203 protein-coding genes, 3 tRNA genes and 3 pseudogenes (1 of these 209 cut by a window edge) are annotated in these 230,686 nt (G+C 68.0%); 117 read left to right on the forward strand and 92 right to left on the reverse strand.

The window, feature by feature from the left end; genetic code table 11:
- The 17 genes from dnaA (at position 1) to KXC42_RS00085 (ending at position 20,149) form a co-directional block, all read left to right on the forward strand.
- Complete coding sequence (dnaA, locus tag KXC42_RS00005; RefSeq protein WP_219129742.1) at positions 1-1,836, forward strand: chromosomal replication initiator protein DnaA; 1,836 nt, start codon at positions 1-3, stop codon at positions 1,834-1,836.
- 502 nt (positions 1,837-2,338) lie between these two features.
- The gene (gene dnaN / locus KXC42_RS00010; protein ID WP_024102543.1) at positions 2,339-3,523 is read left to right on the forward strand and encodes a DNA polymerase III subunit beta; all 1,185 of its coding nucleotides are present in this window, start codon (positions 2,339-2,341) and stop codon (positions 3,521-3,523) included.
- A 22-nt stretch (positions 3,524-3,545) separates the two neighbouring features.
- On the forward strand, positions 3,546-4,778 hold the full coding sequence (gene recF / locus KXC42_RS00015; RefSeq protein ID WP_006550913.1) for a DNA replication/repair protein RecF: 1,233 nt from the start codon (positions 3,546-3,548) through the stop codon (positions 4,776-4,778).
- Positions 4,775-5,347 carry a DUF721 family protein gene (locus KXC42_RS00020; RefSeq protein ID WP_019290471.1) on the forward strand — a complete coding sequence of 191 codons (573 nt, stop codon included), beginning with the start codon at positions 4,775-4,777 and terminating at the stop codon, positions 5,345-5,347. Before recF ends, KXC42_RS00020 begins: the two co-directional genes overlap by 4 nt.
- Before the next feature lie 215 nt (positions 5,348-5,562).
- Complete coding sequence (gene gyrB / locus KXC42_RS00025) at positions 5,563-7,599, forward strand: DNA topoisomerase (ATP-hydrolyzing) subunit B (protein WP_219129744.1); 2,037 nt, start codon at positions 5,563-5,565, stop codon at positions 7,597-7,599.
- Positions 7,600-7,948: 349 nt separating this feature from the next.
- On the forward strand, positions 7,949-11,434 hold the full coding sequence (locus KXC42_RS00030; RefSeq protein ID WP_219129745.1) for an ATP-binding protein: 3,486 nt from the start codon (positions 7,949-7,951) through the stop codon (positions 11,432-11,434).
- Positions 11,431-11,847 carry a roadblock/LC7 domain-containing protein gene (locus KXC42_RS00035; RefSeq protein WP_006550917.1) on the forward strand — a complete coding sequence of 139 codons (417 nt, stop codon included), beginning with the start codon at positions 11,431-11,433 and terminating at the stop codon, positions 11,845-11,847. The genes KXC42_RS00030 and KXC42_RS00035 overlap by 4 nt, the downstream gene beginning before the upstream one ends.
- Positions 11,848-11,860: 13 nt before the next feature.
- On the forward strand, positions 11,861-12,235 hold the full coding sequence (locus KXC42_RS00040) for a DUF742 domain-containing protein (RefSeq protein WP_006550918.1): 375 nt from the start codon (positions 11,861-11,863) through the stop codon (positions 12,233-12,235).
- A 13-nt stretch (positions 12,236-12,248) separates the two neighbouring features.
- Positions 12,249-12,803 (forward strand): ATP/GTP-binding protein, encoded by a 555-nt coding sequence (locus KXC42_RS00045; RefSeq protein ID WP_024102547.1) that lies wholly within the window; start codon positions 12,249-12,251, stop codon positions 12,801-12,803.
- Complete coding sequence (locus tag KXC42_RS00050) at positions 12,803-13,615, forward strand: MHYT domain-containing protein (RefSeq protein WP_006550920.1); 813 nt, start codon at positions 12,803-12,805, stop codon at positions 13,613-13,615. Before KXC42_RS00045 ends, KXC42_RS00050 begins: the two co-directional genes overlap by 1 nt.
- A 146-nt stretch (positions 13,616-13,761) precedes the next feature.
- Entirely contained in the window at positions 13,762-14,601 is an 840-nt protein-coding gene (locus KXC42_RS00055) for an MHYT domain-containing protein (RefSeq protein ID WP_024102548.1), read from the forward strand.
- Between the two features lie 226 nt (positions 14,602-14,827).
- Positions 14,828-15,559, forward strand: a complete 732-nt coding sequence (locus tag KXC42_RS00060) for an MHYT domain-containing protein (protein ID WP_257605945.1) — start codon at positions 14,828-14,830, stop codon at positions 15,557-15,559.
- Positions 15,560-15,707: 148 nt separating this feature from the next.
- Positions 15,708-18,212, forward strand: coding sequence for a DNA gyrase subunit A (gyrA, locus tag KXC42_RS00065; protein ID WP_006550923.1), 2,505 nt, complete (start codon positions 15,708-15,710; stop codon positions 18,210-18,212).
- A 78-nt stretch (positions 18,213-18,290) separates the two neighbouring features.
- Positions 18,291-19,475: a DUF3566 domain-containing protein gene (locus tag KXC42_RS00070; protein ID WP_257605946.1), complete on the forward strand. Its 1,185-nt coding sequence runs from the start codon at positions 18,291-18,293 to the stop codon at positions 19,473-19,475.
- A gap of 75 nt (positions 19,476-19,550) precedes the next feature.
- Positions 19,551-19,624, forward strand: a tRNA-Ile gene (locus tag KXC42_RS00075).
- 137 nt (positions 19,625-19,761) lie between these two features.
- Positions 19,762-19,834 (forward strand) — tRNA-Ala (locus KXC42_RS00080).
- Between the two features lie 99 nt (positions 19,835-19,933).
- A complete protein-coding gene (locus KXC42_RS00085; protein WP_037217364.1) occupies positions 19,934-20,149 on the forward strand; it encodes a hypothetical protein in 216 nt (71 codons plus the stop codon).
- A gap of 42 nt (positions 20,150-20,191) precedes the next feature.
- Here the strand turns inward: KXC42_RS00085 and KXC42_RS00090 are convergent, their stop codons facing one another.
- Genes KXC42_RS00090 through KXC42_RS00100 form a run of 3 tightly spaced genes read right to left on the reverse strand, consistent with a single transcriptional unit; the run spans position 20,192 to position 22,603 of the window.
- Positions 20,192-20,764, reverse strand: coding sequence for a TetR/AcrR family transcriptional regulator (locus tag KXC42_RS00090; protein ID WP_219129747.1), 573 nt, complete (start codon positions 20,762-20,764; stop codon positions 20,192-20,194).
- Between the two features lie 31 nt (positions 20,765-20,795).
- Entirely contained in the window at positions 20,796-21,476 is a 681-nt protein-coding gene (locus tag KXC42_RS00095; RefSeq protein ID WP_006550926.1) for an ABC transporter ATP-binding protein, read from the reverse strand.
- Positions 21,473-22,603 carry an FtsX-like permease family protein gene (locus tag KXC42_RS00100; RefSeq protein ID WP_033098092.1) on the reverse strand — a complete coding sequence of 377 codons (1,131 nt, stop codon included), beginning with the start codon at positions 22,601-22,603 and terminating at the stop codon, positions 21,473-21,475. Before KXC42_RS00100 ends, KXC42_RS00095 begins: the two co-directional genes overlap by 4 nt.
- 142 nt (positions 22,604-22,745) lie before the next feature.
- Between KXC42_RS00100 and KXC42_RS00105 the strand changes: the two genes are divergently transcribed.
- The 4 genes from KXC42_RS00105 (at position 22,746) to KXC42_RS00120 (ending at position 26,021) form a co-directional block, all read left to right on the forward strand.
- Positions 22,746-23,246: a hypothetical protein gene (locus tag KXC42_RS00105; RefSeq protein WP_006550927.1), complete on the forward strand. Its 501-nt coding sequence runs from the start codon at positions 22,746-22,748 to the stop codon at positions 23,244-23,246.
- A 77-nt stretch (positions 23,247-23,323) separates the two neighbouring features.
- Positions 23,324-23,830: a copper chaperone PCu(A)C gene (locus KXC42_RS00110; protein WP_019290458.1), complete on the forward strand. Its 507-nt coding sequence runs from the start codon at positions 23,324-23,326 to the stop codon at positions 23,828-23,830.
- Positions 23,823-24,998 carry a Dyp-type peroxidase gene (locus KXC42_RS00115; protein WP_006550929.1) on the forward strand — a complete coding sequence of 392 codons (1,176 nt, stop codon included), beginning with the start codon at positions 23,823-23,825 and terminating at the stop codon, positions 24,996-24,998. Before KXC42_RS00110 ends, KXC42_RS00115 begins: the two co-directional genes overlap by 8 nt.
- Positions 24,999-25,043: 45 nt before the next feature.
- Positions 25,044-26,021, forward strand: coding sequence for a R2-like ligand-binding oxidase (locus tag KXC42_RS00120; protein ID WP_219129748.1), 978 nt, complete (start codon positions 25,044-25,046; stop codon positions 26,019-26,021).
- Between the two features lie 28 nt (positions 26,022-26,049).
- Here KXC42_RS00120 and KXC42_RS00125 read toward each other — a convergent pair whose 3' ends face one another.
- Positions 26,050-27,156 (reverse strand): hypothetical protein, encoded by a 1,107-nt coding sequence (locus tag KXC42_RS00125; protein ID WP_006550931.1) that lies wholly within the window; start codon positions 27,154-27,156, stop codon positions 26,050-26,052.
- Positions 27,157-27,371: 215 nt separating this feature from the next.
- Here KXC42_RS00125 and KXC42_RS00130 point away from each other — a divergent pair, with 215 nt between their 5' ends.
- Positions 27,372-28,664, forward strand: coding sequence for a lipase family protein (locus tag KXC42_RS00130; protein WP_033098094.1), 1,293 nt, complete (start codon positions 27,372-27,374; stop codon positions 28,662-28,664).
- 73 nt (positions 28,665-28,737) lie between these two features.
- Here KXC42_RS00130 and KXC42_RS00135 read toward each other — a convergent pair whose 3' ends face one another.
- Both KXC42_RS00135 and KXC42_RS00140 read right to left on the reverse strand, forming a co-directional pair.
- Positions 28,738-30,693 (reverse strand): acyl-CoA dehydrogenase family protein, encoded by a 1,956-nt coding sequence (locus KXC42_RS00135; protein ID WP_219129749.1) that lies wholly within the window; start codon positions 30,691-30,693, stop codon positions 28,738-28,740.
- 354 nt (positions 30,694-31,047) lie between these two features.
- Positions 31,048-31,512: a hypothetical protein gene (locus KXC42_RS00140; protein WP_219129750.1), complete on the reverse strand. Its 465-nt coding sequence runs from the start codon at positions 31,510-31,512 to the stop codon at positions 31,048-31,050.
- Positions 31,513-31,613: 101 nt separating this feature from the next.
- On the opposite strand from KXC42_RS00140, the gene KXC42_RS00145 reads away from it, so the two are divergent.
- A complete protein-coding gene (locus tag KXC42_RS00145) occupies positions 31,614-32,141 on the forward strand; it encodes a peptidylprolyl isomerase (RefSeq protein WP_024102562.1) in 528 nt (175 codons plus the stop codon).
- Positions 32,142-32,151: 10 nt separating this feature from the next.
- On the forward strand, positions 32,152-33,078 hold the full coding sequence (locus KXC42_RS00150; RefSeq protein WP_006550936.1) for a rhomboid family intramembrane serine protease: 927 nt from the start codon (positions 32,152-32,154) through the stop codon (positions 33,076-33,078).
- Here KXC42_RS00150 and KXC42_RS00155 read toward each other — a convergent pair.
- On the reverse strand, positions 33,063-33,521 hold the full coding sequence (locus tag KXC42_RS00155; protein ID WP_219129751.1) for a PH domain-containing protein: 459 nt from the start codon (positions 33,519-33,521) through the stop codon (positions 33,063-33,065). The genes KXC42_RS00150 and KXC42_RS00155 overlap by 16 nt on opposite strands.
- Before the next feature lie 107 nt (positions 33,522-33,628).
- On the reverse strand, positions 33,629-33,892 hold the full coding sequence (gene crgA, locus KXC42_RS00160; protein WP_006550938.1) for a cell division protein CrgA: 264 nt from the start codon (positions 33,890-33,892) through the stop codon (positions 33,629-33,631).
- 103 nt (positions 33,893-33,995) lie between these two features.
- Between crgA and KXC42_RS00165 the strand changes: the two genes are divergently transcribed.
- Both KXC42_RS00165 and KXC42_RS00170 read left to right on the forward strand, forming a co-directional pair.
- Positions 33,996-34,721 (forward strand): DUF881 domain-containing protein, encoded by a 726-nt coding sequence (locus KXC42_RS00165; RefSeq protein ID WP_039584449.1) that lies wholly within the window; start codon positions 33,996-33,998, stop codon positions 34,719-34,721.
- A 206-nt stretch (positions 34,722-34,927) separates the two neighbouring features.
- Entirely contained in the window at positions 34,928-35,590 is a 663-nt protein-coding gene (locus tag KXC42_RS00170) for an aminodeoxychorismate/anthranilate synthase component II (protein WP_006550940.1), read from the forward strand.
- A 67-nt stretch (positions 35,591-35,657) separates the two neighbouring features.
- Here KXC42_RS00170 and pknB read toward each other — a convergent pair whose 3' ends face one another.
- The 7 genes from pknB to KXC42_RS00205 form a co-directional block, all read right to left on the reverse strand.
- Positions 35,658-37,562, reverse strand: a complete 1,905-nt coding sequence (gene pknB, locus KXC42_RS00175) for a Stk1 family PASTA domain-containing Ser/Thr kinase (protein ID WP_006550941.1) — start codon at positions 37,560-37,562, stop codon at positions 35,658-35,660.
- Entirely contained in the window at positions 37,559-39,124 is a 1,566-nt protein-coding gene (locus tag KXC42_RS00180; RefSeq protein WP_024102565.1) for a serine/threonine-protein kinase, read from the reverse strand. The genes pknB and KXC42_RS00180 overlap by 4 nt, the downstream gene beginning before the upstream one ends.
- 1 nt (position 39,125) lies before the next feature.
- Complete coding sequence (locus KXC42_RS00185) at positions 39,126-40,610, reverse strand: penicillin-binding protein 2 (RefSeq protein WP_006550943.1); 1,485 nt, start codon at positions 40,608-40,610, stop codon at positions 39,126-39,128.
- The gene (locus KXC42_RS00190; RefSeq protein WP_006550944.1) at positions 40,607-42,055 is read right to left on the reverse strand and encodes an FtsW/RodA/SpoVE family cell cycle protein; all 1,449 of its coding nucleotides are present in this window, start codon (positions 42,053-42,055) and stop codon (positions 40,607-40,609) included. The genes KXC42_RS00185 and KXC42_RS00190 overlap by 4 nt, the downstream gene beginning before the upstream one ends.
- Positions 42,055-43,584: a PP2C family serine/threonine-protein phosphatase gene (locus KXC42_RS00195; RefSeq protein ID WP_006550945.1), complete on the reverse strand. Its 1,530-nt coding sequence runs from the start codon at positions 43,582-43,584 to the stop codon at positions 42,055-42,057. Before KXC42_RS00195 ends, KXC42_RS00190 begins: the two co-directional genes overlap by 1 nt.
- Positions 43,581-44,042: an FHA domain-containing protein gene (locus tag KXC42_RS00200; RefSeq protein WP_006550946.1), complete on the reverse strand. Its 462-nt coding sequence runs from the start codon at positions 44,040-44,042 to the stop codon at positions 43,581-43,583. Before KXC42_RS00200 ends, KXC42_RS00195 begins: the two co-directional genes overlap by 4 nt.
- A gap of 154 nt (positions 44,043-44,196) precedes the next feature.
- Complete coding sequence (locus KXC42_RS00205) at positions 44,197-45,504, reverse strand: DUF3662 and FHA domain-containing protein (RefSeq protein ID WP_219129752.1); 1,308 nt, start codon at positions 45,502-45,504, stop codon at positions 44,197-44,199.
- Between the two features lie 202 nt (positions 45,505-45,706).
- On the opposite strand from KXC42_RS00205, the gene KXC42_RS00210 reads away from it, so the two are divergent.
- From KXC42_RS00210 to KXC42_RS00245, 8 genes are all read left to right on the forward strand, one after another.
- Positions 45,707-45,789, forward strand: a tRNA-Leu gene (locus tag KXC42_RS00210).
- Between the two features lie 129 nt (positions 45,790-45,918).
- On the forward strand, positions 45,919-46,623 hold the full coding sequence (locus tag KXC42_RS00215; protein WP_219129753.1) for a methyltransferase domain-containing protein: 705 nt from the start codon (positions 45,919-45,921) through the stop codon (positions 46,621-46,623).
- A 185-nt stretch (positions 46,624-46,808) separates the two neighbouring features.
- Positions 46,809-47,015: a hypothetical protein gene (locus KXC42_RS00220; protein WP_033098101.1), complete on the forward strand. Its 207-nt coding sequence runs from the start codon at positions 46,809-46,811 to the stop codon at positions 47,013-47,015.
- Between the two features lie 247 nt (positions 47,016-47,262).
- A complete protein-coding gene (locus tag KXC42_RS00225) occupies positions 47,263-47,631 on the forward strand; it encodes a metal-sensitive transcriptional regulator (protein WP_257605948.1) in 369 nt (122 codons plus the stop codon).
- 29 nt (positions 47,632-47,660) lie between these two features.
- The gene (locus KXC42_RS00230) at positions 47,661-47,867 is read left to right on the forward strand and encodes a heavy-metal-associated domain-containing protein (protein WP_039584454.1); all 207 of its coding nucleotides are present in this window, start codon (positions 47,661-47,663) and stop codon (positions 47,865-47,867) included.
- Positions 47,864-48,826: a hypothetical protein gene (locus tag KXC42_RS00235; RefSeq protein WP_219129754.1), complete on the forward strand. Its 963-nt coding sequence runs from the start codon at positions 47,864-47,866 to the stop codon at positions 48,824-48,826. Before KXC42_RS00230 ends, KXC42_RS00235 begins: the two co-directional genes overlap by 4 nt.
- A gap of 26 nt (positions 48,827-48,852) precedes the next feature.
- Positions 48,853-51,135: a cation-translocating P-type ATPase gene (locus KXC42_RS00240; RefSeq protein ID WP_219129755.1), complete on the forward strand. Its 2,283-nt coding sequence runs from the start codon at positions 48,853-48,855 to the stop codon at positions 51,133-51,135.
- A 46-nt stretch (positions 51,136-51,181) separates the two neighbouring features.
- Positions 51,182-52,180, forward strand: coding sequence for an MDR family oxidoreductase (locus tag KXC42_RS00245; protein WP_019290439.1), 999 nt, complete (start codon positions 51,182-51,184; stop codon positions 52,178-52,180).
- Positions 52,181-52,254: 74 nt separating this feature from the next.
- Here KXC42_RS00245 and KXC42_RS00250 read toward each other — a convergent pair whose 3' ends face one another.
- From KXC42_RS00250 to KXC42_RS00280, 7 genes are all read right to left on the reverse strand, one after another.
- The gene (locus tag KXC42_RS00250; RefSeq protein ID WP_006553313.1) at positions 52,255-53,916 is read right to left on the reverse strand and encodes a catalase; all 1,662 of its coding nucleotides are present in this window, start codon (positions 53,914-53,916) and stop codon (positions 52,255-52,257) included.
- A gap of 164 nt (positions 53,917-54,080) precedes the next feature.
- Positions 54,081-55,340, reverse strand: coding sequence for a glycosyltransferase 87 family protein (locus tag KXC42_RS00255; RefSeq protein ID WP_039584461.1), 1,260 nt, complete (start codon positions 55,338-55,340; stop codon positions 54,081-54,083).
- A 67-nt stretch (positions 55,341-55,407) separates the two neighbouring features.
- Positions 55,408-56,124: an SOS response-associated peptidase gene (locus tag KXC42_RS00260; protein ID WP_019290436.1), complete on the reverse strand. Its 717-nt coding sequence runs from the start codon at positions 56,122-56,124 to the stop codon at positions 55,408-55,410.
- Between the two features lie 123 nt (positions 56,125-56,247).
- Complete coding sequence (locus tag KXC42_RS00265; protein WP_019290435.1) at positions 56,248-56,970, reverse strand: ABC transporter ATP-binding protein; 723 nt, start codon at positions 56,968-56,970, stop codon at positions 56,248-56,250.
- Complete coding sequence (locus KXC42_RS00270; protein WP_024102578.1) at positions 56,946-57,833, reverse strand: ABC transporter permease; 888 nt, start codon at positions 57,831-57,833, stop codon at positions 56,946-56,948. Before KXC42_RS00270 ends, KXC42_RS00265 begins: the two co-directional genes overlap by 25 nt.
- A 25-nt stretch (positions 57,834-57,858) precedes the next feature.
- Positions 57,859-59,262: an LLM class flavin-dependent oxidoreductase gene (locus KXC42_RS00275; protein ID WP_219129756.1), complete on the reverse strand. Its 1,404-nt coding sequence runs from the start codon at positions 59,260-59,262 to the stop codon at positions 57,859-57,861.
- Positions 59,263-59,282: 20 nt separating this feature from the next.
- Positions 59,283-60,338, reverse strand: coding sequence for an ABC transporter substrate-binding protein (locus tag KXC42_RS00280; RefSeq protein WP_033098136.1), 1,056 nt, complete (start codon positions 60,336-60,338; stop codon positions 59,283-59,285).
- A 219-nt stretch (positions 60,339-60,557) separates the two neighbouring features.
- Here KXC42_RS00280 and KXC42_RS00285 point away from each other — a divergent pair, with 219 nt between their 5' ends.
- From KXC42_RS00285 to KXC42_RS00300, 4 genes are all read left to right on the forward strand, one after another.
- Positions 60,558-61,979 (forward strand): wax ester/triacylglycerol synthase domain-containing protein, encoded by a 1,422-nt coding sequence (locus KXC42_RS00285; RefSeq protein ID WP_230811243.1) that lies wholly within the window; start codon positions 60,558-60,560, stop codon positions 61,977-61,979.
- A gap of 49 nt (positions 61,980-62,028) precedes the next feature.
- Positions 62,029-62,775 carry a Clp protease N-terminal domain-containing protein gene (locus KXC42_RS00290; protein WP_219129757.1) on the forward strand — a complete coding sequence of 249 codons (747 nt, stop codon included), beginning with the start codon at positions 62,029-62,031 and terminating at the stop codon, positions 62,773-62,775.
- An 85-nt stretch (positions 62,776-62,860) separates the two neighbouring features.
- Positions 62,861-63,517: a superoxide dismutase family protein gene (locus KXC42_RS00295; protein ID WP_033098111.1), complete on the forward strand. Its 657-nt coding sequence runs from the start codon at positions 62,861-62,863 to the stop codon at positions 63,515-63,517.
- Between the two features lie 97 nt (positions 63,518-63,614).
- Positions 63,615-65,732, forward strand: coding sequence for a catalase (locus KXC42_RS00300; RefSeq protein ID WP_019290428.1), 2,118 nt, complete (start codon positions 63,615-63,617; stop codon positions 65,730-65,732).
- 111 nt (positions 65,733-65,843) lie between these two features.
- On the opposite strand, the gene KXC42_RS00305 is transcribed toward KXC42_RS00300, so the two are convergent.
- Positions 65,844-66,113: a YbaB/EbfC family nucleoid-associated protein gene (locus tag KXC42_RS00305; protein WP_219129758.1), complete on the reverse strand. Its 270-nt coding sequence runs from the start codon at positions 66,111-66,113 to the stop codon at positions 65,844-65,846.
- 245 nt (positions 66,114-66,358) lie between these two features.
- On the opposite strand from KXC42_RS00305, the pseudogene KXC42_RS00310 reads away from it, so the two are divergent.
- The 4 genes and pseudogenes from KXC42_RS00310 to KXC42_RS00325 form a co-directional block, all read left to right on the forward strand.
- Positions 66,359-67,372 (forward strand): annotated as a pseudogene (locus tag KXC42_RS00310) (IS256-like element IS1164 family transposase); the annotation flags it as partial.
- Between the two features lie 116 nt (positions 67,373-67,488).
- Positions 67,489-68,544 carry a tyrosine-type recombinase/integrase gene (locus tag KXC42_RS00315; RefSeq protein WP_064257805.1) on the forward strand — a complete coding sequence of 352 codons (1,056 nt, stop codon included), beginning with the start codon at positions 67,489-67,491 and terminating at the stop codon, positions 68,542-68,544.
- A complete protein-coding gene (locus KXC42_RS00320; RefSeq protein WP_064257806.1) occupies positions 68,541-70,496 on the forward strand; it encodes a tyrosine-type recombinase/integrase in 1,956 nt (651 codons plus the stop codon). The genes KXC42_RS00315 and KXC42_RS00320 overlap by 4 nt, the downstream gene beginning before the upstream one ends.
- Positions 70,497-70,540: 44 nt before the next feature.
- Positions 70,541-70,771 (forward strand): annotated as a pseudogene (locus KXC42_RS00325) (transposase); the annotation flags it as partial.
- Positions 70,772-70,786: 15 nt separating this feature from the next.
- Here KXC42_RS00325 and KXC42_RS00330 read toward each other — a convergent pair.
- The 5 genes from KXC42_RS00330 to KXC42_RS00350 all read right to left on the reverse strand — a co-directional run bounded on the left by KXC42_RS00330 (position 70,787) and on the right by KXC42_RS00350 (position 76,234).
- Positions 70,787-71,563, reverse strand: coding sequence for a hypothetical protein (locus tag KXC42_RS00330; RefSeq protein ID WP_257605950.1), 777 nt, complete (start codon positions 71,561-71,563; stop codon positions 70,787-70,789).
- 4 nt (positions 71,564-71,567) lie between these two features.
- Positions 71,568-72,335: a hypothetical protein gene (locus tag KXC42_RS00335; protein ID WP_230811237.1), complete on the reverse strand. Its 768-nt coding sequence runs from the start codon at positions 72,333-72,335 to the stop codon at positions 71,568-71,570.
- Positions 72,336-72,426: 91 nt separating this feature from the next.
- Positions 72,427-74,793 carry a hypothetical protein gene (locus KXC42_RS00340; RefSeq protein ID WP_219129759.1) on the reverse strand — a complete coding sequence of 789 codons (2,367 nt, stop codon included), beginning with the start codon at positions 74,791-74,793 and terminating at the stop codon, positions 72,427-72,429.
- On the reverse strand, positions 74,794-75,111 hold the full coding sequence (locus KXC42_RS00345; protein WP_219129760.1) for a type VII secretion target: 318 nt from the start codon (positions 75,109-75,111) through the stop codon (positions 74,794-74,796).
- Positions 75,112-75,205: 94 nt separating this feature from the next.
- Positions 75,206-76,234, reverse strand: coding sequence for an FAD-dependent monooxygenase (locus KXC42_RS00350; protein WP_219129761.1), 1,029 nt, complete (start codon positions 76,232-76,234; stop codon positions 75,206-75,208).
- 59 nt (positions 76,235-76,293) lie between these two features.
- On the opposite strand from KXC42_RS00350, the gene KXC42_RS00355 reads away from it, so the two are divergent.
- The 3 genes from KXC42_RS00355 (at position 76,294) to KXC42_RS00365 (ending at position 83,203) form a co-directional block, all read left to right on the forward strand.
- Entirely contained in the window at positions 76,294-76,863 is a 570-nt protein-coding gene (locus KXC42_RS00355; protein ID WP_257605951.1) for a TetR/AcrR family transcriptional regulator, read from the forward strand.
- Between the two features lie 300 nt (positions 76,864-77,163).
- Positions 77,164-81,759: a glutamate synthase large subunit gene (gene gltB, locus KXC42_RS00360; protein WP_219129763.1), complete on the forward strand. Its 4,596-nt coding sequence runs from the start codon at positions 77,164-77,166 to the stop codon at positions 81,757-81,759.
- Positions 81,752-83,203 carry a glutamate synthase subunit beta gene (locus tag KXC42_RS00365; protein WP_006553332.1) on the forward strand — a complete coding sequence of 484 codons (1,452 nt, stop codon included), beginning with the start codon at positions 81,752-81,754 and terminating at the stop codon, positions 83,201-83,203. Before gltB ends, KXC42_RS00365 begins: the two co-directional genes overlap by 8 nt.
- 77 nt (positions 83,204-83,280) lie before the next feature.
- On the opposite strand, the gene KXC42_RS00370 is transcribed toward KXC42_RS00365, so the two are convergent.
- Positions 83,281-83,763: a DoxX family protein gene (locus tag KXC42_RS00370; protein ID WP_019290420.1), complete on the reverse strand. Its 483-nt coding sequence runs from the start codon at positions 83,761-83,763 to the stop codon at positions 83,281-83,283.
- A gap of 189 nt (positions 83,764-83,952) precedes the next feature.
- Between KXC42_RS00370 and KXC42_RS00375 the strand changes: the two genes are divergently transcribed.
- Together KXC42_RS00375 and KXC42_RS00380 are read left to right on the forward strand one after the other, a co-directional pair.
- Positions 83,953-84,723, forward strand: a complete 771-nt coding sequence (locus KXC42_RS00375) for a hypothetical protein (protein WP_228044806.1) — start codon at positions 83,953-83,955, stop codon at positions 84,721-84,723.
- A 200-nt stretch (positions 84,724-84,923) separates the two neighbouring features.
- Positions 84,924-85,766 carry a cutinase family protein gene (locus KXC42_RS00380; protein ID WP_082937705.1) on the forward strand — a complete coding sequence of 281 codons (843 nt, stop codon included), beginning with the start codon at positions 84,924-84,926 and terminating at the stop codon, positions 85,764-85,766.
- Between the two features lie 3 nt (positions 85,767-85,769).
- On the opposite strand, the gene KXC42_RS00385 is transcribed toward KXC42_RS00380, so the two are convergent.
- Positions 85,770-86,681 (reverse strand): SDR family NAD(P)-dependent oxidoreductase, encoded by a 912-nt coding sequence (locus tag KXC42_RS00385; RefSeq protein ID WP_219129764.1) that lies wholly within the window; start codon positions 86,679-86,681, stop codon positions 85,770-85,772.
- A gap of 36 nt (positions 86,682-86,717) precedes the next feature.
- Positions 86,718-87,359, reverse strand: coding sequence for an MSMEG_1061 family FMN-dependent PPOX-type flavoprotein (locus tag KXC42_RS00390; RefSeq protein ID WP_219129765.1), 642 nt, complete (start codon positions 87,357-87,359; stop codon positions 86,718-86,720).
- Positions 87,360-87,538: 179 nt separating this feature from the next.
- Here KXC42_RS00390 and KXC42_RS00395 point away from each other — a divergent pair, with 179 nt between their 5' ends.
- Entirely contained in the window at positions 87,539-88,021 is a 483-nt protein-coding gene (locus KXC42_RS00395; RefSeq protein WP_033098119.1) for a nuclear transport factor 2 family protein, read from the forward strand.
- Between the two features lie 56 nt (positions 88,022-88,077).
- Here KXC42_RS00395 and KXC42_RS00400 read toward each other — a convergent pair whose 3' ends face one another.
- The 3 genes from KXC42_RS00400 to KXC42_RS00410 form a co-directional block, all read right to left on the reverse strand.
- Positions 88,078-88,677, reverse strand: coding sequence for a histidine phosphatase family protein (locus KXC42_RS00400; RefSeq protein WP_219129766.1), 600 nt, complete (start codon positions 88,675-88,677; stop codon positions 88,078-88,080).
- Positions 88,678-88,721: 44 nt separating this feature from the next.
- Positions 88,722-92,054 (reverse strand): bifunctional lysylphosphatidylglycerol synthetase/lysine--tRNA ligase LysX, encoded by a 3,333-nt coding sequence (gene lysX, locus KXC42_RS00405; protein ID WP_373922176.1) that lies wholly within the window; start codon positions 92,052-92,054, stop codon positions 88,722-88,724.
- Between the two features lie 130 nt (positions 92,055-92,184).
- Positions 92,185-94,299, reverse strand: a complete 2,115-nt coding sequence (locus KXC42_RS00410) for an MMPL family transporter (RefSeq protein ID WP_198162541.1) — start codon at positions 94,297-94,299, stop codon at positions 92,185-92,187.
- A 292-nt stretch (positions 94,300-94,591) separates the two neighbouring features.
- On the opposite strand from KXC42_RS00410, the gene KXC42_RS00415 reads away from it, so the two are divergent.
- Positions 94,592-95,368: a putative protein N(5)-glutamine methyltransferase gene (locus KXC42_RS00415; protein ID WP_219129767.1), complete on the forward strand. Its 777-nt coding sequence runs from the start codon at positions 94,592-94,594 to the stop codon at positions 95,366-95,368.
- Positions 95,369-95,390: 22 nt separating this feature from the next.
- Here the strand turns inward: KXC42_RS00415 and KXC42_RS00420 are convergent, their stop codons facing one another.
- The 3 genes from KXC42_RS00420 to KXC42_RS00430 all read right to left on the reverse strand — a co-directional run bounded on the left by KXC42_RS00420 (position 95,391) and on the right by KXC42_RS00430 (position 97,475).
- A complete protein-coding gene (locus KXC42_RS00420; RefSeq protein ID WP_219129768.1) occupies positions 95,391-96,209 on the reverse strand; it encodes an anti-sigma factor in 819 nt (272 codons plus the stop codon).
- Positions 96,202-96,774, reverse strand: coding sequence for a sigma-70 family RNA polymerase sigma factor (locus tag KXC42_RS00425; RefSeq protein ID WP_024102602.1), 573 nt, complete (start codon positions 96,772-96,774; stop codon positions 96,202-96,204). Before KXC42_RS00425 ends, KXC42_RS00420 begins: the two co-directional genes overlap by 8 nt.
- A gap of 77 nt (positions 96,775-96,851) precedes the next feature.
- Complete coding sequence (locus KXC42_RS00430) at positions 96,852-97,475, reverse strand: DUF1365 family protein (RefSeq protein WP_006553346.1); 624 nt, start codon at positions 97,473-97,475, stop codon at positions 96,852-96,854.
- A 482-nt stretch (positions 97,476-97,957) separates the two neighbouring features.
- On the opposite strand from KXC42_RS00430, the gene KXC42_RS00435 reads away from it, so the two are divergent.
- Both KXC42_RS00435 and KXC42_RS00440 read left to right on the forward strand, forming a co-directional pair.
- Positions 97,958-98,629 (forward strand): fasciclin domain-containing protein, encoded by a 672-nt coding sequence (locus KXC42_RS00435; RefSeq protein WP_019290407.1) that lies wholly within the window; start codon positions 97,958-97,960, stop codon positions 98,627-98,629.
- A gap of 30 nt (positions 98,630-98,659) precedes the next feature.
- Positions 98,660-99,250, forward strand: a complete 591-nt coding sequence (locus KXC42_RS00440) for a lipocalin family protein (RefSeq protein WP_019290406.1) — start codon at positions 98,660-98,662, stop codon at positions 99,248-99,250.
- Between the two features lie 118 nt (positions 99,251-99,368).
- On the opposite strand, the gene KXC42_RS00445 is transcribed toward KXC42_RS00440, so the two are convergent.
- The 5 genes from KXC42_RS00445 to KXC42_RS00465 form a co-directional block, all read right to left on the reverse strand.
- Complete coding sequence (locus tag KXC42_RS00445; protein ID WP_219129769.1) at positions 99,369-100,415, reverse strand: DDE-type integrase/transposase/recombinase; 1,047 nt, start codon at positions 100,413-100,415, stop codon at positions 99,369-99,371.
- Positions 100,388-100,843 carry a hypothetical protein gene (locus tag KXC42_RS00450; RefSeq protein WP_039583527.1) on the reverse strand — a complete coding sequence of 152 codons (456 nt, stop codon included), beginning with the start codon at positions 100,841-100,843 and terminating at the stop codon, positions 100,388-100,390. The genes KXC42_RS00445 and KXC42_RS00450 overlap by 28 nt, the downstream gene beginning before the upstream one ends.
- 100 nt (positions 100,844-100,943) lie before the next feature.
- Positions 100,944-102,407: an SDR family oxidoreductase gene (locus KXC42_RS00455; RefSeq protein WP_219129770.1), complete on the reverse strand. Its 1,464-nt coding sequence runs from the start codon at positions 102,405-102,407 to the stop codon at positions 100,944-100,946.
- Entirely contained in the window at positions 102,404-103,768 is a 1,365-nt protein-coding gene (locus KXC42_RS00460) for a TIGR01777 family oxidoreductase (protein ID WP_006553351.1), read from the reverse strand. Before KXC42_RS00460 ends, KXC42_RS00455 begins: the two co-directional genes overlap by 4 nt.
- A 308-nt stretch (positions 103,769-104,076) precedes the next feature.
- A complete protein-coding gene (locus tag KXC42_RS00465) occupies positions 104,077-105,432 on the reverse strand; it encodes a deoxyribodipyrimidine photo-lyase (RefSeq protein ID WP_039583606.1) in 1,356 nt (451 codons plus the stop codon).
- 28 nt (positions 105,433-105,460) lie between these two features.
- On the opposite strand from KXC42_RS00465, the gene KXC42_RS00470 reads away from it, so the two are divergent.
- On the forward strand, positions 105,461-105,682 hold the full coding sequence (locus KXC42_RS00470; RefSeq protein WP_006553353.1) for an RNA-binding S4 domain-containing protein: 222 nt from the start codon (positions 105,461-105,463) through the stop codon (positions 105,680-105,682).
- Positions 105,683-105,707: 25 nt separating this feature from the next.
- Here KXC42_RS00470 and rraA read toward each other — a convergent pair whose 3' ends face one another.
- The 3 genes from rraA to KXC42_RS00485 are packed head-to-tail and all read right to left on the reverse strand — an operon-like array spanning position 105,708 to position 108,490.
- A complete protein-coding gene (gene rraA, locus KXC42_RS00475) occupies positions 105,708-106,196 on the reverse strand; it encodes a ribonuclease E activity regulator RraA (protein WP_006553355.1) in 489 nt (162 codons plus the stop codon).
- Positions 106,197-106,243: 47 nt separating this feature from the next.
- Positions 106,244-106,627 carry a DUF5313 family protein gene (locus KXC42_RS00480; RefSeq protein ID WP_006553356.1) on the reverse strand — a complete coding sequence of 128 codons (384 nt, stop codon included), beginning with the start codon at positions 106,625-106,627 and terminating at the stop codon, positions 106,244-106,246.
- Between the two features lie 18 nt (positions 106,628-106,645).
- The gene (locus KXC42_RS00485) at positions 106,646-108,490 is read right to left on the reverse strand and encodes a long-chain fatty acid--CoA ligase (RefSeq protein WP_064255998.1); all 1,845 of its coding nucleotides are present in this window, start codon (positions 108,488-108,490) and stop codon (positions 106,646-106,648) included.
- A gap of 67 nt (positions 108,491-108,557) precedes the next feature.
- On the opposite strand from KXC42_RS00485, the gene KXC42_RS00490 reads away from it, so the two are divergent.
- Together KXC42_RS00490 and KXC42_RS00495 are read left to right on the forward strand one after the other, a co-directional pair.
- Complete coding sequence (locus KXC42_RS00490; protein WP_006553358.1) at positions 108,558-108,941, forward strand: helix-turn-helix transcriptional regulator; 384 nt, start codon at positions 108,558-108,560, stop codon at positions 108,939-108,941.
- Positions 108,938-109,564 carry an SRPBCC family protein gene (locus KXC42_RS00495; protein WP_219129771.1) on the forward strand — a complete coding sequence of 209 codons (627 nt, stop codon included), beginning with the start codon at positions 108,938-108,940 and terminating at the stop codon, positions 109,562-109,564. Before KXC42_RS00490 ends, KXC42_RS00495 begins: the two co-directional genes overlap by 4 nt.
- A gap of 93 nt (positions 109,565-109,657) precedes the next feature.
- Here KXC42_RS00495 and KXC42_RS00500 read toward each other — a convergent pair whose 3' ends face one another.
- On the reverse strand, positions 109,658-110,098 hold the full coding sequence (locus KXC42_RS00500) for an alpha/beta fold hydrolase (protein ID WP_219129772.1): 441 nt from the start codon (positions 110,096-110,098) through the stop codon (positions 109,658-109,660).
- A gap of 135 nt (positions 110,099-110,233) precedes the next feature.
- Here KXC42_RS00500 and KXC42_RS00505 point away from each other — a divergent pair, with 135 nt between their 5' ends.
- The 3 genes from KXC42_RS00505 to KXC42_RS00520 all read left to right on the forward strand — a co-directional run bounded on the left by KXC42_RS00505 (position 110,234) and on the right by KXC42_RS00520 (position 115,137).
- Positions 110,234-110,965 (forward strand): GAF and ANTAR domain-containing protein, encoded by a 732-nt coding sequence (locus KXC42_RS00505; RefSeq protein ID WP_219129773.1) that lies wholly within the window; start codon positions 110,234-110,236, stop codon positions 110,963-110,965.
- A gap of 65 nt (positions 110,966-111,030) precedes the next feature.
- The gene (locus KXC42_RS00510) at positions 111,031-112,584 is read left to right on the forward strand and encodes a succinic semialdehyde dehydrogenase (RefSeq protein ID WP_219129774.1); all 1,554 of its coding nucleotides are present in this window, start codon (positions 111,031-111,033) and stop codon (positions 112,582-112,584) included.
- A 426-nt stretch (positions 112,585-113,010) separates the two neighbouring features.
- Entirely contained in the window at positions 113,011-115,137 is a 2,127-nt protein-coding gene (locus tag KXC42_RS00520) for a bifunctional lysylphosphatidylglycerol flippase/synthetase MprF (RefSeq protein WP_257605952.1), read from the forward strand.
- A gap of 157 nt (positions 115,138-115,294) precedes the next feature.
- Here KXC42_RS00520 and KXC42_RS00525 read toward each other — a convergent pair whose 3' ends face one another.
- Positions 115,295-116,716, reverse strand: a complete 1,422-nt coding sequence (locus KXC42_RS00525; RefSeq protein WP_006553364.1) for a DHA2 family efflux MFS transporter permease subunit — start codon at positions 116,714-116,716, stop codon at positions 115,295-115,297.
- Entirely contained in the window at positions 116,713-117,486 is a 774-nt protein-coding gene (locus KXC42_RS00530) for a DUF427 domain-containing protein (RefSeq protein ID WP_006553365.1), read from the reverse strand. The genes KXC42_RS00525 and KXC42_RS00530 overlap by 4 nt, the downstream gene beginning before the upstream one ends.
- Positions 117,487-117,663: 177 nt before the next feature.
- Here KXC42_RS00530 and KXC42_RS27005 point away from each other — a divergent pair, with 177 nt between their 5' ends.
- The 7 genes from KXC42_RS27005 (at position 117,664) to KXC42_RS00560 (ending at position 125,766) form a co-directional block, all read left to right on the forward strand.
- Positions 117,664-117,795, forward strand: coding sequence for a hypothetical protein (locus tag KXC42_RS27005; protein WP_257605954.1), 132 nt, complete (start codon positions 117,664-117,666; stop codon positions 117,793-117,795).
- A complete protein-coding gene (gene crtI, locus KXC42_RS00535; protein ID WP_219129775.1) occupies positions 117,792-119,411 on the forward strand; it encodes a phytoene desaturase family protein in 1,620 nt (539 codons plus the stop codon). Before KXC42_RS27005 ends, crtI begins: the two co-directional genes overlap by 4 nt.
- Positions 119,404-120,372, forward strand: coding sequence for a phytoene/squalene synthase family protein (locus KXC42_RS00540; protein ID WP_006553367.1), 969 nt, complete (start codon positions 119,404-119,406; stop codon positions 120,370-120,372). The genes crtI and KXC42_RS00540 overlap by 8 nt, the downstream gene beginning before the upstream one ends.
- A gap of 52 nt (positions 120,373-120,424) precedes the next feature.
- Positions 120,425-121,063 carry an isopentenyl-diphosphate Delta-isomerase gene (gene idi, locus KXC42_RS00545; protein WP_219129776.1) on the forward strand — a complete coding sequence of 213 codons (639 nt, stop codon included), beginning with the start codon at positions 120,425-120,427 and terminating at the stop codon, positions 121,061-121,063.
- Between the two features lie 37 nt (positions 121,064-121,100).
- The gene (locus KXC42_RS00550) at positions 121,101-121,853 is read left to right on the forward strand and encodes an ABC transporter permease (protein ID WP_039583619.1); all 753 of its coding nucleotides are present in this window, start codon (positions 121,101-121,103) and stop codon (positions 121,851-121,853) included.
- A gap of 72 nt (positions 121,854-121,925) precedes the next feature.
- On the forward strand, positions 121,926-125,108 hold the full coding sequence (locus tag KXC42_RS00555) for a carboxyl transferase domain-containing protein (protein WP_219129777.1): 3,183 nt from the start codon (positions 121,926-121,928) through the stop codon (positions 125,106-125,108).
- A gap of 19 nt (positions 125,109-125,127) precedes the next feature.
- A complete protein-coding gene (locus KXC42_RS00560) occupies positions 125,128-125,766 on the forward strand; it encodes a UdgX family uracil-DNA binding protein (protein WP_006553371.1) in 639 nt (212 codons plus the stop codon).
- A 4-nt stretch (positions 125,767-125,770) separates the two neighbouring features.
- Here KXC42_RS00560 and KXC42_RS00565 read toward each other — a convergent pair whose 3' ends face one another.
- The 5 genes from KXC42_RS00565 to KXC42_RS00585 are packed head-to-tail and all read right to left on the reverse strand — an operon-like array spanning position 125,771 to position 129,161.
- Positions 125,771-126,709 (reverse strand): copper resistance D family protein, encoded by a 939-nt coding sequence (locus KXC42_RS00565; RefSeq protein ID WP_219129778.1) that lies wholly within the window; start codon positions 126,707-126,709, stop codon positions 125,771-125,773.
- 5 nt (positions 126,710-126,714) lie between these two features.
- The gene (locus tag KXC42_RS00570; RefSeq protein ID WP_064256882.1) at positions 126,715-127,248 is read right to left on the reverse strand and encodes a copper resistance CopC family protein; all 534 of its coding nucleotides are present in this window, start codon (positions 127,246-127,248) and stop codon (positions 126,715-126,717) included.
- Positions 127,245-127,916, reverse strand: a complete 672-nt coding sequence (locus KXC42_RS00575; RefSeq protein WP_006553374.1) for a YcnI family protein — start codon at positions 127,914-127,916, stop codon at positions 127,245-127,247. Before KXC42_RS00575 ends, KXC42_RS00570 begins: the two co-directional genes overlap by 4 nt.
- Positions 127,917-127,950: 34 nt before the next feature.
- A complete protein-coding gene (locus KXC42_RS00580) occupies positions 127,951-128,442 on the reverse strand; it encodes a hypothetical protein (RefSeq protein ID WP_024102630.1) in 492 nt (163 codons plus the stop codon).
- Between the two features lie 35 nt (positions 128,443-128,477).
- Positions 128,478-129,161, reverse strand: coding sequence for a DUF6474 family protein (locus tag KXC42_RS00585; protein ID WP_219129779.1), 684 nt, complete (start codon positions 129,159-129,161; stop codon positions 128,478-128,480).
- 149 nt (positions 129,162-129,310) lie between these two features.
- On the opposite strand from KXC42_RS00585, the gene KXC42_RS00590 reads away from it, so the two are divergent.
- Together KXC42_RS00590 and KXC42_RS00595 are read left to right on the forward strand one after the other, a co-directional pair.
- Positions 129,311-130,888, forward strand: coding sequence for a TM0106 family RecB-like putative nuclease (locus KXC42_RS00590; RefSeq protein ID WP_219130411.1), 1,578 nt, complete (start codon positions 129,311-129,313; stop codon positions 130,886-130,888).
- 19 nt (positions 130,889-130,907) lie between these two features.
- On the forward strand, positions 130,908-131,228 hold the full coding sequence (locus tag KXC42_RS00595; protein WP_255028737.1) for an IclR family transcriptional regulator C-terminal domain-containing protein: 321 nt from the start codon (positions 130,908-130,910) through the stop codon (positions 131,226-131,228).
- Here the strand turns inward: KXC42_RS00595 and KXC42_RS00600 are convergent.
- The 7 genes from KXC42_RS00600 to KXC42_RS00630 form a co-directional block, all read right to left on the reverse strand.
- Positions 131,212-132,021, reverse strand: a complete 810-nt coding sequence (locus KXC42_RS00600) for an alpha/beta hydrolase (protein WP_219129780.1) — start codon at positions 132,019-132,021, stop codon at positions 131,212-131,214. The genes KXC42_RS00595 and KXC42_RS00600 overlap by 17 nt on opposite strands.
- 86 nt (positions 132,022-132,107) lie before the next feature.
- Positions 132,108-132,875, reverse strand: coding sequence for an SDR family NAD(P)-dependent oxidoreductase (locus tag KXC42_RS00605; RefSeq protein ID WP_006553390.1), 768 nt, complete (start codon positions 132,873-132,875; stop codon positions 132,108-132,110).
- A 130-nt stretch (positions 132,876-133,005) separates the two neighbouring features.
- Entirely contained in the window at positions 133,006-134,253 is a 1,248-nt protein-coding gene (locus KXC42_RS00610) for an MFS transporter (protein ID WP_219129781.1), read from the reverse strand.
- Positions 134,250-134,753, reverse strand: a complete 504-nt coding sequence (locus KXC42_RS00615; protein WP_219129782.1) for a MarR family winged helix-turn-helix transcriptional regulator — start codon at positions 134,751-134,753, stop codon at positions 134,250-134,252. The genes KXC42_RS00610 and KXC42_RS00615 overlap by 4 nt, the downstream gene beginning before the upstream one ends.
- A 78-nt stretch (positions 134,754-134,831) precedes the next feature.
- Positions 134,832-135,530 carry a TMEM165/GDT1 family protein gene (locus KXC42_RS00620; protein ID WP_219129783.1) on the reverse strand — a complete coding sequence of 233 codons (699 nt, stop codon included), beginning with the start codon at positions 135,528-135,530 and terminating at the stop codon, positions 134,832-134,834.
- A gap of 264 nt (positions 135,531-135,794) precedes the next feature.
- On the reverse strand, positions 135,795-136,328 hold the full coding sequence (locus tag KXC42_RS00625) for a peptidase (protein WP_219129784.1): 534 nt from the start codon (positions 136,326-136,328) through the stop codon (positions 135,795-135,797).
- Positions 136,329-136,560: 232 nt separating this feature from the next.
- Positions 136,561-137,184, reverse strand: coding sequence for a superoxide dismutase (locus KXC42_RS00630; protein WP_006553395.1), 624 nt, complete (start codon positions 137,182-137,184; stop codon positions 136,561-136,563).
- Between the two features lie 297 nt (positions 137,185-137,481).
- Here KXC42_RS00630 and KXC42_RS00635 point away from each other — a divergent pair, with 297 nt between their 5' ends.
- From KXC42_RS00635 to KXC42_RS00645, 3 genes are all read left to right on the forward strand, one after another.
- Complete coding sequence (locus KXC42_RS00635) at positions 137,482-138,576, forward strand: acyltransferase (protein ID WP_033097862.1); 1,095 nt, start codon at positions 137,482-137,484, stop codon at positions 138,574-138,576.
- 9 nt (positions 138,577-138,585) lie between these two features.
- Complete coding sequence (gene msrA / locus KXC42_RS00640; RefSeq protein ID WP_219129785.1) at positions 138,586-139,254, forward strand: peptide-methionine (S)-S-oxide reductase MsrA; 669 nt, start codon at positions 138,586-138,588, stop codon at positions 139,252-139,254.
- Positions 139,255-139,410: 156 nt separating this feature from the next.
- Positions 139,411-140,001, forward strand: a complete 591-nt coding sequence (locus KXC42_RS00645) for a hypothetical protein (RefSeq protein ID WP_242411670.1) — start codon at positions 139,411-139,413, stop codon at positions 139,999-140,001.
- A 31-nt stretch (positions 140,002-140,032) separates the two neighbouring features.
- Here KXC42_RS00645 and KXC42_RS00650 read toward each other — a convergent pair whose 3' ends face one another.
- Positions 140,033-140,968 (reverse strand): LLM class F420-dependent oxidoreductase, encoded by a 936-nt coding sequence (locus KXC42_RS00650; protein WP_006553399.1) that lies wholly within the window; start codon positions 140,966-140,968, stop codon positions 140,033-140,035.
- A 258-nt stretch (positions 140,969-141,226) separates the two neighbouring features.
- On the opposite strand from KXC42_RS00650, the gene KXC42_RS00655 reads away from it, so the two are divergent.
- The 4 genes from KXC42_RS00655 (at position 141,227) to KXC42_RS00670 (ending at position 144,358) form a co-directional block, all read left to right on the forward strand.
- Positions 141,227-141,553 carry a rhodanese-like domain-containing protein gene (locus KXC42_RS00655; protein WP_006553400.1) on the forward strand — a complete coding sequence of 109 codons (327 nt, stop codon included), beginning with the start codon at positions 141,227-141,229 and terminating at the stop codon, positions 141,551-141,553.
- Entirely contained in the window at positions 141,553-142,608 is a 1,056-nt protein-coding gene (locus tag KXC42_RS00660) for a DUF4328 domain-containing protein (protein ID WP_219129786.1), read from the forward strand. Before KXC42_RS00655 ends, KXC42_RS00660 begins: the two co-directional genes overlap by 1 nt.
- Positions 142,605-143,378, forward strand: a complete 774-nt coding sequence (locus tag KXC42_RS00665) for a glycerophosphodiester phosphodiesterase (protein ID WP_219129787.1) — start codon at positions 142,605-142,607, stop codon at positions 143,376-143,378. Before KXC42_RS00660 ends, KXC42_RS00665 begins: the two co-directional genes overlap by 4 nt.
- Positions 143,379-143,440: 62 nt before the next feature.
- Positions 143,441-144,358 carry a DUF5926 family protein gene (locus KXC42_RS00670; RefSeq protein ID WP_219129788.1) on the forward strand — a complete coding sequence of 306 codons (918 nt, stop codon included), beginning with the start codon at positions 143,441-143,443 and terminating at the stop codon, positions 144,356-144,358.
- Between the two features lie 84 nt (positions 144,359-144,442).
- Here KXC42_RS00670 and KXC42_RS00675 read toward each other — a convergent pair whose 3' ends face one another.
- From KXC42_RS00675 to KXC42_RS00685, 3 genes are all read right to left on the reverse strand, one after another.
- On the reverse strand, positions 144,443-144,988 hold the full coding sequence (locus KXC42_RS00675; RefSeq protein WP_229568520.1) for a ferritin: 546 nt from the start codon (positions 144,986-144,988) through the stop codon (positions 144,443-144,445).
- A 140-nt stretch (positions 144,989-145,128) separates the two neighbouring features.
- Positions 145,129-146,358, reverse strand: coding sequence for an LCP family protein (locus KXC42_RS00680; RefSeq protein ID WP_255028733.1), 1,230 nt, complete (start codon positions 146,356-146,358; stop codon positions 145,129-145,131).
- 199 nt (positions 146,359-146,557) lie between these two features.
- Positions 146,558-147,364, reverse strand: coding sequence for a CPBP family intramembrane glutamic endopeptidase (locus KXC42_RS00685; protein WP_006553406.1), 807 nt, complete (start codon positions 147,362-147,364; stop codon positions 146,558-146,560).
- A gap of 195 nt (positions 147,365-147,559) precedes the next feature.
- On the opposite strand from KXC42_RS00685, the gene KXC42_RS00690 reads away from it, so the two are divergent.
- Positions 147,560-148,861, forward strand: a complete 1,302-nt coding sequence (locus KXC42_RS00690; protein ID WP_219129789.1) for an MFS transporter — start codon at positions 147,560-147,562, stop codon at positions 148,859-148,861.
- Positions 148,862-148,893: 32 nt separating this feature from the next.
- Here the strand turns inward: KXC42_RS00690 and KXC42_RS00695 are convergent, their stop codons facing one another.
- Entirely contained in the window at positions 148,894-149,661 is a 768-nt protein-coding gene (locus tag KXC42_RS00695) for a DUF2470 domain-containing protein (protein WP_219129790.1), read from the reverse strand.
- A gap of 108 nt (positions 149,662-149,769) precedes the next feature.
- Between KXC42_RS00695 and KXC42_RS00700 the strand changes: the two genes are divergently transcribed.
- The 4 genes from KXC42_RS00700 to KXC42_RS00715 all read left to right on the forward strand — a co-directional run bounded on the left by KXC42_RS00700 (position 149,770) and on the right by KXC42_RS00715 (position 152,825).
- Positions 149,770-150,432 (forward strand): hypothetical protein, encoded by a 663-nt coding sequence (locus KXC42_RS00700; RefSeq protein ID WP_219130412.1) that lies wholly within the window; start codon positions 149,770-149,772, stop codon positions 150,430-150,432.
- Between the two features lie 73 nt (positions 150,433-150,505).
- Positions 150,506-151,432 carry a prephenate dehydratase gene (gene pheA, locus KXC42_RS00705; protein WP_006553410.1) on the forward strand — a complete coding sequence of 309 codons (927 nt, stop codon included), beginning with the start codon at positions 150,506-150,508 and terminating at the stop codon, positions 151,430-151,432.
- Between the two features lie 2 nt (positions 151,433-151,434).
- Complete coding sequence (locus tag KXC42_RS00710) at positions 151,435-152,097, forward strand: histidine phosphatase family protein (protein WP_037217338.1); 663 nt, start codon at positions 151,435-151,437, stop codon at positions 152,095-152,097.
- 92 nt (positions 152,098-152,189) lie between these two features.
- Positions 152,190-152,825 (forward strand): TetR/AcrR family transcriptional regulator, encoded by a 636-nt coding sequence (locus KXC42_RS00715; protein ID WP_006553412.1) that lies wholly within the window; start codon positions 152,190-152,192, stop codon positions 152,823-152,825.
- 40 nt (positions 152,826-152,865) lie between these two features.
- On the opposite strand, the gene KXC42_RS00720 is transcribed toward KXC42_RS00715, so the two are convergent.
- Positions 152,866-153,441: a dihydrofolate reductase family protein gene (locus tag KXC42_RS00720; protein ID WP_219129791.1), complete on the reverse strand. Its 576-nt coding sequence runs from the start codon at positions 153,439-153,441 to the stop codon at positions 152,866-152,868.
- Positions 153,442-153,511: 70 nt separating this feature from the next.
- Between KXC42_RS00720 and KXC42_RS00725 the strand changes: the two genes are divergently transcribed.
- The gene (locus KXC42_RS00725; RefSeq protein ID WP_006553414.1) at positions 153,512-154,087 is read left to right on the forward strand and encodes a TetR/AcrR family transcriptional regulator; all 576 of its coding nucleotides are present in this window, start codon (positions 153,512-153,514) and stop codon (positions 154,085-154,087) included.
- 61 nt (positions 154,088-154,148) lie between these two features.
- Here the strand turns inward: KXC42_RS00725 and KXC42_RS00730 are convergent, their stop codons facing one another.
- Together KXC42_RS00730 and KXC42_RS00735 are read right to left on the reverse strand one after the other, a co-directional pair.
- Positions 154,149-154,928, reverse strand: coding sequence for an enoyl-CoA hydratase (locus KXC42_RS00730; RefSeq protein ID WP_219129792.1), 780 nt, complete (start codon positions 154,926-154,928; stop codon positions 154,149-154,151).
- A gap of 10 nt (positions 154,929-154,938) precedes the next feature.
- Positions 154,939-155,675 (reverse strand): annotated as a pseudogene (locus tag KXC42_RS00735) (alcohol dehydrogenase catalytic domain-containing protein).
- 172 nt (positions 155,676-155,847) lie between these two features.
- On the opposite strand from KXC42_RS00735, the gene KXC42_RS00740 reads away from it, so the two are divergent.
- The 9 genes from KXC42_RS00740 (at position 155,848) to KXC42_RS00780 (ending at position 162,075) form a co-directional block, all read left to right on the forward strand.
- Positions 155,848-157,041 carry a thiolase family protein gene (locus KXC42_RS00740; RefSeq protein WP_064060559.1) on the forward strand — a complete coding sequence of 398 codons (1,194 nt, stop codon included), beginning with the start codon at positions 155,848-155,850 and terminating at the stop codon, positions 157,039-157,041.
- 54 nt (positions 157,042-157,095) lie between these two features.
- Positions 157,096-157,857 carry a 3-hydroxyacyl-CoA dehydrogenase gene (locus KXC42_RS00745; RefSeq protein ID WP_019290368.1) on the forward strand — a complete coding sequence of 254 codons (762 nt, stop codon included), beginning with the start codon at positions 157,096-157,098 and terminating at the stop codon, positions 157,855-157,857.
- A gap of 31 nt (positions 157,858-157,888) precedes the next feature.
- The gene (locus KXC42_RS00750; RefSeq protein WP_006553419.1) at positions 157,889-158,542 is read left to right on the forward strand and encodes a TetR/AcrR family transcriptional regulator; all 654 of its coding nucleotides are present in this window, start codon (positions 157,889-157,891) and stop codon (positions 158,540-158,542) included.
- 38 nt (positions 158,543-158,580) lie between these two features.
- Positions 158,581-159,564 carry a nitronate monooxygenase family protein gene (locus tag KXC42_RS00755; protein WP_019290366.1) on the forward strand — a complete coding sequence of 328 codons (984 nt, stop codon included), beginning with the start codon at positions 158,581-158,583 and terminating at the stop codon, positions 159,562-159,564.
- A 6-nt stretch (positions 159,565-159,570) separates the two neighbouring features.
- Positions 159,571-160,401, forward strand: a complete 831-nt coding sequence (locus KXC42_RS00760; RefSeq protein WP_019290365.1) for an acyl-CoA dehydrogenase family protein — start codon at positions 159,571-159,573, stop codon at positions 160,399-160,401.
- Between the two features lie 23 nt (positions 160,402-160,424).
- Positions 160,425-160,967, forward strand: coding sequence for an SDR family NAD(P)-dependent oxidoreductase (locus KXC42_RS27570; protein ID WP_033097891.1), 543 nt, complete (start codon positions 160,425-160,427; stop codon positions 160,965-160,967).
- A 19-nt stretch (positions 160,968-160,986) separates the two neighbouring features.
- Positions 160,987-161,415 (forward strand): NUDIX domain-containing protein, encoded by a 429-nt coding sequence (locus KXC42_RS00770; RefSeq protein ID WP_229579931.1) that lies wholly within the window; start codon positions 160,987-160,989, stop codon positions 161,413-161,415.
- Between the two features lie 87 nt (positions 161,416-161,502).
- The gene (locus KXC42_RS00775; RefSeq protein ID WP_033097852.1) at positions 161,503-161,790 is read left to right on the forward strand and encodes a putative quinol monooxygenase; all 288 of its coding nucleotides are present in this window, start codon (positions 161,503-161,505) and stop codon (positions 161,788-161,790) included.
- Positions 161,791-161,913: 123 nt separating this feature from the next.
- Positions 161,914-162,075: a hypothetical protein gene (locus tag KXC42_RS00780; RefSeq protein ID WP_016933301.1), complete on the forward strand. Its 162-nt coding sequence runs from the start codon at positions 161,914-161,916 to the stop codon at positions 162,073-162,075.
- Between the two features lie 27 nt (positions 162,076-162,102).
- Here KXC42_RS00780 and KXC42_RS00785 read toward each other — a convergent pair whose 3' ends face one another.
- The gene (locus KXC42_RS00785; RefSeq protein WP_033097890.1) at positions 162,103-162,441 is read right to left on the reverse strand and encodes a metallopeptidase family protein; all 339 of its coding nucleotides are present in this window, start codon (positions 162,439-162,441) and stop codon (positions 162,103-162,105) included.
- A gap of 13 nt (positions 162,442-162,454) precedes the next feature.
- Positions 162,455-163,513, reverse strand: a complete 1,059-nt coding sequence (locus KXC42_RS00790) for a septum formation family protein (RefSeq protein ID WP_033097889.1) — start codon at positions 163,511-163,513, stop codon at positions 162,455-162,457.
- A gap of 36 nt (positions 163,514-163,549) precedes the next feature.
- Between KXC42_RS00790 and KXC42_RS00795 the strand changes: the two genes are divergently transcribed.
- Together KXC42_RS00795 and serS are read left to right on the forward strand one after the other, a co-directional pair.
- The gene (locus tag KXC42_RS00795; RefSeq protein ID WP_006553426.1) at positions 163,550-163,942 is read left to right on the forward strand and encodes an ankyrin repeat domain-containing protein; all 393 of its coding nucleotides are present in this window, start codon (positions 163,550-163,552) and stop codon (positions 163,940-163,942) included.
- A gap of 11 nt (positions 163,943-163,953) precedes the next feature.
- A complete protein-coding gene (gene serS, locus KXC42_RS00800) occupies positions 163,954-165,216 on the forward strand; it encodes a serine--tRNA ligase (protein WP_033097851.1) in 1,263 nt (420 codons plus the stop codon).
- 6 nt (positions 165,217-165,222) lie between these two features.
- Here serS and KXC42_RS00805 read toward each other — a convergent pair whose 3' ends face one another.
- Complete coding sequence (locus KXC42_RS00805) at positions 165,223-165,723, reverse strand: PaaI family thioesterase (protein WP_006553428.1); 501 nt, start codon at positions 165,721-165,723, stop codon at positions 165,223-165,225.
- 93 nt (positions 165,724-165,816) lie between these two features.
- On the opposite strand from KXC42_RS00805, the gene KXC42_RS00810 reads away from it, so the two are divergent.
- Complete coding sequence (locus KXC42_RS00810) at positions 165,817-167,019, forward strand: MFS transporter (protein WP_064060539.1); 1,203 nt, start codon at positions 165,817-165,819, stop codon at positions 167,017-167,019.
- A 14-nt stretch (positions 167,020-167,033) separates the two neighbouring features.
- Here the strand turns inward: KXC42_RS00810 and KXC42_RS00815 are convergent, their stop codons facing one another.
- Positions 167,034-168,617, reverse strand: coding sequence for a Rieske 2Fe-2S domain-containing protein (locus KXC42_RS00815; protein WP_019290360.1), 1,584 nt, complete (start codon positions 168,615-168,617; stop codon positions 167,034-167,036).
- Between the two features lie 52 nt (positions 168,618-168,669).
- Complete coding sequence (locus tag KXC42_RS00820; RefSeq protein WP_219129793.1) at positions 168,670-169,482, reverse strand: hypothetical protein; 813 nt, start codon at positions 169,480-169,482, stop codon at positions 168,670-168,672.
- Between the two features lie 63 nt (positions 169,483-169,545).
- Here KXC42_RS00820 and KXC42_RS00825 point away from each other — a divergent pair, with 63 nt between their 5' ends.
- Together KXC42_RS00825 and KXC42_RS00830 are read left to right on the forward strand one after the other, a co-directional pair.
- Entirely contained in the window at positions 169,546-170,361 is an 816-nt protein-coding gene (locus tag KXC42_RS00825) for a 1-acyl-sn-glycerol-3-phosphate acyltransferase (RefSeq protein WP_006553432.1), read from the forward strand.
- On the forward strand, positions 170,324-171,349 hold the full coding sequence (locus KXC42_RS00830; protein ID WP_373922202.1) for an HAD family hydrolase: 1,026 nt from the start codon (positions 170,324-170,326) through the stop codon (positions 171,347-171,349). The genes KXC42_RS00825 and KXC42_RS00830 overlap by 38 nt, the downstream gene beginning before the upstream one ends.
- A 25-nt stretch (positions 171,350-171,374) precedes the next feature.
- On the opposite strand, the gene KXC42_RS00835 is transcribed toward KXC42_RS00830, so the two are convergent.
- The gene (locus KXC42_RS00835; RefSeq protein ID WP_019290357.1) at positions 171,375-173,534 is read right to left on the reverse strand and encodes an N-acetylmuramoyl-L-alanine amidase; all 2,160 of its coding nucleotides are present in this window, start codon (positions 173,532-173,534) and stop codon (positions 171,375-171,377) included.
- 273 nt (positions 173,535-173,807) lie between these two features.
- Between KXC42_RS00835 and KXC42_RS00840 the strand changes: the two genes are divergently transcribed.
- The 14 genes from KXC42_RS00840 (at position 173,808) to KXC42_RS00905 (ending at position 197,098) form a co-directional block, all read left to right on the forward strand.
- Positions 173,808-175,367, forward strand: coding sequence for a SpoIID/LytB domain-containing protein (locus tag KXC42_RS00840; RefSeq protein ID WP_219129794.1), 1,560 nt, complete (start codon positions 173,808-173,810; stop codon positions 175,365-175,367).
- Between the two features lie 141 nt (positions 175,368-175,508).
- On the forward strand, positions 175,509-176,261 hold the full coding sequence (locus KXC42_RS00845) for a MerR family transcriptional regulator (protein ID WP_006553436.1): 753 nt from the start codon (positions 175,509-175,511) through the stop codon (positions 176,259-176,261).
- 72 nt (positions 176,262-176,333) lie between these two features.
- Positions 176,334-177,554: a UDP-galactopyranose mutase gene (glf, locus tag KXC42_RS00850; protein ID WP_006553437.1), complete on the forward strand. Its 1,221-nt coding sequence runs from the start codon at positions 176,334-176,336 to the stop codon at positions 177,552-177,554.
- The gene (locus tag KXC42_RS00855) at positions 177,551-179,488 is read left to right on the forward strand and encodes a glycosyltransferase (protein ID WP_306836645.1); all 1,938 of its coding nucleotides are present in this window, start codon (positions 177,551-177,553) and stop codon (positions 179,486-179,488) included. Before glf ends, KXC42_RS00855 begins: the two co-directional genes overlap by 4 nt.
- Positions 179,489-179,534: 46 nt before the next feature.
- The gene (locus tag KXC42_RS00860) at positions 179,535-180,032 is read left to right on the forward strand and encodes a phosphatase PAP2 family protein (RefSeq protein WP_024102673.1); all 498 of its coding nucleotides are present in this window, start codon (positions 179,535-179,537) and stop codon (positions 180,030-180,032) included.
- Complete coding sequence (locus KXC42_RS00865) at positions 180,029-180,934, forward strand: decaprenyl-phosphate phosphoribosyltransferase (RefSeq protein ID WP_033097846.1); 906 nt, start codon at positions 180,029-180,031, stop codon at positions 180,932-180,934. The genes KXC42_RS00860 and KXC42_RS00865 overlap by 4 nt, the downstream gene beginning before the upstream one ends.
- A 4-nt stretch (positions 180,935-180,938) precedes the next feature.
- Positions 180,939-182,885, forward strand: a complete 1,947-nt coding sequence (gene zomB, locus KXC42_RS00870; RefSeq protein ID WP_306839599.1) for a flagellar motor control protein ZomB — start codon at positions 180,939-180,941, stop codon at positions 182,883-182,885.
- 267 nt (positions 182,886-183,152) lie between these two features.
- Positions 183,153-184,163 (forward strand): alpha/beta hydrolase family protein, encoded by a 1,011-nt coding sequence (locus KXC42_RS00875; RefSeq protein WP_006553442.1) that lies wholly within the window; start codon positions 183,153-183,155, stop codon positions 184,161-184,163.
- 258 nt (positions 184,164-184,421) lie between these two features.
- Positions 184,422-186,338 (forward strand): alpha/beta hydrolase-fold protein, encoded by a 1,917-nt coding sequence (locus KXC42_RS00880; RefSeq protein WP_219129795.1) that lies wholly within the window; start codon positions 184,422-184,424, stop codon positions 186,336-186,338.
- A gap of 132 nt (positions 186,339-186,470) precedes the next feature.
- Positions 186,471-187,031 carry a DUF732 domain-containing protein gene (locus KXC42_RS00885; RefSeq protein WP_200359181.1) on the forward strand — a complete coding sequence of 187 codons (561 nt, stop codon included), beginning with the start codon at positions 186,471-186,473 and terminating at the stop codon, positions 187,029-187,031.
- Between the two features lie 20 nt (positions 187,032-187,051).
- Positions 187,052-188,011: a cutinase family protein gene (locus KXC42_RS00890; protein ID WP_006553445.1), complete on the forward strand. Its 960-nt coding sequence runs from the start codon at positions 187,052-187,054 to the stop codon at positions 188,009-188,011.
- Positions 188,012-188,694: 683 nt separating this feature from the next.
- Positions 188,695-190,584: a long-chain-fatty-acid--AMP ligase FadD32 gene (gene fadD32, locus KXC42_RS00895; RefSeq protein WP_006553446.1), complete on the forward strand. Its 1,890-nt coding sequence runs from the start codon at positions 188,695-188,697 to the stop codon at positions 190,582-190,584.
- A 53-nt stretch (positions 190,585-190,637) separates the two neighbouring features.
- Positions 190,638-195,548: a polyketide synthase Pks13 gene (gene pks13, locus KXC42_RS00900; RefSeq protein ID WP_219130414.1), complete on the forward strand. Its 4,911-nt coding sequence runs from the start codon at positions 190,638-190,640 to the stop codon at positions 195,546-195,548.
- 8 nt (positions 195,549-195,556) lie between these two features.
- Positions 195,557-197,098, forward strand: coding sequence for an acyl-CoA carboxylase subunit beta (locus KXC42_RS00905; RefSeq protein ID WP_219129796.1), 1,542 nt, complete (start codon positions 195,557-195,559; stop codon positions 197,096-197,098).
- An 82-nt stretch (positions 197,099-197,180) separates the two neighbouring features.
- Here KXC42_RS00905 and KXC42_RS00910 read toward each other — a convergent pair whose 3' ends face one another.
- Genes KXC42_RS00910 through KXC42_RS00920 form a run of 3 tightly spaced genes read right to left on the reverse strand, consistent with a single transcriptional unit; the run spans position 197,181 to position 204,315 of the window.
- Complete coding sequence (locus tag KXC42_RS00910) at positions 197,181-197,615, reverse strand: hypothetical protein (RefSeq protein WP_033097841.1); 435 nt, start codon at positions 197,613-197,615, stop codon at positions 197,181-197,183.
- A 50-nt stretch (positions 197,616-197,665) separates the two neighbouring features.
- A complete protein-coding gene (locus tag KXC42_RS00915) occupies positions 197,666-200,974 on the reverse strand; it encodes an arabinosyltransferase domain-containing protein (RefSeq protein ID WP_039583415.1) in 3,309 nt (1,102 codons plus the stop codon).
- A gap of 44 nt (positions 200,975-201,018) precedes the next feature.
- Positions 201,019-204,315: an arabinosyltransferase domain-containing protein gene (locus KXC42_RS00920; RefSeq protein WP_219129797.1), complete on the reverse strand. Its 3,297-nt coding sequence runs from the start codon at positions 204,313-204,315 to the stop codon at positions 201,019-201,021.
- 130 nt (positions 204,316-204,445) lie between these two features.
- On the opposite strand from KXC42_RS00920, the gene KXC42_RS00925 reads away from it, so the two are divergent.
- Positions 204,446-207,223 carry an FAD-binding and (Fe-S)-binding domain-containing protein gene (locus KXC42_RS00925; RefSeq protein WP_219129798.1) on the forward strand — a complete coding sequence of 926 codons (2,778 nt, stop codon included), beginning with the start codon at positions 204,446-204,448 and terminating at the stop codon, positions 207,221-207,223.
- A gap of 14 nt (positions 207,224-207,237) precedes the next feature.
- On the opposite strand, the gene KXC42_RS00930 is transcribed toward KXC42_RS00925, so the two are convergent.
- The 6 genes from KXC42_RS00930 to KXC42_RS00955 all read right to left on the reverse strand — a co-directional run bounded on the left by KXC42_RS00930 (position 207,238) and on the right by KXC42_RS00955 (position 210,945).
- Entirely contained in the window at positions 207,238-207,897 is a 660-nt protein-coding gene (locus KXC42_RS00930) for a hypothetical protein (RefSeq protein WP_257605961.1), read from the reverse strand.
- On the reverse strand, positions 207,891-208,343 hold the full coding sequence (locus tag KXC42_RS00935; RefSeq protein ID WP_257605962.1) for a hypothetical protein: 453 nt from the start codon (positions 208,341-208,343) through the stop codon (positions 207,891-207,893). The genes KXC42_RS00930 and KXC42_RS00935 overlap by 7 nt, the downstream gene beginning before the upstream one ends.
- Positions 208,344-208,545: 202 nt before the next feature.
- Positions 208,546-209,205, reverse strand: coding sequence for a hypothetical protein (locus tag KXC42_RS00940; protein WP_219129800.1), 660 nt, complete (start codon positions 209,203-209,205; stop codon positions 208,546-208,548).
- 8 nt (positions 209,206-209,213) lie between these two features.
- Positions 209,214-210,374, reverse strand: a complete 1,161-nt coding sequence (locus tag KXC42_RS00945) for a hypothetical protein (RefSeq protein ID WP_039583422.1) — start codon at positions 210,372-210,374, stop codon at positions 209,214-209,216.
- Positions 210,371-210,646, reverse strand: coding sequence for a hypothetical protein (locus KXC42_RS00950; protein ID WP_024102690.1), 276 nt, complete (start codon positions 210,644-210,646; stop codon positions 210,371-210,373). Before KXC42_RS00950 ends, KXC42_RS00945 begins: the two co-directional genes overlap by 4 nt.
- Positions 210,643-210,945 (reverse strand): SAV_915 family protein, encoded by a 303-nt coding sequence (locus KXC42_RS00955; protein WP_024102691.1) that lies wholly within the window; start codon positions 210,943-210,945, stop codon positions 210,643-210,645. The genes KXC42_RS00950 and KXC42_RS00955 overlap by 4 nt, the downstream gene beginning before the upstream one ends.
- Before the next feature lie 128 nt (positions 210,946-211,073).
- Here KXC42_RS00955 and KXC42_RS00960 point away from each other — a divergent pair, with 128 nt between their 5' ends.
- Positions 211,074-211,514, forward strand: coding sequence for a DoxX family protein (locus tag KXC42_RS00960; protein ID WP_039583426.1), 441 nt, complete (start codon positions 211,074-211,076; stop codon positions 211,512-211,514).
- Here KXC42_RS00960 and KXC42_RS00965 read toward each other — a convergent pair.
- A complete protein-coding gene (locus tag KXC42_RS00965) occupies positions 211,489-213,435 on the reverse strand; it encodes a galactan 5-O-arabinofuranosyltransferase (RefSeq protein ID WP_219130416.1) in 1,947 nt (648 codons plus the stop codon). The two genes, KXC42_RS00960 and KXC42_RS00965, sit on opposite strands and share 26 nt — an antisense overlap.
- 156 nt (positions 213,436-213,591) lie before the next feature.
- Here KXC42_RS00965 and KXC42_RS00970 point away from each other — a divergent pair, with 156 nt between their 5' ends.
- Positions 213,592-213,912 (forward strand): hypothetical protein, encoded by a 321-nt coding sequence (locus tag KXC42_RS00970; protein WP_024102694.1) that lies wholly within the window; start codon positions 213,592-213,594, stop codon positions 213,910-213,912.
- Between the two features lie 60 nt (positions 213,913-213,972).
- On the opposite strand, the gene KXC42_RS00975 is transcribed toward KXC42_RS00970, so the two are convergent.
- Both KXC42_RS00975 and KXC42_RS00980 read right to left on the reverse strand, forming a co-directional pair.
- Positions 213,973-214,734 carry a decaprenylphospho-beta-D-erythro-pentofuranosid-2-ulose 2-reductase gene (locus KXC42_RS00975; protein ID WP_006553461.1) on the reverse strand — a complete coding sequence of 254 codons (762 nt, stop codon included), beginning with the start codon at positions 214,732-214,734 and terminating at the stop codon, positions 213,973-213,975.
- On the reverse strand, positions 214,734-216,158 hold the full coding sequence (locus tag KXC42_RS00980; RefSeq protein ID WP_219129801.1) for an FAD-binding oxidoreductase: 1,425 nt from the start codon (positions 216,156-216,158) through the stop codon (positions 214,734-214,736). Before KXC42_RS00980 ends, KXC42_RS00975 begins: the two co-directional genes overlap by 1 nt.
- 19 nt (positions 216,159-216,177) lie before the next feature.
- Here KXC42_RS00980 and KXC42_RS00985 point away from each other — a divergent pair, with 19 nt between their 5' ends.
- Both KXC42_RS00985 and KXC42_RS00990 read left to right on the forward strand, forming a co-directional pair.
- Positions 216,178-216,711, forward strand: a complete 534-nt coding sequence (locus tag KXC42_RS00985; protein ID WP_006553463.1) for a GtrA family protein — start codon at positions 216,178-216,180, stop codon at positions 216,709-216,711.
- Between the two features lie 117 nt (positions 216,712-216,828).
- On the forward strand, positions 216,829-217,677 hold the full coding sequence (locus KXC42_RS00990) for a DUF559 domain-containing protein (protein ID WP_373922177.1): 849 nt from the start codon (positions 216,829-216,831) through the stop codon (positions 217,675-217,677).
- A 47-nt stretch (positions 217,678-217,724) separates the two neighbouring features.
- Here the strand turns inward: KXC42_RS00990 and KXC42_RS00995 are convergent, their stop codons facing one another.
- From KXC42_RS00995 to rfbA, 3 genes are all read right to left on the reverse strand, one after another.
- Positions 217,725-218,168: a hypothetical protein gene (locus KXC42_RS00995; protein WP_024102697.1), complete on the reverse strand. Its 444-nt coding sequence runs from the start codon at positions 218,166-218,168 to the stop codon at positions 217,725-217,727.
- 71 nt (positions 218,169-218,239) lie between these two features.
- A complete protein-coding gene (gene rfbC, locus KXC42_RS01000; protein WP_219129803.1) occupies positions 218,240-218,842 on the reverse strand; it encodes a dTDP-4-dehydrorhamnose 3,5-epimerase in 603 nt (200 codons plus the stop codon).
- Positions 218,843-219,718 carry a glucose-1-phosphate thymidylyltransferase RfbA gene (rfbA, locus tag KXC42_RS01005; protein WP_219129804.1) on the reverse strand — a complete coding sequence of 292 codons (876 nt, stop codon included), beginning with the start codon at positions 219,716-219,718 and terminating at the stop codon, positions 218,843-218,845. It abuts the gene before it with no gap.
- A 33-nt stretch (positions 219,719-219,751) separates the two neighbouring features.
- Between rfbA and rfbB the strand changes: the two genes are divergently transcribed.
- From rfbB to KXC42_RS01020, 3 genes are all read left to right on the forward strand, one after another.
- On the forward strand, positions 219,752-220,759 hold the full coding sequence (rfbB, locus tag KXC42_RS01010) for a dTDP-glucose 4,6-dehydratase (RefSeq protein WP_219129805.1): 1,008 nt from the start codon (positions 219,752-219,754) through the stop codon (positions 220,757-220,759).
- Positions 220,760-220,902: 143 nt separating this feature from the next.
- A complete protein-coding gene (locus KXC42_RS01015) occupies positions 220,903-222,807 on the forward strand; it encodes a glycosyltransferase (protein WP_006553469.1) in 1,905 nt (634 codons plus the stop codon).
- 3 nt (positions 222,808-222,810) lie between these two features.
- Complete coding sequence (locus KXC42_RS01020) at positions 222,811-224,316, forward strand: glycosyltransferase family 39 protein (protein ID WP_219129806.1); 1,506 nt, start codon at positions 222,811-222,813, stop codon at positions 224,314-224,316.
- On the opposite strand, the gene KXC42_RS01025 is transcribed toward KXC42_RS01020, so the two are convergent.
- Both KXC42_RS01025 and KXC42_RS01030 read right to left on the reverse strand, forming a co-directional pair.
- Positions 224,304-225,152, reverse strand: a complete 849-nt coding sequence (locus KXC42_RS01025; protein ID WP_006553471.1) for an ABC transporter permease — start codon at positions 225,150-225,152, stop codon at positions 224,304-224,306. The two genes, KXC42_RS01020 and KXC42_RS01025, sit on opposite strands and share 13 nt — an antisense overlap.
- 129 nt (positions 225,153-225,281) lie before the next feature.
- Positions 225,282-225,695: a DUF2628 domain-containing protein gene (locus KXC42_RS01030; RefSeq protein ID WP_219129807.1), complete on the reverse strand. Its 414-nt coding sequence runs from the start codon at positions 225,693-225,695 to the stop codon at positions 225,282-225,284.
- A gap of 174 nt (positions 225,696-225,869) precedes the next feature.
- Between KXC42_RS01030 and KXC42_RS01035 the strand changes: the two genes are divergently transcribed.
- Positions 225,870-226,037, forward strand: a complete 168-nt coding sequence (locus KXC42_RS01035) for a hypothetical protein (RefSeq protein ID WP_156665180.1) — start codon at positions 225,870-225,872, stop codon at positions 226,035-226,037.
- A gap of 387 nt (positions 226,038-226,424) precedes the next feature.
- Positions 226,425-228,917: a response regulator gene (locus KXC42_RS01040; protein WP_257605965.1), complete on the forward strand. Its 2,493-nt coding sequence runs from the start codon at positions 226,425-226,427 to the stop codon at positions 228,915-228,917.
- Between the two features lie 43 nt (positions 228,918-228,960).
- Here the strand turns inward: KXC42_RS01040 and KXC42_RS01045 are convergent, their stop codons facing one another.
- A protein-coding gene (locus KXC42_RS01045) for a long-chain fatty acid--CoA ligase (protein ID WP_219129808.1) crosses the window boundary here: on the reverse strand, positions 228,961-230,686 show its 3' portion. 56 nt of this gene lie beyond the right edge of the window; 1,726 of the gene's 1,782 nt are visible here — the last part of the coding sequence; the start codon falls outside the window, past its right edge; the stop codon is at positions 228,961-228,963.

Consider the following 230,686-nt stretch of genomic DNA (forward strand, 5'->3'; position numbering starts at 1 on the left):
GTGAGCGACGAGCCGAACGCGCTGGCCGATGTGTGGACGGACGTCGTATCCGAGCTGACCATCGACGACGGAATGCTGACGAAGAGCCAGAAGGCATGGCTCGCGCTGGTAAAACCGATCACGCTCGCACAGGGATTCGCGCTGCTCTCGGTGCCGTCCACCCTCGCCCAGCAATCGATCGAACGCGATCTGCGCGAACCCATCCTCCGCACCCTCAACCGGCACCTCGGTCACCGGGTCGAGGGTCTCGGTGTGCGTGTCGAACCGCGGGAACGCATGGACGACCCCGCCGAGGATCCCTACGCCGAACCCCGCGACACGCTGCCCCTCGAGGGTCTGCCGGAAGATGCACAGCCTGTGAATCCGCGCACGGCAGAGCCCCGCAGCCGTGACCCGCGCACGGCAGAGCCCCGCAGCCGTGACCCGCGCACGGCAGAGCCCCGCAGCCGTGACCCGCGCACGGCAGAGCCCCGCAGCCGTGACCCGCGCACGGCAGAGCCCCGCAGCCGTGATCTGCGTCGCGACCCTCCGATGCCCCGGGATGTCGCCGGCGCGCGGGACGGGGCTGTGGCCAGGGACGGCGTCGGGCCGATGGACGGGGGATTCACCCGGGACGGCATGCTTCCCGGTGAGGGTGCGGCCTATCGGCGACGCCTGATCTCCTCGCGCGAGCACGACATGCTCGAGGCCGACCACGGCGAACTCGAGGAGGTCGACGACGACCGGGAGGCGATGACCGCCGTCCGCGAGTCGTGGCCGTCCTATTTCACCCAGCCCCCGCCGCCCGAGACGCCGCCCATCGGCAGCAGCAGCCTCAACGCGAAGTACACCTTCGACACCTTCGTGATCGGTGCGTCGAACCGGTTCGCGCACGCCGCGGCGGTGGCCATCGCCGAGGCACCGGCGCGCGCCTACAACCCCCTGTTCATCTGGGGCGCCTCGGGCCTGGGGAAGACCCATCTGCTGCACGCCGCCGGCCACTATGCACAGCGCCTCTTCCCGGGCATGCGGGTGAAGTACGTCTCCACCGAGGAGTTCACCAACGACTTCATCAACAGCCTCCGCGACGACCGCAAGGTCGCGTTCAAGCGGCGCTACCGCGAGACCGACATCCTCCTCGTCGACGACATCCAGTTCATCGAGGGCAAGGAAGGCATCCAGGAGGAGTTCTTCCACACTTTCAACACCCTCCACAACGCCAACAAGCAGATCGTCGTCTCGTCCGACCGGCCGCCCAAGCAGCTCGCGACGCTCGAGGAACGACTGCGGACCCGGTTCGAGTGGGGACTGATCACCGACGTCCAGCCTCCCGAACTCGAGACGCGCATCGCGATCCTGTCGAAGAAAGCACGCATGGACGGTCTGAACGTGCCGCACGACGTGCTCGAGCTGATCGCGAGCCGGATCGAACGCAATATCCGCGAGCTCGAGGGTGCCCTGATCCGTGTGACGGCCTTCGCGTCGCTCAACAGGCAGCCGCTCGATCTCACCCTCGCCGAGGTCGTGCTGCGTGATCTGATGCCGGATTCCTCGGCTCTCGAGATCAATGCCGCCACGATCATGGCTGTGACCGCGGAGTACTTCGGGACGTCGATAGACGACCTGTGCGGGCCCGGAAAGGCACGGCCGCTGGCGCAGGCCCGCCAGATCGCGATGTATCTGTGCCGCGAGCTCACCGACCTGTCGCTGCCGAAGATCGGGCAGACCTTCGGTCGCGACCACACCACAGTCATGTACGCGGACAAGAAGATTCGCAAGGAGATGACCGAGCGTCGCAAGGTCTACGACCAGGTTCAGGAGCTCACCGCGCGTATCAAACAGCGGTCCAAGCGCTGATTCCTCGAGCCTCGAGTTTCCATCCACAGGGAGCGTCCACAGGGCGCTCCCTGTCCCGTATCTCGAGAAATTTCCGGTCCCCACACCTGTGGACAAGGGTGTGCAGAACGTGGGATCTTTGTGGACGAACGGTGGACAAAGAATGAACAGTCTCGAGGAATCCACATTCATCCTCGAGAACTCCTCGAGTTCATCCTCGAGTTCGACGCCCTCGAGAACGTTGCCCCACCAGCCTAGACGGTCGTTCGTCCACAGATTCCACAGGCCCTATTACTACTTCTGTGAGTTCTCTTCAGAAATCTTCTTTCAAAACAGGTGTGTGGAGAGCGTCGGTCCACAGGCCCTCGAATGAGGCTCACGCCTCGAGCCTCCCGGCTTTCCAAGCAGCGAGGGAAGGCATAGCGTGGACCCGCATCCCCCGGCTCCGCTCTCATCGGTGTCGGGGTTCTGTGACAGACTTCGTAGACTTGTCGAGACCACGATCGAAGGGATCCACCGGGCGATGGAGCTGGGAAGTATGAAGTTTCGTGTGCCTCGCGAGGACTTCGCTGATTCCGTTGCATGGGTTGCCCGAAGCCTTCCGTCGCGACCCCCCGTTCCCGTCCTGGGCGGTGTCCTGCTCGGAGCGGACGAACGCGGGCTGACGGTCTCGGGCTTCGATTACGAGGTATCCGCGCAGGTCCACGTCTCGGCCGAGGTCATCACCCCCGGTCAGGTGCTGGTGTCCGGCAAGCTGCTCGCCGACATCACCCGCGCGTTGCCCCACAAGCCTGTGGATGTCGTGCTCGACGGCACCCGTGTGCTCATCACGTGCGGTAGCGCCAAGTTCTCGCTCCCCACCATGCCTGTGGAGGACTACCCGCAGCTGCCCGCGCTCCCGCAGCAGACCGGTGCACTCTCCGGCGATCTGTTCGCCGAGGCCATCAGCCAGGTCGCCGTCGCCGCCGGCAAGGACGACACGCTTCCCATGCTCACGGGCATCCGAGTCGAGATCGAGGGCACCGACATGGTGCTCGCTGCCACCGACCGTTTCCGTCTCGCAGTGCGCAAGCTCGAGTGGATGCCCACCGCGGAGTCCACCAGCTCGGCCGTGCTCGTGCCCGCAAAGACCCTCTCCGAGGCCGCGAAAACTGTTGGCGGGTCGTCCAACTCCCCGGTCCAGCTCGCGCTCGGCAGCGGGTCGTCGGTGGGCGCCGAGGGCCTGCTCGGCATCGTCGCCGAAGGTCGCCGCACCACCACGCGCCTGCTCGACGCCGAATTCCCCAAGTTCCGCCAGTTGCTCCCCAACGAGCACACCGCGATGGCGACCGTCGAAATCGCACCGTTGGTCGACGCGATCAAGCGTGTCGCGCTGGTCGCCGAGCGCGGTGCGCAGGTCCGACTCGAGTTCACCGAGGGCAGCGTGATGCTGTCCGCCGGTGGCGACGACGCCGGCCGCGCCGAGGAATCGCATCCCGCGGAGTTCTTCGGTGAGCCGCTGATCATCGCGTTCAACCCCGGCTACCTGCTCGACGGTCTGACGTCGCTGCACACCGACAAGGTCTCGTTCGGGTTCACCACTTCGAGTCGTCCGGCCGTGCTGCGGCCGGCGCTCGACGAGGAGCCCGTGCCGGATTCCTCGGGTACGTTCGCCGCTCCGGACAGCGATTACACCTATCTTCTGATGCCGGTGCGCCTGCCGGGCTGACCGGCCCCGAGACTGGACCCCCGTGTACGTTCGCACCTTCTCGCTGCGCGACTTCCGTTCGTGGAGAACGGTTTCCGTCGACCTCACTCCGGGGGCGACGGTCTTCGTCGGGCGCAACGGACACGGGAAGACCAATCTGCTCGAGGCCCTCGGATATCTGTCGACGCTGTCGTCGCACCGGGTGTCCTCCGACGGCCCGCTGCTGCGGGCCGGCACGTCGCGGGCGTTCGCCGGGGCGCTGGTCGTCAACAACGGTCGTGAGCTCGGTATCGACATCGAGATCAACGAGGCCAAGCAGAACCGGGCGCGGATCAATCAGTCGCCCGCCCGGCGTCCTCGAGAGATCCTCGGCATCCTCCGCACGGTGCTCTTCGCCCCGGAGGATCTGTCGCTCGTGCGCGGCGACCCGGGTGATCGCCGGCGGTTCCTCGACGAACTGCTCAGCACGCGTTTCCCGCGGATGAGCGGGGTTCGGGCCGACTACGACAAGGTGCTGCGCCAGCGATCCGCCCTGCTCAAGACCGCGGGGGGAGCACTGCGGCGAGGGAGTCGCTCGAGCGACGGGGCGGGCGCTCTGGCGACCCTCGACGTGTGGGACGGTCATCTCGCGGCCCACGGAGCCGAGCTGCTCGCCGCGCGCATCGCGTTGCTGCACGAACTGGCCCCGCACGTGTCCGAGGCGTACCGGTCGATCGCACCCGAGTCGCGTCCGGCGAGCCTGCGTTATCGCAGCAGCCTGGCCGACGCGCTGCCGCCGGAGTTCTCCGACCCGGCCCGCACGCCCGCGCCCGACGACCGAGAGTTTCTCGAGACCGTCTTCCTCCACCGCCTCGCGGAGGTGCGGTCGAAGGAGATCGAACGCGGCGTCTGCCTCGTCGGACCCCACCGCGACGATCTCGACCTGACGCTCGGTGCCGAACCCGCGAAAGGCTATGCGAGCCACGGCGAATCGTGGTCGTTCGCGCTCGCACTGCGGCTCGGGGCATTCGCCCTGCTCCGCACCGACGGCACCGATCCCGTTCTCATGCTCGACGACGTCTTCGCCGAACTCGACCGACGGCGCCGCTCCGCCCTCGCCGAGGTCGCCGCGACGGCCGAACAGGTGCTGATCACGGCGGCCGTGCCGGAGGACGTGCCGGCCGAACTGAACGGCGCCCGATACCCCGTGCATGCCGAGGACACCGAAGAAGGTCGTATCTCTGTGCTGGGATCGGTGCAACGGGAGACGGACCCGCTCACCGGGGAGGTCGGTTGAACGACGAACAAGCAGGTCCCGAACGCGGTGCCGGGCCGGAGCGCAGCGCGGACGAGCCGGAGCCGAAGGGCATCGATCTGGCCCGCCGCGCGCTCGAGGAGGCTCGAGCTGCCGCCAAGGCGAGCGGTAAGGCCGTCGGCCAGGGACGCGCGTCGCGCGGGCCGCTGCGCCCGAAACGCCGACGTCGTGGCTGGTCGGGGCCCGGGCCGGACGACCGCGATCCCCAGACCCTCGGTTCGCTCGCGCAGTCGCTGTCCAAACAGCGGGGCTGGTCGGCGCACGTGTCCGAGGGCACCGTCATGGGAAGCTGGGCGCGGGTCGTCGGCGACGACATCGCGAGCCATGCCCAGCCGACCACACTGCGCGACGGGATCCTGCACGTCTCGGCCGAGTCGACCGCCTGGGCGACCCAGCTGCGGATGATGCAATCGCAGATTCTCGCCAAGATCGCCGCGGCCGTGGGGCACGGGGTGGTCAAGGAACTGCGGATCACCGGCCCGACGGCTCCGAGCTGGCGGAAAGGCGAACGCCACATCCGCGGCCGCGGACCGCGCGACACCTACGGGTGATCCCGGGCTCGCTCCCGGCCCGTACGAGGGGCGAAAATCGGAGCGCGTAGGAAATCACGTTGTCCGGGTCGCGAAGAGGCCGCTACGGGGACGTCAGCGGTACGGAACGCCCGCTTTCGTGTCCGCCCCGGCGCAAGGCTCACGGGCACGTAGGATGGACAGGAATGCGTCGCGCGCGTGCGCGGGGCCGATCGGAGAAGGAGAGCTACCCACCCGTGGCTGCCCAGAAGTCGAACAACAACAAGAGTGAGTACGGTGCGTCGTCCATCACCGTCCTCGAGGGTCTCGAGGCGGTGCGCAAGCGCCCCGGTATGTACATCGGTTCCACCGGAGAGCGTGGCCTGCACCACCTGATCTGGGAGGTCGTCGACAACTCCGTCGACGAGGCCATGGCCGGTTACGCGTCGAAGGTGGAGGTCACCCTCCTCGCCGACGGCGGTGTCCAGGTCGTCGACGACGGTCGCGGTATCCCCGTCGGTATGCACGCCTCCGGTGTGCCCACCGTCGAGGTCGTCCTCACCCAGCTCCACGCGGGTGGCAAGTTCGACTCCGATGCCTACGCCGTCTCCGGCGGTCTGCACGGTGTCGGTATCTCCGTGGTGAACGCCCTGTCCACAACCCTCGAGGTCGAGATCGACAACGACGGCTACCACTGGGAGCAGACGTACACCGCCTCGAAGCCGGGCGAGCTCGTCCGCGGTGAGGCCACCAAGCAGACCGGTACCACCGTCCGCTTCTGGCCGGACCCGGAGATCTTCGAGACCACGACGTTCAACTTCGAGACCGTCGCGCGTCGCCTGCAGGAGATGGCGTTCCTCAACAAGGGACTGACCATCACTCTCACCGACGAGCGGGTCGCTCCCGAAGAGGTCACCGACGAGGACGTCCCGGAGACCGCCGAGGCGCCGAAGACCGCCGAGGACCAGGCCGTCGAGGCAACCGAGTCCGAGGTGCACAAGGTCAAGGTCCGCACCTACCACTACCCGGGTGGTCTCGAGGACTACGTGCGCCACATCAACCGCACGAAGTCGCCGATCCACAACTCCGTCGTCGGGTTCACCGCCAAGGGCACCGGCCACGAACTCGAGGTCGCGATGCAGTGGAACTCGGGTTACTCCGAGTCCGTCCACACCTTCGCCAACACCATCAACACCCACGAGGGCGGTACGCACGAGGAAGGCTTCCGTGCGGCGCTGACCACGGTCGTCAACCGCTACGCGAAGGACAAGAAACTCCTCAAGGACAAGGACCCGAACCTCACGGGTGACGACATCCGTGAGGGTCTCGCGGCGATCATCTCCGTCAAGGTCGCTGAGCCGCAGTTCGAGGGCCAGACGAAGACCAAGCTCGGCAACACCGAGGTGAAGTCCTTCGTGCAGAAGGCGTGCAACGAGCACATCTCGCACTGGTTCGAGGCCAACCCGGCCGACGCGAAGACGATCGTCACCAAGGCCGTGTCGTCGGCGCACGCGCGTGTCGCCGCTCGTAAGGCGCGCGAGCTCGTCCGCCGCAAGAGCGCGACCGACATCGGTGGTCTGCCCGGCAAGCTCGCCGACTGCCGGTCGAAGGACCCGAGCAAGTGTGAGATCTACATCGTGGAGGGCGACTCCGCGGGTGGCTCCGCCAAGTCGGGTCGCGACTCGATGTACCAGGCGATCCTTCCGCTGCGCGGCAAGATCATCAACGTCGAGAAGGCCCGGATCGACAAGGTCCTCAAGAACGCCGAGGTCCAGTCGATCATCACGGCGTTCGGTACCGGCATCCACGAGGAATTCGACATCTCGAAGCTGCGGTACCACAAGATCGTCCTGATGGCCGACGCCGACGTCGACGGTCAGCACATCGCGACGCTGCTGCTCACGCTGCTCTTCCGCTTCATGCGGCCGCTGGTCGAGGAAGGCCACGTCTTCCTGGCGCAGCCGCCGCTGTACAAGCTCAAGTGGCAGCGCAGCGAGCCGGAGTTCGCGTACTCCGACCGCGAGCGCGACGCCCTGCTCGAGGCGGGTCTGAAGGCCGGCAAGAGGATCAACAAGGACGACGGCATCCAGCGCTACAAGGGCCTCGGTGAAATGAACGCCAAAGAGCTGTGGGAGACCACCATGGATCCGAGCGTCCGCGTCCTGCGTCAGGTGACCCTTGACGACGCCGCTGCCGCCGACGAGCTGTTCAGCGTTCTGATGGGTGAGGACGTCGCGGCACGACGGAGCTTCATCACCCGTAACGCGAAGGATGTCCGCTTCCTCGACGTCTGATCACGGCCGGCAGCGCCGGAGAACTGCATGCGAATCCCCGCTGTGTCGTACATCACGGCGGGGATTCGCATGTTGTGCGCCCGGAAGTGGGCAGGGCCGTTAGCCTTCTTCGTTACTCGTGAGTACACTTCTATCGGCCATCTGTACGTGTGGCTGCCGACGAGGGGGCTGGGGCAGCGCGTGGTACGGGAAGAACTCACTCTTCCGTATCCGCTGTATGTCCCGATATGGTGCCCTCACCCGAAACGTCTCGTTCGACTGCACTCGATCGAAAACGCGCTCAACGGAGTGCAGTGCCGACTGGTGTTCGTCGCCCGGCGCGGACGGGGTGGAAGGAGAGCTGTGATCCATGAGTGACAAGTCGCCGCCCCAGCAGCGGTGGTGGAACATCGAGGGGTGGGGTCTTCGCAGGAAGGTCACCGCCGTTCTCGCTGTCCCCGTGACTGTGGCAATGGTCCTCGGTGGTCTTCGGGTCGAGAACGAGCTCAGCAACGCCGTCCACTTCTCGTCCGCAGCCGATCAGGTCGCAGCCGTGCCGGACATCGTGGATTTCTCGACGGCGTTCGCCACCGCCACCGCGGATGCCGCGGTCGGAACGGCGACCCCCGAGGAAATGGCGGCTCTCGGTGACGCTTTCGGCACGATCGCCGCGATCACGGAGAACCCCGAGCTCGATCCCGCCGTGACCGCCGACCTCAGCCGCACCGCCGCCACGGCCCAGTCGCTCTACACGAAGATTCAGGCGGGTCCGGTGCCGATCGAGGAGATCGGTGCCGTCACCAACGAGGTGCGCGACAGCCTCAACCGTGTCGTCGAGGCCATCCTCGGTGAGGTCGACGATCGCGAGATCATCGGCTACGGCGACCAGCTGATCAACGCGTGGTACTCGCAGCGCTACCTCTTCGGTCAGGTTCTCGGTCTGCTCCAGCTGATCGACGACCCGACCCAGCCGGGCACCGCGCTGGTGTCCGCCTCCGGCGCCGAGCTCGCGATGCTCGACCTGCTCGCCCGCTCCTACCTGATGGCCGATCAGCAGATCGCCGAACTGCGGGCCGGCGTCCAGGAACGTGCCGACATGGTCGACGCGGCCGGTTCCGGTCCGCTCCCGATCCTCGACATCCGCGCGTCGCTGCTCGACAGTGTCGACATCTACGGCACCATCATCGACGAAGCGTCGTCGCAGGTCAGCACTACGATTCAGGACCGCGCCGCGGAAACCCGCTCGGCCGCTCTCCGCGACACCGCGATCGTGCTCGCAGCCCTGCTCGCAGCCCTCGTGCTCGCATTGCTCGTGTCCCGCTCACTGGTCGGCCCGATCCGCCGCCTGCGTTACGGCACGCTGAAGGTCGCGCGGCAGGAGCTGCCCGAGGCCATCGACCGCATCAAGGTCGGCGACAACATCGAGGATATCGAGTTCACCCGAGTCCCGGTGCACACCACCGAGGAGATCGGTCAGCTCGCCCGCGCCGTCGACGACATGCACGGGCAGGCACTGCGTCTCGCCGGCGAGCAGGCACACCTCCGCCTGCAGATCAGCGACATGTTCGAGACACTCGCACGTCGCTCCAAGTCGCTCGTCGAGCAGCAGCTCGGCCTCATCGAACGACTCGAGTACGAGGAGAAGGATCCGGCCCGACTCGAGAGCCTGTTCCGCCTCGACCACCTCGCCGCGCGTATGCGCCGGAACGGCGACAACCTGCTGATTCTCTCCGGTACCCGCACGCGCCGCGGTCACTCCGCGCCCGTGCAGCTCGGCGACATCCTGCGCGCCGCGATGTCGGAGGTCGAAGACTACCAGCGCGTGCAGATCGGTTCGACTCCCGACGGTGCCCTCAGCGGCGCGGTCGCGACCGACATCGTGCATCTGCTCGCCGAGCTGGTCGACAACTCGCTGCGCGCGTCGCCGCCCGACAGCAACGTCACCTTCAGCTTCGCGCGAGCCGTCGACGGTGGCCTGCTCGTCGAGATCGCCGACCGCGGTATCGGTATCCCGGCCGACGAACTCGAGTCCATCAACCAGCGTCTCGCCAAGGGCGGCGAGGTCGGTCCCGACACCGCACGCCACATGGGTCTGTTCGTGGTCTCGCGACTGGCCGAGCGGCACGGTCTCACCGTGCGCCTGCGCCCGACCTTCGACACCGCGCGCAACCCGGGTATCACCGCGAGCGTCCACATCCCGGACGTCCTGCTGGTCTCCCCGTTGGCGTTGTCGCACACCGGTCCCCAGCCGCGCATCGAGATCGAAGCGGAGGAGTACTCGGCACCGCAGGCGCTCTCGGCGCCCGTCGCCCCGCAGGGTCTGCCCGCGGCCGACGACCGGCACGAGTACGCGTCCTCGCAGCCGCTCGACTCCGCCGACGATGTCCGTGCGGACGAGTCCGACGATGCCTACGACAACGGCTACGCGAACAACGGTTACGCCGCCGATGTCGACGAGAGCGCTTCCGCCGCATGGGATGCGGAGCCGTCCTACGACGACGAGCGACGCGACGAGCCGCAGCGCGACAATCAGGCACCGTCGGCATCCCGCGAGTTCGGCCCGTCGGGTCTTCCGCAGCGTCGCCCGGGTGGAACTCCGGGTCTGCCCACGCGTCAGCCGGGCGAGACGCCTGGTCTCCCGACTCCACCCCGGTCGCCGCAGCCGCGCCGGATCGAGCCGGACGCCGCAGCAGCCTTCGCGTCGTCGCTGCCTCCGCGCGGTCCTCGTCGCGGGCCGGACGAGACCAACGGTCACCCGCTCGACGGCCGCAACGGTGCCGGGCCACGACCCGACGCCGATCGGTCTCGCCGGGAAGGGCTTTCGGGTCTTCCGCAGCGTCGTCCCGGTGCCACACCGGGCCTGTCGCCAACGGACTCCCAGCAGTCGCAGTCGCAGTCCTTGCCGGTCCGTGAGCCCCAGCAGGGTTCGGCGCATCGTGCACCCGCCCCGCAGCAGCGACCCGCGTCCCCCGGTCTTCCGCAGCGTCGGCCGGGCGCGACTCCCGGCCTGCCGGGACGGGCTTCCGGATCGTCCCCGTCCGTTCCGCAGAACCGGCCGCAGCAACAGCCGTCGGCGGGACCGCTCGCAGGTGGCGACGCCGCAGGCCGCCCGGACACACCGAACCGTCCCGACCTGCCCCAGCGCGCCCCCGCGCCGGACGCACAGCGCGTCCCCGAGCAGGATGCGGACCGTCGGCAGCAGGAACCCTCGACGGGTTTCCCGCAGCGTCGTCCGGGAAGCGCGCCCGGTCTGCCGCGTCGTCAGCCGGGCAGCACGCCGGGGCTTCCGCAGCAACCCGCTGCGTCGACCAACGCTTCCGAACCCGATTCGGCCGCAGCGGTCTCCGGCCCGAGCATCGCCGACGGTGGCTCCGTCTCGCCGCACAGCGACGCGCAGCAGGCGGCCCGCCATCGCTACCGGACCAACTCGGCGAAGACCGCATCGTTCTTCCAGCCGCGGTCCGACCTCGCGTCGGCCCGTCCGCAGCCGGCGAACACCCCGATCTTCACCACGATGATGTCGGACTGGCTCGTCGACCCGACGAGCCTTCCGGAGGACCGCAGGAAGCGGGAGTGGCACTCCGCGGCGGACGCGGGTTGGGAAGCCGCACAGCGTGCTACCGAGTCCCCCGTGGAGGAGCACACCACCGCGGGTCTTCCGCGGCGCGCTCCCGGCGAGCGTCTGGTGCCGGGTGCTGTTCGGGCACCGGCAACGGGTGAGCTGCCGAGGACCATTCGACGTCGAGACCCGGAAGCCATCCGGGCCAACTTGAGCCGCCATCAGCAGGGTGTCCGCAACGGACGCGCCTCGGCGAATTCCAGCAATCGCGAGAACGACGAACAGGGAGTTCGATGAATATTGATCATGGATCCGACGCAGCTCGTCCATTGGACTGGTTGGTTTCCAACTTCGCGCGCGAAGTCCCGGGTGTCTCGCATGCCGTGCTCGTGTCCGCCGACGGTCTGCTCATGGCCGCCAGCGCCCACCTCCCGGTGGATCGTGCCGAGCAGCTCGCTGCGGTGACCTCGGGCCTGGCCAGCCTGTCCAACGGTGTGTCGCAGCTGTTCGACGGTGGGGGTGTGCTGCAGTCCGTCGTGGAGATGCAGCACGGCTACTTGCTGCTGATGAGCGTCGGCGACGGCTCGCACCTGGCGGCTCTGACCGCCTCCGAGTGCGACATCGGACAGGTCGGTTACGAGATGGCGCTCTTGGTCGATCGAGTGGGTGCTTCGGTCGAAGCCACCCCGCGGGTCGGTCTAGGGTCCTGACGTCGAGGTGGCCATGGAATCGCGGAAGCCGGAGTCCGTGCCGGATCAGCCCAGTCTGGTCCGGCCCTACTCCCTGACTTCGGGACGTACGAGTCCTGCGGTCGAACTGGCGTTGGAGGCGCTCATCCAGGCCATTCCGGGAACCGACGATCGGTCCCGGGATCTGGACAACATCAATGCCACGATCCTGGAGCTGTGCAAGGAATCACCCTCCGTCGCGGAGATCGCCGCGCGCGTGGGGGTGCCGATCGGCGTGGCACGCGTGCTCGTCGCCGATCTCGTCGAAGCCGGACACGTACAGATCCTGGCCACGCTGAAAGACGATTCGAGCGACGCGGAGCGTCGTGAGCTGATTGAAAGGGTCCTCAGTGGACTTCGCGAACTCTAACGCCACGAAGCGCGTGACCTCGACCAAGATCGTGATCGCCGGAGGCTTCGGCGTCGGTAAGACGACTCTGGTCGGGACGGTGTCGGAAATCGTGCCGCTTCGTACCGAGGCGCTCGTGACGAACGCCAGCGACGGCGTCGACAACCTCTCTGCGACACCGCAGAAGGCGACCACCACGGTCGCCATGGACTTCGGTCGTATCAGTCTGGCCGACGACCTCGTCCTCTACCTGTTCGGCACGCCCGGACAGCACCGCTTCTGGTTCATGTGGGACGACCTGATCCGCGGCGCCATCGGGGCGATTGTGCTGATCGATACGCGTCGCCTGGATGAGAGCTTCGCCGCCGTCGACTTCTTCGAGGCGCGCAATCTCCCGTTCATCGTCGCCATCAACGAATTCGACGATGCTCCCCGGTACCCGCTCGAGGACATCCGTCAGGCGATGGCGATCTCGGCGGATGTGCCGATCGTGTCGATCGATGCGCGAGCACGTGAGTCGGCGAAGCAGGCCCTGGTCACCGTCACCGAATACGCTCTGCGGAAGCTGCACCAGCCGGTGACCCAGTAATGGGGGAGGGCCTCGAACTCTTCACGATGGGCTCGTGGGTCACGGTCCTCGCCTATCTGACCTCGGCGATCGGGGTGTTCATCGGGGTCACCGGTGCTCGACGGGTCCGTACCACCTCCAGCGACCGATTGCGTTCGTACTGGATGATTCTCGCTGCCCTGGTGAGCGGTGGCGTCGGTGTCTGGCTCGCTATGTTCCTTCCGATGGCGGGCTTCAACGTCGAGGACAGTGTGGTGCGGTTCGACACCGTCACCATCGTGTTCTCGATGCTCGTCGCGCTGGTGTCGGTGTACGTGGCGCTGCTCGTCGCGATCCCGGACAACGCTCCCGCCACCCTCGCCCGGACGGTCACGGGTGCTCTCGTGCTGGGCGCCGGCCTTGCGGGCGCGCCGTTCTCGGTCCTCGCAGCGGTGCGGATCCAGGGATCGCTGACCTTCGATCCGCTCTGGGTCGCCGCAGCGGTGGGGCTGGCGATCGCGACGGCCGTGGGCTTCCTGGCCCAGGTGAAGACGGCGGACACGTGGCCCAAGCGTCTGCTGAGCAGCGCGTTGGCCGGCGTCGCCGTGATCGCGGTGCACTTCCTCGCCGCCGCGTCGGTCCGTGTGGAGATCGACCCCGCCGTGGTGGTTTCCGGTGGGATCGAGGTCTTCTCCATTCTCTTCCCGCTCTTCGTCGTAGGCCTGTTGCTGCTGGCCGTTCCGATCGTCCTGGTGCTCCAGGCCCCGGATCGTCTTGCGGCGGAACTGGAAGAGGAATCCGAGCGGTGGGCGGCCGACGGCCCGGTAGATCCCGTCGACGGTCGGACCTTCTGAATATCGTCCGAACATGTTGTAAGTCAACATATCTGGTTGAAATCCCGGAAGTGGAGTAGTCTTCTGTGCAGCGTCGGGGGTCGCTGTCGGTCTACTCGGCACGACACGGATCGATGTGCCGTGCGTGCCGCTTCCTGGGGGGCAACATGTCGCACGAGGTTCACCATTTTTCCATGGGCGGTTGGCTTTTCGCACTCGCCTACATCACGTCCGCAGTGGGGTGCTATGCCGGTCTGTCCTGCGCGCGCAAGGCTGCGAACGCATGGACGTCGGTCGCCCGGACCCGATGGACACTCATGGCAGCCCTGTCCATCGGGGGCGTCGGAATCTGGTTGATGCACTTCATCGGGATGATGGGCTTCGACGTACCCGGTTCCGCGATCCGTTACGACCTCGGACTGACGCTGCTGTCGGTCGCGCTCGCCGTGACGGCCACGCTGGTCGGATTGCGGATCCTCGACACCGACGTGCAGTGGATCCGTGGGTTGCCGTCGGATGTCCGGCTTCTCGTCGGCGGCGTGATCATGGGCTTCGCGGTCGCCGGCATGCACTACAGCGGCATGGCCGCGGTGCGGATCCAGGGCGAACTCGAGCAGGGACGGTCGTACGTCGCGGCGTCCGTCGCGATCGGTGTCGTCGCGTCGATCGTCGCGTTGTGGCTGTCGCGGGTCGCGGAACGGCCGGCCGTGCGGATCCCGGCCGCCGCCGTCATGGGATGCGCCGTGGTGGCACTGCACTACACGGGCATGGCCGGGATCGCGGTGACCGTCGATCCGTCCGCTCCGAATCCGGAGGGGATGACCATCATGACCCTGCTGTTCCCTGGGTTCATCATCGGTGTCGCGCTGCTCGCGGTGCCGGTCGTAGCTCTGATGGCATCGGCGAGCACACAGGACCTCGAGCAGGAGCGGGAGATGGCGATCTGGCTCGGTGGGGACGGCCCTGAGACGGTCTCCCGTCCTTACGGGCGACATGTGAAACGGTGATGTGATGTGAACACCCACAGCGCGATAAGCTCGCTTACGCTGCTGGAAAGTCGGGGTGCAGCCCGCATCGGGTAGGTCGTGGCGCGTGCCCTCCGAGCGCGGTGGTGACAGCGCGCCGCTGTGAGGACCTCACGTGTCGCACGACGTACACGACTTCTCCATGGGATGTGGGTTTTCCTCCTCTCCTACGCCACCGCTGTGATGGGCTCCTTCGTCGGATTGTCCTGTGTCCGGCGGTCGCTCGAAGAGCCGCGGCAACTGGTGGCTCCTCACGGCATCGTTGTCCATCGGCGGCGTGGGCATCTGGCTCATGCATTTCATCGGCATGATGGGCTTCTCCGTGCCGGGTACGACCATCCGATACGAACTGGCACCGACGGTCTTCTCTGTCGTGCTCGCCGTCGTCGCGACCCTCGTGGGTCTGCGGATCGCCGACGTGCACGACGTCAGCAAGCACCGCATTCCCGAATCGGTGCGGTTGCTCATCGGCGGTCTGCTCATGGGCGCCGCCGTCAGCATGATGCACTACAGCGGCATGTACGCCATCCGCATCCGGGGCGCGATCGAACACGAGACGGGGTACGTGATCGCCTCGGTGATCATCGGTGTCGTCGCCTCCACGGCCGCGCTCGCACTGGCCCGCCGCACGCGTCGTCTCGAGATCCGCGTCGTCGCGGCCTTCGTCATGGGATGCGCGGTCGTGGCGCTGCACTACACCGCCATGGCCGGCGTGCGGGTCACCCTCGATCCGAGCATGCCCGCACCCGAAGGCATGACCGTGATGTCGCTGCTGTTCCCTGCGTTCGTCCTCGGCATCATCGTCCTGGCCGTGCCGATCACCGCGCTGCTGCTCGCCTCCGACCCGGAGGACGCCGTGCGCGACGTCCGGCTCGGGCAGTGGGCGTCGGAGGCGGAACGGCAGGTGGACCGCGACCCGGTCACCGGATCCCACATGTGAGAACTCGGTTCCGGACAGATCTCGGGCTGTGAAGTGCCTGTCCTTCTCGGCATCGGCTGACCTGCACCTATAGACTCGTGTGGTTGCGAGACGTCCGTCGGGCCGAAGGCCGGAGCCGGGCGTGCGAGCCGAGTAGAAGAAGGAGCTCATGACCGACACCACGTTGCCTCCGGAGGGGCCGGGGCACGACCGCATCGAGCCCGTCGACATCCAGCAGGAGATGCAGAGCAGTTACATCGATTATGCGATGAGCGTGATCGTGGGCCGTGCTCTGCCCGACGTGCGTGACGGTCTCAAACCGGTGCACCGTCGCGTGCTCTATGCGATGTTCGACAACGGCTTCCGTCCCGACCGCGGGTACGTGAAGTCGGCGCGCGCGGTCGCCGAGACCATGGGCAACTACCACCCGCACGGCGACGCGTCGATCTACGACACGCTCGTGCGTCTGGCGCAGCCGTGGTCGATGCGCTATCCACTCGTCGACGGCCAGGGCAACTTCGGTTCCCGCGGCAACGACGGCGCCGCCGCCATGCGGTACACCGAGTGCCGGCTCACGCCGCTCGCGATGGAGATGCTGCGGGAGATCGACCACGAGACGGTCGATTTCCAGCCGAACTACGACGGCCGCACGCAGGAACCGACGGTTCTCCCCAGCCGTATCCCCAACCTGTTGATCAACGGTTCGGGCGGTATCGCGGTCGGTATGGCCACCAACATCCCGCCGCACAATCTCGGGGAGGTTGCGGAGGCCATCTACTGGGCGCTCGACAACTTCGAGGCCGACGAGGAGACCACCCTCGCCGCGGTCATGGAGCGGATCAAGGGACCGGACTTCCCGACCGCCGGCCTGATCACGGGCACGCAGGGCATCCACGATGCCTACACGACCGGTCGCGGATCGGTGAAGATGCGCGGCGTCGTGGAGATCGAAGAGGACTCCAAGGGCCGCACCAGCATCGTCATCACCGAGCTGCCGTACATGGTCAACCCGGACAACCTCATCACGTCGATCGCCGAACAGGTCCGCGACGGCAAGATCGCGGGCATCTCCGACATCCACGACGAGTCGTCCGACCGCGTGGGCATGCGCATCGTCGTCACTGTCCGCCGCGACGCGGTGGCCAAGGTGGTTCTCAACAACCTCTACAAGCACACGCAGCTGCAGACGAGTTTCGGCTGCAACATGCTGTCGATCGTCGACGGGGTGCCGCGCACGCTGCGCCTCGACCAGATGATCCGGTTGTACGTCGACCACCAGATCGAGGTCATCGTCCGGCGTACGCGGTACCTGCTGCGCAAGGCCGAGGAACGCGCCCACATTTTGCGCGGCCTGGTCAAGGCCCTCGACGCGCTCGACGAGGTCATCGCGCTCATCCGCGCGTCGCAGACCGTCGACATCGCGCGCGCCGGCCTGATCGATCTGCTCACGGTCGACGAGATCCAGGCCGACGCCATCCTGGCGATGCAGCTGCGTCGCCTGGCTGCTCTCGAGCGTCAGAAGATCGTCGACGACCTCGCCGAGATCGAGCGCGAGATCGAGGACTACAAGGACATCCTGGCCCGTCCGGAGCGGCAGCGCGCCATCGTCCGCGACGAGCTGAAGGAGATCGTCGACAAGTACGGCGACGAGCGCCGCACGCGGCTTGTCGCGGCCGACGGCGATGTCAACGACGAGGACCTCATCGCACGTGAGGACGTCGTCGTCACCATCACCGAGACCGGTTACGCCAAGCGCACGCGCACCGACCTGTACCGCTCGCAGAAGCGCGGCGGCAAGGGCGTCAAGGGCGCCGAGCTCAAGCAGGACGACATCGTCAAGCACTTCTTCGTGACGTCCACGCACGACTGGCTGCTGTTCTTCACGACGAAGGGCCGCGTCTACCGCGCGAAGGCGTACGAGCTGCCCGAGGCGAATCGCACGGCGCGTGGTCAGCACGTCGCGAACCTCCTGGCCTTCCAGCCCGACGAGCGCATCCAGGGCGTCATCCGCCTCAAAACCTACGAGGATGCGCCGTACCTGGTGCTCGCGACCCGCAACGGCCTGGTCAAGAAGTCGCGCCTGTCGGACTTCGACTCCAACCGTTCGGGCGGCATCGTCGCGATCAACCTGCGCGGCGACGACGAGCTCGTCGGCGCGGTGTTGTGCTCCGCCGAGGACGATCTGCTGCTCGTCTCGCAGCAGGGCCAGTCGATCCGTTTCTCGGCCACCGACGAGGCGCTGCGTCCGATGGGCCGCGCGACCTCCGGTGTGCAGGGCATGCGGTTCAACGGCGAGGACAAGCTGCTCTCGCTCAACGTCGTCAAGGAGGGCACGTACCTGCTGGTCGCTACCTCGGGTGGTTACGCCAAGCGCACCCCGATGGAGGACTACCCGGTCCAAGGTCGCGGCGGTAAGGGTGTTCTGACCATCCAGTACGACCGCAAGCGTGGCAACCTGGTCGGGGCGCGCATCGTCGAGGACGACGACGAGTTGTACGCCATCACCTCGAGCGGCGGTGTCATCCGCACTGCGGCGAAGCAGGTGCGCAAGGCAGGCCGTCAGACCAAGGGCGTGCGGCTCATGAACCTGGCCGAGGGCGATACATTGCTCGCGATCGCGCGCAACGCCGACGAGCCGGACGAAGCCGACGCAGCCGGAGCTAAGGAGTCGTAAGTGAGCACTCCCCAGGGACCGAACGGGGCCGATCGCGGGCAAACCGGTCGGAAGCCGGAGGACCGTACAGAGAACGAGGTGAAGCCCGAGAACAAGGGCACGCAGCAGGGCCCGGCCTCGGAGCAGAAACCGGCGCCGAAGAACCGGCCGTCGCAGTCGTCACCGGCCCAGCCTTCGCAGGCTCCTGGGGCACCGGCGGAGGGTTCGTCCGCTCCCGCAGCGGGAGCAGCGGACCCGGCACCCGTGCAGGGTCCGGCCGACCAGCAGCCGGCAGCAGGCCGGAAGGCCGCCGAGCCGACGGCGAAGGCGGCGCAGGACACGCCTGCTCAGGGCGGCCCCCAGAAGTCCGGTGGTGCCTCAGCGGACGGTAAGAACGGATCGGCTGCGGCCGATCAGCCGGCCACAGGTCAGCAACGCACCGCCCAGATGCCCCGCTCCGGCGGCCCGACCCCTCCCTGGCAGCGGGGAGCGGCGTCGGCGCAGTCGGGCTCCCCGCAGAACGCTCCGCAGACGAACGTTCCGGGTGTGGGTCAGGGTCTGTCCAAGCAGGGTGGAGCGCCTCAGCGCCCCGCTGGGGCCTCGGCCAAGGGCTCTGCGGCCGGAGGCCCGGAGCCGTCGACGCGTCCCGTCGTGACCGGCACAGCGGCTCCCAATGCCGCCGGAGGAGCTAGCCCGGCCGGGGGCGGAGACGCCGCGCGCGGGACGCGCGACCGGGCTGCTGCAGCGAAGGCGAAGTCCGCGGTAATCGACGGCCCGACACGGCACATCGAACGCAAGGATCTCGCCAAGGACCTGCCGGATCTGTCCGCAGTGAAGCATCCGTCGACCGGTTCGCCGAGCACGGGGGAGACCCCGCAGGTGAGCGCCCCCGCCACCACCGCGGTGCCCACGGCGATCCCCGCCGCCGGACCGCTGCGGGCCACCGTGCAGATCCGCCGTATCGACCCCTGGTCGATGCTGAAGATCTCGTCGGTGATCTCGGTGTCGTTGTTCTTCGTGTGGATGATCGCGGTCGGCCTACTCTACGGCGTGCTGGCCGGCATGGGGGTATGGGAACGCCTCAACAGTGCGTTCACCGACATCGTCTCCGACGCCGGTAGCGGTGCGCTCGTCTCGGCCGGCCAGGTGTTCGGCTACGCGACGATCATCGGCATCGCCAACACGGTGTTGCTGACGGCTCTCGCGACCCTCGGTGCGTTCATCTACAACCTCTGCACCGATCTCGTAGGCGGCGTTCAGGCCACCCTCGCGGACCCGGATTGACCTGCCGGAACGCTGCCCCGCCGAGGCGATTTGTTTCCGGCGACCCCGGTGGGGTAGTGTTCCATCTCGGTTCGAGGGCCTATAGCTCAGGCGGTTAGAGCGCTTCGCTGATAACGAAGAGGTCGGAGGTTCAAGTCCTCCTAGGCCCACTCCCGTGCCGAAAGGATGATCGGAATGAGGGTTCTCGCGCTCGTGGGAGCCGGGATTCTGATCGTTCTCGGAATCGCTCGCATGCTTCGGAGCGAAGACGAATGGCACGCGGTTCCCAGTCGCTGACGCGGCGGACGGGGCCTTAGCTCAGTTGGTAGAGCGCTGCCTTTGCAAGGCAGATGTCAGGAGTTCGAATCTCCTAGGCTCCACAATCACATGAATGCAGGTAAAGGGCGCTTCCGATCTTTCGGAAGCGCCCTTTCTCTGTTGCTGCCTCGGCCCGTCTGCCCACATTCCACACTCGAAGGGTGACGCCCCGCCTCTCTCCGCGACTCGCCGAGATCGTCGCGGCGCTGCCGCTGGAGCCGCACCTACGTGTGCTGGATCAGGGTCGGTGCACTCGACGGTCGGCACCCGAAGCCGGCAGGGTCGCTCTGGAGCGGATCGCGGCGGCGACACGGCCGGATGCGCGCCTGTTCGTCGACGGTGGTGACCCGCTCCGGGAGCTTGTCACCCCGAGGTGATCGTGAACGGTCCCGGATCGACGGTCCGTTTCACGTGAAACATCAGGAGAGCGCGGTGGTGAGAACCCTGCGGATCGAGGAGCGCACCTCCTCGAGCTTGCGGCCGGATTCGATCAATTCCGTTCCCTTGTGCACGAGCGCGGTGACGAGCTCGGCATCGAGTTCGGGATCCGCGACTCCGAGGACCCGCAGCGACTCGACGAGGGGGAGGACGAGGTCCTGATGCATGGCGTGCATGCTCTCGTCACTGAACGCCTGAGGGGTGAAAGCGGCGAGAGCACCGACGATCGCGTGCTCTCCCTCGGCGACCAGCTGCAGATTGACGTCGATGTACGTCAGCACCCGCTCCGTCGGATCGGACACCTTCTCCATCGCCTCGACCACGCGCGTGTTCCAGCGCGGGAACATGTCGACGACGACCGCGTGAAACAGGTCGTCGCGCGAATCGAAGTAGTTGTAGACGCTCGACCGGGCCAGACCCGCACGACGCGCCACGTCGCCGAGCGAGGGTGCCTGTTCCGGTTTCTCGGCGAGGAGTTCGAGCGCCGCGTCGAGGAGGGCACGGCGCTGCGCTGCGCGGTGCTCCGCGACCGTCGCTGCGGAAATTTTCGGCACCGCCGGCCCTCCTCGTTCGGCTGTCGACCGTTCAGTCGTGTGGTCGAAGTCTTCCGTCGACCATTTCGAGCACGCGGTCGCAGTGCCGCAGGATTTCGTGGTCGTGGGTGACCATGATCGTAGCCACTCCACTGGTGTGGGTTTCCCGTGCCAGCAGTTCGACGACCTCGTGGCTGCGTTTCCGATCGAGGGCGGCGGTGGGTTCGTCGACGAGCAACAACGACGGTTCGGCCATCAGGGCCCGCGCGATGCCGACACGTTGACGCTCACCGCCCGAGAGCTGCCCGGGTCGCCGCTGGGCGCGGTGCTCCATACCCACCGAGGCGAGCAGCTCGTCAGGGTTCCGTCCGGGGCGTCCGGCGATCTTCTCGACGAGGAGCAGTTGATCGCGTGCGGTCAGGGCGGGGAGGAGATTGCCGGACTGGAATACGAACCCGACCCGCTCTCGGCGCAGCTTCGCGGTCGCCCGCGGGTCGAGTGCGGTCACCTCGATACCGTCGACACTCACGGTGCCGGAAGTGGGTCGGCCGAGGCCACCGGCGACCGCCAGCAGACTCGATTTGCCGGCACCGGACGGCCCGACGACGGCGACCAGTTCACCCGGCTCGACGCCCAGGTCGACGTGATCGAGGGCGTGGACCGTGCTGTCGCCGTCGCCGAAGGACAGGCAGACGTCGGACAGTGCGAGGCCGGTGGAGGTGGTGACGGTCATCTGTTCTCTCCCAGGGCAGCGAGCGGATCGACACGGACGATGCGGACCACGGCGAGGGCGGCGCCGAGCAGGCCGAGGACGACGAGCAGAACGGCACCTCGAGCGACGGGGCCGGATTCGAGGACGAAAGGCATGCCGCTGCCCTCGAGGCCCGACCCGAGTCCGAGACCGACGAGCACACCGAAGGCGACCGAGCCGACGAGCACGATCACGGCCTGCAGGAGGGCGTCGCGCAGGAGGAATCCGGTGGAGGCGCCCATGGCGCGGAGGACGGCGATCTCACGGCTGCGCTGCACGGTCCAGATCGTGAAGAACGCTCCTACGACGAGGGCTGAGATCGCGTAGAGGAAGGCGGTGATCATCGACATCGTCATCATCTCGGCGCTGTAGCCGGGGGAGGAATCGAACGATTCCTCCAGGGTCTTCGCTGTCGTACCGGCTGCTGCGTCACCCGCGGTGAGATCGGGCAGTGCTCCGTCCACACCCTCGATCGCGACCACACTGGCTTCGGTGTACGCGCTCGGAGGGACCTGTTCACCGAGCCGGACACCGGCGTGGATCTCCTGCCAGGTGCTCAGGGGAAGGTAGGCGACGTCGACGTGACCGAAGGTGCGCTTGTCGGAGGTGAACCCGACGACGTCCAACCGGGTACCGAGACGATCGACGACGATCGTGTCGCCGAGTTCGACGCCGGTGGCGCGGGCGCTGTCGCTGAGGACGACATCGGTGTCACCACCGAGCGGTGCCCCCTCGGAGACCGAGGGTTCGAGGAACGAGCCCGGCCGGATGCCGAAGAGTGTGAGGTCCACGGGGACCCCGCTCTCGGTTTTCGCGTTGACGATGGTGTTGCCGAACAGTTCGGCGCGAGCGACGTCCGGGCGGGCACGCCAGGTGTCGGCCTGGTCTTCCGTGACCACGGATCGGGAGAATGCGGAGTCGGCCTTGGTTCCTTCGGCGAAGGCGAATGCCTGCACCGGTGTGCGCTGCAGTGCCGAGACGCCGTCGACGACGAGACCGGACGACAGACCGGACAGGATCACCATGAGGATCGAGATGAGCGCGACGACGGCGCCCATCAACAGGAAGCGGGTGCGCGCGAACCATAGTTCGCGCATGGCAAGAAACATGTGGAGTCCTTCGTGGGCTGGACCGGGTATGTGCCCAATCTTCTCGACGGCACGTCGATATCTTACCGACGCTCTGTCGTTATATTCGGTGATAGTTACTACATGGGGTAGTAATCGCAGGTGAGGGAAGTATTCTGACTTCATGGCCGAGGTGAACACCGTGATGCGCATGCGCGCGGTCTTCGTGAGCGGAATCTCGGCCGCACTGAGCATCGCCGCGCACGCCTTCGCCGGCGGAGCGATTCCCCACCAGGACGCCCTGGTGTTCCTCCTCGGGCTTGCCTTCGCTGTCGGAGTCCTCATCGGCGAAACCAGGCTTCCGGTGCCGCTCGTCCTCGTCCTCGGGCAGGTCGCCGGCCACCTCGTGCTGGGACTCCACGACGGTCACCTGCACACACCGGGATCCGGAATGATGTCCGCCCACGCGGTTGCCGTCCTCCTCGCCGCAGTATTGGTACGGGGTGCCGAGAAGGGCTGCGAAGCAGCACTCGCAGCGCTGCGCCGGATCGTTCCCGAGACGTACCGCACGCTGCCCGTGGCCGTCGCCGAACCTGTCCCGACGATCCACCGCCCCGATATCGGTCCCGGCGTACTACTCGTCGGCGGAACCGGCAGCCGCGCACCTCCCGTTGTTCTCCGCTAGGTCAACCTTCTCGGTCGCCGCCGCCGGCGACCGCTCGTTCCGTGTGCCCGCAGAGGCACCGACACTTACGGAGAATCATGAAGAAGACCATGTTCGGCACTGCGATCGCCGCAACGGCCCTGCTCGCCGCCGCCTGCGGTTCCGACACCGGCACCACCGACTCGGCCGAGGCCGTCGTCGTGTCCGAAGCCTGGGTCAAGGCATCCGACACCGGGATGACCGGTGCCTTCGCCGAGATCGAGAACACCGGCAGCAGTGACGTGCACATCGTCGGCGCGTCCAGTCCTGCATCCGCTACCACGGAACTGCACGAGATGGTGTCGTCCGGCGGCGCCTCGATGGTGATGCAGGAGATGGGGGACGGGCTCGTCATCCCCGCGGACACCGTGCACAGCCTCGCGCCCGGCGGCGACCACCTCATGCTCATGGACCTCGTGGAGCCTCTGCGACCCGGGAACACGGTGACCTTCACACTCGAGTTCGCGGACGGATCGACCGAGGAGTTCACGGCCCAGGTCCGCGACTTCGCCGGGGCACAGGAGGAGTACGTGCCGTCCCACGACGGGGCAACCCACGATGGCTAGATTCACTCGACGCACCCTGCTCGGGGGCGGTGTCGCCGCGCTGGGTGCAGCAGGACTCGGCGCGGTCGGAGGTGGGACGGCGGTCGCGTCCCGCATCTCCGAACCGATCGGCGCGCGGACCGTGGAGATCCACGGCACCCATCAGGCCGGTATCGACACCCCCGCGCAGTCCTTCGCGTCGTTCGTGGCACTGGACCTCGCCGAGGGTGTCGATCGTGACGGGCTCGTCGGGATCATGCGGGTGTGGGCCGAGGATTCGCGGCGACTCACCACCGGGACGCCGGCGCTGGGCGACACCGAACCCGAACTCGCCGTCGACCCGGCCCGGCTGACGGTCACGGTCGGCTACGGTCCCGCGGTCTTCGACGCCGCGGGCCTGACCGACCGACGACCCGCGTGGCTGAAGCCGCTGCCGGCCTTCCCGATCGACCGGCTCGAGGAACGATGGTCCAGCGGCGACCTGCTGTTGCAGATCTGCGCCGACGACCCGGTGACCGTCTCGCACGCGGTCCGCACACTCACCAGGAGTGTGCGATCGGTGGCGACGGTCCGCTGGATCCAGCGAGGGTTCCGGCGTGCGGCCGGCACGCGACCCGACGGGACGACCATGCGCAACCTCATGGGGCAGGTAGACGGCACCGTCAATCCCGCGCCGCACAGCCCGGACTTCGACCGGCAGGTGTGGAATCCGGGTGACCCGCCGTGGATGGCCGGTGGCACCTCGCTCGTGTTACGCCGGATCCGCATGGAACTCGACACCTGGGACGAGCTGGACCGTCCCGCTCGGGAACTCGCCGTCGGCCGGCGACTGTCGAACGGTGCTCCGCTGACGGGTTCGGAGGAACACGACGACGCCGACTTCGAGGCCACCGACCGGTTCGGTATCCCGGTGATCCCGCCGGAATCGCACGTCGCGCGGGCACGTCCCCGCACCGGCGACGAGCAGTTCCTGCGACGGGGTTACAACTACGACGACCAGGACGGCGCCGGATTGCTGTTCGCCACCTACCAGGTGGACGTGGACCGTCAGTTCGTCCCGGTGCAGCAGCGCCTCGCCGAGCACGACGCGCTGAATCCGTGGATCACGCCGATCGGGTCGGCGGTCTTTCTCGTCCCTCCGGGATTCGGTCCGAAGGGGTATCCCGGCGACACCTTGCTGGGTGACTGAGACAAGACCGCGACGTATGTGGAATCGAGGTCTAGCCTCGAGGGTGTGACCGAGATTACACAGTTGCGTCAGGGTTTCGCGTCGCTGCGGGAAGGCGGCCTGAACTGGGACGCCTTCCCGCTCCGGCTCTTCGCGAAGGGCAACGCAGCGCACTGGGATCCGATGGACATCGACTTCTCCCACGACGCCGAGGACTGGGCGTCGCTCAACTCGGAACAACGCCGCAGTTCGACCTATCTGGTCGCGTTGTTCGTCGCCGGCGAGGAGGCCGTCACGCAGGACATCCTTCCGTTCCTCCGCGCCATGGAAGTGGAGGGCCGGTTGGGTGACGAGATGTACCTGACCCAGTTCTGCTACGAGGAGGCCAAGCACGTGCAGGTGTTCCGTCGCTGGATGGACACCGTGGGACTGACATCCGACCTGCACCCGTTCGTTGCCGAGAATCCCTACTACCGGCGGCTGTTCTACGAGGAACTGCCGCACAGCCTGCGCGTGCTCGATCGAGATCCGTCCCCGGCCAATCAGGTCCGCGCGAGTGTCACCTACAACCACGTCATCGAGGGCAGTCTCGCGCTGACGGGCTACTACGCGTGGCAGAAGGTGTGCACCAAGTACGGGATCCTGCCGGGCATGCAGGAGATCATCCGGCGGATCGGCTCCGACGAGCGCCGGCACATGGCCTGGGGCACGTTCACCTGCCGACGGCATGTGGCAGCGGACGACTCGAACTGGAACGTCGTGTTGCAGCGGATGGAGGAGTTGCTTCCCCTCGCGACCGGAATGATCCAGTGGCAGAACGAGCAGTTCGACGAACAGCCCTACGGTCTCGACAACGACGAGTTCATCTCCTATGCGGCCGACCGGGCACAGAGACGGCTCGGCGCAATAGAATCCGCGCGCGGACGCCCGCTGGAGGAGATCGATCTCGACTTCGCTCCCGCCGTGCTCGAGGACCGTTTCGGGGACGAGGACGCCGCCGCGCTCGCTGCGGTTCCGGCTCCCGACCGCACCCCGGCGGACTGAGCAGGGTCGATCGGAGACAGGAGATCGATCAGAGCAGCATGCCGGCGAGGATCGCGATCAGCACGAGAACGGCGACCACCCCGATGACGACCGTTCTCGTGTTGCCGGTGTTCTCGTCTGCGGTGCCCGTGGTGAGCACCGGAACGGGTGTGGCCTCCTTCCTCGCGGCTCCGCGGTTCTCGGCGGTGCTCTCGGCCCCGAGACGTCTCTCCTCGAGTTCGCGCAGCCGAGCGAAACCGCCGGTGAGTACGTCGGTTTCGTCGTAGGAAGGTGGAAGTCCGATCCGGGTCTTGTTGGTCTCGCGTGCCGGCGTGAATCCGGCCGCGAGGATCGCGGCGCCGAGCGCCGCCGTCTGTTCCGGGCCCGGCCCGACGAGGCTGCGCACCGTGAGCTTCGTGGCGAGGCTGTTCGCGATCTCCTGGATGTGGGTGCGATCTCGTGCGACGAGACCGTCGCCCATGACGACGACGGCCTCGAGATTGTCCGGTATCCAGCCGAACGATCCGAGGGCCGTGGCGAGTTGGGCTGCCGGGGACGGTGCGCCCTGGGCGGGGGTGCGGTAGGCCTTGCCGGCGGGCACGCCCGAGCGTACGAGGGTGACGGTCGAGCCGCCGTCGTCGAGATGGAAGACCCCCACGAGTTGGCCAGGGGTCTCGGAGATCTCGGAGGCGTACCAGGCGGCGGCCGCCTGCGCGTCGGACACGAGATCCACGTGCCGCAGATTCGCGTAGTCCAGGGCGGCACGCAAGGTCGCGATGGTGTCCGGATCCCAGTGCGACGGGTAGGTGGCGGCGTAGCCGGGGTCGCTGTCCCGGTCCATGCCGCCGAAGGTCGGCAACGGGTGGCACTCCCGCAACAGGCAGTGGATGGCGGTGGCCATCGCGTCCTCGGCGCGGTACATGCGACCGTCGCTCGCGGTGATGCCCGAGGCGTCGCCGACCCGCGTGAGGAAGCCCGCGATCGTGCGTGCTTCGTCCCCGTGCGCCACGCTGCCGAGCGACGTGTTGCCGTCGTGGTCGACGTGCAGGACGGAGTCGCGGGCGAGGACGACAGGGTCGGGAGTGCCGGGTTCGTTGGATGCGATGACCGCCGTGGACACGACTCGCCCGATCCGGAGGCCGACACCGATTGCCATGTCTTCCCTTCCTCGAGAGGCTGCTCGTCCGTCGTGCTGCCGAGGACCCGACTCGCTCCGGGTGCGCCGGACAAATGCACCGCTTCGGGCGCGAAGAACGATTGTGGCAGACAGGGAGGGAAGTGCCGACCTTACTTTCCGGTAAGTACGTGTTACAGTCCGTACCGCCGTGACGAGGGACACACGGTTCCGGTGGATCCAGGTGGAGGAACAACATGGTGGGGCGCGCTCGGAAGTGGATGGCCGCGGCGGTGACGACGACCGTCCTTGCCGGCGGAATTCTCGGAACCGCGGCGACAGCGGGAGCCGAGACGGACTTCTATCTCCCGCCCGACCCACTGCCGACGGGTGCTCCCGGCGACGTCCTGCGCACGGCACCGTCCGATCTGGCATTGCGCGCACCGGTCGCCGACGGCATCTTCCCGGGTCAGGGCACCAAGCTGCTGTACCGCAGCAACGACGCCAAGGGCGCACCCAACGCGGTGAGCGGCACCTACATCGAGCCGTCGACGCCGTGGAACGGTCCCGGCGACCGGCCGCTCGTCGCGCTGGCCGTCGGTACCCACGGTCAGGGTGACCAGTGCGCGCCGTCCCGCAATCTCGGCGCGCTCGTCAACTATAATCCGCCCCTCGACTTCTTCACCGAGTACGAGGTGCTGTCGATCAACGCGCTGCTGCTGCGCGGCATCGCCGTGGTCGTCACCGACTACGACGGTCTCGGTACGCCGGGGCACCACACCTACGTGAACCGCGCCGCCGAAGCCCACGCGGTGCTCGACTCGGTGCGCGCGGCGCTGAAGCTCGAGAACGCGTCGGTGACCGAGAACAGCCCGGTCGGCCTCTTCGGTTACTCGCAGGGCGGCGGCGCGTCGGGCGCTGCGGCCGAGCTCGCACCCGAGTACGCCCCCGAACTGAACCTCGTCGGCGCCTACGTGGGTGCTCCGCCCGCCGACCTCGTGGCCACGTTGAAGCAGATCGACGGCACGCTGCTCACCGGTGCCATCGGGTACACGATCAACGGTCTGGCCGACGCCTACCCGGAGATCCGCGACGAGATCGACGCCGAGATCAGTGATCGCGGCCGCAAGATGCTCGCGGCCGTGGCGAACCAGTGCGTCCCGGAGACGGTGGCGAATTTCGCATTCCAGCGCACCGGCGACTACACCCGCACGGGTGAGCCCCTCGATGTCGTGCTCGACCGCCTGCCCCAGGTCCAGAAGATCCTCGCGGAGCAGCGCATCGGCAACCGCACGCCTGCCGTGCCCGTCCTCCTCCAGCACGGCACGCAGGACGACACGGTCCCCTACGGTCAGGGCCGTCAGCTGGCGCTGGACTGGTGCGATCAGGGCGCGACGGTGCAGTTCCTGCCCAACACGACGCCGCCGATCCTGCCCGGCTTCATCATCAACCATGCGGTGCCCATGATCGGCGGACTGCCCGACTCCGTCGCGTACATCGAAGCGCGACTGCGCGGTGAGCCCGCACCGTCGAACTGTGGAGCCTTCTGACGCTCCTTCGAATCCGCAATCGATCCGGCCCGCACTCCCTTCCGGGGGTGCGGGCCGGATTCGTGTGCGGGGTCTACACCGAGTGACGGGTGTCGATGATCCGGCGCGCGACGTTCGTCTCGGTCGACGGGCCCGGTTCCCAGCGGGAGATCCACGGACCGGTGCCCTCGCTCGGATCGAGCACACCGCGCTCGAGCCACTCGTATCTGCCCTCGAGAACGCCGGCCGCGGTGCGACGATCCTCGGCGTCGGTGTTCGTCCACAGGGCGTCGAACAACTTCTCCACGCGCAGCCGCGACTGCTTGCAGAACGCGTCGGCCAGTTCGAAGGCCGTGTCGGCTCCCGGGTTCCCGTCGACGCGTTGCCGTTCGGCGCGCACGCACACGGCGGTCGCGGCGAACAGCTCGGCTCCGATGTCGACGATCCGTCCGAGGAAGTTCTCCCGCTTCTCGAGTCCGGCCTGCCAGCGGGCCATCCCGTAGAAGGTCGAGCGGGCGAGCTTGCGCGAGCTGCGTTCGATGTACCTCAGATGTGTTGCCAGAAAACCGAATTCGTTGTAGGTCCGCGGTAGCTGTCCCTTGCCGGTGACGAGTTTCGGGAGCCATCGGGCGTAGAACCCGCTCGCCCGTACCGCGGCCTGCGCCTTCTCCTTGCCCGTCGAATCGGGGTCGGCGAGTTCGCCAGCTGCGCGCAGGTGGGCGTCGACCGCCTCGCGGGCGACGAGGAGACGCATGATCTCGCTCGACCCCTCGAAGATGCGGTTGATCCGCAGGTCGCGGACGAGTTGCTCTGCGGGAACGGCCCGTTCGCCGCGCGCCGCCAGCGACTCGGCGGTCTCGTAGCCGCGTCCGCCGCGGATCTGCACGAGTTCGTCGGCGATGAGGCATCCCATCTCGCTCGCCCACAACTTCGCCAGTGCCGCCTCGATGCGGATGTCGTTGCGCTGTTCGTCGTTCATCTGGCCCGACAGTTCGACGACGGACTCGAGTGCGTAGGTGGTCGCGGCGATGAACGAGATCTTCGCGGCGACGGCCTCGTGCTCACCGACCGGCTTGCCCCACTGCACCCGCTCCGACGACCATTCGCGGGCGATCTTCAGCGCCCACTTGCCGGCACCCGAGCACATCGCGGGGATGGCGAGGCGACCGGCGTTGAGCGTCGTCAACGCGATCTTCAGCCCATCGCCCTCACGTCCGATGAGGTTCTCCTTCGGAACCCGCACCTTGTGCAGCCGGGTCACGCCGTTCTCGATGCCGCGCAGGCCCATGAAGGAGTTGCGGCGTTCGACGGTGATGCCGGGTGAATCCGCTTCCACGACGAAGGCGGAGATCCCGCCGCGATGGCCCTCGCTCTCCGGTACGCGGGCCATGACGACGAGCAGTTCGGCGACCACCCCGTTGGTCGTCCACAGCTTGACGCCCTCGAGTTCGTAGGCGCTGCCGTCCTCGACCGGGATGGCGGTGGACGCGAGTCGGGCGGGGTCGGACCCGACGTCGGGCTCGGTGAGCAGGAAAGCCGAGATGGCGCCGCGCGCGCATCGCGGCAGGAAGCGCTGCTTCTGCTCAGGGGTGCCGGCGAGCTTGAGCGGTTCCGGCACACCGATCGACTGATGGGCCGACAGCAGCGCGCCGATGCTGGGATGCACGCAGGCGACGACCGTCAGGGCCCGGTTGTAGGCGACCTGCGACAGCCCGAGGCCGCCGTACTCCTGCGGGATCTTCATGCCGAAGCAGCCGAGTTCGGCCAGCTCGCGGACGTATTCGTCGGGTATCCGCGCGTCGCGTTCGATGCGGCTGCCGTCCATCGAACTGCACGCGGCGCGCAGGCGTGCGAGGAACTCCTCGGTACGGGAGTCCTCGTCGGGTGTCGGTCGCGGGAAGGGGTGGACGAGGTCGAGGGTGAGCCGTCCGAGGAACAGTTCCTTCGCGAAGGACGGCTTGTTCCACTCGGATTCGCGCGCCTGCTCCGCTACTTCACGAGCCTGCCGCTCGGTGACCTGTGGGGTTCGGGCATCGGCGCTCTCTGCCATGACTGCCTCCGGGTCGCGTGCCTACTGGTGAGTATGCACCCGGATGTGCCTCTTATCACAGGTTCGGCCGAGTCGATCATGAAGCAGTCGGATGTGAACTAGATCACTACCGCGGAAGTCGTCGGGGACGTGCGGGTACTCCCGGACGCGCCTACGCTCGAATAGTCACCGACGACGTGCCCCGCCCGTCACTCGCCGATCCCCATCGCGGATCGGAACGGAGGTGGCCATGGAATTCCTGGCCTTCGTCCCCGTCCTGCTCACTTTCCTCGGCGCGCTCTACTTCGCGGCGTGCCTCATCGTCGACCGCGAGATCCGATCGGCGGAACGAGAATTCGGCACCGCGGACGGCGATCAGGCCTCCGAGGTGTCGATGGACTCGGGGGAGACCGGCGTCGAGGCGGCCTCGTCGGTCGTCGTCGCCGCGGACTCCGCGGGCCGCACGCGCGGCGGTTCCGGAGCGATCGGAGGGTGATCCGGCCGTCGTCGCCGGTAGAACACGACCCCGCCTGCGGCCACGACGGCAACCGCGCCGGCGACGACGAGACCGAACCGCCTGCCCGTGCGCTCCGGACGAGAGGACGACTTCGCGGCACACCGCTCGGCCGCGGCCCGCCGGGCCACCGAGAGCAGTTCGCCCGCGACGTCCAGACCCTTGCGTGCTGCGAACAGTCCGGCCGCACTCGAGCCCTGCGCGAGAGCTACCGCGCCCTCGCCGGCCACGCGGAGAGCACCCGCGAGATTGCCGGATTCGTCGTGACGTCGCACGAATGCCGGAAGCCACACGTCGTCGGTCTCGGCATGAATCAGCTTGCTCATGCGTCCACTCTTCCATACCGCCCGGACCTGTGGTCGTGACCGGAGAGCGTGTCCCGCGCCGCCTGTCCTGCCCGGGAAGCGGGCAATGGCACCATGGTGGGGTGACTTCACCGCATCAGACAGCAACGGCCACGCTCCACACGAACCGCGGCGACATCGCGATTGCGCTTTTCGGCAACCACGCGCCGAAGACCGTCGAGAACTTCGTCGGCCTGGCTCAGGGCACCAAGGAGTACAAGACCCAGAACGCCAAGGGCGAGACCAGCGGTCCGTTCTACGACGGCGCGGTCTTCCACCGCGTCATCGACGGCTTCATGATCCAGGGTGGCGACCCCACCGGCACCGGCCGCGGCGGCCCGGGCTACCAGTTCGCCGACGAGTTCCACCCCGAGCTGCAGTTCGACCGCGGCTACCTGCTCGCGATGGCGAACGCCGGCCCGGGCACCAACGGCTCGCAGTTCTTCATCACCGTCGGCCCGACCCCGCACCTCAACCGTCGCCACACCATCTTCGGTGAGGTCGTCGACGCCGAGTCGAAGAAGGTCGTCGACGCGATCGCGACCACCGCCACCGACCGCGCCGATCGCCCGGTCGACGACGTCGTGATCAACAGCATCACCATCTCCTGAGAGAGTTCCCATGACGAACCCCGGCTGGGGCTCCGCGGCCGAGGGTGGTGGCCCGCAACCCCAGCCGCGGTGCGTTCGCCATCCCGACCGCCCGACCCTTCTCGCCTGCTCCCGATGCGGCCGGCCCGCGTGCCCCGAGTGCCTGCGTCCCGCCTCGGTCGGTCAGCACTGCGTCGACTGCGTCGCCGCGGCCGAACGGTCGACACCGCAGGCCCGCACCATCGCCGGCGCACCCGTCCGTTCCGATCGGCCCTCGCCGATCGTGACGTACGTGCTCATCGCGCTGAATGTGCTCGTCTTCGGCATCACCGCCGCGCAGTCGGGCAGCGTGATGACCAACGAGCAGGGCTCGGCGCTGTTCCTCGACTGGGCGTTGTGGCCGCCCATCATCGCCGCGCACGGCGAGTACATCCGGATCCTCGGCAGCGGATTCCTGCACTTCGGCCTGCTCCATCTGGCCGTCAACATGTTCGCCCTGTGGGTGATCGGACGCGACACCGAACTCGTGCTCGGACGCGCCCGGTACCTCTCGGTCTACCTCGTGTCGATCCTCGGCGGGTCCGCCGCAGTGATGTTCATGGAGACCGGAGCGGTCACCGCCGGAGCGTCGGGAGCGGTCTTCGGTCTGCTCGGCGCGCAGGCCGTCATCCTGCTGCGCCTGCGTCGCAGCCCGGCACCCGTGCTGACCATCGTCGGCCTCAACGTGATCATCAGCATCACCGTCCCGGGCATCTCCCTGTGGGGTCACCTGGGCGGTCTCGTCGCCGGTGCCGCCGCGACAGCGGCCCTGCTCTACGCCCCGCAGTATCTCGGTGCCGGCACCGACCGGGACCGCATCGTGCGCACCGGATGGATCGCGCTGGTCGCGGTCGTCGCGGTGACGCTGGTCGCGATCGTGCTCGCCGTCGTGCGGCTACGCGATCAACTGGGTGTCTGATCGGGCGCGAGATCGCGCATCGCCAGCGCGGCGTGCACCTTCCGCGGGTCGGTGCCCAGATCCCACCGGCCGAAGATCATCAGGTTCTCCGTGCCGGTCGCGGGGTCGATCGTGTCGATCTCGAGCATCGGCACGCGCCGCCCGAAGCGCGGGTACTCGACGATCCGCACGCGGTGCAGGGCCGCGCGCGGGAACTCGCGACGACCCGTCAACCGCATCGTCGCGATCCCCGTTCCTCCGGGGAGCACTTCGAGACGCGGACGCTGCCGCAACGCGAGCGCGACCATCACGAGGACGAGCACCGCCGCGAAACCCACCAGTACGCGACCGGCCGCGTCGGGAACCGCAACCGCGGCGGTCACGGCCAAGGCAATACCGGCGGCCGACAACGCCGCTATCGCGGCGGGCGGCGTCGCCCACCGCAGCGGTGTCTCGTCGGGCATCTGCGTCCTCTTCCGATCCGTTCCCCGGGGACCTCTCACCGGGTTGTGCACAGTGTTATCCCCAGGTGGGGATGAATAACATCGGTGTAACCCGAGCGGGGTGGAGGTCAGCGCCAGTTCATCGTCATGATCAGACCGACCACCATGAACCCGAAACCGATCAGGAAGTTCCAGGCACCGAGATCGTTCATCCACGTGATCTGCTCGGCCGCGAGGTAGTAGACGATCAGCCACAGCAACCCGATGACCATCAGGGCGAGCATCACCGTCACGTACAACGTGCTCGACGGCGTGCCCTTGACCTTCACCGGTGTGCGGCTCACCGTCCGGGTCGCGGAGACGTCCTTCTTGCGAACCTTCGACTTGGGCATGGTGTCCTCGTTCTCACGTCTCCACCCGTCGTACACGGATGGAGTGGTCGGTCAACTACCTGTTGAGATCACGCTAACGTAAGGCCAGGATCGGAGGTACAACGTGTCGGAACGACGACTGCGCGCGCCCGTGTGGGGTGTCGCGACCCTCGCCGTCTGCCTCGTGGCCGGTCTGCTCGTGGGTACCACCCGCGGAGTGTCCGAAGGCGACGAACTGCGCGCCGGCGACTCCCCGCGACTGTCCGATCTGGTCCGGGCCGCGCAGGAGAAGGCCGACGAACTGGCCGCCACCCGAGACGATCTCACTACCCGCATCGACGAACTCCAGGACCGTGCCGCGGTGAACGACGAGGACGTCGCCGCGGTGCTCGACGACCTGTCCGCGATCGAGGACCCGGCCGGACTCGTGGCCCGCCGCGGTCCGGGCGTGACCGTCACTCTCACCGACGCACCCCGCGACGCCAACGGACGCTATCCGTCCGGTGCCTCACCCGACGATCTCGTCGTGCACCAGCAGGACGTGCAGAGCGTGCTCAACGCGATGTGGGCCGGCGGTGCCGAGGCCGTGGCCATGCAGGATCAGCGGATCGTCGCGACGTCGGCACCACGCTGCATCGGCAACACGCTGCTGCTGCACGGACGCACCTACTCACCGCCCTATGTCGTCACCGCGCTCGGCGACCCGGCACGGCTGCAGGCCGCGCTCGACGCCGAGCCCGGTATCCGCATCTACAAGCAGTACGCGGCCCGCTATCAACTCGGCTACACGCAGCAGGCGTCGGAGGATCTGTCGGTCCCCGCCTACACCGGTAGTTCGTCCGCGCGCTGAGCGGTGCCCGGGAGCACTGTCCGAATCGGGCCACCGGGCGGGTCGCCCTCTGCCGGCCACCGGGCGGGTCGCCCTCTGCCGGCCACCGGGCGGGTCGCCCTCTACCGGCCACCGGGCGGGTCGCCCTCTACCGGCCACCGGGCGGGTCGCCCTCTACCGGCCACCGGGCGGGTCGCCCTCTACCGGCCACTGAGTACCCTCGTCTCATGCGCATTCTCGTCGTCGACAACTACGACAGCTTCGTCTTCAACCTGGTCCAGTATCTGGGGCAGCTCGGAACGACGGCCGACGTGTGGCGCAACGATGACGAGCGGCTCACCGCACCGGGTGCTCTCGCGCGGGTCGCGAAGGAGTACGACGGCATCCTCCTCAGCCCAGGGCCGGGCACACCCGAACGCGCCGGGGCGAGCATCGATCTGGTCAAGGCATGTGCCGACAGCAGCACTCCGCTGCTCGGTGTGTGCCTCGGCCACCAGTCCATCGGTGTCGCATTCGGCGCGACCGTCGATCGCGCCCCCGAGCTGCTGCACGGCAAGACCAGCCTGGTTCGTCACAATGGTGCTGGTGTGCTCGCGGGCCTGCCCGATCCGTTCACCGCGACCCGCTACCACTCGCTGACCGTGCTGCCCGAGACGATGCCCGCCGAACTCGAGCCCACCGGCCACACGGAGACCGGCATCGTCATGGCCCTGCGTCACGCCGAGCTGCCGATCCACGGTGTGCAGTTCCACCCCGAATCGGTGCTCACCCAGGGCGGTCACCGCATGCTCGCGAACTGGCTCGCGGCCTGCGGCGAGGCACCGGACGAGACGCTCGTCGCGCGCCTCGAGGCGCAGATGGCACGCGCGCTCGACGGCGGAGCCGCCTGACGCACCCCATTTCCGACGAGAAAGGCGCCGGTCCTTCGAGGATCGGCGCCTTTCGTCGAAAGCTCGTTCAGCGGATGCCGAGCACACCGACGCCCACGGTGAGGGGCTGGTTTTTCGAGATCTCCGAACCCGGCGGCTGGGCCTGCGTGATCACGGTGCCGACGAGATCGACATCGAGTGTCGCCTCACGCGTCTGCTGGAGCTGAGAGGCGTTGCCCGTCCAGCCGGCGCCGCGCAGAGCGGCGAGTGCATCCGACACCGACCGGTTGGTGACGACGGGCATCTCGATGCGGTCGCCGTTGGACACCCGCACCGTCACCGTCGACCCCTGTTCGGTGGAGGCGCCACCGGCCGGACTCGTCGAGACGACGGTGCCCTCGGTCTCGCTGGAGTCGATGTTCTCGACGACGACCTCGAAACCGGCACCCTCGATGTTGTCGCTCGCCACCTCGACGGTTTGGCCCACGACGTTGGGGACGCGCACCAGTTCGGGGCCGGATCCCAAAGTGATGGTGATGGGGCTGTCGCGGTCGACGCTGGCTCCCGCACCGGGGCTCTGGTCGACGACGAGGTCCTCGTCGTCGGCATTCGACGGAGCACGTCCGACGTTCGGGTCGAGCCGGAGACCGGCGGCGGACAGCTCCTGGGCTGCGCGTTCCTGCGTCATGCCTTCGAGCCGCGGGATCTGCACCTGTTCCGGTCCTGTCGAGACCTCGAGGGTGACGGTCGAACCCTCCTCGGCCTGGCTCCCGGGCACGGGACGGGTGTTGATGACGTTGCCGTTCGCGACGACCGGATCGCTCTTCTGCTGGATCGAGACCCGGAAGCCGGCGTTCTGCAGCTGGCTCTCGGCGAGCTCGGCGGAGACGTTGCGGACGTCGGGCACCGTGACCTGGGCGGCCGTCGAACCGGGTCCGAGCGACCACAGGAAGACGCCGACGATACCGACCACGGCGAGCGCGGCGATGCCGAGCAGCACCTTTTTGAGAACTGAGCCGCCGCCGGAATCCTCGGCGGGTGCCCCGGCGGCACCGGCGGCCGCGACGCGGCCGTGCCGCCCCGTGTTGTTGTCGACGGAGTCGATCAGCGTCGTGCGGTCCTCGTCGGTCATCACCATCGGCGCACTCGGACGCTGCCCGCTCAGCACGCGGATCAGGTCGCTGCGCATCTCCGCAGCCGACTGGTAGCGGTTCGCGGGGTTCTTCGCCATCGCCTTGAGGATCACCGAGTCGAGCTCGGGCGGCACCGACGAATTCACCGATGACGGCAGCGGCGGATCCTCCCGCACGTGCTGGTAGGCCACCGCGACGGGCGAGTCGCCTTTGAAGGGGGGCTCGCCGGTGAGGATCTCGAACAGGACGCAGCCCACCGAGTACACGTCGGACCGGGCGTCGACCTGTTCACCGCGCGCCTGCTCCGGGGAGAGGTACTGTGCGGTGCCGATCACCGCGGCGGTCTGCGTCATCGGGCTCGCGGCGTCGGAGATGGCCCGGGCGATGCCGAAGTCCATGACCTTCACCGCGCCGGCCTTGTTGATCATGACGTTGGCCGGCTTCACGTCGCGGTGCACGATCATGTTGCGGTGGCTGAAGTCCAGGGCCGCGCACACGTCGGCGATGATCTCCATCGCCCGCTTGGGGGTCATCGGCCCGTCGGCGCGCACGATGTCGCGCAGCGTGTCGCCCTCGACGTACTCCATGACGATGTACGGGAGCGGCCCGGCCTCGGTCTCGGCCTCACCGGTGTCGTAGACGGCGACGATCGCCGGATGGTTCAGCGCAGCGGCATTCTGCGCTTCGCGCCGAAAGCGCAGGTAGAACGTGGGGTCGCGTGCGAGGTCGGCGCGCAACACCTTGATGGCCACATCCCGGCCGAGCCGCAGATCCCGCGCGAGGTGCACCTCGGACATACCGCCGAAGCCGAGGATCTCACCCAGCTCGTAGCGGGAGGAGAGCTTGCGGGGTGTGGTCATGACGTTCCTTGGTTGTTCGTACCGTTGCTGGTTTCGGATGAATTGTCGTCCCCTCCACCGGCGGCCTCGGGGTCGGTCTCGTCGTCGCCGTTACCCTCCGCGCCGCCCGTGCCGCCGTCGCCGCCACCCGTGTCCTCCGCTGTGGTGGTGGTCGTCGTCGTGGTCGGGGCGGTCGTGGTGGTGGGCGGTTGCGTCGTGGTCGGCTCGGTCGTCGGCTCCACCGTGGTCGTCGGCGGCTGCGTCGTCGTCGTGGTCGGAGGAGGCGTGAAGGTCTCCGTCTCGACGGGCGGCGGCAGCGGCACGAACGTCGTCGTGGTGGTCAGCGGCGGACGGGTCGTCGTGGTGGTCGCGCGGGTCGTGGTGAGTTGCGTCGTCGGAGACGGAGCGCGCGGGGTCTCCTCGTCGTCGCCACCCAACAGCACGATTCCCAGCGTCACGAGGGCGAGCACCACTGCCGCACCTGCGGCCCAGGCCAGCGCTGTGGGACTCGGGGACCGTCGTCCGTCATCGTCGGCCGGCACTCCCGTAGTCGGCGGACCTGCCACCGGCGGACGGCCGGCGGTCGGCGGCTGAGCCGAGCGGGGAACCGACGAATAGGCCGTCTGGTCGTACTGCGTCGGGTGCAGGGCACGGGTCGAAGAAGTGTGGGCCGTCGTCCCGGGCACGCCGGGCGGAAGCACGCGGTTGGCGCTGGTCACCGGCGGCACGTTGCCGGGCGGGGGCACGGGCCGTCCGGACCGCACCGCAGCGACGGCGTTGGCGAATTCGCCACCGTTCGAATAGCGGTAGGCCGGGTCCTTCGACATCGCGATCTCGATGAGTTCGCGCACCTCGGGCGGAAGATCCGTCGGCAGCGGCGCCGGGGTCTCCTGGACATGCTTCATCGCGACGGTCACGACGCTGTCGCCGAGGAACGGACGGCGTCCCGACAGCACCTCGTAGCCGACGACGGCCAGCGAGTACACGTCGCTCGCGGACGTCGCCTCCTGACCCAGTGCCTGCTCGGGAGCGATGTACTGTGCGGTGCCCATCACCATGCCGGTGCGGGTGACCGGGGAGGCGTCGACTGCCTTCGCGATACCGAAGTCGGTGATCTTCACCTGGCCCGTCGGGGTGATGAGGATGTTGCCGGGCTTGACGTCGCGGTGCACCACGCCGGCGTTGTGGGCCGCCTGCAGGGCGCGTCCGGTCTGCTCGAGCATGTCGAGCGCGTGCGGCAGCGACAGGCGTCCGAGCCGCGACAGGACGGCGTTGAGCGGTTCGCCGTGTACGAGTTCCATCACGAGATAGGCGATGGACTGGCCCTCGGCGTCGGTGGTCTCGCCGTAGTCGAACACCCCGGCGATGCCGGGATGGTTGAGCTGGGCGGTGGTGCGGGCCTCGAAACGGAACCGGGCGAGGAAGTCCTCGTCGCCGGACAACTCGGCCTTGAGGACCTTCACCGCGACCCGCCGGTCGAGCCGGGTGTCGAGTCCTTCCCACACCTGACCCATTCCGCCGGTCGCGATGAGTCGCTGGAGACGGTAACGGTCGGCGATCATGGCGCCGCTGCTCAGAGCCATGTCAGCCTCCCTGTAATCCGGCCGAGATGACGGCCCGTCCGATCGGGGCGGCCACCGAACCGCCGGTCGCGGCGAGTGCTCGGTCGCCGCCGTCCTCCACGATCACCGCGACGGCGATGCGGGGTTGTTGTGCAGGTGCGAATGCGATGTACCAGGTGTGCGGCGGGGTGTTCCGCGGATCGTTGCCGTGTTCCGCGGTGCCCGTCTTCGACGCGATCTGCACACCCTGGATGGCACCGCCACCGCCGGCGTTGTTCTCGGCACCGATCATCAGGTCGGTGAGGGTCGCCGAGACCTCCGGCGAGATCGCCTGGCCCAGCGATTCGGGCTTGGTCTCCTCGAGCACCGTCAGGTCGGGCCCCTGCCGACGGTCGACGAGATACGGCTTCATGCGCACCCCGCCGTTGGCGATGGTCGCGGCGATCGACGCGTTCTGCAACGGAGTAAGGGCCACATCCCGCTGGCCGATGCTCGACTGGCCGAGTGCCGCGCCGTCCGGGATGGGGCCGACGGTGCTCGCCGCGACGGGCAGCGGGACGTCGAGGGTCTCGCCGATGCCGAGCTTCTCCGCCTGCGAGACCAGGGCCTCGCGTCCGTCGTCGATGCCCATCTCGACGAAGGCCGTGTTGCACGACCGCGCGAACGCCTCCCGCAGCGTCACCGTCGATGCGTCGCCGCACGCGGCCCCGCCGTAGTTCTCGAGGGTCGTCGCGGTGTCGGGCAGGGTGATCTGCGGCGCTGCGGTGAACTGCGTGTCGGGGGTGACGCCGTTCTCGAGCGCGGCCGCCGTCACGACGACCTTGAAGGTCGAGCCCGGAGGGTAGGTCTGGGAGATCGCGCGGTTGAGCATCGGCTTCTCGGGATCGGCGTTGAGCTCGTCCCAGGCCTGCGAGGTCGCGGCGCCGTCGTGTCCCGACAACCGGTTGGGGTCGTAACTCGGCGTGCTCACCATCCCGAGGATCCTGCCGGTGCTCGGTTCGATCGCGACCACCGAGCCCGTGTAACCCTTCGAGGTCAGCTCGTCGTAGGCCACCTGCTGAACGACCGGATCGATCGTGGACACGACGTTTCCGCCGCGCGGGTTGCGGCCCGACACCAGGTCGAACAGTCGACGTCCGAACAGCAGGTTGTCGGAACCGTTGAGCAGCGAATCCTCGGACCGTTCGAGTCCGGTGCTGCCGTATTGCATCGAGTAGAAGCCGGTCACCGGCGCGTAGGCCAGCGGGCTCATCGGCTGGGTCGGCGGCGCCGGGTATTCGCGCAGGTACTTGTAGCGGCTGTCGGTGGGCACCGACACCGCGAGAGCCTGACCGGCCGCGACGATCTGTCCGCGCTGACGGGAGTACTCGTCGATCAGCACACGCGAGTTGCGCGGATCGGTACGGAGATCGTCGGCCTTGATGACCTGCACGTAGGTGGCGTTTGCGAGCAGCGCGACGACCATGAACATCACGGCCATCGCGACCTTGCGGAGCGGACCGTTCATTCGCGCCCCATCATTTCCGTCTTGGCCTCGGCGATCGGCGTGGGCGCTTTCTTACGGGGGATCGCGGGTTGGCGGGCAGCGTGCGAGATCTTCATCAACAGAGCCAGGAGCAGATAGTTTGCGAGCAGCGACGAACCACCGTAGGACACGAACGGTGTGGTCAGGCCGGTCAGGGGGATCAACTTCGTGACACCGCCGACCACCACGAACAGTTGGACGGCGAGGGTGAACGACAGGCCGGCGGCGAGCAGCTTGCCGAAGCTGTCGCGCACCGCCAGCGCCGTGCGCATGCCGCGGACGACGAGGATCAGGAACAACAGCAGGATGGCGGCCAGGCCGATCAGGCCGAGTTCCTCACCGATCGCGGCGACGATGAAGTCGGTCTTCGCGAACGGCACCTGCCCCGGCCGTCCGCTGCCCAGGCCGGTGCCGGCGACTCCGCCGGTCGCGAGACCGAACAGCGACTGGGAGATCTGGTAGCCGGTGTTGTTGTAGTCGGCGAGCGGATCGAGCCAGGTCTCCACGCGCACCCGCACGTGACCGAACATCTGGTACGCCGCGTAGAAGCCGACGGCGAGCAACGAGAATCCGATGATCAGCCAGCCGACACGTTCGGTCGCGATGTAGAGCATCACCAGCACGGTGGTGAACAGCAGCAGCGACGTGCCGAGGTCCTTCTCGAAGACCATCACACCGATCGAGATGATCCAGGCCGCCAGGATCGGGCCGAGATCGCGGGCGCGGGGGAAGTCCATCCCCAGGAAGTGCTTGCCTGCGGTGGTGAACAGGTCGCGCTTCGCCACCAGGACCGATGCGAAGAAGATGATCAGCAGGATCTTCGCGAACTCGCCGGGCTGGATGCTGAAACCGGGCAGCCGGATCCAGATCTTGGCGCCGTTGACCTCGGAGAACCTGCTCGGCAGCAGGGCCGGGATCGCGAGTGCGATCAGGCCGATGAGACCGAGCGTGTAGCTGAACCGCGCGAGCAGACGGTAATCGTGCAGGAACACGAGCACGACGATGAACAGTGCGATGCCGAGCGCCGTCCACAGCACCTGCTGCGTCGCATCGGGCGACGGCGGCGGCAGGCCCATGTAACGGGCGTTCTCCTGATCGGACAGGTCGAGCCGGTGGATGAGCACGAGTCCGAGACCGTTGAGCAGCGCGACTATCGGCAACAGCAGGGGATCGGCGTACTTCGCGAAGCGCCGGACCGCGAGGTGCGCGGCGAGGAACAGCGCAGCGAAGGTCACCCCGTACTTGAGCAGGTCGAGGGTCAGCGCCTGCTCCATCGAGACCTCGACGAGCATGAGCGACACCGTCGTGACACCGATGGCCGCGACGATCAGGGCAAGTTCGGTGTTGCGCCGGGTCGACTGGACGGGCGCCGGGGCGAAACCTCCCGGAGGGCTCGGGAAGTCCCCCACACCATGGGACACCGACATCAGGCGCCCACCCTGCAGTTCTGACCGGGGATCTGGGGCGCGGGCTCGGGAGCCGGCTCCGTGTTCGGAGCGGGTTCGCCGGGAGTCGGCTCGCCGGGAAGCAGTTCGCCGGGCTGGGAGGCCGGTGCCGGTTGGCCCGGCTGCGGCTCACCGGACGCCGGCGGCTGCACCGTGGGTGTCTCGGTGGGCGGGGTGCCGTTCGGTCCGGGCGTCGGCGTCGGCTCTCCCGGGCCGGGGGCCGGTGCGGGAGCGGGCTCGGGTTCCTCCGGGGTGCACACCGGCAGCAGGTCCAGTTCGGCGAGCCGCTGCATCTGCTCGCGGGTGTCGTCGAGCGACCCCGACGGAAGCCCGGCACGGACCTGCTCGCGAGCGGCGGGCCACAGGTCGTCGACGAGCATGACCCGGCACGACGCGCTGTTCGGATCGACGAGCGTGAGGTCGCCCTCGTCGGTGACGCACCCGACGCGCGCGGCCTCCTGCAGCGAGTAACCGAAGACGTCGCCGGGGATACCGCGCAGCACGGTCACGCGACCGTCGTCGGCGCCGACGTAGTAGTTGTTGCGGATCAGCTGGCGGCCGACGAACAGGCCACCGACCAGCACCGCGATGATCACGACGGCGGCGACCGGCCACCACAGGCGGCTGCGCTTCTTCTTCGGCGCCGGTTCCGGGGCCTTGTTGATGACCCGCTTCGGGGTGGCGCGCGGTGGCCGCATTGCGGCGGCGCGACCCGCTGCGGTGTTCGGCGGGGGAGTGTCCTCGTCGTCGTCCGCGGATGCCGCTCCGGCGACGATGGGATGCGACTGGCCGTAGTCGAGATCGATCACGTCGGCGACGACCACGGTGACGTTGTCGGGGCCGCCGCTGCGCAGCGCCAGCTCGATGAGCCGGTCGGCGCACTCGTCGTGCGTGCCCTGCCGCATGGTGTCGGCGATCGTCTCGTCGCTGACGACGTCGGACAGACCGTCGGAGCACACGAGGTAGCGGTCGCCGGCGCGGGCCTCGCGCACGGTGAGGGTCGGTTCGACCTCGCTGCCCGTCAGGGCGCGCATGATCAACGACCGCTGCGGGTGCGTGTGCGCCTGCTCGGGGGTGATGCGGCCCTCGTCCACGAGCGACTGCACGAAGGTGTCGTCGCGGGTGATCTGGGTGAGCTGGTCGTCGCGCAGCAGATAGGCGCGGGAATCGCCGATGTGGGCGAGTCCGAGTTTGCTGCCTGCGAAGAGGATGGCCGTGAGCGTCGTGCCCATGCCGTCGAGTTCGGGCTCTTCCTCGACCTGGTCGGCGATGGAGGCGTTGCCTTCGCGGACGGCCGCGGCGAGCTTACCGAGGAGGTCGCCGCCCGGCTCGTCGTCGTCGAGGTGGGCGAGCGCCGCGATCATCAGCTGTGAGGCGACCTCACCGGCCGCGTGGCCGCCCATGCCGTCGGCGAGGGCGAGCAGGCGGGCACCGGCGTAGACGGAGTCCTCGTTGTTGGAGCGCACGAGGCCGCGATCGCTGCGGGCGGCATATCGGAGTACGAGGGTCACGGGCGGAGCTCGATCACGGTCTTGCCCACCCGGACCGGGGTTCCGAGCGGGACACGGACAGCGGTGGTGACCTTCGCGCGGTCGAGATACGTGCCGTTCGTCGACCCCAGGTCTTCGACGTACCAGTCGGAACCTCGTGGCGACAGGCGTGCGTGGCGCGTGGATGCGTAGTCGTCGGTCAGCACGAGTGTGGAGTCGTCGGCACGGCCGATGAGAACCGGCTGGGTGCCGAGCGTGATCCTCGTGCCGGCCAGCGCGCCCTGCGTGACCACCAGGTACTTGGCGGTCTTGTTACGGCTCAGCGTCGGCAGCACCGACTGCTTGGGCGAGTAACGCGGGAGCGGTCGCGCGGCACCGGCGTAGATGTCGGACCGGAGCGTGCGCAACACCGCCCATACGAACAACCACAGCAGGAGGAGGAATCCCGCTCGGGTCAGCTGCAGAATCAGCCCCTGCACGGTGCATCCTCCTTCGGGGTAGTCGACCGGTCGTGTTCCAGGTCGTGCGGTCACTCACAATACGGACACCGGACGACTCCATGCAGCGTCCGACGCGCTGTCACACGCGTCGGACGGTATGAACGGGTCCGGTGGGTCCTTCGATACCGGCTGATCAGAGGATGCGCACGAGGATTTCGGAGTGCCCGGCGCGAATCACGTCACCATCGGCGAGCTGCCAGTCCTGCACCGAGGCGCCGTTGACCGTCGTGCCGTTCGTCGACCCGAGATCGGAGAGCATCGCGACCTGACCGTCCCACCGGATGTCGATGTGGCGACGCGAGACGCCGGTGTCGGGCAAGCGGAACTGTGCGTCCTGGCCGCGGCCGATGATGTTGCTGCCCTCGCGGAGCTGGTAGTAGCGGCCGCTGCCGTCCTCGAGCTGGAGCGTTGCGGTCAGCACCCGACCGGCGGCGGGGGACTGGTAGCCGGCCTGCTGGTAACCCTGGTCGTAGCCGGGGGCCGCGGCGGTGTAGCCCTGGTCGTAACCGCCCTGCTGCGCGCCGTACTGCTGGTCGTAACCCGGCTGTGCGTAGCTCTGCTGGCCGTAGCCGCCCTGCTGGTAGCCCTGGTCCTGGTAGGCCTGGTCGTAACCGGGCTGTGCGTAACCCTGCTGGCCGTACGCCTGCTGGTCGTACCCGCCCTGCTGCGGGTAGTCCTGGCCGTACGCCTGCGGTTGGGCGCCTCGAGCGCCGTAGGCCTGCTGGTCGTAGCCACCCTGGTCGTAGCCGCCCTGCTGGTAGTCCTGCTCGCTGTAGGCCTGGCCGTACGCCTGCTGGTCGTAACCGCCCTGCTGGTCGTAACCGCCCTGCTGGTCGTAACCGCCGGGAGCCTGGTCGTAGCCGGCGTTGCCGTAGCCCTGGTTGTAGCGCTGCTCCTGGCCGACGTGCGCGTGACCGTTCCGTGCGTACTGCGGTTCCGCCTCGGCGGGGTCACGGCTGGGGTCGTAGCCGGGGTTCTGCGTCATTGGGCCAGCTCCTGGTTCAGAGGTCACGGGTGGGCGGTTCTGCGGGTTCCGCGGTGACGGAGCACGCGTCGCTGAGCGCCCCGCATCGGGATCTACCGAGCCGCGAGTCCGGAACTGCCCGGTGTGCAGTGCCGACGACGACTCGAAGACGACTTGGATCTCACCGTATGTCTGCCATCCCTGTTCTCGGATGAAGTCCTCAAGGTGACGGGAGAATGCCTTCACAGTCAAGTCCCGATCCGCTGCGAGGGCGTCGTGATCGGTTTCGCTGATCGTGATGACGTAGTGATTGGGGGCGAGCATGTTGCCCCGATCGAGCTGTCGGACGCCGTCCGTTGCCTCCTGCTGCAGCGCCGCCTCGACTTCCTGGGGCACGACGCCGCCGCCGAACACGCGGGCGAAAGCGTCGCCGATCGCGGCCTGGAGTTTGCGCTCGAAGCGCTGGGCGATGCCCATGGCGACCCCCTTTCCGTACTCAGCGTGTCGCAATGCAGATCTCGTCACTGCATGGTATCCACTTTTCCCCGGATTCGACCCTGCGGTATGCGGCACGTCTCGCCCGGATGTGCTCGGCGATCGAGCCGGAAGTGTTCGCGGCCCTCTGACCAGGCGAATAGTTGTTCGGCTCCGGTGTGTGTTACTGTTTTCGGCGTTGCTCGGGCGAGTGGCGGAATGGCAGACGCGCTGGCTTCAGGTGCCAGTGTCCTTCGGGACGTGGGGGTTCAAGTCCCCCTTCGCCCACAGTGTGCAGTTCCACGAACTGCGACGGACGAGGTCACGAACTCTTCGGAGATCGTGACCTCGTTTTCGTTTGTCCGGCCCCGATCCGATGCCTTTTCGGCCGTGCTTTACTGGGGCGGTGATGGCCCGGTGACTCCCAACACGGCAGATATCGGCGCAATCCTCATCAGCTCGCGCTCCCTGGACGAGTACCGGTCGATGTTCGACCTCTCCGACGACGATCTGTCACGGAGGATCCTGGACTGCCCGGCCGGCGCGGCGGGGTTCACCGGCGCCGTGAACCGCATCGGTGGTGACGTGACGGCCTGCGACACGGCCTACTCCGACTCCGACGCGGAGCACCTCGCCGTCGTTGCCGCTGCTGAGACCGAGCGCGGGAACCGGTACATCCGGGACCACGCCGAGAACTACGACTGGACGTTCTTCGCCGACCCCGACGAACACGCACGGGTGCGGCGGCAGGCGGTCCGGGATTTCGCCGAGGACATCCGTCGGCATCCGCACCGATATGTCGCCGGGCGGTTGCCGTCCCTGCCGTTCCCCGATGCGGCCTTCGATCTCGTGCTCAGTTCGCACCTGCTGTTCAGCTACGCCGACCGACTCGACCGCACCTTCCACCTCGACGCGATCCGGGAACTGATGCGTGTCGCCCGTGAGGAACTGCGCATCTTCCCGCTCGTGGAGTCCGGATCCTCGGTCCGTTGTCCGTATCTGGACGAACTGCTCGACGACCTCCGGGAACACGGCATCGACGGTGAGGTCGTGGAGGTCGACTACCGATTCCAGAAGGGCGCCCACCACATGCTGGTGTGCCGCCGCATCGGGTTTCCCTGAGCGAAAGGAAGGGCGCAGGGTGGCCGCGCCCTTCCCGATCCGGCTACTCGCTCGACCAACTCCGCGGTACCGGCACTCCCGTGGGTACTCGCGTCCGTCGATTGCCGCGCGCGCCGGCGAGTTGCGGTCCGGTGAGATACAGCGCGAGACCGGCGCACAATGGGAGATGGGGGTAGGAGGTCGTCATGCGTGCTCTGAGTGGCCTACTGAATGTCGTGCTCGGACTTCTCACCGCCCTGCTCGGCACCGTTCTGGGGATCGTCGCCGCCGTGGTGATGCTCCTGGGTGCGGTGTTGTGCGTGACGATCCTGCTGATCCCACTGGGTATCCCTGTCATCCGGCTCTCCCGCCGGCTGTTCACCCTCGCCGGGAAGATGATGCACGTGCCGTGACGTCCCGCGACGAATCGGCTACGAGGCGCTCGATCGCCTCGTGAGGCGCTCGGGCATGTCGTCCACCGGCTACGGAACCTCTTCGGAGCGGCCCCGCATTTTCGAGGGATGCTGGGCACTCTTGCAGCCATCACGATGTCATGCGCCTCTACCTGCGCAAATAGCCTGCGCAGTCTGTTGGTTGCCGTGCATACCCTAGGGGGGTATGGTATCTGGCAGGACGACCGACGCGACAAGGACGATTCCGATGCCGAATACCCCGAGCGAGACCGTGCACACCGATGCCGTCGCACACGACGACGCGCATCAGCACAGCTATGACGCGCATCAGCACAGCTATATCGCCAACAACACCAAGGCCGACTACCTCAAGCGACTGCGTCGCATCGAGGGGCAGGCCCGCGGCCTGCAGCGGATGGTCGAGGAAGAGAAGTACTGCATCGACATCCTCACGCAGATCGCGGCGATGAAGAAGGCCCTCGAGGCCGTCGCGCTCGGTCTGCTCGACGAGCACATGGCGCACTGCGTGGCCGGTGCCGTGCGCGCCGGCGGCGACGAGGCCGACCTCAAGTTGAAGGAAGCCGGCGACGCCATCGCGCGACTCGTCCGTTCCTGATCGTCCAGACCCGTATCCGAGGAGTTTCCATGAGCCGGACCAGCACCTACACCGTCACTGGCATGACCTGCGAGCACTGCGTCGCGTCGGTCACCGAAGAGGTCCAGGAGATCCCGGGCGTCGAGAACGTCGCGGTCGATCTGGCCACCGGTGCCGTCACCGTCACGAGCGCCGAGTCCCTCGACGATGCCGCCGTCGCGGCCGCCGTCGAGGAGGCCGGCTACAGCCTCGCATGAACACCCCGGCCAAGCTCACCGGCTTCGTCACCGCCGTAGCCGCTGTCTTCGGTATCGCGTTGCTCGTCGGCGCGGCCGTCGGCCCGGTGGAAGAGCAGACCGAGGATCCGACCGCGAGCGCCCACGACGCCGGTCACGGTAATGGCACCGTCACCGGCAGCGCCGCCGAAACACCTGCTGTGGAGGAGATCCCGGGAGGTCTGATGACGTACCGGAACGGTTATGCCCTCGCACTCGCCGAGACCGACCTCGAGTCGGGCGAGGACAGGAACCTGACATTCGCGATCAACGGTCCCGGCGGCGCGCCGGTGACCGACTTCGACGTCACCCACGACAAAGAGCTGCACCTGATCGCCGTGCGCCGCGACTTCACCGGATTCCAGCACGTCCATCCCGTGCTCGACGAGAACACCGGCATCTGGTCCGTCGACGTCGACCTCACGCCCGGCACGTGGCGGGTCTTCACCGACTTCACACCCACCGGGGGAGAGTCGCTCACGTTGGGCGCCGACCTCGCGGTGGCAGGCGAATTCGTTCCTGCCGCACCGCAGGCCGACAACCGCACCGCAACCGTCGACGACTACGAGGTCACCCTCGACGGCGACCTGTCGTCGGGCAGCGACGCGATGCTCACCCTCACGGTGAGCAAGGACGGACGGCCGCTCACCGACCTGCAGCCCTATCTCGGTGCCTACGGACACCTGGTGGCGCTGCGCGGCGGCGACCTCGCCTATCTGCACGTCCATCCGGACGGGACACCCGGCGACGGCACCACACGACCCGGTCCCGAGGTCGTCTTCCACACCTCCGTCCCGAGTGCCGGCACCTATCACCTCTATCTCGACTTCCAGCACGACGGAGTGGTTCGCACCGCGGCCTTCACCCTCACCGCCGGAGGCACCGGCGAGGTGCAGCCGGGGTCCGGCGCACACGGTGACCACAGCCATTCCGGCCGCTGACGGCCCATTCTTCCGAGGAGACGCACATGACCACGCAGAGTCAGCCGGTCGCCGCCGAATCGATCGAGCTCGCCATCACCGGCATGACCTGCGCATCCTGCGCCAATCGCATCGAGCGCAAGCTCAACAAGCTCGACGGCGTCACCGCGACCGTCAACTACGCCACGGAGAAGGCGAAGGTCAGCTACCCCGACGACGTGACACCCGAGGATCTCGTCACGGTCGTCGAGCAGGCCGGCTACGGCGCCGCACTGCCGCCGCCGTCCGCGCAGGCGACCGGCCGGACCGGTGACGTGCCCGAATTCGATCCCGTTGCGCCGCTTCGTCACAGGCTCGTCGTTTCGGCGATCCTGACGGTGCCGGTGATCGCGATGGCGATGATCCCGGCCCTGCAGTTCACCAACTGGCAGTGGCTTTCGCTCACCCTCGCCGCGCCGGTCGTGGTGTGGGGTGCCTGGCCCTTCCACCGGGCGGCGTGGATCAACCTGCGTCATGGCACGTCCACCATGGACACGCTCGTGTCGCTGGGAACCCTTGCCGCCCTAGGGTGGTCGGTCTACGCCCTGTTCTGGGGAACGGCGGGTGAACCGGGGATGGTCCACCCGTTCGAGTTCACCATCGCGCGGGGCGACGGCAGCGGCAACATCTATCTCGAGGCCGCGGCCGGTGTCACGACGTTCATCCTCGCCGGGCGCTACTTCGAGCAACGGTCGAAGCGACGTGCCGGCGCCGCCTTGCGTGCCCTGCTCGAACTCGGAGCCAAGGACGTCGCGGTCCTCGGACCGGACGGGACCACCGAGACCCGAATTCCGTTGGAGCAGTTGGCGGTCGGAGATCTGTTCGTCGTGCGCCCGGGCGAGAAGATCGCCACCGACGGTGTGATCGAACGGGGCACGTCGGCGGTCGACGCGTCGATGCTGACCGGTGAATCGGTTCCCGTCGAGGTCGGTGTGGGCGACAGTGTCGTCGGCGGAACGGTCGACGTCGGTGGACGACTTGTGGTGCGCGCGACCCGCGTGGGCTCCGACACCCAGCTCGCGCAGATGGCGAAGCTGGTGGAGGACGCCCAGAACGGCAAGGCCCAGGTGCAGCGTCTGGCCGACCGGATCTCCGGCATCTTCGTGCCGATCGTCCTGCTGATCGCGGCCGGCACCCTCGGTTTCTGGCTCGGCACCGGCAACGGGCCCGCGGCGGCCTTCACCGCGGCGGTCGCCGTGCTGATCATCGCCTGCCCCTGCGCTCTCGGCCTGGCCACCCCGACCGCGCTGATGGTCGGTACCGGTCGCGGCGCTCAGCTCGGCATCCTCATCAAGGGCCCCGAGGTCCTCGAATCGACCCGCTCGGTCGACACCGTGGTCCTCGACAAGACCGGCACGGTCACCACCGGCCGGATGACCCTGCGCGAGGTCGTCGCCGACGACGGTGAGAACGCCGACGAGGTGCTGCGGTACGCCGGGGCACTCGAGTCGGCGTCGGAACACCCGATCGCACGTGCCGTCAGCGATGCTGCTGCGGACAGGTTCGGCGGCCTGCCCAAGGTCGAGGACTTCACGAACGTCGAGGGTCTCGGTGTCCAGGGAGTGCTCGTCGAGGGCGACACCAGCCGCGCGGTGCTGGTGGGACGCCCGAAGCTGCTGGCCGACTGGTCGCAGCACCTCTCCGAGAAGCTGCAGCAGGCGTTCGAGCAGGCCCAGAAGTCCGGTGGCACGGCCATCGCCGTCGGCTGGAACGGAAAGGCCCGCGGCATCGTCGTCGTGGCGGACGCAGTCAAGCCGACCTCCGCGAAGGCCGTCGCCGAACTGCGGGAACTCGGCCTGCGTCCGATCCTGCTCACCGGCGACAACGCCGCCGTCGCGCACACCGTGGCGGCCGAGGTCGGCATCGACGAGGCCGACGTGATCGCCGACGTGCTGCCCACCGACAAGGTCGACGTGGTCGAGCGACTCCAGCGCGAAGGCGCGGTGGTCGCGATGGTCGGCGACGGTGTCAACGACGCCGCGGCGCTCGCCCGCGCCGACCTGGGCCTGGCGATGGGCACGGGCACCGACGTCGCGATCGAGGCGAGCGACCTGACGTTGGTCCGCGGCGACCTCATGGTCGCGGTCGACGCCATCCGGTTGTCGCGCCGGACGCTGACGACGATCAAGGGCAACCTGTTCTGGGCGTTCGCATACAACGTCGCGGCACTGCCGCTGGCGGCCGCGGGCCTGCTGAACCCGATGCTCGCCGGTGCCGCGATGGCGTTCTCGTCGGTCTTCGTGGTCTCCAACAGCCTGCGACTGCGACGGTTCCGCGCACACGCGGCCTGACCGCTTTCGGCTGCAGGGAGGAGGACGGCCTGTCAGGATCGGATCCATGACACAGCAGTCCTCCTTCCGTGCCCTGGTCGTCGACGACACCGACGACGGCCAGGTGGCACAGTTCCGCGAACTGACCGACACCGACCTTCCCGACCACGACGTCCTCGTCGAGGTCGAGTACTCCTCGCTGAACTACAAGGATGGTCTCGTGGTCGCGGGACCGCAGAAGATGGCGCGACGCACCCCGCTGGTCGCCGGAGCCGATCTCGCCGGGACCGTCCTCGAGAGCAGCAATCCCGACTGGAAGCCGGGCGACCGCGTCGTCGTCAACGGCTGGGGTCTGTCCGAGACCCAGTCGGGCGGGTACACCCGGCGCCAGCGTGTGAAGCCCGAATGGCTCGTGCGCATCCCCGACGCCTTCTCCACCCGCGACGCCATGGCCATCGGCACCGCCGGCTACACGTCCGCCCTGTGCCTCGACGCGCTCGAGCGGTACGGGATCGCATCGGACGCGGAACTGCTCGTCACCGGCGCGGCCGGTGGCGTCGGGTCGATCGCCGTCGCCCTCGCCGCTGCCGCGGGACACACGGTCGTTGCCGCGACCGGCCGTCCCGAGACCCACGACTTCCTGAGCGAACTCGGTGCGTCGTCGTTCGTCGACCGCGCCGAACTGCAGGGCAAGGGCCGGCCCCTGGGCAAGGAACGCTGGGATGCCGCGGTGGACGCGGTGGGCGGTTCGACGCTCGTGAACGTGCTGTCGCAGATCCGCTACGGCGGTGCCGTCGCCGCGTGCGGTCTCACGGAGTCGCCGTCGATGCCCGATGCCACGGTGATGCCGCACATCCTGCGCGGCGTCGCCTTGCTGGGCGTCGACTCGGTGATGGCGCCGGCTCCGCTGCGCCGGTCGGCATGGGATCGTCTCGCCCGCGATCTGCCTGCGAGCACCCTGGATTCGCTGTCGCGGGTCGAACCGCTCTCGGACGTCCCACGACTAGCCGAGGAGATCCTCGCGGGCAAGGTGCGCGGCCGGGTGGTCGTCGACGTCACTGCCTGAGAACGGTTCCGGAGAACGACCGGTGGGCAGCCACTTCGACAAGTGACTGCCCACCGGGCCGAGACGGACGGACGCTACGAGGACGCGTGGACCTCGCGCTCGTTGGGCACGCAATGCGTCATCTGTAATCCGGTCACATCACGGGGACCGTTCTTGCCGAGATTCGCTGCGCGTTGCAGTTCGTCCTCGTCGAGGGTCTGGCTCTGCAACGGAGGTAGATCCCGTACGTCGTCGGCACTGATACCGAGTCCGTCGCCGACGCGTTGTCCGAGCTCGTCGTCGCACATGAAGAAGTGCCACACCATCCGCTCCTGCACGTCGCGGACGGCCTGACCGATACCGTCGACGAGGTTCTTCACCAGGTCGTCCTTCTCCCACTGTTCCATGAGCTGGTAGCGCTGACCGGCCTGCTCGTAGTCGTTGGTACGCGGAATACGTTTGCGCGTGAGACGACCCCGGATCTCCGGCCCCTGATCGTCGTGGGTCGGGAACTCGGCCTCGCGCAGACCGCCGGTGATGGACGGTTCGTAGTTCACGTGCGGGTTGTCGCCGACATCGTCGACGCCGTATGCCATCGGTCCGCCCTGCTGATTGGTGGCCACGTGGGCGTTCTTCGCCGAGTTGACCGGAAGTTGCAGGTAATTGGGACCCACCCGGTAACGCTGCGTGTCGGAATAGGAGAACGTGCGTCCTACGAGCATCTTGTCGTCGGAAAAGTCGAGTCCGTCGACGAGGACGCCGGTGCCGAAGGAGATCTGTTCGTTCTCGAGGAAGTGGTTCTCGACGTTGCGGTCGATCACCATCCTGCCGACCGGCATGGCGGGGAATTCGTTCTCCGGCCAGACCTTCGTGTCGTCCAGGGGGTCGAAGTTCAACTCCGGATGGTCGTCGTCGCTCATCATCTGTACGCGCAGTTCCCATTCGGGATGGTCACCGCGCTCGATGGCCTCGTACATGTCCTTGCTGGCATGCCCGAGATCGTGCGCCTGAATGGCCGCCGCGTCGTCCTCGGTCAGGCTCTTGACACCGATCTTCGGAATCCAATGGTATTTCACGAGGTGTGTCACGCCCTCGGCGTTGACCCACTTGTAGGTGTTGACCCCGAAGCCCTGCTGAGTCCGGTAGTTGGCCGGAATGCCCCGGGGACTGAACAGATTCACCAGCATGTGCATTGCTTCGGGGGTCTGCGACATGAAGTCGAAGATGCGTGCGGGTTCCTGCCGGAAAGTGACGGGGTCGGGCTTCAGCGAATGGATGACGTCGGGGAACTTGATCGCGTCGCGAATGAAGAAGACCGCGAGGTTGTTTCCGACAAGATCCCAGTTACCGTCCTCGGTGTAGAACTTGACCGCGAAACCTCGTGGATCGCGGGCGGTTTCCGACGAGTCGCGTCCACCGATGACCGTGGAGAGCCGGATGGCGACGTCGGTCCGCTTCCCCGGCTCGGCGAAGAGTTTCGCGCGCGTGTAGTTCGTGATGGGTTCATCGCCCCATTTCCCGGTGGCTTCGAAGTATCCGTAGGCGACGAAACCGCGCGCGTGCACCACTCTTTCCGGAATGCGTTCTCGATCGAAATGGCTGATCTTTTCGAGGAACTGATAGTTCTCCAGCGTCGCGGGTCCGCGTGGGCCCACCGTCCTCTGATTCTGGTTGTCGTATACGGGATGGCCCTGGCGGTTCGTCAACACACGTCGGTCGTCTCTCCGGGCCGGGCCCTGCGACGAAACATCGGTCACGGTGTTCTCCCCTCGGATGCAGTTGATGGGCTTTCTCGTAATCGAGTTGTCGACCGTCCTGTGCGGGGGCGACATCCTCTCACTATTACGTTCTTTCCGGGTTCTCGTCGGCCTTTCGCGAACAACAACCCGGATGCCCGACAACCGGCGCACCGTCTACACGATCAACTCGCGGTCTCCGCGTTCGGCAGTTGTTTCGGTGAGGCGGAGTCCGGATCGGTCCGCCGACCGAAGGCGAGCCAGAGCAGGAATCCGAATCCGGCCGTGACGTAGAGCGTGCCGAGCAGGTGCTGCCATGCGGCCCAGCCGAGTTCGAGATCGCCTCCCGTGGGGAACAGGTGGTGCGGGCCGATCAGGAAAACGAGCGTGACGCCGACGGCGATCGCGGTGAGTCTCTGCGCATCGGTTGCGCGCCCCGCCGCTAGTGCGAGGGCCAGCAGTGCCGGCGCGACCCACACCCAGTGGTGCGACCACGACACCGGCGACGCCAGCAGCACGGCCGTCGCGTTCGCGAACAGGGCGAGCACGAGATCGCCCTGCTCGAGGGCACGGCGGATGGCCACCACCGCGACCAGCAGCATCACCGCGACGGCCAGCAGCCACAGCACGGAAGCCATGAGTTCGGGCGGCCCGAAGCGGGAGATCACGGCCTTGAAGGACTGGTTGGTGGCGAAGTACGCCGCGCCGATCCGGCCGGTGTCGGGCAGGGTGTCCAGCCAGTACTTCGCGGAGGTCGCGGGCATCACGGCGAATGCGAGGGCGGTGAACCCGAAGGTCGACGCGATGATGATGGCACTGGTCCGCCGGTCGCGCCGCAGCAGGAACAGCAGCAGGAACGCGATGGGCGTGAGCTTGACGGCGGCGGCCAGTCCGATCAGCATTCCGCGCGGCCACTTCGGGGTCTTCACCAGGACGTCGAGGGCGACGAGCGCCATCAGGACGAGGTTGATCTGCCCGAACGAGATCGTCTCACGCACGGGTTCGAGCAACAGTGCTCCGGCGACCGCGACCGCGGTGACGATCCACGCCGTCCGCGCCTCGAAGTCCGGACGGAGCCGGTCCAGCACGACCCGTAGGGTGACGACGAGCGCGGCGACCGAGACGAGGGTGAAGACGATCTTGCCGAACGTCACGGGGATCAGCGCCAGGGGAGCGAAGAGCATCGCCGACAGCGGCGGGTAGGTGAACGGCAACGCGAAGTCATCGGTCACCGGAGGCATCTGTCCGTAGATGTCGGCGCCGTCGAGCAGGACCCGCGCGCCCATCCGGTAGACCAGGAAGTCGATGAGTTCGCTTCTGACGAGGATCGCGATGAGCACACCCGCGGAGACGAGCGACGCGATCACCGCGACGGCGGTACCGCGAGATCCGGTGAGGAACGGAGGCGTCGTCGAACCGGTCGGAGTCAGCCGTGATTGTCGCACCCGGCAACTTTAGTCAATTCCGATATTCGTTCCGGTCCGACGTGGGGAACGCCATACGGCCGAAATATCACGAATCGACAGGACGCAGCAGGTCGGGGTTGTTGTTCCGCGGCGAATTGACCGCTGTGCTCACCTCGTACGGTTCGAGGGTCGGTTCGGGAATCGAATTCAGCAGGGCGTCGACGTCGTCGCGGTTCTTCAGGTCGGGATCGAGCCACGGATCGACGAAGGTGTCGGGCAGGATCACCGGCGACCGTTCGTGGATGTGCCCGGCGGCGTCGGTCGCCGGACGGGTCAGCACTGTGCACGTCCACAACCAGCGGTCGGGATGGTCCTCCGGCAGCTCCGGGTCCGGCCACAGCTCGTAGAGCCCGGCCATCGAGATCGGCCCGTCCGCGTGCAGAAAGAACGGGATCTTCTTCCCGTCCTCACCCTTCATCCACTCGTAGTATCCGTCGGCCGGCAGCACGCACCGCCGCTTCGCCGCGGCCGCCTTGAAGGCCGGCTTCTGGGTGATGGTCTCGGACCGGGCGTTGATCATCCGCGACCCGATCTTCGGGTCCTTCGCCCAGAACGGCACGAGCCCCCACTTGATCTGCGAGGACACGATGCGGATCGGCTCGGCATCCGGGTCCTCGCGTGGCGCCCGCTCGAGCACGACGTTCACGCGCTGGGTGGGGGCGATGTTGTACGACGGGGGCAGTTCCTCACCCACTGCCTCGACGGCGTCGTAGGCCGCGAGCAGATCCCCACGGGTACTGGTGCTGGCATAGCGTCCACACACGATGCATCTCCCGTCGGCGACTCCGGAGCGACGATTCGATTCTCTCTCATCGATCGCTCCGGAGCGGATCGCTCGGACGGAGACGGAGCGGGGGGTCGCTCCATCGGAGACAGCGTGGATCGCTCAGACGGCGACCTCGACCCCCAGTGCCTCGAGCAGGGTGCGGCGGTACTCCGCGATCTCGACGACGTGATCGGCTCGCGGATGCGGCAGGTCGATGGTCAGTTCGACGGCGAACGAGCCGTGGTCGAGCACGAGCACGCGGTCGGCGAGAGCGATAGCCTCGTCCACGTCGTGGGTGACGAGCAGGACCGCGGGCCGGTGCTTGGCGCACAGTTCCTGCAGCAGTCCGTGCATCCTGATCTTCGTCAGTGCGTCGAGGGCACCGAACGGTTCGTCGGCGAGCAACAGTTCGGGTTCGCGCACGAGCGACCGCGCCAGCGACACCCGCTGCTGTTCACCCCCGGACAGCTCGGTGGGCCAGGCCTTCTCGCGTCCGGCGAGCCCGACCTCCGCCAGGGCCGTGCGGCCGCGCTCGGCGGCGTCGTCGCCGTCGAGGCCGAGGATCACGTTGTCGAGCACCCGCGCCCAGGGCAGCAGTCGCGAGTCCTGGAAGACCACCGCCCGCTTCTGCGGCACCTCGAGGGTGCCAGAACCGGGCACGCCGTGGTCGAGTTCGGCCAGGGCACGCAACAGGGTGCTCTTGCCCGAGCCGCTGCGGCCGAGCAGTGCCACGAACTCGCCGGGGGCGATCTCGAGGTCGATGTTGTTCAGCACCGCGCGTCCGTCGAAGCCGCGGCTCAGTCCCCGGGTGCGTACGGTCAGTTGCCGATCGTCCTGCGCCATGCCAGCGCCTTCCTCTCTGCCGCACGGACCAGCAGGTCGCTGCCGAATCCGAGGATCGCGTAGACCACCAGTCCGACGATGATGATCTCGGTCATGCCGTAATTGCGGGCCTGGTACATCAGGTAGCCGATACCGCTCGAAGCGTTGACCTGCTCGACGACCACCAGGGCCAGCCACGAGATGGTCACCGCCAGGCGCAGGCCGGTGAAGAAACCGGGCAGCGCCCCCGGCAGGGCGATGCGCCGGACGAACTGGGCGCGGGACAGATCCAGCGTCTCGGCCAGTTCGACGTAGCGGGCGTCGATGCCGCGCAGCGCCGAGTAGGTGTTGATGTAGACGGGGACGAAGACCGACAGGGCGATGAGCAGGATCTTCATCTCCTCGCCGATGCCGAACCACAGGATCGCCAGCGGCATCAACGCCAGGGTGGGGATGGAGCGCTTGATCTGCACCGGTCCGTCGATCAGCGCCTCACCGATGCGCGACAGGCCGGCGGCCAGTGCGAGCACCAGTCCGAGGACGACGCCGATGACCCCGCCGATCAGGGCGCGCTGGACGGAGGTCCACAGGTTCGACTGCAGTCGCCCGTCGCCGATCAGTTCCCATGCGGTGGTGACGACCGTCCACGGCGCCGAGAGGGTCTTCGGATCGAGTACCCCGGTGGCCGAGGTGACGATCCATGCCACCAGCAGCAGCGCCGGGCCGATCGCCAGGCCGAACTTGATCGGCTTGCCGGGAGCGAGGCGGCTGCGGGTCGTGCGCGGCGACAGGTCGGCCGTCGCGCCGGAGTCGGGCTTCTGGTCGGTGTCGGCGTCACCGGCCAGGCCACTGCCGAAACGCCGGGGTTCGACGGAGACGCTCATGGCTCCAGTCCTTTCGTCGGTTCGATCAGACGCCGGACAGTGCGAAGTCGCCGGTGGCGCCGCCCGGTGCGAAATCACCGGTGGCACCGGACAGGGCGAGTTCGTGTGCGTACTGGCTCTCCGGACGCGGCAAGCCGTAGTGGTCGCGCAGGGTGGTGCCGGTGTACTCGGTCCGGAACAGGCTGCGCTCCTGCAGGATCGGCACCACCTGGGAAGCGAACGCCTCGAGGCCCTGCGGGTACTGCGGCGGCATGATGTTGAAGCCGTCGGCGGCGCCGTTGGTGAACCACTCCTCGATGATGTCGGCGATCTGCACCGGCGTGCCCGCGACGACGTTGTGGCCGCGTGCACCGGCGAGCTTGTGCAGCAGCTGACGCAGGGTCGGCTGTTCGCGCTCGACGATCTTCGCGAAGACCAGGCGGCGGCTGTTGTTGTTGTCGGTGATGTCGCCTGCGCCGGCGAACAATTCGACCGGCACCTTCTCGTCCAACTCGAGCCGGGACACGTCGATGCGGCCCATCTTCTGGAGCTGCCCGAGACCGTATTCGACGATGGTGAGTTCGTTGAACTCGCGATGCAGTTCCTTCGCTTCGGCCTCGGTTGCGCCGATGAACGGGCTCAGGCCGGGAAGGATCTTCACGTGATCGGGGTTGCGTCCGAATGCTGCTGCGCGGGTCTTGATGTCGGTGTAGAAGGCCTGGGCGTCCTCGATGCACTGGTGCGCGGTGAAGATCGCCTCGGCGTAGGTCGACGCGAAATCGCGGCCGTCGTTGGAGGATCCGGCCTGCACGAGCACCGGGCGCCCTTGCGGCGAGCGGGCCGAACCGAACGGGCCGCGCACCTTGACGTAGTCACCCTCGACGTCGATGCGGTGGATCTTGTCCGGGTCGGCGTAGACGCCGGCGGTCTTGTCGAGGACGAGTGCGTCGTCCTCCCACGAATCCCACAGCTTGATCGCGGCGTCGACGAATTCGCGTGCCCGGGCGTATCGTTCGTGCACGTCGGGGTGTTCGGTGTACCCGAAGTTCGCTGCCGCTGCGTCGGTCGCGGTGGTGACGATGTTCCAGGCGGCGCGGCCACCGGAGATGTGATCGAGCGAGGAGAACAACCGGGCGAGGTTGTAGGGCTCGTAGTAGGTGGTCGACGCCGTGGCGATCAGCCCGAGATGCGTGGTGACCGTGGCCATCGCGGCGAGCGTGGTGATCGGTTCGAGGCCGTAGTCCGGACGGTATTTCACCTCGGTGCGCAGAGCCGGACCGTCGGCGAAGAACACCGCGTCGAGTTTCGCGCTCTCCGCGAGGCGGGCGAGTTCCTGGAAGTAGGTGACGTCGTAGAGACGCTCGGGCACGCTGCCGGAATGGCGCCACGAGGCCTCGTGGTGGCCGGTCGGGTAGATGAAGGCGTTGAGGTTGAGTTGGCGGTTCGTCATGTCGGATTCCCCTCGGAAGGTCAGCTGCGGGTGTGGGAGGCGCCGGTCTCGGCGACCGCTTCGGTGACGACCTCGTCGAAGCGCAGATCGAAGGCGTCGGCGGCGTCGACGGGCTTGGGCAGTTCACCGGCGGCATTGATCACGTCGATGGTGTGCTGCTGGGTCGCGATGAGCTCCTCGTCGAGGTGTGGGAAGGTGGTGATCCCGGAGGTGTCGAGGATGCGCTCGCCGGCCTCGGCCGTCAGGCCCTGGCTCTTCACGAAGTAGGTGTCGATGTACGCGTCGCGGTTGTTGTCGGCCCAGTCGACGGACGTGATGTACGCGGTGACGTAGGCGCGGACCGCTGCGGCGGTCGCCGGGTCGGACAGGGCCTTCTTGCTCGAGTAGAGGTACGAGATGCCTTCGCTGAGGTCCTCGATCTCGGGGCGCGGCAGCGACGTCGCACCCGGGGTCTGCATGTACCGGGAGAAGACCGGCTCGCTCATCGGGGCGGCGTCGATCTGGTTGGAGCGCAGTGCATCCGGGAAATCCGGCAGCGACATCGACACGAGCTCGACGTCGTCGACCGACAGGCCTGCCTTGTCGAGACCGCGGAGCACGAAGGCCTGCTGCGAGGTGCCCTCGGCGTAGCCGATGCGCTTGCCCTTCAGGTCCGCGAGCGTCGTGATGTCCGAAGCGTTCGGGGCGATGCCCATGTTGAGGCTGTTGTTCGTCTGCATGGCCGCGACGACCTGCACGTCGTCACCGGCGACCAGCGACTGGACGGTCATGATCTCGCCGGCCCACGCGACGTCGACCGCGTCGGCGCGGAAGGCCTCGAGGATCGCGGGCGCGCCCTGGAAGGTCGCGAACTCGTACTCGAACGGCAGGGCGTCGAGTTGTCCGGAACCGGTGAGGAGGGACAGCTGTCGCTCACCCTGGTCGGCGATGACGAGCTTGGTGCCCGCCGGGATCTCCGTGGGCAGCGCGCTGTCGGAAGCGAGGCCGTCGCCCGAGGAACCGGAGCTACATGCCGCGACCGCGGTCAGAAGGAGCGCGATGACGGCCGTCGATCCGGCACGACGTAGACGGGGCATGGACTTCCTCACGGTACTGGCGATGGGGAGCGAACTTCGACGGCGTCGAAGTCGTCACCGATCCTGTGCGATCCGTCGGCGGGGGACCAGGGTTTGCGTCAGCATGAGCGAAAGGTCCTCGATCCGGCCCATCGGTGCTGTTCGCGGGCCGATATCGCCGGTATCCGCACATCGCGGCGGTTACCGTGCGAGGAGAACCGGAGGCGGGAGGTGGTGCGCATGGGTGCGGACGGTCGGCACATGTCGCAGCCGGATCTGATGTCGTGGCGGATGGAGAAGGACCCCGTCCTGCGGTCCACGATCGTCGCGGTGGCTCTGCTCGACCGGTCACCCGACCAGGAGCGCTTCGTCCGGATGATGGAGCGCGGAACACGTGCGGTGCCGAGCTTCCGCCGCAAGCTCGTCGAATCCCCGTTCGGGCGGACCCCACCGCGATGGGTGGACGACCCCGACTTCGACCTGTCCTGGCATCTGCGGCGCATCGCGCTCCCGCATCCCGGGGGACTGGACGCCGTGCTCCCGCTCGTGCGCGCCGCGGCGATGTCGGCCTTCGACAAGGACCGTCCCCTCTGGGAGGCGACGATCGTCGACGGCCTCGCCGACGGTCGCGCCGCGATCGTTCTCAAGGTGCACCACTCGCTCACCGACGGCATCGGCGGCATTCAGATCGCGAACGAGATGGTCGACTTCGAGCGCGACGGTACCGACCGCGGGCCACTGCCCGAGGATCCGCCGACCTCGGCTCCGGCGTCGGCCCTCGCCGATTCCGTGGGTTGGTACCTCTCGACGGCCGGCGAGATGGTGGGGAGGGGTGTGCCGTGGCTCGTGCGTTCCGGTCTGAGGTCGGTGACGAATCCGGTCGCGGCGCTGCGCAGCGTGGTGGACACGACCCGCTCGACGGCCCGGTTCGTGCAACCGGTGTTCACGACGCTGTCCCCGGTGATGGTCGGCCGCAGCACCGTCCGGGAGGTCGCAGCCCTCGATCTGCCGCTCGACGCTCTGCGACAGGCCGGACGGGCAGCGAACTCCTCGCTCAACGACGCTTTCCTGGCCGGAATCCTGTTGGGGCTGAAGCACTACCATTCCCGGCACGGCGCGCAGGTCGCCGAACTGAGGGCGACGCTGCCGATCAGTCTCCGGCGCGAGAGTGACGCGATCGGGGGAAACCGGATCACCCTGGCGCGGTTCGCTCTTCCCCTCGATGTCGCCGATCCGGTCGCGTCGATGCACCGGGTGGACCGGATCGTCCGGTCGTGGCGGGACGAACCGGCCGTGCCGCTCTCGTCCGCCATCGCGGGTGTGCTCAACGTGCTCCCGGCCGGTGTGCTGGGTGGGATCCTCGAGCACATCGACTTTCTCGCGTCGAACGTCCCGGGTTCCCCGATCCCGCTGTACATGGCCGGTGCGGAGGTGCTGAGGTACTACCCGTTCGCTCCCACCGTCGGTTCGGCCGTCAACATCACGCTGATGTCGCACACGAGCCACTGCTGCATCGGAATCAACGCAGACTCCGCCGCCGTCCCCGACCTGCCCGTCCTCGTCGAGTCGCTGGTGGAGGGCTTCGGCGACGTGCTCGCCGTGGGAGGCGAGGGCACGCGCATCGAGGTCTCGCTCTCCGCTACGACGACCGCGCAAACCTGATCGTCAACCCAAGGTTGACGCAAACCATGCGTCAACTTAGAGTTGACGCATGGAACCCATTCGGCCGTCCCATCTCATCCGGCTCGACGACCTCATCGATGCGATCGAAAAGGTCCACGACGATCCGCTCGAACAACTCTCCGATGCCGTCATCGCGGCCGACCACCTCGGTGAGGTCGCCGATCACCTGATCGGCTACTTCGTCGATCAGGCCCGACGGTCCGGCAAGTCGTGGTCCGAGATCGGGCAGAGCATGGGCGTGTCCAAGCAGGCAGCCCAGAAACGGTTCGTCTCGAAGAGCGACAACGACCTCGACCCCGAGCAGGGGTTCTCGCGATTCACCCCGCGCGCGCAGAACACCGTGATGGCGTCGATGAACGAAGCGCGTGCCACGGGAAGCCCCGAGATCACGCCCGTCCATCTGATTCTCGGTCTGCTCGTCGACACCGAGTCGCTCGCCGCCCGCGCACTCGCGGCCCAGGATGTCGACTTCGCGGCGCTGCGCTCGGCCGCCGTGGCGACGCTCCCCGAACCGTCGAGCGACGTCCCCGAACTCATCCCGTACGACGCGGGTGCCCGCAAGGCCCTCGAGCTGACCTTCCGCGAAGCCCTGCGACTCGGGCACAACTACATCGGCACCGAGCACATCCTCCTCGCGCTCCTCGAACTCGAGAACGGCGACGGCGTGCTCTCGGCGGCCGGCGTGAACAAGAGCGCCGTGGAGAAGAAGGTCGCGGAGGATCTCGCCGCGATCGTCGAGGCACAGAAGGCCGAGGACGGCGAGGCCGGGTCGTAGCGCCGGGCAGGGCCTGCGCGCCCCCGGCGCGGGCACGTTCCCTGCGGCCAGGTTCGCCGACGGCCCCTCGGGGTACGTCGAAGTCATGAACACACGTCACGCATGTCTCGTCGCGGGCTTCTCCGTCGCCACGCTCGTGGCTGCCGGGTGCAGCAGCGACGACTCGTCCACCGACACCGAGACCACCGTCGAGACCCCACCCACTTCGCTCACGACCACCACCACCGATTCCATGCCCACGCCGCTGCCCGGGATGAGTGGCGACGCCTTCGGGCTCCCGAACGAGGGAGGCGACGACGACAATGCCTTCACCTACGACGAAGCGGCCGTGCCGGTCGGCGCGACCTTCGACGTCGAATCCGAAGAGGAGAACGGCCGGACCACCGTCACCCTCAGAGTGATGGGTCTGCAACCCGATCGGGACTTCGGGGCGCACGTCCACACCCGGCCGTGCGGGCCGAACCCGTCCGATTCGGGGCCGCACTACCAGAACCGGGTCGACCCGGCGGCGAACCCCGACTCCCCGTCCACCGATCCCGCCTACGCCAATCCGCAGAACGAGATCTGGCTCGACATCACCACCGACGCGCAGGGCAACGCCGAGGCGTCCACGACCGTCGACTGGGAGTTCCGCGACGGCGAAGCCAACTCGGTGGTGCTCCACGCACAGCACACCAAGACCGCACCGGGTGAGGCCGGACAGGCCGGCGACCGGCTCGCCTGCATCGACGAGGACTTCTGACCCGACGGCCCCGCCGCCGCGTTTGGCCGCCGTCCTTCCGGGTAGCCGTGGAAAAGACGTGTCCAGCCCCGACGACAGCACACGAATCGGAGTTCCCATGCCCGCCGACACCCCGAAGATCCCTGGTGTTCCCTCGTCCACCGTGCCACCCGTGGAGGAACCCACGACGCCCACGACTCCGCCCGAGCCCAAGCCCGATCAGGCGGAGCCCGAGGTCAGGACGGCCACCGGCACTCCCGCGGATCTGCCGCGCGGCCGTGCCCAGCAGGGCGAGTACCTGACGACGGCTCAGGGGGCGCGGCTGACGGATACCGACCACTCGCTCAAGGCCGGTCGGCGCGGGCCGATCCTGTTGCAGGATCATCACTTCCGCGAGAAGATCACCCACTTCGACCACGAACGCATCCCGGAGCGCGTGGTGCACGCCCGCGGCGCCGGTGCCCACGGCGTCTTCCGCGCGACGGGTGCCGCAAGCTCGATCACGCGTGCCCAGTTCCTCCAGAAGGACGTGGAGACACCGGTGTTCGTGCGGTTCTCGACGGTGCTCGGTTCCCGTGGCTCGGCCGACACGGTGCGCGACACTCGTGGCTTCGCGACGAAGTTCTACACCGAGGAAGGCACTTTCGACCTCGTCGGCAACAACATCCCGGTGTTCTTCATCCAGGACGCCATCAAGTTCCCGGACGTCGTCCACGCGGCCAAACCGCACCCGGATCGCGAGATCCCGCAGGCACAGAGCGCTCACGACACGTTCTGGGATTTCGTCTCGCTCCACACCGAGGCCACGGCGCACACGATGTGGAACATGTCCGACCGCGGCATCCCGCGCTCCTACCGCATGATGGAGGGCTTCGGCGTCCACACCTTCCGTGTGGTCAACGCCGAGGGTGATACCGCGCTGGTGAAGTTCCACTGGAAGCCGCGGCTCGGCGTGCATTCGCTGGTGTGGGAGGAAGCCCAGCTCATCAACGGCTTCGATCCCGACTTCCACCGCCGCGACCTCGCCGACGCGATCGAGGCCGGTGCCTACCCCGAATGGGATCTCGGCGTACAGGTCTTCCCGGACACCCCGGAGCAGGTCTTCGAAGGCATCGACCTGCTCGATCCCACCAAGATCGTCCCCGAGGAACTCGCGCCCGTGCAGATCATCGGCACGATGGTCCTCAATGCCAACCCCACCAATTTCTTCGCCGAGACCGAGCAGGTCGCCTTCCACCCGGGCCATCTCGTCCCGGGCATCGACGTCACCGACGATCCGCTGCTGCAGGGCCGCCTGTTCTCGTACCTCGACACCCAGCTGACGCGACTCGGCGGACCGAACTTCGGGCAGATCCCGATCAACCGTCCGCACGCACCCGTCAACGACATGTTCCGCGACGGCTTCCATCAGCACGCCGTCCACACCGGTGTCGCTCCGTACAAGCCGAACTCGCTCGACGCGGGATGCCCGTTCATGGCCGGTGTCACCGAGGGTGCCTTCGTCGACCTGCCGGTGGAGGTACCTGCGGCGAAGAAGGAGCGTGAGGTCTCCCGGTCGTTCGACGACCACTACACGCAGGTCCGCCAGTTCTACCTGAGCCTGTCGGAGATAGAGCAGGACCACGTGGCCTACGCCTACACCTTCGAGCTGGGCAAGTGCTACGAGCAGTCCATCAAGGAGCGGCAGCTGCAGATCCTGGCGAACATCGACACCGGGTTGTGCGAGAAGGTGGCGGCCGGTCTCGGTCTGCCCGCTCCGAAGCCGACCGTCGAGGTCTCCGATCTCCCGCAGAGCCCCGCGCTGGCGCAGGTCGGCAAGACGTGGCCCGTGCAGGGCCGGTTGATCGGCATCGTCGCCGACGACACCACCGACGTCGATCAGGTGCTCGCGGCCGTGCAGGCCGTGGACGCGGCCGACTGCGTCCCGCTGGTCGTCGCCCCGCACGGCGGGATGCTCGGGGGAGTCGTGCCGATCTCGCGCACCTTCCTCACGGCCCGCTCGATCGAGTTCGACGCGGTCATTCTGGCCGCTGCACCCGCAGATAAGAGGGTGCAGATCCTCGTGGACGAGACGTTCCGCCACCAGAAAACGCTGGCGGCGTGGGGTCCGGGAGCTGCGGCACTCGAGGGTCTGGCGGCACCGGGTGTCGTCGTCGCGGACGATCCCCAGACGGCGGTTACGCAGGTGCTCGATCTGCTCGGTACCCACCGGGTGTGGCAACGAGACACTTTGTGACAGACCTCACCTGAGACGGGCTTACGGTTTCGGGTGCCCCAAGTTATTCTTTCGTTACCTCTGGCCGCAGCTGATTCTTATCGCTGCGGCCAGTTGTTATTTACGGGCCGTTCACCTCGAGGTCAGCTGCCCGATCCCAGAGACGATGCGCCGGATACGCGGGTCGTCGGCCAACTCGGCGCGCGCGTAGCGGGCCTGCTCGTCGGCGTCCGCGGATGCGAGGTCGTGAGCGGCGGTAATGCGAGTCGCGAGCACGTCCGGCGACCAGCTGTACGCCTCGGGCGGGATCTCGAGGGCGACGATGCGGCCGGTCGGGGTGACGCTGATACGGATGTCGTGGACCGATCCGTTGCCTACTATCCGTTCGATCGTGTCCTGCACACGCCTGACGGTGACAGAGAGTTCTTCTGGATACGTCAACACGGTTCCTTTCTCACCAGCCCGGGTAGGCGGGGAGAGTTTCGGGTGGGGTGGGGGAGATGATGAGCTCGGACCCGGTTGCGTCCATCAGGATGGTGTACGAGCCGGATCGGATCCGATGACCGGCGTGTCGTAACCGGACGAAAGACGGTCACCGCGTGATTCTTCGAGAGAGCTACCAACTCGACTCGACGAAAGAGCACGCGATGACCACTGCCCACGATATCGACCTCCGCCAGCTTGTCGAAGACCGACTCACCGGCGCCAGCCCCGACCTGCTGCGCGAGCTGCTGACGATGTTCATCCACGCCCTGATGGGCGCCGAGGCCGACGCCCTGTGCGGCGCCGACTACGGCCAACGCTCCGACGAACGCGTCAACGTTCGCAACGGCTACCGGCACCGCGACTTCGACACCCGCGTCGGCACCCTCGACGTGGCCATCCCCAAGCTGCGGTCCGGCTCGTACTTCCCGGACTGGCTGCTGCAACGGCGCAAGCGGGCCGAACGAGCCCTGACCTCGGTTGTTGCGACCTGCTACCTGCTCGGGGTCTCGATCCGGCGGATGGAGAAACTCGTCGATACCCTCGGGATCACCTCGCTGTCGAAGTCGCAGGTCTCGGTGATGGCGAAAGACCTCGACACCCAGGTCGAGGCCTTCCGGAACCGACCCCTCGATGCGGGCCCGTACACGTTCGTCGCCGCCGACGCCCTGGTCCTCAAGGTCCGCGAGAACGGACGGGTGGTGAACGTGCACGCCCTGGTCGCGGTCGGGGTCAACGCCGACGGCTACCGCGAGATCCTGGGGCTGGACGTCACCTCCGCCGAGGACGGCGCCGGCTGGCTGACCTTCTTCCGCGGGTTGGTCGCCCGCGGCCTGTCCGGGGTGCGGTTGGTGACCTCCGATGCCCACGCCGGCCTCGTCGCGGCGATCGGCGCAACCCTGCCCGGCGCCTCCTGGCAGCGGTGCCGCACCCACTACTCGACGAACCTCATGGCCGTCACACCGAAGTCGTCGTGGCCCTGGGTGAAGACACTGCTGCACTCCGTGTACGACCAGCCCGACGCGGATTCCGTTCACGCACAATACGATCGAATCATCGATGCACTCACCGAGAAGCTGCCGAAGGTGGCCGATCACCTCGACGCCGCCCGGTCGGATCTGTTGGCGTTCACCGCGTTCCCGAAGCAGATCTGGAAACAGATCTGGAGCAACAATCCGCTATCGGTTAACCGGCCCTCCCACGACACGATCACGGTTGCAGCGTGAGGTCCTGAGCCGACGACCGGTTGAGGCGCATGCTGGCGGTGTCGGCTCCGATCGAAAGGCGGCGGACAATGACCGTTCGGGTGCGCATCAGCAGCAACGGGCATGTGATCGACGGCCAATGGGAAGGATGCGCAGCAGCAAACGCGTTCCTGACGCATCTGGCCGGACGCGGATTCAGTTCGGCAACGGTGCGGGCATATGCGTTCGACGTGCTCAATCTGGCCCGATTCCTGCTCGATCGCGACCTCACGGTGGCTGCGGTGACGCCGGTGACGGTGTTCGAGTGGGTCGACTGGCAGAACGTGCACCGCAAACCCCGCCCAGGCATGGCGACACGAGGTGATCGGGGCACTGCGGCATCGACGATCAACCGACGAGTCGCGGCGATACGCGCATTGTTCGAATACCTGGTGATGACCGGGATACGCACCGAAAATCCGGTGCCCTCACCGCGGCGCGGACAGGGACTGCGACCACCAGCGCGAGGACTGCTCGGACACCTCGGGCCGGGCCGACCCCGAGCCGGAGGCAGGCTGGTACGCCAACCGCGGCTACTGCCCGAGTCCCTCGACGCCGACGCGATCGAGCAGTTTGCGGCGTCGCTGCGCACCCATCGGGATCGAGCGATGTTGTGGGCGATGCTGTTCGGCGGGCTGCGCAACGCCGAGGTGCGATCCCTGCGGTTGGCAGACGTCGATTTCGGCCAGCGACGACTCCGGGTGCTCGGCAAAGGCTGCAAGGAACGGGTGGTGCCGGTCGATGCGGTGTTCTTCACCGAACTGTCGGCCTATCTGCGCCTCGAACGGCCACCGGGGTTGGCGACCGAGGAGTGTTTCGTGGTGCTGCGCGGCCCCACCGCGGGGGCGCCGGTGACCGAGGCGGGACTGCGGTCGCTGTTCCGGCGGCACCGGGACCTCTCCGGTGCGACGAGGGTGCGTCCGCACCGATTGCGCCACACCTACGGCACCGAACTCGCTGCCGCCGGAATCGATCTGATGGTGCTGCGAGAATTGATGGGGCATGTGTCTCCGGACACCACTGCCGAATATGTGCATTTGTCGGTCGAGCAGCTCGCCGCCGAATACGGCGCGGCCCGCGCCAGTCTCGCCGGAACACGACAATGAGCACCGCGGTGGTTGCGACGGTCGTCCTGCCGGCCGGACCGGGTGCGGTGCTCACCGACTACCTCGAGCACGTCGCCAGCCTCGGGCTCAGCGACAGGTCGGTGCGCGCTCGCACCCTCATCGCGACCACCTTCCTCACCACGCATCCGGACTTGCGGGACTGGATGACCCGACCCGCTGCCGACCGGCTGGCCGAACTACGCCGCACCGGGGCCTGGCCACTGCTGTGTCACCTCATCGGACGCGGCAACCTGCGGCTCGACCTCGAACTCGCGGCCGTCAAGAACCTCACCGGACTCGGCCGGGCCGTCGAGGACCGCGACCCGGACGGGTTCGCCGCGGTCCGGGCCGCCGGCCTGGTTTTGGGGTGGACACCGCAATGGGTCGAGACCGTCCTCGGCGAGTGCCTGGCGGTGCTGCTCGCCTGGCACGGCGGTTCCGTCAGCGGTGTGAGCGCCGAGACCGTCGGCGAGTTCGACGCCGCATTGGCTGCCACACAGTCAATCCCGGATACATCGAAACGCGCCTACCGCAACCGTATCGCGGGACTGCGACAAATGCTGTTTCAGGCCCGCATCGTCGACACCCCACCACGGCGCCGACCGTGGGCCCGCACCTACGCCCAACGCTTCGCCGACGCCCCGATGGCCGATCCGATCCGCGAGGCCCTGTTGCGTTACGTCACCGTCCGGGCATCGGTGCTCCGCCCGAAATCGGCCGAATCGCTGATCAACGACCTGCTGCCGTTCGCGGACTACCTCACCACCAACCATCCCGAGGTCACCTCCCTCGAGGATCTCGACCGCAGTCACATCGAGGGCTTCCTCGTCTGGAATCGCACCCGCACCTGGCGTGGGCAACGCGCCGCTGCCGGGGCCGGGCGCATCATCTCCAAGGCCGTGATCCAATCGACGGTACTGAGCGTGCGCAACCTGCTCGAGGACATCACCGAATGGGGCTGGGAGCAGGCCCCACCGCGCCGTCTGGTCTTCGCCGCCGACGTCCCGAAACTCGACCAACCGCTTCCGCGGGCATTGCCGCCCGACATCGATGCTGCGGTGATGAATGCGGTTTCCCAGCTGGATGATTCGTTCGCTCGTATCGGGTTGACGGTGCTGCGCGGAGCCGGTCTGCGGGTCGGGGAGCTACTGGATCTCGAGCTCGGCAGCGTCATCGATTACGGCCCGGCCGGGACCTGGCTCAAGGTTCCGTTGGGCAAGCTCGCCACCGAACGCATGGTCCCGCTCTCGGCGACCACTATCGCCGCGTTGGACGAGTGGACCGGCGGGCGTGGTATCTGTCGGCCATTGCCGCATCCCCGCACCGGAGAGTTGACCGATTTCCTGTTCGTCGCACACGGCCGCCGTCTCAGCCAGACCCGGCTGCGCAACGGTCTGCTCGCTGCCGTCGAGGCTTGCGGACTGCGTGGGGCCGGGGGTGCGCCGTTGGTGGTGACCCCGCATCAGCTGCGGCATACTTGGGCCACCGAACTCGCCAACGCCGGGATGAGCCTGCAGGCGTTGATGGCGTTGCTCGGGCATGTCACTCCGCAGATGACTTTGCGTTACGCCACTTTGGCTTCACCGACGTTGCGGGATGCCTATGACCAGGCGATGGGCAAGATGCGGCGGCGGTTCACGCTCACTCCGGTCGGCAAACCGATCGTCCCCGACGCGGTGAGTTGGCTCGGCAGTGAGATGCTCAAAACGCGTGTTGCCCACGGTTACTGTTCCCGTCACGAGAGCGCGGGTGCGTGTCCCTATGCCAACATCTGCGAGACCTGCGACAACTTCGTCACCGGACCTGAGTTCCGCGGCGCGCTCGAGGCGCAACGCACCGACATCCAGGCTCTCGAGGTCGATGCTCGTGACCGTGGATGGCCCGATGAAGCTGCCCGGCATCATCGTGTCGCTGAGGCGTTGACCGACCACTTGCAGCGTCTCGATCGCTGATTCGATGTGAGATCAGGGTTGATCTCATCCCTGAGGGCCGGATAAAGGAGCGCCTCAATAAGGAGATCCGCCGCCGGACCGACGTGGTGGGGATCTTCCCGGACCGCACCGCTCTGATCCGACTCGTCGGGGCGGTGCTGGCCGAGCAGCACGACGAGTGGATCGAAGGCCGCCGCTACCTCGGCCTCGACGTACTCGCCCGCTCCCGCACCGGCAAGCCCGCCGACAGTGTCACCGAGGGCACCGAGGAGGTGACACCGGCCTTGACCGCCTGATCCACCGACGAGGAATCACGCGACGACGTCGTACACCACCTCACGGGACTTGACCTCGGACCCTCTGTCCGGCACATCGGGTTCGATACTGCGACCCCACTCCTCGCAGCGATGCATCGTCTCGCCGAGGTCGGAGCCGAAGGTGACTGTCAGTCCCGTTCCGGTGAACAGATCTTCCGTTGGGGCAGACCATCGATGCTCAGAGGTGGGGAGCGCCGACAAGTATTGTGTTTCCGGCGCGGGGCGCGGTGGTTCGTGCCGTTGCATCCATTTTTCGTGGCGGTGCGCTTCGGTTGTCGGGCCGAATTCCACAAACTCTTCACGGCCGGAGAAAACCTTGATCCGATAGTCCTCATCGCGTACTCGTGTGGCCAAATTCGATTCTTGACTGCAGATGGTCGCTTTGAATCCCTCGTGTATGTCGTTGATTTCGAGGATATGTGCGCGGATGGTGCCAGCGAGAGATGTCTGCAGTGTTGTACTGATCCCGATTGCGTAGTTTGGATCGAGCGCCTCGGCGAAGCCCGGGTATGTGACATCGATTCCTGCGTAGTAGGCGATAATCTTCGATTCCTGTGCTGCACGAATCAACCTGCCACGTTCATCGAACAGGTCGACGTCGGGTTCTGCGGACCACACGAACGTGGTATTTCGGACCTGTCCGGGTGGTTCGTACTCGGCGGTGATGATGGTCTGGGGCGCAACCGGTGCCGGCGCTCGATCGGGTGTGCAGCTTGCAAGGAGGGATGATCCGACAAGGAATGCTATTGCAGCGCAGATAATTCGGTTCATGTGCTCACCAGCCCGGGTAGGCGGGCAGGGTTTCGGGTGGGGTGGGGGAGATGATGGTTTCGGAACTTCTGTAGGGCGGCAAGCTGGGTTCGATGCTGCGACCCCATGCTTCGCATCGATACATCGTTTCGCCCAAGTCGCCCCCGAAGTCGATTCTGAGTCCGGTATCGGTGAACAGATCTTCCGTAGGAGCGGACCATTGGTGCTCGGTGGTGGGGAGAGAAGTCAGGTACTGATCGCTTGGTGTCGGTGGTTCCGGGTCGTGCCTGTGGAGTTGCCCTTCGAGCCGATGTTCCTCGGTGTCACGGGTGAACTCGACAAATTCCTCCTGCCCGGAAAATTGGTTGATGCGATAGTCGCCGTCTCGGACCCTGATGCCCACCTTCGACCATTGGGTGCACACGGTTGCTTTGAACCCAGCCGCCGTATCGAGCACCTGGAGGATGTGCGCCCGAAATGTTCCGACGAGGGACGTTTCCAGCGCAGTTGGGACTTTGCGTGCGTAGGAAGGGACGAGTGCTCCGGCGAACCCGGGATAGGTGGTATCGAGTCCGCCGTAGTGGGCGATGATCATGGATTCGTACGCGGCTCGGGTGAGGATGCTGCGTTGATCCGCAAGGTCGATTCCCGGTTCTGCGGACCACACGAAGGTGGAGTTTCGGACCTGTCCGGGTGGCTGATAGATCGTCGGCGTGGCGGGAGGCCGGCTGGTCTCGACCGGTGTGATCTCGTTGGTTGTACATGCCGTTGCAGCGATTGCAAGAGCACTCATTACCGCTACGAATAGCCTCGGCGGATAATTCATTGCGGACCTTTCGATAACGTGTATTCGTGAAGATGACGACGAAGATACAGCCACGAAATCACGCACCGTAGTTCCAGCGTTCGCCTCCGTGCGGAACGACATCGTTCACGACAATGTCGCGGAAACTGTCCTCACCGTCTCTTTGATCTGCGTAGACAATGTTCCGGAGGTCGCCCTGACCCAAGAAGGAACTACGGAGATAGCCGTCGATAGCATGCCGTTCTATCCCTGACTCGACCAGCGTGTTATCCCCGATATTCGCCAAGGCAGCGTCCCCGATGTTGTTGCGATCTTTGAGGACGCCGTTCTCGTGCCATGCCAATGGGAGGTTCGCCGGATCGACTGTGCCAGAATCGACCAACGCGCCGATCATGTTGTATCTCCGAGTATTCTCAGCACCCGTCTCCGTCAGATACATTTCGGAATCGAACCCCTCGACCCCCGACGGATGCCCCACGTATCGCCCTTCAGCATCGACGATTTCGGATTGCAACAGAACCCCTGTCGAGCACACGAGCGGACCCGTGACCACGCCACCCGGCAACGCCGTCACCGCACCGGTGACGAGGGTTTGGGCCACGGCATACGCGTCTGCTCTGGACTGGTTCCGGTTGTCGATCGCCGCCTGCTCGACCAGCTTCTCGTTCTCGTAGGTACTGCTCAAACCGACCTCGACGAGGCTTTGCAACCGGCCCGAATACGTTCCGTGGCTGTACTTGTTCACACCGTCGAGTTGTTCGAGAGCGAACCGGCGGTCGAAATCGGTGGCCTGCGCGATTGCTGCACCGTTGAGAAGGGCACCTGCCGCAGGGTCGGTGTTCATGAGGGTGAATACGCGCGTCGCCGGGACGGGGCCGAGTTCACCGAAGCCGCTGGTGGCGGTGGCGTCGTCGACGGAACCGACCATGTCGCTGACGAACGGTGACAGGGCGGTCGCGAAGGAACGGACAGCAACAGGATTGACGTCACCTATGGTCAGGTCGGTTTCTTCCCGGGAGGCACCCGGCATATGGAGGAAACGGTTGAAGTTGTTGTCGGAGTTCCACTCAGACTCCGGCGCAGACAACACCTCGGCCAAACCGAATGCTGCCTCGCCCGCACGTTCGGCTCGGATTACTGCTGCGGGGTCACCCGGGTCGGCGGACAACGCGTCGGCAGCGATCCAATCCGTAAGGCCGGCCAGAGTTGCTCCGTCGTCGGCCCATTCGCGGGTGAGCAGCGGAACGAGCACCTCGTCCCTACTGAAGTCCGCAGGGCTGCCGTCGACGTCGGTGCCGGTGAGCAGGTGATACGACGTGTCGGTGTTCCGGGTGGCGAGGTCGAGGAATGTGCTTGCCGTGTGGTCGTAATAGGAAGGGTCGGGGGTGGGAATGATGTGGGGATCGGCGTAGGTGGGGATGCCCGCCATATATCCGGCGACCCGGCTCATCTCGATGCCCATCTCGGTTCCGGGTCGATACTGAGGGTTGGCCTCGCCGAGTATCGCGCCGAGTCGATCCAGCCGGTCCAGTGGTTCACCGGGGTGCTCGGCGTTCGGGTCGGGTTCGTAGCCGTATCGAATGGTGCCTCGGATGTCCTGCGGCACCGACTCCCACGACCCGCCGTATTCGGGATTCGAAAGGATGAGCAGACCGTTGCCGAGACCGTCGGCCCAGCGCGCCGCGTCGGGGTTGCCTTCGGCTTCCCATGTCTTGTACGTCTCGTGCAGGTTCGCCAGTTCGTCCTCGTCGAGGCTGTTGTAGAAGGCGTCGAGGTACTCGATGCTCGCACCCGACGGTAGCGACAGGGTGCGTCCGATGCGTTCGAGATCGGTATCGCGTGCAGCCCCGGATGCTAGGAGCGCAGCGTCGGCAGCACCGTCCGGAGCATCGATGGAATGTGTGTTCTGGGAACGGAATTCACCGCCGAACGTGGAGAGCCGGATGCTGACCTGCTCGAGTCGGACGGCGGCGTCTCGATCCAGTTCGTCGAATGTGCGCACCGCCGATTTCAGTTGGACCTCGAAGTTCATGGCGGTGTCGTCGAGACCCGCTTGCACGACGAGGTCGGTCTGCGCGTCGCCCGTGTGGGTTCGGGGTGCCTCGACCCGCGCGTCGTCGTGGACGGTGAAGCCGGCTGCAACCGCGTTGTCGACGATTCCGACGACGGTGGCGCGGGCGGGAATGAGCGTGTTTGCGGCGTCGCGGAGGGCGTCGACCTGCTCGTCGACAGCGCGGCTGATGCCTTGGCCGGCCACCCGGTCACTCCACGCACGTGCCGCGGCGGCCGCCCCGCCTTCACCGTCCCATCCACCGAATGCGGAGTCCACATTCCGGTCGACGCGGTGGGTCGACTCCCGGAATGTGTTGTTTGCGGACTCGACCGCGTCGGCAGCCGTGGTGAGCGCAGCCGGATCGAGCGAGCGGATCGCGGAAGGAGACAACACCTACGGGGCCGTTCCTTCGAAGTCGGATCCGACGGCCGCGAGTTGGCGGCCGAATTCCTCCTCGGCCACCTCGTAGTTCCGTGCGGCCGCTTCGGTGGCCTCGGCCATGCGTCGCAGGCAGTTGGCCATAGCGCGGTAGGCGGTGTCGAGTGGTGCTCCCGCGCGTCCGGCGACACCACCAACCGCTGAGGATGGCATCGCGCCCGCTACCGACTCGAGCGCCGCGGACGGTTCCAACGCGTAGATGGTCTCGGCTTCTCCCTCCAGGGCATGGGCCAGGCTCTTCAACGAGTCCGGGTCGACCTTCAGCGCTGACATCAGCTCACCAACTCCTGTCCGGCAGACGTTCCATCAGGGTTGGACGCAGCAGCGTGACGATCGGTTCCCTCGACCGGGTGATTTTCGGAACGTTTCAGGCGATGCGGCCGAATGCTGTGATGAAGGAGTCGCGGAGAGATGTCAGCCGGGACGCGGTCGCGATCCTGGCGACCGCCCGTGACGCGGGCACGAGGAGCTGGGTGCGGCGTCGACGGGCACGGTCATAGCGCTGCAGAGCGATCGGTACCGGATGCTCGGACAACAGCGTCGCGAGTGTCGTGGCGTCGACGATTGCTTCGCATGCGCCGCGGCCGAGATTCGGTGCCATCGCATGCGCCGCGTCGCCGATCAGTGCGGTGTTGCCGCGGACGTACGACGGGAGACGGGGGGATTCGTACAGGTCGTGGTACATGACGTCGTCGGGGTCGAGGCGGCCGAGGATGTCGCGTACGCCGGGGTGCCAGTCGTGGAAGCGGCCGTACAGGTCGTCGAGGGTGCCGCCGGTGCCTTCGGTGGTGCGGACGGCGGCGAACCAGTTGGTGAGGTCGCCGTCGCGGTCGGTGATTCCGAAGAGCGCGCCGGGACCCCAGGTTTCTCCATGGTTCGTGGTGGAGCCGCCGACCCAGCCGCGCCACGCTCCGTACCCGGTGTGCACGGGCCGGTAGGCCGGACCGAACACCTCGTCACGTACCGCACTGCCGATTCCGTCCGCGCCGATCATCACGTCGTATCCGGCGAGGGCCGTGAGCGGTGGCGCGGGGGCGTCGAACTTCACGATGTGGTCGGGGAGGCCGGACAGCAGGATGTCGAGGAGGGCGGGCCGGGAAACCATGACCGGTGCCCGGCGAAGGTCCCCGACGTGGGCGAGCACCACACCGTCCCAGCGTCTGAGCGTCGCGGAGCGCTGTGGCACGCCGAGTTGTTCCACCCGTCCGCCGACGCCGGCAACTTCGAGTGCGGCCAGGGCAGGAGGCCACATCCCGAGCGCGGTGCCGGTGCGCGGAGGCTCCGGAGATCGTTCGAACACGTCGATGTGCCATCCGTGGCGGAGGAGGGTGTTCGCGGCGGTGAACCCTCCGATTCCGCCGCCGAGGATCGCCGCACTGCCTGGCTTCACGGTCATGTCATGACGGTACTACGTATGTAGTGGACAGTCACTACCCCTGTAGTGATCCTCGTAGAATGTCTCTCGTGACCGACAAACGCGCCACCGTCCTCGACGCCGCAATCGAACTCGTGGGGACCGAAGGATTGCGCGCCCTCACCCACCGCCGCGTGGATGCCATCGCCGGTGTGCCGGCCGGCTCCACGTCGAACTACTTCCGCACCCGCCAGGCTCTCGTCGAAGGGGTGCTCGACAGGCTCCTCGAGCGGGACCGGGTCCAGCTCGAGGCGATCGGCGTCGCGTTGCCGGGGGACGCACGTGAGCTCGAAGACCTGGCGCACGGATATGTGATGTTCGTGACGGGGGACGACCTCGTGCGGACCCGCGCACGCTTCGCGATGTTCGTCGAGGCGATGGCGACGCCCGAACTGCGTGCCGGGGTCGAAACCCGCCGCAGCGAACTGCGCGGATGGATCGGGACCGTGCTCGCGGGCCTCGGCGTCGACGATTCCGCCACCGCCGCGCGGGTTCTCATCGACTACCTGGACGGACTGATCCTGCATCGCTGCACCTCGCAGGACGACGGGCCGGACCCGCGCGACGGCGTGTCCCGAATGGTGCGAATGCTGCTTTCCACGGCAGGGTGACGCCCGCGATTCCGGTGCGTTACGGCTGCGTTTCCGCAGGTGGGCGGAGGAATAGGGCAGGCTTGCTTGCATTACCCCCCGCCACCTGGCATATCGTTCGTTTCGAAGACGGTGGGACCACGACGTCCCACCGGTCGCCGGGTCCACGCTCGCGCTGCCGAAAAGGCACCCGCACCGTCGCGGATGAGCGGATACTGGCGATGTCGAAGGTATCGGGCACCCGGCCGATACCCGTCTACGGCAGTAGATGGCCATCAGCGCTGCTGGTCGTCGGTGCTATCGCATCAACGAAGGCTAGGTATGACTCATCTCCCCGGGCCTCGAGGGCTCTACCACCCGGCGAACGAGCACGACTCCTGTGGCGTCGCGTTCGTCGTCGACATGCATGGTCGTCGCAGTCGCGACATCGTGGAGAAGGCGATCACCGCCCTGGTGAATCTCGAACACCGCGGTGCAGCGGGAGCGGAACAGAACACCGGCGACGGCGCCGGCATCCTGATCCAGGTCCCCGACGCCTACTTCCGTGAGGTCGTCGACTTCGATCTTCCCGCCGAAGGCGCATACGCGACCGGTATCGCGTTCCTGCCCAAGGACACCGCCAAGGCCGACGCCGCGGCCGCCGAGGTCGACCGCATCGTCGCCGAAGAGGGCCTCGAGGTCCTCGGCTGGCGCGAGGTGCCGATCGACGAGTCCGAGCTGGGTTCCATGGCCAAGGACGCCATGCCCACCTTCCGGCAGATCTTCATCGCCTCCGGCGCCCGCGCGCTCACCGGCCTCGAGCTCGAGCGCCGCGCGTACGTCGTGCGCAAGCGCACCGAGCACGAGCTCGGCCACCACGGCGCGGGCGAGGACGGTCCCGGCAGCGAGACCGTCTACTTCCCGAGCCTGTCGGCGTCGACCTTCGTCTACAAGGGCATGCTCACCACGCCCCAGATGAAGGGCTTCTACCGCGACCTGCAGGACGAGCGCGTCGTCTCGGCCCTCGGTCTCGTGCACTCGCGGTTCTCCACCAACACGTTCCCGTCGTGGCCGCTCGCGCATCCCTTCCGCCGCGTGGCGCACAACGGCGAGATCAACACCGTCACGGGCAATGCCAACTGGATGCGCGCCCGTGAGGCACTCATCGACACCGAGGTCTTCGGCGGTCGCGACAAGCTCGAGAAGATCTTCCCGGTCTGCACGCCGGGTGCGTCCGACACCGCGCGTTTCGACGAGGTGCTCGAACTGCTGCACCTCGGTGGTCGCAGCCTGCCGCACGCCGTGCTCATGATGATCCCCGAGGCGTGGGAGCGCCACGACTCGATGGATCCGGCCCGTCGCGCGTTCTACGAGTATCACGCGGCCCTCATGGAGCCGTGGGACGGACCGGCCTCGGTGTGCTTCACCGATGGCACCGTCATCGGCGCCGTGCTCGACCGCAACGGCCTGCGCCCCTCGCGTGCCTGGGTCACCGACGACGGCCTCGTCGTCATGGCCTCCGAGGTGGGTGTGCTCGACATCCCCACCGAGAAGATCGTCAGCAAGCGTCGCCTGCAGCCGGGCCGCATGTTCCTCGTCGACACGGCCAAGGGCCGCATCGTCGAGGACGAGGAGATCAAGCGCGAGCTCGCCGCCGAGCATCCCTACGAGGAGTGGGTCGCAGGCGGCGTCACCCGTCTCGAGGATCTACCCGAGAGCAAGTACACCTACATGTCGCACGAGCGTGTCGTGCTGCGGCAGCAGGTATTCGGCTACACCCGCGAAGAGGTTGATCTCCTCGTCAAGCCGATGGCGGCCTCCGGAGCCGAGGCGCTCGGCTCGATGGGCACCGACACGCCGATCGCCGTGCTGTCGTCGCGTCCGCGTCAGCTGTTCGACTTCTTCTCGCAGCTGTTCGCCCAGGTCACCAACCCGCCGCTCGACGCGATCCGCGAGGAGATCGTCACCAGCATGGGCGGCATGCTCGGCCCCGAGGGCGACCTGCTGAACCCGACCGAGGCGTCGTGCCGGCAGATTCTCATCGGTGCGCCGGTCATCGACAACGACGACCTGCAGAAGCTCATCCACGTCAACGACGAGAAGCAGTTCCCCGGCTTCAACAGCGTCATCATCCGCGGCCTGTACCCGGTCGCGGAGGGCGGTGAGGGTCTGCGTCGCGCCCTCGCCTCGATCCGCGAGCAGGTCTCGCAGGCCATCGAGAAGGGCGCACGCCTGATCGTGCTGTCCGACCGCGAGTCCGACGAGAAGCTGGCGCCGATCCCGTCGCTGCTGCTCACCTCCGCGGTGCACCACCACCTCGTCCGCGAGAAGACCCGCACCAAGGTCGGTCTGCTCGTCGAGGCCGGCGACGCCCGCGAGGTCCACCACATCGCCGCCCTGTGCGGTTTCGGTGCGGCCGTGGTCAACCCGTACATGGCGTTCGAGAGCATCGACGAGCTGTTGCAGAACGGCGACCTGCCCGAGGGCATGACCCTCGACAAGGCCATCGCCAACTACATCAAGGCGGCCTCGAAGGGCGTGCTCAAGGTGATGTCCAAGATGGGCATCTCCACGCTCGCCTCCTACACCGGTGCGCAGTTGTTCCAGGTCATCGGCCTGTCGCAGGAACTCGTCGACGAGTACTTCACCGGTCTGCAGTCGCAGCTCGGCGGTGTCGGTCTCGACGAGATCGCCGCGGACGTCGCGGCCCGTCACCGCACGGCCTTCCTCGACCGCCAGTCCGAGCGCGCGCACCGCGAGCTCGAGGTGGGTGGCGAGTACCAGTGGCGTCGTGAGGGCGAGTACCACCTGTTCAACCCGGACACGGTGTTCAAGCTCCAGCACGCGACCCGCACCGGCCAGTACTCGATCTTCAAGGAGTACACGAAGCTCGTCGACGACCAGTCGGAGCGACTCGCGTCGCTGCGCGGTCTGTTCGAGTTCAAGAAGGGCGTGCGCCCGCCGGTGCCGCTCGACGAGGTCGAGCCGGCGAGCGAGATCGTCAAGCGCTTCTCGACCGGTGCGATGAGCTACGGCTCCATCTCGGCCGAGGCGCACGAGACCCTCGCGATCGCGATGAACCGTCTCGGTGGCCGCTCGAACTCCGGTGAGGGCGGCGAGCATCCGAGCCGTTTCACCCCGGACGAGAACGGCGACTGGCGGCGCTCGGCGATCAAGCAGGTCGCCTCGGGTCGCTTCGGTGTGACCGCGCACTACCTGAGCAACTGCACCGACATCCAGATCAAGATGGCGCAGGGCGCTAAGCCCGGTGAGGGCGGCCAGCTGCCGCCGCACAAGGTGTACCCGTGGGTCGCCGAGGTCCGTGGTTCGACGCCCGGCGTCGGCCTGATCTCGCCGCCGCCGCACCACGACATCTACTCGATCGAGGATCTCGCGCAGCTGATCCACGACCTGAAGAACGCCAACCCGAAGGCCCGCATCCACGTGAAGCTGGTCTCCGAGCTCGGTGTCGGCACGGTCGCCGCGGGTGTGTCGAAGGCACACGCCGACGTCGTGCTCATCTCGGGTCACGACGGTGGTACCGGCGCGTCGCCGCTGACCTCCCTCAAGCACGCGGGTGCTCCCTGGGAGATCGGTCTCGCCGAGACCCAGCAGACGCTGATGCTCAACGGTCTGCGCGACCGCATCGTCGTGCAGGTCGACGGCCAGATGAAGACCGGCCGCGACGTCGTGGTCGCCGCTCTCCTCGGCGCCGAGGAGTACGGTTTCGCGACCGCGCCGCTCGTGGTCTCGGGCTGCATCATGATGCGTGTGTGCCACCTCGACACCTGCCCCGTGGGTGTCGCGACGCAGAACCCGGTGCTGCGCAAGCGGTTCACCGGCAAGCCGGAGTTCGTCGAGAACTTCATGCTGTACATCGCCGAAGAGGTGCGCGAGTACCTCGCCGAACTCGGTTTCCGCAGTCTCGACGAGGCCATCGGCCAGGTGGACGTCCTCGACACCCGCAAGGCCGTCGAGCACTACCGCGCGTCGAAGCTCGACCTGTCGCCGCTGCTCGAGAAGGTCACCTCCCCGATCTTCGGGGAGCAGGACATGCACTGCACCAAGGAGCAGTACCACGCTCTCGACAAGGCACTCGACAACGAGCTGATCGCGAAAGCGCAGCCCGCTCTCGAGTCGGGTACGTCGGTCTCGTTCGACACTCCGATCACCAACGTCAACCGCACCGTCGGCACGATGCTCGGCCACGAGCTCACCAAGAAGTACGGTGCGGAAGGGTTGCCGGACAACACGATCGACATCACCTTCGCAGGTTCGGCCGGCAACAGCTTCGGTGCGTTCGTCCCGCGCGGCATCACGATGCGGCTCAACGGCGACGCGAACGACTTCGTCGGCAAGGGCCTGTCGGGTGGTCGCATCATCGTGCGCCCGCCGCACAATGCGGCCGAGGGTTTCGTGCCCGAGGACAACATCATCGCCGGCAACGTCATCCTGTTCGGTGCCACCTCGGGTGAGGTCCTCATCCGTGGCATCGCGGGTGAGCGCTTCGCGGTCCGCAACTCCGGAGCCACGGCCGTCGTCGAAGGCGTCGGCGACCACGGCTGCGAGTACATGACGGGTGGCAAGGTCGTCATCCTCGGCAACACCGGCCGCAACTTCGGTGCGGGCATGTCCGGTGGCGTCGCGTTCGTGTACAACCCGGACAAGGACTTCGAGAACAACCTGAACACCGAGCTGGTCGACCTCGAGGATCTCGAGGGCGAGGACTTCGCGTGGCTCAAGGGCGCCGTCGAACGGCATCGTGACGAAACGGGCTCCGAGGTCGCAGCCCGCATCCTGGCCGACTGGTCACAACAGGTCAGCCACTTCGCGAAGGTCATGCCTCGCGATTACAAGAAGGTACTCATGGCTATCAAGGACGCCACCATCCGTGGTGCGAACGTGGACGAGGCGATCATGGAGGCTGCTCGTGGCTGATCCCACCGGTTTCCTCAAGCACGGTTCCCGCGAGACGCCGGTCCGCCGGCCTGTCCCGCTGCGACTCCTCGACTGGAAGGAGGTCTACGAGCCGTTCCCGCTCGACACCCTCCGGACCCAGGCAAGCCGTTGCATGGACTGCGGTATCCCCTTTTGCCACAACGGTTGCCCGCTCGGGAATCTCATCCCCGAGTGGAACGACCTCGCCTACAAGGGTAAGTGGGAGGACGGGATCGAGCGTCTCCACGCCACGAACAACTTCCCCGAGTTCACCGGCCGGCTCTGCCCGGCGCCCTGCGAGGCGTCGTGCGTGCTCGGCATCAACCAGGACCCGGTGACCATCAAGCAGGTCGAGGTCGAGCTGGTCGAGAAGGCCTTCGACGACGGCCGCGTCAAGCCGGTTCCGCCGTCGAAGCTCACCGGCCGCAAGGTCGCGGTAGTCGGCTCCGGGCCTGCCGGTCTCGCTGCGGCACAGCAGCTCACGCGTGCCGGTCACTCGGTGACGGTGTTCGAGCGGGCCGACCGCATCGGTGGTCTTCTCCGTTACGGCATCCCCGAGTTCAAGATGGAGAAGCGCTTCATCGACCGCCGTCTCGCGCAGATGGAGGCCGAGGGCACCGTCTTCAAGCCGGGCGTGAACGTGGGTGTCGACATCACCGCCGATGAGCTGCGCGAGCAGTTCGACGCCGTGGTGCTCGCCGGCGGCGCGACCGTCGCCCGCGACCTGCAGATCCCCGGACGCGAGCTCGACGGCATCCACCAGGCGATGGAGTTCCTGCCGATCGCCAACCGCGTGCAGCTCGGCGATCTGCCGGCCCCGACCATCACGGCCGAGGGTAAGAAGGTCGTCATCATCGGCGGTGGCGACACCGGCGCCGACTGCCTGGGCACCTCGCACCGTCAGGGTGCGGAGAGCGTCCACCAGTTCGAGATCATGCCGCGGCCGCCGGAGCAGCGCGCCGAGTCCACCCCGTGGCCGACCTACCCCCTCATGTACCGCGTCTCGTCGGCGCACGAGGAGGGCGGCGAGCGCGTCTTCTCCGTCAACACCGAGGAATTCATCGGCAAGGACGGCAAGGTCACCGCGCTGAAGGCGCACGAGGTGCAGATGGTCGACGGTCGCTTCGAGAAGGTCGAAGGAAGCGACTTCGAACTCGAGGCCGATCTGGTGCTGCTCGCGATGGGCTTCACCGGTGCCGAGAAGCCGGGTCTGCTCACCGATCTCGGGGTCGACTTCGACCAGCGTGGCAACGTCGCCCGTTCGTCGGAGTGGTCCACCAACGTCGACGGTGTCTTCGTCGCCGGCGACATGGGTCGCGGACAGTCGCTCATCGTCTGGGCGATCGCCGAGGGTCGCGCGTGCGCCGCTGCGGTGGACCGCTTCCTCGAGGGTGAGACGGCGTTGCCGGCGCCGATCGCGACCACCACGATGCCGCAGCGCTGAACGAGGTACGACCACTGGGCCGCACACCGGAAGGTGTGCGGCCCAGTGGCGTTCGGGGGGAGACGTTCGTGGGTGGGTCAGGCGTCGACGAGCGACGCGGGATCGGTGTCGGTTGCGGTGGCCGGCGCCGGTTCGGGTGTGGCCTCCTCGCGCCGCCGCGCGAGGAGGCGATCCACGGCCCACGATCCGGAGCCGAGGAAGATCAGGACGAACATCGCCCAGCAGAACAGCGCGGCGGATTCACCGTCGTTCTGGATGGGTAGTGCGCCGTCGGCCTGGTGACCCCAGAAGTAGGCGTACGCCATCGATCCGGAGCCGAGGAAGGCCGCGAGCCGGGTACCGAGACCGACGATCAGGGCGGTGCCGCACACGACCTGGATGATCGCGCCCCACCAGCCGGGCCATGCGCCGAGTTGTGCGGTGGTTCCGCCGTAGGGTTCCGCCGGCCACGCCCACAGGCTCGTGGTGCCGTGGCAGAGGAACAGGAAACCGACGGCGATGCGGAAGGCGGCGACGGCGTGATCGCCGAAACGGTCCGGCCAATGGCGCACTGAGTTCATCACGTGCGGAAGTAAAGCATGCCTACCCTTACGTGCGGGGTGCTTGGTCATCGTTCCTCGGGTTTCGGTGGAGCTGCCCCTGCTTTCCGGGGGTGGATCCACAGAAATCCGCTCAACAGGGACCACCGGACGCGCTGCGCTTGTGATATTTCCGTGTCGCCGGGCGTCGCACCCGTTATGGTTCTGCGCATGACGGCTACGAGACGGGCACTGGCGACGGTCGTGATGGGTGCGGGTGCCGTCATGGCTGCCGTCGCGGCGGCTCCGGCCGCGACCGCGGACCCTGCGGACGCGTGCATCCGCAACGGTGGCGGGCTCGTGACGATCGACGGCGCCGAGCCCGTCCCACCGGTTTTCGGATTCGACGGTCCCCGCCTGCTCGGACTCCAGGGCGGCGTCGGCAACGCATGCATCACCAACGTGGGTCCCGGCGCCGTGACCGTCACGCATCCCGAGGGGCGTGTCCCGGGACGCACCGAGGTGTCCACCGCGCTCGTGGAGATGCGGGTCGACGGCGGGCTCGGCAACGTCGCCGTCACCAATGTCGGTACCGGTGCGGTCACGGTGCACCGGACGGAGGTCACGCCCGAGCCCGTTGCGGGGCCTGCACAGGCTCCGCTCCCCGGGATGCCGGAGCTGATCCTCGACGCGGGAACCGACGGCGTCTTCGTCACGAATGTCGGTACGGGCGGTGTCACGGTCGTCGACCGTGCCGTCGCGCCGGCGGAGCTCCCGGCCCCGCCACCGCCTCCGCCGGGCGCAGTGGTCACCGATCCGTTCAGCGGAAACATCTATGTGACAAACCTTTTCGGGCCCGACATCGTCGTCGCGGAACCCGCCTCGACCGCCGAAGGGAGCGTCGTCGAGCGGCCGGTTCCGGGAACGGCGGTCGACTACGGGACGGGCAACGTCTTCGTGACGAACATCGGTGGGGGACAGGTGACCGTCGTCCGCGGCTGATCCGCCGGCCCCGTCGTTTCCCGACAACGTTCCGGACTCGGATACATCACATCCGGTTCACGAATATGTCATCCTTCTACTCGATACTGCCGGGGAGGGACGCGGCACCAGGACAGTAGCGGGGCGGGGACATGGCTATGAGAAGAGTGTGGGCGGCAACGGTGGCCGCAGTGGCGGCATGTGCAGCAGTATTCGCTGCAATGCCTGCGGCGCAAGCCAATCCGCCCGGATGTCCGACCCTGAACGTGGTCGCTGTGCCTGGAACATGGGAGACCTCGAACACCCCCGACCCCGGCCGCGGGAACGGCATGCTCGCCCAGGTCACGTCCAATCTTCCCGCCGGCGCCCGCGTCGACTACGTCGCGTATCCCGCCACGGCCTTTCCGTGGGAGGGCGACGTGTACGCGGCCTCCCGCAATCGCGCCGTCGACAACGCACGCGGCATCATCGCGGCCACCGCCGAGCGGTGCCCCCTCACGAACTTCGCCCTCGTCGGCTACAGCCAGGGTGCCGATGCCGCAGGCGATCTCGCCGCCGAGATCGGCACCGGGCTGGGAGTGATCGGTCCGCACCGCCTCGTCGCGGTGGGTCTGCTGTCCGATCCGCGCCGCTCCGAACTCGACCCGTTCGTCGGTCCGCCCGTCGCCGGCACCGGTGCGGGAGGTGCCCGCGCGGGAGGCTTCGGATTCGTAACGCCCAACGTGCGCACCATCTGCGCGGTGGGCGACCTCTACTGCTCGACGCCGCCGGAGGACTTCGTCACGCGACTGGCCGGCTTCCTCGCGATCTCGGCGGGCAGCCCGTTCGAGCAACTCGAGAACTACCGCGACGAGGCGACGGCGCTCTACAACGACATCATGACCGCCGGGGGCATCCCGATGCTGCAGCTACAGCTCACGCCCGAGGCGAACGAGCTGCGCGAGCAGAAGATCCGAACCTTCTACGAGTCGCAGATCCACCAGGACTACTCGAACTACGTGGTCGACGGTCGCGGAACGACGGCCACGCGGTGGCTGCACGACTGGATCGCCTCGAAGACCTGACCATCAATCGATGTCGAATCGTGCGCCCACACGCATGACACGGGGCGCGAAGCGCATCAGCCACTTGCGGACCTTCGCGCCCGGGGCGACCGTCACCACAGGCTTGTTGTGACGGACAGCCCCGACGATCGCCTTGGCCACCTTCTCCGGCGCGATGTGCAGGCGCCGGTACATCGCGAGGGTGCGGGTGCGTCGTGCTGCTCGTAGTTCCTTGTTCGGCGCGACGTACTCCGTCGCCCGGGTGAGGTTGGTGTCCACCAGGTCGGGACACACGACGGTCACGCCGATCCCGTGTTCGAGCAGTTCGGCGCGCAGGCACTCCGACAGCATGAACACCCCGGCCTTGCTCGTCGTGTAGGCGGCGAGGTTGCGTTGCGGCATGTACGCCGCGGCCGACGAGACGTTGACGATCTGCCCGCCCGTGCCGGCCTCGATCATCTGCTCCGTGAAGGCGCGGCAGCCGTAGACCACTCCCCAGAAGTTCACGTCCATCACGTTCTGGAAGACGCTCTGCGGAGTGTCGGCGAAGGCACCGATGACACCGATGCCCGCGTTGTTGACGAGCACGTCGGCGACGCCGTGCCGCTCGCGAACGGTCTGCGCGAACTTCCGGACCTGCTGTTCGTCGGAGACATCGAGTTCGTAGGCGTGAGCGGCGCCGCCGAAGACGGCCTCGGAACCTCCGGCACCGGGAGCCGGGACGTTCACGAGCGCCACCGTCTCGCGGGCGCTGTCGAGATCCTTGTCTGCCACGACGACGATGGCACCTTCGGCGGCGAAGGCGATCGCCGAGGCCCGGCCGATCCCGCCACCACCACCGGTGACGACGACGAGGGCGCCGGTCAGGTCGCGCAGGCGGCTGCGTAGTGCAGCGCCGGCGCGCCAGCGGCATATCTGGGCGATCCGAGAGGTCACCCCACCATCGTGACGCACTCGCCGCGTGTGGTCCGGTCAGTACAGGAACTCGCGGTAGAGCTCGCGTTTGCCCGGCTCGGCGTCGGCCGGGATCTCGATCGAGTGGAGTTCGGCGTGCATGTCGCGCATCGAGGGGACCGCCGCACGGTCGGGATAGGTCGACGGATCCCACAGCTTGGCGCGGAGCAACGCCCGCGCGCAGTGCAGGAAGACCTCGTCGATCTGCACGATCACAGCGAGCTGCGCCGGCTTGTTCTGCAGCGACAGCTTCCCGAGCAGGTCGGAGTCGGTCGACAGCGTGGCGCGGCCGTTGATCCGCAGCACCTCCTCGTCGCCGGGGACGAAGAACAGCAGCCCGACGTGAGGGTTCTCGAGGATGTTCCGGTACGAGTCGGCGCGGCGATTGCCGGGCCGGTCGGGCAGCGCGATCGTGTGGTCGTCGAGGACGAGCACCGCCGACTCGATGTCGCCGCGCGGCGAGCAGTCGCAGTTGCCGACGGCGTCGGCGGTGGCGATCGTGAAGAACCGCGCCAGCGACAGGAAATGCCTGATGAGCGGCGTCAGGTGTGGTCGCGCCTTGTCGACGATCGCCGGGTGCGGAATGCCCAGGACGGCCTCGAGCTCGTCCTGTGTCCGTATCCCGCCCTGTACGAGTTCGTCGATCCTGTCCGCATCCATCCGGTGCACCTCCGGCGGTGACCGTATCAATCCTGCACGGGAAGATCACGTCGGCGTCCGTGTCATGCCCTGGTCAGGGGCTGCACAGTCGATTGCTTCCGGTCACCGGGACGACCCGGGAGGCAGGACTCCGGACCCCGGTAGAACGGGTGGCGACGCCCCCGCCCGGAAGGATCGAGATGACCGACTCCGCCCTGCTGGCCTCCCTCCTCGAACGCGTACAGCTCCTCGAGGACAAGGCTGCGATCCACGAGGTCCTCACGGCGTACGGCCCGGCCGTCGACGCCGGTGACGCCGAGGCGGTGGGGGAACTGTGGGCCGAGGACGCCGTCTACGACGTCGACATCCGCCTGATGGAGGGTCGCGACGCCATCATGAAGATGGTGCGCACCCGACCGCACCAGGACTACATCGAGGAGGGCTGCGGTCATCTGCTCGACCCGGTGCACATCCGGGTCGGCGGCGACACCGCCGTCGCGACCTGCCACTCCCTGCTGCTGCGCCGCAACGCCGATTCGGATTCGTTCCGGGTGTGGCGGGTGAGCGCCAATCGTTTCGAACTCGCCCGGATCGACGGCAGCTGGAAGATCGTGCGCCGCACGTCGCGGTTGCTCGACGGCAGCACCGCCGCCCGCGACCTCCTCGCGAGCGCACGGCGCTGAACCCACGACTCGCGGGTGGGCGCTGGGGGCTCACCCGCGGCCGACTCCCGGGGCGCTCAGACGCGCAGGGTGTCGCGTACGTGCCCGGTCTCGTTGATCGACGCGACGCGGCGCGCGCCGCTGCGTGAGACGAGGATGCGCGTCACCGACGCGTACTCGATGGGGAACGTCAGCGGCCGGGGCAGCTCGAGCAGGTGCTGCAGCACGATGTTCACGACCCCACCGTGGGCGAACAGCGCCACGGTCTCGGCGTGGTCGCACGTGTCCACCACCTGGTCGATCCCTCGCAGCACCCGCGTGCGGAAGGCGTCCCCGTCCACGAAATCGGGCAGGTGACCTGCCAGGATGCGCTTGTAGGCGGCCGGTGCGACGTCCTTCGCGGCGTCGATCGTGAAGTAGTGGTCGTGGCCGTAGTCGTACTCGGCGATGTCCTCCATCTTCTCCACGTCGAGCCCGCGTCGTTCCGCGACCGGCTCGGCCGTCTGCAGGGCCCGCAACTGCGGGCTCGAGAACAGGCGGGTGATGTTGTAGGGGGACAGCGCGTCCGGCAACCGCGACGCCTGGAGACGACCGGCCTCCGTGAGCGGCGGGTCGGCGCCCCCGGTCTCGGCGCGGGCGTTGTTCGGCTCGGCGTGACGGATCAGGAGTAGCTGCACGACCTCACGATGCCAGGTGGAGCGGTTTCACGTGAAACCACCCGTCAGGAGCGCCGCGGCTTCGTGAACGGGAACGCCAGCGACTCGCGGATGCTCCCTCCGAGTACGAGCATCACGATCCGGTCGACACCCATACCGAGGCCGCCGGTGGGAGGCATCGCGTATTCGAGTGCTTCGAGGAACTCCTCGTCGAGTTCCATCGCCTCCTCGTCACCGCCCGCGGCGAGCAGCGACTGCTCCGTGAGGCGAGCACGCTGGTCGAGCGGATCGGTGAGCTCGCTGTAGGCGGTCCCCAGCTCGACACCCCAGGCCACCAGGTCCCACTTCGCCGCGACACCCGGCTTGCGGGGGTGCGGCCGGGTCAACGGCGACACCGAGGTCGGGAAGTCGGTGTAGAAGGTGGGGAACTCCGTCTTCGATTCGACGAGGTGCTCGTACATCTCCTGCGCGGTGGCGCCGGCGTCCCAGGCCGGGTTGTAGGGGATCTCGTGTTCGTCGCACAGGCGTCGCAGGACGTCGACGGGGGTCTGCGCATCGACGAATGTCCCGAGCGCCTCGGAGATCGCGTCGTGGAAGGTCTTGACGGGCCACTCGCCGGAGATGTCGATCTCGACCGGGATACCGTCGGGTCCGGGCCGCAGGATGATCTCGCGTCCGTGTGCCGCGCGGGCCGCTGCCTGGATCAACTCGCGTGCGACCACCCGCATCTTCTCGTAGTCGCTGTGCGCCTCGTATGCCTCGAGGATCGTGAACTCCGGGTTGTGCTTGAAATCCGCACCCTCGTTGCGGAACACCCGGCCGATCTCGAAGACCTTCGCCATGCCCGCGACGCACAACCGCTTCAGATACAGCTCGGGGGCGATCCGCAGGTACAGATCGGCGTCGTAGGCGTTGATGTGCGTGATGAACGGTGCGGCGTTCGCGCCGCCGTGCACCGACTGCAGGATGGGGGTCTCCACCTCGAGATAGCCGCGCGCCTGCAGTTCGTCGCGTAGCGACCGCACCACCGCGCTGCGTGCCGCGAGGTGGTCGCGTGCCCCGCGGTCGATCGCGAGATGCAGATAGCGTTGCCGCACGCGGGCTTCCGGGTCGACGAGGCCGTGGTACTTGTCGGGCAGCGGATGCAGGCACTTGCCGTCGATGCGCCACGAGTCGGCGAGCACCGAGATCTCGCCGGTGCGGCTGCGTCCCACCTCGCCCGACACCTCGACGAGGTCACCGAGGTCGAACAGGAAGCGTTGTCCGGCAACCCGTTGCCGGTCGATGAGGATCTGGATGTCGCCCGACCAGTCGCGCAGCACCGCGAACAGCACACCGCCGAAGTTGCGGATGCGCAGCAGGCGTCCCGCCACGGTCACCGGGGTGCCGGACTTCGCGGCCCGGGCCTCGGCGGCCGTGTGGGTCGGGGGATGCGCGACCGGATAGGGATCGACACCGTGCTCGACGATCCGCTGCAGGGTGTTCATCCGCACCTGGACCTGTTCGGGGCGGCGACGTCCGTGCGAGACGGCGGGCGTGCCGTCGGCAAGCTCGACGTCGGGTGCGCTGCCGTCGTCGTGCAGTTCTGCCGCGGCCACCTGGTCCTCGGGGAACGCCGAGTGTGTTCCCGTGTGCTGCTGGGTGTTCCGACGACCGAAGGTGGGGAGGGTGAGGAAGCCCTCGGCGATCGCCGACGCGAGCGCGACGCGCGGGATGAGCCGGTTGTCGCGGAAACACAGGAAGCGGGGCACCCATTCGGGGTGGTACTTGACGTTGGACCGGTACAACGCCTCGAGCTGCCACCACCGTGAGAAGAACAGCAGGATCGACCGCCACAACCGCAGGATCGGGCCGGCACCGATCCGCGCGCCCTCCTCGAAGACCGACCGGAATACCGCGAAGTTCAACGAGATCCGCTCGACGTCGAATTCGGCACCGCGTGAGGCGAGCTCGGAGACCATGAGTTCGACGACGCCGTTGGGGGCCTGCGGGTCGCGGCGCATGAGGTCGAGTGACACGCCGTCCGATCCCCAGGGCACGAGCGAGAGCATCGCGACGACCTTGCCGTCCGCGACCGCTTCGACGAGCAGGCAGTCGCCGTCGAGCGGGTCGCCGAGCCGGCCGAGGGCCATCGAGAAACCGCGCTCGTTTTCGGTGTCGCGCCAGGCCTCGGCGCGCTGGATCGCCGCCGACAGCTCGATGGGTGACAGTTCGCGGTGACGCATGATCCGCGCGGTCACACCGTGTTTGCGGGCGCGGTTGACGGCCTGCCGCACCGGTCGCATGTCGCGTCCGGCGAGACTGAAGTCGCGGGTGAGCAGGACGGCCTCGTCGCCGAGCTGCAGCGCGTTCAGACCCGCACGGTGGTAGGCCGTCGCACCGTCCTCGCTCGCCCCCATCACCGCGGGTGTCCACCCATAGGCGCGGGCGAGGTCGAGCCATTCGTCGATGGCGTGCGGCCACGCTTCGGGGTTGCCGATCGGATCACCGCTCGCGAGGCACACGCCGAGTTCGACGCGGTAGGTCACCGCGGCCTTGCCGCTGGGGGCGAACACCACGGCCTTATCGCGGCGGGTCGCGAAGTAGCCGAGCGAATCGTCGCTCTGGGCGAGCAGACCGCGGATGGCCGATTCGTCACTGCCGGTGAGCGCGTTGCTCGCTCGCTGTGAACGGAACAGCACCACGACCGCCGCGAGCACGGCGAGGGCGCCGAGGAGGCCGAGGATCGTGTTGACCAGCCCGTTCGGGCGGCCACCGAACTGGTCGTTGTCGATGAACGTCAGCGCGGTGACGCGGTTGAGCGCCCACAGGAACCGGTCGGTAGCGGGCAGGGTGCCAGGGAACAGTTCCACCAGGCCCCAGCCGATGAGCGTCGCGACGACCAGACCACCCACGAGCACACCGAGTGCGGCCCAGGCGTTTCCGCGCCGCACGCGCGTGTAGAACTCGGGATAGGACAGCAGCAGGAGCGCGACGATCAGCAGATGGACGACCAACGCGACGAGGTGGTTCGGGTCGCGCTCGACGATACTCATCACGAGATTGGTGATGGAGAATCCGCCGAGGTAGATCGTCAGGATCCACCACGCGATGCGTTTTCGGCCGGCGATCGCACCGGCGAGCAGGCCGAGGACGAGCGCGAACGACAGGCTCGTGTCGGGGGCGTCGAAGTAGTACTCGTCGAGATATTCGCGCGGGGCGTGGATCCAGTAACGCAGGGTCGGGGAGATCGACCACAATGCGACCACGACCGCGTAGATGCCCAGGATCAGGCCGACGATGTGCGGTACGGCGGACAGACGTCCACCGACACGGTCGGTCAGCGACGGCCGGGAGGGCGGTCGGGCGTCCTCCACCGGACGCGGGCGCTCGACAGGAGCGGCGGAATCCGCAGACATGGAATAGAACGGTAACGGGCAAACGCGGCAGCCGTGGGACGAACGGCCGCGGGACCGGATCACATGCCCGGTCCCGCGGCCGCTCTCATCCGCTCATGCGCCTGTCAGTAGCACTGCGCGCTCAGCGCGCTCATGAGCGCGGCGCTCCCGCGGTCGCGACGTCCTCGGTGGCGTCCGGCTCGGACGGTTCGGCCCGCGCCAGCTTGCTCGGCCACCAGATCTTCTTGCCGATGTCGATCGTCAGGGCCGGCACCACCAGCGACCGCACGAGCAGCGCGTCGAGCAGGACACCGAAGGCGACGATGAACGCCAGCTGAGCCAGGAACAGCAGTGGGATCACCGCCAGCGCCGAGAACGTGGCCGCGAGCACCACGCCGGCGGACGTGATGACACCACCGGTGACGGTCAGCGCCCGCAGGGTGCCCGCACGGGTGCCGACCTTCTTCGTCTCCTCGCGGACGCGGGTCATGAGGAAGATGTTGTAGTCGATACCCAGCGCCACGAGGAAGACGAACCCGAACAGAGGCACCACCGGGTCGGCGCCCGGGAAACCGAACAGGTGGTTGAACACGAGCGACGAGATACCGAGGGTCGCCGCGAACGAGACGATCACGGTGAGCATCAGCAGGATCGGTGCGACGACCGCCCGCAGCAACGCGATGAGCACCAGCAGCACCACGAGCGTCACAACCGGGATGATGACGGTGCGGTCGCGGGTCGCGGTGTCCTTCGTGTCGAGGTCGACGGCCGTGGGTCCGCCGACGAGTGCCTCGGACCCGGGCACGGCGTGCACCGCCTCGCGGATGCGTTCGACGGTCTCCTCGGCGGCGAGGGAGTCGGCGGGATCCGAGAGCGTCGCCTGCACCGCGACCAGTCCGTCGACCACGCGCGGCGCGCCGTCGGGGCCGGGGACGGGCTGGACGGTCGTCACGCCCTCGACGCCCTCGGTGGCGCCGACGACACCCTCGAGCGCGCCTTCGCGGGCGACGACGATGCTGGGCGAACCGGTGCCGGCGTCGAAGTGCTCACCGAGCACCTCCTGGCCGGACTTCGAATCGGTTTGCAGGAGGAACAGATCCGAGGACGCGACACCGCTCGCCTTGAACTGCGGTGCCAGCAGGGCGAAGGCGACGAGCACGAGGCTGCACACGATCCAGATGGGACGCGGCTTCGACCCGACGAAGTCGGCCACCCGGCCCCACACCTTGTGGGACTTCTGCATGTCGTCGGCGTCGGCGTTCGGGTCGTAGACCGGGCGGGTGGGCCAGAACGCGACGCGGCCGAGCAGCACGAGCACTGCGGGCAGGAAGGTGAGCGACGCGAGGAACGACGTCGCGATGCCGATGGCGGCCACCGGGCCGAGACCGCGGTTGGAGTTCAGGTCCGACAGCAGTAGGCACAGCACACCGAGGATGACGGTGCCGGCCGACGCCGCGATCGGCTCGATCGAGCCGCGGAGCGCGCTGCGCATCGCGGCGTACTTGTCCTGCTGCAGTCGCAGTTCCTCGCGGTACCGGGAGACCAGCAGCAGCGCGTAGTCGGTGGCGGCGCCGAACACGAGGATGAACATGATGCCCTGGCTCTGGCCGTTGAGCGCGATCGCTCCGGCGTCGGCGAGCACATAGATCAGCAGGCTCGCGAGGGCGAGTGCGAACAGCGCCGAGATGATGACGACGAACGGCAGGATCGGGCTGCGGTAGACCACCACGAGGATGACGAGGACGACACCGCCCGCGACGAGCAGGAGCAGTCCGTCGATGCCGCCGAAGGCCGACGACAGGTCGGCGGCCTGCCCGGCGGGGCCGGTGACGTAGACGGTCAGGCCGTCCGGTGCGCCTTCGAGGGCCGTCCGGAGTTCCTCGACGGCCTCCTGGACCTCCCCGGAGGCGTCGAGCGGCACGATCATCTGCGCCGCTGCGCCGTCCTCGGACGGGATCGGCGGCGGTCCGGCCGATTCGGTGGCGAGGAAGGCGAGGTCCTCGTCGGTGATCCCACCGTCGCGTTCGGCGACGACGATCGCGGGGATGAACTCGCTCTCGTTGAACTGCGCGTACAGCTCGTCCGCGCGGGTGGATTCGGCCGATGCCGGGAGGAAGGTGCTCGCGTCGTTGGAGGCGACCTCGCTGAGCTTGCCTGCGAACGGGCCGCCGCCACCGGCGGCCACGAGCCACGCGATGAGCAACAGGGCGGGTAGCAGCCACCGCCATCGGCCGGTTCTACGTGGGGGCGCGGTAGCAGTGCTCAAGATTCCTCCTGGCGTGAACGGATATGTCGACCCACCCGGGGGCGTGGACGCCTACCGGCGTGTGATCGAACTCGAGCGCGACGACGCGACCGGTGGCGACTCTCCGGTCGCGGTCTCGGACCCGGCGACCCTGCGCAGGCTCCTGCTCGAGATCGTTCGTTCCCACAGCGCTCCTCGTGACAGCCCGCGGAATACCCATGATCGGGAGATTCCACCCCTTCACGGGGTGTGAGCCGGCCCCCGCCCCGGAAAACGGAGAGATTCGCCGGATGAGCGCGCGGTAGGGTTCCGCATGGTCTCCGCCCACCGGACCCACGCCGACGTTGTCTCCGCACTGCGAGCGGCCGGGTGCGTGTTTGCCGAGGAGGAGGCGCAGCTGCTCGTCGAAGCCGCTCCCACACCCTCGGATCTGGAGCGGCTCATCGCGCGGCGGGCCGGCGGAGAACCCCTCGAACACGTACTGGGACAGGTCTTCTTCCACGGCAGGCGCATCGCGGTGCGAGAGGGGGTGTTCGTCTCCCGTCGCCGCACCGAGTACCTGGTGGACTGCGCGATCGAACTCGCGCGGCCCGGCGCCGTGATCGTCGACATGTGCTGCGGGTGCGGTGCCGTCGGTGCCACGCTCGCCACCGCCGTCGAGGCCTGCGAGGTCTACGCGGCCGACATCGATCCCGTCGCCACCGCGTGTGCCCGCCTGAACCTGCCGCCCCACCGGGTGTTCGTCGGCGATCTGTTCGACGCCCTGCCGGGCACGCTGCGCGGTCGCGTCGACGTGCTCGTCGCCAACGCGCCCTACGTGCCGTCGGGGGCGATCGCGTCGATGCCGCGGGAGGCGCGCTGCAGCGAGCCGCGACATGCACTGGACGGCGGACCCGACGGACTGGACGTCCACCGTCGGCTCGTCGCCGACTCGGGTCGGTGGCTCACCGACGGTGGGTCGCTGCTCGTCGAGTCGGCCGCGTCGCAGGCACCCGTCGTGCGCGACCTCATGACCCGGGCCGGACTCGACGCCGACACGCGGGGTTTCGAGGAGGCCGACGCGACCGTCGTCATCGGCACCCGCCGATGACGTGCTCGCTGCCGCGAACATGTCAGTCGAGCGGCAGCTGAGCGAAGATCGCGGTCGGCTGGGTCGACCCGCCCGTCGGTTCCACGCTGAAGGCGAGCGCGGTGGCACCCGAGATGTCCTCGAGCACCGCGGTCGTCGACGGCGCGACGTCGTCGGGTGTCATCGTGCCTGCGGGCTCCATTCCCTCGGGCCCGACCAGCCACATCTGGTAGACGCTGCCCTCGGCCGGCGGGGCGACGTTGTTCATCACCAGCACGCCGGCGTCCTCCTCCTTGGAGAACACCACGGTCGCGGTGCCGCCACCGTCGAGCTCGCCCGACGAGGTCCGTACGTCCTCGGCGGCGAAGACCCGCTCGCTCGTGCCCGGCTCGGACGTGTTCTGCCATTGACCGGCCACCACGACGCCGCCGATCGCGGCGATCACGGCCGCTGCCGCGGCGAGCAGGAAGTTCCGCCGTCGGGCCTGGCGGCGCTCGTCGAGGGAGACGGGCGGGGGAGGGTGATCGTCCTCCGCCCGAGGTGCCTCGGTCGCCTCCGGGTCACCGGGTCGTTCCGTGTGCGTGTTCTCGGCGGGCGTCTTCGCGGTGAGTTCGGCGTGGACCAGATCGAGAAGTCGCACCCGGAGTTCGGGCGGCGGCTCGGTCGCGGTACCGGCCGACATCGCTGCGAGGGTCTCGCGGACCTCGCGGACCTCGACGCCGAACCGTTCGGCCACCTCCGGGTCTGCTTCCGCGAGTCGCTCGGCAAGCTCTCGACGTTCGTCGGGCGTGACGGCATCCAATGCGAAGACGGGTGCCATGTCGAGCAGATCGTGCGAGGAATCGTTCGCCTCGTCAGCCATCCACAGTCACCCCCAGACAATTCTTCAGTCGTTTCAGGCCGTCCCGGATGCGCGACTTGACCGTCGGCAACGGGGACGAAAGTTCTTCTGCCACTTCGGTATACGTAAAGCCTCTGTAGTAGGCGAGCTCGACCGAGCGTCGCTGCAGTTCGGTGAGCGAACCCAGACACTCGTTCACCCGGCGGCGATCGTCGCGCTGCGCTACCTCCTCGCTCACCGAGTCGAAAGCCGCGTCGACATTCGTCGAACCGTACTGCGACTCGCGGTCGGCTCCGGACTGTTCGCTGCGGACCCGGTCGACGGCACGCCGATGGGCGAGCGTGATGATCCACGACAGAGCGGAACCCTGACGCGGGTCGTACTTGTCGGCCGACCTCCATACCTGGAGGTAGACCTCCTGGGTGGTCTCCTCGCTGTAACCGGGATCCCGCAGGACCCGCAGCACCATGCCGAAGACTCGGGAACGCGTCGCGTCGTACAGTTCGGCGAACGCCGTAGGGTCTTGCCGGGCCACCCGCCCGAGCAGTTCGCCGAGGGTATCGGTATGGCCTCCGACGCCGGTCATCGGCTCAGTCCGCTCATCGAGGGAAAGCCTAGCCTGGACATTCCCTCCACTCAAGGCAACCGTGTCGACCACGAGCGTCACCCCATCCACATCCGAGCACGTAGAACAGTCGTGAGATCGGCCGGCAGCCGTTCGCCGCTGACGGTCGCGGTGAACACCGGGACGCCGGGTCGCCGCAGGGCGACCGAGACCGCGAACGTGTCGCCGGCCCGGGTGATGATGTCGATCTCGTCCGAGCGCAGCGTGTAACAGTGCCGTCCGTTCCGGCGCGAATGGATCTCCGCGACCACGCAGGCCAGGGAACCGCTCGGATCGTGACACCAGAACAGGTTCAGCGGATCCGATCCGAGACCGAGGCGCCGGATGTTCAGCAGCGCAGTGATGCGCCCGACCGGAACCCGCACCCCGTCGGCCACGAGCTGATCCTCGACCCGCCCGCGGAAGGTGTCCGAATCGCTCGCGACGAAGTGGTCCCACGGCTCGAACCGCATCAGCGTGCGCAACCACCAGGACGAAGGCATCGATTCGTCGACATCCATGACCCAGCTGAAGCCGCGGTACTCGAGCGAGGGGCGCTCGGCCGAGCCCTGCGCGTGGCGGACGAAGGTCCGGTAGATCGCCGGCACGACCGCCTCCCGGCCACCCGGGAACTCGACGTCGTCGCCGATCATCGCGACTGCGCGGGGAAGGTCAGGATGCATGGTCGTCTCCGGGGCACGGGGTCGGTTTCCCCGACAGTGTGCACGTGAGGAAATCGGCTGTGGTGTCGGCCCACCAGCGCGGGTCGGTGAGGAGGAAGTGCCCGGCTCCGGGCAGGGGATGCCAGCGCGTGTTCACGCCCCGGTCTCCCGCCGCCGTCGTCCGGCTCTGCGCCATCCGCGGATCGGTCCGGGTGTCCTCCGACGCATGTGCAACTGCGACAGATGCCACGGACGCAGCGGTGTGGTGCCGACCGGACGCCCACCGGGCAACACGAATACGTGAGCCGGTCGGAGATCCTCGACGTCGTCCATGACCTGCATTCGGAGCCGACCGCAATACGGATGGGTCGAACACCGGATACCGATCCGAAAAAAAATCTCTCGATCCGACCCATCCGGGCCGACCCGAGGTTCGAATGACCGGTGACACACCTGATCGACGTGGCCGTTTCCGGCCACGGCCTACGAAGGGAACCACAGTCATGAACATCACTGCGCGCAAGAGCCTGGCCGTCGTCGGAATCGGTGCGATGTCCCTGCTGGGTGTCGCGGCGTGTTCGGATGATTCGGGCACGGACACCACCGACACCACCACGATGGAGACCACCCAGGAGACAATGCAGGAAACCACTACGGCTGCAACCGGTACCGCAACCCCCGCTGCCGGCCCCGTCGGACCGGGCTGCGCCGATTATGTCGCCGCGAACCCTACCGGCCCGTCGTCCGTCGAGGAACTCGCGAACCAGCCTGTCGCCGAGGCCGCCGGAAACGTGCCGATCCTGACCACTCTCACGCAGGCCCTGTCCGGCCAGCTCAACCCCGACGTCAACCTGGTCGAGACGCTCAACGATGGCGAGTTCACCGTCTTCGCGCCGGTCGACGACGCGTTCGCCGCCCTGCCGCCGGAGACCGTCCAGACGCTGCAGACGGATTCGGCTCTACTGACCGACATCCTCACCTACCACGTGGTTCCCGGTGAGCTGACCCCGGCCGATATCGCCGGCACGCAGACCACCGTCCAGGGCGGCACCGTCGAGGTCGCCGGCGAGGGTGAGATGTGGACCGTCAACGACGCCAACGTGATCTGCGGTGGCATCGAGACCGAGAATGCCACCGTGTACCTGATCGACGGCGTTCTCATGCCCCAGCAGTAACCGATACCGGACGACGGAAAGGTAGAAGGCATGCGTAGATCCCGACACGGCGTTCGGGGGCTTGCGGCGGCGTTCATCGCCGCCGCAGGCGCGCTCCTGTTCGCCACGCCCGCCGCCGCAGCGCCGCTCACTCCGGTTCCCGAGCTCGACGTGAACCGGTATGTGGGGCAGTGGTATCAGCTCGCCGCCAATCCGGCTCCCTACAACATCGACTGCGCTCGCGACACGACGGCGTTCTACACGCTGCTCGACGAACGCAACGTGCGCGTGGAGAACTCGTGCACCACGTTCACCGGTGATCGTCGCGGGATCATCGGGAACGCCCGCGTGAACGACACTGCCGCACTGCATGTGTCTTTTCCGGGGGTACCCTTCCAGGATTCGCTCGACGGACCGAGCAACTACATCGTCACGTACCTCGCGAACGATTACTCGTGGGCAGTCGTCGGTGACCCGACACGCATCTCCGGATTCGTGCTGTCGCGTTCGCCCGTCGTCAGCGACGACGCGTGGCGCGAGATCCGGAACGTCGTCGAGGCGAGCGGGTACAACTCGTGCCTGATGCTCACCTCGCCCACCACCGAGGGACTGCAGGACATCAAACCGCTCTGCGCCGTGTAACTCTCGGTCGATCGTGGTGGTGTGCGGATCCCGAGGAAGATCCGCACACCACCCAGATCCGTCGTCCCGAGAGCATCCGCTCGCGAATTCGCCATCCGCTACAGCAATTCGGAAGTTGTCAACCTGTCTGAGACAGATGGGTGATGTTGATTCCGGTCGGTCGAGGTAGTGGTGGTGCCAGCGGCCGGCGCTGGAACCGCTGCGGGTGCCGGGCATGGATCCGGTCGAGTCGGTCCTGCCGGCGTCGGTGTTCCTCGACGGCGGTGCCGAGGAACACCGACGCGGGGGTGTGTCGACCCAACCCACTGTGGCGGTGTTCGAGGGCGTATCGGGTCATGAATTCCTCGGTCCACCGCCGGGCATGGTCGATGCTGTCGAACCGGTGCGGACACGACAGGTCGTACTTGATGGTTTTGAACAACGACTCGGAAAACGGATTGTCGTCACTGACCCGCGGCCGTGAGTACGAGGGCAGGACCTGCTGCTCGTCGAGCGCATCGAGCAGTGCGGTCGAGCGCATCGAGGCCCCGTTGTCGGCGTGCAGCACCGTCGGTGCCCCGAACGCGGTGAACGCTTCGGTGAACATTTCCACCGCCGCAGCGGCGGTCTCGGCGTACTCGATGCGCCAGGCCACCGGGAACCGCGAATACACATCGATCACCAGATACAGCAGATACCGGTCCTGGGTGCGTGGCCCCTTGAGCACAGTGATGTCCCACGACCACAATGTGCCCACCGCCGGAGCCGGAACGACCGGTTTGCGGCGGCTGATCCCCGATCCCGGGCCGCCGCTGCGGCTGCGGCGTCGGTCCCCGACCAGGTTCTGCGAGTGCGCCACTCGATAGAAACTCGACTGGGAACACTCCACCAGCCCTTCATCGAAGGACCGCCAATACAGTTGGCACACAGACAGATGGGTGTTCCCCTCGGCGAGGATCACCTCGACGATGGTGTCCTTCTCGGCCGGTGACAACGCGGCCGGCTGGTGCCGGTCCCGCTGCCGGATCGGATCGGACACCGGCCGATAGTGCCGATACCCGCGCACCTCCCGGTAGTAGCGGGCCCGGGGGATCCCCAGCAATGCGCAGCCACGCACGATCGGCACGCCGGCTGCGGCCAACGCGGTGACGGTGTCGGTCAGGACAGTCCTCGGCGTTCGAGCCATTGCGCGTACTCGCGGGCACTCATCAACGACGGCGGGATCTGCGGGTCCTCGTCGGTCGAGCTCTTGGTGATCCCTTGCAAGAGCTCGAATGCTTTTCCCAGGATTTCCACGGCGGCGTCGCCCTGGGCGACCTTCTCGCGGAGGCGTTCGTTCTCTTTGCGGAGTTTGGCCAGCTCCGCACGGTCTCGACTGTCCACTCGGTCCCTCGACTTGTCTGCTGCGGTCACCATCGACGCTTCCAAGTCTCCCGAATCCCGGGCGTGGATCCAACGTGCGATGGTGGCGTAGTCGAGGTTGGTCTCGCGCAGTAGGCGGGTCTTGGCACCGACTTCGATGCATTGGTCCCACTGCCGTAGGAACTCGATCTTGTAGGCGATGGAGAACGCGCGTTTGCCGGTGCGGGTCCGCCCAACAGGGATGTCGATCATTGGTGTGCTCCGATCCCCGCGCTGATTGCCAGGTGTCTCACGAACATCCTGACAACCAGCGAATTGCCGTAGCGGATGGCGAAAGATGTAGCGGATCGCTCTAGCGGCCGGCCGTACCCGCGATGTTCTCGAGCATGCCGCGGAAGATGATGCCGTGGAAGGGAACCAGCGCGTACCAGTAGAGACGACCGGCGATCCCTCGCGGGAAGAAGATCGCCCGCTGGTGCACGCGCGACCGGCCCGACTCCAGCGGTTCGACCCGCCACTCGAGCCACGCTCCGCCGGGTGCCCGCATCTCCGCGCGCAGGCGCAGCAGCGTCGGACGTTCGATCCGTTCGACGCGCCAGAAGTCCAGGGCGTCACCGGTATGCAGGGTTTTCGGGTCGCGGCGACCGCGGTGGAGTCCGACGCCGCCGACGAACCGGTCGAGCCAGCCGCGGATGGTCCACGCCAACGGGAAGGAATACCAACCGTTCTCGCCGCCGATGCTCTCGACGACGGCGAACACCTTCTCCTGGGACGAATCCGACTCGAGTGACCGCTCGTCGGTGAAGACGACCTCGCCGGCCCAGTCCGGGTCGGACGGAAGCGGATCGGCGGGTGCACCGACCGGTGATGCGTTCGTCCACGTCGTCTCGACCTCTCCCCGTTCGATACGGCCGAGGGCGAGCCGGACCGCGTCGCGGTAGCCGGTGAGGCCGGATTCCGGTGGGGGGATGATCGAGTCGACGTCATGGTTGCGCATTACCGCGTCGGTCGACAGCGATTCGAGGAGCGCGCGACCGAGAGGCGGAGGAATCGGCGTGACCAGACCGATCCACAAACCGGCGAGCTTCGGTGTGAGGACGGGCAGGACGAGGATCCGGCGTTTCGTCAGACCGGCGACCTCCGAGTACTGCTGCATCATCTCGCCGTACCGCAGGACGTCGGGCCCACCGATGTCGTAGGTGCCACTGCGGGGGAGGGGTGCATCTGCGGCAGCGAGCAGATAGTGCAGGACGTCGCGCACCGCGATGGGCTGGATCCGGTTGTTCACCCAGCGTGGGGTCGTCATGACGGGGAGCCGGTTGCTCAGATGCCGGATCATCTCGAACGACGCCGAACCCGAACCGATCACGACGCCGGCCTGCAGCACGAGCGTCGGAACACCGGAATCCGTCAGGATACGTCCGACCTGGGCCCGTGAATACAGGTGCGGTGAGAGATCACCCGACTCCGGGTGCAGCCCACCGAGGTACACGATGCGGGAGACGCCGTGGTCGCGTGCCGCGTCGGCGACGTTCTGCGCCGCTCGCTTCTCCGCGTCGACGAACTCGTCGCGACCACCCATCGAATGCACCAGGTAGTACACGACGTCGATGTCGCGGCATGCCGCGCGCAGCGATTCGGCGTCGTCGAGGTCGCCACGGACGATCTCGACGTCGTCGGCCCACGGCACGTCGCGCAATTTGTCGGGGCTGCGCGCGAGCACCCGTACCCGGTAACCCGCCTCGAGCAGGCGCGGAGCGAGCCGGCCACCGATGTAGCCGGTCGCTCCGGTGACCAGGACACGCTTTCCGCTCACGGTTCCTCCAGGATGTGGCCGAGTTGGTGGCGCAGCGACGCTTCGAGATCGGGACGCCGGAACCGGTGCCCGGCGTCGATCAGCGCCTTCGGGACGACGAACTGATCGGCCTGGGCGACCTCGCGTGCACCCTCGTCGCCGAGCAGCAACCGGGGGCCGAAACCGGGGACGGGCAGCAGTGCGGGCCGGTGCAGCACCGACGCCAGTACCCGGGTGTACTCCTCGTTGCGCACCGGCTGCGGTGCAACGGCGTTCACCGGTCCGGTCAGGCCGGGGTCGGTGAGGGCACGGTGGTAGACCTCTAGGAGGTCGTCGATGTCGATCCAGGAGAACCACTGCCGGCCGTCGCCGATCCGGCCACCGAGACCGCTCGCGAACAGCGGCCGCATCAACTGGAGCGTTCCGCCGCGGGGTGTCTGGACGATGCCGGTGCGCACGTGCACGACCCGCATGCCCTTCTTCTCTGCGGGATGTGCCGCGGCCTCCCAATCGGAGACGACGTCGGCGAGGAAACCCGTTCCACGTGATGCGTTCTCGTCGAGCGGTGTGTCTCCTCGGTCGTAACCGTAGAGGCCGATCGCGGACGCCGAGACGAAGGTCGCGGGACCGTTGGGTGTGGTCGCGGCGAGTTCGGCGAGTCGGCGTGTCGGTTCGATGCGGCTGTCGCGGATCGCGGCCTTGTGGGAGTCGGTGAACCGTCCCGCGATCGACGCGCCCGCGAGGTGGACGACGGCGTCGACGCCTTCGAGTAGGTCGGGCGCCGGATCCTGAGGGTCCCAGCATCGTTCGTCGGTGCGCTGCGGTTTCCGGCGCACCAGGCGGACTACCTGGTAGCCACCCGTGGACAGGAAGGCCGTCAGGGCAGTACCCACGAGTCCGCTCGATCCGGTCACCGCGACCGTCCCGGGTCGGATGCCCTGCGCGTGCGACCAGCGGTGGCTCGCGAGATCGTCGGCGAGCTGGCGGTGCCGGTAACGGAAGGTCTGGGTGAGGAAACAGCCCGGTACCGGCGTGTCGACGCGATCGGTGACGCGGGTGCGGAATTCGTCGACGACGTCGAAGCGGTGTTCGTGGCGCCACGAGCCGATGACGGTGGCGGGGCGCGACAACAGGCCGTCGTGGGAGAGTTCGTCCACGAAACGTGCTGGCGGGTCGTAATCCTCGGGTCTGTGCCGGGAGATCCAGCGCAGACCGCCGGGGAGACCGAGGACGGCCGTACCGGATTCGAGGGAGTCGGCCTCGGCGACGACGTTCATCGGCTGCCAGGGCGGGATCAGGCGGAGGATGGCGCCGGGCCGGGAGTGCCAGTCGAACACCTCGTCACGCGGTGCGTCGACGACGCTCGAGAATTCGATGCCCATGCCCTACCTCCTGTTTGCAGTGATGCTCACCCGGTGGTGACGGCGCCGGGGCGCCCGGTGGTGACGGCGCCGGGGCGCCCGGTGGTGACGGCGCCGGGGCGGACTCCTGCACCGTATCCACTCAAGCAGGAAGGACGCTGATCAGAAAGGTGTATGCGTCGACGAGCGGGTTGTGGATGGCCATGAAAGCTGCCTCGACGAGAGCGCGCACTGCGATGTCCTTTCGTTGGGTGTACGGCGAACAGGTTGTCCGTCCAGAAGTTGTTCGGAGCACCGCCACGACCGGATGGGTCGTTTCGCCGTCTTCTTCATCGGGGTGAGCGAATCCGCTCGTATCTGTCCAGAGCGACGCGGCGTTCGTGTGCGTGATCGACGACCGGTTCCGGGTATCCGTCCGGAGGGCCGTCGGGCAGGCTGTGCACACGAGCGCCGTCGATGCTCCGCAGTTCGGGTACCCATCTGCGTACGTATTCACCCGTCGGATCGAACTTCTCGCCCTGCCGGGTCGGATTGAACACCCGGAAGTAGGGAGCGGCGTCGGTGCCGCTGCCCGCCGTCCACTGCCAATTGTGTTGGTTGGAGGCCAGATCGCCGTCCACCAGATGCTTCATGAAATGTCGCGCCCCACGCCACCACGGCAGGTGCAGGTCCTTCGTCAGGAACGACGCGACGATCATCCGCACCCGGTTGTGCATGACGCCCTCTGCGAGGAGCTGCCGCATCCCGGCGTCCACGATCGGGAATCCCGTGCGGCCCTCGCACCACGCGGCGAACAGGGCGTCGGCGTCGGGTCCGGAATCGTAGGTGATGGCGTCGAAGTCGCTGTTGTAGTTGGTCCGGGCGGTCTCGGGCCGCTGGAACAGGACGTCGGCGTAGAAGTCGCGCCACGCCAGTTCGCTGCGGAAGGTGACGGCCCCCTCGTCCGACCGGTTCCTCATGTCGTGCAGCAGGGTCCGCGGATGGATGCAGCCGAACTTCAGATAGGGCGACAGGCCGCTCGTGCCGTCGTAGGCCGGCCGGTCACGGTCGGTGGCGTACCGTTCGAGACCGTCGTCGAGGAATTCGCGCCATCGCTCCAGTGCGGCCGCCTCTCCGGGGGGAGGTGTGGGTTCGTCGCCGGCTTCGGGAATCGGTACGCGTGTGGAGCAGCCGCTCGGGTCGACCCAGTCGGCGGTGTCCGGTCCGGTTGCCGCGGGTGTGTGCCATCCGTGGTCGTTCCAGGCGCGGCGGAAGGCCGAGAACACCTTGTATGCAGTGCCGTCGGGTTTCGTTATGCGGCCCGGCGTGACGGCATACGGCGAGCCGGTGGCCACCAGCGGGACGTCGCCGAGCGCTTCGGCGACCGCTCGGTCGCGTCGCGTGCCGTAGGGACCGTGGTCGGAACTGATGTGGACCGCGGCCGCATCGAACTCGGCGGCGACTTGCGGCACCAGCATCATCGGGTCTCCCTGGACGACGAGCAGGCGCCCGCCGAGATCCCGGTCGAGGGCTTGCAGGCATCCCATGAGGAAGTCGCGCCGGCGGGCACCGGACGGGCGGAGCAGTGCGTCGTCGAGGACGAACAGGGCGAGGACGTCGTCGGCGGCCTCGGTGGCCGAGAGCAGGGTGGGCAGATCGTTCAGTCGGAGATCACGACGGAACCAGATGATGCTGGGGCGGGCCATGGATCCAGTGTCGGGGACAATGGGTGCCATGTCCGACGCATTCGATGTACCGATCCGTGACGAGTCGATCCGGCTCGGTCAGTTCCTCAAGCTCGCAAGCCTCATCGAGTCGGGTGCGGAGGCCAAGGAAGTGATCGCCGACGGCCTGGTGTCGGTCAACGGTGAGGTGGAGGTGCGTCGCGGCCGTCAGCTGAAGGTGGGCGACGTGGTGGAGATCGCCGGGGCGAGCGCGCGGGTCGCGCACGAATAGCGGGTCGACCCGCGCGCTCGGCTGATCAGTTCTCGACGCGGACGACGACGCCGTCGGAGTCGCTGTAGACGATCTCGCCCGGGTTGAACGTCACGCCGCCGATCTCGACGGGCACGTTCTTCTCGCCGGAGCCGGTCTGGGTGCTCTTGCGCGGGTTGGTGCCGAGGGCCTTGATGCCGATGTCGAGTGTGCGCAGGATGGCGGAGTCGCGGACCGCGCCGTTGACGATGACCCCGGCCCAGCCGTTGTCGACACCGCGACCGGCGATGATGTCACCGACGAGCGCGGTGTGGATGCTGCCACCGCCGTCGACGACGAGCACGCCGCCGTTGCCCGGCTCGGAGAGGGTCTGCTTGACGAGCAGGTTGTCCTGGAAGCAGCGGATGGTGGTGATGGGGCCGACGAACTCGGTGCGGCCGCCGAACTGGATGAACTGCGTGTCGCAGCTGCGGATGTCCGGGCCGATCTCGTCGGCGAGGTCTGCTGTGGCTGTGAAGGCAGGGGTGTCACTCATGGTGCGAGGATAAGCGGACACGCTGCCCCGCACTGTGGGAGGTCCGGTCAGGACGCGCGACCGAAACGGCGTTCGTAGTCCTCTCGTTCGCGGGCGGCGCGGGCGCGTGCCTTCGCGCTGAGCAGTTCCGGATCGAGACCGTGCTGCTGGAGGCGGTGCCGCTGCCAGATGGGCATCAACGCCACCGAGAAGTAGACCCATGGCAGCAGCAGCAACAGCATCATCGCGATCGGGATCCACACCGGCCCCGGGATCAGCAGGAACAGCAGGAGCAGCGGGATGATCGGCAGGTTCCATCGCAGCAGGTAGCGGCGTGTTCCGCCGGGGCCCAGGACGTCGTCGCGTACCCACTCCCGCATCTCGGGCGGTAGCGCGCGACCGAACATGTAGCCGATCCGCTGCAGGAAATTCGGTCGTGCACTACTCATCATGAGACCCAGGATAGGCCGTCACCCTTCGTAGAGGCCTGCCAGCCTGTCGGCGAAGTTGTCGACGACGACCTTCCTGCGCAGCTTCATGCTCGGCGTCAGATCACCCGATTCGACCGACAGTTCACGCTCGATGATCGTGAACTTCTTGATCTGCTCCCACCGGTTGAGCTGCAGGTTCAGCTCGTCGATGTATCCGGAGATCAGATCGTGGGTCTTGTCGTGCCGTGTGATGTCCTCGAACGATCCGCTCACACCGTTCTTGTTCGCCCACTCGCCGACGGATTCCGGATCGAGCGCCACCAGCGCCACGCAGTAGGGCTTGCCCTCGCCGTAGACGACGATCTCCGACGCGTACGGGCACATGCCTTTGAAGGTCGCTGCCAGCGACGACGGGGCGACGTACTTGCCCTGCGACGTCTTGAACATGTCCTTCTTGCGGTCGGTGATGCGCAGGTAGCCCTCGTCGTCGAGGCTGCCGATGTCGCCGGTGTGGAACCATCCGTCGTCGGAGAGCGACTCGGCGGTCGCGTCGGGCCGGTTGTGGTAGCCGGTCATCACACCGGGGCCGCGGACGAGCACCTCGCCGTCCTCCGCGATGCGGACCTCCGTGCCCGGGACGGGCCAGCCGACCGTGCCGATGCGGTTGGCGTAGGGACGGTTGACGAACGTCGCGGCAGAGGTCTCGGTGAGTCCGTAACCCTCGAGGACGGGGATGCCGACGGCGTCGAACCATTCGCCGACCTCGGGGTTGAGCGCCGCCGAACCGGAGATGAAGAACCGCAGGTGACCGCCGAAGCGTTCGCGGATGGTGGAGAAGACCAGCTTGTCGGCGAGGCCGTGCTGCAGTTTGTCCAGCAGTCCGGGCGACCTGCCGGCCTGCTTCGCCTTCGACACCTTCCGGCCCACGCCTACGGCCCAGTCGAAGATCTTCTTCTTGGCGCCGCCTTCCTCCTCCATCATTCCCTCGACGCGCGCGTGGGCCTTCTCGAAGATGCGCGGGGCCGCACCCATGAAGGTCGGGCGGACCACCGCGAGGTTCTCGACGATCTTGTCGACACGTCCGTCCACCGCGGTGGGGAAGCCGATCTGCAGAGGGAGGGTGAGCAGCACCTTGCCGAAGACGTGCGACAGCGGCAGCCACAGATACTGCAGGTCGTCGGAGCTGAGCATGTGCAGCGCGTCGATGGCGGCGGCCTCGTAGGTCCACGCCGAGTGCGGCAGGCGCACGCCCTTCGGTTTGCCGGTGGTACCCGAGGTGTAGATGAGGGTGGCCAGGTGCTCGGCCCTGATGCTGTGGATGCGGTTGAGCACCGCTCCGGAGTCCTCGGCGAGCAGGCCGCGGCCCAGGTCGGCGAGCTCGTCGAAATTGATGACCCAATCACCGTCGCCGGTGCCCTCGACGACCACGACCTTCGCCACCTCGGGCAGATCGCTGCGGTGGCTCACGAGCTTCTCGACCTGCCCGGCGTCCTCGGCGATGACGATCCGGCTGCCGGAGTCGGCGACGATGAACGCGACGTCGTCGGCGTGGGTGGTGGGGTAGACGGTGGTGGTCGCGGCGCCCGCGCACATGACGGCGAGGTCGCCGAGCACCCATTCGTAGCGGGTGGACGACGCGAGGGCCACGCGGTCCTCGGCCTCGATACCCAGGGAGATCAAGCCGGCCGCGAGCAGTCGTACCCGATCCCCGGTCTGTTCCCAGGTGACCGACGTCCAGCCGTCCTTCCCGTCGGGGTAGCGGAAGGCCTCGGCGTCGGGTGTGGCGGCCACTCGATCGAGCAACAGGCGGGCGACCGAGGGGGCCCGTTCGTCGATGACCGCTCGGTCGACCTTTTCCTCGGAGACGCGCGTCGTTGTCGTCATATGTCGCAGTCTAGGTAGCGGAACCGTCCTTCTGGTGAATATAAGTAGGAACTTATATAGTTGGTCCATGCACGGGTTCGAGGTCCTCGCAGATCCGGTTCGCCGCCGCATTCTCGAACTGCTCGCGGGCGGTCCGCAGGTGGCCGGTGAAATCGTCGCGGCGATCGGCCGGGAGTTCTCGATCTCCCAGCCGGCGGTCTCGCAACATCTCAAGATCCTGCGCGACCAGCGGTTCGCCGCCGTCCACAAGGACGGCACCCGCCGCTACTACGAACTCGATCCCGAGGTCCTCGTCGAACTCGAGGACTGGCTCGCGGGTCTGCATACGCCGGTATTCGCGGCGCTGGACGCCCTGGAGACCGAGATCGCGCGCGGCAAGCGTGAGCGGCGGAGCCGCGACGCCGTCCCGCCCGCGCTCCCTGCTTCCGACGAAAGAAGGAAATCCTCATGAAGAACGTGATCACGAGCAACGAGACGAGTCGCCGCACGGTCGGTCGTCGCACCGTCGAGGGCCACGAGGCCAAGGTCGTCACGATCTCGCGCAGCTACCGCACGAGCGCCGAGGACCTGTGGGAGGCGTGCACCGACCCGCAGCGCATCCCCCGCTGGTTCCTGCCCGTCGAGGGCGACCTCGAGGTCGGTGGCCGGTACCAGCTCCAGGGCAACGCCGGCGGTGAGGTCCTCACCTGCGAACCGCCCCGGACGTTCGCGGCCACCTGGGAATTCGCTGGTCGCGTGAGCTGGATCGAGGTGTCGGTCCTGCCCGAACCGGGAGACCGGGCGCGTCTGGAACTGACGCACATCGCCCACCCCGACGAGCACTGGGAGAAGTACGGTCCGGGCGCAGTCGGTATCGGCTGGGACCAGGCGCTTCTCGGACTCGGACTGCACATCGAATCGGGAGAAACGGTGGATCCGAAGGAATTCGAGACCTGGTCGATGTCCGAGGAAGGTCTGCAGTTCGTCCGCGACAGCAGCGAAGGCTGGTGCGAGGCCGACATCGCCGCGGGCGAGGACCCCGAACAGGCACGCGCAGCCGCCGAGCGGACGAGTGCGTTCTACACGGGCGAATAGAACGGGCTCACGCTGCGTCTCCGACGCACGGGGTCAGGCCGGGGCTCCGGCGCACGGGGTCAGGCCGGGGCTCCGACGCCGATCACGTCGAGGTCATGGCCGATGACGAGGCGCCCGTCGAATCCGGCGCCGCATCCTTCCCAGGTGGAATCGGGCCGATTGCCCGGGACCATGTGCGAGAGCACCAGGGTTCCCACGCCGGCTTCCTGGGCGATCGGGCCGATCCTCGATGAGGGTGGCGTGCCGGATCTGCTCGGCGTCCATGACGGCGGGGACGTCCTCGGCCTGCTGTTCGATCGTGGGCACGTGGTCGACGGGATCGGAGAGCCCGAAACCGCGGCGCTGGAAACAGACGGCGCGCGAACAGGTGGCGAGGCGTTCGAAGAGCGAGTGCATGTACGGATCGGTCCACAACAGGTCCAGATGCATCTGGACCTCGAAGAACCACACGACGTCGGTGGGGCCGGTTCCGGCCACCCCGTAGGCCGGATTGTGACCATCGCGGGGTAGATACCGGGTCACCGGCGGATCCATCAGTCCAGACTATCGGAGTAGAAATGGAAGAGGTCGTGTTCCGATGAGGAGGACGGCGGTGTAGAGCTCGCTGAAGCGGGCAATACGGTCGGCGGATCCGCGGGGTTACGAACTCGGTGGAGAAGGGATGAACCCATGACACGTGCGTCGGAAGCGGGCGATCTCGGGCGGCGTATGGCCCAGCTCGCTCGCGGCTTCTACCATCCGGCCGATCTCGACGAGACCCTGCGCGGCGTCACCGCGGCCGCGGTCGAACTGGTGGAGGGGGCCGACTGCGCCGACGTCCTCATCGTGACCGGAGGGAAGCATTTCCGCTCTCTCGCCGCGACGTCGGAACTCGCCGAGCATCTCGACGACGTCCAGGAACAGTTCGGGGAAGGTCCGTGCCTCGATGCGAGCTTCAAATATCTCGTGGTGCGCTCCGAAGACCTGCGGACGGAGACCCGCTGGCCGCGTTTCGCGAAGGCCGCGGTGGACGCGGGTGTGCTCAGTGCCTTGTCGTTCCAGCTGTATCTCGATCAGGAGAGCATGGGAGCGCTGAACATGTTCTCTGCGAAAGCCGAGGCGTTCGGTCCTCCGGCGGAGGCGACCGCCGAGGTCCTGGCCGCTCATGCCGCGATGGCGATGAGCGCGGCGCGCAGTCGGGGACAGTTCGCGTCCGCCCTGGCGACCCGCGACATCATCGGGCAGGCCAAGGGCATGATCATGGAGCGTTTCGGTATCGATGCCGTTGCGGCCTTCGAACTGTTGCGCCGGCTCTCGCAGGACAGCAACGTCCCTCTCGCGGAGGTCGCTCAGGGGATCGTCGAAGCAGGTCCCGAGCGACGCGACGATCGGGAGACGGGCCTCGACGCCACGCCTGTGTGACAGCACACACGCACCCGGGTAGGTTTAGTGAAACTGCAAGTACTACTCACCGGTAGGGGTGCAACATGCCAGCTCCGAGCGCTGCGACCTTCCAGCGTCTTGCCGACCTCATCGCGATCCCCGACGCCGCCGAGCGGACCACCCGCCCCGTCGTCGAGGCGTTCACCGGCCGGGAGCTGGCCACCGTGCCGGTCGGCACGGCCGAGGACGCGAAGGCCGCGATCGACCGGGCCCGCACCGCGCAGGTCGCGTGGGCGAAGCTGCCCGTCGAGAAGCGCGCCGCGATCATGCACCGCTACCGCGAGCTCGTGCTGTCCCGACGCGAGCAGCTCATGGACATGGCGCAGGCCGAGACCGGCAAGTCCCGTGTCTCCGCGCAGGAAGAGGTGCTCGACATCTCGATGACCGCGCGGTTCTACGCGCGCGTCGCACCGAAGCTCCTGCGCCCCCGCAAGGCCACGGGCATGCTGCCGGTCCTGACGAAGACCACCGTCCTGCACCATCCCAAGGGCGTCGTCGGCGTGATCGCGCCGTGGAACTACCCGATGACGCTGGCCGTCTCCGACGCGATCCCCGCCCTGCTCGCCGGCAACAGCGTGGTGCTCAAGCCCGACAGCCAGACGCCCTACTGCGCGCTCGCCGTCGTCGAACTTCTCTACGAGGCCGGGGTCCCCCGCGACGTCTTCGCCGTGGTCACCGGTCCCGGCACCGTGGTAGGCACCGCGATCGTCGAGAGCACCGACTACCTGATGTTCACGGGTTCGTCGGAGACGGGACGTCTGCTCGCCGAGCAGGCCGGCCGGCGCCTGATCGGGTTCTCCGCCGAACTCGGCGGCAAGAACCCCATGATCGTCACCTCCGGGGTGAACCTGCGCGAGGTCACCGACGCCGCCGTGCGGGCATGCTTCTCGAACTCCGGGCAGCTGTGCATCTCGATCGAGCGGATCTACGTCGAGAAGTCGATCGCCCCCGAGTTCATCCGGATGTTCGGGGCACGGGTGCGCGAGATGTCGCTCGGTCCCGACTACGACTTCGGTACCGAGATGGGCTGCCTCATCAGCGAGAGCCAGGTCAAGACGGTGACCCGGCACATCGAGGACGCCGTCGCCAAGGGCGCGACCGTCGTCGCCGGCGGGAAGACGCGGCCCGACCTCGGACCGCTGTTCTTCGAACCCACCGTGCTCACCGACGTGCCCGAGGACGCCGAGTGCTACCGGAACGAGACGTTCGGCCCGGTGGTGTCGATCTATCCGGTGGAGAATGTCGAAGAAGCGATCCGCGAGGCCAACGACACCGAGTACGGGCTCAACGCATCGGTGTGGGGCGCGACGAAGGCGCAGGGCGAGGCCATCGCCGCGCGGGTGCGTGCCGGCACGGTGAACGTCGACGAGGGATACGCCCCGGCATGGGGCAGCACCGACGCACCGATGGGCGGTATGGGCATCTCCGGCATGGGACGCCGCCACGGCGCGGAGGGCCTGTACAAGTACACCGAAGCGCAGACGATCGCGACGACGCGCCTGCTCAATCTCGACGGCCCGCGCGGACTTCCGCGGCGGGTGTGGGCGAAGATGCTCGCCCCCTTCGTCAAGTCGATGCAGTGGCTGCCGGGTCGCTAGGAGCCGGATCGCTCTTCCACGCGATGGTGGTCGCGAGGGGTTTCTCGACGACGAGGCACAGCAGGACCCCGGCGACCACCACGAGCGGCGCAATGTACAGGCAGATCGGCACGAGCGCGTCGTTGTCCGCCTCGAGAACCGGAATTCTGCACGATCAGCACGAGAAGCTGCATGGACGTGCCGAATCCGATGCCGAGCACGGCGAACCAGCAGCCCAGCACCCAGATCGGGGTGTCCGCGCCGAGGGTCGACAGGAGCACCAGCCGATCGCGGGTTCGGCGACGCGTCGTTCCACCGCGACGAACAGCACCGCACCGGCCGCCGTAGCGGCGATCAGCGCGTGCGTGGAGAAACCTCCGCTTGTTCTGCGATGGTCTCGACGGTGATGTCGGACAGGTGGGTGTAAGGCCGCGCATACTGATCGCCATGTCCTCGACCAGGATGGTGAACGGAGTGCTGGGAATACCGCTCACCACCCCCACGGCGACCGCGGTGTTCGCGATCCTCACGGTCATCGGTCTGATCGTGTTGCTCCTCCGCCGCTACCGGGTGTGGTTCGCACACGGAGTACCCCTCGCAGTAACCGCCGCCCTCGGCTCGACGGTGGTGGCCGCGCTCCTGATCGAGAAGGTGTGGAAACCGTTCCCGGATCGTCTGCCGTGGGCGGTGTACGGTTGGGCGGCAACGGCACTGCTCGCCGTCTCCCTACTGATCGGACGATGGTTCGTGCGACGTCGCGACCGGGCCCGACCACTCGTCGCGACGGCACTCGTGGTGTCTGCAGTACTCGTCGTGATCTCCGCCGCGGGCCGGATCGACGCGGTCTACGACGCCTGTCCCACCGTTCGGACTGTTCTCGGAATCAGCGACTACCGGACCGTCCCCTTCGACGACCCCTCCCTCCGGGCATCGCAGACCGTGCCGGTGGAGGACTGGTCGGCGTCGGACGATCTGCCTGCGACCGGTGCCGAAGGGCTGCGTCGAGGGCGGCGGGCAGCATGGTTCCTCTCGGTCGGAGGACACATCGTGCTGATCGTCGTGGCCGCCGCGAGCACGATCGTCCGCGTGACCGAACAGGACGAGACCCGCTCCCTGTTGTACGGAATCCACCGGCACAGCTCCGTATCCATGGAACTCGCGCCACTCCTCGCGCTGGTCTCCGTGCTCGCCCTGTTACTGCTGACCCGCACCCTGTTCGATGTCCGTGCACCGCAGGGAACCTATCGCCGGGTATGGGCCGGAACCGCAGCCGCCGCAGGCATCGCGCTCGTGACGTACGTGGTGGTGGGCACGCTGGTGGCGGACGGGTTCGATCGTGATCCCGGCATCGGCACCTTGCTCCGCGACGCGCCGCGCCGGCTCCTTCCACCGGTCTACCTCCAGCTCTTCGAGCCTCCCGTGATGCCCCTCGACACCGCCGCCACCCTGTTGTTCGAGTGGATCGGCGTGATCGTCTGGGTCGCCTTCTGCGTGCTCCTGTGGCGCAGCTTCCTCGTGCCCCCTGCCGGGGTCGACCTCGGCGACGAGCAGCGGGTGCGAGAACTCCTGCACGACCCGGGCGGCGGATCGATGTCGTGGATGACCACCTGGGCGGGGAATCGGTACTGGTTCGGCACCGACGGCAGGCACGCCGTGGCGTATCGGGTCCACTCGGGTGTCGCGCTGACGGCGACGGATCCGATCGGTGAGCGCGCCTCGATGACCGAGACGATCGACGAGTTCGCGGCGTACTGCCTCGGCAACGGATGGACACCGTGCCTGTACTCGGTGGGCGAGGAGACGGCGACGATCGCCCGGGACCACGGTTGGACCTGTTTGCAGGTGGGTGAGGAGACCGTCGTCGATCTCGCGGACCTCGCCTTCAAGGGCAAGAAGTTCCAGGACGTCCGCACCGCCCTCAACCGTGCTGCCAAGGACGGGATCGAAGCGCGATGGACGACCTTCGCCGCCGCGCCGCTGTCGGTGACCGAGCAGATCGTCGACATCTCCGAGGAATGGGTGGCCGACAAGGGACTGCCCGAGATGGGGTTCACGCTCGGAGGAGTCGCCGAACTGCGCGATCCCGAAGTCCGGTTGCTGCTCGCGGTCGACGCGAACGACCACGTCCATGCGATCACGTCGTGGATGCCGGTCCACCGGGACGGGAAGGTGGTCGGGCTGACGCTGGACTTCATGCGGCGACGTTCGGACGGCTTCCGGCCGGCCATGGAATTCCTCATCGCGTCCGCGGCACGGTCCGCCGCCGACGAGGGCCTCGAATTCCTGAGCTTGTCGGGGGCGCCCCTCGCGAGTATGGACGGTGGGTCCGGACTCGACCGAGGAGCCCTCGACGCCCTGCTCGATCTGCTCGGCCGCACGCTCGAACCGGTATACGGATTCCGCTCGCTGCTGGCGTTCAAGGCGAAGTTCCAGCCCCGTTACCGCCCGCTGTACATGGTGTTCCCGGACCCGGCGGCGCTGCCGACCATCGGGATCGCGGTCGGTCGTGCCTATCTTCCCCACATGTCCCTGGAGGAAGGCGGACGCCTGGTCACGCACCTGCTGCGCCGATGACGGTTGCTCACGCACCCGTTGCGCCGATGAGGGTTGCTCACGCACCCGTTGCGCCGATGACGGTTGCTCACGCACCCGTTGCGCCGATGACGGTTGCTCACGCACCCGTTGCGCCGATGACGGTTGCTCACGCACCCGTTGCGCCGATGACGGTTGCTCACGCACCCGTTGCGCTGGTGACGGTGGAACTCTCTCGGAAACGGGAGACCGCCACCAGTCCCACCAAGAGGAAGACCACCGGGAGCAACACCGCATTGCCCATCGCGGCACCGAACCCGAGCGTCCCCTCACCCATCTGCATCACCGCACCGAGGGCGGCCGCACCGAGTACCGCACCGACCTGCCGGGCGGTGTTGTACACACCCGATCCGGCGCCTACGAGGTCACCGGGCAGGTCGCGCAACGCGATCGTCGAGTTCGGGGCCCAGCACAACGAGTTCGCGAAACCGAGCAGCACGATCGGGATCAGGAGCCAGCCGACGGTGGCCTCGAGATGCATCGCCACACCGAACGACAGCATCGCCGCGATCATCGCGGAGAAACCGATCCGGGAGATCCGGCCCGGCGCGACCCGATCGGTGACCCGCCCGATCAAGGGCGCCATGATCACCGAGATCACGCCCATCGGTACCAGCATCAGACCTGCGACCTGCGCGGACAGTCCCTGACCCACCTGCAGGTAGAGCATGATCGGCAGGTTCACGGCGTAGACCGTGAAACCCAGCGTCGCCACGGCGGTCACCCCGAGGGTGAAGTTGCGGCGGGTGAACAACCCGAGCGGGGCCAGCGCCTCGGTGCCGCGGGCCACCGCGGTCCGCTGCAGACGCACGAACACCCCGAACGCCACGATCCCGATACCGAGGACGACCCACACCCACACGGTCCAGCCGACATCGGGACCCTGCTGCAGGGAGAAGATCACGCCGGTGACCGCGACCAGCGAGACGACGGCGCTCAGCACGTCGATGCGACGCGCCCCGGTCGGCAGTTTCGGCACGTACCGCGCGACCATCACCAGAGAGATCAGGCCCAGGGGGATGTAGACGAAGAAGACCCACCGCCACCCACCGGTACCGACGAGCACCCCACCGAGGACGGGCCCGAACAGACCCGCCGAGCTGGCCACCGCGCTCCACACACCGGTGGCCGCACCGCGCCGGTCGTGCGCGAAGATCCGGTGGATGATGCTCAGCGGTTGCGGGTTGATCAGCGACCCGCCGAGCCCCTGCACCGCACGCAGCGCGATCAGCCACTCGATCGTCGGAGCCATCGAGCACGCGAAGGCCGCGGCCGTGAAGATCGCCATGCCCACCAGGTAGACGTTGCGCTGACCGAAACGGTCGCCGAGACGACCGGTGACCAGCAGCGGCACCGCGAAGGTCAGCAGATAGGCCGCCGACACCCACACCACCTGGTTGATGCTCGCGTCCAGATCCTCGCGGATACGCGGCAGCGACACCGCGACGAGCGATTGGTCGAGCAGGGTGATGAACAGACCCACGCACAGGGCCGCCAGTGCGCGCCAGGCCCGCGGCTCGGGGATCGGGGCAGCGCTGCGTCCCGCAGCCGACGCACTCACTCCTCGACCGTGATCTCCACGGCGTCGTCGTAGAAGCACACGTATCCCTCGATGGGCTCCATGCCGGGGAACGGCTCGGGATACGACCATGCGACGTTCTCGGCAGGCGGTGTGCCGGAGAACGACCAGTATCGAGCGGCGCCCTTGTAGGGGCAGCTCGTCCGCCACTCGGATTCCTCGAGCACCGAGAAGTCGACGTCCTCGGGAGGGAGGTAGTAGCGGGTCGGGAGGCCGGTCTCGAACACGAGTACGGGGTTGCGGGTCTCGGCGACCACGACGTCGCCGATGGTCACCCGCACGTGCCGGGAGCTGCGCAGGGCGTCGACGCGGTGATAGGGATCGCGTGGATGGGTGAACACTTCGGTCTCCTCCTCGAACCACCGTTCGCCCTCGTCGACGTCGTCGCCCGGCCCGGTCTCGCCCCACCGGAACCACTGGAAGACGAGACGGTCGTCGAGACCGTCGACGTCGAGCTGGCAGACCGGTGAATAGGCCCGATGGTCGCGGACGACGATGTCGTACCACTGCCAGACGTCCTGCCGGGAGCGGCTCGGTGACAGGGAGGCCGCGATCAGGTCGAGCCGGACGTCCTCGCGGGGGAAGGCATAGAACGGAACGGGCTTGCCGGGTGCCCACACCAGCACGGCCCGGGTGCTGTCGACCACCGTCCGGCCGAACCACTCACCTCTGATCCTGCGATCGACGGGTTCGTAGAGGTAGTCGTCGGTCTCCGACGGCCGTCGGAGCACAGCGGTCTTGCGGGCAGCCATACCTCGACCGTATCGCGCCCGTCCAGGGCCGGGACGAATCCGCAGACCCGACCCATCCGCTCGACGACGGGCTCCGAATACGGGGAGAGACGGCGTGAGGGCCGTCACCCGAACCGACCGACACGAACCACTACGCACGCCCACGCCGCTCAGGCGACGACCAGAGGAACACCGATCATGCCCAACTACGAAGCCCGGCAGAACGAGAATCGGCACCCGCACCCGTCCGCAGGTTTCCTCCAGCTGTTCATGGAAGCGCGCACGCGCACCGAGCAGACGACCCCGCGCGCGCAGGTAGGCAAGGCGTGAGGTCCGTCGGCGGCTCCGTCGAGTCCGTCGTCGTGGTGGGTGCGGGCCTCGCGGGACTGTCCGCGGCGCTCCACCTCACCGGTGCCGGCAGGCGCGTCACCGTCCTCGAACGCGAGAACACGGTCGGTGGTCGCGTGGGAACGTACCCGGTGTTCGAGGACGGGCGGCATCTCTACGACATCGACAACGGCGCCAGTGTGCTGACGATGCCGAACCTCATCGCCGACGCGCTCGCGGCCGTCGGAGAATCCTTCGACTCGACCATCCCGGCGCTCGACCTCACCCCGCTCGCACCCGGCTACCACGCGCGCTTCGCGGACGGCACCGCCCTGAACGTGTACTCCGATCCGGACGAGATGACCGCCGAGATCGCGCGCGTGTGCGGTTCCGAGGAGGCCGGCGGATATCGGCGGCTGCGCCGCTGGCTCGCGTCGATCTTCGACGCCGAGTTCGACCGCTACATCGACTCCAACTTCGATTCGCCGCTCGATCTCGTGTCGACACCCGCGGCGCTGCGCGACACCGCCAACCTCGTCCGGCTCGGCGGCTTCGGCCGGCTCGGATCGCGCGTCGGGTCGTTCATCCGGGACGACCGGCTCCGGCGAATCTTCACCTTCCAGGCCCTGTACGCGGGCACCGCACCGTCGACGGCCCTGGCGGTCTACGGCGCCATCGCCCACATGGACACCTCGCTCGGCGTCTACTTTCCGAAGGGCGGCATGTCCACCATCGCCGCCGCGATGGTCGATGCGCTCGTCCGCAACGGCGGCACCGTGCACACCGGGGTCGAGGTGTCGGAACTCCGCGTCGACGGCGGCCGCGCGAAGAGCGTGCGTTCCGCGGACGGCCGGGAGTTCGCCGCCGACGCCGTCGTCCTCACCGTGGACCTGCCCGTGGTCGACGACCTGCTGCTGCGCGCCGGGGTCCCGCCGCGCCGCCGCGCCCGCAGCGCCACCGTCGCGTCGCCCTCGGCCGTCGTCTTCCACGGCACGGTACCCACCGAGGTGACACAGGCCTGGCCGGAGTCCCACCACACCATCGATTTCGGTGAGGAGTGGGCGGAGACCTTCGCGCGGATCACCGCCCCGCGCGGCCGCGGCCGGTTGATGGCCGATCCGTCCCTGCTCATCACGCGACCTGCCGTGACCGATCCGTCCCTGCGGGTCGTGCGCGGCGGTGTCGAGTGCGAACCGGTCTCGGTGCTGGCGCCGTGCCCGAATCTCGCTGCCGCACCCCTCGATTGGGGCCGACTCGGCAGGCCGTACATGCGGGAGATCCAGCAGGTCCTCGAGCAGCGCGGCTATCGGGGACTCGCGAGTTCGATGCGAGTCGACCACATCGACACCCCGCGGACCTGGGCCGACAAGGGCATGCTCGACGGCAGCCCCTTCTCGGCGGCGCACCTGTTCCGGCAGACAGGGCCCTTCCGCCGCCCGAACCTCGTGCACGGCGTCGACAATGTCGTCCTCGCCGGGTCGGGTACCACGCCGGGTGTCGGCGTCCCGACCGTGATCATCTCCGGACGTCTTGCCGCAGAACGTATCTCCGGTGGCGCGACTGCCGGGCTCACGACGATGTCGATTCCGATGGAAGCAGGTGCGGTTGCCCATGGGTGAACTCGACGGGATCGATCCCGATCTGCACGAGGCGTATCAACTGTGCCGTGAGCTCAACCGGCGCCATGGCAAGACCTACTTCCTCGCGACCCGCATCTTCCCGGCGTCCAAACGGGCCGGGGTGCACGCCCTCTACGGTTTCGCGCGGATGGTCGACGACATCGTCGACGTGAAACCGGTCGACGCGGCACCGGTTCTCGACGCGCTCGAACGCCGTCTGTCCGACGCGCTCGGGGGCAGGCCGCCGACCTACGACGAATTCGGTCTCGTGCTGCGGGCCCTCGTCGACACCACGCAGCGGTACGACATCCCGCACGAGTACTACTACGCCTTCCTGCGGTCGATGCGGATGGACATCCCCGGCACCGAACTGTTCCGGTCGCGGTACCGCACGATGGACGAACTGTCGGAGTACATGTACGGCTCGGCCGCCGTCATCGGGCTGCAGATGCTGCCCATCCTCGGGATCGAGGGCGAACGTGAACAGGCCGAGGCTCCCGCCGCCGCACTCGGTGAGGCCTTCCAGCTCACCAACTTCATTCGCGACATGGGTGAGGACCTCGACCGCGACCGCATCTACCTGCCCGCCGACATCCTCGCCGCCTTCGACGTGGACGAGGACCTGCTGTGGCACTGCCGCCGGACCGGACAGCGCGACGTGCGGTTCGAACGCGCCCTCGCGCACCTGATCGCGCACACCCGCTCGATCTACCGTGTGGCCGAACCGGGCATCGACCTGCTCGACCCGAAGGTGCGTCCCGCGATGCGGACCGCCTTCGTCCTCTACGGCGACATCCTGCGGGCGGTGGAGGAGAGCGGATACCGGGTACTCCACCAGCGCGCACGCGTGTCGCGGCGCCGGCGGTTGTCGGTGGCGGCACCGCGGCTGGCCTCGGCCGGTTGGACCACGCTGCGTTCACGGTCGAGACTGGGGATGCCCACCGCGCCGCTCGGCCGGTGAGGCCCGACCGGCCGAGCCGGCATTCGGACACGAATACAGAACAGGACATCACATGGAACAGGTCGTGCTGCTCGACGACGCAGGCCGCGCGGTCGGGATCGAGTCGAAGGCCACGGTGCACACCACCGACACCCCGCTGCACCTCGCCTTCTCGTCGTACGTCTTCGACCACCACGGCAACGTTCTGCTCACCCGGCGCGCCCTGGACAAGTCGACCTTCCCCGGTGTCCTGACGAACAGCTGCTGCGGTCATCCGGCGCCCGACGAGCCGCTCATCGAGGCCGTGCGCCGCCGGCTGCGTCAGGAACTCGGGCTCGACGCGCACGACATCGAGGTCGTCCTGCCGTCCTTCCGCTACCGGGCGGTGATGGACAACGGCATCGTCGAGAACGAGATCTGCCCGGTCTTCCGCGTGCTCTACGACGGGCCGGCGCCCACCCCCGAACCGTCGGAGGTGCACGACACCGAATGGGCCGACTGGACGGAGTTCTCCGAGGACGTCGTCGAGGGACGCCGTGAGGTGTCGGTGTGGTGCCGCGAGCAGGTGGAGCAGCTCCGCACGCTCGGCCCCGATCCGCTGCACTGGCCCGTGGCGTCCACCGCGGATCTGCCGCACGCCGCGCCCGAGCGACTTTGGGGACGCGCCGCGCCCGAGCGCCTTTGGGGACGCGCCGCGCCCGAGCGACGATAGGGCCTCACCCGGCGACCGGGACGTTAACGTCGACCCTGTGATCGACCCGACCGTCCTGATCCCCACGATCATCGGCATCCTCGCCCTCGCCGTGATCTCGTCGGCGGTGCTGTGGGCGTTCCGGGTCCCGCACCGATTCGCGCCCGTCGGTGCCATCGCCCGCGGCGCGGTGCAACTCGCGCTCATCAGCGTCGTGCTCTCCGGCGTCATCACCGACGCCCGGTGGGTCGCGGTGGTGCTCGTCGTGATGTTCACCGTCGCGTGGTGGACGGCCTGCCGACGCATCGGGAGCGAGGCCGTCGTGCGCGGGGTGACGGCCGCCGCGATGCTGACCGGCGTGCTCGTCTCGGCGGGCATCGTCTTCGCGACCGGCGCGGTGGAGGCCACCCCGCGCTACGCGCTCGCGCTCGGCGGCATCATCATCGGCAACACCATGACGGTCGCGGCCCTCGCCGGTCGCCGCTTCCACGAAACCGTCGACGACCATTGGCCCGAGGTGGAGGGCTGGCTCGCACTCGGCGCGACGATGCGGCAGGCGACACTCTCACCCGCACGCTTCGCCGTGCACGCGGCGATGATCCCGTCGACCGACCAGACGAAGACGACCGGTCTGGTGACGCTGCCCGGGGCGTTCGTCGGCGCGATCTTCGGCGGGTTGTCGCCGGTGGAGGCCGGACGGTTCCAGGTGGTCGTGCTCGCCGCGATCATGGCGACGGCGTCGATCACGTCCGTGCTGATGGCGCTCGGTCTCGGTCGCGCCCTGCGCTACCGTCCCGTGGTCGTTGCGTGAGACGGCGGTCTGCGGTGCGGGTGCCGACCGGAGTAGGAGTTGATACAACCGCTGCCGAGGGAAGGATCGTCGATGTTGCTCGTAGCCAACCGGGGTGAGATCGCGTTGCGTGTCGTCCGCACGGCCGGGGACCTCGGACTCGACACCGTCGCCGTCCACGCCGCGGACGACGCCGACGCTCCGCACGTCCGCGCCGCCACGCGAGCCGAGGCCCTACCGGAGTCCGGTCCCTCGGCCTATCTCGACCCCGGGGCGATCATCGGGGTCGCCCGAGCGACCGGATGCACGCTCGTGCATCCCGGTTACGGATTCCTCAGCGAGAACGCCGCCTTCGCGCAGGCCTGTGCGGACGCCGGACTCACCTTCGTCGGGCCGTCCCCGGAAGCACTGCGCGTCCTCGGCGACAAGCGGGCCGCCCGCTCGGTGGCGGAGGAACTCGGCATCCCGGTGACCGCTGCCGTCGAGACGACGGATCCGGAGTCCGTGCGGGCCTTCCTGCGCGACCGTCCGGGCGGGATCGTCGTCAAGGCACTGTCGGGTGGTGGCGGTCGCGGCATGCGCGTGGTCCGCGATGCCGCCGATCTCGACGAGGCGCTCCGGCTCGCCGCCGCCGAAGCACACGCCGCCTTCGACGACGACCGGCTGTACGCCGAGGCGCTCGTCGAGCGTGCCCGCCACGTCGAGGTGCAGGTCGTGGCCGCCGAGTCGGGGTCGGGTACCCGCGCGGTGGCGTTGGGCGATCGCGACTGCAGCGTGCAGCGCCGGCACCAGAAGCTCGTGGAGATCGCACCCGCGCCCGACCTGCCCGACGCCCTGCGGGAGGCGCTGCACGGCGCGGCGGTCCGGCTGATCGGGCAGGTCGGGTGCCACGGGCTGTCCACCGTCGAATTCCTCGTCCACGACGACGGTTTCGTGTTCCTCGAGGTCAACCCCCGGATCCAGGTGGAGCACACCGTCACCGAGGAGGTGACCGGCGTCGACCTCGTGGCGACCCAGCTCGCGATCGCTCGCGGGACGGGATTCGACGAACTCGGTCTCCCGAAAGGAATCACTTTCGACGGCAAGAAGATCGGCGGACGTCCTGCGGCGGCGCAGGGCATCGCGGTGCAGGTGCGCGTCAACGCCGAGACGCCGCGCCCCGACGGGATCGCCCTGCCCACAGCCGGGACGCTCACCGCGTTCACGCCACCCACCGGACCGGGCATCCGCGTCGACACCCACGGCCGGCCCGGCCTCGAGGTGACCGGACGTTACGACTCGCTGCTCGCCAAGGTCGTCGCGTACGTGCGTTCCGGCGATCGCGCGGCCGTGCTGCGCAAGGCGTCGACGGCACTCGGCGAGTTCATCGTCGACGGTGTCGGCACCAACCGCGACCTCCTGCAGAAGATACTGGACGACAAGGAGTTCCGGTCCGGCAATGTCCGCACCACGTGGCTGGGGGAGCGGCTCGCGGATTTCGTCGACACCGCCCCGACCGCACCGGTGGAGTACACGGATCTGCGCGCCGACGAACAGGCGGTGCACGCCGAGATGGTCGGCACGGTCGTGGAGATCGCTCGCGCGGGCGACACCGTTCCGGCCGGTGCGCCGCTCGCCGTGCTCGATGCGATGAAGATGCAGCACGAGATCCGGGCACCGGGCAGTGCCGTGGTCGAACGTGTGCTCGTCGAGCCGGGACGCACCGTCGAGCCGGGCACCGTGCTCGCGGTGGTCCGCGTGCTCGACACGGACACCGCGACGGACGACATCGCCGCGGCCGACCTCGACGCCGACCGTGCCGACCTCGACGAGATCCGCCGCAGGCACGAGGTCACCACCGATGCGGCGCGGCCCGAGATCGTGGCGAAGCGGCACGGGCGGGGCCGGCGCACGGCGCGCGAGAACATCGCCGACCTCGTCGATGACGGTAGCTTCGTCGAATACGGACCGCTCGTCCTCGCCGCCCAGCGCGGCCGCCGCAGCGAGGAGGACCTGATCGCGAGCACCCCGGCGGACGGACTTGTCGGCGGCACCGCACGGATCGGCGGGGCCGAGGTGGTCGTGATGTCCTACGACTACACCGTCCTCGCAGGTACCCAGGGCCGCAACAACCACCGCAAGACCGATCGGCTGCTCGAACTCGCCGCCCGGCGGCGGGTGCCACTCGTGCTGTTCGCCGAGGGTGGTGGCGGTCGACCCGGGGACGTCGACGCCGGTTCCGGTGCGGGCCTCGACCTGCCCACCTTCCGCTCGATGGCGTCGCTGCGCGGACGCGTGCCCACCGTCGCGGTCGTCTCCGGCCGCTGCTTCGCGGGCAACGCCGCGCTCGCCGGGGTGTGCGACGTGCTCATCGCGACCCCCGACGCCAACATCGGCATGGGCGGCCCCGCGATGATCGAGGGCGGAGGACTCGGCGTGCACCGCCCCGAGGACATCGGGCCGATCGACGTGCAACGCCGCAACGGCGTCGTGCACGTCGCGGCGCGCGACGAGGCGCACGCCGTGGACGTCGCCCGGCGATATCTCGCGTACTTCACCGCGCCGCACGAGGACCGGCAGGCACCAGACCCGCGTCTCGCGCGACATGTGGTGCCGGAGAACCGTTTCCGCGCCTACGACGTGCGGTCGACGATCGACGCGATCGCCGACCTCGGATCGGTGCTCGAACTGCGCCCGGACTACGGCGTCGGCATCGTCACCGCCCTGATGCGCGTCGAAGGCGCCTCCTACGGCGTGCTCGCCAACAGCAGCGCCCACCTCGGTGGGGCGATCGATGCCGAGGCCGCCGACAAGGCCGCGGACTTCCTGGAACTGTGCGAATCGCACCGGCTGCCCGTGGTGAGTCTGTGCGACACACCGGGATTCATGGTCGGTCCGGAATCGGAGAAGGACGCCACCGTGCGCCGCTTCGGGCGCTTCTTCGTCGCCGGCGCACGCCTGACGGTCCCGTTCGGCATGATCATCCTCCGCAAGGGCTACGGCCTCGGCGCGATGGCGATGGCCGGCGGATCTTTCCACGCACCCGAATTCACCGTCGCGTGGCCGACGGGGGAGATCGGCGGAATGGGACTCGAAGGGGCCGTGCGTCTCGGATTCCGCAAGGAACTCGACGCCGCGGAGACACCCCGCGAGCGCGAGGAGTTGTTCGGCCGGCTCGTCGCCCTCGCCTACCAGCAGGGCAAGGCCCTGCAGGCGGCGACGAGCTTCGAACTCGACGACGTCATCGACCCCGCCGACAGCCGCGCCTGGATCGAGCGACTGGTGCAACCGCGGTGAAGCCGGGTATGCGACAGCCATGGTGACCTATCCCGGCGCACAGGAGTACGTACCCGACAGCCGCGACCTCGCCGAACTCGCCGCCGCGTCCGCGGGATGCCGGGGATGCGATCTCTACAAGGCCGCCGAGCGGACGGTCTTCGGGGCAGGGGTGCGCGACGCACGCATGCTCTTCGTCGGCGAACAACCGGGCAACGAGGAGGACCTCGCGGGAGAACCGTTCGTCGGGCCCGCGGGGCACCTGTTCGACAAGGCCCTCGAACGCGCGGGCATCGATCGCGGGACGGTGTACGTGACCAACGCCGTCAAGCATTTCCGCTTCGACCGGTCCGCCAACGGCCGCAGACGCATCCACAAGAAACCGTCGGGTGGGCAGGTCGCGGCGTGCCGGCCGTGGCTCGAGGCCGAACTCGACGCCGTCCGCCCCGACGTGGTGGTGTGCCTCGGAGCCACGGCCGCGCAGTCGCTGCTCGGTAAGGACTTCAAGCTCACACAGCACCGCGGGGAGGTCCTGCACCTGCCCGAGGAGCTGTGCGGGTCGTGCGATCCGGCGGTGGTCGTCACCGTGCACCCGTCGGCGGTGTTGCGGGCGAAATCGCAGCGCGACGACATGTTCCGCTCGTTCGTGCAGGACCTGGAACGAGCGGCCACGTTGTGACGGCTCAGCCGGTGGTCGCCAATCCGGCCGCGAGCCCGAGCGCCACCGACATCGCGCACACCTCGAGGACGGCGTTGCGCAGCGACTCCTCCTCCGGGAGACGGTGGGACGCGGCAGCGGGGAGCCAGTTGCGCCGCCAGTTCCACGCGAGCCCCAGCAGGGCGCACAGCACGATTGCCTTCGCGAGCACGACGCGTCCGTAGCCGGTGCCCAGCAGTGCGGAGACCGAGCCGAGCCGTACCGCCGTGTCGACCACGCCCGTGATCACCAACGCCACCACGCACCGCAGGGCCAGCTGCGAGTAGCGCGGCAGCAGTTCCGCCCACGCTCCGCGGCCCCGCACGGTGACGGCCAGCGCCACGAGCACCCCGAACCACACCGCGGCCGCGAGCACATGCACGGCGTTGAACAGCGACCCCAGCGGTTGCTGCGCCATGTGGCCGGTGACTGGCCGGGCGATCAACGCGAGCGCCGCGGCGACGAGCACCGGCAGGGTGGACCACGCCGCCGACCGGCGGTACGCCACAGCGGCGACGACGACGATCGCGGCGATGCACACCCATGCCGCCGCATCCACGCGTCCCGTGGTGGTGCCGACGAACTGCCCGAACCGCCCCACGTCCAGGTCCGCGGCGGGAACATCGGCCGCGGTGGACGCGGCCCAGGCGAGGTCGATGCTCGCGAGCACGAGCCAGACACCGCCGAGCGTGGCGATCGTCCGCCACAGCGTGTCGGAGGAAACCGCGGGACGGCGTTGCCGCTGCACCATCACGGCCAGGACCGCGAGTCCGAGCACGGTCGAGCCGACACACAGCCCGATCGCCCGCACCGAACTCGAGGGGGCGGGCAGGGCGAGGGAACCGGCCACGGCGATGCCCGCGACGGTTCCGAAGGCAACGCCGGCAGCGGCCACGACGAGCCACTGCCGGCGTTCCGGGATCATGCGGGTCAGGCCTTCGGCTTGCGCAGCGCGAAGGCGAGACCTGCGGCGACCACGACGACACCTGCGACGACGAACCACCACACGGCAGGTCCGCTGCTGTCGCTCTCACCCGACTCCGCGCCGGTCTCGCCGGTCGCGGTGTCACCGGACGCCGCTTCACCGGGCGTGCCGGTTCCCTCCTGGGTGAGCGTGAAGGTGCGGGTTCCGCTGATGGGATGTCCGTCGGCGGAGGTCACCCGGTAGGCGATCGTGTACTCGCCCACGGGGCCGAGACCGTCTAGTTCGACGGATGCGTTCGCACCCTCGATGATCGGGTCGCTCTTCGACCACAGGTTGCCGTCCGGCCCGACGACGGTCAGAGCCGCGAACTGCTCCTGCAGGTTCTCGTTGAACGTCACGGTCACCCGATCGGGTGCCTCGGCGATCTGCTCGCCGTCCTCGGGCGAGCTCGACAGCACCACCGAGTGGGCGGCTGCGGAACCGACGGACAGGGTCAGCGCCGCGATCAACGCGGTGAGGAGAACGAGGATGCGCTTCATGCTCGCCGCCCCCGGATCACGGCGCCGAGGCCGAGTGCGGCGCCGAGCGCACCGAGCACCAGGCCGATACCGCCGAGCCACCGCGCGGTGCTGTCGGTGGTGTCCTCCGACGCGCCGGCGGTCTGCTCGGTCTCGGTGGCGTGGGCGTCACCACTGCCGCCGTGCCCGTCGCCGCTGCTCGCCGCGAGGGTCAGGCTGGGGGCAGGACGTTCGGGTTCCTCGTCGCCGGTCGTGATCTCGTCCCACGCCACGACCTCGCCGTCGCTGTAGGTCTGGATCGCGGGGAAGGCGATCTCGTCCTCCTCGGGCAGCGGCCCGACGGACAGGACGAACTGCTGGAACTGTCCCGGCCCGACCTGCACGTCCGGTTCGGCGGTCCACGTCACGGAGGTCGCGAGCTGCGACTCGGGATCCTTCTCGACGGTCGCCGTCCAGCCGGGCAGCGGCTCGGTGCGCGCCGAGCGCAGCCCCGGAAGCTCGACGGTGAGGGCGGTCGTGCCGGCGGTCTCGGACTCGGTGGGGACCCGGAAGGTCAGGACGGTGTAACCGCCCTGCTCGGCTCCGGGTGCGACGACGGTGACGTGGGCCGAAGCGATGCCGGCGCCCGCGACCATCAGCGCAGCGGTTGCTGTCGCGCCCACGAGGGCGCGACGGGAGAACTCGAACATGTATGGGTCTTTCTCGTGGTTGGAGGATCGATCGTCACAGCGCAGCCGTGGCGAGCGGTGGTCCTCTCCGCGAGATGGCCGGGGGTGCACGTCCCCACACGAGCCGGTCGGTCGACGAGGTCGGGGCGAGCACGGCGGGCGCGGCGACCCGGGGGCCGCGCAGCAGCACGACCCGCAGCGCGGTGCCGCACGCCGCGTACACGTGGGCCGCGGCGGTGAGCAGCACCGCGCACACGGCGACGGCGAGCATGTGGGCGCCCAGCATGGACACCGACAGGTGTTCGTGACCGGGCACCAGCACGGTGAGCGCGACGTGCGTGGCCGCCTGCCCACCGGCGAGGAGCACGAGCGGGGACAGCGACGGCTGGTGCGCGCCGAGGATCCCGACGATCGCCGCGACCGCGACCAGCAGTACCGCGACCGGTCCCGTCGGCACACCACCGCCGGCGGCGCCGTGGGCGGCCACCGCCAGCACCGCGGTGGCGATGCCCGCGGTGGTGCCGAGAACGGTCGGATACCTGGTCACTGTCGGTCGTGCTCGTTCCTGATGTGCAGGCCGTGTCAGCGCACGCCGAGGCGCGCGAGCAGATCCGCTTCGATGCCGTCGAGTTCCGACGAGATCGCCGTGTGTGCCGACTTCCGGCGCGCGGCCGGCATCTGCTCGGCCGTCTGCACGGCGGCGGTCAGATCGGTGAGGCGTTCGCGGGTCGCGGTGGCGAACTTCTGCGTCTCCGCGTCCTTGGGGTTGCGCTGCTCGACCTTCGCGAGCGACTGCTCCGCACCCGCGATGCGGGCACTGAGCCGGGCACCGTGACCGGTGAACGAACCCAGTTCCTCGATCGGCACCCCGAGCTGCTGCGCGCGACGCGAGTCGAGCTGACCGCGCAGCGCCGTCACGGCCTGGTAGACGATCGGGACGAGCACCGGCGCGAGCAGACGCGCGACGCCGAGATAACGGCGCACCTTCGCCGCAGTGAGCCCCTGGTTCTCGGCGGCCTTCTTCTGTGCCTTGAGGGTCGCGATCTGTTCCTTCTCGACCTTGGCTTGCGACCTCGCGAGTTCCTGGTCGAGCTTGACCTGCGACTTCGCGAGTTTCTTGTCGATCTTCGCCTTGGCCTTCGCTGCCCGCCGGTCGTTCTCGAGCCGATTCTTCGCGACCAGTCTGGCCTCGATCTTCGCCTTGGTCCTCAGCGCCTTCGCTTCCGCCCTGCGAGTCGCGCGACGCTTCCGTGTGAACAACCCCATCGAACAGCACCCTCCATTCGGTACGACACGACGCTCCGGCGCCCCGCGTCAGCCTAACGTGACGGTGCTGCTGCGAGCCGTCGCCTGTGCAGGGAATACCCTGGAATGTCGTGGACGCAACCGGAGAACTACCGCGGCCCCGACGCGGAGTGTCACAGCGCACAGCCGTCTCCCTCGAGGCCGCTGCGCTGACGAGGTGCCGCCACCGGGTCTATCTCGACGCCACCTTCCCCGACGAACTCGCAGATGCACCCGAGAATCCGGGTGCGCGGCAACGCCAGGAGGCGGCGGCTGCGCATCGCGAGGCGATCCGCCAGACGCTGTTCGACGCCGACCCGGACGGGTGGGTGCCCGTCGCCCCCGAAGGACCGATGTCGCAGCGCGCCGAGCGCACACTCGACGCGTGCCGCGCGGGCGCCGACCGCATCTGGGGTGCGGTGCTGCCGAGCGAACCCGACACCGGACGCCGCGGCCGCTCGGAGATCCTGCTGCGCGACGCCGAACACGGCGGCTACATCCCGGTGATCGTCGTCAACCACAAGGTCACCGATCCCGGACACGGCGCGCTCACCACCGATCTGTTCGCGTGGGCACCCGCTGTCGACGAGACCCGCAAGGTGCGCAGTCAGGTGCGCGACCAGATGCGCCTCGCGCACCTGTACCGGATGCTCGAACGTCACGGACTCGCGAGCCCCGCGAAGGTCGCCGGCGCGATCGGCTACGGCGGCGACTGCATCCTCGTGCACGATCTCGACCAGATCCTCGACGACTACGACGCCCGCCTGGCGGACCGACTCGAGATCGCGCGGGGTCTCACTCCGACGGCGCCGTCGCAGATCGGTGAGTGCAAGACCTGCCCGTGGTGGGACCGCTGCCGCGCCCAACTCACCGTCACCCGGGATGTGTCGCTCGTCGCGCCGGGGCAACGTGCCGCCGTGCTGCGCGAACTCGAGGTGCACACCATCGACGGCCTCGCCCGGTGGGAGGGCGGGGAACCGGAAGCGTGGCCGCAGGGTTCGTTCGAGGACGCGATCGTCACGGCGCGGGCGTGGATCGCCGGTGCGCCGCTCGTGCGTCGCTACCGGCACGTGCACGTCCACCGCGCCGACGTCGAGGTCGACATCGACATGGAGAGCTACCACGAGCACGGCGCCTATCTGTGGGGCACGCTGCTCAATTCGAGATCGTCCTCCGAGTACATCCCGTTCGCGACGTGGGAGCCCGTGCCGACCGACGACGAGGCACGCTCGTTCGCCGAGTTCTGGCGCTGGCTGTCGGACCAGCGGCGCGCGGCCGAACGTCGTGGGAAGACTTTTGCGGCCTACTGCTATTCGCGGTCGGCGGAGGACAAGTGGTTGCTGTCGTCGGCGCGGCGGTTCCACGGCTTCCCGGGTGTGCCGGAGCTCGCGGAGGTCAAGGCGTTCATCGGTTCGAACGAGTGGGTCGACATCTTCCAGGCCGTCACCGACCAGTTCGTGTGTCCGAACGGCAAGGGGCTGAAGAAGATCGCACCGATCGCGGGGCATCACTGGCGTGACGCCGAGGCCGGGGGTGAGGCGTCGATGAGCTGGTACCGCGAGGCCGTGGGCATGGCGGGCGAGCCCGATCCGGCGCAGCGTGTGCGGTTGCTCGAGTACAACGAGGACGACGTGATCGCCACGAAGGTCCTGCGCGAGTGGATGAGTGATCGCGCGGTGCTCGACATCCCGTTCATCGAGGACCTGTAGCGCAGGTCGTGACACGCGCGTGGTTCGGCGGCAAGCTGATGCCGGCACACATGCCCCGGGGGCGGCACCGGACGCCGAGTTTCGCCGGCTCACCGAGTTCACGATGTGCGAGCGCGAGTCGCTGGCGCGGGAGCTGCGCGACATCATCTCGTCCGGTTACGCGAAGGAGTGCCAGGAGACCCGGCTGGGCAGGGCGGCGCTGGCCGTCCCGATCCGCGACTCGTCGTCCTTCGTCGTCGGCGGCCTGTACCTGCACGGGTCGGCCGCGAAGGTGCAACCCGATCCCGATCTGGTGAGATTCCTCGTCGACGGCTCCGCCAGGCTCACAGGCCTGCTCTGAGCCGGATCAGTGCGTCCACCACGGGCGCGCCGAACATCGGCGGATCGTTGTGTTCGAGACCGTCGAGCTCGACCCGCTCGTGCAGCCATCGGGCGGCATCGGCGACTGCCGAGCTCTGGGCCGGCGGGACGATGCTGTCGGCGGTGCCGTAGACGACCGTGATCGGCACGTCGATGTGGCCGACGAGTTCGGCGACGGGGAACTCGTCCTTCAACAGTGCGGCGGGCACGAAGGGATAGTGGTGCCGGGCCACGGCGGCGAGATCGGTGAACGGCGAGCGCAGCAGCATCCCGGCGGGAGGTTCGTCGACGGCGAGCGCGGTGACCACGGCGCAGCCGAGGCTCTCCCCGAAGTACAGCACCCGGGCGGGGTCGACGTCGCCGCGTGAACGGAGATGCTCGAGGGCCGCGCGGGCGTCGGCGGCGAGACCCTCCTCGGTGGGGGCGCCGGGATTGCCGCCGTACCCGCGGTAGTCGAACAGGAGCGTCGAGAAACCCGCCGCGGCGAGGTCGGCGGCGGTGTCGACGCGGCCGAGTCGGTTGCCGCCGTTACCGGGAGCGAGGAGAACCGTGAAGCCGGCTCCGGGGCCGTCGGGAGCGCGACCGGGCACGAACCAGGCGTCGAGCGCGAGACCGTCGGAGGTGGTGAGCACGACGTCCTCCGCACCGGGCAGGACGGTCGCGGCGGACGGGGGAGTGGAGCTGTCGGGCAGGTAGATCAGGCGTCGTTGCAGCGCCCACCCGGCGACGCCGACGAGCGCGACGACGAGCACCACGGCGAGAACGATCCGCATGGGTCCGGTCTAACGCATGTGCGCGTTCCCGGCAGCCGGAACTGCCGGAAACGCGCACGGAAGAGGCGGGGTTACCGGAGGAAGGGTTACCGCGGCGCCATGCGCAGCGCGCCGTCCATGCGGATGGTCTCACCGTTGAGGTAGTCGTGCTCGACGATCATCTGCGCGAGCTGCGCGTACTCGGCGGGCTGGGCGAGCCGCGACGGGAACGGCACACCGGCCTCGAGGCCCTTGCGGTACTCCTCGGTGACACCGGCGAGCATCGGGGTGTCGACGATGCCGGGGGCGATGGTGTTGACGCGGATGCCGAACTGCGCGAGGTCGCGTGCGGCGGGAACGGTCATGCCGTGCACGCCACCCTTCGACGCGGAGTACGCGATCTGACCGATCTGGCCCTCGAACGCCGCCACCGAGGCGGTGTTGATGACGACGCCGCGCTGACCCGACTCGTCGACCGTCTCGGTCTTGGAGATCGCGTCGGCCGCGAGGCGCATGACGTTGAAGGTGCCGAGCAGGTTGACGGTGATGACCGTGCGGAACAGCTCGAGGTCGTGCGGGCCGTTCTTCGACAGGATGCGGCCGGCCCAGCCGACACCGGCGCAGTTGACGACGATGCGCAGCGGAACACCCGACTCGACGATGCGGTCGACGGCGGCCTGCACCTCGTCGCCGCTGGTCACGTCGGTGGCGAGGAGCGTGACACCCGCGGGTGCGGCATCGCCGACGCGGTCGATGGACTGCTGCAGGTCGAGGCCGAAGACGGTGGCTCCGGCGTCGGCGAGACGGCGTGCGGTTGCGGCGCCGAGACCGGATGCGGCGCCGGTCACCAGTGCGGCGGATCCCTGAATCTCCACTGTTCGTATCTCCTGTCCCGAGCCGAGGGCTGCGTGAACCCGACGGGTTCGGGCTCGTTGGCACCGAGTCCGACTCCGTCGGGTTCTCTCACAGAGCCCTACGGCGTGTGAGTGTCGTTCGTCACGAACCCTAACCGGTCACGGCCGCGGGTTCCGCGGGGGTCGCGGTCCGGCGGCGCAGTGCGACGACTCCCATCGCCGCGGCGACGAGACACGCGACGGCACCGAGCAGCAATCCGGCCCGGCCACCCCACTGCTCGCAGACCCATCCGGCGATGGGACCGCCGATGGCCGTGGAGCCGAGGAAGGCGACCGACCACAGGGCCATCACCCGTCCGCGCATCGTCGGCGCGGAGGCGAGTTGCAGCGAACTGTTGGTGGTGGACGTGAACGTCACGCTCAGTGCGCCCACGATCACCATGAGCACGATGAGCGTGGTCAGGTTCGGGGCCGCGGCGGCGACCGCCATGGCGATGCCGAACGCGAGGGAGGTGAGGATCAGCGGCCGGGTTCCGGTGCGACCCCAGGTGGCGACGGCGAGGCCCCCCACCACCGATCCGGCGCCCATCGCGGCGGTGAGGAAGCCGTAGGCCCCGGCACCGGCAGCGAAGGTGTGGTCGGCCAAGACCGGCAGAACCACCTGGAACTCGAAGGCCAGACATCCGACGAGCGCCATCATCGACAGCGGGACGGCCAGGTCGGGCGTGCTGCGGACGTAGGCGAAACCCTCACGCAGCTGTCCCTTCGCGCGGGCGGCGGCGGGGGAGCGCTGGAGCCGGGAGACGTCGAGTCGCAGCAAGGAGGTGACGACGGCAACGAAGCTCGCGGCGTTGAGCAGGAAGCACACGCCGAGTCCGCCCGCGGCGATGACCAGGCCGGCGACGGCCGGGCCGATCATGCGGGAGCACGAGGCGAGGACCGACTGCAGGCTCACGGCGTTCCGCAGATCCTCCGGACCGACCAGTTCGAGCATGAACGACTGTCGGGTGGGGTTCTCGAAGCACTGGTTGAGGCCGAGCGCGACCGCCAGGACGTAGACGTGCCACAGGGCGATCGTGTCGGTGACGACGAGCAGCCCCAGGATCAGGGCCTGCACACCCATGAGGGTCTGCAACCCGATCATGAGCCGGCGTTTGTCGGAGCGGTCGGCGACCACGCCGCCGTAGGGGCCGAGCAGCAGCATCGGCACGGTCTGCAGTGCGAGCACGATGCCGATGGCGGTCGCGGAGCCGGTGAGCTGCAGGACGAGCCACGACTGCGCGACCGTCTGCATCCACGTGCCGATGAGCGAGACGGCCTGGCCGCTGATGTAGAGGCGGAAGTTGGGGCCGCGCAGGGCGGCGAAGGTCTGTCCTCTGATGTCGGCGAGCATTGTCACGGGCGACCCCTCTCGGCGGAGGGGCGCGGTGAATCGGCGACGCGCTGCGAGAGTGCCTCGAGGGCGGGCAGTGCGTCGTGCAGAGCTTCGAGGTGCCGGTCGCTCAGTTCGGTGAGGTGACGGGTGAACAGGGCGGTGCGGCGGTCGCGCAGTTCCGCCGAGAGTGCGGCACCGGCGGGAGTGATGTGGACGCGGACGACACGCTTGTCGTCGGTGTCGGGGGACCGGGTGAGCAACCCGGCGTCTTCGAGTTTGCCCACCATGCGCGAACACATGGTGGGGTTGAGCCCTTCGATCTCCGCGAGGTCGCGGACTCCGATCGTCTCGTGGCGGGCGACGGTCGTGAGGAGGGTCGACTGCGAACGCGTCAGCCCTTCCTCCGAGGCGAACATGCCCATGCGGCGGGAGATCCGTCCGATCGCGATACGCAGACGATGGACGTCTTCCGCGTCGAACGGAGGAGTTTCGGATCGAGGGGTGCTGTCCGTGAGTTCAGACATGGAACCACCTCCGAATTTATTTGCCTATCGGCAAGCATACTCCTGTGCAGAGTGGAAAGACACTGTTCGGAACGGTGATCAGGGACGCATGAGCGCCGGGGCCTCGTCCTCCGTGACACGGCGGGCGCGCCGGCGGACGACCACCATCGCGGCGACGGACAGCAGCAGGGCCACCGCGCCGGCGATCGGTCCGACGACGCCGGTCGCCGGGAACAGGCCGTCGCCGAGCATCCACGCGCCGAAGCCGAAGAACAGGGCGGAAGCACCGTAGCGAATGGCGTTGTCGGGAAGATGCCGGCCGAACACGGCACCGATGACGATGGCCAGCGCGTCGGCGGCGACCATGCCGACGGTGGACCCGATCCACACCCCGGCCCAGTTGTTGTCGGTCGCGAGCGTGATGGTCGCGAGCATCGTCTTGTCGCCGAGTTCGGCGAGGAAGAACGCCGAGGTCACGGCGAGGAAGGCAGAGCGCGCGACGCGTCCGGCCTTGGATTGCTCGTCGTCGTCGAGGGAGTCGCCGCGCAGCGTCCACGCGCCGGAGATCAGGAAGGCGATGCCGCCGGCGATGGAGATGGCGGTCGCGGGGATCGCGACACCCAGATAGTGCCCGACAGCCACTGACACGAGGTGCACCGCGGTGGTCGCGAACAGGATCCCCGACAGGACGACCCACCAGCGATACCGCAGGGCGAAGGTCATCGCCATGAGCTGGGATTTGTCGCCGAGTTCGGCGACGAAGACGACTGCGAAGGACAGGACGAGCGCGGACCACATATGCGTTTCCTCCTTTCGTATGGAGGAAACGGGGCTTCCTCCGGACGCCGGACGCACGGTGCGACCAGCGGCCGAAGGTCTCGCCCACCGGAGGATGATCCGGTCCGCGGGGCCGGGCAGTGCCGTTGTCGGGCGCCGCCAGTATGTCGACCCTGCGATTGGGGGCTACTCCCCTTCGCCGACGACAACGTTAGCCCGGCGAACCGAATTCTGTAAAGGCAATGCTAACTTTCGGAGAACCGAACTCTCGTTTTCAGGGCGCCCTCACGAAGCGAGCAGCATGGCCAGAATCGCGGTGTCGGGGTCGTTGCCCGGATCCACTCCCACCTTGCTGACCAGTGCCGTCACCGTGCCGTCCGGTTCGGCCTCGACCCACGCGGCGCGATGCTCGAGTCCGAGATGTGGGATCCCGGGGAGCAGCACGCAGCCCGAGGCGGCGCCGGCGTTCTCCGGCAGTGACGGCGTCGTCTCCGACGGCGGATGCAGCATGATCAGTGCCGGCGGCTGATGCTCGGCGAACCGTCCGGGCTGCACGGCACGCTCGCCGAGCACCGGACCTTCGGCGACCACGAGGCCCACGGTTCCGGGCTCGGGGTCGTCGGGCAGTTCTTCTTTGACCCCGAACACCGTCGAGGTGGGCAGCAGTCCCGGCAGCGACGCGATCCGCACCGTCATCGCCAGCACCTGGGCCCATTCGCGGGTGGTCGCGGGCCGTCTGCCCGAGACGACGAAACCTCGAAGCGACCCGGCGGACTGGAATGCGGACAGCTCGATGCGGCTGTGTTCCTCGGCGTTCATCCCACTCCTCCCTCTCGGTCGGTAAGGGGAGAATGCCCGTTTTCTTCGTTGGCACACAAGAGGTGCCGAGTGCCAGCACTGCCGCTGCACCTTTTGCTATCCGCCTCGGCAATTGCTGCGGCGGATAGCGATTCCTGTAGCGGATAGGAAAGACCAGGCCCGGAGACGACGGAGGGCGCCGGTGTCCCGGCGCCCTCGCTGTCGGTCTCGCGACCTGTATGACCGATCCGTACTAGACGATCAGGCCCGAGGTGGCGGTGCGAGCGCGCTCGAAGCGAGCCTGCACGTCCGCCCAGTTGACGATGTTCCAGAAAGCCTTGACGTAGTCGGCCTTGACGTTCTGGTACTGCAGGTAGAAGGCGTGCTCCCACATGTCGAGCATGAGCAGCGGGGTCAGGCCGATCGGGATGTTGCCCTGCTGGTCGTACAGCTGGACGATGATCAGACGCTGTCCGATCGAATCCCACGCGAGGATCGACCAGCCGGAGCCCTGGATGGAGTTCGCGTTCGCGGAGAAGTGATCGCGGAACTTGTCGAACGAACCGAAGGCGTCGTCGATCGCAGCAGCGAGCTCACCCTCGGGCTTGTCGCCACCCTCGGGGGAGAGGTTGTTCCAGAAGACGGAGTGGTTGGTGTGACCACCCAGGTGGAAGGCGAGGTCCTTCTCGAGCTTGGTCGCCTGGGCCGCCATGGTGCCGTTCTCGCGGGCCTCGGCCAGCTTCTCGAGAGCGGTGTTCGCACCGGCGACGTAGGTGGCGTGGTGCTTCGAATGGTGCAGCTCCATGATCTTCGCCGAGATGTGCGGCTCGAGCGCTGCGTAGTCGTAGGGCAAGTCCGGAAGTGTGTATTCAGCCACGAAGGGTCCCTTCTTCACCGGGCCGTCCGGCCCGTGCAGTTATTCCGTACCTTCTCGGGTTTCCACCCAAGTCCATAACTACACCGTCCGCAACATTCCCCGTAATGCGGACACGATCGGACCGCGACTGTGTCGGAGAGCACCCGGAACGGCCCACGCGTCCGGAAAATAGCTCTCACCAGCGCAAACAGTCGGATATCGGGACCATCGGCAACGGCTGCGTGAACGGGACCTTAACATTGGCGCGTGTTTCGGCCCTTCCTGAACGAACCGACACGCGGGGCCGATGCACCGCGTGTGGATCTGCCGGGCGTCGATGTCGTCCGGTTCGTCGCGGTCGCGGCCGTGCTCTACTCCCACATCGCCTTCTACCTGATCGACGACCTCGGGACGGGCTGGTGGGGCATCGACCTCACCTACGAGGTACTCGTCAAGGGCGCCGGCCTCAACCAGCACCTGTCGTCCGTCGGGGTGACGGCGTTCATGATGCTCACGGGCATGCTCGTCACCCGGTCCGCGATCCGGCAGGACCGCCGGAAGTTCCTCATCGCCCGGGCCGCGCGGCTCCTGCCGGCCTTCTGGGTGGCGATCCTCGCCGCGGTCGTGCTCGTGTGGCTCGGCATCAACGGCACCTTCAGCGGCCACACCACGGTGTCGGTCTCCGAGGCGTTCCTGTCCTTCTTCCTGGCTGCGTTCTTCCTGAAACCACAGGTGATCGTGCTCGGCGTGGTGTGGACGCTCGCCGCACAGATCTCGTTCTACCTGTGGTGCGTGGCGGGACGGTCGCTGCTGCGGACGGCGCCGGTGGCGGTGCCGATGCTCGGCGCCGTGCTGTGCATGCTGGTGCTCCTCTACAACCTGTACGTGCCCGAGCCGTACACGGTGCCGTTCCTGTCGAAGATCGCGTCGACGCTGCCGACCTTGTTCCTGGGGCAGATCGTGTACTTCGGCTGGGCCGGCCTGATCTCGCTGCGCGCCCTGCTGGCGGCGATGTTCGCGCAGATCGCGGTGATCGTGATGGCCACGGACATCAACGTCTACTGGTCGGGCAGCCGCTATCTGTGGACGGTGACGGTGGTCTTCGCGGCGATCGTGCTGGTCGCGCGGTACGACGGGCGCCTCGCGCGCTCGACCGTCGTCTCCTGGGTCGCGACCCGCAGCTACTGCATCTACCTGACCCACACCCTCGTGATGTACCGGATCTACGAGAACACCGTGGGCATCGTCGGCACGACCGCGGCGATCGTGCTGCTGCTGATCGGCTGCGGTCTCGTCGCCGAGGTGCTGTACCGCAGCGTCGAGGTTCCGGCTGCGCACTGGATCAAGAGCCGCTGGCTCGCGCCGAAGCAGGTCGCTTCCGACGAACGGACTGTCGCTCCGACCCGCGCGTAGCATCGGGTCATGTCCTGGTTCGACGAGATCCTCGCCCGTGCAGGTTCGAAGTCGCAGATGGTGACGCGCGAGGACGCGCTCCCCGGTCGCGCCGAACCGCTGCCCGTCCCCGAGACCCACTACGTCAACGGCAACCGCATCGTTCCCCCCTTCCCCGAGGGCCTGCAGGCCGCAGTCGTCGGCATGGGTTGCTTCTGGGGCGCCGAGAAGGAGTTCTGGCAGCTCGACGGCGTCTACTCGACCGCGGTCGGCTATTCCGGCGGCTACACCCCCAACCCCACCTACGAGGAGGTGTGTTCCGGCCGGACCGGGCACACCGAGGTGGTGCTCGTCGTCTTCGACCCGAAGGTGATCGGCTACGAACACATCCTGCGGCAGTTCTGGGAGAACCACGACCCCACCCAGGGCATGCGGCAGGGCAACGACCACGGCACCCAGTACCGCTCGGCGATCTACACCCACGACGAGACGCAGATCGAGGTCGCCGAGGCCACGGCCGAAGCGTTCGGCAAGCGACTGGCCGACGCCGGATACGGGCAGATCACCACGGAGATCGCCCCGCTCACGCAGTTCTACTACGCGGAGGACTACCACCAGCAGTACCTCGCGAAGAATCCCAACGGCTACTGCCCCGTCCACGCCACCGGCGTGAGTTGCCCGGTGGGCCTCGGCGCCTGAGAGAGCGTCGGGCCTCAGGGTTCGACGGTGTCGCGCACCACATCTCCGCTCGCAGTGCGAGTGTGAGATGCGTTGGCGTTCCTTGAACTTCCCCGAAGGCGGACGCATTCTGGAAGAAGGGATCATTCCAGAGGGGGAAAGGGACGGCTTGCCGACATGACGACCAGAGCGGGGTATCTGCGGCGTACACGGCGAAGTCTGCGCAGGCGGGATCCGCTCGTGCGTCGCACCGACAAGCTCGAGGCGCGCTGCTTCACCCTCATGATCGCCGTGATGGCGATCCTGATCCCCGTCGCGGTGTGGGTGTCCGCCACCATGTGGAGCTCCCAGCTCGAACTCTCCGAGAAGCAGAATGCCGAACGTGTCAGCGTCACGGCCGTCCTCGACGCCGATGCCCTGAGCGACTCCTCCGGATGGGGCGAGACCGTGAAGATCTCCTCGGCCCCGGCGACCTGGGGTTGGGGCGACGAGACGCGTCACGCGCTCGTCCAGGTGGACAGTCTCGCGACCGCGGGCAGCGAGGTGCAGGTCTGGGTCGAGGGGAGCACCGGCGAATACACGCAGCCCCCGCTGACCACCTCCGCCGCGAAGTTCACCGCCGTGCTGTCCGGGGTGTGGTTGTGGACGTTCTCCGCCGCCGCCGCGGCCGGGCTGTTCGCCCTCGCGCACTGGCGTCTCGAGGTGCGGCGCAGCCGCGAGTGGAGCCGGGACATCGAAGCGTTCCTCGGCTCCACCAGCAGCCACTGACCCGGCTAGGACTGCAGGCACCGCCTGCGCGTCAGAGATCCGCGACGGCGGGCATGACCTCGTTCGCCACCAGTTCGAGGTGCTCGAGATCGGCGAGATCGAGGACCTGCAGGTAGATGCGCTGCGTCCCGGCCTCGGCGAAGGTGCGGATCTTTTCGATCAACTCCTGCGGCGTGCCCGCGAGTCCGTTCTCCCGCAGTTCGTCGACCTCACGGCCGATCCGTGCCGCGCGACGCGCGATCTCGTCCTCGTCCCGGCCGCAGCACAGCACGAGTGCGTTCGAGTAGGTCAGTTCCTCGGGGTCGCGTCCGGCATCCCGGCAGGCCGAGCGCACCCGCTCGAACAGGACCTTCGTCTCGTCCAGCGACTTGAACGGCACGTTGAACTCGTCGGCGTAGCGCGCCGCCAGTGCCGGCGTGCGCTTCTTGCCTGCGCCGCCCATGACGATCGGTGGGTGGGGACGCTGGTACGGCTTCGGCAGCGCCGGGGAGTTCTCGATCCGCACGTGCTCGCCCTCGTACGAGAACGTCTCGCCCTCGGGGGTGTCCCACAGGCCGGTGATGACCGCGAGGGACTCCTCGAAGCGGTCGAACCGCTCCTTCAGCGTGGGGAAGGGGATGCCGTAGGCGAGGTGCTCCTCCTCGAACCAGCCGGCTCCGAATCCGAAGTCGACGCGTCCGCCGCTCATGGCGTCGACCTGCGCGACGGAGATTGCGAGCGGGCCGGGGTACCGGAAGGTCGCCGAGGTGACGAGCGTGCCGAGGCGGATCGTCGACGTGTCGCGGGCGAGACCGGCCAGCGTGATCCATGCGTCCGTCGGTCCGGGCAGGCCCTCGGCGTTCATGGCCAGGTAGTGGTCGGAGCGGAAGAACGCGCCGTAGCCGAGTCGTTCCGCGGTCTGTGCGACGGCGAGGAGGTCGTCGTAGGTGGCGCCCTGCTGGGGTTCGGTGAAGATGCGTAATTCCATGACCCGATCATTTCAGCGACGGAACCGGCGCGGGCCATCGGCGGGTGCTTGTCCACTGTGAGATGTCTCGAGCGTGATTCCCCATGCGTGGATAGGCCTGTTGATGAACCTGTGGAAACTGTGGATAACTCCAGCGGATGGGGTTGATGGGGAGTGTTGTGGAAGACCCACCTGCCCCACCTGCGGAACAGTATCGGTACGACCACACCCACATCCGTTCACGCCGCGTGCCACTATTGAGACGTGAGCTTTTCCGACGTGCCCACCGTGTCGGTCGACCTGGTACCCGAACTCGGCGACGAGGTCGTCCTCCTCGACGTCCGCGAGGACGACGAATGGGAACTCGGACACGCCCCCGGCGCGCTGCACATTCCGCTCGCCGACGTGCCCGCCCACATCGAGGAACTCGACCCCGACGCCGAGATCTACGTGATCTGCAGGCAGGGCGGCCGCTCCCTCGGAGCGGTCGAGTACCTGGCCCGCATCGGGTACGAGACCTTCCAGGTCGCGGGCGGCATGGTGGCGTGGCAGAAGCACGGACTCCCGCTCGTCTCCGAGCGCGACGAACCGGCAAAGATCTATTGATGTCGGCCTATCAGATCTGTGTGCGCTGTGAGAATCGCTGGCCGGTGACATATCAGCCGCGGCAGTGGTGCCCGGCCTGCCGCGGTGTGCTGCTCTCACCCGTCGCCCCCGACGGGACGGTTCCTCCGTCGCGCCGTAACTTCCGCTGGGTCGCGCGACCCGCGGGTGGTGCTCCGACGACCGAACCGACGTCGCCTGCGCACGGGTGTCCGGCTCCAGAGACCCCGTCCTATCGTGAGATGCCCCGCTGGGGACTGCTCGATCCGCTCCCGGACGAGGACGTCGAACCCGATCGCGCCGAGACCGCCGCCGACCTCGCGCCGACGCTGCTCGTCGGTACCGCCGTCGTCTTCGGTCTCGCGGCGGTCGCCGAGGCCGTCCGGTACGGAGTGTTGCTGTACAACCGCACCCGTCTCGTCGACCCGCTCGTGCTCGCGTTGTCGGATGCCGCAGTGTGGGCGACCCAGGTGGTCGGGCCGGTCGTGGCGCTGACCGCGGCGGTCGCATCCGGATTGCGGTTGATCGACCTGCGCCGGCGCATCTACGCCGAGCGTGGTCTCGCCGAGTCGCGGTCGCCGCTGTCCATCCTCGCGGGGCTGGTCGTTCCGGGCCTCAACCTCGCGATGCCCGGTGTCTTCCTCACCGAGATCGCCGACCGCGACCCGCGGTTGCTCCGCGCGATCCGCACCTGGTGGGTGCTGTGGGTGGTCAACGGTGTGCTCATGGTGGCGCTGCTCGCGTGGCGTCAGCGCGACACCCTGCAGGCCCGCGCCGACGGCGTCCTGCTCACCGCCGTCCTCGCGGCGCTCGGGACGGTCGTCGCGCTGTCGACCCTGCACGTCCTGCGCCTGTTCGACGACGCCGACCTGTGGGGACGGCCGCTGCGCCGTCGCCGCTTCACCCACGCGACAGGTCCGGCCTCGTCGCCGATCGCGCCCATCGTCCCCGCCGCCGTGCGCGAGCAGGAACAGGCCCGCGAAGAACGGGACGACGCTCCGGAGTCGGCCGGAGAACGAGCGGACGACGAGGAGCGCGTTGAGGCGGTGGCGCCGTGACTCGCAGCGCGCATCCCCGGGTCGTCGCGCATCGCGGTGCGTCCGCAGCCCTCCCGGAACACACGATCGGCGCCTACGAGCTCGCGTTGAAGGAAGGTGCCGACGGCGTCGAATGCGACGTGCGGCTCACCCGCGACGGTCACCTCGTGTGCGTGCACGACCGCACGATCGACCGCACCTCGAACGGCACCGGTGTCGTCAGCGAGATGACCCTCGACGAGCTCGCGCAGTACGACTACGGACGCCCCGGCGAGCCCGCCGACCTGCTCACGCTGCGGCAACTGCTCGAACTCGTCATGGACTTCACGAGTGTCCCGGTGAAGGTCTTCGTCGAGACCAAGCATCCCGTCCGCTACGGCGGTCTCGTGGAGAGCAAACTGCTCGCCGAACTGGCCCGCTTCGGTCTCGCGACCCCGGCATCGGCCGATTTCTCCCGGGTGGTGGTGATGTCGTTCGCGGCGGGGGCCGTCTGGCGCATCCGCCGGGCCGCGCCGCTGCTGCCCACCGTGTTGCTGGGGGAGACCTCGCTCTACCTGCGCGGCAGTGCCGCGACCACCGTCGGCGCGACCGCTGTCGGTCCCTCGATCGCGACGCTGCGCGAGCACCGCGATCTCGTCGACCGGGCTGCGCTGTCGGGCCGGGCCACCTACTGCTGGACCGTCGACGACCCCGCCGACGTCGAACTGTGCCGCGAGCTGGGCGTCGAGTGGGTCGCCACCAACCATCCCGGGCGCACCAAGCTGCAGCTCGACGCCGCCTTCGATCGGTGAGCACCCCCACCCGGTCCCGCGACCTCGACATCGCGACACGGGTCGCCGTGTAGTTTGACGCCGTGGCCAAGAAGAGCAAGAGAAACAGCGGACCCAAGCCCGGCAGCAACCGCGCCGCGAAGCTCGAGCAGCGCCGACTCGAGCGGGAAACAGCGGCCGCCGCGACGTCCCGGCCCTTCGAAGGACTCGCCTTCGAATGCGATCTCGTGGCACTGCGCGAGTTCGTGCCGTCGGCCCTCGCGGAGCTGCCCGCGGCCGAGGACGGCCGTCGCGTCGTGGGTGCGACCATCCTCCCCGGCGGGGTAGCGGCCCTGGTCCGCGAGGAGAACGGTGAGCCGGTCGCGTACGTCGGCCTGCAGCTCGCCGCCGGCTTCGGCCCGGACCCGGCGGGTGAACTGGCCGCGGCCCTGTACTGGGCGCACACGGCCGAGCCGGGCTCGTCGCTGCAGGTCGCGAGTGTCGACGACGACACCCCGCCGTTGGCCGAGCTGATCGACCCGGCAGCCGTGCCGGCGATCACCGTCCACAACGACTTCGACTGGTGGATCCCGGCCGGTGTCGAACCGAGCGCCGAGATCGCGCACACCGTCAAGCACGCGAACGAAGCCGTGCTGCCGTCCGCGCGTCTCGAAGGCGACGGTCTCCGCGGCGCGTGGTGGGTCGATCCGGGCGAGAAGGCGCACCTGCGCTGGGTGCGCCCCGAGGACGAGGACGCGCTGATGGCGGCGCTGTCGCGCGTGCACGCGGCGGGCGGTCTGCACCTCGGTGAGGGATCGCGGTTCGCTGGTTCGTTCCGCACCCACGGTCTGCTGGTGCCGGTCTTCGACCTCGACCGCGAGAAGCACCCCGACGAATGGGTCACCCCGACCATCGAGTTCGGGCAGCGCCTCGACGAGGCCCTCGCCGTGGACGAACCGCTCACCGCCGCCGAGCGCCGGTCGCGCGACGGCCTGCGCAGCCGCCAGGTCACCCTGCGCTGACCCGCTCACGACAGCACGAAGGCCACCTCCTGCGGGAGGTGGCCTTCGTCGTTCCGGGTGGGCTGTCCCCGGATGGAGGAACGATCAGATGGCGCCGCCGGCGGCGAGCGGGGCGTTGCCGCGCGGCTCGCGCACCTTCGAGTTGAGCTCGCGGGCCACGAAGTCCTCGAGGTTGAAGAGGTTGGAACCGGCACGGTCGGCCACGGTCAACAGGGTCGTCATCGTCGCAACCTCCTCGACCTGTTCCTGCAGGAACCACTGCATGAACTGCTCGCCGAGGTAGTCGCCCTCGTCGCGCGCGGTGCGGGCGAGCTCGACGATCTGGTCGGTGACCTTCTTCTCCTGGGCGAGGGCCAGCGCGATCGGCTCGCGGGCATCCTCGAACATCGACTGCACCGCGTCGACGCCGGTGAGGTCGACGGCCATGTCGCGGTCCAGGAAGTACTGGACGATCATCATGGCGTGGTTGCGCTCCTCGACGGCCTGCGCGTAGAAGTGCTTCGCCAGCTGCGGGAGATCGGTGTTGTCGTAGAAGACCGCGATGGCGATGTACTGATGCGACGCCGTGAACTCGTGGCGGATCTGGTCGTGCAGCAGCGTGTGGAACTTGGTCTTGGTCATGTCGCCCATCGTCGTCATGATCACGACGTTAGTGCAGGTCAACACGCTTTTCATCCAAGCCTTGGCTACCCTTGGGCAACGCAGCATCGGCTACCCTACGGAAAATTCGGACAGCCTTCCCCAAGATCGACGACGATTCGCGGCGTCTGTCAGGGGGCCGGAGCGAGCAGTTCCGGCGGGATCGGGTCGCCCTCCGAGATGGCTCCGAAGAACGGCACGGCGCGCTCACGATCCCACAGCAAGACGTTGCCGATGCCGTAGACGTCGTCGAATCCGCCCACCGGAACCGTCGTGGTGACCGTCTCGCCGCGCATCGCCCACGCGAGTCGTGCGAGGTTCCACAGGTGGTCGCCGTCGTCGACCCGTAGCGACCCGGCCGCACCCGACATCAGCGACCATGCCCGGAAGGGGTTCAGGAAGGTGCCGGGACTGGTGGCCTTGCTCAGCAGCGCCGACAGGAACAGGCGCTGGTTGTTCATCCGGTCCAGGTCGGCGAGCGGGGTGGCGCGGGTGCGCACGAAGCCCAGGGCCTGCGCTCCGTTGAGCTCCTGGCATCCCGGTTCGAGCCTGAGTCCGGCGAGGGGGTCGTCGATCGGATAGGGCACGCAGATGTCGACCCCGCCGACCGCGTCGACGATCGACGCGAACCCGCCGAAGCCGATCTCGGCGTAGTGGTCGATGTGCACGCCCGTGGCGCCCTCGACCGTCTGCACGAGCAGTTGCGGTCCGCCCAACGCGAACGACGCGTTGAGCTTGTCCTGGCCGAAGCCCGGGACGCTCACGTAGGAATCGCGGGGCAGCGAGACCATCGTCGTGGCGCCCCCACCGGGCGGGATGTGGACGAGCAGCACCGTGTCGGTGCGGTCGGCGCCGACCTCCCCGCCGGTCGCGAGTTCCTGTTCCTGCTCGGGGGTGAGGCCCACGCGGCTGTCGGAGCCGACGAGCAGCCAGTTCGTGCCGGGGGTGTCGCCGACCCGGCCGTCGTAATCGGCGAGCGCATCGACGCGCGCGAGTGTGCCGTCGAGGTAGACCATGCTCGCGCCCATCGCGACGACGAGCACCACCAGGACGATCGCGAGTCGCCGCAGGATGCGCCGGGCACCGAGCGGGCGGCGTGGTGCCGGTCGTGAGGGCGGGCCCGGTCGTGAAGGCGGTGCCGCAGGGCGTCGCGGGGGTGCGGGCGGTGGTGTGTTCCCGCGCGGCGGGCGACGGTTCGGGGCGGGTTCGGCGATCCGTTCGGGTCGCTGCGTCGGTGCCCAGTCGCGTCGTTGCTGCGGGGGCGGTTGCTGCGGGTCCTGCCGCGGAGCGGGCCGGTAGTTCGGGGCGGGTGCCTGCGACCACGCCTGCGGTGACTGCGGTCGTCCGTCGCGCCGGAGCACCTGGGTGCCCTCGGGGGACGGCGGGGGGCCGCCGCGACGCTGTGACGGAGGAGCGCCCCGTCGCTGCGGTGGCACCTCGCGCTGCGGGTTCGGCGGTACTGCCCGCCGGGCAGGAGGGCCCTGCGGGGGAAGTCCCTGCGGAGGCCGCGGCCGGTTCCGAGGGTCGCGAGGGTCGCCGTTCACCCGGACAACTCTACGTTCAGGGCAGCCAGGAGACGTGGCCTCTCAGTGCTTGGTAGCCCACGAAGGCGATGGTGTCGATGAGCGCGTGGGCGATCACGAGCGGCCACAACCGGCCGGTGCGCTGCCAGTAGCGCCCGAAGACCAGGCCCATGACGACGTTGCCGAACCCGCCGCCGACGCCCTGGTAGAGGTGGTAGCTGCCGCGCAGCAGGGCGGAGGCGAGCAACGACGAATTCTCCGACCAGCCGAGCTGCCGCAGGCGGGTGAGGAGATAGGCGACGACCAGGATCTCCTCCGCCCCGGAGTTGGCGATCGCCCACAGCACCTCGGTGGGCAGTCGCCACCAGTAGTCCTCGAGCAGGCTCGGCGCGACCGTCAGGTTCAGGCCGGCGGCCCGCGCCACCAGGTACAGCACCAGTCCGGGGAGTCCGATCAGGGCGGCCAGCCCCAGGCCGGGCAGCAGGTCCCGGCGCAGACCGGGTCGGGCGAGGCCCGCGAGTCGCGGTCCGACACCGCTGCGCCAGAGCAGGTACAGGCCGAGGGCACCCCAGGCGAGCAGGCGCACGATGCCGAGGAGTTGGCGGGCGAGATCGATGAACCCCTGCGACGAGCGTGGCGTGTTGAGGGCGACGGTCTGATCCGACAGCGGTTCTGGTGCCAGCGCCGCCTCGGCCAGCGACAGGATCGACGAGATCCCGCTCAGGCCGAAGGTGACGAGCAGGACGATGGTGATCTCGATCCACAGCGCGCGGCGCTCGGTGGGGTCGAGGGGCGGCTCGGGGTTGCGGGATGCGGGCCGCAGCCAGTCGCGAAGGGTCGTCACCGGAGCGATTGTGCCGCACCCTGCGTGGCCGGTCCTTTCGCCGCGGAGAGGCGCCCCACCGGTTCGCGGTGATGTGTCCAATTTGACAGCGGTCCATGTGACCCATCACACTTCACATCGCCCGACCGATCGATCGCTCGGGTGCGGATAGGGGCCTTGGGGGCCGAGGGGAATCTGCGACCCGGAAGTAGGGACATGAACATCGAAACATCTGAGAAGAATTCTGTTGCAACAACTTCGGTGACTCTCGCATCGAAGAAGAAGTCTCTTCTCGCCAGCTCCGTGGGCAACATCCTCGAGTGGTACGAGTGGAGCGCCTACGCTGTGTTCGCTCCGTTCATCGCCGCAGCGATGTTCAACAGCGACAATCCGGTCTCGGCATTGCTGTCCACACTCGCGGTCTTCGCCGTCGGATTCCTGATGCGACCGCTCGGTGGCATCGTGTTCGGCCGCATCGCCGACAAGCGCGGCCGCAAGTTCGTGCTCGTCACGACCATGCTCATGATGGCCGGTGGCAGCCTCGTAATCGGGCTCATGCCCACCTACTCGTCGATCGGAGTGTGGGCGTCGGTGCTTCTGCTGCTCGCCCGCGTGGTGCAGGGCTTCGCGCACGGTGGCGAGTCGGCGACCGCCTACTCGTATGTCAGCGAGATCGCGCCGCCGCATCGCCGCGGCATGTGGGGCAGCGTCGCCTTCGTCGCGATCTTCGGCGGTTCCGTGCTCGCGTACACGATCGGCGGAGCGGTCACCTCGACGCTCTCCGAGAGCGCCGTGGGCGAGTGGGGATGGCGGGTGCCGTTCCTCCTCGGCTTCTTCCTGGCGCTGTTCGCCCTCTACCTGCGACGCAGCATGGAGGAGAGCGAGGTCTTCGACCAGCAGGAGACCCGGGTCGACGAACCGCGTATCCCGCGCAAGGTGGTCGTGCGTGCGATCCTGCTGATGATCGGCATGACCTCGGGTGTCACGGCGGCGCACTACACGTGGACCTCGTACGTCTCGACGTACGCGATCACGCAGAAGGGCATGGACGCCGACACCGCCTACTGGATGCTCGTCATCGCCCAGGTCATCGCGCTGGTCTCGCTGCCCTTCTGGGGTCTGCTCTCCGACCGGATCGGCCGGCGCCCGATGCTCGGCGGCTTCGCGGTCCTCATGTTCGCGCTGCAGATCCCGCTGACGTCGATGATCACGTCGGCCGGGTGGACGTTGCTCGTGTCGACCACTCTCGCCCTGCTCATCGTGTCGATCCCTGGTGCGATCCTGTCGTGCACCCTGTCGGAGAGCTTCCCGACCCGCCTGCGTACCCAGGCCATCGGCTTCGCCTACTCCTTCTCGGTGGCGGTCTTCGGTGGCACCGCGCCCTACCTGAATCAGCTGCTCACCGGCTGGGACATCGGCTGGGTCTTCGGGGTCTACATCATGGTGCTGTGCGTCGCGACCGGCATCGCTGCGCTGATCATGAAGGAGACGAAGGGTATCGACCTGCAGGAGGTCTGATCGTTCGGATGATCCCTGCCGCCGCGTACCGCTCAGGTGCGCGGCGGCAGTCCGTTTCGGAAGGGGCAGCCGACGAGCAGGCGCAGCGCGCGGCTCAGGGCGGCGGGATCGTCGACCGGTTCGTGGAAGGGGATCCGCACGTCGTGGTCGTCGCCTTCGGACTCGACGCGTAGCCGCAGTCCGTAGCGGTCGAGGCCCAGGGGGCGGATTCGTCCGCCGCGGTGCGCGGGCGGGATGCGTCGCGCGATCTGCCGCACGATGTCGGCGTGGTCCTCTTCGAGGTGCTGGAGCCACCCGGTCTCGAGTGCGGCGAACGGGTCGGGAGCGGCGTCGAGGACGTCGGCGACGTCGACGGCCTCGGCCCCGGTGGTGTCGGCGGCGACGACGGAGTCGAGCGTCAGGCACAGCAGTTCGGAGCGGTGTCCGACGTCGAGGAGTTCGGGATGCGGCAGGATCTCCGCGATCTCGGCGGCGACGCGGCGCGGATGCTCCACGGGACGCAGGGCACCGCTGAGCCAGATGAGCGACCGGACCGGATTGCGCAGGGCGATCGGGGAGTGGTCGGTGAGCTCGAGCATGGCGGGGATGCCTGCGCTGCCGGACTGCCAGGCGAGTGCGACGGGGAGGCTGTCCTCGGCGACGACCACCGCGACCTGCCCGTCGTCGAGGAGATGATGAACCGAGGTGGGGAGTGGACCGCAGCCGTCGATCGCGAGCTGCGTCGTGTCGGCGCGGATGAGGGCGGTGCGTACGCGTTCGGCCGTGGTCGGCGCGGGGATGACGGATGTGGTGGTCTGCATGCCAACCCTCCTTCTCGATGTAGGTGAGGCAAACCTAAGTCATTGTGATCGCGGTCGCAAGTGGTCCATCGGTAGCCTGGATCGGTGCCGATCCCACTTCCCCTCGGAATGCCGCCGTCCCGCGACGAGCCCCGCGGACTGCTCGACGCGCTGCTCACACACCGGCACGACAGCCTCACCGACGCCCTCGCCGCGACCGGCCGCACGCTCGCCCCGCCGATCGTCCCGGCCGCTGCCGTCACCGGATCACCGACCCGCGAACTCGTCGTCGAGCTCGACGCCTCGGCCGAACTCCCCTCGCCCGCCGGGTGGCGTCCGGTCCGGTATCAGGTCGACTGCACGGCCGAGGACCTCGAGGACGTTCTCGCGATCACCGCGCCGGCACCGCTGGTCGTCTACCCGCACGTGCCCGACGCCGCGCTCGCCGACGCCGCCCGCGCGCTCACCGAGGCCGGTCACATCCCCGGCCTGACCGCAGGTCGCGGGGGCGACGCCGTCGCCGACTTCCTCTCCGTCGTCGCCCACGCCGACACCGGTTACGCCGCCCGCGCGACCGGCACCGACGACGTCGTCGCCCTACTCTCCGCCACCGTCGCGGCGCTGAGCGGTTTCGACGTCCGCGAAGCCCTCGGGACTCCCGACGTGGCCCGGCTCCGGCGACTCGTACCGGAGGCCGCCGCGGCGGTGCGGGAGATCCTGCTGGTCGTCGAGGTCGACGACACAGACGCCGTCGTCCGGGAGCTCGAGGCGCTCGACCTCACCACCGACTGACACGGGCCACCGCTCGGGTGCGGTTCACGCAGAGTCCGCCTTCCCGTCACGACCGATGCGTAACCTCGTACACGTGCCACGTATCGCCTATTTCGGACCCTCGGGAACGTTCACCGAGATGGCCCTCGACCGCTTCGAGAGCCTCGGTGCACTCGACGTGCTCGGCGACGGATCCGCCGACGTCGAGCGCGTCTCGGCCGCCGGCCCGCCCGCTGCCCTGCAACTCCTGCGCGACGGGAAGGCCGACGGTGCCGTCGTCCCCATCGAGAGCTCCGTCGAGGGTTCGGTGCCGCCCACCATGGACGCCCTCGCGCTCGGGCCGCGCCTGCAGATCGTGTCCGAGGTCGAACTCGACATCGCGTTCACGGTGGTCACCCGCGAAGGGATCACCCGCGATCGTGTCCGCACTATCGGTGCCTATCCGGTGGCCGCAGCGCAGGTGCGTCGCTGGATCGAGGACCACCTGCCCGACGCCGAGGTCGTGACCGCGGCCTCCAACGCGGGAGCCGCCGAGGACGTCGCGTCCGGCAAGGTCGACGCGGCGGTGTCCACGGCGCTCGCCGGACAGCGGCTCGGCCTGTCCGTCCTCGCCGACAAGGTCGCCGACTTCGAGGGCGCCCGCACCCGCTTCGTGCTCATCACGCGGCCGCGGCCCGTGCCGAAGCGCACCGGTGTCGACCGCACCTCGGTGGTGCTGCAACTCCCCAACGAGCCCGGCTCGCTGGTGCGCGCCATCACCGAGTTCTCCACGCGCGGAATCGATCTGTCGCGTATCGAGTCCCGGCCGACCCGCAGGGAATACGGCACCTACTTCTTCCACTTGGACTGTGTGGGTCACATCGACGACGCGCTGGTCGCCGAGGCGCTGCAGGGATTGCACCGCTTCGCGCAGGTGCGGTTCCTCGGATCGTGGCCCGCTGTGTCCGAACACGGTGTCCCACCCGTGTCGGACGACGAGGATGCGCGGTGGCTCGACCGACTGCGGCGCGGAGAGGACTGACGGTGAGCGGCAGATTGATCCTGGCCCGGCACGGCCAGACGGTGGCGAACGTCGCCCGGAGGCTCGATACGAAACTCCCGGGCGCGGAGCTCACCGAGCTCGGCGTCGAACAGGCCCGCACGCTCGGGAAGAACCTCGTCGAGCAGACGCCGTCGCTGCTCGTCGCGTCGCAGGCGCTCCGCGCTCGGCAGACGGCCGAGCACGCGGCACCGGTGGTGTCGCTCGAGACGGTCGTCCGCGAGGGCGTGCACGAGGTGCAGGTCGGCGAGCTCGAGGACCGCAGCGACGAGGAGTCGCACAAGTTGTTCATGAAGGTCTACGAGGAGTGGCACAACGGTGACCTGCGGGCGCGGGTCCCGGGCGGTGAGTCGGCGCTCGACGTGCTCGACCGGTACCTGCCCGTCCTGGAGTCGCTGCGCAGCGACTATCTCGATGCCGGTTCGGGTGACGTCGTGGTCGTCAGTCACGGTGCCGCGATCCGGCTCGTCGCCGCCTATCTGGGGAAGGTGCCGTCCGGCTTCGCCATCACCAACCACCTGGCCAACACCGAGACGGTCGAGCTGGTGCCGGTGGCCGGCGGTGGCTGGGAGTGCGCGCGCTGGGGAACCTTCTTCGCGCCCTTCCACGACACCGCGCGCGGTGGTGCCGACGACCCGATGGGGTGATACCGCCCACCTTTCGATCCTTCGAGCGCAAAACGTACGGGTATCCTCGGGGCGTCCGTATGAAGTAGCGATCGGTAGGTAGGTGCGGTTTCATGGGTGCTTCGAGCGACGGGGCCGACACCCTCACCAACGGTGAGGCGATCCCGGACTGGCGCATCCTCGAACCGATGCAGCTCAGTCCCATCCTCACCGCTGCCCTCGACGCCTTCTACGAGACCGGCTTCCACGGCACCTCGGTGCGGGAGATCGCGCGCCGCGTCGGCGTCACCGTCCCGGCGCTCTACTACCACCACGAGAACAAGGAAGGGCTGCTCATCGCCCTTCTCGAGCTCTCGACCAGCGACGTGCTCTCCCGAGCCCACGCCGCCGCCGAGGACGCCGACGGCGACCCGGTGCGCAGGCTGTCCAACGTCATCGAGGCGATTGTGCTGCGCATGACCCTGCGGGCCCGCCTCGCCGCGCTCGAGGGTGAGGCCCGCTACCTGAGCCCCGAGAACCGCCAGCGCTACCGTGCGGTGCGCAAGGGCGTCGAGCAGCTGGTGCGCCAGATCGTCGAGGAGGGCGTCGCCGCGGGCGTGTTCGACGTGGACGATCCCGCCGAGACCACGCGTGCCCTGCTCGGCATGTGCCAGTCGATCCCGCGCTGGTACCACGCGGAGGGCACGCTCAGCCCCGAGGCCGTCGCGCAGAAGTACGTCGGTATCGCCCTCAAGACCGTCGGGGTCTGACGGCTGGATCCGGTGTCGATCGAACTTCGGCGGTCGAAGTTCAGCGTCGGTCGAACCAGGTGACCTGCGTGCCGTTGCTGAACTCCTCGCGCGCGGTGACGTCGAATCGCGTGGGGGCGAAGTTGCCCGACAGTGCCGGGATGCCGTCGCCCGCGATCACCGGATAGCTCTTGAAGATCAGCCGGTCGATCTCGGCGAACAGTTGCCCCGCGATGTTGCCGCCACCGCAGAGCCAGATGTCGAGCCCCTCTTCCGCCTTCAGCTTTCGGACCAGCTCGACCGGGTCGGTGTCGACGATCCGAACCTGCGGATCGTCGACCGGCGCGAGAGTGCGGGACACGACGTACTGCTGCATGTGGCTGTACGGACTCGCGAGCCCCAGCGAGAGACCGGGTTCGTAGGCACCGCGCCCCATGATCACCGTGTCCCATTCCTTGTTCGGCGTGTCGGCCGGCATGCCGACCTGTTCGCGGAGCGCGGTGGGGACGGCTTCCGGATATCTCGCGCTCATCGCCGCTGCCATGTCGTCGCAGATCGGATAGAAGTCGTACTCCCCGTTCGGCCCGGCGATATAGCCGTCGAGGGTCACTGCCACGTAGTAGACGAGCTTTCGCATGGTGGACCGCCATTCGTAGTACTATGAGTGAAGTGGTTTGAAGGTAGTACTACATATGGAGTGGTGTCAAGTGGTCAGGACGAATCCGGAACGACGACAGGCCTTGTTGGATGCCTCGATCGAGGTGCTGGCGCGCGACGGTGCGCGCGGGCTGACCTTCCGCGCGGTGGACAAGGAGGCAGGGGTCCCGACGGGGACGGCGTCGAACTACTTCGCCAACCGCGACGACCTGCTCGTCCAGGTGGGTCACCGCTACTACGAGCGGCTCCTGCCCGCCGACGAGGTCATGGCACAGTCGCAGGCGCCGCAGACCCGCGAATCCATGATCGAGCTGATGACGGAGGTGGTCGACCGGCTCATCCGGTTCCGCGCCGGCTATCTCGCGCTCCTCGAACTACGCCTCGAAGCAACCCGACGGCCCGAACTGCAGGCCCTGCTCACCGAGCGGGTGCGCGCCGACCTGGATTTCAACATCGCCAACTACCGGCACTCCGGCCTGCCGGGCGGTGAGAACGCCGTCGTGCTGCTCTATCTCGCGTTGAACTGGCTCGTGCTCGACCGACTCACCCTCCCCGGGATCGTCGACGAGGACCGTGTCGCCGAACTGGTGCGGGCGGCCGTCGAACGCGTGATCCCCGACGCCTGAAACGACTTCGGTGGATCCGACCCCGCTCAGCGAGGCCGGATCCACCGAAATCGTCGACGGTTCAACGACGGAAGTTCGCGGTGCGCTTCTCCTGGAAGGCCGTCACACCCTCGGTGAAGTCGGCGCTGCGGAGCAGGACGAGCTGCCCTTCGCGCTCGCGGGCGAAGGCGTGGTCGAGTTCGGTGAGCGTCGCGTCGTTGATCGCATTCTTCGTCGAAGCGAAGGCGGTCGACGGGCCGTCGGCGAGCCGATGCACGAGAGTCTCCACCGCACTGTCGAATTCGTCGTCCGCGCAGACGTCCGAGATGAGTCCGGAGGCCAGCGCTTCACCGGCCGGAAGTCGCTCGGCCAGCAGGGCCATCTTCAGCGCCCGCGCGCGACCGATCGACGCGGCGACGAGCGCGGACGCACCCCCGTCCGGCATCAGACCGACCCGGGTGAAGGCCAGCAGGAAGTATCCCGACTCCTTTGCGACGGTGAGATCGCATGCCAGAGCGAGCGATACGCCGACACCCGCGGCCGCGCCGTTGATCGCTCCGACGACCGGCCGGGGGAACACCCGGATCGCGGCAACCGCGCGGTTGGCGGCGTCGATCGTGTCGGCGGAGGGCGGAGCGCTCAGATCACGACCGGAAAGGTCGGCGCCGGAACAGAACGCGCGACCGACGCCGGTGAGCACCGCGACCCGGACGGAGGTATCGTCGGCGTACTTCTCGAACGCATCGGCGATCGCCTCGAGCGTCTCGGTCTTCACGGCGTTCATCCGCGAGGGACGGTTCAGGGTGACGCGCAGGACGCCGTCGTCGACGGTCGTGTCGACACCGGGCAGGTCGTCGGTCATGGCTGTTCTCCTAGGGTCGGGACGTCAGGTCGAGCGCGACCTTGCCGGTCGCGGAACGGTTCTCGAGCGAACGCAGTGCTGCCGGAGCTTCGTCGAGGGGATGGAGGGTGGGTTCGGGGACGACGAGCGTCCCGTCGCGCAGCAGCGGTTCGAGTGCGGCCCACTGCCGCGCCGGGTAGCCGGGGTCGGTGCGGAGGTACTCGCCCCACCCCGCGCCGACGACCGAAATGTTCTTCAGCAGAAGGCGATTGACCTTCTCGGTGGGAATGCTGCCGCCGGTGAATCCGAGAACGACGGCCCGTCCACCCGGCGCACCGTGGGCGAGGACGGTCTCACCCGCCCGGTACCGGGCACGCTCGTCGAGCGCGAAGTGCGCGGTGAAGTAGTTCATGAGCATCCCGGCGCCCGCGGTCAGCGACACGCTGTCGGGCAGCGGGAAGACCAGCTCGCGCGGCAGTGCGACGGTCTGCTGCCACGATCCGTCGATGGACAGCACGGCGACGCGTTGTCCGGCGGTGAGGCCGCTGCCCTCGGGTGCGCTGCGGACGATGCCCGCTGCTTCGGCGCCGAGCACGCACGGCACCGGACCATCTGGTAGCCGCCGGTCGTCTGCAACAGATCGGGAAAGGGCACGCCGGCGGCGTGTAGGTCGACGAGGACGAGCGAATCGCCTGCCTCGGGTTCGGGGATGTCGGTCACGCGGACGGCGTCGGGGCCGGCGTGTTCGGTCAATTGCGCTGCGCGCACGGGCGTCTCCTCGACTCGGGTCGTGATCCATCACTATCAGAGTGGCTTAGCGTGCGCTAGCTCTCAGAGATCATTGACCGAGCGCTAAGTCCGTGGTAGAGCTTTTAGCGATCGATAAGTACACCGCTGGGAACGTCTCCGGCCCGCACGCTGCACTTTCGAAAGGATCGTCATGACCAACGCTGTCATCGTCGACGTCGTCCGTACCGCTGTCGGTAAGGGCAAGCCGGGTGGTGCCCTGTCCGGCACCCACCCCGTCGAACTCCTCGCCCACGTCCTGCGCTCGCTCGTCGAGCGTAACGACATCGACCCCGCGCAGGTCGACGACGTGATCGGCGGCTGCGTCGCCCAGGTCGGCGAGCAGTCCCTCAACATCTCGCGCACCGCGCTCCTCGCCGCCGGTTTCCCCGAGTCGGTGCCCGCGACCACCATCGACCGCCAGTGCGGATCGAGCCAGCAGGCCGCGCACTTCGCCGCGCAGGGCATCATCGCCGGTGCCTACGACATGGTCATCGCGTGCGGTGTCGAGTCGATGAGCCGCATCCCGATGGGCACCGCCACCCTCGGCAAGGACACCCACGGCCCGAGCATCCGTGCCCGCTACCCCGAGGGCCTGGTCAACCAGGGCATCTCGGCCGAGCTCATCGCTGCGAAGTGGAAGTTCGACCGCGACGCGCTCGACGCCTACTCCGCGCAGTCGCACCAGCGCGCCGCCGCCGCCCACGAGGCCGGCCGGTTCGACAAGGAGATCGTCCCGATCACCGTGGAGAACGCAGCCGGTGAGCAGGTCGAGCACACCGTCGACGAGACGATGCGCGCCTCCACCACCGCCGAGGGCCTCGCCGGCCTGAAGCCGTCCTTCTACACCGAGGAGTACGCCGCCAGGTTCCCCGAGGCGCAGTGGGTCATCACCCCCGGCAACTCGTCGCCGCTCACCGACGGTGCGTCGGCCGCGCTCATCATGAGCGAGGAGATGGCGAACAAGCTGGGCCTGACCCCGCGCGCCCGCTTCCACTCGTTCTCCGTCGCCGGCGACGACCCGGTCTTCATGCTCACCGCCCCGATCCCGGCCACGCAGAAGGTGCTCGCCCGCGCGGGTCTGGGCATCGACGACATCGACGCCTACGAGGTCAACGAGGCGTTCGCGCCCGTGCCGCTCGCCTGGGCGCACGAACTCGGTGCCGATCCGGCCAAGCTCAACCCGTGGGGTGGCGCGATCGCGCTCGGCCACGCACTCGGCTCGTCGGGCACCCGTCTGTTGTCGACCCTCGTCAACCACCTCGAGGCCACCGGCGGTCGTTACGGCCTGCAGACGATGTGCGAGGGCGCGGGCATGGCCAACGCCACCATCATCGAACGTCTCTGACTTCTCGAAGTCTCGAAGATCTCCGAACCGCAACCACTCTCGAAAGGGTAATCAATGATCGTCAACGACAGCGTCGCCGTCGTCACCGGTGGTGCCTCCGGCCTCGGTCTCGCCACCGTCAAGGCCCTGCTGAACGACGGTGCCCAGGTCGTCATCATCGATCTGCCGTCGTCCAACGGTGAGACCATCGCCAAGGAACTCGGCGACCGCGTCCGCTTCGTCGCCGCCGACGTCACCGACGAGGCCGCCGTCACCGAGGCCCTCGACGTCGCCGAGTCGCTCGGACCCGTGCGTGTCGCGGTGAACTGCGCCGGCATCGGCAACGCGATCAAGACCGTCAGCAAGAAGGGTGCCTTCCCGCTCGACGCGTTCAAGAAGGTCGTCGACGTCAACCTCTTCGGCACGTTCAACGTCATCCGTCTCGCCGCCGAGCGCATCGCGAAGACCGAGCCGATCGACGGCGAGCGCGGCGTCATCATCAACACCGCTTCCGTCGCCGCTTTCGACGGCCAGATCGGACAGGCCGCCTACTCGGCGTCCAAGGGCGGTGTCGTCGGCATGACGCTGCCGATCGCCCGCGACCTCGCGTCGCTGCTCATCCGCGTCGTCACCATCGCACCGGGCCTGTTCAAGACCCCGCTGCTCGGCTCGCTGCCGGAGGAGGCCCAGGCCTCGCTCGGCGCACAGGTGCCGCACCCGGCCCGCCTCGGCGATCCGTCCGAGTACGGTGCCCTCGCCGCGCACATCGTCTCGAACCCGATGCTCAACGGCGAGGTCATCCGCCTCGACGGCGCGATCCGCATGGCTCCGCGCTGACCCGAGCACCGACTGTGAGAGGAGGGGGTCGATGACCCCGGCATACGAGGCCGAGGAATCCGACACGCCCCACGCGGACGTGCCGTGCGCGGACTGGCGTGAGTTCCAGCCTCTGGGGCTCGACCCCATCCTCGAACACGCCCTGGAAGCATTCAGCGAGAACGGCTTCCACGGCACCACCGTCCGCGACCTGGCCGGCCGGGTCGGCGTGACGGTGCCCGCGCTGTACTACCACTACGAGAACAAGGAAGCCGTTCTCGTCACGCTGCTCGACGCCGCCGTCCTCGACCTCATCGACCGTGTGTCGGCCGCGGTCGCGGACGGCGGCGACGACCCGGTCGCCCGCTTCGTCAACGCCGTCGAGGCGATCGTGCTGAACATGACCCACCGTGCACAGCGTTCGGGCCTGGATTCCGAAGTGCGCCACATTTCCCCGGAGAACCGCCGGACCTACGCCGCGACCCGCAAGCGTCTCGAGCTGATGATGCTCGACCTGGTGCGCGAGGGCGTCGAACAGCAGGTGTTCGACGTAGACGACGTCGAGGAGGCCGTGCGCGCCCTCCTAGGGATGTTCCAGTCCATCGTCCGCTGGTACCAGCTCGGCGGTCCCCTCACTCCCGCTCGGATTGCCCAGCGGTACATCGTGATCGCACTGCGGGTCGTGGGTCACCACCCGGCCGCCTGAGAGTCTTTCCAACCACCTCCACGCAAGGAGTCCATGCCGTGCTGACCACCGCCTTCACCGAAACCTTCGGCGTCCGCCATCCCATCGTGCAGGGAGGGATGCAGTGGGTCGGCCGTGCCGAACTCGTCGCAGCGGTCGCCAATGCCGGCGCGCTCGGCATGATCACCGCTCTGACGCAGCCGACCCCCGAGGATCTCGCTAAGGAGATCGAACGCACCCGCGAGCTCACCGACCAGCCGTTCGGCGTCAACCTCACGATCCTGCCGGCGATCACCCCGCCGCCCTACGAGGAGTACCGCCAGGTCATCATCGACTCCGGTGTGAAGATCGTCGAGACGGCCGGATCGAATCCCGCGCCGCACCTGCCCGACTTCCACGCTGCCGGAATCAAGGTGCTGCACAAGTGCACCAGCGTCCGGCACGCCGTCAAGGCGCAGGACATCGGTGTCGACGGCATCAGCATCGACGGTTTCGAATGCGCCGGGCACCCCGGTGAAGACGACGTCCCCGGCCTCGTGCTCATCGCCGCCGCGGCCGAGAAGATCACCATCCCGATGATCGCCTCCGGCGGCTTCGGTGACGGTCGTGGTCTGGTCGCGGCCCTCGCGCTCGGCGCCGACGGCATCAACATGGGCACCCGCTTCATGTGCACCGAGGAATCGCCGATCCACCGCACCATCAAGGAAGCCATCGTCGCGGCGAGTGAGACCGACACCGAGCTCATCTTCCGTCCGCTGCGCAACACCGCCCGCGTCGCGAGCAACACCGTCAGTCGCGAGGTCGTCGAGATCCTCGACCGCGGAGGACAGTTCGAGGACGTGCGCGAACTCGTCGCCGGTGCCCGCGGCCGCCTCGTCTACGAGAACGGCGATCCCGAGGCCGGCATCTGGACGGTCGGTACCGTCCAGGGAATCATCCACGACATCCCCACCGCGGGGGAATTGGTCGAGCGCATCGTCGCCGACGCCGAGAGTCTCATCGCGGAGCGTCTGAGCGGCATGATGTCGCGCGTGAACGCCTAGGAAGCCATGAAACGCACCCATTTCGACGACGATCACGAGGCGTACCGGGAGACCGTGCGCGAGTTCCTCGCCCGCGAGATCGAACCGAACTACGAGCGGTGGGAGGAGGAGCGCCTCGTCGACCGGTCGGCGTGGATCGCCGCGGGCAAGTCCGGCATCGTCGGCCTCGGGGTACCCGAGGAGTTCGGCGGTTCGGGCGTGACCGACTACCGCTTCCGGCACATCGTGCAGGAGGAGATCGCGCGCACCGGAACGACCTCCTTCGGCGCCGGACTCGCACTGCAGGACGACATCGCGATCCCGTACATCCTCCACCTCGGCACCGAGGACCAGAAGGCGCGCTGGCTGCCGGCACTCGCCACCGGCGAACGAATCGGCGCGATCGCCATGACCGAACCGGGCGCCGGATCCGACCTGCAGGGCGTGAAGACCACCGCCGTACGCGAGGGTGACGAGTGGGTGATCAACGGACAGAAGACGTTCATCACCAACGGAATCCACTCCGATCTCGTCATCGTGGTGTGCCGCACCGATCCGAACGCGGGGTCGAAGGGCTTCTCGCTCATCGTCGTCGAGCGCGACACCCCCGGTTTCGGCAGGGGCCGCAAACTCCACAAGGTCGGTCTCGCCGCACAGGACACCGCCGAGCTCGTCTTCGAGGACGCCCGCGTCCCCGCCGGGAACCTCCTCGGCACCGAGGGTCGCGGCTTCGTGCATCTGATGGAGTACCCGATCGGGCGCGCCTACGTCGATGCACGCATCCAGACGATCTACGGTGGCACCACCGAGATCATGAAGGAGATCATCGGCCGCGACATCGCTGCCGGGTACGCGTAATCGTTTCAGGGAAGAGGGATTCGATCTTCGACCTCACAGGCAAGCGCGCTCTCGTCACGGGTGCTTCCGCGGGGATCGGTCTCGGCATGGCCCGGGGTCTCGCCCGTGCCGGCGCCGACGTCACCCTGTGGGGCCGGAGCGAGGACAAGCTCGCGAAGGCCGCGGCCGACATCGGGAGGTTCGCCGGCCGTGTGGCGACCCGCACGGTCGACGTCTCCGACGAGCAGGCCGTGACCGACGGTGTCGCGGCGCTCGTCGACGACTTCGGTGGGCCGTACGTGGCGAGTAAGGCCGCGGTGCTCGCGCTCGCGAACGGCTGTGCCGTCGAGTTCGCGCGTCACCGGATCCGGGTCAACAGCGTGCTGCCGGGCCGGATCGCCACCGACATGACCGGTCCGCTGCAGGAGTCCGACGTCTTCAACTCGAACGTCATCGGCCGTGTGCCGCTCGGCCGGTGGGGCACCCCGGAGGATTTCGAAGGCATCGCCGTCTATCTCGCGAGCGATGCGTCGTCCTTCCAGACCGGCAGCACGACGCTCATCGACGGTGGCTACAGCATGTTCTGACCGGTCCTAAGCTGGTCCGGTGAACCAGCACCCCGCGATTCGTGACCGTGTGATCAGAGTGAGCGCCGTCGTTCTCCGCAACGCCGCCGGTGAGGTGCTCACCGTGCGGAAGCGGAACACGTCGCGGTTCATGCTGCCCGGAGGAAAGCCGGATCCGGGGGAGACCCCCGCCGAGACCGCCGTGCGCGAGTGCGCCGAGGAACTGGGCGCCGAACTGGATCTGTCGTCGTTGCGTCTCGTCGGGGTCTTCGACGCCGAGGCCGCCAACGAGCCCGGTTACCGGCTCGAAGGAACCGTCTACGAACACCCGCTCGTGGAGGTCGCCGGCGCCGCCGCGGAGATCGCGGAGACGCGCTGGCTCGACCCGGCGGCCCTTCCGCTGCCCGACGATCTCGCGCCGCTGCTCGAGCACCACGTCCTTCCCGCTCTCGCCTCGGCCTCCCGATAATCCTGTTTCCGCAGAGGTATTGCGCAGTTCTCATCCATGGGGAAATGTGATGAGAGCAGTCACCTCGCACATCACGGAAGGTCTCCCATGGCGCTCACCGCTCTGCTCGAACTCGAATTCAAGGCCGACTCCCTCGACGACGCGAAGAAGATCATGACCCGCGTGCTCGACGAGACGCGACAGTTCGACGGATGCGACGGCATCGAGATCCTTGTGGATCAGAAGAACGAAGCCCGTTGGGTGGTCGTGGAGAAGTGGCGCTCGGCCGAGCACGACGCCGCCTACCGCAAGTTCCGCGCCGGCGAGGGTGCCATCACCGAACTCGGACCCCTCCTGGCGGGAGCGCCGAAGCTCGAGCACTTCACCACCCTCTGAGTCCCCCACCGGAGCGCGGGCGGAGTCGGTCGTCACCCGGCGGAACGCGGACGGTAGGGTGACCCCCGGGGCGGACGTGTGCCGTTTGCCTCGAAGTGACATCGACTGTGGAGGTAACCGGGCATGTTGGAACTCTTCGGCGTCATCGTCGTGTGGCTCACCGTGGCCGTCGTCGCTGTCGGAACCGTCATCATGTTCGTCGTGTCGACGCTCAGCCCGCACTTCGGTCAGCGCAAGGCCAAGGGACCCCGCCTCGACAAGGCGACCGCGGCCCGCAACAAGTAGCACCCGGTACCGATCGCGAAGAGCGCCTCAGCCCCAGCCCAGCTGGTGGAGGCGCTCTTCGTCGATTCCGAAATAGTGCGCGATCTCGTGGACGACAGTGACCAGTACCTCGTGCACGACGTCGTCGTCGCTCTCGCAGATGTCGAGGATCGCGTCGCGGTAGATCGTGATCGTGTCCGGTAGCGATCCCGCGTAGTGGCTGTCGCGCTCGGTCAGCGCGACGCCCTGATACAGACCCAGCAGGTCGGGTTCTTCCTCGTGGCGGGGCTCGACGAGGACCACGACGTTGTCGATCGCCCGCGCGAGTTCGCGGGGAATCTCGTCGAGCGCTTCCGAGACGAGCTCCTCGAAGTGCTCGTCCTCCATGTGCACCGGCACGTCACGACCCCGGCAGGGGAACGGCACCCGGCAGCGGCGTCGGCAGCGACCGGCCTTCCGGCACGGGCGGCGGCGGCACGGGCGGCTGGCCGTCGATGAGGATGTCGCCCTTGGCGCTGCCGGTGATCGACGAGAATCCGCCCCCCTCGACCTGCTTGCCGATCGAGCAGTTCACCTTGCGGCTGCCGGCGAGCCAGCTGTCGTAGTCGAGGTTGTCCCAGAACAACGTGAGGGTCTTGTTGCGCAGAGCCTCGGGTTCGCCGAGGTACTCGTTGACCAGGCGCGTGCAGGTCTCCTCGAGATAGCCGTCCTGGTCCTCGATGCTCGGCAGACCGCCCGGGAACTGCCCACCGAGGTCGACGACCGCGACGACCTCGAAGGCGTGCGGCTTGGAACACTCCACCGGGTCGGCAGGCACACCGTTGTTGATGCCGATGCAGACGCCGACGTCCCAGGCCCGCGACTGGTCCTGATCGGCGACCCGGCCCTTGATGGGGAGCAGGTTGCCGGTGGTCGACGAGAACTGCAGACCGCACCGCAGCGTGCGTTCGCCGGCCGCCCAGCCCGCCTCGCCGGGGTTGATGAGGCCGATGCTGAACTTGCCGTGCGGGTCGAACCGGCCGTCGAGATAGTCCATCGCGGCGGGTGCGCACTGCTCGTCGCGCAGCTCGGTGAAGCGCGTGACCGACGGGAAGCGTGATCCCGGTCCCCATTCGGTGCCGGGATACAGGCTCAGGTCGATGTCGGCGACCACCTCGAACAGATGCGTCTCGGCGCAGTCGACCTTCGCGAGGTCGCTCGCGTCGAGAGCACTCCAGGTCAGGCAATCGCCGGTGGTGGCGGTACCGAACGCTTCCCCCGCGACCGCGCCGGTCGTGCTGATGTTGGCGCCGGCGCTGTCGTCCCCGCCGCCGGCGCCCTGGAACCCCGCGACGACGAACGTCGCGATCGCCGCCAGGACGGCACCGGCCGCAACGAGCACGAGGGCGCGTCGGGTCAACCGCGCCGAGGGCGGGCGCCGGTCGGGCTTGGGCTTGTTGTCTTCGGCCATCACTTCCATCATGCCTGTTCGAGTGGACGCAGGTAGTTTCGGCTCATGGCCGACGACCCGATCGATCCCGAGATTCTCGAGATCGCCAAGCAGACCTTCGACGCCGCCCGCCAGGGAGACGTCGAGACCCTCACCGCGTACGTCGACGCCGGAGTACCGGTGAACCTCACCAACGAGACCGGCGACACGCTGCTCATGCTGGCGTCCTACCACGGTCATGCCGAGGCCGTACAGGTCTTGGTCGAGCGGGGAGCCGACGTGAACCGGCTCAACGACCGCGGCCAGTCGCCTCTCTCGGGGGCGGTCTTCAAGGGCGTCGAGGCAGTGGTGCGGGTGCTCGCCGAGGCCGGTGCCGACCCGCGTCACGGGCACCCCACCGCGGAGGACACAGCGAAGATGTTCGGGCGCGACGACTACCTGGAACTCTGGCAGCGGTAGGCTTCGATTCCGTGATCGACCTCAAGTTCCTCCGCGAGAATCCCGACGCCGTCCGCGAGTCGCAGCGCCTGCGGGGAGAGGACCCGGGCCTCGTCGACGTGCTGCTCGAGGCCGACGCCTCCCGTCGCGCCGCTGTCCTCGCCGGCGACAACGCACGCGCCGAGCAGAAGGCCCTGGGCAAGAAGGTCGGCAAGGCGTCTCCCGAGGAGCGCCCCGCGCTGCTCGACGGCGCCAAGGAGCTGGCGGCGAAGGTCAAGGAACTCGAGGCCGAGCAGCACGCCGCGCAGGAGGCCTTCGATCGCGCGCACCTCGCGATCTCCAACGTCGTACAGGACGGCGTGCCCGCCGGCGGCGAGGACGACTTCGTCACGCTCGAGACCGTCGGCGAGCTGCCCACCTTCGACTTCGAACCCAAGGACCACCTCGCGCTCGGCGAGTCGCTCGGGCTCATCGACATGGAGCGCGGCGCGAAGGTCTCCGGTGCCCGGTTCTACTTCCTCACCGGTTACGGCGCGCTGCTCCAGCTGGGTTTGCTGCAGCTGGCCGCCCAGAAGGCCACCGCGAACGGGTTCACCATGATGATTCCGCCCGTGCTCGTGCGCCCCGAGGTGATGCAGGGCACCGGCTTCCTCGGCCGGCACGCCGACGAGGTGTACCGACTCGAGGAGGACGACCTCTACCTCGTGGGCACCTCCGAGGTGCCGCTCGCGGGCTACCACTCGGGCGAGATCCTCGACCTGTCGAAGGGGCCGAAGCGCTACGCGGGCTGGTCGTCGTGCTTCCGTCGCGAGGCGGGCAGCTACGGCAAGGACACCCGCGGCATCATCCGCGTGCACCAGTTCGACAAGGTCGAGATGTTCGTCTACTGCCGCCCCGAGGAGGCCGCGGCGGAGCACGAGCGTCTGCTGGCCTGGGAGCGCGACATGCTCGCCGCCATCGACGTGCCGTACCGCGTCATCGACGTCGCCGCCGGCGATCTCGGGTCGTCGGCGTCCCGCAAGTTCGACTGCGAGGCCTGGGTGCCCACGCAGGAGCGCTACCGCGAGCTCACGTCGACGTCGAACTGCACGACCTTCCAGGCGCGTCGCCTCAACATCCGCTACCGCGACGAGAACGGCAAGCCGCAGACCGCCGCGACCCTCAACGGCACGCTCGCGACCACCCGCTGGCTCGTCGCGCTGCTCGAGAACCACCAGCAGGCCGACGGTTCGGTCAAGGTGCCCGAGGCTCTCGTCCCGTTCGTGGGACGTGAGGTGCTCGAACCCGGCGCCTGAGAACTGTCAGCGCAGGATCAGGCAGGTGGTCGAACCCGTCGCGAGCAGGCGGCCCTCGGAGTCACGGGCCTCGCCGCGCGCCGTCGCCGTGCGACGTCCGGTGTGCTCGCAGAAGCCCTGCACACGGATGACGCCCTTGCCGGTCTGCACCGGACGCACGTAGCGGACCTGCAGGTCGAGGGTCGTGTACCCGACCCCGGCCTCGAGGGTGCTCGACACGCAGAAGCCCATCGCGGTGTCGAAGAGGGTAGCGAGCACGCCGCCGTGGATGCTGCCCACCGCGTTGGCGTGGAACTCCTGCGGCTCGAGGGTGACCTCGGCGAAGCCCTCGCCGGCATCGGTGACGGTGAAGCCGAGCGTGCGGGAGGTGGGGTGGTGCGGGATCGTCCCGTCCATCAGCCCGCGCAGGAAGTCGAGTCCGTGCATGTCGCGGTTGGCCGCCGACGTCGGTGCCGGGTCCTCCCACGTGTAGGTACGCTGCCGCTGCTGTTGCTCGTCCGTGCTCACGATGACCGACCGTATCCCACCTTTTGGAGGGGTGACATGTGGAGCCGGGCGTGCCATTCTCGTTGCATGCGCCGTCGATGTTGATCCGATCCGGTGACCTCGCTGTCCGCGCGGGTGGTCGCGTACGCGTCCGTCCGTGAGTTCGTGCCGCTCTACGGCCTGTACGCGTTGCTGTTCGAGGATCACGGTCTCGACACCCGTTCCATCTCCTCGCTGTTCGTCCTGTGGTCGGTGGTCGCCTTCGTCTCCGAGGTGCCGTCGGGTGCGTGGGCCGACACCGTCTCCCGTCGCGGTCTGCTGTTCGGCAGCGGAGCCCTGCTCACGGCAGCGTTCACGATGTGGCTGGTGTGGCCCGGTTACTGGGGATTCGCGCTCGGTTTCGTCCTATGGGGCATCAGCGAGTCGATGAAATCCGGCACCTTCGAGGCCCTCGTGTACGACGAACTCGCCGCGCGCGGGTGCGAACACCGGTACGCGGCGATCATGGGATACGCCAACGCGGGTGAGATGACGTGTGTCTTCGTCGCGATCCTCACGGCGGCACCGCTGTTCGAACTCGGCGGCTACGCGCTCGTGGGCTGGGTGTCGGTCGCGATCACCGTCGTCGACATCGCGCTCGTGGGAACGCTTCCCGCCGCACCGAAGGTGGAGGAGGCCGATGAGATCGCCGGCAGAGGCGACACCGTCCTCGTCCGCTACATGTCGTCGCTGCGCGCGGGAACGTCCGAGATCCGCACCGACCGGGTGGTGCGACGATCGGTCGTCCTCGCGGCCGCCCTGCTCGCCTGCCTCGCCTTCGACGAGTACTTCGCTCTCCTCGCACGCGAATCGGGAGCGGAGACCGGATTCGTGCCGGTGCTGGTCGCGCTGACGGCCGTCGGACAGGTGGTCGGTGCCGCGACCGCCGGACGGACTGCGACGATGAGCGGCCGCACCATGGGTGCCGTCGTGATCGTCGGATCGGCACTGATCGCCGGTGGTGCACTCGCCGGGGGGATCGCCGGATTCACGGCGATCGGTGTGGGCTACGGCGCGCTGCACAACACGGCGATCGTCGCCGAGGCGCGCCTGCAGGACACGATGTCCGGTCGTGCCCGCGCGACCGTCTCGTCCGTCGTCGGCCTGACGAGCGAGGTGCTGTCGGTGGCGGTCTTCGCCGCCTACGCGATCGGCTCGCTGTGGTTGCCGATGGCGGCGCTGGTCGCGGTGACGGTGCTCCCGCTGGTCGGGTTGGGCGTGGTCGCGCCGAGGCTGTTGCCCGCGGCGCGACCCGCCGGGACCGAACGGGAGCGGTGACTACCGGATGCGGATCACAGCTTGGTGCTGCGCAGTTCGTGACCCTTCGAGGTCTTGCAGCGGCCCGATTCGAGATCCCACTGCCAGCCGTGCAGGTTGCAGGTCAGCGTGGTGCCGTCGACGACACCGAACTTCGACAGGTCGGCCTTCAAGTGCGGGCAGCGACGCTGGATCTCGTAGCCGCCCAGCTCGATCGACGCCGAGTCGTCGTGCGCCTCGGCGAACCAGCCGTCGGCGTACGCGATGCGCTCGTCGGTCAGGCACTTGAAGAAGGTGTAGAGGAACTCGTTGTATCCGCCGATGCGCCAGGCTGTGAACCGGGTGGACAGGAAGATCGTGTTGACCCAGTCGGGCTCGTCGTCGCGCAGAACCGTGCGCACGAGCTCGGGAGCGATACGGAAACCGTAGCGGTACTTGCCTTCTCCCTCGATGGGTTCGCGCACGACGCGCTTGGGGAAGTCGAGCACCACGGTCTCGTCGCCCATCACCAGACCCACCGGGTAACCGATGCCGTCGCAGATGAGATCGGACTGCGCCATGATCGGCTCGAACTTCGCCTTGAGTGCGGGCAGCAGCGGCTCGCCCTCGGCGGGAGCCCAGGCCGCCTTCTGCGCCGCGATCACCGGAGCGAAGCGCTGCGCCATGTCCTCGATGTAGGCGGCCTTGTTCGTGAAGATCGCCTCGACCTGCTCGTCGGGGATCGGGTGCGTGAGCGTCATGTGCTCGCTGCCCTTCAGATCCACCACCGAACCCGGGATCATGAGCAGACCGCCCTCGCGGCCGTGGATGCGCAGTTGCTCGAGGAAGACCTGCTGGTCGGGGAAGATGTTGCCCTCGTCGCCGTGGTCGTCGTTGAGGTCGCGCAGGTCGTCGTCGAGGAAGACCGGCGGACCGGCCGACGGCACGATCCACGTCGCGTCGACCTGGTCGATGTAGCTGCGGCAACGGTCCATGCCGCGCTGGCGCTTCTGCTTGCCGAAGTTGGCCTTGGTCTTCTTCGGGATGTCGTAGACCATCGGGTACCAGATGGCGCCCGAGTACTGCAGCAGGTGGATGTCGATCTTCCCGAACGCCTCGTGCATGACGTCCATGTCGATCGGCCGCGCGTCGTTCATGTTGAACACGGTCGACTCACCGTCGGAGACGATCAGGCCCGAGTCGCCGATCGGTCCGTCGGCCGGCGCACGCAGCGCGATGATCATGATGTCGAGATCGCCCGGCGAGAGCGGAGCCTGCGGAGCGACCTCGATAGTGCCGTGCCGCAGCCGGTGCTTGACGGAGTCGGTGGTCTCGAAGAATTTCGAGAAACCGAGCTTCTCGAGCTCGCGACGCAGGTCCGGTACCGGATAGTCGGGCAGCAGGACGGTCGCGTCCTTGTTGACGTGCTTGCTCAGCGTGTCGGGATCGAAGTGATCCTTGTGCAGATGCGAGACGTACAGGTAGTCGACGTTGCCGAGAGCGTCCCAGTCGAGACCGGTGTTGTCCGGGAAGGGCACCCACGAGGCGAAGTACGCGGGCGTGACCCACGGATCGCACAGGATGGACCCCGCTTCGGTCTGGATGTGGAAACCGGCGTGTCCGACGCTGGTGATCTGCACTTCGTACCCTCCTGACGTGCTGACCGACGCCTACCAGAGTAGGCGCCGCCCGTCAGTCCACTGCGCCCAGGCAGTACCCGTTGCTGCCCGTGGTGAGCAGGACCACCAGGTCACGGGGTGTACCGGCCTCGACGATCGGAATCGTCACATTCGTGTACACCTCCGAGACCGGGGTGACGGAAGCGGCCGCGGCGTCGAAGGATTCGAGGTCACCGACGACGTCGGGATCGGTGGCCAGCGGCGGCACTCCGGGGTTCCCGGTGCCCCAGGGATCCCACGTGCCCCGCGCCTCGCACACCAGTGGGTACCGCTCCTCGGTGTCGTCCGGATCCACCGGCGCGCCGATCGCCCGTCCGAGGAATCGTTCGACGGCATAGCGGGCGTCCTCGTCGGTGTAGCCCGGCGCGCCGGTCGGGTTCACGTACGGGCACGCGTAGCCGGACGCGATCTCGCTGCGCAGGACGGACAGGTCGATGCCACCGGCCGACCACGTCACCGCGTACTGGCCGTCCCTGCCCGGCTGCTGCACCGCGGCGGTGATCGCGTCGACGTCGGCGTACATCTGCCGGGCCCGTTCCGGGGCGATCGTCCAGCACTTGTCCACCACATCGATGCCGCCGACGAGGTCGTTCGTCCATGCCTGCAGCGCCGCGGTGGCGGCGGGATTACCGGGGACGTCCCCGACGACCACCGCGGGCGTCGCGGCGGGGGTGGTCTCCTCGACGGTTTCCGCCGCGGTCGGTTCCGGGCTCTCGGTCGGGATGCCGGACTGCCCGTCGCCCTCGCAACCGGCGACGGTGAGGACCACGGCGACGGCGAGGGCGGCGAATGCGAGTACGTCGGGCTTTCGGGCGAGGGTGCGCACAGTAGTGGCCTTTCGACGATGATCACGGTCGTTCCTCCACCGGGCCCCGCTAGGCTGACCGGCGTGGAACCCTTCTATCGGACCATCATCGGTGTCGCCCGCACGCTCTTCGCAGCGCAAGGGCTGAAGTTCGCGATCACCGGGGCGGAGAACATCCCGGCGACGGGTGGTGCGGTCATCGCGATCAACCACACCGGCTACATGGACTTCACCTACGCCGGGATCCCCGCCCGGGTCACCAAGCGGTACATCCGCTTCATGGCGAAGAAGGAAGTCTTCGACCACAAGATCTCCGGCCCCATGATGCGCGCGATGAAGCACATCCCCGTCGACCGCGGCGACGCCGGCGAGTCCTACCGACTCGCCGTGGAGGCGCTGCGTGCCGGTCAGCTCGTGGGTGTCTTCCCGGAGGAGACGATCAGCCGCAGCTTCGAACTCAAGGCGTTCCGGTCCGGCGCGGCACGGATGGCGAACGAAGCCGGTGTCCCGGTGGTCCCCATGGTCATCTGGGGGTCGCAGCGGGTGTGGACGAAGGGCCACCCGAAGCGGCTCGGACGTACGAACACCCCGATCACCATCGAGGTGGGCGCCCCCATCCATCCGTTCGAGCCGGCAGCGGAGATGACCGCGCAGCTCCACGCGACCATGGAGAAGATGCTTCACCGGGTCCAGGACGGTTACATCCACGAGGACGGTGCCTACTGGGTGCCCCGCCGCCTGGGCGGATCCGCGCCGACCCTCGAGGAGGCGACCGCCCTGGACGAGGCCGCGGCCGCCGAGCGTCGCGCCCGGAAGGCCCGCGAACGTGCCGCCCGTGAAGGTGCTGCCGGTAGCGGCAACGATGACGCAGGCGGCGACCGCGGTACTTCGGCACAATGACGGAGTGAACGCACAGTCGAGTCGAGAGCCGTATCGGGACCACATCACGGACGCGGTGCGTCCTGCTTCCACGGACGCGGTGCGTCCTGCTTCCACGGACGCGGTGCGTCCTGCTTCCACGGACGCGGTGCGTCCTGCTTCCACGGACGCGGTGCGTCCTGCTTCCACGGACGCGGTGCGTCCCGGATTGGTGGCTACGGACGTGGACGGCACCCTGATCGACGACACCGAGAAGGTGTCCGATCGGACCCGCGCCGCGGTACATGCGGTGGTCGACTCCGGTGTTCCGTTCGTCCTGGCCACCGGCCGCCCGCCGCGCTGGATCGCGCCGGTCGTCGAAGAGCTGGGCTACGCGCCCATGGCGGTGTGCGCGAACGGTGCCGTGCTCTACGACAGTTCCACCGACCGTGTGCTCAGCGCCGCGGTGCTCGAGGTCGACGAACTGGCGTGGCTCGCCGAGGTGGCCTCGTCGGTGCTTCCCGGTTGCGGTCTGGCCGCGGAGCGGGTGGGGGATCGGGCCCACGACGCGGCGACGCCGCAGTTCGTCAGCGCTCCCGGTTACGAACATGCCTGGCTGAATCCGGACAACACCGAACTCGCCGAGCACGAGGTGATCAGTGAGCCCGCCATCAAGTTGCTCGTCCGGCTCCCCGGCGCGACCAGCCGGGAGATGGCGGAGGCTCTCGTGCCGAAACTGCACGGGCTGGTCGACGTGACCTATTCGACGACCCACGGGCTCATCGAGATCTCCGCGGCGGGGGTCACGAAGGCTTCCGGTCTGCAGGAGATGGCCCGGCTACTGGGTGTCTCCCACGAGAATCTCGTGGCCTTCGGCGACATGCCCAACGACATTCCGATGCTGTCGGTAGCGCGTCACGGTGTGGCGATGGAGAACGCGCATCCGGACGCGAAGTCGGTCGCAGACGAAGTCACCGCCACCAACGTCGAGGACGGGGTGGCCCGCGTTCTCGAACGGTGGTGGCGGTGACTCGTTCCTACCGGTGCGCTGCGGGTCAGCCCGCGGGCGCCGGTTCGGGTGCCGGTTCCGGCGCAGGTGCCGGTTCGGGTCCGGGCGCAGGAGCACCCTCGGGTGCGGGTCCTGCGACGTCGGCCGGCTGATCCTGCATCGCCTGGTCGTAGGCGTCGTCGTAGGCGCGCAGCACCTTGGTGACGACACCCGTGACCTCGTTGAAGATCAGCGAGCCGAACTCGAAGTCCGAACGCCAACCGTCCGGCACCCGGTACTCGTCGCTGGTGGGCAACCCCAGCTCACCAGCGTCGAGTCCGTTCTTCTCCCACGCCTTGTAGATCTCGCCGAGTACCGTCCACGTGCCGCCGTTCGGTGACGTGTAGATGGCCCCGTTGACGAAATTCACTCGTTCGAAACCGCTCTTGACCGCGGGAAGGATCGAGGTCACCGCCTGTCCGAGCCGTCCGAGTTCGCCGCCCTCGGCGAGCCACTTCTGGACCAGCGGGTGACCGCTGAGGCGGATCAGCTCGTCGACGACACCTTCGGCGGTGCCGGCCGAGCCCGAGGCGAGCGCTCCGACGTTGATGTCCGGCACGTTCGGCGACGGATTGGACGGCGACGGATTGGACGGCGACGGGTTCGAGGGTTGCGGGTTCGAGGGTTGCGGGTTCGACGGCGACGGGTTCGAGGGCTGCGGGGCAGTGCCACCGCCACCGCCCTTTGCCGCAGCGACGGCGATATCGCGGATCTTGCCCATCTGCGAGTAGCCGGCATCACCCGGGCAGCTGGTGTTGCCCACGTCGCGGTGCGCGAAGATGATCGGCAGATCCACCGCCGCACCCTGCGGGTAGGGGGTGAACGATGTGCCCTCGGAGTACATCGTGGTGCGGCCCTTGGGGTTCAGTCCCGCGCGGGCCAGACGCCAGCCGAGGAACTTGCCGACCGACTCCACCGCGGCCTGCGGCGGGGCCTGGGTCGAGAAGTCGCCCATCATCGCGATGCCGTGGGTGTTCTCGTTGAATCCACCCGCGTGTGCGCCCTGGACGTTGCGGTCGAGACCACCGGCGCGACCCTCGAAGATCTGGCCGTACTTGTCGACGAGGGTGTTGTATCCGATGTCGCACCAGCCGAGCGTGCGTGCGTGGTACGCGTAGATCGCGCGCACGATCTCGGCCGATTCGGCCTTCGAGTAGTTGTTGCTGCCCGCGGTGTGGTGCACGGTCGCGCCACCGAGGGAGTCGTCGTAGGTCGGGGTCTGGCAGCGCATCGACTCGTCGGCGCCCCACTGCTGGCGGGTGATCACCTTCAGGCCGGAGTTGCCGAGCGGGCTCGCGATGTCCTCGAGTCGCGCGTCCGCTTCGCTGCTGCCGGGCGAGATGAGCACGGCACTGACCGCTTCGGCGGCCGCCTGCAGCGGGTTCTCGCGCAGCGGCTTGGACGAGGACGCGGGCACGTATCCGAGGTCGGGTGCATCGGCTGCGGGTGCAGGGACCGGCGCGGGTGCCTCGTCGGCGGGGACCGGGGCCTCCGCCGGGGCTGCAGGAGCAGGAGCTTCGGGCGCCGGTGCCTCCGGGGCGGGTGCCTCGGGAGCGGGAGCGGGGGCTTCGGGTGCCGGCGGGGCCTCCGCGCCGGCGAGATTCGGTTCGGGGCCGGGACGCGGCGTCAGCAGCACCTGCACCGCGCGGGTGGCACCGACGTAGATCGGCTCCGTGCCCGTGCGTCCCTCGCTGGTGGCGTCGTCGGCGCGCGTCTCGATCGGCTCGGTCGCGGTCCAGGGACCCCAGCTGCCGTCGTCCTGCTGCGCGCGGATGAGCGCGTCGGTGGCGGCGACGTCCTCGGCGGCGAGCGCGACGAGGCTGAACGGGGTGTCGCGGGTGAGTTCCTTGACGGTCGCACCGACGCGCTGGACGAGTCCGCCGTTCGGGTCGGGAGCAGTCGTGATCTGCGGGAGCCCGTCGACGATCTCCTTCAGGCTGAGGTCCGGCAGGTTGAGACCGGTGAGCTCCTCGAGCGGGATGATCAGGTCGGGCACCGAGGCGAGCACGACTTCCGCGATATCGGGTGCCACTGCCTCGACGGTGTCGTTGGCATTCCGGATCTCGGGAGCGGTGCTGGTCAGCCCGGTGACGGCGAAGGGCGTCGCGACGGCCAGGGCGGCGACGGCACCCAGGACGATCGACGGCTTGGGGCGGCGATGCGGCACTGTTTGCTACTCCCTGTCGTTGGTGCTCCAGCGGACGGTTCCGACTTCGGATCGTCCCTTACGTGTCGCTTCCGTGGCCCGGTTCGGACACGAAAGTTCTGTAACTCGTGATTCTTGTGTTGCTTCTGTGACATTTGTTGCCTAGCTCCGTCACTCTTGTCACACTAGACGCAGCAAACCTTAAGCCTCAACCTGAGCTTGAGGATCGGTCGAAATTGTCCGATATCGCGGATCACGAGTTCGCGCCTACAGCGACAACGAGGGAGCAACGTCATGTCACGACAGTCCATCGGGCGCAGAGGCAAGATCCGGAGGCGGCGCATCATCCTCGGCAGGCCGCTGCGCAACGGATGGCGTCCCTCCGTCGCCCGTGCCGCCGCGATCGGGGTCGCTCCCGCGCTGCTCGTCGGAGCCGGCGTGGGCGCGCTCGTCCAGAGCAACCAGGCGGCACCAGGTGTCGTGCAAGCGGTTTCGGCCGACACGCCCTTCACGTTCAGTGGCTTCGGTCACGGCCACGGTCGTGGCATGGGGCAGTGGGGTGCCTACGGCTACGCCCAGGACGGGTGGACCGCCGAGCGGATCATCGGCCACTACTACGGCGGCACCGAACTCGGCACGGTCGACGACGCGATGATCGCGGTCCGTCTCATGGCGCGCGACGACCACACCCTCGACGTCTACTCCGACACCGGCATGATCGTCGCCGGTAAGCAACTCGCGCCCGGCGAGGCCGCGCACCTGACACCCACCCCGGACGGCGGCGCGAACGTCGTCGTCACCGAGGGCTGCAGCGGCGACGTGCTGTGGCAGGCAGCCACCGACCTGCCGTGGGTGGACCCGATCGACCTCGCCGAGGACCGTCCCGCGAACGAACACCTCACGATGTGCTCGGACGACAAGACCTACCGCGGTGCCCTCGGTGTGGTGCTCGACGGCACCGCCCCGCGCACCGTCAACCGCCTCCACGTCGAGGACTACCTGCGCAGCGTGGTCCCCGCCGAGGCGCTGCCCGCCTGGGCCGACACCGGTGGTGCCGAGGCGCTGCGGGCGCAGGCCATCGCCGCGCGGTCCTACGCCCTCGCCGAGAAGCGTCACGAGAAGTGGCAGACCTGCGACACCACGGACTGTCAGGTCTACGGCGGGTCGGGCGTCGAGGATCCGCGCACGGACGACGGTGTGCGCACCACCCGCGGAACCGTCCTGATGAAGGACGGCGAGGTCGTGCGCAGCGAGTTCTCCGCCTCCACCGGCGGCTACTCGGCCGGCGGCACCTTCCCGCCCGTCGAGGACGAGGGTGACAAGGTCGCCCCGAACCGCGAATGGGCCAAGACCTCCACCGCGGCCGAGATCGGCAGCAAGTTCGGCGTCGGCGACCTCCAGGCATTCGAGGTGCTCTCCCGCAACAATCTCGGACCCGAAGGCGGTCGCGTGACCCGGGTCCGCGTGGTCGGCTCCGACCGCACCATCGAAACGACGGGCGCCGAGGCACGGACCAAGCTGGGACTGCGTTCCGACTGGTTCACCGTCAAGGAAGGCATCGACGAGGACGCCCCGGAGATCACTCCGGCACCCGAACCCGGCCCCGAAACCGGCACCGATCCCTTCGGCAGCGGTACCGGCACCTCGCCCATCGAGCAGGCCTATCTGGACCTCGGCGGCGTCGACAGCGTGCTCGGCTCGCCCATCGGCCCCGAGCTGATGCTGCCCGACGAGATCGGCAAGTTCCGGATCTTCACCGGCGGCGCGATCGTGTGGACACCGGACCTCGGTGCTCAGGTCATCGACGCGAGCTTCCTGAAGGACTGGTTCCCGAGCACGGGTAGCGCCGAGTAACCCGACGGCACATCTCGACCGGCCGGTCGCCCCGAACAGGGCGGCCGGCCGGTGGCGTTCCGGCACCGCGACGACGATGGTTGACATTGACGCAACGTCAAGATGCACGCTGGGCGTAGCCGGAAAGAAGGAGGTGGGCACGTGCGGGAATGGTCGATCCAGCAACTGGCACGCGCCGCCGGTGTCACCAGCCGCACACTGCGGCACTACGGCGACGTGGGGGTGCTGCATCCGAGCCGCACCGGCAGCAACGGCATGCGGTTCTACGACGAGGACGCACTCGTGCGTCTCCAGCGCATCCTGCTGCTCCGCGATCTGGGACTGGCCCTGCCCGCCATCCGCGACGTGCTCGCCGGTCACGACGACACCGCGAGCGCACTGCGCACCCACCTCGACCTGCTCGAACACGAGCGCCGGCAGTTGGACCGCCGTATCGCGGCGGTGCGCACCACCTTGGCGAAGACGGAGAGAGGGGAGGAACTCGTGGCAGACGAAGTGTTCGACGGGTTCGACCACACGCAGTACCGGGACGAGGTCATCGAACGGTGGGGCAAGGACGCCTACGACTCGGGCGATCGTTGGTGGCGGGGCATGGACGACGCCGCCAGGCACGACTGGATGAAGCAGGTCGAGCAGCTGAACCATGACTGGATCGCGGCGGCCCGGGCCGGTCTCGACCCGGCGGGCCCCGAAGCGCAGGACCTCGCGCGGCGGCACGTCGCCTGGCTGTCGTCGATTCCGGGCACCCCGGGAGGCGGCACTGCGGCGGGCAGTCCGCGGGAGTACGTGCTCGGTCTCGCCGACATGTACGTCGAGGACGAGCGTTTCGCGGCGAACTACGGAGGACGGGAGGGCGCCGAATTCGTCCGTGACGCGCTCACCTACTACGTGTGAGTGTGACGGCCCTCTCGGTCCGCCCGGACCGAGAGGGCACCTCCGCGACGGAGTCGCATACCCTGGTCTCCCGTGACTGCTGCATCAGCGCCCCAGCCCTCCACCGGTGAGTACGACCTGATCGTCGTCGGCTCCGGATTCTTCGGACTGACGATCGCCGAGCGCGCGGCCACGCAGCTCGGCAAGCGAGTGCTCGTGATCGAGCGTCGCCACCACCTCGGTGGCAACGCATACTCCGAGCCCGAACCGGAAACCGGAATCGAGATCCACAAGTACGGTGCCCACCTGTTCCACACCTCCAACAAGAGGGTGTGGGACTACGTGAACCAGTTCACCGATTTCACCGGCTACCAGCATCGCGTGTTCGCGATGCACAAGGGCCAGGCCTACCAGTTCCCGATGGGTCTCGGACTGGTGTCGCAGTTCTTCGGCCGGTACTTCAGCCCCGACGAGGCACGCGCCCTCATCAAGGAGCAGGCCGCCGAGATCGACACCGCCGAGGCGAAGAACCTCGAGGAGAAGGCGATCTCCCTGATCGGCCGCCCCCTGTACGAGGCGTTCGTCCGCGACTACACGGCCAAGCAGTGGCAGACCGACCCGAAGGAACTGCCCGCCGGCAACATCGCCCGGCTGCCCGTCCGCTACACCTTCGACAACCGCTACTTCAACGACACCTACGAGGGCCTGCCGGTCGACGGGTACACGGCGTGGCTGGAGAACATGGCGGAGAACGAGCGGATCGAGGTCCGGCTCGACACCGACTGGTTCGAGGTGCGCGATGAGGTCCGTGCCGCGAGCCCGGAAGCCCCCGTCGTCTACACCGGCCCGCTCGACCGCTACTTCGACTACTCCGAGGGCCGGCTCGGATGGCGCACCCTCGACTTCGAGACCGAGGTGCTGCCCACCGGCGACTTCCAGGGCACCCCGGTCATGAACTACAACGACGCCGACGTGCCCTACACCCGCATCCACGAGTTCCGGCACTTCCACCCCGAGCGCGACACCTACCCGACCGACAAGACGGTCATCATGCGTGAGTACTCGCGTTTCGCCGAGAACGACGACGAGCCGTACTACCCGATCAACACCCCCGAGGACCGCGAGAAACTCAACGCCTATCGCTCCCTCGCGAAGAAGGAAGCCGCGGACAACAAGGTGCTCTTCGGTGGCCGGCTCGGCACCTACCAGTACCTCGACATGCACATGGCGATCGCGAGCGCGCTGTCGATGTTCGACAACGTCCTCGCCCCGCATTTCGACTCGGGAGCGCCCATCGCCGGGGACGCCTCGTGAGCGCCGCGAAGCACGCGGCCGTCGCGAAGCACGAGGCGGCGAGTACCTCCGCCACGGAGGACGAACTGCTCGGCCGGTCGCTGCTGCAGCGCATCATCCTGCCGCGCCCGGGCGAGCCCCTCGACGTGCGCACGCTCTACCTCGAGGAGTCGCCCACCAACGCGCGTCGCGCCCACGCGACGAGCCGGACGACGCTGGCGATCGGCGCCGAGTCCGAGGTGTCGCTGTGCACCTACTTCAACGCCTTCCCGGCGAGCTACTGGCGTCGCTGGAGCACGCTCGGCTCGGTGGTGCTGCGACTCGAACTCACCGGCCACGGCCGCGTCGACCTGTACCGCAGCAAGGCCGACTCGAGCCGCATCCACGTCACCGGCCGCGAGTTCCGCGGGTCCGACACGGTCGTCGAGATCGAAGCCGACCTGGGGCCGTTCGAGGACGGCGGCTGGCTGTGGTTCGACGTCACCACCGACAGCGAGGTCACGCTGCACGCCGCTGGCTGGTACGCACCTGTCGAGGCGCCCGGACACGCCTCGGTCGCAGTGGGCATCCCGACCTTCAACCGCCCTGCCGACTGCGTGAAGGCGCTGCGTGCGCTCGCGTCCGACCCGCTGGTGATGGACGTCGTCGACGCCGTCATCATCCCCGACCAGGGCACCCGCAAGGTTCGCGACGAGGCCGACTTCGCGGAGGCCGCCGAACCCTTCGGCGACCGTCTCGTCATCCACGACCAGGGCAACCTCGGTGGCTCCGGCGGCTACAGCCGCATCATGTACGAGGCGCTGAAGACCACTTCCAGCCCGTACATCCTGTTCATGGACGACGACATCGAGATCGAACCCGACTCGATCCTGCGCGCGCTCGCCCTGTCGCGATTCGCGAAGAAGCCCATGCTCGTCGGCGGGCAGATGCTCAACCTGCAGGAACGCAGCCACCTGCACACCATGGGCGAGGTCATCCACCGCTCGAACTTCATGTGGGGTGCCGCGCCGAACGTCGAGTACGACCACGACTTCTCCACCAAGCCGCTGCGCGACCGGGAGAACTCGAAGCTCCTGCACCGACGCATCGACGTCGACTTCAACGGCTGGTGGATGTGCATGATCCCGCGTGTCGTCGCGGAGGAGATCGGCCAGCCCCTGCCGCTGTTCATCAAATGGGACGACGCCGAGTACGGCCTGCGGGCACGGGACGCCGGCTACCCCACGGTGACGATGCCCGGCGCCGCGATCTGGCACATGGCGTGGAGCGACAAGGACGACGCCATCGACTGGCAGGCGTACTTCCATCTGCGCAACCGGCTCGTCGTGGCCGCGCTGCACCAGCACGGCGACGCCAAGCCGATGGTGCTCGACACGATCAAGGCCACGATCAAGCACCTCGTGTGTCTCGAGTACTCGACGGTCGCGATCCAGAACAAGGCCATCGAGGACTTCCTCGCCGGTCCGGAGAACCTGTTCGACCTGCTGCCGCGTGCCCTCGGCGAGGTGCACGCGCTCCGGAAGAACTTCCCCGACGCCGTGGTGCTGCCGTCGTCGACCGAACTGCCGATGGCATCCGGCGCCGAGGTCGGGGCCGTCGGACTGCCCGAGGGTGCGGTCGCGAAGGTCAGGCGTCTCGCGAAGGGTGTGCTGCACAACGTGCGCCCCGAGAACCGCGAGCACCACGAGCGGCCGCAGCTGAACGTGCCCACCATCGACGCGCGGTGGTTCCTGCTCTCGCAGGTCGACGGCGTGACGGTCACCACGGCGGACGGTCGGGGTGTCGTCTACCGTAAGCGCGACCGTGCTCAGGCCCAGGCCCTGCTCACCGAGGCGCTCAGGCTGCGACGCGAACTCGCGCGCCGGTTCCCCGAGATGAAGAAGCGGTACCGGGACGCGGTTCCCGCCCTGACCAGCAAGGAGGAGTGGGAGCGTGTCTTCGGAATCGGCAACTGACCCCGGCACTGCGGCTGCACGTCACTGGAAGAGCACCGGCACCGAGGTGCGGGTGCTGCAGACCGTCCAGGCCACCGCTGGTGCCGTACCCGCAGCGACGACGATCGCCCGCGGCATGTCGCACTTCGGTGAGCACGCTCTCGGCTGGATCGCGATCGGCGCCGCCGGCGCCCTCGTCGACCGTCCCCGTCGCCGCAAGTGGGCGAGCGTGGCGGTCGGCGCGTTCGGTGCCCACGCGGCGTCCGTCGTCATCAAGCGGGTCGTGCGCCGTCCGCGGCCGGTGGACCCGACGGTGCAGGTCAACGTGTCCACGCCGAGCCGGCTGAGCTTCCCGTCGTCGCATGTGACGTCCACGACTGCGGCGGCCGTGCTACTCGCCCGCACCACCGGGCTACCCTTTCCCGCGGTGCTCGTGCCGCCCATGATGCTGTCCCGCCTGGTGCTGGGCGTGCACTATCCGACGGATGTACTGGCGGGTGCGGCACTCGGTGCGGCGTCCGCGGCCGTCGTGGCGCGTGCAGAGACGAAGTGGGGAGATCGATGAGCGAGGAACCGGCGCCCGTCAAGGAGGCGCCCAAGAGCCTGGGCGCCGGGATCGTCAAGGCGGTCCGTCCCCGACAGTGGGTGAAGAACGTCCTGGTGCTCGCGGCCCCGATGGCGGCCGGCTCGGTCACCCAGGTCGACGTGCTGCTGCCCGTCGCGCTCGCCTTCGTCGTCTTCTGTATGGCCGCCTCGGGCATCTACCTCGTCAACGACGCGATGGACGTCGAAGCCGACCGTGCACACCCCACCAAGCGGTTCCGGCCCATCGCGGCGGGCGTGCTCCCGGTGCGACTCGCGTACATCCTCGCGACGGTGCTGCTCGTCGGCTCGATCGCGCTGTCGTTCATCGCGAACTGGCAGCTCGCCGTCGTCATGGCGGTGTACATCGGCATCCAGCTCGCGTACTGCTTCGGGCTCAAGCACCAGGCCGTGCTCGACATCTGCATCGTCTCGTCGGGCTTCTTGATCCGTGCCATCGCCGGTGGCGTGGCCGCCGAGATCCCGCTGTCGCAGTGGTTCCTGCTGATCATGGCGTTCGGGTCGCTGTTCATGGCGGCCGGCAAACGGTACGCCGAGTTGCGCCTCGCGACCCGCACCGGCGCGAAGATCCGCAAGTCGCTCGAGTACTACACCGAGACCTACCTGCGGTTCGTGTGGACCGTCGCGGCGACGGCGGTCGTGCTCTGCTACGGCCTGTGGGCGTTCGAACAGGACAACGTGGCCGGTTCCAACTGGTACGCCATCTCGATGGTCCCGTTCGTCGTCGCCATCCTGCGCTACGCGGTCGACGTCGACGGCGGTGAAGCCGGCGAACCCGAGGAGATCGCCCTGAAGGACCGGGTGCTGCAGTTGCTCGCAGTGGTGTGGATCCTGGTGGTCGGCGGTGCTGTCTACCTCTTCTGACGTCGTGCACGGCGTCCACGACACCGAGGCCGGACCGTCCAGTACGGTCGGGCCCGTTCGGCGTGACCGCCTCACCGGCGGTGTGTTCGCCGCGGGTGTGGTCGTCTCCGCGTTCCTGATGTTCTGGGGAGCGTGGGAGCGGCGCTGGATCGCCGACGACGGTCTCATCGTCCTGCGAACCGTGCGCAACCTCCTCGCCGGCAACGGGCCGGTGTTCAACGCGGGGGAGCGTGTGGAGGCCAACACCTCCACCGCGTGGACGTACATCGTCTACGCGGGCGGATGGCTCACCGGCCTCCGCCTCGAATACGTGGTGCTCACGATCGCGCTCGTGTTGTCGACGGGCGCGATCGTCCTCGCCATGCTCGGCGCCGCACGCCTGTACCGGTGGCGACTGCGCGCCACCACGGGCACCGTGCTGCTCCTGCCCGCCGGTGTCCTCGTCTACATCGCGGTGCCCCCGGCCCGCGACTTCGCCACCTCGGGCCTCGAGTCCTGCCTGGTGATCTGCTGGCTCGGCCTGCTGTGGCTGCTCATGGCCCGGTGGGCGACCCCCACGCCGGGAGGGGACGGATCGCTCCCGGGTACCGGGCAGATCCTCGCCACGGCGTTCGTCGCCGGACTCGGCCCGCTCGTGCGACCCGAACTCGCGCTGGTCGCGGTGCTCGCACTCGCGATGCTGTTCCTCGCGCCCGGCCTCGACCTGCGCATCCGGGTCGCGATGGTCGCGGTCGCCGGGATGATCCCGATCGGTTACCAGATCTGGCGCATGGGCTATTACGGACTGCCCTATCCCAACACCGCGGTCGCCAAGGACGCCGGTGGTGCCAAGTGGTCGCAGGGCCTCGAATATCTCGGCAACCTCTTCTCGCCGTACCTGCTGTGGCTGCCGCTGCTGGTCCTCGCGGTCCTCGCCGCGCTCGTCCTCGCGACCAGCCGTGAGGTGGTGGGCCTCACCGCAGCGGCGGCGCGTCCCGATCCGCGCGACGTGCGGGCCACGCTGACCTGGGCGCAGAAGCTGTTGCGCACGCCGACCGCCGTCGTCGTGCTGTTCCTCGGCTCCGGTGTGCTGCTCGCGCTGTACTCGCTGCGTGTGGGCGGCGACTTCATGCACGGCCGCGTCCTCCTGCCGCCGCTGTTCTGCCTGCTCCTGCCCGTCGCCGTCGTCCCGCTGCGGATCCCGGACCGGGCGGAGCTCGGCAACAACCGGCCGACGCAGGTCGCGGGTGCGTTGGCTGTGCTGTGGCTGGGCACCGTCGTGTGGACGGCCGCCGCGGCCAACACGACCGGCATGACCGAGGGCGCCGTGGTGGGCCGATCCGGCATCGTCGACGAGCGCGCCTTCTACGCCCTCAACACCGGGCATCTGCATCCCATCCTGGCCGAGGACTATCTCGACTACCCACGTATGCGGGCCATGGTCGAGGCCATCGCGAACACCCCGAACGGCGGGCTGCTGCTGCCGACCCCCTCCTTCGACGCGTGGGACGTCGTGCCGCCACCCGAGCCCATCCCACCGGGCGGTGCCGGGCACACGGTGTTCTTCCTGAACCTGGGCATGACCAGCATGAACACCGGTCTGGACGTGCGGGTCGTCGACCAGATGGGCCTGGCCTACCCGCTCGCTGCGCACACCGAGCGTCTCGAGGACGGCCGGATCGGCCATGACAAGATCCTGTTCCCCGACTGGGTGGTCGCCGATTCGGGCATGGTCGACGTCCATCCGTGGATGCCGGGCTATCTCGACGAGGACTGGGTCGCGATGGCGAAGACCGCGCTGACCTGTCCCGAGACCCGGGAGATGATCGATTCCTCGAGCGCCGAACTCACGTGGGCACTGTTCAAGAGGAACCTGCGCAACGCGTTCGACTACGCCTCGTACCGGATCGAACGGGTGCCGAAGTACGAGATCCAGCGCTGTGACCTGCCGATGCCACCGCCGCGGGGGTGACGGCCGGACACCGAGATCAACTTGGCCCCCTTCGACTGTCTCGATAGGATCACGACGCATCACGGATAGGTAACATTCCGGCAGCGCGTGCTTGACCTATAGGTCAAGAGGTGCCCAAGAGCTGTTGAAACCAGGGTTTGTCAGAGATCACGCGGTCCTTTACAGTTTTGACCGCAGTGTGACTTGGGGCGGCCTTCCGCGGTCGTCATCGCCGGAATCCGGGGGACGCGAACGCGGACGCCGCAGACGAGAAAGAGAGCATTGTTCATGCGTTTTGTCCCGAGGTTGAGGCAGGGCCTTCGACGGCGACTGCTCGGCACCGCCGCCGCAGCTCTGGTCCTCCCCGTGGCTGCCGGCCTCGTCGGAACCACCGCCGCCGTCGCCGCGCCGGCGCAGGGAGCGCCGGTCTCGCACCGCGCGCCTGCAGGGGGCTTCGAAGAGGTCTTCGTCGAGTCCGACATGGGCCCGATCAAGGTTCAGATCCAGTGGGCCGCGCGCGGTGGCGACGCGGCGCTCTACATGCTCGACGGCCTGCGCGCTCGGGACGACGCGAACGCCTGGACGTTCGAGACGAACGCCCTGCAGCAGTTCGCGAACGACAACGTCAGCCTGATCATGCCGGTCGGCGGACAGTCGAGCTTCTACACCGACTGGTACGCGCCGTCCAACCTGAACGGCCAGGACATCACCTACAAGTGGGAGACGTTCCTGACGGAGCAGCTGCCCGACTATCTCGCCACCCGTGGCGTGTCGCGCAACAACAACGGCATTCTCGGCCTGTCGATGGGCGGTTCCGCCGCCCTGACCCTGGCCGCCTACCACCGCGACCAGTTCAAGTTCGCGTCGTCGTTGTCCGGCTACCTGAACCTGTCGGCTCCCGGCATGCGTGAGGCCATCCGCGTGGCGATGCTCGACGCCGGCCGCTTCAACGTCGACTCGATGTGGGGCCCGCCGTGGAGCCCGGCGTGGCTGCGCAACGACCCGTTCGTCTTCGCTCCGAAGCTCGAGGGTCTGTCGCTGTACATCTCGGCCGCCAGCGGTCTGCCCGGTGAGCACGACAACCCGCAGGGCTTCGTCGGCTACTACAACACCGCCAACGGCATGGCGCTCGAGGCGCTGTCCCTCGCCCAGACCCGCGCGTTCCAGCTCAAGCTGGCGACGCTCGGCATCCCGGCTACCTTCGACTTCCCGGCGCGCGGCACGCACGCATGGAAGTACTGGGAGGATCAGCTGTGGAAGGCACGCCCGCAGATCCTCGAGGCGCTGAACGCGTTCTGATCTCCGGTACGCACTGCTAGCAACGACGCCGCCCGCTCACCGATCCGGTGAGTGGGCGGCGTCGTAACTTTCTGCAACAATTTTCTCACCTGTCACAGCGCGGCACCCGCGATTCCGGGTGCCGCCGGTGTAGAAACAACATCCGGGACTCCGGTATCCCGAGTCGGCATACCCAGCCGGGCGCCCTGCCACTGCCGCCGTCGCGGTCCACCCGAAGCCGCACTTCGGCAGGAAATCCGGCAACGCAGAAAGTGAGCGATGCAGATGCGAACTGAGCTCGAGCACGGTGAGCGACGGACGGGGCCGAGCAGGAGAGCGGCTCGCGTCGCGGGTGCGCGGCGCAGAAGATCCCGTGCGCTCGCACTGATCGCCGCAGCTCTCGTCGCGCCCGTCGCCGCAGGTCTGACCACCGTCTCGGTGGCTACCGCCGATCCGCTCATCGCCCAGTCCGGCCCGACGAGCACTTCCGGTGCGACCGTCCGCTCTGTCGACTGGCTCACCGATCGCCGCGTCGCCCTGTGGATCGACTCGCCGTCGATGGGGACGCCGATCCAGGTGCAGCTGCTGCTCGCGCGCGACTGGAACAGCAAGCCCGACGCGAAGTTCCCGTCGGTGTTCATGCTCGACGGCATGCGCGCGCGCGACGACGAGAACGGGTGGACGCTCGAGACCGATGCGGAGGCCTTCCTCGCCGACAAGAACGTCAACGTCGTGCTGCCGGTGGGCGGCCAGTCGAGCTTCTACTCCGACTGGATCGATCAGAACAACGGACAGAACTACAAGTGGGAGACCTTCCTGACGAAGGAGCTCCCTCCGCTGCTCGAACGCGACTGGCGTACCACCGACAAGCGTGGCGTCGTCGGCCTGTCGATGGGCGGTACCGCCGCGATGTTCCTACCCGCCCGCAACCCGGGCTTCGCGCAGTTCGCGGCGTCGTTGTCCGGCATCCTCACCACGACCACCCTCGGCATGCCCGAGGCCATCCACTACGCGATGCAGGACGCCGGTGGTTTCGACTCCGAGGCGATGTGGGGTGCGCCCGGCTCCGAGGGCTGGGAGTCGCACGATCCCTACCTGCTCGCCGACAAGCTCGAGGGCGTGAGCCTGTACGTCTCGAGCGGCAGCGGCACCACCGGCCCCCACGACGATCCGTCGGGCATCCCCGGGGTCAGCACCAACTACGCCGGCATGGGCCTCGAGATCCTCTCGCGCCTCACCTCGCAGGCGTTCGCGACGAAGCTCGAGAAGCAGGGCATCCCCGCCCAGATCGTGTACCGGCCGTCGGGCACCCACACGTGGAAGTACTGGGAGTTCGAACTGCACCAGCTGTGGCCGCAGCTCGCCAACACCCTCGGGGTCGAGGTCGACAAGCCCGAGTGCAACCCCACCGGCGCCTTCGGCGATGTGGCGAACGTGAACGGTTGGCTCGGCGACTGCCTCACCGGTGAATACGACGTCGCCGGTGGCAAGGTGCAGGACTTCCGCTTCGGCCGCGTCTTCTCGTCCGACGGCACGACGGTGCCGGTCGCGGGTGCGATCGGCGGCGCCTACCAGGGTGTCGGCGGTCCGGCCGGGCAGCTCGGCTATCCGACCACCGAGGAACGCGTCGCACCCGACGGACGCGGACGGTTCAACCATTTCCGGAACGGCGCGATCTACTGGACGCCCGAGCACGGCGCCCACGCGGTCCGCGGAAAGATCTTCGAGGAATGGAAGAACCAGGGCTGGGAGGGCGGACCGCTCGGCTACCCGATCCTCGACGAGGCGGCGACCCCCGACGGCCGCGGCGCGGTCCAGGGCTTCGAGATCGGCGCCATGTACTGGAGCGAGGACACCGGCGCCCACGGCGTGCAGGGCATGATCCTCGACAAGTACTCCCAGCTCGGCTACGAGACGGGAGTCCTGGGCTACCCGACGGCCAGCGAGCAGCCCGCAGGGCGTGACGGTCGCTTCAACGAGTTCCAGCACGGCAACATCTACTGGAGCCCGCTCACCGGTGCCTGGCCGGTCCGCGGCAAGATCCTCGAGGCGTGGCTCGCCGAGAAGGGTGCCGAAGGACGTCTGGGCCTGCCGATCAGCGACGAGTTCCCGGCCGTGGACGGCAAGGGTGTCCAGCAGAACTTTCAGAACGGCTTCATCACCCTCGACGGCGACGAAGTGAAGCTGCAGCCGTAACCGAACGACAGCAGGGTCGGCCCGTGTAACCGGGGGAGGAGGGACGCTCCTACCGGCCGCACGGGCCGCTCTGTAGCCTGGGGCGCATCTGACCAAGTTCGACCGACATCCCGGATGTGAGGACCCCACCACATGCCTGCACGGACCCGCTCACGCTCGACCCGAGTCCTCGGCGCCCTCGCTGCGGCACTGACCGCCACGGCCGTTCTCTCCGCGTGCGGAAGCGACGACTCCACCGCGACGAACACGCCGACGACGTCTGCCGCCACGGAAACCTCGGCGTCGACATCGACCTCCGCGGCCGAGACATCCCCCGGCGCGGCCGGGGCCGAGACCACGGGCGAGACCGAGACGAGCGAGGCGTCCCCGGCTCCGTCCTCGCCCGCTGCCGGAGACGAGGATGCCGGAGAGGACACGGGCGCGGCACCCGCTCCCACGCCCGGCGCACAGGCCTTCCTCGACGGTCTCCGCGCCGAGGGCGTCGAGCCCAGCGACGAGACCGGCGCGGTGAACATCGCCGACTACATCTGCAGCGCCCAGGCGCAGGGCGGGTCGCCGGAGGAGATCAAGGTGTTCGTGACCGCGCTCGTGGGTAGTGATGCTGCAGCCGGTGGTGTCGAGTTGTCGGAGGATCAGGCCTCCTCGACGGCCGACACGTACATCGCCGTCGCCGGCGAGACGTACTGCAACTAGGGAACGCGGGGACAGCACGAATGGTCAGGACGAAGCAGCGTCGCGGACGCAGGATCGTGGTCGTGGGGGCGCTGCTCGTCCTGGCGATCGTGCTGGTGCTCTGGTACATGCTCGCGGGGCGGCTGGACATCCCGTCGCCGATTCCTACCCCGCCCGGGCCGGAGGAGCCGCAGTCGCAGCCGGCCTCGTGCCCCGACGTGCAGGTCGTCGCGGTGCCGGGCACCTGGGAGTCCGCGGTGGGCGACGATCCGTACGCTCCGGCCGCGAACCCGTACTCGCTCATGCTCAACGTGACGAGGCCGCTGCAGGAGCGTTTCGATGCCCAACGCGCCGATGTCTACACGGTGCCGTACGTCGCGCAGTTCTCGAACCCCATTGCGATCCCGCCGGACGGCCAGCAGTCCTACAACAACAGCCGCAGTGAGGGATTCGCGGCCACCACCGACATCCTCGCGCGACGCTCGGCCGAGTGCCCGCTGACCACCTACGTGCTCACCGGTTTCTCGCAGGGCGCCGTGATCGTGGGCGACGTCGCCGCGCAGATCGGTGCCGGCAACGGCCCGGTCCCCGCCGACCGGGTGCTCGGTGTCGCACTCGTTGCCGACGGTCGCCGCGACGGGGTCTCGGGCACCGACATCGGTGCGCCCGTCGCCGGAGTGGGCGCCGAACTGTCGCTCGACGGCCTGCGGCTGCCGGGGATCACGATGACCGGCGCGCGTCCCGGTGGCTTCGGGGAGCTCGACGACCGCACGATCCAAATCTGCGCGCCCACGGACAGTATCTGTGACGCACCACCGAACGCGCTGAATCCCGCCAACTGGATGTCGGCCGCTCCGCGCCTGCTCGAGTACGTCAACAACCCGATCCACGCGATGTACAACACCTACGTCGTGGACGAGAACGGCACGACCGCGACGCAGTGGATCGCGAACTGGGCGGCGGAGAAGATCGATGCCGCACCGGAACCCGCAGAAGAATGAGGTGCGGCCGTCGCTGCACGCGGGGGAGGTTCGGGTCCGAGTGAACCCTCCCACATATTACTCGCCGGTAGTGTCCGATCTCACCACCCGGTACACTCGAAAGACGGGCTGCCTTTAGACTCATCCCTCGGCTGCGGCCCGGCCGTCCGGGATCGTGGCGCACGACGACTGCCACAGGAGAAGAGGTTCATGGTGCCAGTGACGGCACGGCGAACGGCCGGCCCCCTCCGGGGGCGTAGCGACGGCCCGCGACCGGGAATGATCCTTGTCACGAGCTCTCGCCTCGGTCGGGCGTACGTACCGGGGCGCCGATCCTGGGCAGCAGAGGGCGGCGGGTTGCACCGTCGGTCGGTGTCGGCGTCGAAAAACCCTCGCACACAATCGGATCGTGTGCTCGTCTCGTTCGACGGGCGCGGAATGTGTGTGTGAAGACGACCATGTCGTATCTTTGTGTTTCCCGTGCGCGAGGGGAAGCGTTCTTCCCGGCGACCGCACTTTGCGTGGGTGCGCGTGATGCCGATCTGTAACATATTCGTGATCTGGGGTCGATGGACACGTTCGAGGAACGGACCGCCGGAAGCCGTGGGGGGCGGTATCGGTACGACGATCCGCCGGCGCGGAGGAAAAGTTAGTGGCGCAACCATGTCGAGTGGTTGTGGGATCGCTTCGACAGGGAGAAGGAATTGAGCGTCGGGTTCGAAGAGTTCATCGATGAGAACGGGCGGATCAGGCTGCCTGAAGGGCAGACCCTGCTCGATCACCTCGAGGGGAACTTCGCTTCAAACGGTGACGACCTCGCCTACCGGTACATCGACTACTCGCGGGAACGCGACGGCGAGGTGCACGAGCTGACCTGGGATCAGTTCGGCGTGCGCATCAAGGCCATCGCCGCGCGCCTGCAACAGGTCACCGCTCCCGGCGACCGCGTCGCGATCCTCGCTCCGCAGGGCCTCGACTACGTCGTGTCCTTCTTCGCCGCGATCTACGCCGGCACCATCGCCGTGCCGCTGTTCGATCCCGACGAGCCCGGCCACACCGATCGCCTGCACGCCGTTCTCGGCGACTGCACCCCCAGCGCGATCCTCACCGCCACCTCGTCCGCGGCCGGCGTGCGGCAGTTCTTCCGCCCGCTCCCCGCTGCGCAGCGTCCCCGCGTGATCGCCGTCGACGCCATCCCCGACTCGGTCGCCGAGTCCTGGAACCGGCCGCCCATCGGCACCGACGACATCGCGTACCTGCAGTACACCTCCGGCTCGACCCGCGTTCCCGCCGGCGTCGAGATCACTCACCGCTCGGTGCTCACCAACGTCATCCAGATGGCCGACTCCATCGAACTCGACGAGTCGTCGCGCGGCGTGACCTGGCTGCCGCTGTTCCACGACATGGGCCTGCTCACGGTGATCCTGCCCGCGGTCGGCGGCAAGTACATCACCATCATGAGCCCGCGTGCCTTCGTGGCCCGGCCGAGCCGCTGGATCCGCGAGCTCGCCGCCGTCTCCGACGGTGCCGGCACCTTCGCCGCCGCCCCGAACTTCGCGTTCGAGCACGCTGCGGCACGCGCGGTCCCCAAGCCGGGCGAAGAACTCGACCTGAGCAACGTCATCGGCCTGATCAACGGCAGCGAGCCGGTCACCACGTCGTCGATGCGCAAGTTCAACGAGGCATTCGGGCCCTACGGTCTGCCCCGCACGGCGATCAAGCCGTCCTACGGCATGGCCGAGGCCACCCTGTTCGTCTCCTCCACCCGTCACAGCGACGAGGCGAAGGTCATCTACGTCGACCGCACCGCACTCAACGCGGGCCGGGTCATGCGCGTCGAGCCCGATGCCGAGAACGCCATCCCGCAGGTCTCCTGCGGTTACGTCGCACGCAGCCAGTGGGCCGCGATCGTCGACGCCGAGACCGGCACCGAGATGCCCGACGAGCAGGTCGGCGAGATCTGGCTGCACGGCGAGAACATGGGCATCGGCTACTGGGGTCGCAAGGAAGAGACCGACAACACCTTCCACAACCGCATCACCAAGCGTCTGGCCGAGGGCAGCCACGCCGAGGGCACCCCGGACGACAGCAAGTGGCTGCGCACCGGCGACTACGGCGTCTACATCGACGGCGAGCTCTACATCACCGGTCGCGTCAAGGACCTCGTGATCGTCGACGGCCGCAACCACTACCCGCAGGACCTCGAGTTCTCGGCGCAGGAGGCCAGCTCCGCGCTGCGTCCCGGCTTCGTCGCGGCGTTCGCGGTGCCGGCCAACCAGCTGCCGCGCGAGGTGTTCGACAACGACGCCTCCGGCCTGCAGTTCGATGCCGACGATTCGTCGGAGCAGCTCGTGATCGTCGCCGAGCGCGCTCCCGGCGCCGGCAAGGCCGATCCGCAGCCGATCGCCGACGCGGTACGTGCCGCGATCTCGTCCCGGCACGGTGTCACCGCCCGCGACGTGCTGCTCGTGCCGGCCGGTTCGATCCCCCGTACGTCCAGCGGAAAGATCGCGCGTCGGGCGTGCAAGACCGCATATGTCGAGGGAACGCTGCGTGGTGGTTACCAGCAGCAGGCCTTCCCGGACAGCGTGTAAGAACGAATGTCCTCTTTCCCGGGTAGCGTGGTGGGTTGATGTCTGACACTGAAATGACGGTTGCGCAGCTGCGCGAATGGCTGCGCAACTGGATCGCCGACGCGACCGGGCAGCCGGTCTCCCAGATCTCGGACGATCGTCCGATGGAGGAGTTCGGGCTGTCCTCCCGGGACGCCGTCGCCATGGCGGGTGAGATCGAGGAACTCCTCGGTGTCACCCTCAACGCGACGATCGCCTACCAGCACCCGACGATCGCGTCGCTCGCGACGCGCATCATCGAAGGTGAGCCCGAGGCACCCGCTGAGGACGACTCCGCCCTGTACACGGTCGGTGCCGCGGCGGGTTCGAAGGACGTCGCCATCGTCGGTCTGTCCACCCGTTTGCCGGGCCACGTCGACACCCCCGAACAGATGTGGGAGCTGCTCGCGTCCGGACGCGACGGCATCTCCGATCTGCCCGAGGGCCGCTGGTCGGAGTTCGAGAACGATCCCGCCGTGTGGGAGTCGATCCGCAACGCCAACACCAGGGGCGGCTACCTCGACGACGTCAAGGGCTTCGACGCCGAGTTCTTCGCGATGTCGCCGCGTGAGGTCGAGATGGTCGACCCGCAACAGCGCCTCGCGCTGGAGCTGACCTGGGAAGCACTCGAGCACGCGCACATCCCGCCGAGCGACCTCAAGGGCGGCTCGGTCGGTGTGTTCATCGGCAGCTCGGCGAGCGACTACATGCTCCTCGCGGTCGGCGATCCGTCCGCAGCGCATCCCTACGCGCTCACGGGCACCTCCACCGCGGTCATCGCGAACCGCGTGTCGTACTTCTACGACTTCCACGGCCCGTCGGTCACGCTCGACACGGCGTGCTCGTCGTCGCTGGTCGCCGTGCACCAGGCCGTACGTGCGCTGCGTAACGGCGAAGCCGACGTCGCCCTCGCCGGTGGCGTCAACATGCTGCTCGCCCCGGCCGGCACCCTCGGCTTCGACGAACTCGGCGTCATGGCACCCGACGGCCGCATCAAGGCGTTCTCCGCCGACGCCGACGGCATGATCCGCGCCGAGGGCGGGGGTCTCGTCGTGCTCAAGCGTCTCGAGGACGCCGAGCGCGACGGCGACGACATCCTCGCGGTGATCGCCGGTTCGGCCGTCAACCAGGACGGCCGCTCCAACGGCCTGGCCGCTCCCAACCCCGAAGCGCAGGTCGACGTGCTGCGCCGCGCCTACCGCGACGCGCAGATCCTGCCGTCCGGTGTCGACTACATCGAGGCGCACGGCACCGGCACGGTGCTCGGCGACCCGATCGAGGCCGACGCGCTCGGCCGCGTCGTCGGTCGTGGCCGCGAGGACGACAAGCCGGTCCTGCTCGGTTCGGCCAAGACCAACTTCGGTCACCTCGAGTCCGCCGCGGGTGCGGCCGGTCTCATCAAGGTCGTTCTCGCGATGCAGAACGATCAGCTGCCCCCGACGCTCAACTACACGGCGCCCAACCCGTACATCCCGTTCGACAGCGCGCACCTGAAGGTCATCCCCGAGGGCGCGAAGTGGCCGCGCTACACCGGTCGCGCCGTCGCCGGTGTGTCCGGCTTCGGTTTCGGTGGCACGAACGCGCACGTCGTCGTGCGCGAGTACACCGGCCCCGAGGGGCTCGAAGCGTCCGAGGCCGAGGTCGAGGTCCTGCCGGAGGAGATCCCCGCCGCGGAGACCACCGAGCAGGCCCGCGAGCTGCCCGTCCTGCTCGCCGTCTCCGCTGCGATGCCGTCGCGTCGCCGCCGTGCCGCCGCCGATCTCGCCGACTGGCTCGAGACCGAGAAGGGCAGCACGACGCCGCTCGCCGACGTCGCCCGCACGCTCGCTCGTCGCAATCACGGCCGGTCCCGCGCGATCGTCGTGGCGAGCAACCACGGTGAGGCGATCGCCGGTCTGCGTGCCGTCGCCGCCGGCAAGCCCGCGCAGGGCGTGTTCACCGCCGACGCTCCCGCCTCCAAGGGCGCGGTGTGGGTGCTCTCCGGCTTCGGTGCCCAGCACCGCAAAATGGCCAAGCAGCTGTACCTGGAGAACCCTGTCTTCGCGGCGGCCGTCGACGAGGTCGACGAGCTGATCTACGACGAGTCGGGCTACTCCATGAAGGAGAAGTTCCTCGACGACGCGCAGGACTACGACGTCGAGACGGCGCAGGTCGGCATCTTCACGATCCAGATCGGTCTCGCCGCGCTGCTGCGCCACCACGGTGCCGAGCCCGCCGCGGTCGTCGGCCACTCGATGGGTGAGGCCGCCGGCGCCTACATCTCGGGCGGACTCTCGCTCGAGGACGCCGTGCGCGTCATCTGCTCGCGTTCGCGTCTGATGGGTGAGGCCGAATCCGGCCTGACCGGCGACGACATCCGCCTCATGGCGCTCGTCGAGTACAGCGCCGCCGAGATCACCGACGTGCTGCCCGACTTCCCGCAGCTCGAGGTCTGCGTCTACGCGGCGCCGACGCACACCGTCATCGGTGGCCCGCAGGAGCAGGTCAACGCGATCGTCACGCGTGCCGAGGCCGAGGAGAAATTCGCCCGGGTCCTGCAGACCAAGGGCGCGAGCCACACCTCGCAGGTCGATCCGATCCTCGGCGAGCTCGCGGCCGAGCTCGCCGGCATCGAACCGCACCGTCTGAAGGTCGACCTGTACTCGTCGGTCGACCAGGAGACCCTCTACCGTGCAGGTCACGACGGCATCCACGACGTGGAGTACTGGACCAAGGGCATGCGCCACAGCGTGTACTTCACGCAGGCGATCCGGCAGGCGCTGTCCGACGGGCACACCACCTTCGTCGAGCTCAACGCCAACCCCGCGACGCTCATGTCGGTCGCGGCGACGGCCTTCGACGCCGGTGTGCAGGACGGCCAGTTCATCCAGACGCTCAAGCGCAAGGAGGACGAGTCCCTCGGTGTGCTGACCGCGCTCGCGCAGTTGTACGTGCACGGGCAGTCCGTCGATCTGAGGACGCTGCTGCCGGAAGGCGACTACGCCGACCTGCCGCGCACCGCCTTCCTGCGCAAGCCGTACTGGGTCGACGCCAGCATCGGCACCTCCGGCAACGGCCGCGCGCCCGGCGCCCGGGTCGCACTGCCCGACGGCCGCTACGTGTGGGAGGTGCAGGCATCCGCCGTCACCGATGCGGCCGAGCTGGTCGTCGCGGCGGCCTCGCAGGTGCTGTCCGATGTCACGCTCACCGCGTCCATCCCGCACACCGACGTCCCCGCGACCGGCACCCTCACCACGACGCTCACCCGGCACCCGGGTGGCGCGTCACTGCAGGTGCACGCGAACACCGGCGACGGTTTCACGCTCGTCCACGAGGGTGTCGTCACCTCCGGTGAGCCGCTGCCCGCGCCCGTCGCGGTGGCCGCGAAGCCGGCCGCGCAGGCCGAGGAGCTTCCCGAGGTCGTCGAGTCGTTCGGCGACCAGTGGGATCCCAACGGATCGCAGAGCCTCGACGACCGCCTGACGCTGATCGTCGCCGAGTCCATGGGTTATGCGCCCGAGGATCTGCCCGCCGAGATCCCGCTCATCGAGCTGGGCCTCGACTCGCTCATGGCGGTCCGCATCAAGAACCGCGTCGAGTACGAGTTCGACATCCCGCAGCTGCAGCTGTCGGCGGTCAAGGACGCGAGCCTGCGCGACGTCGCGAAGTACCTGCGATACGCCGTCGAGAACCGCGAGGAGGTCGCGCAGCTCGCCGAGCAGCAGGCCGCCGAGAAGGCAGCCGAACGCGCCGCCGCTGCGGAGCAGGACGATCTTCCCGAGGTCGAGGACACCACCGCGGTGGGCGAGGCCGAGCAGATTCTCGCCGAAGCCGAAGCCGAAGCACAGACCGCGCCCGAGACGGCCGAGCCCGAGCAGGAGTCGAGCGGTGTCGACGTGCCGCCGCGCGACGCCGCGGAACGGTTGACCTTCGCCTCGTGGGCCGTGGTCACGGGCAAGTCGGCCAAGGGCATCTTCAACCGGTTGCCGAAGCTCGACCGCGATGTCGCCGAGAAGCTCGCGGCACGGCTGACCGAGCGGGCCGAGGGTGAGATCACCGTCGACGACGTGCTCTCCGCCCCGACCGTCGAGCAGCTCGCCGAGACCGTCCGTCAGCATCTCGAATCCGCCGATCGCATCGACGGACTCGTGCGCACCCTGCGGCCCCGCGCCGAGGGATCGGACACCGTGCCGGTCTTCGTCTTCCACCCCGCGGGTGGTTCGACGGTCGCGTACGAGCCGCTGCTGCGCCGCCTGCCCGCGCACACCCCGGTGTTCGGTTTCGAGCGCACCGAGGGCCCGATCGACACCCGCGCACAGGCGTACCTGCCGCTCATCAAGGAGATCCAGGGCGACGGCCCGTACGTGCTGTGCGGCTGGTCGCTCGGCGGTGTCCTGGCCTACGCGGTGGCCCGTCTGCTCCGCGAGGAGGGCAAGGACGTGCGTCTCGTCGGCCTCATCGACACCGTCATGGCCGGTGAGAAGGTCGAGGACACGCCCGACGAGATCCGCAAGCGCTGGCAGCGTTACTCGGCGTTCGCGAAGAAGACCTACGGGGTCGACGCGCCGCTGCCCTACGACCTGCTGGCCGAGGCCGGCAGCGACGAGGAGCAGATCGGCATCCTGATGGGTCTGCTCGAGCTGAGCGGGGCGCAGATCCCCGGCGGCATCATCGAGCACCAGCGCACGTCGTGGCTCGACAACCGCGCCATCCAGACCGCGGATCTGCTGCCCTACGACGGCAAGGTCGTGCTGTACATGGCCGACAAGTATCACGACGACGCGATCGATCTCGAGCCGGCCTTCGGGACCCGGCAGCCCGACGGTGGGTGGGGCGAGGTCGTCGCGGATCTCGAGGTCGTGCACGTCGGCGGCGATCACCTGCAGATCGTCGACGAGCCGTACATCTCGAAGGTGGGGGAAGACCTGACCCGCAAGCTGGCCGACATCGAGGCCTCGAGGAGCTGAACGAAGAAGTGAGCACCACGGCACAGAAGCTGGCCGAGTTGCGCGAGAAGCTGGAGATCGCGAAGGAGCCTGCCGGCGAACTCGCGATCGCCAAGCGCGCGAAGAAGGGCATCCCGAGCGCTCGCGAGCGCATCGACATGCTGCTCGACAGGGGCAGCTTCGTCGAGATCGGCGCGCTGATGAAGATGCCGGGCCGCGACGATGCGATGTACGGCGACGCCGTCGTCGTCGGGCACGGCACGGTCGACGGCCGCCCCGTCGCGGTGTTCTCCCACGACCAGACCGTCTTCGGCGGCAGCGTCGGTGAGATGTTCGGCCGCAAGGTCGCCGCGGTCCTCGACTTCGCCCTCAAGATCGGTTGCCCCGTCGTCGGCATCAACGACTCCGGTGGTGCCCGCGTGCAGGACGCCGTCACCTCGCTCGCCTGGTACGGCGAGATCGGCAAGCGTCACGAGCCGCTGTCGGGTCTGTGCCCGCAGATCTCGGTGATCGTCGGCAACTGCGCCGGTGGTGCGGTCTACGCGCCGATCAACACCGACGTCGTGGTCGCCACCGAGGGTTCGCACATGTTCGTCACCGGCCCGGACGTCATCAAGGCGGTCACCGGTGAGAACGTGAGCCTCGAGGAGCTCGGCGGTGCCCGTCAGCAGGCCGAGTACGGCAACGTGCACCACGTCGCGCCGGATGAGAAGGCCGCTTTCGAGTGGGTGCGGCAGTACCTGAGCTACATGCCGTCCAACGCGCAGGAGAAGCCTCCGATCATCAATCCCGGTCTCGAACCGGAGATCACGCCCGACGATCTCGAACTCGACACGTTCATGCCCGATGCCGACAACTCCGGCTACGACATGCAGGACATCCTGCTGAAGATCTTCGACGACGGCGAGTTCCTCGAGGTCCGCTCACAGACCGCGCCGAACATCATCACCGGCTACGCCCGCGTCGACGGCCGGGCGGTGGGCGTGGTGGCGAACCAGCCTCTGTACCTGTCGGGTGCCCTCGATGCGGCTGCTGCCGACAAGGCCGCGCACTTCGTGCGCGTGTGCGACGCCTACGACATCCCGCTCGTGTTCGTCGTCGACACCCCCGGCTTCCTGCCCGGTGTCGAGCAGGAGAAGATCGGCGTCATCAAGCGTGGTGGCCGCTTCTTGTTCTCATATGTCGAGGCGTCGGTCCCGAAGGTGACCGTCGTGGTCCGCAAGGCCTACGGCGGCGGTTACGCCGTGATGGGGTCGAAGCAGCTCGGCGCCGACATCAACTTCGCGTGGCCCACCGCGCGTATCGCCGTGATGGGTGCCGAATCGGCTGTCGCGGTGATCGGTCGCCGGCAGATCGAGGCCGCGGGCGAGAACGCTCCCGCGGTGCGCCAGCAGCTCATCAACTTCTACAACGAGCACGTGGCCACGCCGTACATCGCGGCCGAGCGCGGATACGTCGACGCGGTGATCGAGCCGTCGACCACCCGTCTCGAGATCCGCAAGGCGCTGAACCTTCTTCGCGACAAGGAAGTGTTCAAGAACCCGCGGAAGCATCACCTGCTGCCGCTGTAGAGCCGTTGCCGACGGGGCCTGTGCACCAGTGCGTGCACAGACCCCGTCGTGTGTATCCGACGCCGCCCCACCGGGCCGGGGGTCAGGGCACGGTCCAGGAACCCCGGCCCGGCAGGAAGGTGATGTCGGTGGTCGTCACGACCGCCTCGATACGTCCGGAGCCGGTCTCGAACCAGGGGTATTCCCATCCTGCGGAGGGGATGGGCGGGTAGATCGGCAGGGTGACGGTGCCACGCTGTCCGGTGGTGACGTTCGTCCAGTTCACGAGGCACGGGCACTGGAAGCTGCTGCCGAATCGCGAGAAGCCGGGACGCTCGGGGTCCACACCGACGGTCACGCCCTCGTTGACGAGGAGACCTCCCCACCCTGCGGAACCGGTGCCACCGACCGCGCCGATCACAGGGCTCAGGGTCGTAGCCGCCACAGGCTCCGCGGACGCTGCGGGAGCGGTGACCACACCGAGCGCGAGCGCCGCGCCCAGGGCTGCCGTGAATGCGATCTTTCTCGAGGTCGTCATGCCCTGTGTGTCGCCCGTCGGCGTCACTTCCGTTACTCGCGCCTCATCCGTCACTCGTAGACGCGCATCGGCGCGGGTTTCCACAACCCGGACCTCGTCACCTCGGTGGTGGTCAGTTCGGCCGGCTGCGCATTCGGGTAGAAGCGCACGTACCGCTCCACCGAACCCCAGTCGCGCCCCCAGTCGTTCTCGAGGTAGGTGGGCACCTGCTCGGGTCGCGCCAGGACCTCCGCGAAGCCGAGCGGGCCACCGTTGTCGGCCGACTGCCAGGTGTCGGTCGACGACACCGCGAGCGGACGGTCGGGGAGGACCCGGTAGTTCGGCATCTCGGCCACACCGGCCCAGTGGTCGAACGGCCGCTGGCACGGGAACTGCAGACCCACGGCCCAGTCCAGCAGGAGCGGCTGCTCGGAACCGAGCTGGGCGTCGAGCCGCTCGAGGATGGGGACGCGCGGCGGCGTGAACGCCAGCCACTGGTCGCCGGTGAGGTTGGGGTCGTTGGCGACGATGCGGACGGCGTCGACGTCGTCGGGCAGGTCGGCGAGCGGCACACGCAGGTTCCGCCACGACGGTGCGGGGCCGATGTCGCGCGGCAGGTAGGTGCCCTTCGCCTCGACGCTGCCGTCGGCCTGGCGGGTGCCGTACTCGACGAGCAGCGACTGGCCGTAGGTCAGTGCACCGGTGTCGTCGTACGACCAGATGCGACCGGCCGCGGAGATGATCACCAGCGGCGTCTCGTCGGTGATCCCGGGAAGGGCGTACCAGCTGGAGGTGAGCGCGGCGGGTTCCTGCACACCCTCCTGGTAGCTGCCGAGCACCGGGGTGACGGACGGGTCGAGCCCGAAGGGCAGACGCACGGTGCTGCCGTTGACGGTCTGCTCACCGGAACCACCCGTGGTGCCGCCGCCCGCGCCCGTCTCGAAGGTCGGGCCGACGCTCTGGTTGTCGGTGTTGCCCTGGCCCGGCTTGACCTCGACGTAGTCGGCGGTCAGGTCGGACGGCACGCCGTCGGGAGTGAAACCGCGCGGCGCCGCACCGGCGAGCGGGTCGTCGTTTGCCGGCGGATCGGCGGGGTCGATGATCGGTTCGAGGCGTCCCTCGTTGGGGTCGGCCTCGACGAGCACGTCGTTCGCGAGACCGCAGGTCTGCCCGGCGACCGCCCCGATGTTGGAGCGAGCGAGCGAGTACGCCGGGTATTGCGACACCGCGCCCTTGAGCAGCGACAGCACCTCGAACAGCACCATCACCGCGGCGACGACCGTGAGCGGCGCAGCCGCGAGGGCGCGGATCCGCCGGCCCTTCTTCGTCTCGGCCGACTCCGGCGGCGGTGCGTAGCCCTCGCGGAGGTACTGCCACGCGACGAGCACCAGGGCGAGACCGAACAGGACCAGGAACAGCGAGCTCGACTGGTAGCCGCTCAGCGAGACGGTCTTGTCGAACCACGGCACGCCGTAGCTCGAGACGTACCACCAGCCGTTGATGCCGGCGAACGACACCGCCAGGACGAACAGCACTCCGGCGAGGAAAATCGTGCGGTTGCGCCGCGACCGCAATGCGCTCGCGGAGACCACGACGGCGGTGACCGTCGCGAGCGATCCGGCGATGCCTGCGTACGCCCCGAAGTGGTGGGTCCACTTCGTGGGGTTGAACATCATGAAGAAGATCGTGCCGAAGACGATGCCGAGCAGACGCCAGGTCGGGCTCACGGCGACGCCGGGGATCCGGCGGCGGCGCAGCAGCACGAACAGCGTCGTGAACAGGCACAGCAGCATCGTGAGGAACGCGAAGCGGCGCGGCAGTGAACCGTCGACGGTCTGCACCATCAGGTAGTAGTAGCGGAGGAAGTCGTTCCACCACTCCTCGTTGGGGCCGATGATGGTGCGCACGCGGGTCGCCTCGAGGACCGCGGCGAGGGTCTGGTCGGAGAACACCACGACGAGCACGAGCATCCCGGCGGCGCCGATCGGGGCGAGCAGTGGCAGGGTGCCGACCTCGCGGTGGCGGCGCACGATGATCCGCGTCATCGGCCGGATGCCGGCGATGAGCGCGGCGATACACATCAGGCCCGTCGGTGCAGCGGCGAGGGTGAAGGCGCCGATGAACACCGCCGTCGCGGCGGGCAGCAGACGACCGGTCGCGATGGCGCGTTCGATCGAGCACCAGGTCAGCAGCGCACCGAGCGCGACGATCGGCTCGGGCCGCAGACCGTTGTTGTAGGGCAGCCAGAAGGCGAGGAAGACCAGTCCGCCGGTCCACAGTGCGATGCGGTTGTGCCGCACGGCCCGGCCGAGACGCGGCACCACCTCACGGCTGATGACCATCCAGCACAGGATTCCGGCGATCAGTGCCGGGATGCGCATCCATGGGCTGGCCGTGGAGATCTTCGCGAACGCCGCCAGCACGTCGTAGTACCAGCCGAAGGGAGCTTCGGGGACACCGAACCAGCGGAAGTAGTTGGCCATGTAGCCGGAGTTCTCCGCCGCCCGGGCCATGGTCAGCAGGTAGCCGTCGTCCGAGGTGTTCGCGCCGAAGAAGTGCCAGCCGACGAGCGTGAGGACCACGACGACGTCGACGCCGGTGAACTTCCACCAGCGGGACGGCAGGAAGCGGCGGTGACCGCGACCGTCCGTGCCGTCGAGCTTGGCCAGCGCGCCGAGCGCGAGTGCCGTCGACAGCACCGCGAGGACCATCGCGAGGGACTTGACCAGCGTCGGCGACGACGTGAACCGGGAATCGACATCGACGGTGACGTCGAGGCCGGGAACCGCGGTCGGCAGGTCGCTGAACACGCCCACGACGAGCGGCCGCAGGTCGCCGGTGAGCTCACCCGACCGCGGGTTGCCGTTCTCGTCCGAGAGGCCGACGAACTCGGCGGTGGTGCGTTCGGAGTCGGAGAAGATCTGCAGTTCGCTGCACGCACCCGACTCGACGTCGGCGCGCGGCGCGGTCGCGACCACCACGTTGCGGTCGAGCACGTCGACGTTCTCGGCGCCGACCCGCACGAACATCGCGTTGAGGGCGGCGTCCTGCCCGTTGGTGGGGGCGGTCGCGAGCAGCATCCCGCCGTCGCCGGGCATCTCCGCGACGGCGCTGCACGGCACGGTGGCGCGGAGTTGGAGGGGGACCTGCGACATCAGCGGCAGTTCGACGTCGGTCGCCGCCGCGTCCTGCGGCCACGACATCGTCGCCTCGGTCACGCGGACCGGGAGAAACGGTGTGGCCAGCGCCAAGATCATGCCGAGCAACCCGGCGACGACGGCGACGAGTCGCGCAGTCCGGTACCGAGTGCGAAGGTCCTCGCCCATCGACCGGGGGGCGGTCGGAGCGGGCGCGGGTGAGGTCGTCACGTCGTCGGGCACGGGAGTCGATGGTATCCGGCGACGTGGTGTGACGGCACTCGCCCTTACTCCAGCAGGACGGGGACCCCGTCACGGATGCGGCCCGGCGACCACAGGCCGGAGCGGGTCGTCACGTCGGTGGTGACCTCCGCGGGGGAGGCATCCGGGTCGATCGGACGGTACTGCTCGAGCGATCCCCAGTCGCGATCCCAGTCGTGATTCAGATAGGTGGGGACGGCCTCGGCGTTCAGCAGAAGCGGGATCCAGCCGAGCGGTCCGCCGCCGATGTCGTCCTGCCAGCCGTTCGTCGCGTCGGCCCCGACCCGGTCCGGGAGGATGCGGTACTCGGGGACCTCGGCGACACCGTTGCGGTGCCCGAACGGACGCTGGCACGGGAAGGCGAGACCCACCGACCAGTCGATGAGGACCGGGGCGTCGGATCCGACGACCTCCTGCAGGGTCTGCATGCGCGGCATCCGCGGCGGCGTGACCGCGACCCACTGGTCGGGGGAGAGGTCACCGTCGTCGACGACGATCCGCACGGCGTCGGCGTCGGCCGGGATCGCGTCGCTCGGCACGCGCAGGTTGCGCCAGGACGGCGACGGGCCGATGTCGATCGGGGCGAGCGTGGCCAGCGGCGTCACGTCGTCCCCGGATGACGAACCGAACTCCAGCAGCACGTCCTGACCGGGGGTGATGACACCGTCGGGGTCGACGTAGCGGATGCGTCCCGCCGCGGTCACGACCAGCAGCGGTGTCTCAGCGGTGCGCTCCGGCAGCGCGTACCAGCCGGACTCGAGTTCGGCGGACTGCTGCACCCCGGTGCGGTAGCTGCCGAGAACGGGCGTGGTCTGCGGGTCGAGGCCGAAGGGCAGCTTCACGGTGCTGCCGTTGATGCCCTCGTCGCTGGTGCGTCCACCCTCGGTGCCGGCGCTGGTGGATGTGGTGGTGCCGCCCTCCTCGCTGTCGACGGTGTTGGCGCCACCGGTCGTGGTGGTCTCCGCGTCGGCGGTGAGGTCGAGGGCCACGCCGTTCGGGGTGAAACCGACGGCCGTGCCCGCACCCAGGGCCTCGCCCGCATCACCGTCGAGGGGCTGAAGCATGGTCGCGTTCGGTTCGGTCTCCACGAGCACCTCGTCGGCGAGTCCGCAGGAGTTGCCTGTGAGGGCCGCCGCGTTCGACTTGGCGATCGAATAGGCCGGGTACTGCGAGACCGCGCCCTTGAGCAGCGACAACACCTCGAACACCACCACCGCCGCCGCGACCAGCGTGAGCGGGGCCGACGCCAGGGCCCGCACCCTGCCGTTGCGGTCGGGTCGCGGCGTGGTGAACGGCTCGCGCAGGTGGAACCACGCGGCGAGGAGCAGGGCGAGCACCGTGAGGCCGAGCAGTGCCGTGGAGAAGGCGTAACCGGAGATCGACGGCGGCTTGTCCCACCACGGGACGCCGTAGCTCGAGACGTACCACCAGCCGTTCGAACCGGTGAAGGCCATCGCCAGGACGAACAGCACCCCGGCGGTGAACAGCGCCCGGTTGCGGGCCGATCGGATGCCGACCGAGCCCACTCCGATCGCGGCGAGCGCAGCCACCGACGCGGCCAGGCCCGCGTACACACCGAAATGGTGCGTCCACTTCGTCGGCGTGAGCATCATGAGCAGCAACGACGCGAAGACGATGCCGAGGATGCGCCGCGAGGGTCCGATAGCGGTGCCCGGGATGCGGCCCTTGCGCAGGATCAACATGACGCACACGACCAGGCACAACAGCATCACGAACACGCCGAACCGGCGGGCCAGCGAACCGTCGGGGGAGACGGTGAGCAGTGCGTCCCACCGCAGTCGCTCGTCGAACCACGGCACGTTCGGGCCCACGGCCGAACGCACGCGGGTCGCCTCGAGGACCGACGCGAGCGTCTGGTCGGCGAAGACAGCGATGAGCACGACGGTGCCCGACGCCAGGATCGGCGCGAGGGGCGCGACGACACCGACGAGATGCCGGCGCGCGATAAGAACCTTCACCAGCGGGCGCATCCCGGCGACGAGTGCGGCCACCGCGATCAGGCCGGTCGGGCCGGCGGCGAGAGAGAAGGCCGCGATGAGGACCGCGATCGCGGCGGGCAGCATGCGCCCGGTCGCGATGGCGCGTTCGATCGAACACCAGGTCAGCAGCGCACCGACCGCGATGATCGGCTCCGGGCGCAGACCGTTGTTGTAGGGGAGCCAGAAGGCGAGGAAGACCAGCCCGGCCGTCCACAGCGACACCCGGCTGTGCCGGACAGCGACGCCGAGCCGGGGGATGACCTCGCGGCTGATGACCATCCAGCACAGGATCGCCGCGATGAGCGTGGGCAGGCGCATCCACACGCTCGACGTCGAGACCTGTGCGAACACGACGAGCACGTCGTAGAACCAGCCGAACGGCGCCTCGGGCACACCGAACCAGCGGAAGTAGTTGGCCATGTATCCGGCGTCGCCGGACACCCGCGCCATGTTGAGGATGTAGCCGTCGTCCGAGGTGTTCGCGCCGATGATGTGCCAGAGCAGCAGAGTGCTCACGACCACCGCGTCCACGAGGGTGAACCGCCACCAGCGGGCCGGCAGGAACCGGCGCGCGCGGCGCCCGTCGATCCCGTCGAGTCGATGCAGAGCGACGAGGGAGACCAGCGTCGCGAGCGCGCACACGATCATCGCGAGGAGCTTGAGCACCGTGGGGGTCGAGGTGAACCGCGAGTCGAGCTCGGCGCGCACCGACAACCGCTCGGTGGAGTCGTCACCGTCGGGTTCGAAGGCGCCGGCCGGGCCGCCGAGGTCGCTGAAGACACCGACCATCTGCGGCCGCTCGTCGCCCTCGAGCTCGATCGCCACCGGCGGGTCGGCGCCCACGATCTCGGCGGCGGTGCGTTCGGAGTTCGATGCGACCGTCACGGCCGTACACGGCTCGTCGAGCGGCGCCGAGACGAGCACCGAGTTGCGCAGGACGGCCTCGACGGTGCCGGGAGCGCCGTCCTCACCGGGTATCGCGCGGATCACCAGGCCCTCCGCCGTGGCGTCGGGGGAGCCGGACGGGATGGTCGAGACGAGGGTGCCGCCGTCGGAACCGAGCTGCGCTGCTGCCGCGCACGGCACGCTGGCCCGCAGCGTGAGCGGGGCGTAGGTGACGAGCGGCGCCTCGACACTGTCGATGCTGCCGTTCTGCGGCCATTGCAGTTCGCCGGTTTCCTGCCGGACCGGCAGGAACGGAAGGGTCAGAGCCAGCACGAACCCGAGCAGTCCCGACACGATCGCGACGATCCGAGCTGTGCGGACGCGCGATGTCGGGTCGGACGAATCGGTTTTCCCGGGCGAAGCGGTATCGGCTGGCACAAGCGTCGATGCTAGGCGAGTCCCGTCACGGGGCCGGCGCGTGCCGCTCCGCTCGCACCACTCGCGGGTACTCCGCGGTTCTGTCCGACCACGTCCGGAGTGATGCCTCCCGCCACTAGCATCGCTGTCTATGAGGACTTCCACCCCGATCGGGCGCGCTCTGCGCGCGGCGGGCATCGGGGAGGTCTGCGACGACTCGACCACGCGCGCGCTGTACTCGTCCGACGCTTCTCTCTATCGCGTCCCGCCACAGGCCGTGGTGCGCGCCCGATCGATCGACGACGTCGCCACGACCCTCGACGTGTGCCGCCGGGAAGGTGTCCCCCTCACCTCCCGCGGCACCGGCACCTCGCTCGCGGGCAACGCTGTCGGGCCTGGCGTGGTCATCGACTTCTCGCGTCACCTGAACCGGGTGCTCTCCGTCGACCCAGAGACCCGGACCGCGCGGGTGCAACCGGGTGTCGTGCAGGCCGAACTGCAGCGCGCCGCGGCACCGCACGGTCTGCGCTTCGGCCCCGATCCGTCCACCCACAACCGGTGCACGATCGGCGGGATGATCGGTAACAACGCGTGCGGGGCGCGGGCGCTCGGCTACGGCCGCACGTCCGACAACGTCGTCGCGCTCGAAGTGCTCACCGGCACCGGGCACCCGCTGACGCTGCCCGGCGAGGATCCGGTGCTGGAACCGTTGCGGGAGATCGTCGCCCGCGACCTCGCGACCATCCGCACCGAATTCGGTCGCTTCGGCCGGCAGGTGTCGGGTTATGCACTCGAGCATCTGTTGCCGGAGAACGGTTTCGACGTTCGGAAGCTGTTCGTCGGTAGCGAGGGCACACTCGGGATCACGACCGAGGCGACGGTGCAGCTGGTCGCCGACCCTGCCGTCCGCACGATGGTCGTGCTCGGCTATCCAGACATCGTCGCCGCCGGCAACGCCGCGCACGGACTACTGGGTTTCCGGCCCACGGCGTGCGAAGGGCTCGACTCGCGGATCGTCGACATCGTCCGGCACCGGCGCGGACCGCAGGCGGTACCGCCCCTGCCGTCGGGTGCGGCCTGGCTGTTCGTCGAACTGGCCGGTGACGACGCCGACGAGGTGCGCGGCCGGGCGAAGGCACTCGCGCAGGCCGCCGCCGCGACCGACGTCCTGCACGTCGAGGACCAGGCGCGTGCCGCTGCGCTGTGGCGTATCCGGGAGGAGGGAGCCGGCCTGTCGGCGAGAAGTCCGAAGGGACTGCCCGCGCACGCGGGATGGGAGGACGCCGCCGTCCCTGCCCACCGCGTCGGCGACTATCTCCGCGATTTCGAGGAACTGCTCGCCGGATACGACGTCACCGGCTACCCCTACGGGCACTTCGCCGACGGCTGCATCCACATCCGCCTCGACATCCCCCTCGAGGTTCCGGGTCTGTTCCGCGAATTCCTCTTCGAGGCAGCCGAACTCGTCGCCGAATACGGCGGGTCGATGTCGGGGGAGCACGGCGACGGGCGTGCCCGGAGCGAACTGCTGCCCGTGATGTACTCACCCGACGCGCTCGCACTGTTCGGGGCCGTGAAGTCGGTCTTCGATCCGGAGAACGTCCTCAACCCCGGCGTGCTCGTCGACCCGCGGCCCGTCGACGCCGACCTGCGCGTCCCGGCAGCCCGGAAGATCCGGGAGGGCCTGGCCTTCCGCTATCTCGAGGACGGTGGCGACTTCACGCAGGCCGTGCACCGGTGTACCGGGGTCGGCAAGTGCCGCGCCGACAACACCGGCACCGGCGGGGTGATGTGCCCGTCCTTCCTCGCGACCCGTGAGGAGAAGGACTCCACCCGAGGACGTGCCCGGGTGCTGCAGGAGATGCTCAACGGTCACCTCGTCGCCGAGTCGTGGCAGTCGCCGGAAGTGCACGAGGCGCTCGATCTGTGCTTGTCGTGCAAGGGATGTCTGTCGGACTGTCCGACCGGAGTCGACATGGCGACCCTCAAATCCGAAGTCCTGCACCAGACCTACCGGGGACGGAGGCGGCCCGCCAGTCACTACGGTCTCGGCAGGCTGCCGCAGTGGGCGGCGATCGCCTCCCGTGCACCACGCGCCGTCAACGCCCTTGCCCGCGCTCCGGGGGTCGCCCCGCTCGGGTTGACCGTCGCCGGTCTCGACCGCCGCCGCCGTGTACCGAGGTTCGCGCCCCGCACCTTCCGGAAGTGGTTCGCCGACACCCTCTCGCAACGATCCCGCACGGGCGACCCGGTGCTGCTGTTCGTCGACACTTTCACCGAGTACTTCACCCCGGAGATCGGGGTTGCCGCCGTGCGCGTGCTCGAAGCCGCCGGACACAGCGTGCACCTCACCGACGAACCCCGCTGCTGCGGCCTGACGTGGATCACCACCGGACAGCTCGACCAGGCCCGGAAGATCCTGGGCCGCACCGTCGCCGAACTCTTCCGCAGCGGCATGCCGATCGTCGGTCTCGAACCGTCGTGTACCGCCGTCCTGCGTTCCGACGCGGTCGAACTGCTCGGGTCCGCACCTGCTCGCCTCGTGGCCGACAGCACCACGACCCTCGCCGAACTCCTCGCCGACTGGGAACCGCCGTCGCTGGACGGCACACGGATCGTCGCACAACCCCACTGCCACCACCACGCCGTCATGGGATGGGGCGCCGACGCCGCCCTGTTGCGACGCGCGGGTGCCGACGTGCAGCGCCTCGCCGGCTGCTGCGGCCTGGCCGGGAATTTCGGAGTCGAACGCGGGCACTACGACGTGTCGGTGGCGGTCGCGCGAACCCAATTGCTGCCGGCGGTCGAGGCGGCATCCGACGACGCGGTGATCCTCGCCGACGGCTACTCGTGCCGTACCCAGCTCGGCGATCTCACGACGCGGCGCGGCACGCATCTGGCGGAGTTGCTGGCCTCACGACTGCCGTAGGTACGGCGGGCTCATCATCTGCGGCGTCGCGCTCTGGTGCGCTCGCTTCGGGTGGGGCGCGGCCCGAGTTCGTAGGGGATCTTCAGGATGTGGCGGGTTTTGGCGTCGATGTCGCAGTTGCCGGAGGCGACGGAGTGGAGGATGCCGTTGTAGACGAGGTCCCACAGGTCGGGGTTTCCTTGAATGTCGCTGATCTTGAAAGAGTGGATCTCGTTGCCGTGGTCATCTTTCAACCGGAGAACACGGCTGTAGCCGTCTGCGGAAAAGCGGATGCGAGTGAGGTGGTAGGTGTCGACCCAGCTGTCGCGACATTGCACCCATGTGGATCCTGCTGCCGTCCAATGGTTCCTGATCCCGCGAAACATCAGCCAGCCACCCGCAGTGATGATGAGCCACGCACCCCACCAGTGAATCCAGCGAAGATCCCCGTTGGAGATTGTGAAGAACGCGACCGTAATGGTCATCAGGGTAAATGCGCTGATGTATTTTTCGCGGACGTGAGGTTGGAACCATTCGAGAGTGGGACCGAGATGGTCCGGTGCATCTGGTGGGTTCCGTGGGTTGCGTTCGAGCGGTGTGCATTCCGTGCCGTGGTAGATGCGGGGCGCCTGGGGTGGGCGGGGTTCGCCTGTGATCGAATCCGGCATCGGTGGTAGATCGATGGGGTTCACCATCTGCGGCGTCGTCCTCTGATGCGTTCGCTTCGGGTGGGGCGCGGCCCGAGTTCGTAGGGGATTTTCAGGATGTGGCGGGTTTTGGCGTCGATGTCGCAGTTGCCGGAGGCGACGGAGTGGAGGATGCCGTTGTAGACCAGGTCCCACAGGTCGGGGTTGCGTTGGATCTCGCTGATCTTGAACGAGTGGATCTTGTTGCCGTGTGCATCTTTCAAACGGAGAACGCGGTTCGGCCCGTCGGCTGAAAATCGTATGCGGGTGAGGTGATAGGTGTCAACCCAATCGTCGCGCCACTGCACCCAGGTGGATCCGACTGCGGTCCAATGGTTTCTGGTGGCGCCGAACATCACCCACGCACCCACAGCCATGATGACCCACATGACCCACATGTGGGTCCAGCGAAGGCCTCCGTCGACAAGGGTGAGGTACGCGACCGAGATGCCCACGATGAAGAGCGCGCTCGTGTACTGGTCACGGGCGGTGGGCTGGAGCCATTCGAGAACGGGTCCGAGATGTTCCGGCGCTTCCGGAGGCTTCCGTGGGGATCTGTCGGTCGGCGTGTGCTCGATTCTCTGGTAGATGCGTGGCGCACGGGGTGGTCGCGGCTCTCCGGTATTCGGATCCGGCATTGCGGGTAGATTCACAGCGTCACCCTCTACGCCGCCGTCCTCTGATGCGTTCGCTACGGGTGGGGCGCGGCCCGAGTTCGTAGGGGATTTTCAGGATGTGGCGGGTTTTGGCGTCGATGTCGCAGTTACCCGACGCGACGGAGTGGAGGATGCCGTTGTAGACCAGGTCCCACAGGTCGGGGTTACGTTGGATCTCACTGATCTTGAACGATTGGATTTTGTTGCCGTGGGCGTCTTTCAGTCGCAGGACACGACTGGGCCCATCAGCGGAGAAGCGGATGCGAGTGAGATGGTAGGTATCGACCCAGCTGTCGTGCCATTGGACCCAGGTGGCGCCGGCTGCGGTCCAGTGGTTTCCCTTGCCGAAGAACAACAATAGTGAACTTCCAGGGATGATGACCCACATGATCCACCAGTGGATCCAGCGAAAGTCTCCATTGATGACGGTGAGGTACACGACCAAGATTGCCGCTATGAGGAATGCGCCGATGTATCGGTCGCGCACGGTGGGTTGGAGCCATTCGAGAACGGGGCCGAGATGCTCCGGTGTTTTCGGCGGCTTACGGGGATGTCTGTCGGCCGGTGTGTATTCGGTTACGTGGTGGATGCGTGGCGCGCGAGGTGGGCGAGGCTCGCCGTTAACCGCGTCGGGCAGCGGAGGAAGATCGGTTGCGTTCATTAATGTCCTCAGAACAGATTGCCCACCCAGCGTGCCGCAGACCCGGCAGCACCGGAGATGTCGTCCCAGTGTTCGATTACTTCGCCCACACCGAACGCGACACCGACCCCGGCGCCGACGGCGAGCAACGTGACGGGACCGCCGGCTGCGCTCGCGAGTATTAGTTCGGTCGCTACGGTTCCTGCGACGAACCCACCGACATCCTTCGCGACTGCCTTTACCGCTTCTCCGGTTGTTTCGGCATTCATCACGTCACTTGCGGTCTGGCCAGCGGTGAGAGCCAGTCCTAGATAAGGAACTTTCGAGCCCACACCCGCCAGAGTTGATCCTTTGGGAAACAGGTCGCCGAGGTTACCGCCGACACTCGAAACGAACTTGTTGTCACCGAGCCCGGCAAGCAGTCGAGAGTTCTCCGCAGCAAACCGCGCAGCATCGTCCGCTCCCCCTTGGAAGGCCCGAACAGCCCTGGCCGCAGTAGCTTCTGGGTACGGATCACCCAACCGCGCCGCTTCCGCGGCAAGCTCACGCAGCCGAGCAAGGTTCGCGCCGCGTGCCTCGGCCAGGTCTCCCCATTTCGACAGCTCGGAAACCGCCGTAGCCAGATACCCACCGACTGTGTGTAGAACCAGCCATCCCCACTGGGCTTCTGCGTCCTTCAGAATTGTCGTCGGGCCGCGCAAGGCTTCCGCGAGCGCGCTGTGCGCCCCGGTTTCGGCCGCGCGACCTTCCGCAACGAGCCCCGCAGCCGCCTCGTAGGCTGCGATCTGCTTCGTCCGAAAAACCTGGGGTGCAATGTCGTACGAGTTCGGATCGACGTTGAGTGGCTCACCGATCCCGACGCCGAACTCCACGGGAATACCGGCTTCCGCCGCTGTCGCCTCGGCCTGTGACATGCGTGACCGGACGGTGACGAGTCCGTCGGCGAATGCGCGCAGGGCAGCGGCGATCACGTCGATCTGGTCTGTGGCCTCGGTCGTCCCCGTGATGATGCGGTCGAGCGTCGTGCGGAACGCATCTCCCGCAGGGCTTCTGAATTCGTACTCGGACTCGGTGCGTCCGTCGCGTGCCGCCTTCAGTCGGTCGTTCACACCCGTGGCGAGGGCAGTGAGCGAATCCGCGCATGCGTAGCAAGAGGTGGGGTCGCCGAAGACTCGGGTGTCGAGGCTCATCCCTCACCGGCCTTCGCCATCTCCTGAGCAGTGTGCGACTCGGCGTCCTGGTAGGCGCGCAGACTGTCCTGGGCGGCGTCTGCTGCATCGGCCAGCGACCGGACCGCCGCGTCCAGCGCGGAAGCAATCGACCCGAGAGCGTCGACGAGCAGTGCTGTGGCGGCACCCGCGTCGGGTATCGGTGCTGGATCGGATCCGAGTTCGTCGATGCCCATCGCTCCGGTCGCCAGGTGCTTCGCGACCGTGTCGAGGTCGCCGATGTCGATGCTCACCGGGTCGCTCTCCTGCCGAGTGGGGCCTCGAACGGACGGTCGTCGTCCCCGACCGGGGGTGGCGGTGGTTGTCGACCGTCGAGCAGGACCACGTCGTACCCGGTGGTCCGGTGGATCTCCTGCAGCCCTGTGCTGTCGACGCCCATCCACGGCTGCTGCGGTCCACAACAGCGGACCAGTTCCTTCGGTGAGGTGTAGGCGGGCAACGCCAGCCGGCCGTCGGGCAGTGTGCGCATCTCGAGCCGAACGTGCCCGGAACTGTCGCGGCGTCGGATCGGCACATACAGAACGTCGCTCATCGAATCCCCCGATTCTGTCGTACCCCCCGTACGACTCGCCGCGACCTTACCGCAGCGGCGATGAGTTTCCGGCTCCTGCCCGGTCGGTATCTGCGACAGCACCGCTGCCCACCTACCAGGAGGCCGTCATGAACACCTTCACCGCATCCACCACCGGCACCCGCGACGACATCACCGCGGCACCCTCACGCGCCGCTCGCATCGCAGGCCTGATCGTCAGCGGTCTCGTCGTCCTGTTTCTGCTGTGGGACTCGATCATCCACATCGCCAACGTTTCGCAGGTGCAGGAAGCGATGGCCGATCTCGGGTTCGACCCGAGCCTCAACCGGGTGTTCGGCGTCGTCCTACTCGTCTGCCTGATCGCCTACGTCCTGCCGCCCACCGCAATCCTCGGCGCCGTACTCCTCACCGGCTATCTCGGTGGTGCTGTCGCGACGAATCTGCTCACCGAACAGCCCATCGTCAGCACGACTCTCTTCCCGATCTACACCGGAATTCTGGTGTGGGGTGGATTGTGGTTGCGCGACACCGGAGTTCGTCGCATCATGCCGGTTCGCCCGTCGCGGTGACGACGACGAACGGCCCCACCTCGGTCACGGTGAAGCGGGGATCGTCGAACAGTTCCTTGGGGAAGGTCACCGTGTACCGCCGCACATTGGGATCGTTCGGGTAGACGTCCTCGGCCAGACGCAGCGTGTAACCCTCGGCGCCCTGCCGGAAGACGACGGCGTCGGGGGCTCTCCACGGCAACTCCTCCCAGGCGGCGAGCAGTTCGCCGGGGGAGGAGAGTTCCGACCACTCCTCGATCGCTGCGGCCCGCGCGGAGAACTCCGCCAGCGGGTTGGCGTAGTGCGAGGTCAGGGCCTGGAAACCGAAGTATGGGTAGTAGGCGAGGAAAGACGTGTCGGCCGTGAGGACCACGTGGTCGTCACGCTCGCCGCCCAACTGCGACAGCAGGACGTCGTCCACCTCGGCGTAATAGGACGCGGCACCGGCGGGTCGCTGGTCGGCGCGTTCACCGGCCCCGTCGGTGTCGGTGTAGGCGACGGTGATCTCGCTCCCGAGCACCTGGGGGATGTTCTGGGTGAACGCCAGCGCACCGAGAGCACCCACCGCCACGAGAACCCTGCGCACGCGCGGATTCTCGCTGGTCGCCAGGCTGATCCAACGCGAGAAGTCGACGAAGGCGAATGCGCCTGCCGCAGCGAGCAGTACGAGCAGGATGACCTCGAGACGGAACGCGAGCAGGGTGTTGCCCACGGCGGTCAACGCCATCGACGCGAGGTACCACAGGTAGACCGCGATCACCCCGAGCCCGAGCGCCTGCGCCCGATGCGACGACGACGCCCGGCCCACGAGCCACACGGTGCCCAGCAACGACAACAGTCCGATCAGGGACATGTGGAACATCGGCAACGGCAGTCGCGCACCGGCATCGGGGAGATAGTGGGTCGCGGTCCCGGACTCGGACGGGGGATTACCGCCCAGCACGTCGAACACGAACGGCGCCCACACGATCAACGCGACGAGCACCGCGATCGACGCCATCACCACGAGACGGACGAGCACCGGAAGGACCGCCCGCCACGACCCGGTGGCGCGACGCGCGAGGTACGCCGCGACGACGGCCATCACCGTCACCGCGAACGCCGCGATACCGAGATAGAGGGTGTAGAAGGTCGCGGCGAGACCGAGGAACAGGCCCGTCCCCACCACGGCGCCCCAACCCTGCCGTGCGTGTTTCCGGTAGTCGGAACTACCGGAAACACGCACGGGTGCGAACGCACCCCAGGCCAGCACCAACGCCGGCGCGACCAGCACCGCGATCACCGCTCCGTAGGGCTCCGGCGAACCGTAGGCCAGCACGACCAGCGTCGTCGCGGTAGCAGCGAGCACCGCCAGATCGGAGCGGACCAATTCGGACCACAGCACCAGCGCGACGACCGCCGCGACCGCCAGCGAACCGATCGCATACGGCTTGAACGCTTCCCAGCCGTCCATACCCAGCAGATTCGCGACACGGCCACCGATCCAGAACCACCCGGCCGGATAGAACGACGGCAGGTCGGCGTAGTTCATGTCGCGCAACGCCGCGCTGTCCGTCAGTCGCGTGAGGAACTGGGTGCGGAACTCCTGGTCGACGGAGATGCCGTGCAGGTAGAGGCGGGTCGCGGCGAGCGGCATCCCGAGGGTCGCGGTGACCAAGCCGGACAGCGCCGCCCACGACAGCACCCGCGCCCCCGTCACCCATCTGCGGCGACGCAACAGATAGATCGACAGGCCGAGCACGGCGAGTGCCGCGAACTGCATCACGGTGGTGACGGCCTGCGTCACGTTCGACGAATTGAACGCCGGCCACTGCACACGGTCGAAAGCGAACAGCCCCACCGCGGCGACGAGCGCTGCGACGAGCGCTGCGCAGACGAACTGCACGAGCGTCGAGACGGCACGGCGTAACGGGGCGACTGCTACAGGAGTGTCGGCGAGCACCCCACGAGCATAGAGATGCGTCCGCGAGACGAGTGGTGGCCCGATCCGCGCCGCAAAAACGCCGCCGTCCACCGGTCGGGACCTTCATCCTGGAAGTTGCGTCGGGAAACCGGGCTGTCGGTACCGCCCGGGGAATCCGAACGGAAGGCTCAGATCATGACAGGTAAAGCAGTTCGTGCGGCCCTTGCAACGCTCGCGACGGCACCTCTCCTCGTCTTCGGGGCGGCGCAGGCCTCGGCGTATCCGGTGATCGAACCGGGTGCGCCCGGCGGTCCCATCGACGGCCGGTTGTACGACCACCACGGCGTCGATCCCTACCAGTGCATCGTCGTCGGGGCGCCGGGTGTCGGCTACGCGACGAACGAGGCGGGGCAGGACGGCATCGTGAACGGTGTCTTCGTGAACGAAGGGTCGATCAACCACTGGTGTTACGGGCCGCCCGGGATGATCCACAGCGGAACCGGCTACGTCCGGTAGACCCCGAAAAGACGACTGCCCCGCCGAAACGGGTCCGGCGGGGCAGAGGGTGCACGTCTGTCAGATCGGCAGCTTGCGGAAGATCGCGCGCGGCAGGTGACGCAGCACGATCATCACGAACCGGAAGGTGCCCGGCGCCCAGACGATCTCCTTGCCGCGATCGGAGGCCGCGACAGCGAGCTTCGCGACATCTTCCTTGTTCACGGTGAGCGGGGCCTCGTCGACGTGCGCGCTGAACTGCGTGCGCACCTGGCCGGGGCGCACGACGGTCACGCGCGGCCCGAACGGGCGCAGCGCCTCACCGAGTCCGAGGAAGAAGCCGTCGAGGCCGGCCTTGGTGGAACCGTAGACGAAGTTGGCGCGCTTGACGCGCTCGCCGGCAACCGACGACATCGCGATGATGCGCCCGAAGCCCTGCGCCTTCATCTTCTCGCCCACCAGCACACCCACGGAGACGGCGGCCGTGTAGTTGACCTCCGCGACCCGCACGGCCTTGCTCTGGTTCTGCCACAGCTCCTCGGCGTCGGCGTCCAGACCGAAGGCGACGATCGCGATGTCGACGTCGCCGTCCTTCCACGCCTGGTCGATGACGGCCGGGTGGCTCGCCGTGTCGAGCGCGTCGAAGTCGATCAGGTCGACCTGCGTCGCACCCGCGGACTTCGCCTGGGCGACGGCGTCCTCACGACGCGGGTCGCCGGGCAGGGCCGCGAGGATCACGCGGGCCGGTGCCTTGCGGAGGTACTCCTCGACGATGGCCAGGCCGATCTCGGAGGTGCCACCGAGCAGCAGCAGGGTCTGGGGATTGCCGACGGCGTTGATCATCAGTGGAGTTCCAACCTTCTGGACATATCGGAGGCGAAGACGTTCGTGGGGTCGACGGAGCGGCGCACCTTCAGCCACTCGTCGATCCGCGGGTACATGGCGTGGAAGGTCTTAGCGTCGGTCCGCGAATCCTTCGCGGTGTAGAGGCGACCACCGAACTCGAGGACCCGCTTGTCGAGTTCGCGCACGAACTCGTTCAGGCCCGGCTTGATCCGGAAGTCGACGCAGATGTTCCAGCCGGGGATGGGGAAGCTGAGCGGAGCCTTGTTCCCTTCACCGAACAGCTTGAACACGTTGAGGAACGAGTGATGTCCCGACGCCTGGATGTCGCGGATGATCTTCTTGAACTCCTCGACCGCTTCCGGCGGCACCACGAACTGGTACTGCAGGAAGCCGTTGGGTCCGTAGCCGCGGTTCCACTCCCCGAACAGGTCGAGGGGGTGGTAGAACGCCGTCAGATTCTGGACCTGGTTGTCGGCGTTCTTCGTCTTCCGGTAGTACAGCTCACCGATCACCGAGAAGTTGAACTTGTTGGCCAGCCCGTTCGGGAATACGTCGGGCAGGGTCAGCAGGGTCGGCGCGTCGAACTTGAGCGGGTCCTTCTGCAGCTTCTTCGGCAGCTGGTCGAGCTTCGCGAGGTTGCCTCGGGAGACTGCGGCGCGGCCGAGCTTCGGCTCCGGCGAGATGGCGTCGAACCATGCGCTGGAGTAGTCGTAGTTCGCTTCCGAACCGTCGCTGTGCAGGGCGATCGTCTCGTCGAGCGACTCGGTGCGGCGGCTGTCGGCGATGAAGTACGCCGTCTCCGTGGGGGTCATCTCGATGGTCGCGCGCAGGATGATGCCTGTCAGACCCATTCCGCCCACGGTCGCCCAGAACAGCTTGGCGTTGCGCCCGGTGGGGGTGCACGTGCGGACCTGGCCGTCGGCGGTGAGCAGGTCGATGGACTTGACGTGGTTGCCGAAGCTGCCCGCGCTGTGGTGGTTCTTGCCGTGGATGTCGGCACCGATCGCACCACCGATGGTGACCTGGCGCGTGCCCGGCAGGACGGGCACCCACAGACCGAACGGCAGCGCGGCGCGCATGAGCTGGTCGAGGCTCACACCACCGTCCACCACGACCTTGCGGGAGTCACGGTCGATGCTGTGGATCTTGTTCAGCGCCGTCATATCGACGACGAGCCCGCCCGCGTTCTGCGCGGGGTCGCCGTAGGAGCGTCCGAGCCCGCGTGCGATCACGCCGCGCCGCAGGTGCGACGGCTTCGACTCGTTGTCTTCCGCGACCCGCGCGACCGCCTTGGCGATCACTTCGACGTCGGGGGTGGACAGCACCTCTGCGGTGGTCGGCGCAGTGCGCCCCCAGCCGGTCAGGGTGCGGGTCTGGGTGGGGAGCGGCTCGCTCGCCTGCTCCGTAGCTGTCGTGGACATCGGGATAAAGGCTACCCGTGTGTCCTGGTCACCCGGCAAGATGCTGTTCCTCACGGGCGTTACCCTCGTCTGCGTGCCGGAATCCCACGACCATGTGCAGCCGCTGCCGGAGCATCACGCCCCACTGGCTCCCGAACTGCCGTTGACCGATTCGACGGCCGACGAAGCGCTGGACCTGAAGACGCAGCTCACACGGTTCGTCCTGACCGGTGGGTTCTCGGCGATCGTCGACTACGGCCTGTACGTCCTGCTCATGGCCCTGGGCGTCACGCGCGACGTCGCGAAGGCCCTGTCGTTCGTGGCCGGCACCACCACCGCCTACCTGATCAACCGCCGCTGGACCTTCAAGGCCCCGCCGAGCCGCGTTCGTTTCGCAGCCGTGGTGGTCCTCTACGCAGTGACGTTCGCCGCACAGGTCGGCATCAACCGTGTACTCAACGAAGCCCTCGGCGACGAGTGGTGGGTCACGCCCTTCGCCTTCGTCGTCGCCCAAGGCGTCGCGACGGTGATCAACTTCGTCGTCCAGCGCGTCGTGATCTTCCGCCTGCGCTGATCTGGTTGGTTCGACGGCGACATACACGGTCGGACCAACCAGATCCGAGCTGTGTGGAACCGGTCCGGCTCCTGTGGCGTCGAACCGGATATGTCACGCTCCCGAGCACACGCGATCATGGCCAGGCAGGACGGTGTCGTCACCCGCGATCAGGCGGTGCGGTGCGGTCTGAGCATCGCAATCATCGATCACTACGTGCGGTCGGGTGAATGGGTCTCACTGGTTCCCGGTGTGTATCTCCGTGCCGATCGGGAGCGGACCTCTTCGGTGCACCTTCGCGCCGCTGTCTACGGTGCGGGACGTGCGGCGACGGCATGGGGTCCGAGCGCCGCGTGGTGGCACGGAATCCTCGACAGGCCTCCCGCCCGTTACTTCGTCACCGTCCCACATGGGCGGGCCATCGTGAGAAACGGGAATGTGCACCTCCGTCGCAGGGACCTGCCCGCCGACGACATCGTGACCGTGCGCGGGCTGCGGGTCACAGGTGTACCTCTCACGGTGTTGGAGGCAGCGGTCGAGCTGAAAGAGGGTTCCGTCCTCATGGACAGAGCACTTCAACGACACACGTCGTTGGCTCTGCTGGAGCGGTCCCACCTGAGGAATCCGGGACGTCGTGGGTCGCGCGCTGCGGAGAAATTGTTGTGCACCGCCCGGGACGGCGGGCATTCCCAGGCCGAACGCATCTTCCATCGGGTGCTACGTCAGGCAGGGTTCACCGGCTGGCGTGCACACGTGATGAGCTGTGGATACGAGATCGACGTCGCGTTCGAGGCCGAACGGGTGGCGATAGAGATCGACGGCTGGGTGTGGCATCGCGACGCAGACCGTCACTGCCACGACATCGAAAGACAGAACGTCCTGATCAACGCAGGATGGCACGTTCTGCGATTCACCTGGCACATGCTGACGCAGGACCCGGACGGCGTCGTACGCCGGATCCGTGCGGCACTCGGCCGCACCCGATGATCTGGTTGTTCCGACCGCGCTGAACGCCGTCGGAACAACCAGATCTGCTATCGGGCGGTCCAGTTGGCGACGCCACGAACGGCGGTGACGCTGACGTTGCCGTCGATGGTGACGTATGCCGAGATCTCCCCGGCACCCGTTTCCGAGGGGAGCAGAGTGCTGTTGGCACGTACTCTCCCGCGCTCACCAGTGGTCTCGTTGTGCCAGTGCACGGTGCATGGGCAGAACGGGGAGCCGATACCACCGACCCACAGCGGCAGTTCGGGAGAGGCGGGGTCGGTTCGGAGCACGACCGGTGCATCGATGAACGGGGTTGCGTTGCCGGCATACCCGCTCGAACCCGTATCGAGGTGCAGACCCACCGTATTGGTGAACGTGGTCCAGTTCGAGTCCGCGGAAGCGGTGGAAGTTCCGGCGACAGCGAGGCCGGCGGTAACGGCGGCTGCGACGCCGACGCTCGCTACCCGTCCGAGGGTGGTCTTCAAGTTCACGGTCGGATCCTGTCTCTTCGGTATGTCGGTGCGGAAGCACTGCCCTGGCTATCGGCAAGAGTCCCAAGATGTTACGGATCGGTGGCTGAGTCTTGTGCGTGCGGGAGACGACCCGCTTCGCGGGCGTCGGCGAGGGTGGGTGCCGTCCGGTCCTTGGCCGACAGTTCGTAGGTCAGCGACCTGCCGTCAGGTCCCGTTGTCGGCCAATCGATCCCGATCTCCGGATCGAACGGGTTCACCTCGTGCTCACGGTCGGGGTCGTAGCCCGTCGAGCACAGGTAGACGACGGTCGAGTTGTCCTCGAGGGCGAGGAAACCGTGGCCGAGGCCCTCGGACAGGAAGATCGCGCGCCGGTCCTTCGTGTCGAGCAGCACCGAATCCCACTGCCCGAAGGTCGGCGACCCCACCCTCAGGTCGACGACAACGTCGAGCACCGACCCCGACACGCACGTGACGTACTTCGCCTGTCCGGGAGGCACATCCGCGTAGTGGATGCCGCGCAGTACTCCGGCGGCGGAGACCGAGCAGTTCGCCTGCGCCAACTCCAGGGGTCGGCCGGCAGCGTCGACGAAGGTCTCCTGCTTGAACCATTCGAGGAACACGCCCCGGTCGTCGCCGAACTGTTTCGGCGTAATCTCCCACGCCCCGGCGACCTTCAGTTCGCGGTAGTGCACCTAGCGGTCCTTTCCTCGTTCGAGCAGATCCAGCAGGTAGCTGCCGTAGCCCGACTTCACCAGCGGCTCGGCCGCGGCGCGCAGTTGCTCGTCGTCGATGAACCCGAGACGCCACGCGACCTCCTCGGGCGCACCGATCTTCAATCCCTGGCGTTGTTCGATGGTGCGCACGTAGTTCGACGCGTCGAGCAGCGAGTCGAAGGTGCCGGTGTCGAGCCAGGCGGTACCGCGCGGCAACACCTCGACCTGCAGTTTCCCCGCTTCGAGATAGGTGCGGTTGACGTCGGTGATCTCCAGTTCGCCGCGCGCCGACGGCTTCAGCGACCGGGCGATCTCGACGACGTCGTTGTCGTAGAAGTACAGCCCCGGCACCGCGAAGTTCGACTTCGGGTCGTCGGGTTTCTCCTCGAGCGACAGGGCGCGGCCGGTGGAGTCGAACTCGATCACCCCGTAGGCCGACGGGTCGGACACCCGGTACGCGAACACCGCACCGCCGTCGATGTGCGCGAAGCGCTTGAGCTGGGTGCCGAGGCCCGGGCCGTAGAAGATGTTGTCGCCGAGGATCAATGCGACCGGATCGGTCCCGATGTGGTCGGCGCCGAGCACGAATGCCTGCGCTAGACCGTCGGGTGAGGGTTGGATCGCGTAGGTGATGTTCACCCCGAACTGCGAACCGTCGCCGAGCAACCAGCGGAACTGCTCGGCGTCGTGCGGGGTGGTAATCATGAGGATGTCGCGGATCCCGGCGAGCATGAGCGTCGAGAGCGGGTAGTAGATCATCGGCTTGTCGTAGACGGGCACGAGCTGCTTGCTCACGCCCTGGGTGATCGGATGCAGACGTGAGCCCGTCCCACCCGCGAGGATGATTCCGCGCATGTCGGACAGTCTCGCATGAGTAGGCTTGCCCCAATGAGGCTGCTCGTCACCGGTGGTGCCGGTTTCATCGGCGCGAACTTCGTCCATCAGACCGTCGCGGAACGACCCGACACGCAGGTCACCGTGCTCGACAAGCTCACCTACGCCGGCAACCGTGCCTCCCTCGACCCCGTCGCCGAGAAGATCACCTTCGTCGAAGGTGACATCGCCGACGCCGACCTCGTCGACCGGCTCGTCGCCGACACCGATCTGGTGGTGCACTTCGCCGCCGAATCCCACAACGACAACTCGCTGTCCAACCCCGCGCCGTTCGTGCACACCAATCTCGTGGGCACCTTCACCCTGCTCGAGGCCGTCCGCAAGTACGACGTGCGCTATCACCACATCTCCACCGACGAGGTCTACGGCGACCTCGCCCTCGACGACCCCGCCCGCTTCACCGAGGCCACCGCCTACAACCCGTCGAGCCCCTACTCGTCGACCAAGGCCGGCTCGGATCTGCTGGTACGCGCCTGGGTGCGCTCGTTCGGCGTCCGCGCGACCATCTCGAACTGCTCGAACAACTACGGCCCCTATCAGCACGTGGAGAAGTTCATCCCCCGCCAGATCACCAACGTGCTCACCGGTGTGCGCCCCAAGCTCTACGGCACCGGCACGAACGTGCGCGACTGGATCCACGTCGACGACCACAACAGCGCGGTGTGGACGATCATCGAACACGGACAGCTCGGCGAGACCTATCTGATCGGCGCCGACGGGGAGACCGACAACCGCACCGTCGTCGAAACCGTCCTCGAACTGTGCGGCAAGGACAGGACCGAGTTCGATTTCGTCACCGACCGCCCCGGCCACGACCTGCGCTACGCCATCGACGCGACCCGACTGCGCACCGAACTGGGCTGGCAGCCCCGCTACCGCGACTTCCGTGAGGGGCTGGCCGCGACCATCGACTGGTACCGCGCCCACGAGCAGTGGTGGACGCCACAGAAACAGGCCACCGAGGCCGCCTACAGGCGCGTCGAGCGCGTTCTGGGCCGATAACCCGCGCCGTTCGGGGTAGTCCCGGCACAATTCGCGAATGGGTCGAAACACCGGTAGTCGACGCACACAACCATGGAGCTCCTGTTTCCGCTGCTACTGTCGCATCGAAAACAGCGGATCGACCACGAGCGGGGAGTAGCCCGATGGAGCAGGCAGCTGCCGGCGACACAAGCACGATCGGACATGAGGCGGACACACTGGACGAGGTTCTCACCGAACCGGTGCGTCGCGACCGGCTGATCGTCCAGCGCGGTGTCTTCGCATCTCTGTCGCCGCGCGTGCCGGAGAAGATGTACGTCCACACGAAGGGTGGCGCGGCGTCCGACCGCTACGGGCTGCAGCTCGCCGACGGCGCGACCGCCCACACCAACACCTATTTCGGCCGCTTTCCCGCGACGTTCTGGCAGCGCTGGACCGACGTCAAGACCGTGAACCTGCAGCTCACCTACGGCTGCTCCGGTACGGCTGAGTTCACCGTGTGGGCGTCCGATGCACGCGGACGCGAGCGGATCGTGACGGTCGAGACGGTGTCGGGTTCGGGCGAGCTCGACCTCGAGCTGCCGATCGAACGGTTCGTCGACGGCGGTGCGATGTGGTTCTCCATCGATGCCGGCAACGGATCGGTGCTCGTCTCCGACGCGCGCTGGACGGTCGCCGCTCCCGAGCACCTGCGTCCCGCGGCTGTGGTCATCTGCACGTTCAACCGCGCCGACGACTGCACCGTCACCGTCGGCACTCTCGCCTCGGACGACGGGGCGATGGCCGACATCGAAGCGGTGTGCATCGTCGACCAGGGCACCGACCAGGTGCGCTCGCGCTCGGCGTTCGCCGAGGTCGCCGACAAGCTCGGCGACAAGCTCATCTACCTGACCCAGCCGAATCTCGGTGGTGCGGGTGGCTTCTCGCGCGGCATGTACGAGATCACCGGTTCCGCCAAGGCCGAGCACGCCAACGTCATCGTCATGGACGACGACATCCTGTGCGAACCCGAATCGGTGTTGCGTCTCAACGCTTTCGCGAACATGACGGTGCAGCCGACGATCGTCGGCGCCCAGATGCTGTCGCTGAGCAATCCCCAGGTCCTGCACGTCTCGGCCGAGCGTGAGGTGCTCGACGAGATCACCGCCGGCGCACTGACTCCGGGTGCTCGCATGGGCATCGACCTCGTGAAGAAGAAGCAGGACATGCGTTTCGACGCCGGCTGGAACGGCTGGTGGACCTGCCTGCTGCCCGCCGAGATCATCGCCGACTGCGGTCTGCCCATCCCGCTGTTCTTCCAGTGGGACGACATCGAATACGGCATCCGTGCCCGGTACGCGGGGCATCCGACGGTCACCCTGCCCAATGCGGGTGTGTGGCATGCCGACTTCTATCTCAAGGACTACGACGACTGGGCGCGCTATTTCAGCATCCGCAACGGCCTGATCGTCTCGTCCATCTACGGGCGCTTCGACGGTAACGACATGTCGAAGTACCTGTTCCGCAAGATCAGTGAGCTCATCGTCTCGATGCAGTACGGTCTCGCCGCGACCTTCATCAAGGCTGCGGAGGACTTCCTCGCCGGACCGGACTTCCTCTACGACGGCGGCCAGTCCGTGCTGAAGGAACTGCGCGAACTGCGCGACCGCTATCCCGAGACGAAGCCGCTTCCGGCCGCGCAGGTGGGCAAGGAATCCGATCCGCACACGCAGATGTCGGTCTGGCAGTTCGAGCCCGACAAGAAGCGCGAGGGCCTGGTGCTGCTCAAGCGTGCCGTGCAGCAGTTCGCCGGCAAGGTCGACCGCCGGACGGTCACCGTTCCCGCTCACTTCGCATCGTGGTGGCACGTGTCGTTGTTCGACAAGGCCGTCGTCACCGACGCCTCGCAGAACGCCGTGCGGGTGCGTCACCGCGACAAGGACACCGCCGTCGACCTCGCGAAGCAGGCCGCGAAGGTGTGCTGGCAGCTCCGCAAGGAAGCGCCCCGGATGAAGACGGTCTGGCAGGAAGCGCTCCCCAAGCTCACGAGCCGCGAGAACTGGGCGCGCCTGTACGGCATCGACGGGTAGACCGTGAGGGCATGGTCGTTTCCCCTGCTGATCGGGGTTGCGACCGTGCTCGTCGCAGGGGCGTTCTCGTGGGTCCCCTCGCTGTGGTGGGACGAGGCCGCCACCATCTCGAGTGCCGACCGGTCGGTCGAGGGGATGCTCCGTGTCCACACCCGGATCGACGCCGTCCACGGCCTGCACAATCTGCTGCTGCACTACTGGTTCTCCCTCGTGGGCGTCGACGAGTTCACCGCCCGCCTGCCCGGTGTGCTCGCGCTCGGGGTGGGTGCCGCAGCCGTCACGGCGACCGGCCAGGTGCTGGCGGGTCGTCGCGTGGGGATCGCCGCCGGGGTGCTGTTCGCGCTGTCGCCGCGGGTGACCTGGGCGGCCACCGAAGCGCGGTCCTATGCCTTCGCTGCGGCGCTGGTCGCGGTGTTGTCGCTGCTGGTCGCGCTCGGCTGCGCGACCGGCCGTAGACGGTGGTGGGCGCTGTACGCCGTCGTCCTGCCGGTCGCGACGGTGATGTTCGTGTACTCCGCGACGGTCGTTGTCGCGCATCTCCTCACCGTGCTGGTCCGTGGCCGTGGGCGCGGTGCGTTCCTGTTGTCCGCAGGGGTGGGCGCGGCCTTGTCGACGCCGTTCGTCCTGCTCGCCTATTCGCAGGCCAAGCAGGTCGCCTGGATTCCTCCGCTCGACTCGACGATCGTCCGCACGATCGCTCTCGATCAGTGGTTCCCGCAGGCCCCGTGGACGGCCGCCTTGTTCGCCGCGATCGTCGTCGCCGGGGTGATCGCCGCGTGCCGTCGTGGCGCGGAGCCTGGGGAGCGGACCCTGCTGTGGCTCGCTGTGCCGGGTTTCGCCGTGCCCATGGTGCTGTTGCTCGGCTACTCGCTGCTCGAGGACAACATGTACCTCGAGCGCTATCTGTCGTTCACGGTTCCCGCGATGGTGCTGCTCGTGGGCTGGGCGGCGGCCCGCACCGCAACCCGCTGGTGGTCGATGCTGGTGGTGCTGACTGCGGTCGCCGTCAGCGTTGCGCCGGCCTACGTGCAGCAGCGACAGCCGTTCGGCAAGGCCGGCGGGATGGACTACAGCGTGATCGCCGACCGGCTGGTCGAACGCTCCGAACCCGGCGACTGTGTCGCTTTCGAACCGCGCGTCTCGTGGGCACCGACCTCACTGCGCGCGGTCGTTGACGCCCGGCCCGACGCGGTGGAAGGACTCGACGACGTGGGGCTCGGCTACGACGCCGTCGACCGCGTGAACCTGTGGTCGACCGACGCTCCGCCGCCGGAACTCGCCCGACGCGCGGCGGCCCGATGCGAGGTGCTGTGGGTGGTCGCCGACGGCGAGCGCGAGACCGGCTTCCGGGTGTGGCACCCGAACAACGTGTGGTGGCGGTTCGAACCCCACCGGTTCACCGAGACCGACACCTACCGGGAGCTCGAGGCCGTCGGTTTCCGGATCACCGACCGGGAGCCGATCCACCGTTCACAGCTGGTCCGGCTCGAACCGGCTCAGACCCAGTAGGCGACGCGCGAGCGGTAGTTGCGCAGCGCGAGCAGGGCGATACCCCAGCCGACGACGGTGATGATCAGGACGATGACCCAGTGGTAGAGCTGCTGGTCGCCGCCGAGCAGTGGGGTCCGCACGATGTCGAGGAAGTGGTAGAGCGGGTTGATCTCCGCGATCCGCGCCCGCCCCTCGTTGCCGGTGCCCTCGAGCGTCTTCTCCGTCCAGATGATCGGTGTCATGAAGAACAGCAGCTGGACGATGCTGCCGAGCAGCGGCGCGATGTCGCGGTAGCGCGTGGCGAGGATGCCGAACACCAGCGACACCCACACCGCGTTGATCGCGATCAACGCCAGCGCCGGGATGGCGAGGAAGGCCGTCCAGTACAGCTGACGTGGGAAGAAGATGAAGATGCCGATGTAGATGACGATGTTGTGCGCGAACAGGATCATCTGCCGCCACACCAGCCGGTAGACGTGCACACTGAGCGGCGTCGGCAGCTGTTTGATCAGGCCCTCGTTGGACATGAACACGTCCGCGCCCTCGAGGATCGACCCCTGGATCAGGTTCCAGATGATGAAGCCGAGCGCGACGTACGGCAGGAACTCCGGGACATCGAGATTGAACAGCGTGCCGTAGAGCACACCCATCGCGATCGCCGACACACCCGTGGCGATCGTGATCCAGAACGGGCCGAGCACCGACCGGCGGTAGCGCTGCTTGATGTCCTGCCAGCCGAGCAGCAACCACAGCTCGCGGTGGTTGAAGCCTTCGCGCAGATCCTGGAACGCGCGCCGGAACGAACGTGAGGACGACTCGATGGGTTCGTCGTCGACGGTGAGGGCATCAGACACGGGTCCCGAGCCTACCCGCGGCGTAAATGTGACCTGCCGGGGCGCGGGGTCGACGGGACCGCCGTGCGTGTGCAGGTCCTGTCGATCTTGCGCGGTATTCACGACGAGAAGTGCACGCCGGAGCCGGGGCTACAGGCCCCACGTCTGACGGCCGAGTACCCGGTTCTCGTAGTGGTAGACGTTCACGCGACTCGCGACGTAGAGCCACAGGCCGAGTGTGAGAGCGGTGTCGACGGTCGAGGGCAGCGCCAGCGCGACGACGAGGAGACCCAGCATGAGGCCGACGCCGAACACCACCAGCGCCTTCTTCCACAACCGTAGATACAGCAGGTAGAAGATGCCGAACAGGAACCCGAGCAGATTCATGTTCAGCTTCATGCGCTGCCGCAGCGGCAGGGCGCGGAAGGCCGCGGTGTATTCGGGAGACGTCTTCAGCGATCCCGGGACGCCGTATGCGGCGAAGAATTCGAAGCGGAACCGCCACGTCTCGCTCAGACCCTCGAACCTGTCGGAGCCGGCTGCGGGCATGCTGAGGTCGGTCATGATCCCCCCGATCGTCGCGGTCGTTCCCCCTGAACGACCCGCAACAGTATGCACATCTGTCACGCGGGAAACACGATCGGGTGCAATCGAGTCCGACGTTGTTGTCGAGTTCTCGGCGTTTCCTCGCACACAACGTCGGACTCGCTCGGCTCCTCGTCAGTCGCCGTCGTCCATATGGCCGGAGTCGCCCAGCCACTCGTACAGTTCCGACGTCGGTTGTATCTGCACCTGCTGCGTCTCGCCGAGCCATGCACCGGCGACGAGCGCGCCGAGGGTTCGCCCTCAGTTGTGGTGGAGGCCGAGCGCGCGTCGAAGGAAGTGCAGGCAGGCCGCCATCGGTGAAGTTCTACGGGACCGTCCGGAAGCGCAATACGGGCAACGGTCGGTCCTGTACTAGACCAACGGTTCGACTCGGCGGACGGTCGACGACAGTGCGCGTGATCAGGAAGGTGATCACCACCCCCGCGATCGAGCGCACCAGACGGTTGACGTCCACGGCGGGTCGCCCGACACGTTCCCACCGCTGATGACGTAGGCGGCGGCGGGTCGGGCCCCGACGCCGAAGCCGCCGCCTTCACTGTTCCCAGCGTCCGCCGACGTACCACCATTTCCACCCATGCCGCCCACCGGGGGAAAGGAGGACGCATGTCCTCCATGTGGCGTCGTTCTGCGCGATATCGGGGGAGAATGACGGCGGGCGGGACGTACCGGAGATGGGAGTGACGGGGCATGAGGGCGACAGCCGAGTCGGGAGAGGCGTGGTCGGCGGAACGCCTGTTCGCGGGGCCGGGAGAATGCCTGGAACGGTTTCGGAAGACCGACTGGTCGGCCACCCCTCTGGGGCCGGTGGAGTCCTGGCCGGCGGAACTGCGCATGGCAGTGCGGACGGTATTGCCGTCCGAGGTGCCGATGCTCCTGTGGTGGGGGCCGCAGCTGGTGCAGATCTTCAACGACGCGATCATCCCCGTCCTCGGCGACAAGTACCCCGCGGCGGTCGCGCAACCGGCGCCGGAATGCTGGCACGAGGTGTGGGACGAGGTGGGCGCGCGCGTCGAACGGGCGATGGCGGGCACCGCCACCTTCGCCGAGGAAGAACTGCTGTTCATGCAGCGCCACGGCTACGAGGAAGAAACCTACTGGACCTTCTCCTACAGCCCGATCCGCGACGAGTCCGGCGAGGTCGCGGGGGTCTTCGTCGCGACCACCGACGTCACCTCACGGGTACTCGGTGAGCGTCGTCTGGAGGCTCTGAGCCGCCTGGGTACGGTGGCGATCACCGATTCGGGCCTGTCGGTGATCGACACGTGCCGGAACGCGCTGGACGCGCTCGCTCCGAGCCATCAGGACATTCCCCTGGCCGCGCTGTTCCTCGACAGCCGGGTGGTGGATCCCGATGATCCGCAACCGAACTGGAAGCAGCTCGCCGTAATGGGGACGAAGCCCGGCTTCTCGGGTGCCCTGCTCGGACCGGATGAGGACCAGCTGCTGTCGAAGGCCGCCAGGGCCTCCGAACCCTTCGTCGTCTCCGGCGTCGCCGAGCGTTCCCCGGATCTGCTCGACCCGCAGCGGGCCCTCGGCGACCATCCGATCGGCACCCTCCTCCTCGTGCCGTTGACGGCGTCGGGCCACGACTTCCCGCTCGGTGTCATCGCCGTCGGACTGAGTCCGTACCGGGTGTTCGACGCCGCGTACTCGACCTTCGTCGACCTCGTGGTCACGAAGATTTCGGGGCTGCTGCGCGATGCGTCGGCGATGGATGCCGAGCGTCGCCGGGCCGATGCGTTCGCGGCGCTGGACGCCGCCAAGACGCGGTTCTTCGAATCGATCAGCCACGAGTTCCGCACGCCGCTCACGCTGCTCCTCGGCCCGTTGCAGAGTGTGCTCGACGAGGCCACGACGTTGACGGAGGCGCAGCGGCAATCGCTGGAGGCCTCCCAGCGCGCCGCGATCCGATTGCGGCGACTTGTCGACGCACTGCTCGAAGCGACGCGTGCCGAGACCGACCCGTCGAGGAAGTCCCTGGAACCGACCGATCCGGCGGCGCTCACGGCCGAATGCGTGGACCTGTTCGCCGACGTGGCGCACCGCGCGGGCCTGGACCTGCGCAGCCGGATCGCCGACGCGGCGGCCGAGCAAACCCGGCTCGATCCCCAGACGTGGGCCCACATCGTGCTGAACCTGCTCTCGAACGCGATCAAGTACACCCCTTCGGGGTCGGTCGAGGTGGATCTGGACGTCGAGGGCGATCGACTGGTCCTGAAGGTCGCCGATACGGGTCTCGGCATTCCGGAGTCGGAACTCGCCCGCGTCTTCGAACGGTTCCATCGCGTCGAGAGCGCCGGCGGACGCAGCCGGGAAGGGATCGGGCTGGGTCTGTCCCTCGTCTCGGACTGGGTCCACGCGCTCGGGGGAGAGGTAACCGTGTCCAGTGAACTCGGACGCGGCAGCACCTTCACCGTGTCCGTTCCCCGCGTCCTCGACCCGACGTCGGAGTCTCCGGCCGGAACCGTTCCGGGGGATCTGGGCGCCATGTACGTCGGCGAAGCGCAACAGTGGGACAGGGTCACTCTCGACGAGGACGAATCATTCGCGCACAGAGAGGATGTGGATTCGTTACCGAGGATCCTCGTGATCGAGGACAACGCGGACATGCGTGACTATCTGACGCAGTTGTTGCGTCGCCAGAGTTGGCACGTGGATGCGGTGGAGGACAGCGATACCGCACTCGAGCGAATCCGTTCGCGACCGCCGCATCTCGTGCTGAGCGACATCATGCTCCCCGGGCGGGACGGGGTGGAGCTGCTCGAGGAGATCCGCCGCGACCCGGCGACCTCCCGTCTGCCGGTCATCCTCCTGACGGCACGTGCCGGCGCGGAGGCCACGATCGGTGGTCTGCGCACCGGCGCCGACGACTACATCACCAAACCGTTCCACCCCGATGAACTCGTTGCCCGCGTTCGCGTGAACCTCGAATTGTCGTGGCTGCGTGAGCAGATGCTCGCCGCGCGGGAACGTGAATCCGACCAGTTGAAGACGGCGTTGGAGACCCGTTCGACGCTGAGCAAGGCCGTCGGATTGATGATGGCCACGTTCAAGTGCGATGCCGACGCGGCCTTCGACAAGCTCGTCGCCTTCTCCCAGCACCGCAACGTCAAGGTGCGTGAGATCGCTGAGCAGATCGTCGGCGACTACACCGCCTCGCTCAGCGACTCGTCGAGGTAGGGCGCGATCAACGGTCCTGCGAACCGGTCGGCGCGGTGACGGATCAGGCTCCTGCGTACAACTTGTCGATCTCCTCCGCGTATTTGGCATCGATGGGCTTGCGCTTGAGCTTCATCGTCGGGGTCAGCTCGTCGCCGGAGGGTTCCCAGATCGTCGGCAGCACCGTGTACTTCTTGATCTGCTCGACCCGCGACAGCTTGCTGTTCGCCTCCTCGACCGACTTCGCGATCGATTCGAGGACCACCCGATGCCGGGTGAGTTCCTCGTGGGTGCCGCTGAGACCGTGCTGTTCGGCGAAGACGGCCAGGGCGTCGGGGTCGAGTGCGAGCAGGGCGACGTTGTAGGGGCGGTCGTTGCCGATGGCGACGGCGCCACCGAGCATCGGGCACGCGGCACGCAGGGCGCCTTCGATGTTGGTGGGCGACATGTTCTTCCCCGCCGCGTTGACGATGATCTCCTTCTTCCGGTCGATCAACCGTAGGTAACCGTCCGCGTCGATCTCGCCGATGTCGCCGGTGTGCAACCAGCCGTCGGAATCGATTGCGTCGGCAGTCTTCTCGGGGTCGTTGCGGTAGCCCTTCATGAGCAGCGGGCCGGAGACGAGCAGTTCGCCGTCTTCGGCGATCCTGATCTGCGCGCACGGCACGGCCTGGCCGACGGTACCGATGCGGATGGCGCCCGGCCGGTTCATCGTGACCACGCACGAGGTCTCCGACATGCCCCACACCTCGGAGCACGGAATGCCGAGGGCGAGAACGAACTCGAGGACCTCCGGCGAGATCGCCGCGGCGCCGGTGACGGCGGCGCGGACCTGGTCGAGACCGAGCTTGCCGCGGATCGCGGACAGCACCAGCCTGTCGGCCACCGTGTGCTGCACCTCGAGGGACCGGGGGACCGGTTTGCCGTCGGACTGCAGCCGGGCGCGCTTGCGTCCGACGTCGATCGCCCACAGTGCGAGCTTCTTCTTGATCGGGCTCGACTCCTCGGCGAGGGTCTTGTCGATCGCGGCCTTGAGCTTGTACCAGACCTGGGGGACGGCGCCGAAGAGCGTCGGCCGCAGGCTCGGTAGCACGGTGATGGCCTGCTTGAGGTCGTCGAGCGTGGTGATCTGCATGCCGCTGTACAGGCTCGAGTAGTGCGAGCCCCAGCGGTTGGCGATGTGCGCGTCGGGCAGATACGACAGGATCCGGTCGTCCGGACCGATGGGCAGATACGAGCTCGTCGCTTCGAGTTCGGCGAGCAGGTTGGCGTGGGTGAGTTCGACACCCTTCGGCGGGCCTGTGGTGCCCGAGGTGTAGATGAGGGTCAGCAGGTCGGGCGGTTGCACGGCCTTCCACGAGGCCTCGAAGTCGAAGGACGGATCGGTGGCGGCCTTGAGGCCGTCGAGGGAGATGGTGCCTTCCGGTTTGCCGTCGATGCACACCAGGTGCTCGACCTTCGTGTCGCCGATCGCCTGCCGCAGGACGGGGACGAACTGTTCCTCGGCGATCATCACGTGGTTGCCGGCGTTGCCGAGCACGTACGAGATCTGTTCGGCGGTCAGCGAGTTGTAGATCGAGAACGGCGCCGCGCCGAGGTGGATCGCGGCGGTGTCGAGAAGGTGGAATTCGGGCCGGTTGGTGAGCATGAGGCCGACGGTGTCCCCGCGGTTCACGCCGAGCCCGGCGAGTCCGGCGGCGAGGCGTTCGACGCGCTGCGCGTACTGACGCCAGGTGTAGGAGACGGAGTCGTCGGGGGTGCGCAGCGCGACCTTGTCGGGGTACGCCGCG

The organism is Rhodococcus sp. LW-XY12, assembly GCF_019317345.1.
Taxonomy (GTDB): Bacteria; Actinomycetota; Actinomycetes; order Mycobacteriales; family Mycobacteriaceae; genus Rhodococcus; species Rhodococcus pyridinivorans.

Coding starts and splice junctions, on each gene's coding strand:
- dnaN (WP_024102543.1), top strand. CDS start 2,339: ATGGAGCTGGGAAGTATGAAGTTTCGTGTGCCTCGCGAGGACTTCGCT.
- KXC42_RS00030 (WP_219129745.1), top strand. CDS start 7,949: ATGAGTGACAAGTCGCCGCCCCAGCAGCGGTGGTGGAACATCGAGGGG.
- KXC42_RS00035 (WP_006550917.1), top strand. CDS start 11,431: ATGAATATTGATCATGGATCCGACGCAGCTCGTCCATTGGACTGGTTG.
- KXC42_RS00040 (WP_006550918.1), top strand. CDS start 11,861: ATGGAATCGCGGAAGCCGGAGTCCGTGCCGGATCAGCCCAGTCTGGTC.
- KXC42_RS00050 (WP_006550920.1), top strand. CDS start 12,803: ATGGGGGAGGGCCTCGAACTCTTCACGATGGGCTCGTGGGTCACGGTC.
- KXC42_RS00055 (WP_024102548.1), top strand. CDS start 13,762: ATGTCGCACGAGGTTCACCATTTTTCCATGGGCGGTTGGCTTTTCGCA.
- gyrA (WP_006550923.1), top strand. CDS start 15,708: ATGACCGACACCACGTTGCCTCCGGAGGGGCCGGGGCACGACCGCATC.
- KXC42_RS00095 (WP_006550926.1), bottom strand. CDS start 21,476: ATGACCGTCACCACCTCCACCGGCCTCGCACTGTCCGACGTCTGCCTG.
- KXC42_RS00100 (WP_033098092.1), bottom strand. CDS start 22,603: ATGTTTCTTGCCATGCGCGAACTATGGTTCGCGCGCACCCGCTTCCTG.
- KXC42_RS00105 (WP_006550927.1), top strand. CDS start 22,746: ATGGCCGAGGTGAACACCGTGATGCGCATGCGCGCGGTCTTCGTGAGC.
- KXC42_RS00110 (WP_019290458.1), top strand. CDS start 23,324: ATGAAGAAGACCATGTTCGGCACTGCGATCGCCGCAACGGCCCTGCTC.
- KXC42_RS00115 (WP_006550929.1), top strand. CDS start 23,823: ATGGCTAGATTCACTCGACGCACCCTGCTCGGGGGCGGTGTCGCCGCG.
- KXC42_RS00125 (WP_006550931.1), bottom strand. CDS start 27,156: ATGGCAATCGGTGTCGGCCTCCGGATCGGGCGAGTCGTGTCCACGGCG.
- KXC42_RS00130 (WP_033098094.1), top strand. CDS start 27,372: ATGGTGGGGCGCGCTCGGAAGTGGATGGCCGCGGCGGTGACGACGACC.
- KXC42_RS00135 (WP_219129749.1), bottom strand. CDS start 30,693: ATGGCAGAGAGCGCCGATGCCCGAACCCCACAGGTCACCGAGCGGCAG.
- KXC42_RS00140 (WP_219129750.1), bottom strand. CDS start 31,512: ATGAGCAAGCTGATTCATGCCGAGACCGACGACGTGTGGCTTCCGGCA.
- KXC42_RS00150 (WP_006550936.1), top strand. CDS start 32,152: ATGACGAACCCCGGCTGGGGCTCCGCGGCCGAGGGTGGTGGCCCGCAA.
- KXC42_RS00155 (WP_219129751.1), bottom strand. CDS start 33,521: ATGCCCGACGAGACACCGCTGCGGTGGGCGACGCCGCCCGCCGCGATA.
- crgA (WP_006550938.1), bottom strand. CDS start 33,892: ATGCCCAAGTCGAAGGTTCGCAAGAAGGACGTCTCCGCGACCCGGACG.
- KXC42_RS00170 (WP_006550940.1), top strand. CDS start 34,928: ATGCGCATTCTCGTCGTCGACAACTACGACAGCTTCGTCTTCAACCTG.
- pknB (WP_006550941.1), bottom strand. CDS start 37,562: ATGACCACACCCCGCAAGCTCTCCTCCCGCTACGAGCTGGGTGAGATC.
- KXC42_RS00180 (WP_024102565.1), bottom strand. CDS start 39,124: ATGGCTCTGAGCAGCGGCGCCATGATCGCCGACCGTTACCGTCTCCAG.
- KXC42_RS00185 (WP_006550943.1), bottom strand. CDS start 40,610: ATGAACGGTCCGCTCCGCAAGGTCGCGATGGCCGTGATGTTCATGGTC.
- KXC42_RS00190 (WP_006550944.1), bottom strand. CDS start 42,055: ATGTCGGTGTCCCATGGTGTGGGGGACTTCCCGAGCCCTCCGGGAGGT.
- KXC42_RS00205 (WP_219129752.1), bottom strand. CDS start 45,504: ATGGGCATCGCCCAGCGCTTCGAGCGCAAACTCCAGGCCGCGATCGGC.
- KXC42_RS00220 (WP_033098101.1), top strand. CDS start 46,809: ATGCGTGCTCTGAGTGGCCTACTGAATGTCGTGCTCGGACTTCTCACC.
- KXC42_RS00225 (WP_257605948.1), top strand. CDS start 47,263: ATGCCGAATACCCCGAGCGAGACCGTGCACACCGATGCCGTCGCACAC.
- KXC42_RS00230 (WP_039584454.1), top strand. CDS start 47,661: ATGAGCCGGACCAGCACCTACACCGTCACTGGCATGACCTGCGAGCAC.
- KXC42_RS00235 (WP_219129754.1), top strand. CDS start 47,864: ATGAACACCCCGGCCAAGCTCACCGGCTTCGTCACCGCCGTAGCCGCT.
- KXC42_RS00240 (WP_219129755.1), top strand. CDS start 48,853: ATGACCACGCAGAGTCAGCCGGTCGCCGCCGAATCGATCGAGCTCGCC.
- KXC42_RS00245 (WP_019290439.1), top strand. CDS start 51,182: ATGACACAGCAGTCCTCCTTCCGTGCCCTGGTCGTCGACGACACCGAC.
- KXC42_RS00265 (WP_019290435.1), bottom strand. CDS start 56,970: ATGGCGCAGGACGATCGGCAACTGACCGTACGCACCCGGGGACTGAGC.
- KXC42_RS00270 (WP_024102578.1), bottom strand. CDS start 57,833: ATGAGCGTCTCCGTCGAACCCCGGCGTTTCGGCAGTGGCCTGGCCGGT.
- KXC42_RS00275 (WP_219129756.1), bottom strand. CDS start 59,262: ATGACGAACCGCCAACTCAACCTCAACGCCTTCATCTACCCGACCGGC.
- KXC42_RS00280 (WP_033098136.1), bottom strand. CDS start 60,338: ATGCCCCGTCTACGTCGTGCCGGATCGACGGCCGTCATCGCGCTCCTT.
- KXC42_RS00285 (WP_230811243.1), top strand. CDS start 60,558: ATGGGTGCGGACGGTCGGCACATGTCGCAGCCGGATCTGATGTCGTGG.
- KXC42_RS00290 (WP_219129757.1), top strand. CDS start 62,029: ATGGAACCCATTCGGCCGTCCCATCTCATCCGGCTCGACGACCTCATC.
- KXC42_RS00295 (WP_033098111.1), top strand. CDS start 62,861: ATGAACACACGTCACGCATGTCTCGTCGCGGGCTTCTCCGTCGCCACG.
- KXC42_RS00300 (WP_019290428.1), top strand. CDS start 63,615: ATGCCCGCCGACACCCCGAAGATCCCTGGTGTTCCCTCGTCCACCGTG.
- KXC42_RS00315 (WP_064257805.1), top strand. CDS start 67,489: ATGACCGTTCGGGTGCGCATCAGCAGCAACGGGCATGTGATCGACGGC.
- KXC42_RS00320 (WP_064257806.1), top strand. CDS start 68,541: ATGAGCACCGCGGTGGTTGCGACGGTCGTCCTGCCGGCCGGACCGGGT.
- KXC42_RS00330 (WP_257605950.1), bottom strand. CDS start 71,563: ATGAACCGAATTATCTGCGCTGCAATAGCATTCCTTGTCGGATCATCC.
- KXC42_RS00335 (WP_230811237.1), bottom strand. CDS start 72,335: ATGAGTGCTCTTGCAATCGCTGCAACGGCATGTACAACCAACGAGATC.
- KXC42_RS00345 (WP_219129760.1), bottom strand. CDS start 75,111: ATGTCAGCGCTGAAGGTCGACCCGGACTCGTTGAAGAGCCTGGCCCAT.
- KXC42_RS00350 (WP_219129761.1), bottom strand. CDS start 76,234: ATGACCGTGAAGCCAGGCAGTGCGGCGATCCTCGGCGGCGGAATCGGA.
- KXC42_RS00355 (WP_257605951.1), top strand. CDS start 76,294: ATGTCTCTCGTGACCGACAAACGCGCCACCGTCCTCGACGCCGCAATC.
- gltB (WP_219129763.1), top strand. CDS start 77,164: ATGACTCATCTCCCCGGGCCTCGAGGGCTCTACCACCCGGCGAACGAG.
- KXC42_RS00370 (WP_019290420.1), bottom strand. CDS start 83,763: ATGAACTCAGTGCGCCATTGGCCGGACCGTTTCGGCGATCACGCCGTC.
- KXC42_RS00375 (WP_228044806.1), top strand. CDS start 83,953: ATGACGGCTACGAGACGGGCACTGGCGACGGTCGTGATGGGTGCGGGT.
- KXC42_RS00380 (WP_082937705.1), top strand. CDS start 84,924: ATGCCTGCGGCGCAAGCCAATCCGCCCGGATGTCCGACCCTGAACGTG.
- KXC42_RS00390 (WP_219129765.1), bottom strand. CDS start 87,359: ATGGATGCGGACAGGATCGACGAACTCGTACAGGGCGGGATACGGACA.
- KXC42_RS00395 (WP_033098119.1), top strand. CDS start 87,539: ATGACCGACTCCGCCCTGCTGGCCTCCCTCCTCGAACGCGTACAGCTC.
- lysX (WP_373922176.1), bottom strand. CDS start 92,054: ATGTCTGCGGATTCCGCCGCTCCTGTCGAGCGCCCGCGTCCGGTGGAG.
- KXC42_RS00415 (WP_219129767.1), top strand. CDS start 94,592: ATGGTCTCCGCCCACCGGACCCACGCCGACGTTGTCTCCGCACTGCGA.
- KXC42_RS00420 (WP_219129768.1), bottom strand. CDS start 96,209: ATGGCTGACGAGGCGAACGATTCCTCGCACGATCTGCTCGACATGGCA.
- KXC42_RS00425 (WP_024102602.1), bottom strand. CDS start 96,774: ATGACCGGCGTCGGAGGCCATACCGATACCCTCGGCGAACTGCTCGGG.
- KXC42_RS00430 (WP_006553346.1), bottom strand. CDS start 97,475: ATGCATCCTGACCTTCCCCGCGCAGTCGCGATGATCGGCGACGACGTC.
- KXC42_RS00435 (WP_019290407.1), top strand. CDS start 97,958: ATGAACATCACTGCGCGCAAGAGCCTGGCCGTCGTCGGAATCGGTGCG.
- KXC42_RS00440 (WP_019290406.1), top strand. CDS start 98,660: ATGCGTAGATCCCGACACGGCGTTCGGGGGCTTGCGGCGGCGTTCATC.
- KXC42_RS00445 (WP_219129769.1), bottom strand. CDS start 100,415: ATGGCTCGAACGCCGAGGACTGTCCTGACCGACACCGTCACCGCGTTG.
- KXC42_RS00450 (WP_039583527.1), bottom strand. CDS start 100,843: ATGATCGACATCCCTGTTGGGCGGACCCGCACCGGCAAACGCGCGTTC.
- KXC42_RS00460 (WP_006553351.1), bottom strand. CDS start 103,768: ATGGGCATCGAATTCTCGAGCGTCGTCGACGCACCGCGTGACGAGGTG.
- KXC42_RS00465 (WP_039583606.1), bottom strand. CDS start 105,432: ATGGCCCGCCCCAGCATCATCTGGTTCCGTCGTGATCTCCGACTGAAC.
- KXC42_RS00470 (WP_006553353.1), top strand. CDS start 105,461: ATGTCCGACGCATTCGATGTACCGATCCGTGACGAGTCGATCCGGCTC.
- rraA (WP_006553355.1), bottom strand. CDS start 106,196: ATGAGTGACACCCCTGCCTTCACAGCCACAGCAGACCTCGCCGACGAG.
- KXC42_RS00480 (WP_006553356.1), bottom strand. CDS start 106,627: ATGATGAGTAGTGCACGACCGAATTTCCTGCAGCGGATCGGCTACATG.
- KXC42_RS00485 (WP_064255998.1), bottom strand. CDS start 108,490: ATGACGACAACGACGCGCGTCTCCGAGGAAAAGGTCGACCGAGCGGTC.
- KXC42_RS00490 (WP_006553358.1), top strand. CDS start 108,558: ATGCACGGGTTCGAGGTCCTCGCAGATCCGGTTCGCCGCCGCATTCTC.
- KXC42_RS00495 (WP_219129771.1), top strand. CDS start 108,938: ATGAAGAACGTGATCACGAGCAACGAGACGAGTCGCCGCACGGTCGGT.
- KXC42_RS00500 (WP_219129772.1), bottom strand. CDS start 110,098: ATGGATCCGCCGGTGACCCGGTATCTACCCCGCGATGGTCACAATCCG.
- KXC42_RS00505 (WP_219129773.1), top strand. CDS start 110,234: ATGACACGTGCGTCGGAAGCGGGCGATCTCGGGCGGCGTATGGCCCAG.
- KXC42_RS00510 (WP_219129774.1), top strand. CDS start 111,031: ATGCCAGCTCCGAGCGCTGCGACCTTCCAGCGTCTTGCCGACCTCATC.
- KXC42_RS00520 (WP_257605952.1), top strand. CDS start 113,011: ATGTCCTCGACCAGGATGGTGAACGGAGTGCTGGGAATACCGCTCACC.
- KXC42_RS00530 (WP_006553365.1), bottom strand. CDS start 117,486: ATGGCTGCCCGCAAGACCGCTGTGCTCCGACGGCCGTCGGAGACCGAC.
- KXC42_RS27005 (WP_257605954.1), top strand. CDS start 117,664: ATGCCCAACTACGAAGCCCGGCAGAACGAGAATCGGCACCCGCACCCG.
- KXC42_RS00540 (WP_006553367.1), top strand. CDS start 119,404: ATGGGTGAACTCGACGGGATCGATCCCGATCTGCACGAGGCGTATCAA.
- idi (WP_219129776.1), top strand. CDS start 120,425: ATGGAACAGGTCGTGCTGCTCGACGACGCAGGCCGCGCGGTCGGGATC.
- KXC42_RS00555 (WP_219129777.1), top strand. CDS start 121,926: ATGTTGCTCGTAGCCAACCGGGGTGAGATCGCGTTGCGTGTCGTCCGC.
- KXC42_RS00560 (WP_006553371.1), top strand. CDS start 125,128: ATGGTGACCTATCCCGGCGCACAGGAGTACGTACCCGACAGCCGCGAC.
- KXC42_RS00565 (WP_219129778.1), bottom strand. CDS start 126,709: ATGATCCCGGAACGCCGGCAGTGGCTCGTCGTGGCCGCTGCCGGCGTT.
- KXC42_RS00570 (WP_064256882.1), bottom strand. CDS start 127,248: ATGAAGCGCATCCTCGTTCTCCTCACCGCGTTGATCGCGGCGCTGACC.
- KXC42_RS00575 (WP_006553374.1), bottom strand. CDS start 127,916: ATGTTCGAGTTCTCCCGTCGCGCCCTCGTGGGCGCGACAGCAACCGCT.
- KXC42_RS00585 (WP_219129779.1), bottom strand. CDS start 129,161: ATGGGGTTGTTCACACGGAAGCGTCGCGCGACTCGCAGGGCGGAAGCG.
- KXC42_RS00600 (WP_219129780.1), bottom strand. CDS start 132,021: ATGCGGATCGTTCTCGCCGTGGTGCTCGTCGTCGCGCTCGTCGGCGTC.
- KXC42_RS00615 (WP_219129782.1), bottom strand. CDS start 134,753: ATGTCTGAACTCACGGACAGCACCCCTCGATCCGAAACTCCTCCGTTC.
- KXC42_RS00620 (WP_219129783.1), bottom strand. CDS start 135,530: ATGTGGTCCGCGCTCGTCCTGTCCTTCGCAGTCGTCTTCGTCGCCGAA.
- KXC42_RS00625 (WP_219129784.1), bottom strand. CDS start 136,328: ATGAACGCCGAGGAACACAGCCGCATCGAGCTGTCCGCATTCCAGTCC.
- msrA (WP_219129785.1), top strand. CDS start 138,586: ATGTCCTGGTTCGACGAGATCCTCGCCCGTGCAGGTTCGAAGTCGCAG.
- KXC42_RS00645 (WP_242411670.1), top strand. CDS start 139,411: ATGACGACCAGAGCGGGGTATCTGCGGCGTACACGGCGAAGTCTGCGC.
- KXC42_RS00650 (WP_006553399.1), bottom strand. CDS start 140,968: ATGGAATTACGCATCTTCACCGAACCCCAGCAGGGCGCCACCTACGAC.
- KXC42_RS00660 (WP_219129786.1), top strand. CDS start 141,553: ATGTCGGCCTATCAGATCTGTGTGCGCTGTGAGAATCGCTGGCCGGTG.
- KXC42_RS00675 (WP_229568520.1), bottom strand. CDS start 144,988: ATGGGCGACATGACCAAGACCAAGTTCCACACGCTGCTGCACGACCAG.
- KXC42_RS00690 (WP_219129789.1), top strand. CDS start 147,560: ATGAACATCGAAACATCTGAGAAGAATTCTGTTGCAACAACTTCGGTG.
- KXC42_RS00695 (WP_219129790.1), bottom strand. CDS start 149,661: ATGCAGACCACCACATCCGTCATCCCCGCGCCGACCACGGCCGAACGC.
- KXC42_RS00700 (WP_219130412.1), top strand. CDS start 149,770: ATGCCGCCGTCCCGCGACGAGCCCCGCGGACTGCTCGACGCGCTGCTC.
- KXC42_RS00715 (WP_006553412.1), top strand. CDS start 152,190: ATGGGTGCTTCGAGCGACGGGGCCGACACCCTCACCAACGGTGAGGCG.
- KXC42_RS00720 (WP_219129791.1), bottom strand. CDS start 153,441: ATGCGAAAGCTCGTCTACTACGTGGCAGTGACCCTCGACGGCTATATC.
- KXC42_RS00730 (WP_219129792.1), bottom strand. CDS start 154,928: ATGACCGACGACCTGCCCGGTGTCGACACGACCGTCGACGACGGCGTC.
- KXC42_RS00740 (WP_064060559.1), top strand. CDS start 155,848: ATGACCAACGCTGTCATCGTCGACGTCGTCCGTACCGCTGTCGGTAAG.
- KXC42_RS00745 (WP_019290368.1), top strand. CDS start 157,096: ATGATCGTCAACGACAGCGTCGCCGTCGTCACCGGTGGTGCCTCCGGC.
- KXC42_RS00750 (WP_006553419.1), top strand. CDS start 157,889: ATGACCCCGGCATACGAGGCCGAGGAATCCGACACGCCCCACGCGGAC.
- KXC42_RS00760 (WP_019290365.1), top strand. CDS start 159,571: ATGAAACGCACCCATTTCGACGACGATCACGAGGCGTACCGGGAGACC.
- KXC42_RS00775 (WP_033097852.1), top strand. CDS start 161,503: ATGGCGCTCACCGCTCTGCTCGAACTCGAATTCAAGGCCGACTCCCTC.
- KXC42_RS00780 (WP_016933301.1), top strand. CDS start 161,914: ATGTTGGAACTCTTCGGCGTCATCGTCGTGTGGCTCACCGTGGCCGTC.
- KXC42_RS00785 (WP_033097890.1), bottom strand. CDS start 162,441: ATGGAGGACGAGCACTTCGAGGAGCTCGTCTCGGAAGCGCTCGACGAG.
- KXC42_RS00790 (WP_033097889.1), bottom strand. CDS start 163,513: ATGGAAGTGATGGCCGAAGACAACAAGCCCAAGCCCGACCGGCGCCCG.
- KXC42_RS00795 (WP_006553426.1), top strand. CDS start 163,550: ATGGCCGACGACCCGATCGATCCCGAGATTCTCGAGATCGCCAAGCAG.
- KXC42_RS00830 (WP_373922202.1), top strand. CDS start 170,324: ATGACGCAGGCGGCGACCGCGGTACTTCGGCACAATGACGGAGTGAAC.
- KXC42_RS00840 (WP_219129794.1), top strand. CDS start 173,808: ATGTCACGACAGTCCATCGGGCGCAGAGGCAAGATCCGGAGGCGGCGC.
- KXC42_RS00865 (WP_033097846.1), top strand. CDS start 180,029: ATGAGCGAGGAACCGGCGCCCGTCAAGGAGGCGCCCAAGAGCCTGGGC.
- KXC42_RS00875 (WP_006553442.1), top strand. CDS start 183,153: ATGCGTTTTGTCCCGAGGTTGAGGCAGGGCCTTCGACGGCGACTGCTC.
- KXC42_RS00880 (WP_219129795.1), top strand. CDS start 184,422: ATGCAGATGCGAACTGAGCTCGAGCACGGTGAGCGACGGACGGGGCCG.
- KXC42_RS00885 (WP_200359181.1), top strand. CDS start 186,471: ATGCCTGCACGGACCCGCTCACGCTCGACCCGAGTCCTCGGCGCCCTC.
- KXC42_RS00890 (WP_006553445.1), top strand. CDS start 187,052: ATGGTCAGGACGAAGCAGCGTCGCGGACGCAGGATCGTGGTCGTGGGG.
- pks13 (WP_219130414.1), top strand. CDS start 190,638: ATGACGGTTGCGCAGCTGCGCGAATGGCTGCGCAACTGGATCGCCGAC.
- KXC42_RS00910 (WP_033097841.1), bottom strand. CDS start 197,615: ATGACGACCTCGAGAAAGATCGCATTCACGGCAGCCCTGGGCGCGGCG.
- KXC42_RS00925 (WP_219129798.1), top strand. CDS start 204,446: ATGAGGACTTCCACCCCGATCGGGCGCGCTCTGCGCGCGGCGGGCATC.
- KXC42_RS00930 (WP_257605961.1), bottom strand. CDS start 207,897: ATGGTGAACCCCATCGATCTACCACCGATGCCGGATTCGATCACAGGC.
- KXC42_RS00940 (WP_219129800.1), bottom strand. CDS start 209,205: ATGAACGCAACCGATCTTCCTCCGCTGCCCGACGCGGTTAACGGCGAG.
- KXC42_RS00945 (WP_039583422.1), bottom strand. CDS start 210,374: ATGAGCCTCGACACCCGAGTCTTCGGCGACCCCACCTCTTGCTACGCA.
- KXC42_RS00955 (WP_024102691.1), bottom strand. CDS start 210,945: ATGAGCGACGTTCTGTATGTGCCGATCCGACGCCGCGACAGTTCCGGG.
- KXC42_RS00960 (WP_039583426.1), top strand. CDS start 211,074: ATGAACACCTTCACCGCATCCACCACCGGCACCCGCGACGACATCACC.
- KXC42_RS00970 (WP_024102694.1), top strand. CDS start 213,592: ATGACAGGTAAAGCAGTTCGTGCGGCCCTTGCAACGCTCGCGACGGCA.
- KXC42_RS00975 (WP_006553461.1), bottom strand. CDS start 214,734: ATGATCAACGCCGTCGGCAATCCCCAGACCCTGCTGCTGCTCGGTGGC.
- KXC42_RS00980 (WP_219129801.1), bottom strand. CDS start 216,158: ATGTCCACGACAGCTACGGAGCAGGCGAGCGAGCCGCTCCCCACCCAG.
- KXC42_RS00990 (WP_373922177.1), top strand. CDS start 216,829: ATGGCCAGGCAGGACGGTGTCGTCACCCGCGATCAGGCGGTGCGGTGC.
- rfbA (WP_219129804.1), bottom strand. CDS start 219,718: ATGCGCGGAATCATCCTCGCGGGTGGGACGGGCTCACGTCTGCATCCG.
- rfbB (WP_219129805.1), top strand. CDS start 219,752: ATGAGGCTGCTCGTCACCGGTGGTGCCGGTTTCATCGGCGCGAACTTC.
- KXC42_RS01015 (WP_006553469.1), top strand. CDS start 220,903: ATGGAGCAGGCAGCTGCCGGCGACACAAGCACGATCGGACATGAGGCG.
- KXC42_RS01030 (WP_219129807.1), bottom strand. CDS start 225,695: ATGACCGACCTCAGCATGCCCGCAGCCGGCTCCGACAGGTTCGAGGGT.
- KXC42_RS01035 (WP_156665180.1), top strand. CDS start 225,870: ATGGCCGGAGTCGCCCAGCCACTCGTACAGTTCCGACGTCGGTTGTAT.
- KXC42_RS01040 (WP_257605965.1), top strand. CDS start 226,425: ATGAGGGCGACAGCCGAGTCGGGAGAGGCGTGGTCGGCGGAACGCCTG.